The sequence below is a fragment of the Sphingomonas sp. MMS24-J13 genome, from assembly GCF_044905095.1.
Taxonomy (GTDB): domain Bacteria; phylum Pseudomonadota; class Alphaproteobacteria; order Sphingomonadales; family Sphingomonadaceae; genus Sphingomonas_I.
Map to the genome: position 1 here is coordinate 3987501 of NZ_CP173258.1, position 221689 is coordinate 4209189.

At 65.2% G+C, this 221689-nt stretch carries 237 protein-coding genes, 4 tRNA genes, 2 rRNA genes and 1 pseudogene (2 of these 244 only partly in view); 170 read left to right on the top strand and 74 right to left on the bottom strand.

Going from position 1 to position 221689, the window contains the following annotated elements; translation table 11 throughout:
• From AB4Z44_RS18300 to AB4Z44_RS18310, 3 genes are all read left to right on the top strand, one after another.
• Positions 1-2139: ribosomal RNA gene (locus tag AB4Z44_RS18300) — 23S ribosomal RNA — on the top strand; it begins 667 nt to the left of the window's first position.
• A 110-nt stretch (positions 2140-2249) separates the two neighbouring features.
• Positions 2250-2364, top strand: a 5S ribosomal RNA gene (rrf, locus tag AB4Z44_RS18305).
• A gap of 152 nt (positions 2365-2516) precedes the next feature.
• A tRNA-Met gene (locus AB4Z44_RS18310) sits at positions 2517-2593 on the top strand.
• A gap of 52 nt (positions 2594-2645) precedes the next feature.
• Here AB4Z44_RS18310 and AB4Z44_RS18315 read toward each other — a convergent pair.
• The 5 genes from AB4Z44_RS18315 to AB4Z44_RS18335 all read right to left on the bottom strand — a co-directional run bounded on the left by AB4Z44_RS18315 (position 2646) and on the right by AB4Z44_RS18335 (position 6880).
• Entirely contained in the window at positions 2646-3662 is a 1017-nt protein-coding gene (locus tag AB4Z44_RS18315) for an LLM class flavin-dependent oxidoreductase (RefSeq protein WP_404711105.1), read from the bottom strand.
• An 84-nt stretch (positions 3663-3746) separates the two neighbouring features.
• Complete coding sequence (locus AB4Z44_RS18320; RefSeq protein ID WP_404711106.1) at positions 3747-4529, bottom strand: PhzF family phenazine biosynthesis protein; 783 nt, start codon at positions 4527-4529, stop codon at positions 3747-3749.
• Positions 4526-5104 (bottom strand): pyridoxamine 5'-phosphate oxidase, encoded by a 579-nt coding sequence (gene pdxH / locus AB4Z44_RS18325; protein WP_404711107.1) that lies wholly within the window; start codon positions 5102-5104, stop codon positions 4526-4528. The genes AB4Z44_RS18320 and pdxH overlap by 4 nt, the downstream gene beginning before the upstream one ends.
• Positions 5101-6288, bottom strand: a complete 1188-nt coding sequence (locus tag AB4Z44_RS18330; RefSeq protein ID WP_404711108.1) for an acyl-CoA dehydrogenase — start codon at positions 6286-6288, stop codon at positions 5101-5103. The genes pdxH and AB4Z44_RS18330 overlap by 4 nt, the downstream gene beginning before the upstream one ends.
• A gap of 25 nt (positions 6289-6313) precedes the next feature.
• Positions 6314-6880, bottom strand: coding sequence for an HNH endonuclease (locus AB4Z44_RS18335; protein WP_404711109.1), 567 nt, complete (start codon positions 6878-6880; stop codon positions 6314-6316).
• A gap of 244 nt (positions 6881-7124) precedes the next feature.
• On the opposite strand from AB4Z44_RS18335, the gene gluQRS reads away from it, so the two are divergent.
• The 7 genes from gluQRS (at position 7125) to AB4Z44_RS18370 (ending at position 12779) form a co-directional block, all read left to right on the top strand.
• Positions 7125-7928: a tRNA glutamyl-Q(34) synthetase GluQRS gene (gluQRS, locus tag AB4Z44_RS18340; RefSeq protein WP_404711110.1), complete on the top strand. Its 804-nt coding sequence runs from the start codon at positions 7125-7127 to the stop codon at positions 7926-7928.
• Between the two features lie 9 nt (positions 7929-7937).
• Positions 7938-8171: a hypothetical protein gene (locus AB4Z44_RS18345; RefSeq protein ID WP_404711111.1), complete on the top strand. Its 234-nt coding sequence runs from the start codon at positions 7938-7940 to the stop codon at positions 8169-8171.
• 4 nt (positions 8172-8175) lie between these two features.
• Positions 8176-8748: a cob(I)yrinic acid a,c-diamide adenosyltransferase gene (locus tag AB4Z44_RS18350; protein WP_404711112.1), complete on the top strand. Its 573-nt coding sequence runs from the start codon at positions 8176-8178 to the stop codon at positions 8746-8748.
• Between the two features lie 95 nt (positions 8749-8843).
• Positions 8844-10127 (top strand): ergothioneine biosynthesis protein EgtB, encoded by a 1284-nt coding sequence (egtB, locus tag AB4Z44_RS18355; protein WP_404711113.1) that lies wholly within the window; start codon positions 8844-8846, stop codon positions 10125-10127.
• Positions 10127-11104, top strand: coding sequence for an L-histidine N(alpha)-methyltransferase (gene egtD / locus AB4Z44_RS18360; RefSeq protein WP_404711114.1), 978 nt, complete (start codon positions 10127-10129; stop codon positions 11102-11104). The genes egtB and egtD overlap by 1 nt, the downstream gene beginning before the upstream one ends.
• A gap of 111 nt (positions 11105-11215) precedes the next feature.
• On the top strand, positions 11216-12085 hold the full coding sequence (locus AB4Z44_RS18365) for a 3-hydroxybutyryl-CoA dehydrogenase (RefSeq protein ID WP_404711115.1): 870 nt from the start codon (positions 11216-11218) through the stop codon (positions 12083-12085).
• Positions 12086-12146: 61 nt separating this feature from the next.
• Entirely contained in the window at positions 12147-12779 is a 633-nt protein-coding gene (locus AB4Z44_RS18370; protein ID WP_404711116.1) for a queuosine precursor transporter, read from the top strand.
• 123 nt (positions 12780-12902) lie between these two features.
• On the opposite strand, the gene AB4Z44_RS18375 is transcribed toward AB4Z44_RS18370, so the two are convergent.
• Entirely contained in the window at positions 12903-13817 is a 915-nt protein-coding gene (locus AB4Z44_RS18375) for an SDR family NAD(P)-dependent oxidoreductase (RefSeq protein ID WP_404711117.1), read from the bottom strand.
• A gap of 93 nt (positions 13818-13910) precedes the next feature.
• Between AB4Z44_RS18375 and AB4Z44_RS18380 the strand changes: the two genes are divergently transcribed.
• From AB4Z44_RS18380 to pgeF, 6 genes are all read left to right on the top strand, one after another.
• A complete protein-coding gene (locus AB4Z44_RS18380) occupies positions 13911-14606 on the top strand; it encodes a nuclear transport factor 2 family protein (protein ID WP_404711118.1) in 696 nt (231 codons plus the stop codon).
• A gap of 13 nt (positions 14607-14619) precedes the next feature.
• Positions 14620-15753 carry an amidohydrolase family protein gene (locus tag AB4Z44_RS18385; protein WP_404711119.1) on the top strand — a complete coding sequence of 378 codons (1134 nt, stop codon included), beginning with the start codon at positions 14620-14622 and terminating at the stop codon, positions 15751-15753.
• Between the two features lie 81 nt (positions 15754-15834).
• Positions 15835-16596, top strand: a complete 762-nt coding sequence (locus AB4Z44_RS18390; RefSeq protein WP_404711120.1) for a glutaminyl-peptide cyclotransferase — start codon at positions 15835-15837, stop codon at positions 16594-16596.
• 44 nt (positions 16597-16640) lie between these two features.
• Positions 16641-17510, top strand: a complete 870-nt coding sequence (gene lgt / locus AB4Z44_RS18395; protein WP_404711121.1) for a prolipoprotein diacylglyceryl transferase — start codon at positions 16641-16643, stop codon at positions 17508-17510.
• Complete coding sequence (locus AB4Z44_RS18400) at positions 17497-18537, top strand: class I SAM-dependent methyltransferase (RefSeq protein WP_404711122.1); 1041 nt, start codon at positions 17497-17499, stop codon at positions 18535-18537. The genes lgt and AB4Z44_RS18400 overlap by 14 nt, the downstream gene beginning before the upstream one ends.
• Positions 18537-19310: a peptidoglycan editing factor PgeF gene (pgeF, locus tag AB4Z44_RS18405; RefSeq protein WP_404711123.1), complete on the top strand. Its 774-nt coding sequence runs from the start codon at positions 18537-18539 to the stop codon at positions 19308-19310. Before AB4Z44_RS18400 ends, pgeF begins: the two co-directional genes overlap by 1 nt.
• Here the strand turns inward: pgeF and AB4Z44_RS18410 are convergent.
• Positions 19307-20089: a DUF1134 domain-containing protein gene (locus tag AB4Z44_RS18410; protein ID WP_404714273.1), complete on the bottom strand. Its 783-nt coding sequence runs from the start codon at positions 20087-20089 to the stop codon at positions 19307-19309. The genes pgeF and AB4Z44_RS18410 overlap by 4 nt on opposite strands.
• A 120-nt stretch (positions 20090-20209) precedes the next feature.
• On the opposite strand from AB4Z44_RS18410, the gene AB4Z44_RS18415 reads away from it, so the two are divergent.
• The 10 genes from AB4Z44_RS18415 (at position 20210) to AB4Z44_RS18460 (ending at position 28994) form a co-directional block, all read left to right on the top strand.
• A tRNA-Ser gene (locus AB4Z44_RS18415) sits at positions 20210-20299 on the top strand.
• A gap of 108 nt (positions 20300-20407) precedes the next feature.
• Positions 20408-20641: a hypothetical protein gene (locus tag AB4Z44_RS18420; protein ID WP_404711124.1), complete on the top strand. Its 234-nt coding sequence runs from the start codon at positions 20408-20410 to the stop codon at positions 20639-20641.
• 81 nt (positions 20642-20722) lie between these two features.
• Entirely contained in the window at positions 20723-21256 is a 534-nt protein-coding gene (locus AB4Z44_RS18425; protein WP_404711125.1) for a hypothetical protein, read from the top strand.
• Positions 21257-21317: 61 nt separating this feature from the next.
• Positions 21318-22043 carry a cytochrome b/b6 domain-containing protein gene (locus AB4Z44_RS18430; protein WP_404711126.1) on the top strand — a complete coding sequence of 242 codons (726 nt, stop codon included), beginning with the start codon at positions 21318-21320 and terminating at the stop codon, positions 22041-22043.
• Positions 22036-22737, top strand: coding sequence for a VIT family protein (locus tag AB4Z44_RS18435; RefSeq protein WP_404714274.1), 702 nt, complete (start codon positions 22036-22038; stop codon positions 22735-22737). The genes AB4Z44_RS18430 and AB4Z44_RS18435 overlap by 8 nt, the downstream gene beginning before the upstream one ends.
• Before the next feature lie 52 nt (positions 22738-22789).
• Positions 22790-24016: a 2Fe-2S iron-sulfur cluster-binding protein gene (locus tag AB4Z44_RS18440; RefSeq protein WP_404711127.1), complete on the top strand. Its 1227-nt coding sequence runs from the start codon at positions 22790-22792 to the stop codon at positions 24014-24016.
• On the top strand, positions 24013-24600 hold the full coding sequence (locus AB4Z44_RS18445; RefSeq protein WP_404711128.1) for a hypothetical protein: 588 nt from the start codon (positions 24013-24015) through the stop codon (positions 24598-24600). Before AB4Z44_RS18440 ends, AB4Z44_RS18445 begins: the two co-directional genes overlap by 4 nt.
• Complete coding sequence (locus tag AB4Z44_RS18450) at positions 24597-25322, top strand: hypothetical protein (RefSeq protein ID WP_404711129.1); 726 nt, start codon at positions 24597-24599, stop codon at positions 25320-25322. The genes AB4Z44_RS18445 and AB4Z44_RS18450 overlap by 4 nt, the downstream gene beginning before the upstream one ends.
• Positions 25315-27879 (top strand): cation-translocating P-type ATPase, encoded by a 2565-nt coding sequence (locus AB4Z44_RS18455; RefSeq protein ID WP_404711130.1) that lies wholly within the window; start codon positions 25315-25317, stop codon positions 27877-27879. The genes AB4Z44_RS18450 and AB4Z44_RS18455 overlap by 8 nt, the downstream gene beginning before the upstream one ends.
• Positions 27876-28994, top strand: a complete 1119-nt coding sequence (locus AB4Z44_RS18460) for an AI-2E family transporter (RefSeq protein ID WP_404711131.1) — start codon at positions 27876-27878, stop codon at positions 28992-28994. The genes AB4Z44_RS18455 and AB4Z44_RS18460 overlap by 4 nt, the downstream gene beginning before the upstream one ends.
• Before the next feature lie 368 nt (positions 28995-29362).
• On the opposite strand, the gene AB4Z44_RS18465 is transcribed toward AB4Z44_RS18460, so the two are convergent.
• The gene (locus AB4Z44_RS18465; RefSeq protein ID WP_404710544.1) at positions 29363-30463 is read right to left on the bottom strand and encodes an IS5 family transposase; all 1101 of its coding nucleotides are present in this window, start codon (positions 30461-30463) and stop codon (positions 29363-29365) included.
• Between the two features lie 201 nt (positions 30464-30664).
• Between AB4Z44_RS18465 and AB4Z44_RS18470 the strand changes: the two genes are divergently transcribed.
• Positions 30665-31039, top strand: coding sequence for a hypothetical protein (locus AB4Z44_RS18470; protein WP_404711132.1), 375 nt, complete (start codon positions 30665-30667; stop codon positions 31037-31039).
• Positions 31040-31115: 76 nt separating this feature from the next.
• Here the strand turns inward: AB4Z44_RS18470 and AB4Z44_RS18475 are convergent, their stop codons facing one another.
• Positions 31116-31499, bottom strand: a complete 384-nt coding sequence (locus tag AB4Z44_RS18475) for a histidine kinase (protein WP_404711133.1) — start codon at positions 31497-31499, stop codon at positions 31116-31118.
• A 729-nt stretch (positions 31500-32228) separates the two neighbouring features.
• Between AB4Z44_RS18475 and AB4Z44_RS18480 the strand changes: the two genes are divergently transcribed.
• The 7 genes from AB4Z44_RS18480 (at position 32229) to AB4Z44_RS18510 (ending at position 38288) form a co-directional block, all read left to right on the top strand.
• On the top strand, positions 32229-33116 hold the full coding sequence (locus AB4Z44_RS18480; RefSeq protein ID WP_404711134.1) for an ABC transporter substrate-binding protein: 888 nt from the start codon (positions 32229-32231) through the stop codon (positions 33114-33116).
• Entirely contained in the window at positions 33116-34099 is a 984-nt protein-coding gene (locus AB4Z44_RS18485) for a FecCD family ABC transporter permease (protein ID WP_404714275.1), read from the top strand. The genes AB4Z44_RS18480 and AB4Z44_RS18485 overlap by 1 nt, the downstream gene beginning before the upstream one ends.
• Positions 34096-34878: an ABC transporter ATP-binding protein gene (locus tag AB4Z44_RS18490; protein ID WP_404711135.1), complete on the top strand. Its 783-nt coding sequence runs from the start codon at positions 34096-34098 to the stop codon at positions 34876-34878. The genes AB4Z44_RS18485 and AB4Z44_RS18490 overlap by 4 nt, the downstream gene beginning before the upstream one ends.
• 122 nt (positions 34879-35000) lie before the next feature.
• A complete protein-coding gene (locus tag AB4Z44_RS18495) occupies positions 35001-35615 on the top strand; it encodes a cytochrome c (RefSeq protein ID WP_404711136.1) in 615 nt (204 codons plus the stop codon).
• Between the two features lie 64 nt (positions 35616-35679).
• On the top strand, positions 35680-36921 hold the full coding sequence (locus AB4Z44_RS18500; RefSeq protein WP_404711137.1) for a CaiB/BaiF CoA transferase family protein: 1242 nt from the start codon (positions 35680-35682) through the stop codon (positions 36919-36921).
• Between the two features lie 352 nt (positions 36922-37273).
• On the top strand, positions 37274-37582 hold the full coding sequence (locus AB4Z44_RS18505; RefSeq protein ID WP_404711138.1) for a hypothetical protein: 309 nt from the start codon (positions 37274-37276) through the stop codon (positions 37580-37582).
• A gap of 430 nt (positions 37583-38012) precedes the next feature.
• Entirely contained in the window at positions 38013-38288 is a 276-nt protein-coding gene (locus tag AB4Z44_RS18510; protein ID WP_404711139.1) for a hypothetical protein, read from the top strand.
• 419 nt (positions 38289-38707) lie between these two features.
• Here AB4Z44_RS18510 and AB4Z44_RS18515 read toward each other — a convergent pair.
• Positions 38708-38781 (bottom strand) — tRNA-Gln (locus tag AB4Z44_RS18515).
• Between the two features lie 145 nt (positions 38782-38926).
• On the opposite strand from AB4Z44_RS18515, the gene AB4Z44_RS18520 reads away from it, so the two are divergent.
• Together AB4Z44_RS18520 and AB4Z44_RS18525 are read left to right on the top strand one after the other, a co-directional pair.
• Positions 38927-39985: a Ppx/GppA phosphatase family protein gene (locus AB4Z44_RS18520; protein WP_404711140.1), complete on the top strand. Its 1059-nt coding sequence runs from the start codon at positions 38927-38929 to the stop codon at positions 39983-39985.
• Entirely contained in the window at positions 39982-40659 is a 678-nt protein-coding gene (locus AB4Z44_RS18525; protein WP_404711141.1) for an RlmE family RNA methyltransferase, read from the top strand. Before AB4Z44_RS18520 ends, AB4Z44_RS18525 begins: the two co-directional genes overlap by 4 nt.
• A gap of 1 nt (position 40660) precedes the next feature.
• Here AB4Z44_RS18525 and AB4Z44_RS18530 read toward each other — a convergent pair whose 3' ends face one another.
• From AB4Z44_RS18530 to AB4Z44_RS18550, 5 genes are read right to left on the bottom strand one after another with little or no spacing between them, the layout of a single operon-like run.
• Positions 40661-41077 (bottom strand): secondary thiamine-phosphate synthase enzyme YjbQ, encoded by a 417-nt coding sequence (locus AB4Z44_RS18530; protein ID WP_404711142.1) that lies wholly within the window; start codon positions 41075-41077, stop codon positions 40661-40663.
• Between the two features lie 4 nt (positions 41078-41081).
• Positions 41082-41876 (bottom strand): sensor histidine kinase, encoded by a 795-nt coding sequence (locus AB4Z44_RS18535; protein WP_404711143.1) that lies wholly within the window; start codon positions 41874-41876, stop codon positions 41082-41084.
• On the bottom strand, positions 41873-42118 hold the full coding sequence (locus AB4Z44_RS18540; protein WP_404711144.1) for a response regulator: 246 nt from the start codon (positions 42116-42118) through the stop codon (positions 41873-41875). Before AB4Z44_RS18540 ends, AB4Z44_RS18535 begins: the two co-directional genes overlap by 4 nt.
• A complete protein-coding gene (locus tag AB4Z44_RS18545) occupies positions 42118-42564 on the bottom strand; it encodes a response regulator (protein ID WP_404711145.1) in 447 nt (148 codons plus the stop codon). Before AB4Z44_RS18545 ends, AB4Z44_RS18540 begins: the two co-directional genes overlap by 1 nt.
• Complete coding sequence (locus AB4Z44_RS18550) at positions 42561-44072, bottom strand: CHASE3 domain-containing protein (protein WP_404711146.1); 1512 nt, start codon at positions 44070-44072, stop codon at positions 42561-42563. The genes AB4Z44_RS18545 and AB4Z44_RS18550 overlap by 4 nt, the downstream gene beginning before the upstream one ends.
• A gap of 116 nt (positions 44073-44188) precedes the next feature.
• Here AB4Z44_RS18550 and ung point away from each other — a divergent pair, with 116 nt between their 5' ends.
• The gene (gene ung, locus AB4Z44_RS18555) at positions 44189-44887 is read left to right on the top strand and encodes a uracil-DNA glycosylase (protein ID WP_404711147.1); all 699 of its coding nucleotides are present in this window, start codon (positions 44189-44191) and stop codon (positions 44885-44887) included.
• Here the strand turns inward: ung and AB4Z44_RS18560 are convergent.
• Positions 44879-45448 (bottom strand): 2'-5' RNA ligase family protein, encoded by a 570-nt coding sequence (locus tag AB4Z44_RS18560; RefSeq protein ID WP_404711148.1) that lies wholly within the window; start codon positions 45446-45448, stop codon positions 44879-44881. The genes ung and AB4Z44_RS18560 overlap by 9 nt on opposite strands.
• A gap of 96 nt (positions 45449-45544) precedes the next feature.
• Here AB4Z44_RS18560 and AB4Z44_RS18565 point away from each other — a divergent pair, with 96 nt between their 5' ends.
• The 4 genes from AB4Z44_RS18565 to AB4Z44_RS18580 all read left to right on the top strand — a co-directional run bounded on the left by AB4Z44_RS18565 (position 45545) and on the right by AB4Z44_RS18580 (position 49198).
• Positions 45545-45994, top strand: a complete 450-nt coding sequence (locus AB4Z44_RS18565) for a pyridoxamine 5'-phosphate oxidase family protein (protein ID WP_404711149.1) — start codon at positions 45545-45547, stop codon at positions 45992-45994.
• Positions 45995-46200: 206 nt separating this feature from the next.
• Positions 46201-47661 carry a S41 family peptidase gene (locus AB4Z44_RS18570; RefSeq protein ID WP_404711150.1) on the top strand — a complete coding sequence of 487 codons (1461 nt, stop codon included), beginning with the start codon at positions 46201-46203 and terminating at the stop codon, positions 47659-47661.
• 143 nt (positions 47662-47804) lie between these two features.
• Positions 47805-48560 carry a sulfite exporter TauE/SafE family protein gene (locus AB4Z44_RS18575; protein WP_404711151.1) on the top strand — a complete coding sequence of 252 codons (756 nt, stop codon included), beginning with the start codon at positions 47805-47807 and terminating at the stop codon, positions 48558-48560.
• A gap of 110 nt (positions 48561-48670) precedes the next feature.
• Entirely contained in the window at positions 48671-49198 is a 528-nt protein-coding gene (locus tag AB4Z44_RS18580) for a PEPxxWA-CTERM sorting domain-containing protein (RefSeq protein WP_404711152.1), read from the top strand.
• A 195-nt stretch (positions 49199-49393) separates the two neighbouring features.
• Here the strand turns inward: AB4Z44_RS18580 and AB4Z44_RS18585 are convergent, their stop codons facing one another.
• From AB4Z44_RS18585 to AB4Z44_RS18595, 3 genes are all read right to left on the bottom strand, one after another.
• The gene (locus AB4Z44_RS18585; protein WP_404711153.1) at positions 49394-49807 is read right to left on the bottom strand and encodes a VOC family protein; all 414 of its coding nucleotides are present in this window, start codon (positions 49805-49807) and stop codon (positions 49394-49396) included.
• Positions 49808-49870: 63 nt separating this feature from the next.
• Positions 49871-50626, bottom strand: coding sequence for a tetratricopeptide repeat protein (locus AB4Z44_RS18590; RefSeq protein ID WP_404711154.1), 756 nt, complete (start codon positions 50624-50626; stop codon positions 49871-49873).
• Positions 50623-51357, bottom strand: coding sequence for an alpha/beta fold hydrolase (locus AB4Z44_RS18595; RefSeq protein ID WP_404711155.1), 735 nt, complete (start codon positions 51355-51357; stop codon positions 50623-50625). The genes AB4Z44_RS18590 and AB4Z44_RS18595 overlap by 4 nt, the downstream gene beginning before the upstream one ends.
• A gap of 55 nt (positions 51358-51412) precedes the next feature.
• Here AB4Z44_RS18595 and AB4Z44_RS18600 point away from each other — a divergent pair, with 55 nt between their 5' ends.
• The 6 genes from AB4Z44_RS18600 (at position 51413) to AB4Z44_RS18625 (ending at position 58111) form a co-directional block, all read left to right on the top strand.
• The gene (locus AB4Z44_RS18600; RefSeq protein ID WP_404711156.1) at positions 51413-52327 is read left to right on the top strand and encodes a sulfite exporter TauE/SafE family protein; all 915 of its coding nucleotides are present in this window, start codon (positions 51413-51415) and stop codon (positions 52325-52327) included.
• Positions 52324-53082: a TIGR02186 family protein gene (locus AB4Z44_RS18605; RefSeq protein ID WP_404711157.1), complete on the top strand. Its 759-nt coding sequence runs from the start codon at positions 52324-52326 to the stop codon at positions 53080-53082. Before AB4Z44_RS18600 ends, AB4Z44_RS18605 begins: the two co-directional genes overlap by 4 nt.
• A gap of 35 nt (positions 53083-53117) precedes the next feature.
• Positions 53118-54734, top strand: coding sequence for an ATP-binding protein (locus AB4Z44_RS18610; RefSeq protein ID WP_404711158.1), 1617 nt, complete (start codon positions 53118-53120; stop codon positions 54732-54734).
• An 89-nt stretch (positions 54735-54823) separates the two neighbouring features.
• Positions 54824-56290 carry a circularly permuted type 2 ATP-grasp protein gene (locus AB4Z44_RS18615; RefSeq protein WP_404711159.1) on the top strand — a complete coding sequence of 489 codons (1467 nt, stop codon included), beginning with the start codon at positions 54824-54826 and terminating at the stop codon, positions 56288-56290.
• Between the two features lie 29 nt (positions 56291-56319).
• A complete protein-coding gene (locus AB4Z44_RS18620; RefSeq protein WP_404711160.1) occupies positions 56320-57255 on the top strand; it encodes an alpha-E domain-containing protein in 936 nt (311 codons plus the stop codon).
• 40 nt (positions 57256-57295) lie between these two features.
• A complete protein-coding gene (locus tag AB4Z44_RS18625; RefSeq protein ID WP_404711161.1) occupies positions 57296-58111 on the top strand; it encodes a transglutaminase N-terminal domain-containing protein in 816 nt (271 codons plus the stop codon).
• Between the two features lie 28 nt (positions 58112-58139).
• Here AB4Z44_RS18625 and recQ read toward each other — a convergent pair whose 3' ends face one another.
• Together recQ and AB4Z44_RS18635 are read right to left on the bottom strand one after the other, a co-directional pair.
• The gene (gene recQ / locus AB4Z44_RS18630; protein ID WP_404711162.1) at positions 58140-59897 is read right to left on the bottom strand and encodes a DNA helicase RecQ; all 1758 of its coding nucleotides are present in this window, start codon (positions 59895-59897) and stop codon (positions 58140-58142) included.
• 54 nt (positions 59898-59951) lie between these two features.
• Positions 59952-60875 carry an SMP-30/gluconolactonase/LRE family protein gene (locus AB4Z44_RS18635; RefSeq protein ID WP_404711163.1) on the bottom strand — a complete coding sequence of 308 codons (924 nt, stop codon included), beginning with the start codon at positions 60873-60875 and terminating at the stop codon, positions 59952-59954.
• Positions 60876-61033: 158 nt separating this feature from the next.
• Here AB4Z44_RS18635 and AB4Z44_RS18640 point away from each other — a divergent pair, with 158 nt between their 5' ends.
• From AB4Z44_RS18640 to AB4Z44_RS18660, 5 genes are all read left to right on the top strand, one after another.
• Positions 61034-61477, top strand: coding sequence for a PaaI family thioesterase (locus tag AB4Z44_RS18640; protein ID WP_404711164.1), 444 nt, complete (start codon positions 61034-61036; stop codon positions 61475-61477).
• The gene (locus AB4Z44_RS18645; RefSeq protein WP_404711165.1) at positions 61474-61884 is read left to right on the top strand and encodes a PaaI family thioesterase; all 411 of its coding nucleotides are present in this window, start codon (positions 61474-61476) and stop codon (positions 61882-61884) included. Before AB4Z44_RS18640 ends, AB4Z44_RS18645 begins: the two co-directional genes overlap by 4 nt.
• Positions 61884-62285 (top strand): EVE domain-containing protein, encoded by a 402-nt coding sequence (locus AB4Z44_RS18650; RefSeq protein WP_404711166.1) that lies wholly within the window; start codon positions 61884-61886, stop codon positions 62283-62285. The genes AB4Z44_RS18645 and AB4Z44_RS18650 overlap by 1 nt, the downstream gene beginning before the upstream one ends.
• A gap of 49 nt (positions 62286-62334) precedes the next feature.
• Positions 62335-63720 carry an RNB domain-containing ribonuclease gene (locus AB4Z44_RS18655; protein ID WP_404711167.1) on the top strand — a complete coding sequence of 462 codons (1386 nt, stop codon included), beginning with the start codon at positions 62335-62337 and terminating at the stop codon, positions 63718-63720.
• A 259-nt stretch (positions 63721-63979) separates the two neighbouring features.
• Entirely contained in the window at positions 63980-65137 is a 1158-nt protein-coding gene (locus tag AB4Z44_RS18660) for a multidrug effflux MFS transporter (RefSeq protein WP_404711168.1), read from the top strand.
• Position 65138: 1 nt separating this feature from the next.
• On the opposite strand, the gene typA is transcribed toward AB4Z44_RS18660, so the two are convergent.
• Positions 65139-66968: a translational GTPase TypA gene (gene typA, locus AB4Z44_RS18665; RefSeq protein ID WP_404711169.1), complete on the bottom strand. Its 1830-nt coding sequence runs from the start codon at positions 66966-66968 to the stop codon at positions 65139-65141.
• A 142-nt stretch (positions 66969-67110) separates the two neighbouring features.
• A complete protein-coding gene (locus tag AB4Z44_RS18670; protein ID WP_404711170.1) occupies positions 67111-67503 on the bottom strand; it encodes an MAPEG family protein in 393 nt (130 codons plus the stop codon).
• A gap of 183 nt (positions 67504-67686) precedes the next feature.
• Here AB4Z44_RS18670 and rpmF point away from each other — a divergent pair, with 183 nt between their 5' ends.
• The 5 genes from rpmF to AB4Z44_RS18695 all read left to right on the top strand — a co-directional run bounded on the left by rpmF (position 67687) and on the right by AB4Z44_RS18695 (position 70618).
• Positions 67687-67866, top strand: coding sequence for a 50S ribosomal protein L32 (gene rpmF / locus AB4Z44_RS18675; protein ID WP_404711171.1), 180 nt, complete (start codon positions 67687-67689; stop codon positions 67864-67866).
• 22 nt (positions 67867-67888) lie between these two features.
• A complete protein-coding gene (gene plsX, locus AB4Z44_RS18680) occupies positions 67889-68923 on the top strand; it encodes a phosphate acyltransferase PlsX (RefSeq protein WP_404711172.1) in 1035 nt (344 codons plus the stop codon).
• Entirely contained in the window at positions 68920-69879 is a 960-nt protein-coding gene (locus tag AB4Z44_RS18685) for a beta-ketoacyl-ACP synthase III (RefSeq protein WP_404711173.1), read from the top strand. The genes plsX and AB4Z44_RS18685 overlap by 4 nt, the downstream gene beginning before the upstream one ends.
• Positions 69880-69944: 65 nt before the next feature.
• Entirely contained in the window at positions 69945-70244 is a 300-nt protein-coding gene (locus AB4Z44_RS18690) for an integration host factor subunit alpha (RefSeq protein ID WP_404711174.1), read from the top strand.
• A gap of 8 nt (positions 70245-70252) precedes the next feature.
• Positions 70253-70618 carry a MerR family transcriptional regulator gene (locus tag AB4Z44_RS18695; protein ID WP_404711175.1) on the top strand — a complete coding sequence of 122 codons (366 nt, stop codon included), beginning with the start codon at positions 70253-70255 and terminating at the stop codon, positions 70616-70618.
• Between the two features lie 12 nt (positions 70619-70630).
• Here AB4Z44_RS18695 and AB4Z44_RS18700 read toward each other — a convergent pair whose 3' ends face one another.
• On the bottom strand, positions 70631-71557 hold the full coding sequence (locus tag AB4Z44_RS18700; RefSeq protein ID WP_404711176.1) for a hypothetical protein: 927 nt from the start codon (positions 71555-71557) through the stop codon (positions 70631-70633).
• A gap of 181 nt (positions 71558-71738) precedes the next feature.
• Between AB4Z44_RS18700 and AB4Z44_RS18705 the strand changes: the two genes are divergently transcribed.
• Positions 71739-73106: an MFS transporter gene (locus AB4Z44_RS18705; RefSeq protein ID WP_404711177.1), complete on the top strand. Its 1368-nt coding sequence runs from the start codon at positions 71739-71741 to the stop codon at positions 73104-73106.
• Between the two features lie 3 nt (positions 73107-73109).
• On the opposite strand, the gene AB4Z44_RS18710 is transcribed toward AB4Z44_RS18705, so the two are convergent.
• The gene (locus tag AB4Z44_RS18710; RefSeq protein ID WP_404714276.1) at positions 73110-73544 is read right to left on the bottom strand and encodes a thioredoxin family protein; all 435 of its coding nucleotides are present in this window, start codon (positions 73542-73544) and stop codon (positions 73110-73112) included.
• Between the two features lie 213 nt (positions 73545-73757).
• A complete protein-coding gene (locus tag AB4Z44_RS18715; protein ID WP_404711178.1) occupies positions 73758-74567 on the bottom strand; it encodes a cold-shock protein in 810 nt (269 codons plus the stop codon).
• A 214-nt stretch (positions 74568-74781) separates the two neighbouring features.
• Here AB4Z44_RS18715 and AB4Z44_RS18720 point away from each other — a divergent pair.
• The 5 genes and pseudogenes from AB4Z44_RS18720 (at position 74782) to rpoN (ending at position 79006) form a co-directional block, all read left to right on the top strand.
• Positions 74782-75400, top strand: a pseudogene (locus AB4Z44_RS18720) (ribonuclease D).
• A 12-nt stretch (positions 75401-75412) separates the two neighbouring features.
• Positions 75413-76060, top strand: coding sequence for an LPS export ABC transporter periplasmic protein LptC (lptC, locus tag AB4Z44_RS18725; protein ID WP_404711179.1), 648 nt, complete (start codon positions 75413-75415; stop codon positions 76058-76060).
• Positions 76057-76611 carry an LptA/OstA family protein gene (locus AB4Z44_RS18730; protein WP_404711180.1) on the top strand — a complete coding sequence of 185 codons (555 nt, stop codon included), beginning with the start codon at positions 76057-76059 and terminating at the stop codon, positions 76609-76611. Before lptC ends, AB4Z44_RS18730 begins: the two co-directional genes overlap by 4 nt.
• A 118-nt stretch (positions 76612-76729) precedes the next feature.
• Positions 76730-77506 (top strand): LPS export ABC transporter ATP-binding protein, encoded by a 777-nt coding sequence (lptB, locus tag AB4Z44_RS18735; RefSeq protein WP_404711181.1) that lies wholly within the window; start codon positions 76730-76732, stop codon positions 77504-77506.
• Between the two features lie 6 nt (positions 77507-77512).
• Entirely contained in the window at positions 77513-79006 is a 1494-nt protein-coding gene (gene rpoN, locus AB4Z44_RS18740) for an RNA polymerase factor sigma-54 (RefSeq protein ID WP_404711182.1), read from the top strand.
• Positions 79007-79112: 106 nt separating this feature from the next.
• Here rpoN and mmsB read toward each other — a convergent pair whose 3' ends face one another.
• The 6 genes from mmsB to AB4Z44_RS18770 form a co-directional block, all read right to left on the bottom strand.
• Positions 79113-79964: a 3-hydroxyisobutyrate dehydrogenase gene (gene mmsB / locus AB4Z44_RS18745; protein ID WP_404714277.1), complete on the bottom strand. Its 852-nt coding sequence runs from the start codon at positions 79962-79964 to the stop codon at positions 79113-79115.
• A gap of 47 nt (positions 79965-80011) precedes the next feature.
• Positions 80012-80785: an enoyl-CoA hydratase gene (locus AB4Z44_RS18750; RefSeq protein ID WP_404711183.1), complete on the bottom strand. Its 774-nt coding sequence runs from the start codon at positions 80783-80785 to the stop codon at positions 80012-80014.
• 103 nt (positions 80786-80888) lie between these two features.
• Positions 80889-81938 carry an enoyl-CoA hydratase/isomerase family protein gene (locus tag AB4Z44_RS18755; RefSeq protein ID WP_404711184.1) on the bottom strand — a complete coding sequence of 350 codons (1050 nt, stop codon included), beginning with the start codon at positions 81936-81938 and terminating at the stop codon, positions 80889-80891.
• A complete protein-coding gene (locus AB4Z44_RS18760) occupies positions 81935-83077 on the bottom strand; it encodes an acyl-CoA dehydrogenase family protein (protein WP_404711185.1) in 1143 nt (380 codons plus the stop codon). Before AB4Z44_RS18760 ends, AB4Z44_RS18755 begins: the two co-directional genes overlap by 4 nt.
• The gene (locus AB4Z44_RS18765; protein ID WP_404711186.1) at positions 83074-83475 is read right to left on the bottom strand and encodes a RidA family protein; all 402 of its coding nucleotides are present in this window, start codon (positions 83473-83475) and stop codon (positions 83074-83076) included. Before AB4Z44_RS18765 ends, AB4Z44_RS18760 begins: the two co-directional genes overlap by 4 nt.
• 11 nt (positions 83476-83486) lie before the next feature.
• Positions 83487-84980 (bottom strand): CoA-acylating methylmalonate-semialdehyde dehydrogenase, encoded by a 1494-nt coding sequence (locus AB4Z44_RS18770; protein WP_404711187.1) that lies wholly within the window; start codon positions 84978-84980, stop codon positions 83487-83489.
• A gap of 316 nt (positions 84981-85296) precedes the next feature.
• Between AB4Z44_RS18770 and AB4Z44_RS18775 the strand changes: the two genes are divergently transcribed.
• The 9 genes from AB4Z44_RS18775 to AB4Z44_RS18815 all read left to right on the top strand — a co-directional run bounded on the left by AB4Z44_RS18775 (position 85297) and on the right by AB4Z44_RS18815 (position 93609).
• Positions 85297-86388, top strand: a complete 1092-nt coding sequence (locus AB4Z44_RS18775; RefSeq protein ID WP_404711188.1) for a glutaminyl-peptide cyclotransferase — start codon at positions 85297-85299, stop codon at positions 86386-86388.
• 18 nt (positions 86389-86406) lie between these two features.
• Positions 86407-86700, top strand: coding sequence for a hypothetical protein (locus AB4Z44_RS18780; RefSeq protein WP_404711189.1), 294 nt, complete (start codon positions 86407-86409; stop codon positions 86698-86700).
• Positions 86652-87590 (top strand): acetylornithine deacetylase, encoded by a 939-nt coding sequence (gene argE / locus AB4Z44_RS18785; RefSeq protein ID WP_404711190.1) that lies wholly within the window; start codon positions 86652-86654, stop codon positions 87588-87590. Before AB4Z44_RS18780 ends, argE begins: the two co-directional genes overlap by 49 nt.
• A 71-nt stretch (positions 87591-87661) precedes the next feature.
• Entirely contained in the window at positions 87662-88774 is a 1113-nt protein-coding gene (locus AB4Z44_RS18790; RefSeq protein ID WP_404714278.1) for a DUF47 family protein, read from the top strand.
• A gap of 57 nt (positions 88775-88831) precedes the next feature.
• Positions 88832-89830 (top strand): anion permease, encoded by a 999-nt coding sequence (locus AB4Z44_RS18795; protein ID WP_404711191.1) that lies wholly within the window; start codon positions 88832-88834, stop codon positions 89828-89830.
• Between the two features lie 53 nt (positions 89831-89883).
• The gene (recJ, locus tag AB4Z44_RS18800; RefSeq protein ID WP_404711192.1) at positions 89884-91635 is read left to right on the top strand and encodes a single-stranded-DNA-specific exonuclease RecJ; all 1752 of its coding nucleotides are present in this window, start codon (positions 89884-89886) and stop codon (positions 91633-91635) included.
• Between the two features lie 40 nt (positions 91636-91675).
• Positions 91676-91751 (top strand) — tRNA-Glu (locus AB4Z44_RS18805).
• A 458-nt stretch (positions 91752-92209) separates the two neighbouring features.
• Positions 92210-92452: a DUF6894 family protein gene (locus tag AB4Z44_RS18810; RefSeq protein ID WP_404711193.1), complete on the top strand. Its 243-nt coding sequence runs from the start codon at positions 92210-92212 to the stop codon at positions 92450-92452.
• A gap of 140 nt (positions 92453-92592) precedes the next feature.
• The gene (locus AB4Z44_RS18815) at positions 92593-93609 is read left to right on the top strand and encodes a glycosyltransferase (RefSeq protein ID WP_404711194.1); all 1017 of its coding nucleotides are present in this window, start codon (positions 92593-92595) and stop codon (positions 93607-93609) included.
• Between the two features lie 4 nt (positions 93610-93613).
• Here the strand turns inward: AB4Z44_RS18815 and AB4Z44_RS18820 are convergent, their stop codons facing one another.
• The 3 genes from AB4Z44_RS18820 to sppA form a co-directional block, all read right to left on the bottom strand.
• Entirely contained in the window at positions 93614-94789 is a 1176-nt protein-coding gene (locus AB4Z44_RS18820) for a glycosyltransferase family 2 protein (protein ID WP_404711195.1), read from the bottom strand.
• Entirely contained in the window at positions 94789-95979 is a 1191-nt protein-coding gene (locus AB4Z44_RS18825) for a glycosyltransferase family 4 protein (RefSeq protein ID WP_404711196.1), read from the bottom strand. The genes AB4Z44_RS18820 and AB4Z44_RS18825 overlap by 1 nt, the downstream gene beginning before the upstream one ends.
• A gap of 90 nt (positions 95980-96069) precedes the next feature.
• Positions 96070-97944, bottom strand: a complete 1875-nt coding sequence (sppA, locus tag AB4Z44_RS18830; protein WP_404714279.1) for a signal peptide peptidase SppA — start codon at positions 97942-97944, stop codon at positions 96070-96072.
• A 128-nt stretch (positions 97945-98072) separates the two neighbouring features.
• On the opposite strand from sppA, the gene AB4Z44_RS18835 reads away from it, so the two are divergent.
• The 5 genes from AB4Z44_RS18835 to groL all read left to right on the top strand — a co-directional run bounded on the left by AB4Z44_RS18835 (position 98073) and on the right by groL (position 102383).
• On the top strand, positions 98073-98348 hold the full coding sequence (locus tag AB4Z44_RS18835; RefSeq protein WP_404711197.1) for a metalloregulator ArsR/SmtB family transcription factor: 276 nt from the start codon (positions 98073-98075) through the stop codon (positions 98346-98348).
• Positions 98349-98351: 3 nt separating this feature from the next.
• On the top strand, positions 98352-99098 hold the full coding sequence (locus tag AB4Z44_RS18840) for a DUF1648 domain-containing protein (protein WP_404711198.1): 747 nt from the start codon (positions 98352-98354) through the stop codon (positions 99096-99098).
• 22 nt (positions 99099-99120) lie between these two features.
• On the top strand, positions 99121-100185 hold the full coding sequence (locus AB4Z44_RS18845) for an acyltransferase family protein (protein WP_404711199.1): 1065 nt from the start codon (positions 99121-99123) through the stop codon (positions 100183-100185).
• A gap of 215 nt (positions 100186-100400) precedes the next feature.
• Entirely contained in the window at positions 100401-100688 is a 288-nt protein-coding gene (gene groES, locus AB4Z44_RS18850) for a co-chaperone GroES (RefSeq protein ID WP_404714280.1), read from the top strand.
• 48 nt (positions 100689-100736) lie between these two features.
• Complete coding sequence (groL, locus tag AB4Z44_RS18855) at positions 100737-102383, top strand: chaperonin GroEL (protein ID WP_404711200.1); 1647 nt, start codon at positions 100737-100739, stop codon at positions 102381-102383.
• A 63-nt stretch (positions 102384-102446) separates the two neighbouring features.
• Here the strand turns inward: groL and AB4Z44_RS18860 are convergent, their stop codons facing one another.
• Positions 102447-103358 carry an alpha/beta hydrolase family esterase gene (locus AB4Z44_RS18860; RefSeq protein WP_404711201.1) on the bottom strand — a complete coding sequence of 304 codons (912 nt, stop codon included), beginning with the start codon at positions 103356-103358 and terminating at the stop codon, positions 102447-102449.
• A 61-nt stretch (positions 103359-103419) separates the two neighbouring features.
• Between AB4Z44_RS18860 and AB4Z44_RS18865 the strand changes: the two genes are divergently transcribed.
• On the top strand, positions 103420-103983 hold the full coding sequence (locus AB4Z44_RS18865) for a DNA-3-methyladenine glycosylase I (protein ID WP_404711202.1): 564 nt from the start codon (positions 103420-103422) through the stop codon (positions 103981-103983).
• Positions 103984-104070: 87 nt separating this feature from the next.
• The gene (locus AB4Z44_RS18870) at positions 104071-104676 is read left to right on the top strand and encodes a hypothetical protein (RefSeq protein ID WP_404711203.1); all 606 of its coding nucleotides are present in this window, start codon (positions 104071-104073) and stop codon (positions 104674-104676) included.
• Positions 104677-104705: 29 nt separating this feature from the next.
• Here the strand turns inward: AB4Z44_RS18870 and AB4Z44_RS18875 are convergent, their stop codons facing one another.
• From AB4Z44_RS18875 to AB4Z44_RS18885, 3 genes are read right to left on the bottom strand one after another with little or no spacing between them, the layout of a single operon-like run.
• Positions 104706-105164 (bottom strand): GreA/GreB family elongation factor, encoded by a 459-nt coding sequence (locus AB4Z44_RS18875; protein WP_404711204.1) that lies wholly within the window; start codon positions 105162-105164, stop codon positions 104706-104708.
• A gap of 58 nt (positions 105165-105222) precedes the next feature.
• Complete coding sequence (locus AB4Z44_RS18880) at positions 105223-105504, bottom strand: hypothetical protein (RefSeq protein ID WP_404711205.1); 282 nt, start codon at positions 105502-105504, stop codon at positions 105223-105225.
• Entirely contained in the window at positions 105501-106451 is a 951-nt protein-coding gene (locus AB4Z44_RS18885) for an MlaA family lipoprotein (protein ID WP_404711206.1), read from the bottom strand. Before AB4Z44_RS18885 ends, AB4Z44_RS18880 begins: the two co-directional genes overlap by 4 nt.
• A gap of 94 nt (positions 106452-106545) precedes the next feature.
• Here AB4Z44_RS18885 and AB4Z44_RS18890 point away from each other — a divergent pair, with 94 nt between their 5' ends.
• Positions 106546-108588, top strand: a complete 2043-nt coding sequence (locus AB4Z44_RS18890) for a protein-disulfide reductase DsbD family protein (RefSeq protein WP_404711207.1) — start codon at positions 106546-106548, stop codon at positions 108586-108588.
• A 29-nt stretch (positions 108589-108617) separates the two neighbouring features.
• Here AB4Z44_RS18890 and AB4Z44_RS18895 read toward each other — a convergent pair whose 3' ends face one another.
• The 3 genes from AB4Z44_RS18895 to AB4Z44_RS18905 all read right to left on the bottom strand — a co-directional run bounded on the left by AB4Z44_RS18895 (position 108618) and on the right by AB4Z44_RS18905 (position 112024).
• Positions 108618-109364, bottom strand: a complete 747-nt coding sequence (locus AB4Z44_RS18895) for an SDR family NAD(P)-dependent oxidoreductase (RefSeq protein ID WP_404711208.1) — start codon at positions 109362-109364, stop codon at positions 108618-108620.
• A 96-nt stretch (positions 109365-109460) separates the two neighbouring features.
• Entirely contained in the window at positions 109461-111080 is a 1620-nt protein-coding gene (locus tag AB4Z44_RS18900; RefSeq protein WP_404714281.1) for an amidohydrolase, read from the bottom strand.
• 77 nt (positions 111081-111157) lie between these two features.
• Positions 111158-112024 (bottom strand): NAD(P)-dependent oxidoreductase, encoded by an 867-nt coding sequence (locus AB4Z44_RS18905; RefSeq protein ID WP_404711209.1) that lies wholly within the window; start codon positions 112022-112024, stop codon positions 111158-111160.
• 103 nt (positions 112025-112127) lie between these two features.
• Between AB4Z44_RS18905 and AB4Z44_RS18910 the strand changes: the two genes are divergently transcribed.
• Positions 112128-113372 (top strand): threonine ammonia-lyase, encoded by a 1245-nt coding sequence (locus tag AB4Z44_RS18910; protein WP_404711210.1) that lies wholly within the window; start codon positions 112128-112130, stop codon positions 113370-113372.
• Positions 113373-113485: 113 nt separating this feature from the next.
• Positions 113486-114277 carry an arginyltransferase gene (locus tag AB4Z44_RS18915; protein WP_404711211.1) on the top strand — a complete coding sequence of 264 codons (792 nt, stop codon included), beginning with the start codon at positions 113486-113488 and terminating at the stop codon, positions 114275-114277.
• A 140-nt stretch (positions 114278-114417) separates the two neighbouring features.
• Here the strand turns inward: AB4Z44_RS18915 and AB4Z44_RS18920 are convergent, their stop codons facing one another.
• Positions 114418-115518, bottom strand: coding sequence for an IS5 family transposase (locus tag AB4Z44_RS18920; protein ID WP_404710544.1), 1101 nt, complete (start codon positions 115516-115518; stop codon positions 114418-114420).
• 138 nt (positions 115519-115656) lie between these two features.
• On the opposite strand from AB4Z44_RS18920, the gene argB reads away from it, so the two are divergent.
• Genes argB through AB4Z44_RS18940 form a run of 4 tightly spaced genes read left to right on the top strand, consistent with a single transcriptional unit; the run spans position 115657 to position 118436 of the window.
• Positions 115657-116526 carry an acetylglutamate kinase gene (argB, locus tag AB4Z44_RS18925; protein ID WP_404711212.1) on the top strand — a complete coding sequence of 290 codons (870 nt, stop codon included), beginning with the start codon at positions 115657-115659 and terminating at the stop codon, positions 116524-116526.
• A 43-nt stretch (positions 116527-116569) separates the two neighbouring features.
• Entirely contained in the window at positions 116570-116881 is a 312-nt protein-coding gene (locus AB4Z44_RS18930) for a YggT family protein (RefSeq protein WP_404711213.1), read from the top strand.
• Positions 116882-116887: 6 nt separating this feature from the next.
• Positions 116888-117778 (top strand): bifunctional methylenetetrahydrofolate dehydrogenase/methenyltetrahydrofolate cyclohydrolase FolD, encoded by an 891-nt coding sequence (gene folD / locus AB4Z44_RS18935; RefSeq protein ID WP_404711214.1) that lies wholly within the window; start codon positions 116888-116890, stop codon positions 117776-117778.
• A 22-nt stretch (positions 117779-117800) separates the two neighbouring features.
• Positions 117801-118436, top strand: a complete 636-nt coding sequence (locus AB4Z44_RS18940; protein ID WP_404711215.1) for a MarC family protein — start codon at positions 117801-117803, stop codon at positions 118434-118436.
• A gap of 17 nt (positions 118437-118453) precedes the next feature.
• Here the strand turns inward: AB4Z44_RS18940 and AB4Z44_RS18945 are convergent, their stop codons facing one another.
• Complete coding sequence (locus AB4Z44_RS18945; protein ID WP_404711216.1) at positions 118454-120223, bottom strand: AcrB/AcrD/AcrF family protein; 1770 nt, start codon at positions 120221-120223, stop codon at positions 118454-118456.
• Between the two features lie 56 nt (positions 120224-120279).
• Between AB4Z44_RS18945 and AB4Z44_RS18950 the strand changes: the two genes are divergently transcribed.
• The 3 genes from AB4Z44_RS18950 (at position 120280) to AB4Z44_RS18960 (ending at position 122531) form a co-directional block, all read left to right on the top strand.
• The gene (locus tag AB4Z44_RS18950; RefSeq protein ID WP_404711217.1) at positions 120280-120684 is read left to right on the top strand and encodes a GtrA family protein; all 405 of its coding nucleotides are present in this window, start codon (positions 120280-120282) and stop codon (positions 120682-120684) included.
• A 132-nt stretch (positions 120685-120816) separates the two neighbouring features.
• The gene (locus tag AB4Z44_RS18955; protein ID WP_404711218.1) at positions 120817-121785 is read left to right on the top strand and encodes a glycosyltransferase family 2 protein; all 969 of its coding nucleotides are present in this window, start codon (positions 120817-120819) and stop codon (positions 121783-121785) included.
• Entirely contained in the window at positions 121785-122531 is a 747-nt protein-coding gene (locus tag AB4Z44_RS18960) for a class I SAM-dependent methyltransferase (protein ID WP_404711219.1), read from the top strand. The genes AB4Z44_RS18955 and AB4Z44_RS18960 overlap by 1 nt, the downstream gene beginning before the upstream one ends.
• On the opposite strand, the gene AB4Z44_RS18965 is transcribed toward AB4Z44_RS18960, so the two are convergent.
• Entirely contained in the window at positions 122447-124057 is a 1611-nt protein-coding gene (locus AB4Z44_RS18965; RefSeq protein ID WP_404711220.1) for a hypothetical protein, read from the bottom strand. The two genes, AB4Z44_RS18960 and AB4Z44_RS18965, sit on opposite strands and share 85 nt — an antisense overlap.
• Here AB4Z44_RS18965 and AB4Z44_RS18970 point away from each other — a divergent pair.
• A complete protein-coding gene (locus AB4Z44_RS18970; RefSeq protein ID WP_404711221.1) occupies positions 124056-125693 on the top strand; it encodes a hypothetical protein in 1638 nt (545 codons plus the stop codon). The genes AB4Z44_RS18965 and AB4Z44_RS18970 overlap by 2 nt on opposite strands.
• Here AB4Z44_RS18970 and AB4Z44_RS18975 read toward each other — a convergent pair.
• The 3 genes from AB4Z44_RS18975 to AB4Z44_RS18985 form a co-directional block, all read right to left on the bottom strand.
• Positions 125656-126972: a cystathionine gamma-synthase family protein gene (locus tag AB4Z44_RS18975; protein WP_404711222.1), complete on the bottom strand. Its 1317-nt coding sequence runs from the start codon at positions 126970-126972 to the stop codon at positions 125656-125658. The genes AB4Z44_RS18970 and AB4Z44_RS18975 overlap by 38 nt on opposite strands.
• Before the next feature lie 146 nt (positions 126973-127118).
• Positions 127119-127418 (bottom strand): DUF3297 family protein, encoded by a 300-nt coding sequence (locus AB4Z44_RS18980; protein WP_404711223.1) that lies wholly within the window; start codon positions 127416-127418, stop codon positions 127119-127121.
• Between the two features lie 262 nt (positions 127419-127680).
• Positions 127681-128943: an aspartate kinase gene (locus tag AB4Z44_RS18985; RefSeq protein WP_404711224.1), complete on the bottom strand. Its 1263-nt coding sequence runs from the start codon at positions 128941-128943 to the stop codon at positions 127681-127683.
• Positions 128944-129020: 77 nt separating this feature from the next.
• Between AB4Z44_RS18985 and ubiG the strand changes: the two genes are divergently transcribed.
• On the top strand, positions 129021-129749 hold the full coding sequence (gene ubiG / locus AB4Z44_RS18990; protein ID WP_404711225.1) for a bifunctional 2-polyprenyl-6-hydroxyphenol methylase/3-demethylubiquinol 3-O-methyltransferase UbiG: 729 nt from the start codon (positions 129021-129023) through the stop codon (positions 129747-129749).
• A 141-nt stretch (positions 129750-129890) separates the two neighbouring features.
• On the opposite strand, the gene AB4Z44_RS18995 is transcribed toward ubiG, so the two are convergent.
• Positions 129891-130346 (bottom strand): universal stress protein, encoded by a 456-nt coding sequence (locus tag AB4Z44_RS18995; protein WP_404714282.1) that lies wholly within the window; start codon positions 130344-130346, stop codon positions 129891-129893.
• A 117-nt stretch (positions 130347-130463) separates the two neighbouring features.
• On the opposite strand from AB4Z44_RS18995, the gene AB4Z44_RS19000 reads away from it, so the two are divergent.
• From AB4Z44_RS19000 to AB4Z44_RS19035, 8 genes are all read left to right on the top strand, one after another.
• Positions 130464-131753: a pyruvate dehydrogenase complex dihydrolipoamide acetyltransferase gene (locus AB4Z44_RS19000; protein WP_404711226.1), complete on the top strand. Its 1290-nt coding sequence runs from the start codon at positions 130464-130466 to the stop codon at positions 131751-131753.
• Between the two features lie 50 nt (positions 131754-131803).
• Complete coding sequence (locus AB4Z44_RS19005; protein WP_404714283.1) at positions 131804-132136, top strand: acyl-CoA thioesterase; 333 nt, start codon at positions 131804-131806, stop codon at positions 132134-132136.
• On the top strand, positions 132136-132576 hold the full coding sequence (locus AB4Z44_RS19010; RefSeq protein WP_404714284.1) for an endonuclease domain-containing protein: 441 nt from the start codon (positions 132136-132138) through the stop codon (positions 132574-132576). Before AB4Z44_RS19005 ends, AB4Z44_RS19010 begins: the two co-directional genes overlap by 1 nt.
• Entirely contained in the window at positions 132569-133966 is a 1398-nt protein-coding gene (lpdA, locus tag AB4Z44_RS19015) for a dihydrolipoyl dehydrogenase (RefSeq protein WP_404711227.1), read from the top strand. Before AB4Z44_RS19010 ends, lpdA begins: the two co-directional genes overlap by 8 nt.
• 42 nt (positions 133967-134008) lie before the next feature.
• Complete coding sequence (locus AB4Z44_RS19020; protein ID WP_404711228.1) at positions 134009-135490, top strand: hypothetical protein; 1482 nt, start codon at positions 134009-134011, stop codon at positions 135488-135490.
• A 123-nt stretch (positions 135491-135613) separates the two neighbouring features.
• Positions 135614-136891, top strand: a complete 1278-nt coding sequence (locus AB4Z44_RS19025; protein ID WP_404711229.1) for an amidohydrolase family protein — start codon at positions 135614-135616, stop codon at positions 136889-136891.
• The gene (locus AB4Z44_RS19030) at positions 136891-137796 is read left to right on the top strand and encodes a cation diffusion facilitator family transporter (protein WP_404711230.1); all 906 of its coding nucleotides are present in this window, start codon (positions 136891-136893) and stop codon (positions 137794-137796) included. The genes AB4Z44_RS19025 and AB4Z44_RS19030 overlap by 1 nt, the downstream gene beginning before the upstream one ends.
• Positions 137797-137798: 2 nt before the next feature.
• Complete coding sequence (locus tag AB4Z44_RS19035; protein ID WP_404711231.1) at positions 137799-139280, top strand: hypothetical protein; 1482 nt, start codon at positions 137799-137801, stop codon at positions 139278-139280.
• On the opposite strand, the gene AB4Z44_RS19040 is transcribed toward AB4Z44_RS19035, so the two are convergent.
• Together AB4Z44_RS19040 and AB4Z44_RS19045 are read right to left on the bottom strand one after the other, a co-directional pair.
• Positions 139261-140790, bottom strand: coding sequence for a hypothetical protein (locus AB4Z44_RS19040; RefSeq protein ID WP_404711232.1), 1530 nt, complete (start codon positions 140788-140790; stop codon positions 139261-139263). The two genes, AB4Z44_RS19035 and AB4Z44_RS19040, sit on opposite strands and share 20 nt — an antisense overlap.
• A gap of 229 nt (positions 140791-141019) precedes the next feature.
• Positions 141020-142633 carry an ArnT family glycosyltransferase gene (locus AB4Z44_RS19045; protein WP_404711233.1) on the bottom strand — a complete coding sequence of 538 codons (1614 nt, stop codon included), beginning with the start codon at positions 142631-142633 and terminating at the stop codon, positions 141020-141022.
• A gap of 256 nt (positions 142634-142889) precedes the next feature.
• Between AB4Z44_RS19045 and rpsL the strand changes: the two genes are divergently transcribed.
• The 31 genes from rpsL (at position 142890) to rplQ (ending at position 162171) form a co-directional block, all read left to right on the top strand.
• Positions 142890-143261, top strand: coding sequence for a 30S ribosomal protein S12 (gene rpsL, locus AB4Z44_RS19050; protein ID WP_404711234.1), 372 nt, complete (start codon positions 142890-142892; stop codon positions 143259-143261).
• Positions 143262-143331: 70 nt separating this feature from the next.
• Positions 143332-143802, top strand: a complete 471-nt coding sequence (gene rpsG, locus AB4Z44_RS19055) for a 30S ribosomal protein S7 (protein ID WP_404711235.1) — start codon at positions 143332-143334, stop codon at positions 143800-143802.
• 66 nt (positions 143803-143868) lie between these two features.
• A complete protein-coding gene (gene fusA / locus AB4Z44_RS19060) occupies positions 143869-145944 on the top strand; it encodes an elongation factor G (protein ID WP_404711236.1) in 2076 nt (691 codons plus the stop codon).
• Positions 145945-146026: 82 nt separating this feature from the next.
• Positions 146027-147217 carry an elongation factor Tu gene (gene tuf / locus AB4Z44_RS19065; RefSeq protein WP_404711237.1) on the top strand — a complete coding sequence of 397 codons (1191 nt, stop codon included), beginning with the start codon at positions 146027-146029 and terminating at the stop codon, positions 147215-147217.
• 141 nt (positions 147218-147358) lie between these two features.
• Positions 147359-147667 carry a 30S ribosomal protein S10 gene (gene rpsJ, locus AB4Z44_RS19070; RefSeq protein ID WP_167074487.1) on the top strand — a complete coding sequence of 103 codons (309 nt, stop codon included), beginning with the start codon at positions 147359-147361 and terminating at the stop codon, positions 147665-147667.
• A gap of 304 nt (positions 147668-147971) precedes the next feature.
• Complete coding sequence (rplC, locus tag AB4Z44_RS19075) at positions 147972-148727, top strand: 50S ribosomal protein L3 (protein ID WP_404714285.1); 756 nt, start codon at positions 147972-147974, stop codon at positions 148725-148727.
• Between the two features lie 2 nt (positions 148728-148729).
• Positions 148730-149356: a 50S ribosomal protein L4 gene (rplD, locus tag AB4Z44_RS19080; RefSeq protein ID WP_404711238.1), complete on the top strand. Its 627-nt coding sequence runs from the start codon at positions 148730-148732 to the stop codon at positions 149354-149356.
• A complete protein-coding gene (locus AB4Z44_RS19085; protein ID WP_404711239.1) occupies positions 149349-149666 on the top strand; it encodes a 50S ribosomal protein L23 in 318 nt (105 codons plus the stop codon). The genes rplD and AB4Z44_RS19085 overlap by 8 nt, the downstream gene beginning before the upstream one ends.
• Position 149667: 1 nt before the next feature.
• Positions 149668-150501 carry a 50S ribosomal protein L2 gene (gene rplB / locus AB4Z44_RS19090; RefSeq protein WP_404711240.1) on the top strand — a complete coding sequence of 278 codons (834 nt, stop codon included), beginning with the start codon at positions 149668-149670 and terminating at the stop codon, positions 150499-150501.
• Positions 150501-150776: a 30S ribosomal protein S19 gene (gene rpsS / locus AB4Z44_RS19095; RefSeq protein ID WP_404711241.1), complete on the top strand. Its 276-nt coding sequence runs from the start codon at positions 150501-150503 to the stop codon at positions 150774-150776. The genes rplB and rpsS overlap by 1 nt, the downstream gene beginning before the upstream one ends.
• A complete protein-coding gene (rplV, locus tag AB4Z44_RS19100; protein ID WP_404711242.1) occupies positions 150776-151153 on the top strand; it encodes a 50S ribosomal protein L22 in 378 nt (125 codons plus the stop codon). Before rpsS ends, rplV begins: the two co-directional genes overlap by 1 nt.
• Positions 151153-151848 carry a 30S ribosomal protein S3 gene (gene rpsC, locus AB4Z44_RS19105; RefSeq protein WP_404711243.1) on the top strand — a complete coding sequence of 232 codons (696 nt, stop codon included), beginning with the start codon at positions 151153-151155 and terminating at the stop codon, positions 151846-151848. Before rplV ends, rpsC begins: the two co-directional genes overlap by 1 nt.
• A 66-nt stretch (positions 151849-151914) precedes the next feature.
• Positions 151915-152346, top strand: a complete 432-nt coding sequence (rplP, locus tag AB4Z44_RS19110) for a 50S ribosomal protein L16 (protein WP_404711244.1) — start codon at positions 151915-151917, stop codon at positions 152344-152346.
• Between the two features lie 3 nt (positions 152347-152349).
• Positions 152350-152553 carry a 50S ribosomal protein L29 gene (gene rpmC / locus AB4Z44_RS19115; protein ID WP_404711245.1) on the top strand — a complete coding sequence of 68 codons (204 nt, stop codon included), beginning with the start codon at positions 152350-152352 and terminating at the stop codon, positions 152551-152553.
• Positions 152554-152564: 11 nt separating this feature from the next.
• Positions 152565-152831, top strand: coding sequence for a 30S ribosomal protein S17 (gene rpsQ, locus AB4Z44_RS19120; protein WP_404711246.1), 267 nt, complete (start codon positions 152565-152567; stop codon positions 152829-152831).
• Between the two features lie 15 nt (positions 152832-152846).
• The gene (rplN, locus tag AB4Z44_RS19125; protein ID WP_404711247.1) at positions 152847-153218 is read left to right on the top strand and encodes a 50S ribosomal protein L14; all 372 of its coding nucleotides are present in this window, start codon (positions 152847-152849) and stop codon (positions 153216-153218) included.
• Entirely contained in the window at positions 153218-153535 is a 318-nt protein-coding gene (rplX, locus tag AB4Z44_RS19130) for a 50S ribosomal protein L24 (RefSeq protein WP_404711248.1), read from the top strand. The genes rplN and rplX overlap by 1 nt, the downstream gene beginning before the upstream one ends.
• On the top strand, positions 153528-154106 hold the full coding sequence (gene rplE, locus AB4Z44_RS19135; protein WP_404711249.1) for a 50S ribosomal protein L5: 579 nt from the start codon (positions 153528-153530) through the stop codon (positions 154104-154106). The genes rplX and rplE overlap by 8 nt, the downstream gene beginning before the upstream one ends.
• 30 nt (positions 154107-154136) lie before the next feature.
• On the top strand, positions 154137-154442 hold the full coding sequence (rpsN, locus tag AB4Z44_RS19140; protein ID WP_404711250.1) for a 30S ribosomal protein S14: 306 nt from the start codon (positions 154137-154139) through the stop codon (positions 154440-154442).
• 10 nt (positions 154443-154452) lie between these two features.
• The gene (gene rpsH, locus AB4Z44_RS19145; RefSeq protein WP_404711251.1) at positions 154453-154848 is read left to right on the top strand and encodes a 30S ribosomal protein S8; all 396 of its coding nucleotides are present in this window, start codon (positions 154453-154455) and stop codon (positions 154846-154848) included.
• Positions 154848-155381, top strand: coding sequence for a 50S ribosomal protein L6 (rplF, locus tag AB4Z44_RS19150; protein WP_404711252.1), 534 nt, complete (start codon positions 154848-154850; stop codon positions 155379-155381). Before rpsH ends, rplF begins: the two co-directional genes overlap by 1 nt.
• Positions 155381-155737 carry a 50S ribosomal protein L18 gene (gene rplR / locus AB4Z44_RS19155; protein WP_404711253.1) on the top strand — a complete coding sequence of 119 codons (357 nt, stop codon included), beginning with the start codon at positions 155381-155383 and terminating at the stop codon, positions 155735-155737. Before rplF ends, rplR begins: the two co-directional genes overlap by 1 nt.
• Positions 155738-156451: a 30S ribosomal protein S5 gene (gene rpsE, locus AB4Z44_RS19160; RefSeq protein ID WP_404711254.1), complete on the top strand. Its 714-nt coding sequence runs from the start codon at positions 155738-155740 to the stop codon at positions 156449-156451.
• A gap of 5 nt (positions 156452-156456) precedes the next feature.
• The gene (rpmD, locus tag AB4Z44_RS19165) at positions 156457-156633 is read left to right on the top strand and encodes a 50S ribosomal protein L30 (RefSeq protein ID WP_404711255.1); all 177 of its coding nucleotides are present in this window, start codon (positions 156457-156459) and stop codon (positions 156631-156633) included.
• Positions 156634-156774: 141 nt separating this feature from the next.
• Entirely contained in the window at positions 156775-157305 is a 531-nt protein-coding gene (gene rplO / locus AB4Z44_RS19170) for a 50S ribosomal protein L15 (protein WP_404711256.1), read from the top strand.
• 115 nt (positions 157306-157420) lie between these two features.
• Positions 157421-158782, top strand: a complete 1362-nt coding sequence (gene secY, locus AB4Z44_RS19175) for a preprotein translocase subunit SecY (protein WP_404711257.1) — start codon at positions 157421-157423, stop codon at positions 158780-158782.
• Positions 158783-158835: 53 nt separating this feature from the next.
• Positions 158836-159450, top strand: a complete 615-nt coding sequence (locus AB4Z44_RS19180; protein WP_404714286.1) for an adenylate kinase — start codon at positions 158836-158838, stop codon at positions 159448-159450.
• A 204-nt stretch (positions 159451-159654) separates the two neighbouring features.
• Positions 159655-160023, top strand: coding sequence for a 30S ribosomal protein S13 (rpsM, locus tag AB4Z44_RS19185; RefSeq protein ID WP_404711258.1), 369 nt, complete (start codon positions 159655-159657; stop codon positions 160021-160023).
• Between the two features lie 63 nt (positions 160024-160086).
• Complete coding sequence (gene rpsK / locus AB4Z44_RS19190) at positions 160087-160476, top strand: 30S ribosomal protein S11 (protein ID WP_107969344.1); 390 nt, start codon at positions 160087-160089, stop codon at positions 160474-160476.
• 91 nt (positions 160477-160567) lie between these two features.
• Entirely contained in the window at positions 160568-161635 is a 1068-nt protein-coding gene (locus tag AB4Z44_RS19195; protein ID WP_404711259.1) for a DNA-directed RNA polymerase subunit alpha, read from the top strand.
• 119 nt (positions 161636-161754) lie between these two features.
• A complete protein-coding gene (gene rplQ, locus AB4Z44_RS19200; protein ID WP_404711260.1) occupies positions 161755-162171 on the top strand; it encodes a 50S ribosomal protein L17 in 417 nt (138 codons plus the stop codon).
• 158 nt (positions 162172-162329) lie between these two features.
• Here rplQ and AB4Z44_RS19205 read toward each other — a convergent pair whose 3' ends face one another.
• Positions 162330-163382 carry a methyl-accepting chemotaxis protein gene (locus tag AB4Z44_RS19205; protein WP_404711261.1) on the bottom strand — a complete coding sequence of 351 codons (1053 nt, stop codon included), beginning with the start codon at positions 163380-163382 and terminating at the stop codon, positions 162330-162332.
• A 104-nt stretch (positions 163383-163486) separates the two neighbouring features.
• Here AB4Z44_RS19205 and guaA point away from each other — a divergent pair, with 104 nt between their 5' ends.
• A complete protein-coding gene (gene guaA, locus AB4Z44_RS19210; protein ID WP_404711262.1) occupies positions 163487-165046 on the top strand; it encodes a glutamine-hydrolyzing GMP synthase in 1560 nt (519 codons plus the stop codon).
• Positions 165047-165376: 330 nt separating this feature from the next.
• The gene (locus AB4Z44_RS19215) at positions 165377-166936 is read left to right on the top strand and encodes an EAL domain-containing protein (RefSeq protein ID WP_404711263.1); all 1560 of its coding nucleotides are present in this window, start codon (positions 165377-165379) and stop codon (positions 166934-166936) included.
• Positions 166937-167240: 304 nt separating this feature from the next.
• On the opposite strand, the gene AB4Z44_RS19220 is transcribed toward AB4Z44_RS19215, so the two are convergent.
• The gene (locus tag AB4Z44_RS19220) at positions 167241-167495 is read right to left on the bottom strand and encodes a hypothetical protein (RefSeq protein ID WP_404711264.1); all 255 of its coding nucleotides are present in this window, start codon (positions 167493-167495) and stop codon (positions 167241-167243) included.
• 294 nt (positions 167496-167789) lie between these two features.
• A complete protein-coding gene (locus tag AB4Z44_RS19225) occupies positions 167790-168026 on the bottom strand; it encodes a hypothetical protein (protein ID WP_404711265.1) in 237 nt (78 codons plus the stop codon).
• 125 nt (positions 168027-168151) lie between these two features.
• Here AB4Z44_RS19225 and AB4Z44_RS19230 point away from each other — a divergent pair, with 125 nt between their 5' ends.
• Positions 168152-169642 (top strand): permease, encoded by a 1491-nt coding sequence (locus tag AB4Z44_RS19230; protein ID WP_404711266.1) that lies wholly within the window; start codon positions 168152-168154, stop codon positions 169640-169642.
• Positions 169639-170631 (top strand): serine hydrolase domain-containing protein, encoded by a 993-nt coding sequence (locus AB4Z44_RS19235; RefSeq protein WP_404711267.1) that lies wholly within the window; start codon positions 169639-169641, stop codon positions 170629-170631. The genes AB4Z44_RS19230 and AB4Z44_RS19235 overlap by 4 nt, the downstream gene beginning before the upstream one ends.
• A 99-nt stretch (positions 170632-170730) precedes the next feature.
• Here the strand turns inward: AB4Z44_RS19235 and dacB are convergent, their stop codons facing one another.
• The gene (dacB, locus tag AB4Z44_RS19240) at positions 170731-172185 is read right to left on the bottom strand and encodes a D-alanyl-D-alanine carboxypeptidase/D-alanyl-D-alanine-endopeptidase (RefSeq protein ID WP_404711268.1); all 1455 of its coding nucleotides are present in this window, start codon (positions 172183-172185) and stop codon (positions 170731-170733) included.
• Positions 172186-172339: 154 nt separating this feature from the next.
• On the opposite strand from dacB, the gene AB4Z44_RS19245 reads away from it, so the two are divergent.
• A complete protein-coding gene (locus AB4Z44_RS19245) occupies positions 172340-174364 on the top strand; it encodes a S9 family peptidase (RefSeq protein WP_404711269.1) in 2025 nt (674 codons plus the stop codon).
• On the opposite strand, the gene AB4Z44_RS19250 is transcribed toward AB4Z44_RS19245, so the two are convergent.
• On the bottom strand, positions 174355-175221 hold the full coding sequence (locus AB4Z44_RS19250; RefSeq protein ID WP_404711270.1) for a phytanoyl-CoA dioxygenase family protein: 867 nt from the start codon (positions 175219-175221) through the stop codon (positions 174355-174357). The two genes, AB4Z44_RS19245 and AB4Z44_RS19250, sit on opposite strands and share 10 nt — an antisense overlap.
• A gap of 200 nt (positions 175222-175421) precedes the next feature.
• On the opposite strand from AB4Z44_RS19250, the gene AB4Z44_RS19255 reads away from it, so the two are divergent.
• The 7 genes from AB4Z44_RS19255 to AB4Z44_RS19285 are packed head-to-tail and all read left to right on the top strand — an operon-like array spanning position 175422 to position 181056.
• A complete protein-coding gene (locus tag AB4Z44_RS19255) occupies positions 175422-176198 on the top strand; it encodes a retropepsin-like aspartic protease (protein ID WP_404711271.1) in 777 nt (258 codons plus the stop codon).
• Positions 176195-176332 (top strand): hypothetical protein, encoded by a 138-nt coding sequence (locus tag AB4Z44_RS19260; RefSeq protein ID WP_404711272.1) that lies wholly within the window; start codon positions 176195-176197, stop codon positions 176330-176332. Before AB4Z44_RS19255 ends, AB4Z44_RS19260 begins: the two co-directional genes overlap by 4 nt.
• A gap of 55 nt (positions 176333-176387) precedes the next feature.
• Entirely contained in the window at positions 176388-177500 is a 1113-nt protein-coding gene (locus AB4Z44_RS19265; RefSeq protein ID WP_404714287.1) for a DUF3089 domain-containing protein, read from the top strand.
• A complete protein-coding gene (ruvX, locus tag AB4Z44_RS19270; protein ID WP_404711273.1) occupies positions 177497-177964 on the top strand; it encodes a Holliday junction resolvase RuvX in 468 nt (155 codons plus the stop codon). Before AB4Z44_RS19265 ends, ruvX begins: the two co-directional genes overlap by 4 nt.
• Positions 177965-177998: 34 nt before the next feature.
• Positions 177999-178982 carry an aspartate carbamoyltransferase catalytic subunit gene (locus tag AB4Z44_RS19275; RefSeq protein ID WP_404711274.1) on the top strand — a complete coding sequence of 328 codons (984 nt, stop codon included), beginning with the start codon at positions 177999-178001 and terminating at the stop codon, positions 178980-178982.
• On the top strand, positions 178976-180199 hold the full coding sequence (locus AB4Z44_RS19280; protein WP_404711275.1) for a dihydroorotase family protein: 1224 nt from the start codon (positions 178976-178978) through the stop codon (positions 180197-180199). The genes AB4Z44_RS19275 and AB4Z44_RS19280 overlap by 7 nt, the downstream gene beginning before the upstream one ends.
• Complete coding sequence (locus tag AB4Z44_RS19285; RefSeq protein ID WP_404711276.1) at positions 180196-181056, top strand: SPOR domain-containing protein; 861 nt, start codon at positions 180196-180198, stop codon at positions 181054-181056. Before AB4Z44_RS19280 ends, AB4Z44_RS19285 begins: the two co-directional genes overlap by 4 nt.
• Positions 181057-181090: 34 nt before the next feature.
• Here AB4Z44_RS19285 and serB read toward each other — a convergent pair whose 3' ends face one another.
• A complete protein-coding gene (gene serB / locus AB4Z44_RS19290) occupies positions 181091-181972 on the bottom strand; it encodes a phosphoserine phosphatase SerB (protein ID WP_404714288.1) in 882 nt (293 codons plus the stop codon).
• Between serB and miaA the strand changes: the two genes are divergently transcribed.
• The 5 genes from miaA (at position 181965) to ilvC (ending at position 188203) form a co-directional block, all read left to right on the top strand.
• Positions 181965-182825 (top strand): tRNA (adenosine(37)-N6)-dimethylallyltransferase MiaA, encoded by an 861-nt coding sequence (gene miaA / locus AB4Z44_RS19295; protein WP_404711277.1) that lies wholly within the window; start codon positions 181965-181967, stop codon positions 182823-182825. The genes serB and miaA overlap by 8 nt on opposite strands.
• Positions 182826-182992: 167 nt before the next feature.
• Entirely contained in the window at positions 182993-184540 is a 1548-nt protein-coding gene (locus AB4Z44_RS19300) for a collagen-binding domain-containing protein (protein WP_404711278.1), read from the top strand.
• Between the two features lie 205 nt (positions 184541-184745).
• On the top strand, positions 184746-186500 hold the full coding sequence (ilvB, locus tag AB4Z44_RS19305) for a biosynthetic-type acetolactate synthase large subunit (protein ID WP_404711279.1): 1755 nt from the start codon (positions 184746-184748) through the stop codon (positions 186498-186500).
• Between the two features lie 97 nt (positions 186501-186597).
• On the top strand, positions 186598-187113 hold the full coding sequence (gene ilvN, locus AB4Z44_RS19310; RefSeq protein WP_404711280.1) for an acetolactate synthase small subunit: 516 nt from the start codon (positions 186598-186600) through the stop codon (positions 187111-187113).
• A gap of 70 nt (positions 187114-187183) precedes the next feature.
• Positions 187184-188203: a ketol-acid reductoisomerase gene (gene ilvC, locus AB4Z44_RS19315; RefSeq protein WP_404711281.1), complete on the top strand. Its 1020-nt coding sequence runs from the start codon at positions 187184-187186 to the stop codon at positions 188201-188203.
• A gap of 61 nt (positions 188204-188264) precedes the next feature.
• Here ilvC and AB4Z44_RS19320 read toward each other — a convergent pair whose 3' ends face one another.
• Positions 188265-188951, bottom strand: a complete 687-nt coding sequence (locus AB4Z44_RS19320) for a cyclic nucleotide-binding domain-containing protein (protein WP_404711282.1) — start codon at positions 188949-188951, stop codon at positions 188265-188267.
• 153 nt (positions 188952-189104) lie between these two features.
• On the opposite strand from AB4Z44_RS19320, the gene AB4Z44_RS19325 reads away from it, so the two are divergent.
• Complete coding sequence (locus tag AB4Z44_RS19325; RefSeq protein ID WP_404711283.1) at positions 189105-189683, top strand: YceI family protein; 579 nt, start codon at positions 189105-189107, stop codon at positions 189681-189683.
• Positions 189684-189725: 42 nt separating this feature from the next.
• Here the strand turns inward: AB4Z44_RS19325 and ribH are convergent, their stop codons facing one another.
• The 6 genes from ribH to AB4Z44_RS19355 are packed head-to-tail and all read right to left on the bottom strand — an operon-like array spanning position 189726 to position 194755.
• On the bottom strand, positions 189726-190151 hold the full coding sequence (ribH, locus tag AB4Z44_RS19330) for a 6,7-dimethyl-8-ribityllumazine synthase (protein ID WP_404711284.1): 426 nt from the start codon (positions 190149-190151) through the stop codon (positions 189726-189728).
• Positions 190151-191314, bottom strand: a complete 1164-nt coding sequence (ribB, locus tag AB4Z44_RS19335) for a 3,4-dihydroxy-2-butanone-4-phosphate synthase (protein ID WP_404711285.1) — start codon at positions 191312-191314, stop codon at positions 190151-190153. Before ribB ends, ribH begins: the two co-directional genes overlap by 1 nt.
• Positions 191304-191927: a riboflavin synthase gene (locus tag AB4Z44_RS19340; protein ID WP_404711286.1), complete on the bottom strand. Its 624-nt coding sequence runs from the start codon at positions 191925-191927 to the stop codon at positions 191304-191306. The genes ribB and AB4Z44_RS19340 overlap by 11 nt, the downstream gene beginning before the upstream one ends.
• A 60-nt stretch (positions 191928-191987) precedes the next feature.
• Complete coding sequence (gene ribD / locus AB4Z44_RS19345) at positions 191988-193013, bottom strand: bifunctional diaminohydroxyphosphoribosylaminopyrimidine deaminase/5-amino-6-(5-phosphoribosylamino)uracil reductase RibD (protein WP_404714289.1); 1026 nt, start codon at positions 193011-193013, stop codon at positions 191988-191990.
• 14 nt (positions 193014-193027) lie between these two features.
• Positions 193028-193360: a hypothetical protein gene (locus tag AB4Z44_RS19350; protein ID WP_404711287.1), complete on the bottom strand. Its 333-nt coding sequence runs from the start codon at positions 193358-193360 to the stop codon at positions 193028-193030.
• Between the two features lie 54 nt (positions 193361-193414).
• Positions 193415-194755 carry a glutamate--tRNA ligase gene (locus tag AB4Z44_RS19355; RefSeq protein WP_404711288.1) on the bottom strand — a complete coding sequence of 447 codons (1341 nt, stop codon included), beginning with the start codon at positions 194753-194755 and terminating at the stop codon, positions 193415-193417.
• A 159-nt stretch (positions 194756-194914) separates the two neighbouring features.
• Between AB4Z44_RS19355 and AB4Z44_RS19360 the strand changes: the two genes are divergently transcribed.
• Positions 194915-195850 carry a ribose-phosphate pyrophosphokinase gene (locus tag AB4Z44_RS19360; RefSeq protein ID WP_404711289.1) on the top strand — a complete coding sequence of 312 codons (936 nt, stop codon included), beginning with the start codon at positions 194915-194917 and terminating at the stop codon, positions 195848-195850.
• A 161-nt stretch (positions 195851-196011) separates the two neighbouring features.
• Positions 196012-196668 (top strand): energy transducer TonB, encoded by a 657-nt coding sequence (locus tag AB4Z44_RS19365; RefSeq protein ID WP_404711290.1) that lies wholly within the window; start codon positions 196012-196014, stop codon positions 196666-196668.
• A gap of 35 nt (positions 196669-196703) precedes the next feature.
• On the opposite strand, the gene AB4Z44_RS19370 is transcribed toward AB4Z44_RS19365, so the two are convergent.
• Positions 196704-197798 carry a DUF3667 domain-containing protein gene (locus tag AB4Z44_RS19370; RefSeq protein WP_404711291.1) on the bottom strand — a complete coding sequence of 365 codons (1095 nt, stop codon included), beginning with the start codon at positions 197796-197798 and terminating at the stop codon, positions 196704-196706.
• A gap of 59 nt (positions 197799-197857) precedes the next feature.
• On the opposite strand from AB4Z44_RS19370, the gene AB4Z44_RS19375 reads away from it, so the two are divergent.
• The 14 genes from AB4Z44_RS19375 to obgE all read left to right on the top strand — a co-directional run bounded on the left by AB4Z44_RS19375 (position 197858) and on the right by obgE (position 207398).
• On the top strand, positions 197858-199126 hold the full coding sequence (locus tag AB4Z44_RS19375) for a glutamate-5-semialdehyde dehydrogenase (protein ID WP_404711292.1): 1269 nt from the start codon (positions 197858-197860) through the stop codon (positions 199124-199126).
• 123 nt (positions 199127-199249) lie between these two features.
• Positions 199250-199882: a nicotinate-nucleotide adenylyltransferase gene (locus AB4Z44_RS19380; protein ID WP_404711293.1), complete on the top strand. Its 633-nt coding sequence runs from the start codon at positions 199250-199252 to the stop codon at positions 199880-199882.
• 86 nt (positions 199883-199968) lie between these two features.
• On the top strand, positions 199969-200304 hold the full coding sequence (rsfS, locus tag AB4Z44_RS19385) for a ribosome silencing factor (RefSeq protein ID WP_404714290.1): 336 nt from the start codon (positions 199969-199971) through the stop codon (positions 200302-200304).
• Positions 200305-200727 (top strand): 23S rRNA (pseudouridine(1915)-N(3))-methyltransferase RlmH, encoded by a 423-nt coding sequence (locus AB4Z44_RS19390; protein WP_404711294.1) that lies wholly within the window; start codon positions 200305-200307, stop codon positions 200725-200727.
• A complete protein-coding gene (locus AB4Z44_RS19395; RefSeq protein WP_404711295.1) occupies positions 200727-201527 on the top strand; it encodes a murein hydrolase activator EnvC family protein in 801 nt (266 codons plus the stop codon). The genes AB4Z44_RS19390 and AB4Z44_RS19395 overlap by 1 nt, the downstream gene beginning before the upstream one ends.
• 85 nt (positions 201528-201612) lie before the next feature.
• Positions 201613-202971, top strand: a complete 1359-nt coding sequence (locus AB4Z44_RS19400) for a S41 family peptidase (RefSeq protein WP_404711296.1) — start codon at positions 201613-201615, stop codon at positions 202969-202971.
• Positions 202971-203438 carry a disulfide bond formation protein B gene (locus AB4Z44_RS19405; RefSeq protein WP_404711297.1) on the top strand — a complete coding sequence of 156 codons (468 nt, stop codon included), beginning with the start codon at positions 202971-202973 and terminating at the stop codon, positions 203436-203438. Before AB4Z44_RS19400 ends, AB4Z44_RS19405 begins: the two co-directional genes overlap by 1 nt.
• Complete coding sequence (locus AB4Z44_RS19410; protein WP_404711298.1) at positions 203417-203959, top strand: demethoxyubiquinone hydroxylase family protein; 543 nt, start codon at positions 203417-203419, stop codon at positions 203957-203959. Before AB4Z44_RS19405 ends, AB4Z44_RS19410 begins: the two co-directional genes overlap by 22 nt.
• A gap of 40 nt (positions 203960-203999) precedes the next feature.
• Positions 204000-204380 carry a hypothetical protein gene (locus tag AB4Z44_RS19415; protein ID WP_404711299.1) on the top strand — a complete coding sequence of 127 codons (381 nt, stop codon included), beginning with the start codon at positions 204000-204002 and terminating at the stop codon, positions 204378-204380.
• A 46-nt stretch (positions 204381-204426) separates the two neighbouring features.
• On the top strand, positions 204427-204786 hold the full coding sequence (locus tag AB4Z44_RS19420) for a hypothetical protein (RefSeq protein WP_404711300.1): 360 nt from the start codon (positions 204427-204429) through the stop codon (positions 204784-204786).
• A 128-nt stretch (positions 204787-204914) separates the two neighbouring features.
• Positions 204915-205277: a 50S ribosomal protein L21 gene (rplU, locus tag AB4Z44_RS19425; RefSeq protein ID WP_404711301.1), complete on the top strand. Its 363-nt coding sequence runs from the start codon at positions 204915-204917 to the stop codon at positions 205275-205277.
• Between the two features lie 23 nt (positions 205278-205300).
• Positions 205301-205564, top strand: coding sequence for a 50S ribosomal protein L27 (rpmA, locus tag AB4Z44_RS19430; RefSeq protein ID WP_404711302.1), 264 nt, complete (start codon positions 205301-205303; stop codon positions 205562-205564).
• 168 nt (positions 205565-205732) lie between these two features.
• Complete coding sequence (locus AB4Z44_RS19435; RefSeq protein WP_404711303.1) at positions 205733-206275, top strand: GNAT family N-acetyltransferase; 543 nt, start codon at positions 205733-205735, stop codon at positions 206273-206275.
• A gap of 94 nt (positions 206276-206369) precedes the next feature.
• Positions 206370-207398 (top strand): GTPase ObgE, encoded by a 1029-nt coding sequence (gene obgE, locus AB4Z44_RS19440; protein WP_404711304.1) that lies wholly within the window; start codon positions 206370-206372, stop codon positions 207396-207398.
• A gap of 36 nt (positions 207399-207434) precedes the next feature.
• Here the strand turns inward: obgE and AB4Z44_RS19445 are convergent, their stop codons facing one another.
• Positions 207435-208535, bottom strand: coding sequence for an LLM class flavin-dependent oxidoreductase (locus AB4Z44_RS19445; protein ID WP_404711305.1), 1101 nt, complete (start codon positions 208533-208535; stop codon positions 207435-207437).
• 141 nt (positions 208536-208676) lie between these two features.
• Between AB4Z44_RS19445 and proB the strand changes: the two genes are divergently transcribed.
• Together proB and AB4Z44_RS19455 are read left to right on the top strand one after the other, a co-directional pair.
• Positions 208677-209819, top strand: coding sequence for a glutamate 5-kinase (gene proB / locus AB4Z44_RS19450; RefSeq protein ID WP_404711306.1), 1143 nt, complete (start codon positions 208677-208679; stop codon positions 209817-209819).
• A complete protein-coding gene (locus AB4Z44_RS19455) occupies positions 209816-210718 on the top strand; it encodes an NAD-dependent epimerase/dehydratase family protein (protein ID WP_404711307.1) in 903 nt (300 codons plus the stop codon). The genes proB and AB4Z44_RS19455 overlap by 4 nt, the downstream gene beginning before the upstream one ends.
• Here the strand turns inward: AB4Z44_RS19455 and AB4Z44_RS19460 are convergent.
• Positions 210715-211233 carry a Pycsar system effector family protein gene (locus AB4Z44_RS19460; protein WP_404711308.1) on the bottom strand — a complete coding sequence of 173 codons (519 nt, stop codon included), beginning with the start codon at positions 211231-211233 and terminating at the stop codon, positions 210715-210717. The genes AB4Z44_RS19455 and AB4Z44_RS19460 overlap by 4 nt on opposite strands.
• A gap of 109 nt (positions 211234-211342) precedes the next feature.
• Here AB4Z44_RS19460 and AB4Z44_RS19465 point away from each other — a divergent pair, with 109 nt between their 5' ends.
• The 3 genes from AB4Z44_RS19465 (at position 211343) to AB4Z44_RS19475 (ending at position 214897) form a co-directional block, all read left to right on the top strand.
• Entirely contained in the window at positions 211343-211594 is a 252-nt protein-coding gene (locus AB4Z44_RS19465) for an acyl carrier protein (protein ID WP_404711309.1), read from the top strand.
• Entirely contained in the window at positions 211591-212853 is a 1263-nt protein-coding gene (gene spt / locus AB4Z44_RS19470) for a serine palmitoyltransferase (RefSeq protein WP_404711310.1), read from the top strand. Before AB4Z44_RS19465 ends, spt begins: the two co-directional genes overlap by 4 nt.
• A 163-nt stretch (positions 212854-213016) precedes the next feature.
• Positions 213017-214897 carry an ATP-binding protein gene (locus tag AB4Z44_RS19475; RefSeq protein WP_404711311.1) on the top strand — a complete coding sequence of 627 codons (1881 nt, stop codon included), beginning with the start codon at positions 213017-213019 and terminating at the stop codon, positions 214895-214897.
• Here AB4Z44_RS19475 and aroC read toward each other — a convergent pair whose 3' ends face one another.
• The 5 genes from aroC to AB4Z44_RS19500 all read right to left on the bottom strand — a co-directional run bounded on the left by aroC (position 214898) and on the right by AB4Z44_RS19500 (position 219050).
• Entirely contained in the window at positions 214898-215971 is a 1074-nt protein-coding gene (gene aroC, locus AB4Z44_RS19480) for a chorismate synthase (protein ID WP_404711312.1), read from the bottom strand.
• Entirely contained in the window at positions 215968-216201 is a 234-nt protein-coding gene (locus tag AB4Z44_RS19485) for an endonuclease domain-containing protein (RefSeq protein WP_404714291.1), read from the bottom strand. The genes aroC and AB4Z44_RS19485 overlap by 4 nt, the downstream gene beginning before the upstream one ends.
• Before the next feature lie 132 nt (positions 216202-216333).
• Positions 216334-217137 carry an enoyl-ACP reductase FabI gene (gene fabI / locus AB4Z44_RS19490; protein WP_404711313.1) on the bottom strand — a complete coding sequence of 268 codons (804 nt, stop codon included), beginning with the start codon at positions 217135-217137 and terminating at the stop codon, positions 216334-216336.
• On the bottom strand, positions 217137-218081 hold the full coding sequence (locus AB4Z44_RS19495) for a YihY/virulence factor BrkB family protein (protein ID WP_404711314.1): 945 nt from the start codon (positions 218079-218081) through the stop codon (positions 217137-217139). Before AB4Z44_RS19495 ends, fabI begins: the two co-directional genes overlap by 1 nt.
• Positions 218082-218117: 36 nt before the next feature.
• The gene (locus AB4Z44_RS19500) at positions 218118-219050 is read right to left on the bottom strand and encodes a DnaJ C-terminal domain-containing protein (RefSeq protein ID WP_404711315.1); all 933 of its coding nucleotides are present in this window, start codon (positions 219048-219050) and stop codon (positions 218118-218120) included.
• Positions 219051-219166: 116 nt separating this feature from the next.
• Between AB4Z44_RS19500 and AB4Z44_RS19505 the strand changes: the two genes are divergently transcribed.
• The gene (locus AB4Z44_RS19505; protein WP_404711316.1) at positions 219167-220297 is read left to right on the top strand and encodes a putative zinc-binding metallopeptidase; all 1131 of its coding nucleotides are present in this window, start codon (positions 219167-219169) and stop codon (positions 220295-220297) included.
• A gap of 17 nt (positions 220298-220314) precedes the next feature.
• Here AB4Z44_RS19505 and AB4Z44_RS19510 read toward each other — a convergent pair whose 3' ends face one another.
• Together AB4Z44_RS19510 and AB4Z44_RS19515 are read right to left on the bottom strand one after the other, a co-directional pair.
• Positions 220315-221193: a transglutaminase N-terminal domain-containing protein gene (locus AB4Z44_RS19510; protein ID WP_404711317.1), complete on the bottom strand. Its 879-nt coding sequence runs from the start codon at positions 221191-221193 to the stop codon at positions 220315-220317.
• Positions 221193-221689 carry the 3' end of a circularly permuted type 2 ATP-grasp protein gene (locus tag AB4Z44_RS19515; protein WP_404711318.1) on the bottom strand. The gene runs 2011 nt beyond the window's last position, so only the last 497 of its 2508 coding nucleotides appear in the window; the start codon falls outside the window, past its right edge; the stop codon is at positions 221193-221195. Before AB4Z44_RS19515 ends, AB4Z44_RS19510 begins: the two co-directional genes overlap by 1 nt.

Sequence of the window (221689 nt, forward strand, 5' to 3'; positions counted from 1 at the left end):
GCGCAGCGAAAGCGAGTCTGAATAGGGCGACTTAGTTTGATGTATTAGACCCGAAACCCGGCGATCTAGGCATGACCAGGATGAAGGTGGGGTAACACCCACTGGAGGTCCGAACCGATTAACGTTGAAAAGTTACCGGATGAGTTGTGTTTAGGGGTGAAAGGCCAATCAAGCCGGGAAATAGCTGGTTCTCCGCGAAAACTATTGAGGTAGTGCCTCGAGTGAATACCGTTGGGGGTAGAGCACTGGATGGGCTAGGGGGTCGCGAGATCTACCAAACCTAACCAAACTCCGAATACCAACGAGTAATGCTCGGGAGACAGACGGCGGGTGCTAAGGTCCGTCGTCAAGAGGGAAACAGCCCTGACCTACAGCTAAGGTCCCCAAGTCACGTCTAAGTGGGAAAGCATGTGGGAATCCCAAAACAACCAGGAGGTTGGCTTAGAAGCAGCCATCCTTTAAAGAAAGCGTAACAGCTCACTGGTCTAAACAAGGGTTCCTGCGGCGAAGATGTAACGGGGCTCAAGACGTGCACCGAAGCTTAGGGTGTGGATTTATCCACGCGGTAGCGGAGCGTTCCGTAAGCCTGTGAAGCGATCTGGTAATGGGTCGTGGAGGTATCGGAAGTGCGAATGCAGACATGAGTAGCGATAAACAGGGTGAGATGCCCTGTCGCCGAAAGACCAAGGGTTCCTGCGCAAGGCTAATCCGCGCAGGGTGAGCCGGCCCCTAAGACGAGCCCGAAGGGGGTAGTCGATGGGAACCACGTTAATATTCGTGGGCCTGGTGGTGTGTGACGGATCATGTGTGTTGTCACTCCTTAACGGATTGGAGTGGCTTCGAAATGGTTCCAGGAAATAGCCCCACCGTATAGACCGTACCCGAAACCGACACAGGTGGTCAGGTAGAGTATACCAAGGCGCTTGAGAGAAGTCTCCTGAAGGAACTCGGCAAATTGCCTCCGTACCTTCGGAAGAAGGAGGCCCCATCTATGCGCAAGCACTGATGGGGGGCACAGGCCAGGGGGTAGCGACTGTTTAGCAAAAACACAGGGCTCTGCTAAGTCGGCTTCAAGACGACGTATAGGGTCTGACGCCTGCCCGGTGCTGGAAGGTTAAGTGGAGGGGTGCAAGCTCCGAAATGAAGCCCCAGTAAACGGCGGCCGTAACTATAACGGTCCTAAGGTAGCGAAATTCCTTGTCGGGTAAGTTCCGACCTGCACGAATGGCGTAACGACTTCCCCACTGTCTCCAGGAGATGCTCAGCGAAATTGAATTCCCCGTGAAGATGCGGGGTTCCCGCGGTTAGACGGAAAGACCCCGTGCACCTTTACTGCAGCTTCAGAGTGGCATTAGGAAAGAACTGTGTAGCATAGGTGGGAGGCTTTGAAGCTTGGGCGCCAGCCTGAGTGGAGCCATAGGTGAAATACCACCCTGTTGTTTTCTGATGTCTAACCTCGATCCATGAAACTGGATCAGGGACCCTCTGTGGCGGGTAGTTTGACTGGGGCGGTCGCCTCCCAAAGAGTAACGGAGGCGCGCGAAGGTTGGCTCAGGCCGGTTGGAAACCGGCTGTTAGAGTGCAATGGCATAAGCCAGCCTGACTGCGAGACTGACAAGTCGAGCAGAGACGAAAGTCGGTCATAGTGATCCGGTGGTCCCTCGTGGAAGGGCCATCGCTCAACGGATAAAAGGTACGCCGGGGATAACAGGCTGATAACCCCCAAGAGCTCATATCGACGGGGTTGTTTGGCACCTCGATGTCGGCTCATCACATCCTGGGGCTGGAGCAGGTCCCAAGGGTTTGGCTGTTCGCCAATTAAAGTGGTACGTGAGCTGGGTTCAGAACGTCGCGAGACAGTTTGGTCCCTATCTGCCGTGGGCGTCGATATTTGAGAGGACTTGTCCCTAGTACGAGAGGACCGGGATGAACATACCTCTGGTGCACCTGTCGTTCTGCCAAGAGCGCAGCAGGGTAGCTATGTATGGAAGGGATAACCGCTGAAAGCATCTAAGCGGGAAGCCTCCCTCGAGATAAGATATCTTAGAGCGGTCGAAGACCACGACCTTGATAGATCGGATGTGGAAGTGGGGTAACCCATGGAGCTAACCGATACTAATTGCTCTATTCGCGCTTGAGAGTTCCACCATCAATGACAAGGCTGAAAAGCCATCGTTGATCTGGTTCACTCACATAGTGGTGCACGCATCGATTTTGACCCAAATATCTGTTGTACACTGGCCCCATAGCTTGGTGGTCATAGCGTCTGTGACCCACCCGATCCCATCCCGAACTCGGCCGTGAAACCAGACTGCGCCAATGGTACTATCGCTTAAGCGATGGAAGAGTAGGTCGCCGCCAGGCTTTGAAGCCAGTGCCCAACAGATCCAGAACCCATCCACATGTCATGCAAACCCGCTCGCGGGTCGCAGCACCCCCGCCAACGGGCCCCGTCGAAGTAGCACTTCGATGAGAACCCAACGCGGGGGCGTTCGCGTCTCCGGCAAACACCCTGGCGCGGGGTGGAGCAGCCCGGTAGCTCGTCAGGCTCATAACCTGAAGGTCACAGGTTCAAATCCTGTCCCCGCAACCAACAAAAAGCCCGCAGGTCCAACGACCCAGCGGGCTTTTTGCCGTCCCACATCTCATCGCCAGCCGAGCGCGGGCGCGACATGCGTCAGGATCGCCTCGATGACATGGGCGTTGTACGCCACGCCGAGCTGGTTGGGCACCGTCAGGAGCAATGTATCCGCTTCGGCGATGGCTTCGTCCGAACGCAATTGCTCGATCAGCTTATCCGGTTCGGCAGCATAAGAGCGGCCGAACACCGCGCGCATGTTGTCGATCAACCCGACCTGGTCGCTGCTCTCGCCGCGGCCGAAATAGGCACGATCCTGATCGTTCATGAGCGCGAAGATGGACCGCGACACCGATACGCGCGGCGTGCGCTGATGGCCGGCCTCCGCCCACGCCTCGCGGTAGCGACGGATCTGTTTCGCCTGCTGGATATGGAACGGCTCGCCGGTCTCGTCGGCCTTGAGGGTGGAGCTCTGCAGATGCATGCCGGCTTTCGCCGCCCAAACCGCGGTCGCGTCAGAGGCGGATCCCCACCAGATACGCTCCCTTAGGCCAGGCGAGTGTGGTTCGAGCCTGAGCAGGCCGGGCGGATTGGCGAACATCGGATTCGGGTTCGGCTTGGCGAAACCCTGGCCTCGCAGCAGGTTCAGGAAGATCTCGGCATGGCGGCGGCCCATGTCGGCATCGCTCTCGCCCTCGGCCGGCACATAGCCGAAATGGCGCCAGCCTTCGATCACCTGCTCGGGCGAGCCGCGGCTGATCCCTAACTGAAGCCGCCCACGGCTGATGAGGTCCGCGGCACCGGCATCCTCGATCATGTAGAGCGGGTTCTCGTAGCGCATGTCGATCACGCCCGTGCCGATCTCGATGCGGCTGGTCCGCGCGCCGACCGCCGCCAGCAACGGGAAGGGGGAGGCGAGTTGCTGCGCGAAATGGTGGACCCGGAAATAGGCGCCGTCGGCGCCGAGCTCCTCGGCGGCCACCGCCAGATCGATCGACTGGAGGAGTACGTCCGAGGCCGATCGCGTGGCCGATTGCGACGAGGCGGACCAATGGCCGAACGACAGGAATCCGATTTTCTTCATGCAGTCTTCCGTGGCTTTGCACCGCCCGGAGGACGGCCTTCTCTGCGGTCAGATGGCGATGCCCCGGGCAGAAGCAATATCGCTTCAGATCGCGAAGCGACCCTCGATCACCGTCCGGCACGCACCGCCCAATATTGCCCGATCGCCGTCGAGACGGCAGGTCACGTAGCCACCGCGCCTGGATGCCTGATAGGCGGTGAAACTGTCGCGCCCCAGTCGTTCGGCCCAATAGGGCGTCAGGATCGCGTGTGCCGATCCGGTGACCGGATCCTCGTCGATCCCGGCGCCGGGCGCGAAGGCCCGGCTGACGATATCGGTCTCGGTGCCCGGCGCGGTGGCGATGTAGAGGAAATCGCCGAGCGGTTGGAGCGCGCGATAGTCCGGTTTCAAAGCGCGCACCGCCGCTTCGTCGGCGTAGCGGATGAGCGAATATCCCGCCTCGTGCCAGAGCGTCTCGATCGGATCGCCGCCGAGCGCCGCGACGATCCCGGGCAATGGCTTAGCCGCCACCCTCCAGATCGGCAGCGACAGGCGGTAGCCGTCGCCGTCGCGGGCCACCGAAAGGATGCCCGACTGGCGCGTGCGGAAACGCACCACATCCTTGTCACCGATCAGCACATGGCCCGAAGCGAGCGTGGCATGGCCGCATAACGCCACTTCCACCGTCGGCGTGAACCAACGCAGTTCGTAATCCGCGTCACCTGTCGCTGGTATCGTGAAGGCCGTCTCGGCAAGATTATTCTCCTCCGCGATGGCCTGGAGGGTCGCGTCGTCGAGCCATGCGTCGAGCGGCATCACCGCCGCCGGATTGCCCGAGAATGGGCGATGGGCGAAGGCGTCGACATGAAAGAAGGGGAGGGTCGTCACGGGTAGAGCAATCCTTCGGTCCAGCCATCGCCGGCGCGGGTGAACAGCCGCCGCTCATGGAGGCGGTGGGCGCGATCCTGCCAGAATTCGATGCGCTCCGGGTTCACGCGGAAGCCCGACCAGTGCGGCGGGCGCGGGACATCCTCGCCATCGAAGCGCGCCTGCATCGCCGCGAACCGGTCTTCGAACACCGCGCGTGATGGCAATGGTTGCGACTGATCCGACGCCCATGCCCCCAGCTGGGAATCGCGCCCGCGCGTCGCGAAATAGGCATCGGCTTCGTCGGATGATACGCCGGTGACGGGGCCTTCGATCCGGATTTGCCGCCGCAGCGATTTCCAATGGAACAGCAACGCGGCCTTGCGCCCGTCGATCAGCTCGCGCGCCTTGCGACTGTGGAGGTTGGTGTAGAAGACGAAGCCGCGTGCATCGTGCCCCTTCAACAGCACCATCCGCACCGACGGCTGCCCGTCCGCACCGGCCGTGGCGAGCGCCATCGCGTTGGAATCGTTCGGCTCGGACGCGCGCGCCTCGGTGAACCAGGCGGCGAACAGCTTGAAGGGATCCTCGCTCATTGAAACGCCTGCAGGCCGGTCTGGGCGCGCCCGAGGATCAAGGCATGGATGTCGTGCGTGCCCTCATAGGTGTTCACGGTCTCCAAATTCTGGGCGTGGCGGATCACGTGGAATTCGCCGGTGATGCCATTGCCGCCATGCATGTCGCGCGCGACCCGCGCGATATCCAGCGCCTTGCCGCAATTGTTCCGCTTGATCAGGCTGATCATCTCGGGCGCCATCCGGCCTTCGTCGAACAATTGTCCGACGCGCAATGCGGCCTGCAGCCCGAGTGCGATCTCGGTCTGCATGTCGGCCAGCTTCTTCTGGACGAGCTGGGTCGCGGCAAGCGGGCGGCCGAACTGGCGCCGGTCGAGCGTGTATTGACGCGCGCGATGCCAGCAATCCTCGGCCGCACCCATCACGCCCCAGGCGATGCCGTAGCGCGCGCGGTTGAGGCAGCCGAACGGCCCGCTCAGCCCCTGCGCGTTGGGCAGCAGGCTGGTCTCGGGCACTTCGACGCTCTCCATCACGATCCCGCCGGTGATCGACGCGCGGAGCGACAGCTTTTCCTCGATCTTGGGCGCGGACAGGCCCTTCATGCCCTTTTCGAGCACGAAGCCGCGGATCTTGCCGTCATGCGCATCCGATTTCGCCCAGACGACGAAGACGTCGGCGATCGGTGAATTGGTGATCCAGATCTTCTCGCCGGTCAGGCGATAGCCGCCGTCGATCTTCTCGGCGCGCGTACGCATGCCGCCGGGATCGGAGCCGGCCTCGGGCTCGGTCAGGCCGAAACAGCCGACCAGCTCGCCACTCGCCAGCCGGGGCAGATATCGGGAACGCAGCTCGTCCGATCCGTAGGCATGGATCGGGAACATGACGAGGCTCGACTGGACCGACATCATCGACCGATAGCCCGAATCCACCCGCTCGATCTCGCGCGCGACCAGCCCATAGGAGATGTAGGAGGCCCCCACCCCGCCGAACTCCTCGGGCAAGGTCGCGCCGAGCAGGCCGAGTGCGCCCATCTCGTCGAAGATCGCGCGATCGGTATGTTCGTGCGCGTAGGCCTCACGAATGCGCGGCGCGAGCTTCTCCTGCGCATAAGCGCGGGCGGTATCGCGGATCATCCTCTCTTCCTCGCCGAGCTGGTCCTCGAGCAGGAAGGGATCGTCCCATTGGAATGCGCTATCCGCGCTCACGGCTTACTCCATCGAATGCGGAGGCTCAGGCCTCCAATTCGATGTCCCAGTAAAGCCAGTCGCGCCAACTGTCGTGGAGATAGTTGGGCGGAAAGCTCCGGCCGTTCTCCTGCAGCTGCCAGCTGGTCGGGCGATAGGGCGCCTCGGCCAGGGTCATATGTGCCTGGCGCGGGGTGCGACCGCCCTTGCGCAGGTTGCAGGGCGCACAGGCGGTCGAGACATTCTCCCAGGTCGTGCGGCCGCCCTGGGCACGCGGGACGACATGGTCGAAGGTCAGGTCCGAAAGGCTGCCGCAATATTGGCAGCAGAAGCGATCGCGCAGGAACAGGTTGAAGCGCGTGAACGCCGGATGTGCTGAGGGGCGCACATATTGGCGCAGCGCGATGACCGACGGAAGCTTGATCGCCTGCGTCGGGCTGCGCACCTCGCGCTCGTAATGCGAGACGATGTCCACGCGCTCGAGGAACACCGCCTTGACCGCGGTCTGCCACGGCCAGATGCTGAGCGGATAATAAGAGAGTGGGGTATAATCGGCGTTCAACACCAGCGACGGGCAACTGTCGGGATGTCTGATCAGATCGGGATGATACATGAAACGACCATGGCCTCCGCTTCGGCGGAGCCCACGTCCTGGAGATGACCAACCGGCCCGTCGCACTCGGGAGGCAGGGCCATCAGGCCGCGTCTCCGTCGCCCCGCCGCCTGCCAGAGCCGCGTGACGGCAGCATGACAACATTGCCGCGACTCACGGTCAAGTGCCATTTTGCCACATGTCTATAGTTTCGCGATTCGCCCCGAGCCCCACCGGGCGGCTTCACCTCGGCCATGCTTATTCGATGGTGCGTGCACACGATGCCGCGCGGGACGCGGGCGGGCAGTTCCGGTTGCGGATCGAGGATACCGATATCACGCGCTGCCGGCCCGAATATCACGCTGCGATCCTCGACGACATGGCGTGGCTGGGGGTGGATTGGGATCCGCCGCTCGTCGTCCAGTCACAACGGCTGGCGCTCTATCAGGCGGCGCTCGACCAGCTCGTCGCCGACGGCCTGGCCTATCCCTGTTTCTGCTCGCGCGCCGATATCGCGCGTGAGGTGGCGGCGAGCCTATCGGCGCCGCATGGACCAGACGGCCCGATCTACCCCGGTACCTGCCGTCCTATTCCCGCCGATGTCGCGGCGACGCGGGCCCAGACCGAATTGCATAGCTGGCGCCTCGATGTCGGCAAGGCGATGGCGCGGGTTGGCGCGCTTTGGTGGAGCGACGTTCGGGCAGGCAGGATCGCGGTCGATCCGGATGCGCTCGGCGACATCATTCTCAAGGGGCGCGATCGGCCAGCCAGCTATCACCTTGCGGTCGTCGTCGACGATGCTGCGATGGCGGTCAATCTGGTGACGCGCGGGATGGACCTGTTCGCGTCGACCCACGTCCAGCGCATCCTGCAGGCGCTGTTGGGGCTGCCCGAACCGGCATATCTCCACCATGCCCTGATCGCCGGCCCCGACGGGCGGCGGCTTGCCAAGCGTGAGGCCTCGGCCGGGCTGGATCGGCTGCGCGCCGACGGGGTCGATGGCCCGACGCTGGTGGACGATCTGCGCGCCGGGAGACTGCCCATTGGATTCCGCTTGCTGGAGGCTTAGATCGAAAAGATGCAGACCTTCCTCTTCATCCTGATCATCCTCGCCGCGATCGGCGCAGTCGTGTCGATCGTCCGCGGCGTGATCATCATGCTCAAAACCAGCCGCGAGGATATCGAAGGGACGGGACCCAGCAAATCCGGTCTCGCCCAGAACAAGATGATGTGGCGCCGCGTCCAGTTCCAGGCGCTGGCGATCGTCTTCGTCGTGCTGTTCCTGCTGATGGCACGCGGCCACGCCGGCTGATCGGGTGGTCAAGCTCAATCGAATCTACACCCGCACCGGCGATGCCGGCGATACCGGGCTGGTCGATGGATCGCGCGTCAGCAAGGCGTCGGCGCGGATCGCTGCGATCGGCGAAGTGGACGAGGCGAATTGCGCGATCGGCGTCGCGCTCTGTCATCTGGGCGAGGGTGCGGAACGCGCGATGCTTGGCCGGATCCAGAACGAGATGTTCGATCTTGGTGCCGATCTCGCGACACCGGGCGAAGATTTCAGCCCGAGCGACATGGCCCTGAGGATCACCCCTGGTCAGGTCGAGCGGCTCGAGCAGGAGATCGACGCGATGAACGAGGGGCTGGGGCCGCTCACGTCCTTCATCCTGCCAAGCGGCTCGATCGCCGCTGCCGAATTGCACCGCGCGCGCGCCATCACGCGCCGGGCTGAACGTGCTTCTGTCGCCGCCGCGGCCGAGGTGGCGCTCAACCCGCAGGCGCTGGCCTACATCAACCGCCTGTCCGATCACCTTTTCGTGATGGCGCGCCTGGTGAACCTACGAGCCGGCGGCGACATCCTGTGGAAGCCGGGCGCGACCCGGGGCTGAGCTGCCGGCGCATAGAACAAAAAGAGAATATGCGCCTTGTCGAGGCAACCCATTTGCCTACGACGAGTTCTGGCGGGGGCTCCAAAGGAAACGAGATGGCCACGCGCGCAGAACCGATTTCCGATTGGCCCGAACTCCTCACGGCCTATCGCAAGACCCGCGATCTCAGCGCGGCGCTCGTCGCCACCTTGTCGGACGCCGATGCGACGATCCAGGCGCACCCCGATGCCTCGCCTGCCAAATGGCATCTGGCACACACCACCTGGTTCCTCGAAACCTTCGTGTTGCGCGATCATGTCGCGGGCTATCGGGCGTTCGATCCGCATTTCGCTTATCTGTTCAACAGCTACTATGAGGCGGAAGGCGCCCGGCATGCGCGCGCCCGCCGGGGCATGCTCGCCCGGCCGGGTCTCGATCAGATCCTGGCGTGGCGGCAGGTGGTCGACGACGCGATCGAGCGGGCGCTGCCCAAGCTGTCGCAAGGCGCGACCGACTTGATCACGCTCGGCATCAATCACGAACAGCAGCATCAGGAATTGCTGCTGACCGATCTGCTTGCAAGCTTCGCGGCCAATCCGATCGATCCCGCGGTCTGGAGCATTGCGCGCGATCGACCCGTGCCGATGCCGGAGCCGATGGACTGGAATGAAGGCCGCACCGGCATCGTCGAGATCGGCCATGCCGGTTTCGGCTTCGCCTTCGATTGCGAAGGCCCCCGCCACCGCGTGCTGCTTCACCCCCACGCCATTGCGGATCGGCCGGTCACCAACGTCGAGTGGGTCGGGTTCATCGCCGACGGTGGGTATAGCCGGCCCGAATTCTGGCTTTCAGACGGATGGGCGTGGGTCGGGCGCGAGAAGATCGAGGCGCCGCTCTACTGGCGTCGTGACGGGCCGGGCAAGGACGTAGCCGATTGGAGCGCGTTCGGGCTCGACGGGCTCCACCCGCTCCACCCTGCCGCGCCCGTCACCCACATCGCGCATTACGAGGCCGACGCTTATGCCCGCTGGGCGGGTGCGCGCCTGCCGACCGAGGCGGAGTGGGAGGATGCGGCCCGCAATTGCGATCCCGCTGCCGGCACCCAGCTCGACGCCGCCGGTCCGGTCCGTCCGCGCGCCGGGACGAGGAGCGATTCCCCCGGCCAGATGTTTGGCGATGTATGGGAATGGACCGGCAGCGCCTACCTTCCCTACCCCGGGTTCACGCCGGTCGAAGGGGCTGTCGGCGAATATAATGGCAAGTTCATGAGCGGGCAGTCGGTCCTCAAAGGTGCGAGCTGCGCCACGCCGCGGGGGCATAGCCGGGTGTCGTATCGCAATTTCTTCTATCCATGGCAGCGCTGGCAATTCACCGGCGTGCGGCTGGCAAAGGATCTCTGATGTTCCGGATTGACGATGCCCGCCCGGCCGTAACCCTGGCCGATCCGACGTTTCTGGCCGATGTGATCCACGGCCTGTCCGCTCCGCGCAAGGCGATTCCCGCACGCTGGTTCTACGATCGTCGCGGATCGGAATTGTTCGAAGAGATTACCAGACTTCCCGAATATTACCCCACCCGGGTCGAGACCGGCCTGCTGGAGGCCCATTGCGGCGAGGTGGGCAGCATTGTTGGGAGCGGCCGTGCGGTGATCGAGTTCGGATCGGGGTCGTCGATGAAGACGCCACGCCTGCTGGGCGCGATCGATCCCACAGCCTATGTGCCGATCGACATTTCGGGTGAATTCCTGCGTGAAGCCGCCGCCGGCCTGTCCCAGGCCTTTCCCGGGCTGCCCGTTCATCCGGTCGAGGCGAATTTCATGAGCCCGGTCGCGCTGCCGCCACAGGTCGCAGCGCTTCCCAAGCTCGGTTTCTTTCCGGGATCGACGATCGGCAATTTGGTGCCGCGTTCGGGCATCGATCTGTTGCGCGGCATGATCGGCACTTTGGGCGAGCATGCGATGCTGCTGATCGGCATGGATCGGGTGAAGGACACAGGGGTCCTCGTCCGCGCCTATGACGATGCGGCCGGCACTACCGCGGCGTTCAATCTCAACCTGCTTCACCGTATCAACGGCGAGCTCGAAGGCGATGTGCCGGTCGATGCTTTTCGCCATCGTGCGGTGTGGAACGATTTGTGGTCGCGGATCGAAATGCATCTGGAGGCGACCCGCGATGTGCGATTCGGCGTCGCGGGCCATCATTTCGCCATGCGCAAGGGCGAGACGATCCACACGGAAAATAGCCACAAATATAGTCCACGCAGCGCGCGACTGCTGCTTGCGGCCGGCGGTTGGACCCCGATCCGTGAGTGGAGCGACGCGCGCGACATGTTCTCGCTGATCCTTGCCGAGGCCAGGCCCGAGCCGATGGCGCCCTGATCATTAGTCGAGCCGCTGGTCGACTATGTATCGAGCCGGGTCTCGACAAGCTCCGCGCTACTCGACACGAACGGATCAGGATTCGGGGCTGATCAGGTTGGGGAGTGTGGCATGAAGACGATCGGCGTAATCGGTGCGGGCCAGATGGGGGCGGGAATCGTCCAGGTGTCGGCGCAGGCGGGCTATCGGGTGCTCGTCTCCGATATCGGGCTGGCGCAGGCGGAGAAGGGCAAGGCCGGGATCGCCAAGCGCCTCGCCCGCGCGGTCGAGAAGGAGCAGATCACATCGGCCGATGCCGATGCCGCGCTCACCCGGATCGAGCCGCAGGGCGATTATGCCGCCTTCACCGACGCCGATCTGATCATCGAGGCGGCGACCGAGCGCGAGCAGATCAAGCGCGTGATTTTCGGAGAGGTCGGCAAGGTGATGCGCGACGACGCGATCCTCGCCAGCAACACCTCCTCGATCCCGATCACCCGACTGGCGCAGGCGACCCCGGATCCGGCGCGCTTCATGGGGGTTCATTTCTTCAATCCGGTGCCGGTGATGAAGCCGATCGAACTGATCCGCGGGCTCGCCACCGCCGATGCGACCGTCGCCGCGGTCGAGGCCTATGCCCGATCGCTCGGCAAGACGGTGGTGCATGCCAACGATGCGCCCGGCTTCATCGTCAATCGCGTGCTGATCCCGATGTTGAACGAAGCGATCTTCGCGCTGGGTGAGGGCGTCGCCAACATGCGCGATATCGATACCGCGGTCAGCCTGGGCCTCAACCATCCGATGGGGCCGCTGACCTTGGCCGATTTCATCGGGCTCGACACCTGTCTCGAAATCGCGCGCGTCCTCCATGACGGTACGGGCGATCCCAAGTTCCGCGCGGCGCCGTTACTCGTGAAATATGTCGATGCGGGATGGCTCGGGCGGAAGACCGGCAAGGGCTTCTACGATTATTCGGGCCCGGAGCCGGTGCCGACGCGGTAGGGAGAATCCCGACCGCACTTTTCGGATGACACACCTCCGCGAACCATTACGCTCCGGCCGGATGGAAAAACCCGCGCTCCCGCTCTCCCGCTCATTATTCGTTTTTGCCCTGCTCTACGGTGGCATGGTCTGCATCGCCGGCGTGCTCGGTGCCAAGCAGGTGGCGATCGGGCCATTGAAAGTGGAGGCCGGGATCTTCGGTTTCCTGATCCTCGTCATCCTCGGCAGCGCGACCGCCGAACTGCACGGCCGCGCGGTCGCCGACAAATTGGTGCGGATCGGGTTCGTACCGCTGCTCGTGTCGATGGCGCTGATGCAGGTCGTGCTGGCGCTGCCGGCCGATCCAGACATGTATCCCCCGCTCAAGGAGGCCTTCCCGATCGTGGTCGGCCAGGGCGGACGGATGATGCTCGCGGGCTTGATCTCCTACGGCACCTCGCAGACGCTCAACGTGCTGATCTTCGCCAAGTTGAGCCAGGGCGAAGGGCGCTTGGTGTGGCTGCGTGCGATGATCGCGAGCGCGGCCTCGCAGATCATCGATACGTTGCTGTTCATCTCGATCTCGTTCGGCGGCGAACGCCCGATCCTGGCGTTGATGACCGGCCAGATGATCGCCAAGGTCGTGCTGTCGGTCGTGCTCGTCCCCTGGCTGGTCACCGCCTTCGTCGCATTCGGCCGCAAGCTGGACGCGTAAAGGGTGCAGAACGAAAGCCGTTCGTCCCGAGCGAAGTCGAGGGACGCTACGCGCTAACGTGTCTCGACTACGCTCGACACGAACGGAGGTTGTGGCCTCGGATTCAACCTATAATGCTCCGGATCAGGTAAGGTCGCCGAGCCCGATCTTGGCGCCGGCCGCCGCAGCGCGGTTCGCCTCGCGCCGCAGCCGTTCGATATGGAGCCGGCCTTCGGGCACGTCGCCCTCCGGCAGCGCCGCCATCGTCGTTTCGTAGATTTCGCGGATATCCTCGCCATGCTCGGGGTGAGTCAGGATCAGGCCCTTGTTGGCACGCATGCCGGCAAGCGTCTTCTCACCCACCTCGAACGGATCCATGCCGAGATCGAAACCGGTGCCGAACTGCTCGAGCTCGGCGCGGTCCGCCGGCGCGAAGCCGCTGTCGGAGAATTCGGCGGGACGCTTCAGCGCCGAATCCCACGCATTGGTGCGGGTGAGGCCTGGGCACATCAGGGATACGCCGATCCCGTAGGGGGCCAGATTGTAGCGCAGGCACTCGGTCATCCCGCGCACCGCAAACTTGCTCGCAGTATAGATCCCCGCCTGCGGGCCCGAGATGAACGCCGCCATCGAGGCGACGTTGACGATATGCCCGCCCTCGCCATGGCGCTTGATGCGCGGGATCATCGTCACCTGGCCGTTGACGCAGCCGCCGAAATTGACACCCATGATCCAGTCGAAATCGGCATAGCTCGCCTCGTCGGTCGGACCGAAGACGCTGACGCCGGCATTGTTCACCAGCACATGGATCTTGCCGAAGTGCGCCTCGGCCGCGTCGGCCGCGACGACCCATTGATCGCGATCGGCGACGTCGAGCTTCACGAACAAGGGCGCTTCCAGCCCCTGCGTGGCGAACCACGCCGCGGCCTGCTCCTTATGCGCCTCGTTGCGATAGGCGAGCGCCAGCTTCATGCCTGCCAGGCCGAGCGCCTGTGCGATGCCGAGCCCGATGCCGGTGACGGCGCCGGTCACGAATGCTACCTTGCCCTGAAATTCCATCGACCTCTCCGCCATCACCCTGTCGGGTTGTGCCATTTTCTAACAATCGTTAATAACACCCGCACATCGTCATAAGCGAGAGGAAAAGCCCACATGACCGAGATTGAGGAACTGCGCGCCGCCAACGAGGCGCTCGCCAATCGCGTGGGCAAGCTCGAGGACATCACCGATATCCGCCGGCTCCAGTTCGCCTACGGCTATTATATCGATTATTGCCACTATGAGGACGTGGTGAACCTGTTCGCCGAGGATGGCGAGGTCGTGTTCCTCTCGGGCCTCTACAAAGGCCATAAGGGCATCCGCCGCGTCTATATCGACTGGATCCTGAACCTCTTCAACGAGGGGCGCGAGGGCGCCGACGACGGCTTCCTGTTCGATCATATCCAGATGCAGGACGTCGTCACCGTCGCCGACGATCGCCAGACCGCCAAGGGCCGCTTCCGCGGTGTCCTGCTCGGCGGCAGCCACGATATCCGCAAGTTCAAGCCCGCCGGCGTGCCCCAGCAATTCATGGAATCGGGCATGTACGAGAATGATTATGTCCGTGAGAACGGCGTGTGGAAGATCAAGCGGCTGGATTACCGGCTGCAATGGCAGGCCGAGTATGAGACCGGCTGGGCCCATACCGACGCGCATCTCCATCAGGCGCAGGTGCTGTTCCCCGAAGATCCGCTCGGCCCCGACGAACTGCTCGACGTCGTCCGCCCGACCTGGCCCTATCGGCAGGATTTTCCCGTTCACTGGGTCCACCCGACCGTCGCCCGCCACATGATCAAGCCCAAGCAGTAAGAAAGGCGCAACCATGGAGAGCGATGACCTTCTGCCCGACGGCACGCCGTTCGGGCTGCGCGGTTATGCCTATGAGCGCGGCACCCATGCCCGGATCGGCCTGGCGCCCCCGCCGGCGAAGATCGACAAGCAGGCACCCTACAAGCGTATCGCGACCGAGGAAGCCTGGACGATCCCCGAGCTGACCGAGGCGCATGTCCGCCTGATCGAGAGCGGCAAATATCCCGAGGATGCCGGGCTGCGGATGGGCGGGATGTTCGCCGGCATGCCCGAGACCCAGCGGCTGCTGCAGGATATCGGCCCGGGCCGCATCGCGCATATGGACGAGTTCGGGATCGCCCGGCAGCTCCTGCTGCTGACCGCACCCGGCGTCCAATGCCTTGAGCCCGAGGAGGGCACCGCGCTCGCGCGGCTGGCGAATGACCGGCTCGCCGAAGCCTGCGCCCGATATCCCGATCGCCTGTCAGGCTGCCTCGCTTTCCAGCCGCAGGATGTCGATGGTGCCGTCGCCGAGATCGAGCGCGGCATGAAGGATTTGAAGCTCGCCGGCGCGGTGCTCAATTCGCATTTCCGCGGCCACTATCTCGACGAACCGGCTTACGAGCCGATCATCGCCGCGCTCGCCGAGAATGATGCCGCGCTCTACATCCACCCGACCGCGCCTTATTACGGCAAGCCCTATTCGGATCGCGGCTTCTTCGGCGCCTTGGGCGGCTTCCCGCACGACGTGTGGCTTCACACGATGGGGCTGATCTTCTCGGGCGCGTTCGACAAATATCCGAACTTCCGCCTCGTCATCGGCCATCTCGGGGAATGTCTGCCGCTCCATCTCTACCGGTTCGACTGGATGCAGAACAATGCCGACGGCGTGCCCGGCCTGCGCGGCGGCCAGCCGGCGGTGAAGCTCAAGCACCCGGTATCCTGGTATTTCCACAACAATATCTGGGTGACCACGAGCGGGGTGGGATGGGAGCCGGGGATCAAATTTTGCATGGACGTACTCGGGCCCGAGCGCGTGCTCTATGCGATGGACTATCCGTATCAGCAGGCGCCCGACGAAGTGGCGGCTTATGACCGGCTGTCGATCAGCGACGAGCATAAGATGATGCTAATGCAGACCAATGCGGAGAAGGTATTCCGGTTCTGACCAACGGCCTCGGCAGCGCTCTGGCGGGCGCTGCCGAGGCGGGCTAGAGCCGCGCTCCCTTTCAGTGCCCGGGCACCTCCTTTGAACCTGATCCGCACCTGGATACTCGGCATCGCCGCTCTGGTATCGGCGATGCCGCTGCATGCCGCGCTTCCTGTCGAGATCGCGCGTGTCATCCGCAGCTATCCGCACGACACCCAGGCCTTCACCGAGGGTCTCCTGATCCGCGACGGCTGGCTCTACGAAAGCACTGGCTATGACGGTCGGAGCTTCATCCGCAAGAAGGAGCTCGCCACCGGCCGCACGGTGCGGAGCGTGCAGATCCCGCCCGGCCTGTTCGGCGAGGGCATCGTCGACTGGCGCGACACGCTCTACAGCTTTGTCTGGCATGGTGGCACCGGCTTCGTCTGGGACCTGAAAAGCCTCCGCCGGATCGGTGGCTGGAGCTATGCGGGCGAGGGCTGGGCGATGACTCGGGATGACCGCCACATCATCATGTCCGACGGCACGCCCGTGCTGCGCGTGCTCGAGCCCGGATCGATGAAGGTGGTGAAGCGGATCACCGTCACCGCCGAGGGCGAGCCGGTGTCGATGCTCAATGAGCTTGAATATGTGCATGGCGAGATCCTGGCCAATATCTGGCAGACCGCCCGGATCGCGCGGATCGATCCGCAGACGGGCCATGTGAAGGGCTGGATCGATGTCGGATCGCTTTGGGCGCAGGTCGATAGCGGCAATAGCGAGGCGGTGCCGAACGGCATTGCCTATGACCGCAAGACCGGCAAACTCTATGTGACGGGGAAAGACTGGCCGCTGCTGTTCGAGATAGGCACGCCGCGGTGAGCCAGACGGTTCCCAGCCGCCGCCATCCCCGCTAAAGCGCGTCCATGAGCCTCGTCAGCCTTGCGGCAACCGCTGCCGGCCACATCCAGTTCGCGAACCTCCACCTTTCGCCGGTAGCGTTTCATGTCGGGCCGTTGCCGATCCGCTGGTATTCGCTCGGCTATATCGGCGGTATCCTGATCGGCTGGTGGTATCTCACCAAATTGATCGCCCAGCCGGGTGCGCCGATGGCGCGGCGGCATGCCGACGATTTCGTCTTCTATGCGACGCTCGGCATCCTGCTCGGCGGGCGGATCGCTTATGTCGTCTTCTACAATCCGTGGATGCTGAAGGACCCGCTGCAGGTGTTCCGCCTGTGGGATGGCGGCATGGCCTTCCATGGCGGCGCGCTCGGCGTGGTGATCGCGACATGGCTCTTGTGCCGGCGCAACGGCCTCTCGACATTGCGCTTCATCGACTACGTCGCCTGCTGCGCGCCGTTCGGGATCTTCCTCGTCCGCATCGCCAATTTCATCAACGGCGAATTGTGGGGGCGGATCACCGACGTCCCATGGGCGGTCGTATTTCCGGGCGCCGATGCCGGCCCCTATCCGCGCCATCCGAGCCAGCTTTACGAGGCGGGGCTCGAAGGGCTGTTGATGCTGGCGATCACGTCCTTCCTCTTCTGGCGGACCCAGGCGCGCTACAAGCCCGGTTTGCTGCTCGGTACCTTCCTGATCGTCTATGGCTGCTCGCGTTTCCTCCTCGAATTCGTGCGCGAGCCCGACGTCCAGCTCGGCATTCTGCCGTGGGGCCTGTCGATGGGGCAGACGCTGAGTGCGCCGATGATCCTCGTCGGCGTCTATTTCATCGCCACCGCGAAGAACCGCCCGGTCGTGATCGCGCCGCCGGAGCCGAACGGTGTTGCCGCCTGACCTGACTGTCGAGATTGCCGCGCTGATCGCGGCCGAGGGCCCGATTTCGATCGAGCGCTTCATGGGCCTCGCCAACGCGCATTATTATGCGACGCGCGACCCGCTTGGCGCAGGCGGCGATTTCGTCACCGCGCCCGAAATCAGCCAGATGTTCGGCGAGATGATCGGCCTGGCGCTGGCCGATCTGTGGGATCGCGCCGGCCGGCCCGATGCGGCCTATGTCGAACTCGGGCCGGGGCGCGGCACGCTCGCAGTCGATGCGTTGCGCGCGATGGCGGTGGCGGGGCTCAGGCCGACGGTCCATCTGGTCGAGACGAGCCCGGTGCTGCGCGCCCTGCAGGAGGATCGGCTTCCACAGGCCAGGTGGCATGATACCATCGCCAGCCTGCCGATCGACCGGCCGCTGCTGATCGTCGCCAACGAATTTTTCGATGCGCTGCCGGTACGCCAGTTTGTCATGACGCAGGACGGCTGGTGCGAGCGGATGATGGATCGCGTAGATCATGGTTTCGTTGCACGACCGGCAATGATGACGCGCAACGACATCCCGGCCCATCTTCGCGATGCCGAACCCGGCACCATCGTCGAGCAATCCCCGGCCGGTCGAACGATCGCGCAGGCGTTGGCGCAGCGTCTGGTGACGCAGGGCGGGGCGCTGATCATCGTCGATTACGGCCATAAAGCGGGCGCGCATGGTGACACGCTGCAGGCGGTTCACGCGCACGCTTATGCCGATCCCTTCGTCGATCCCGGCGCGCGCGATCTCACCGCGCATGTCGATTTTGCTGCGCTCGGGGCGGCGGGGGCGGCGGGCGGCGCGCGCGTGACCGGGCCGGTTGCGCAGGGCCAATGGCTGATCACGCTCGGCCTCTCCGATCGTGCCGCCGCGCTGGCCCGCCGCGCGCCCGAACGCGCGGAGGAGATCGCCGCCGCCTATCGCCGCCTGACCGGCGCGGACGAAATGGGCGAATTGTTCAAATGCATGGCATTGGTGGCACCCCACTGGCCGAACCCGGCAGGATTCTGATGACCGAGCCCCTCCCGCAGCCGATCCGCGCCCGCGCCCTCGATGCGCTGCCCCATGGCTTTCTCGGCCGGCAAGGGGGCGTTTCGACCGGCATCCTCGCCGGCCTCAACGTGGGGCTGGGCTCGGGCGATGATCGCGCCGCCCTGGCCGAGAATCGCCGTCGGGCGGTGGCCGCTGTCCTGCCCGGATCGAGCCTAGTGACGGTGCATCAGGTCCATTCGGCCATCGCGATCACTGCCACGGCCCCCATCGCCGACGACGCCCGACCGCATGCGGATGCACTGGTGACCGATCGTCCCGGCCTGCTGCTTGGCATCCTCACCGCCGATTGCGTGCCCGTCCTCTTCGCCGACGTGGAAGCGCAGGTGGTCGGCGCGGCGCATGCCGGATGGAAAGGGGCAATCGGTGGCGTCACCGATTCGACCATCGATGCGATGGAGAAGCTTGGCGCGCGGCGCGATCATATCGTCGCGGCGATCGGGCCTTGCATCGCGCGGCCCTCCTATGAGGTCGATGACGGCTTTCGCGATCGTTTCTGCGCTGCCGATCCCGCCAACGAATTCTTCTTCGCCGATGGCCGGCCCGGGCATCACCAGTTCGATATCGAAGCTTATGTCGCCGCGCGTGTCGCGGCCGCCGGCGTGCGCACGGTCGAGGCGCTCGGCCTCGACACCTATGCCGATGAGGATCGCTTCTTCAGCTATCGCCGCGCGACGCACCGTGGCGAGCCCGATTACGGGCGCGAGATTTCCCTGATCGGCCTGGCTGCCTAGAAAGGCGACCAGGACGATTTTTCGCGGAAGCGCATGTAACCCAGATTGGCGCCGAGGCGCCAGCCGACCCCCAGCCGGATCGGGATCACGACGATATTGCCGCGCCGCAAATAGCTCGCGGTGAAGCCCCCGAAGACATAGACATTGCCCTCGGCCGCCGGAAAGCGGCGGAACAGATCCTGCGAATCGTAGAGATTGTAGACCAGCACGAACGTCTTCGATCCGTTCGCGCCCAGATCGAAGCCGACCGATGGTCCCTGCCAATAGACCGGCCTCTGTCCCTCGACCTTGTGGAAAAGGGTGCCGGAGCCATAACGCAGGCCGACCACCACCGCGGCGCCGGCTTCGCGGCCGGCGATATAGGCATTGGGCCGGCCCTGATCCTTGAAGATCTTCTCGATCAGCTTGGCGAGCCCCTCGGCGCCTTTGCCGAACACGCCCTCGGCTGCCGCCAGGACGTCGTCCTGCTGATAGGTGCCGCCGGCCGATGCCTCGCGCGCGGCCTTCTCGGTATCCGATGCGGGCGGCGGATTCCGCACCTCCGCGGGCTGGGGTTGCGGGGCCGCCGTATCGCCCGGTGGCGGCGCCGCGTCGTCGGCGGGCGGCGGCGGAGTCGGCGTAGCCGGCCGTTGTGCCGGGCCCGTCGCGGCCATCGTACCCGCGCTGTTGGGATCGATCGTGCGTACCTGCGCGCGTGCGGGCCCGGCGCCGATCAGCGCCAGACCGAGCATCAACGCTGCCAAACCACCCCGCATCGCCCTCTCCATACCGTCATACATGCCGGCTACCTTAACGATGCCGCCGCTTTCGCGCCAATGAATGGCGGCCGCGAAAAGCCTCATCGACCTGCATTGATCGATGCGGGAGTGCCCGCTATAGGCCCCTCAGCCGATGGACCCGGAGACGTGGGTGAGTGGCTGAAACCAACGCTTTGCTAAAGCGTCATACGGGAAACTGTATCGAGAGTTCGAATCTCTCCGTCTCCGCCACCGGCCTGTCCACGGTGGTCCGCAAAGGACCACCGTATCGACTTTTTCCTCTGATAACTGACGTTTAGCAGAGCAGCTCGCCCACGGCCGTGGGCCGATACGCAGCACATGACTCGCCTGGTCGGCCAGATGCTCAATCTGGCTCAGGCTGACGCGCTTGCGGTCGAGCCATGTGTGCTTGTCGATCTCGCCGAGATCGGACGGGATGTGGTGGCAATGATGGCGCCGAAGGTCATCGTCCAGCGGCTCGCACAGGCGCACGGCGGCATCATCACCGTCGAGAACCCGACAGGCGGCGGCGCGCTCTTCCGTGTTTCGTTCGCTGCGCGCCCTCGAGCCTGATAAAGCGAGGCGCAATCGGCAATCGAGGTTGATCTGCTACCCTATATTCTTCTTTTTGCCGTCGTCCTCGGCGTGAACCTGATGCCGGCATTCGGCCCGCCGACATGGTCGATCATCGTCCTGTTCGGGCTCGGCACGCAGATGTCGACACCGGCGATCATCCTGACGGGAGCGGTCGCGGCAGCGTCGGGCCGGTTCCTGCTTGCGCTTGGCTTCCGGCTTCTCGGCAATCGCGTGTCGGTACGAACGCGGCGCAACCTTGCGGCAGCGCGTGCCGCTTTGGAACGGAACAAGCGCGGTGGCCTTGTGGCGCTGGCACTCTTTGCACTTTCGCCGGTACCGTCCGCGCAACTTTTCGAAGCCGCCGGCTTGACCCGCGTCCGGCTGGCTGGCTTCACAATTGCTTTCTTCGCGGGACGGATCATTTCCTATTCGATCTACGCATTCACCGCGAAGAGCATTCAGAAAACTTCGATGGGCGACGTTCTTCTCGATGCTTTCACCAGCCCGGCCAGCATCGTCATTCAGGTTCTAATGATCGTCGCGCTCGTTGGCCTGACCCGGATCGACTGGGCGCGACACCTTGGGGGAAACGCTCCGCCAGACCGCCAATAGCGCCAGGCGTCAGGTCTCCGTCAGAAGTCGAGCCCAGGATCACCGCACCACGGAGGTGATCATGTCTGACATACCGACTGCCAATTCGCAGCAATCAGCAACGATCCGCGTTTGGGATCTGCCCGTGCGGCTGTTCCATTGGCTGCTCGTCGCCACGATCCTGGTGGCGTTCCTGTCATCGGAAGAAGACAGCGCGCTTGCGCCCTGGCATGTTCCCGCGGGCTGGGTCGCCGCCGTGCTCATCGCATTCCGCCTCGTCTGGGGTCTTGTGGGCGGCGAGCACGCCCGCTTCGCCAATTTCCTGAAGCCCGGGCAGATCGCGCACCATCTTCGCGGCCTGTTCGCCGGCAAGCCCGAGCGGTCGATCGGGCATAACGCGCTTGGCGGCCTGGCGATCGTCGCCTTGCTCGGTACGGTCGGCGGCATCGTCTACAGCGGCGCGACGATGCGGGGCGAAGGCGGCGAAGGCCTCCACGAAGCGCTGGCGAATGTCCTGCTCGGCTTGGTCGCGCTGCACGTCGTCGCGGTCGTCGCCATGTCGCTTATCACGCGCGACAACCTGATTCACGCATTCATCACCGGCCGCAAGCGTGCGGCCCTGCATCCGGGCGTGCCCGACGCCCGGCCGCCCGCCACGCTCGCTGTTCCGCTCGCCGCGGTCGCCATCGGTGCTTCTACTTATGGAGCACTGACGCTCGACCCTCTAGCCTTCACCCCCGGTGCGCATGCCGAGGCGGGCGAACGGGGCGACGGCGCGGCTGCGAAGGGCGAACATGACGATGACTAGGCTTCACCTCAATCCCGAACGCCATCTCGTCTCCCGCATCGGCTGGCTTCGCGCGGCGGTGCTCGGCGCGAACGACGGCATCGTCTCGACCGCGAGCCTGATCATCGGCGTCGCGGCGGCGGCCGCGAAACCGGCAGACATATTGGTGGCGGGCGTTGCTGGCCTCGTCGCAGGTGCGATGTCGATGGCAGCGGGCGAATATGTTTCGGTCAGCTCGCAATCGGATACCGAACAGGCCGATCTCGCGCGCGAGCGGGGCGAACTAGCGGGCAACGTCGGTGCCGAGGTGCATGAACTGGCCGGCATCTATGTCCGGCGCGGCGTCGATCCGGCGACCGCCGACACCGTCGCGCGCCAGTTGATGGCCAGGGACGCGCTCGCTGCCCATGCCCATGACGAGCTCGGCATTTCGGAGATGACGACGGCGCGGCCGATCCAGGCCGCACTGACCTCGGCCGCGACCTTCACCGCCGGCGCCGCGCTGCCGCTGGGAATTGTGATCGTCGCGCCCGGCAGCTGGCTGGCCATGATCGAAGCCGTCGCATCGCTGCTGTTCCTTGCACTGCTCGGTGGGATCGGCGCGCGCGCCGGCGGGGCCCCTGTGTGGATCGCGACCTTGCGGGTCACATTCTGGGGTGCGCTGGCCATGGCGCTCACCGCCGGCATCGGGCGGGTCGTCGGGACGGCGGTGTGATGACGAACGGCTTCCGTCATGCGGGCGCGAAGCCTTTGCGGCGATTGCGCGAGTGACCGCACTTGCTCTTCTCGGCTATATTTCCACGATCCTGCTGGTTCAGGTGGCGCTTGCCATTGCCGTGACGCTTCATCGCAGGGCTTCGGCAGCGCAAACGGCTGCCGCAAACGCAGACATCCGCCCGACCGGGAGCGAATTGGCATGGGCGGGCCTTCGCGCGTTTCGCGTAAGCCGCCGCGACTATGAAGACGATGCGCTCGGCCAGTGCTCCTTCTATCTCGAGCCGGTCGACGGCGCACCGCTGCCGCCGTACAAGGCCGGACAGTTCCTGACGGTGCAGCTTGACCTACCCAATTCCCGGGGCAACCTCCGGACGGTCACGCGCTGCTACTCGCTGTCCGATTGCCATGCTCCGGACAGCTATCGCGTCACGATCAAGCGTATCCCGCCGCCCTCCGACCGGCCAGATCTGCCGCCGGGCCTTGTCTCCGGCTATTTCCACGATCACGTCTTTCCCGGTTCGATCGTGCAGCTGCGCGCGCCCGCGGGTACCTTCGTTCTGAACGATGTGCCGGACGTCCCCGCCGTCCTGATCGCCGGCGGCATCGGCATCACGCCGCTCTTCGCCATGGCGCGTGAGGCGCTTGCAAGGCAGCCCGATCGTGCGGTCCATCTGTTCTACGGCGTGCGCGACAACCGCGAGCTGGTGTTCAAGACGGCAATCGACGCGCTGCTTGAGCAGCATCCGCATTTTCGGGTTACGATTGTTCAGAGCTGCCCATTGCCGAGCGAAGCCGGAGGGCCGGACTGTCAGTCGACGGGCTACATTGAGATTCCCCTGCTTCAGAGGATCCTGCCGCAAGGGCGCCACCATTTCTATGTCTGCGGGCCACCGCCGATGATGGCGAGCCTGGTTCCCGTCTTGCGTGCCTGGGTCGGCGCTGGCGAAACGGTGCGATTCGAGGCGTTCGGTCCCGCATCGCTGGTGTCGAGCGGGGCCGATTCCACCGAGCTGCTCGACCGACCGCTGGAGGTGCGTTTTTCCCGGTCGGGGCGGACGCTGAGCTGGACCGGCGAGGAGACCAACCTGCTCGACTTCGCCGAGCGCCACGGCATCGCGGTCGAGTCCGGCTGCCGCTCGGGCAGCTGCGGGACGTGCGAAACCACGATCGGCACCGGCGAGGTCCGCTATCGGCAACGGCCGTCCTTCGAGATCGCTGCCGGCCGCTGCTTGCTCTGCGTCGGCGCGCCGGCCGGCGATCTGGTGCTCGACGCATGAGCGGGTGGCGCACCAGCCTGATGCGCCGGGAGGTCATCCCCTTCTACGTCTCGCTCGCTTTGCTCGGCGGCGCCGCGCTGGCGCTCGATGCGCTGCTGCACCTGTCAGGTATGGTCTGGATCGGACGCTACCTCGGCATTCCCGGCGTGCTGTTGATCCTCGCATCGTCGGGCTATTCGCTGCGTAAGCACAAGCTGATCAATTCGGGCAGGCCGGCCACGCTGCTGCTCTGGCACGAGCGCCTCGCCTGGGCCGGGTCGCTGCTGATCCTCGTCCACGCCGGCATCCATTTCAACGCGATCCTCGCCTGGCTCGCGGTCTGGGCGATGCTGATCAACGTCGCCAGCGGCCTGACCGGCAAGTTCCTGCTCGGGCGGGCGCGCAAGCGGCTCGAGGCGACCCGCGCCGGGCTGCGGGCGCAGGGGCTGTCGTCCGCAGAGGTTGAAGAACGGACGCATTGGGACAGCCTGACCTTCGATGCGGTCAAGCAGTGGCGGGTCATCCACCTGCCGATCACGCTCGCGTTCGCGGTTCTGGCACTCGCCCATATCGTCGCGATCTTCCTGTTCTGGAGCTGGCAATGATGCGCCGCTGGGGACTGATGCTGATCGCCGTCAATCTGTGCGGCCTGATTGCCCTCGCCTTTGTCTGGCCGCATCTGATGGTTGCTCCCGGCCCGCTGATCCCGGCGCATGCCGGAATCACCCGCGACTGCTTTGCCTGCCATGTGCCGTTCAAGGGCGTATCGGCTGATCGCTGCACCGCCTGCCACAAGGTCGCGGACATCGGCGTCCGGACCACCAGAGGGGTGCCGATCGGGGCGGGCGGGCGTGGTGTACCTTTTCACCAGTCACTCGCGCAGCCTGACTGTTTGGCCTGCCACAGCGACCATAACAGGCCGCAATTGGTGAAGAGCGCGCGGGCAAGCTTCGCGCATGACCTGCTGCGGCCCGAGCTGCGCGACCGGTGTGCGTCATGTCATCGCGCACCGCCGACCGCGGTGCACGCCCAGGCGGGAAGCAACTGCGCGCAGTGCCACACCCAAAGGGGCTGGAAGCCCGCGAGCTTCGACCATGCCCGCTTCTTCGCGCTGACCGGACCGCACGACACCAGTTGCACCAATTGTCATGTCGGCGGCAATTTTGCGCGTTACACCTGCTACAGTTGCCACGAACATCAGCCCGACCAGATTCGCGCCAGGCATGCGGAGGAAGGTATCGGCAACATCGACAATTGCGCACGCTGCCATCGCAGCGCCTCGGGCGAAGGCCGCGAACGTGAAGGGAGCAGGCGGGACGATGACTGATGGCGGCCGATCAAGCGGCCTGACTGCCGATGCGGCGCAGGCGCGACTGAAAGCGGACGGCCCCAACGAGCTGCCGCGTGCCGGCCAACGCTCCATTCTGCGCATTGCGGCCGAGGTCATGCGCGAGCCGATGCTGGCGTTGCTGGTGGCCGGCGGCATCGCCTATCTGCTGCTCGGGGACCTAGCTGAAGCGCTGATCCTGCTGGCCTTCGCCACGTTCTCGGTTGCGGTCACCGTGATCCAGGAAACGCGCACCGAGCATGTGCTGGAGGCGCTGCGCGACCTTTCGGCGCCGCGCGCGCTCGTAATTCGCGACGGGATACGTGTCCGCATCGCCGGGCGCGAGGTGGTGCGCGATGACCTGATCGTGCTCGAACAGGGCGACCGCATCGCCGCCGACGGCATTCTGATCGAGGCGGCCGATCTCCAGGCCGACGAGTCGTTGTTGACGGGAGAATCGTTGCCGGTCGGAAAGGTCGTGGCGATCCGGGATGTGACGGACGACATGCGCCGCCCCGGTGGCGAGGGTCAGCCCTTTGTCTATTCGGGCTCGCTGGTCACGCGCGGCGCCGGCATCGCCCGCGTGCTCGCCACCGGACCGCGCAGCGAAATAGGCAGGATCGGCCAGTCGCTCGCGACCCTCGATACCGAGGCGCCGCGCCTCCGCCGTGAAACGACGCGGATCGTCACCTGGTGCGGGATCGGCGGGGGTGCGGTCGCGCTGCTGGTCGTATTGCTGTTCGGGCTGCTGCGCGGCGGGTGGATCGAGGCGGTACTGGCCGGCATTGCGATCGGCATGTCGATGCTGCCCGAGGAGTTTCCGGTCGTCCTGACCGTGTTCCTCGCGATGGGCGCGTGGCGGATCGGCAAAGTCGGCGTGCTTACCCGCCGCGCGGCGGCGATCGAGACGCTCGGATCGGCGACGGTGCTGTGCACCGACAAGACCGGCACGTTGACCGAGAATCGCATGTCGGTCGCCGAACTCTGGCTGCCATCGGGCGATACCCATACCCTCGGGACGAGCCCGACTGTCCCTGAGGCTTATCACCGGCTGATCGAGACGGCAGCGCTCGCCAGCGCGGCCGAGCCGACCGATCCCATGGAAATCGCGCTCCATGGTGCCCATGGCGCGGTGATGGGAACCGACCTGTCGACCGGCGCGCTGGCGCATGCCTATGCGCTGCGTCCCGATCTGCTGGCGATGTCGAACATTTGGGACGACGGCGACGTGCTGACTCTTTCCGCCAAGGGCGCACCCGAGGCGATCGCCAGCCTGTGCCGTCTGGCCCCGCACGATCATGCTGCGATGGCCGCTGCGGTCGAGGCCATGGCAGTCCGCGGCATTCGGGTCCTCGGCGTCGCGACCGCGACCCCGCGCGATCGGAACTGGGCCGCGACGCAGCAGGCGTATGAGTATACGTTGACCGGGCTCGTCGGTCTGGCCGACCCGATCCGCGCCAGCGTGCCGGGCGCGGTCGCGGAATGTCGCAGCGCCGGCATTCGCGTCGTCATGATCACCGGCGACTATGCCGCCACTGCACGATCGATCGCGACCCAGGCGGGGATCGCCGATGGCGACGTGCTGACCGGCGCCGACCTCATCGCGCTCGACGATGCCCAGCTTGGCGAGCGCCTGAAGACCGCCACCGTCTTTGCCCGCATCATGCCCGAGCAGAAGCTGCGCATCGTCCAAGCGTTCAAGGCAGATGGCGAAATCGTCGCGATGACCGGCGACGGCGTCAACGACGCACCGTCGCTCAAGGCCGCGCATATCGGCGTGGCCATGGGCAAGCGCGGCACCGATGTCGCGCGCGAGGCCTCGGCCATCGTCCTGCTCGAGGATGATTTCGGATCGATCGTGCAGTCGGTTCGGCTCGGACGGCGAATCTACGACAATATCCGCAAGGCGATGGCCTTCATCTTCGCGGTCCATGTGCCGATCGCCGGGCTTGCGCTGTTGCCCTTGTTCTTCGGGCTGCCGATCCTGTTCGGACCAATTCATATCGCGCTGCTGGAAATGGTGATCGATCCGGTCTGCGCCCTGGTGTTCGAAGCCGAGCGCGAAGAAGACGACATCATGAAGCGCCGCCCCCGCGATCCCGCCGAAGCCCTGTTCTCGCTGCGGATGATCGTCTGGAGCGTGTTTCAGGGAGGTCTCGCCTTCGCGATGCTGGCGACCGTCTTCCTCGTCGAGAGCGGGGCGGGGATGCCGGAAGTCGAGCTGCGCGCGCTGACCTTCTTCGCGCTGATCGCCGAGATCGTCGCGCTGATCCTGGTCAACCGGTCGTTCAGCGCCTCGATTGGCGAAGCGCTTATCCGGCACAATGCCGCGCTGCGCTATGTCGGCGCTGCCATCACGACCGTGACCGCCTTGATCCTGTTCCTGCCGCAGGCGCAGGCCATGCTGAAATTCGGGTCGATCGCCTGGAGCGACATGGCGCTGGCGATCGGCCTCGGCGTCGTCCTTCTGGTACTGCTCGAAGGCTGCAAGCCCTTGGTCCGAAGGTTGACCGCTTTCGCCCCGCGCCAGGGACGCGGCCGGGTCTCGGTGGCATGAGCGAGCGCGCTCCGTCCGGCATGTCGTTAGGGCGCACTTTCCTTCTCGCACTGGTCGCCGTCGCCACGCTCGCCTTCCTCTGGCTTGTGGCGCCGTTTTCTGGCGCGATCCTCTGGGCGGTGATCGCAGCCGTGCTCTTCGAACCGGTCAACAGGCGCCTGCTTGCCGCGATGCCGCGGCGTCCGGGTGGAGCAGCGCTGGCCACCCTGCTCATCATTGTCGTGGTGGTGGTGGTGCCGGCAATCCTGCTGGGCGCGGCACTGCTGCGTGAGGCTGCCGACTTGTACGCCCGCGTGCAAAGCGGCCAGATCAATCTCGGACGGCTGTTCGTCCAGACGCAGGGGCATTTGCCAGCCTGGGCCAGAAGCTGGCTCGCCGACATCGGCCTTGACGACGTCGGCGACCTGCGCACCAAACTCGGCCAGGGTTTTGCGAGCAGCTTTCGCGCGGTTGCCGTTCAGGTACTCAGCATCGGTCAGGGAGCGTTCGGCTTCTTCCTCGCCCTCGGCGTAATGCTATACCTGACCTTCTTCCTGCTGCGTGATGGGCACGGACTGGCGGCGCGGGTCGAGCGCGCTATTCCGCTGAGGCGTGATCAGCGCGCGGTGCTCGTCGCGAAATTCGTCGCGGTCATTCGCGCGACGATCAAGGGCAGCCTGATCGTCGCCATTCTGCAAGGCACCGTCGGTGGCCTGACCTTCTGGTTGCTCGGGCTCTCCGGTGCCCTGCTTTGGGGCGTGGCGATGGGTGTGTTTTCCCTGTTCCCGGCGATCGGCACCGGCTTCATTTGGGTGCCCGTAACGCTCTACCTGCTGACTACCGGCGCGATCTGGCAGGGCGTGGCCCTTTTCCTGTGCGGATTCGTCATCATCAGCAGCGTCGACAATATCGTGCGCCCTATCCTGGTCGGGCACGATGCCCGAATGCCCGATTATGTCGTCCTGGTCGCCACGCTTGGGGGATTCGAACTGATGGGGTTCAACGGGTTCGTGATCGGGCCGGCCATTGCCGCGCTGTTCATGGCGGCGTGGGAGATCGTCGGCGACGCCGAACCCCATGCCCCCGCGATCGAGTCCGACGATCGCGCCTCTCCCGCGATGAGGAACGGCGAATGAACAGCAAGACAGCTCCTGGCAGTATATCACCGGTCGTGACCATGCCGGATGAAGTCGAACTCAAGCTGCTGAGTCCGCGGGACGCTGATGTCCTGGAATCTGCCGGCCTGATCGCGGGCACGCTGAGGTAGGCACGTCAACGGTCGATCTACTTCGACATGCGATCACCGGCTGATGCAGGCAGGTCTTTCGCTGCGCATCCGCCGCTCCGGGCGCAAGCGGGTCTAGCAGGCTGCGGAAAAACGCGCGTAACCGGCCGTTTTGTCCATTGGATTGAGGGCTTGGACGGGCCTCGGCGCGGGGTTACGGGCGTCCATTTTGGCCATTTTGCTCGGACTGCGCCGATTTGAGGCGGAGTCCGAGCATGGTCAGGCAGCCGCGATCAGCTTGGGTATCCGGATGAGGTTGTAGGCGGCGGTGGTCAAGATGAAGGCCCATCCGACGCGATCGGTGCCCCTGTGGCGGGTCTTGCGCAGTCCGCCGGTGGTCTTGGTCCAGCCGAACACCTCTTCGATGCGCTTTCGGACGCGCAGGCTGATGGCATAGCCGGGATGGCGGGTTGTGCGGCCGTCGATGGCGCTCCTGCGCCGTCGGTCGCCGGCGGGCGTGATCTGCTCGTTGCGGGCGATGTGCGGTGAGACTTTGCGGGCGCGCAGTTCGCGAACGAACTCGCGCGCATCATAGGCCTTGTCGGCGCCCAAGGTTATACGGCCGCTGGCTCCCAGCGCATCGACCAGCGCCAGCGCGGCCTCGCGTTCCGCGGTGCCCGTCGCCTGCGTGAGGGTGGCACCGACTACCAGGCCATTGCGGTTCTCCATCAACACATGCCCCATGAACGCCATGCGTGACGACTGGCCGTTGGCCTTGCGGTAGAGCTTCGCCTCGGGATCGGTGGTCGAGGTATGGGTCTGGTTCGATCGCTTCTCGCCGCGAAAGTCGCGCTCGGCATTGCGTCCCGGCCCCGGCGGTCCATCGCCATCATCCTTGCGACGGAAGCTCTTCATCGACGCCCAGGCGTCGATCAGCGTGCCATCCACCGAGAAGTGATCATCCGAAAGCAAGTCGCGGCTTCGGGCCTGCGCCACCACCGCAGCCAGGAACCGGGTCGCGACATCGCCTTCCAGGAGCCGGTCGCGGTTCTTGGTGAACACCGTGGCGTCCCAGACTGTCGCATCCATCGACAGGCCGACGAACCAGCGGAACAGCAGGTTGTAGTCCAACTGCTCCATCAGCTGACGCTCGGAACGGATCGAATAAAAGACCTGCAGTAGAAGCGCGCGAAGCAGCTTCTCGGGCGCGATCGAGGGGCGACCCGTCTTCGCGTACATCCCCTCGAAATCGCCCGACAGAACCTCAAGCACTTCGTCGACCATAGCGCGGATCGGACGAAGCGGATGACCCAGGGGAACCCGCGCCTCGCAACTCACATAGGAAAACAGGCTATCCGTCCGAACGTCCTCGCCGCGCATGCCGCACCCCAAAACTCACCGCGACACTTGAATCACGACCGACGCATCCCGGAAAGAGTTTTTCCGCAGCCTGCTAGACGATCAAGGCCGGCGGCGCGCCGGCGGCCGGCCTGTTCGCACGGCCGGAATGGGAGCACGACCCGCCCGTCATCGACGACACCACGCCGATCCCGGCGCTCCTCGGCGATCTGGGTTCCGGGCTTGCGCCTGTCTTTACCGTCAACGTCGAACGCCGGGCTGGGACACGAAAGCAGCGCGGTCATCGAACTGGTTCTCGACCGCGGCGAGGTGGTGGCCGGTGATCGTCGATCGTCGTTCTGCGAGGCGGAGCTGGCGCTGAAGAGCAGTGATTCCGCCGCCCTGTTCGATCGCAAGCAAGAGCGCCGCCGCCACAGGCATTTCATCGCGGCACTCGAGAGCTTGCAGGACGAATTAGGAATGCTCAACGACATGGTGACGGCGCCCGCTGTCCTGACCGGGCTCGGCATCGGCGATGCATCGGATGCTGTGGCTGTGCTTTTCCCGCGTAGCAAAGGACGCTCCTGGACGCGGCCGGGGACGCCCGTGAGACGCTGATCGCCACCGCGCGGTTCTGGCGTTGAGCGGATCGGGTTCCCCTGCAAGCTGAAGCGCAGCGCGCTGCGCCGCTCGTCTACCAGCCGCGATGCGCTTCGCTGTCAATCCACTGACCGATGCGATCATAGCGATACGCTATGTCTCCGATTGCCCGGCGGTCGCCCTCGCGGCACTCGTGGCGCTGCCGGTCCTCCAGGCGATCGATCGCCGTGTGGATGCGATTGGCATCATCGTCCTCGATCTCGTCCTCGGCGACTTCGTGGCGAAGCCGGTCCTCGAGCATATGCGCGCGCTGACCCGAACAGATGAGCCGCGCCAACCCGTCATCGTCGTCATAGCCACGATCGTAGCGGGGATACCCGCCACCCGATCCGGCATAGACGCCCCAACTCTGGGCATTGGCCGAACCGCTTACGATGAGCGACGCACCCAGTACCGCGACACTCCAAATCTTGCGCATAATCACTCCTGACCAATCCAGGTTTCCCTGCGCTCGCCAATTACGAAAGATCTCTTGGCGCGATGCTGAATGCGCCGTCGTGATCGGTTCATCTGCGACCAACTGGCGTGGTGCTGCGCCGAACAACGGCACGCCTGCGCGGCGGATTGAAATCGAACGTGGACCGGTGAGATTGGTCCGGAATTGATGACGAAGATCTCGATCATCGTGGAGAAGCATTGGTCGGCTTTGTCGCGCCGGTGACACGAAAGTGAGGCTGGAATATTACGATCTCGGGGCTCGGTGGGCTGATTGAACAGGATCGCCTGGTGCGAGCGCCTTCGGTTGCTGGTCTTGAATGCTCAGCGTATGTTCCATAGAGAGACGCTAGCCAAAAGCTGGGCGCAAACGTTGAATTTCTGGTGAAAAGATCGACGTGGGGCATCCCGTGGTGTTCTTTGCAAAGTGCAGCTCAAGTTCGCGGTAAATCAATCATTTACAGCTTGAGTTTGAATCCCTCCGTCTCCGCCATCTGCCTGTTTACGGTGGTCCGCACAGGACCACCGGCATCGCTTTTCCCGATACCCGATGCTTGCCCACGTGGGCACTCGACCCGTGAGACGGCAGCGCCGATGGTCGCTGGGTGACAGCTCTCCGCCAACCAGTCGAAACGCTAAGGCGAGTGACACACCCTCCGCCGGCGATTAGTCGGGACGGAGCCCCGACGCGCGGCATTCTCATGAGGCGAATTTGAGTCAGGACGCCCGGCACAAGATAGGACCGGCCCGACCGCGCCGTGCGCTGGCGCTTGTTGCTCTCCTGCCGTTCGTGTGCGTCGCTCCCGTGCGCGCGGCCGATCCGCCGCAGCGGATCATGTCGATGATGCAGTGTAACGATCTGCTGCTGCTGGCGCTGGTGCCGAAGCAGAGGATCGCTTCGGTCACGTACCTCGCGCACGAAGCCGTTGCCGCGATCATGACGGGTGCCGATCGGGGGGTCGCGATCAACCATGGCACGGCCGAGGAGATCGTGCGGCAGCGGCCGGACCTGATCCTTGCCGGTACCTATTCCACCCCGGCCGCGCGGCGGCTGGCGAAGAAGATCGGTGCGCGGCTGGTCGAAATTCCGGCGGTCAACAGTTTCCAGGACATCAGGCAGGTCACGCGGCAAATCGGCGCCCTGGTCGGCGAGCCCGCCAAAGCCGAGGCGATGATCGCGCGGATGGATGCGATCCTGGCCGATCTCGCCGCGCACAAGCCGAAGCGTATCGTTACCGTGGCGGCGTGGAGCGGATCGGGCAGCGTGCCGGGCAAGGGGACGCTGATCGACGAGATGATCCGGGTTGCGGGCGGCACCAACGTCGCCGCCAGGTTTCAGGACGCGAATTACAGCAGCTTCGGGATCGAGGAATTGATCGCGGCGCGGCCCGACGCGATCATCGAAAGCCGCAACGAATGGACGGCGCCGTCGCTGCGGAGCAAAGTCGGCGGTCATCCCCTCGTACGCCGCCTCTACGCCCGGCGGACCATCACTTATCCTGCGCCGGTGGTGTCGTGCGGGCTGCCACAGACGGCCGAGTCGGTGCGCGCGCTGCACCGGGCCTTCGCCGCCTTGCCGCAGGGCGGCGTGGGCTGGTGATGCCACGGTGGGCGATGATCGTCGGTATCGCGCTGCTGCTGGCAGTCGCGATGTTCGCGTCGCTGGCGACGGGCCGGGTATGGCTGTCGCCGTCCGCGCTGATCGACGGCATCTTCGCCCCCAAGCCCAATCTGGCGTGGCTGATCCTGACCGAGCTCCGCCTGCCGCGTGCGATCCTCGCGTTGATGGTCGGGGCGACGCTCGGCCTTGCCGGCGCGGCGCTGCAGGGGCTGCTACGCAATCCGCTGGCAGAGCCGGGGCTGCTCGGGGTTTCGAGCGGCGCTTCGCTCGGCGCGGTGATCGCGATCTATTTCGGCCTGTCGGGCAGCTTCGCGCTGGCGACGCCGTTGCTCGGCATCGTCGGCGCAGTGCTGGCCGGCGCGCTGACCTTCACCTTCGGGCGCGGCGGCACGCTGACCCTGATCCTCGCGGGTGCGGCGGTGAGCGGGCTGACCGGCGCGGGGCTCAATCTCGCGCTCAATTTCGCGCCGAGCCCCTATGCTGCCTATGAGATCACGACCTGGCTGCTCGGATCGCTCGCCGATCGCGATTGGGGTCAACTGGGGCTCGCCGCGCCGTTCATCATCATCGGCTGGATCGCGCTCGCGCTGACGGGCCGCGCGATCGACGCGCTAACCTTGGGCGAGGCGCAGGCCGAAAGCCTCGGCATCGATCTCGGTCGGACCCGTGCGTTGGCGTTGGCGGGCACCGCTCTCGCGGTGGGTGCGGCGACGTCGGTGACCGGCGCGATCGGTTTCATCGGCCTCGTGGCACCGCATCTGGTGCGGCCGTTCGTCGGCCACCAGCCGAGCCGGCTGCTCCTGCCCTCGGCCTTGCTCGGCGCGGTGCTGCTGATGGCGGCAGATATCGCGACCCGCATCATTCCCACCGCCAACGAGCTTAAACTGGGCGTGCTCACGTCGATGGTCGGCACCCCGTTGTTCTTCTGGCTGGTGGTGCGGCTGAAGCGGATGTCGCCGTGACGCGCCTGGTAGCGGGCGGACTGTCAGTGGTGCGCGGCGGCCGAAGAATCCTCGCCGACGTGTCGCTGGCGCTGGAGGGGGGCTCCTTCGTGGCGTTGCTCGGCGCGAACGGAGCCGGCAAATCGACCTTGCTGGCGGTTCTCGCCGGGTTGCTTACACCGAACGGCGGCGGTGTGATGCTCGATGATCGCCCCCTCGCGTCGATCCCGCGACGCGACCTGGCCAAGCGGCGGGCGTTCCTGCCGCAGGATGCGCGGGCGGAATGGCCGATTTCGGTCGAGCGACTGGTGGCGCTCGGGTTGACCCCGCAACTGCCCGCCTTCGGAGGGCTGCCTGCCGCCTTCGATGCGCAGATCAACGCGGCGCTGGAGGCATGCGATATGCTCGGGCGACGGGGTCAGGCGGTGACGACATTGTCCGGCGGTGAACTGGGCCGCGCGATGCTGGCGCGGGCGCTCGTCGGCGATCCCGATATCCTGATCGCCGACGAGCCATTGGCAGGTCTCGATCCACGTCACGCTCTGGAGGGCGTCGTTCGGCTGCGGGCGCTGGCGGATGCCGGCAAATTGGTGATCGCGTCGATCCACGATCTCACGCTGGCGGCGCGCCATGCCAGCCATGTCGCCGTTCTGCTGGATGGCGCGTTGATCGCCTTTGGCCCGACCGCGACCACACTTACGTCCGCGCTCGTCCGCGACGCCTTCGATGTCGATGCTTGCCTGACGGGATCGGGCCGCGATGCGCTGGTGGATTTCGTCGCGGCAGTCGCGCGCGTTTGACGCGCGTTGCATCGCGGTTTGGAACCGTAACCCAACGGTTTCATAGGCCACCGCCGCATTGCGGTCATTCCGCGCGGCGCCTACCCGGCTCACCACGGTATATCGGTCGAGGAATGTTTTGGATGGTAAAGGTGAGCACCGCGATCATAGTCGTGGCGACAGCGCTGGCGCTTTATGGCTGCTCGAAGAAGGCGGAAGAGCCGGCGCCATCGATCAACGCGACCATGCGGCAGATCATGGAGCCCGATGCCGAGAAGATCTGGGGCATCACCAGCAAGGCCTATAACGAGGTCGGTGACGGGCTGGTGCCTGAAAAGATCAGCGATGCCGACTGGAAGGAGATCGCCGATGCCAGCCGCCGCATGAAGGAACGCGCCGATTTCCTCGCCACGGCGCAGAAGATCGTCGTCGCATATCCCAACGAGCCGATCCTGGGTTCGCAGGCGGTCGGCACGAAGAGCAAGGATGGCGCGGCGTGGGATGCGGTCGGGCCCGATACGGTGCAGGGCCGGGTCAATGCGAAGCTGGACGATTTCCATCAGAAGGCGCGCAAGCTCTACGAGGATGCCGATGCGATGAATTGTGCATCGCAGACCAAGGATGTCGCCTTGCTCTACAAGATCGCCAGCGGCCTCGATGAGACGTGCGACTCGTGCCACGAGCCCTTCTGGGGGACCGATGAGCCGCCACCAATTCCGGCGACTGAAAAGGTGAAGGGCGCCGAGCGGCTGCAGTAGGCCGGTCGTCTTGCGTGCTCCCGATGGCTAGGCACCCGGGGCGCTTCGCCATAAGAGCGTCCTGATGATCGACAAATCGGAAAGGGCTGCGCCGAAAGGACCCTTGAGCGGCGTCTTCGTGCTCGATCTGAGCCGGGTTCTGGCGGGGCCGACCGCGACGCAGATCCTTGCCGATCTCGGTGCCGACGTGGTCAAGGTCGAGCGGCGCGGCGAGGGGGACGATACGCGGCGTTGGGGGCCTCCGTTCGTGCGTTCCGTCGACGGCGGGGAGGGCGAGGCAAGCTATTATCTCGGTGCCAACCGCAACAAGCGCTCGATCGCGATCGATATCGCGCATCCGCGCGGCGCGGCTCTGATCCGCGACCTGGCGGCCAGTGCGGATGTCTTCACCGAGAATTTCAAGACCGGCGGGCTCGCGCGCTACGGGCTCGATTATCCGTCGCTCGCGGCGATCAACCCGCGTCTGGTCTATTGCTCGATCACCGGCTTTGGCCAGACCGGCCCGCTGGCATCGCAGCCCGGCTATGATTTCGTGATGCAGGCGATGGGCGGCCTGATGTCGATCACCGGCAATGCCGGCGAGGTGCCGATGAAGACCGGGGTTGCGGTCGCCGATCTGATGACCGGCGTGTACGCCTCGAGTGCGATCCTCGCCGCGTTGATCGAGGCGCGGGCGAGCGGGCTGGGACAGCATGTCGACATGGCCTTGTTCGATGTGCAGGTGAGCATGCTCGCCAACCAGGCGTCGAGCTTCCTCGCGACCGATCGTGTGCCGGCGCGCACCGGCAATGCGCATCCCAGCCTTGCGCCCTACGAACTGCTGCCCACCGCCAGCGAGGATATCGTTATTGCGGTCGGAAACGATCAGCAGTTTCGCAATCTGGTCGAGGTGCTGGGCATTCCGGCCCTGGCGGACGATCCGCGCTTCGTCCGCAATGCCGGCCGCGTGGTCAACCGCCCGGCACTGGTCGCGGCGCTGACGGCAGCGCTCGCCGGACAGGAGGCCGAGATCTGGATTCCCCGGCTCACCGCGCGCGGGGTGCCATGCGGGCCGGTCAACCGGATCGACGAGGTGTTCGCACATCCGCAGGCGCAAGCGCGCGGGCTCATCGTCGAGCAGGATCGCGCCGATCTGGCGGATCCGGTGCGCACCGTAGCCTCGCCGATCCGCCTGTCGCGCACTCCCGTCGACTACCGGCTGCCGCCGCCGGGCTTGGGCGAACATACGGCATTCGTGCTTAGGGACCGTCTGGGGCTCGACGACGATGCGCTGGCTGATCTCGTTGCAATTGGCGTGATCGGCTGATCGGGCGCCCGAGAAGGGTCCGGCCGCGGACCATGTTTCCCCGCTGGCCGAGACCGCCCTGTGGGAGTTGAATCCAGATCGGCCATGCGGGGCCGAGCACGAACCGCGGTCTGCCTTGTAACGGCAATTGCCGGGCTATGTGGATGGCCCTGGCGGTGGCAAAGCCGCTTAAACACAGCACGTGGCCACCGGACAAAAAGCAAACCGATGCGCATCCGTGGCTTCCCCATGTGCCTGTATAACGATTCGGACGGGCGATCGACTTCGCGCAAGTTCGCGCGGGGAGCGCCGCTTCATCGGGAAGACATGTGCGTCGTGCCAGACCGACGGCCGACTGTCAGGAGAAGGGCGAATGCTGGTACGTGTGCTGCAGGGAAATAGCTGGGCGGCGGCCGAACCGATCGGCGATTTCGAGTTCGAGCAGCTTCCGACGACCGGGCACAAGATCGCCATAGCCGGGCCCGATGGCTGGTCGAGCGGGCAGGTCCGCGACATCGCCCATCGCATCGGCGATCCGGATGAAGCCGCCGACGTCGCCTTGCTTGTCGGACCGATGCTGTTCGGCGACGATCGATCGGATATGCTGCCTTTCGGCCAACTCGATCAGCTTTCGCGCCCGACCGCAACCGCCAGTGTGCCCAAGGCTAGCCCGTGGCGCTGACAGCCGCGGCCAATTTTGCTCGTGAGATCGTGTTGTTGCCAGGGGTGACGGCGGGCGCTTCCTCGGCCTTGACCAAAGCCTCGAAACCGACCGTCCTGCCGCGGTTCGCCCGGATTGCGTCCTTTCAAGTGCAGAAGCTTCACAAGCTGACGATGTGGGTTTCGTAGAGCAGCGCTCCACGCTGCGCCCTCAGGACTCTGGAGATACCCGGCAAATGCGCAGCAATGCCTGTCCCCATGCGGCGCTGTCTCCCGCGTCGGACGATAGCAAACCATTGGTAAGGCACGCCCCGGTCCGCGTGTCATTGCTTGCGCACGTCCGAAGTCACCTCGCGCCGACCGGGGGTGAGGCGCCCAGGCGACTGAATCCGGAACATTTGAGCCGTCCGCCGCCGCCGCGCGTTGGGTCTTCTGCCAGCCAGGAGATTATCATGAGTACGGCCGAGGAAAATATTTCGACCGAGCATCAGCCCAAAGGGGCGGCCCTCAACCCGAGCGATACGCTCGATCGCGAAAATGAGGACGTCGCGCCAGGACAGCGGCAGTGGAATGCCGATAGCCGGCAGGACCCGGACGTGGCGCGGAATGCCTCCGCGCTCCCGGCTGGCATGGCGGACGACGGCACCACGCCTCAGGAAAATTCCACGCGCGACGAGGAGCCAGCGGAAGATGGCTTCGCCGATGATGGAGCCAGATCGGACGGCTGACGGGCAAGGGCGGCGATCCGGCAAGTCGGACGCCGCTCGCGGCATCGATGCGACGCTACGCCGTGACTTTTGCCGCCAGATTCACCGCTGTCCTTGCGACCGTGTCCTCTGCCGCCGCGGCCATGGCTTCCCAAGCCTCGGCCGAGCGCTCGTGCATTGCGCGACGATTCGCAAGATTGGTTTCGAGGGCCGCTTTGCGCTGGGCTGCGGCATAGTTTCGGTAGGTGTCGCTAGGGGTCAAACTCGCTTCCTTGTTGCTTACACCGATCGGCGAGACTCGCCGATTTAGCTCCGTGAGGTTCGCCATCGTTTGCCGCGATTTGCACCCGATCGGATCGTGATGAGCGACGAAGTGTGGGAATGCGGCTTCTGATCTTGCCAGAACATTGCTTGTTCGCACCTGCTTGAGGTGAGCCGGCTGGATGCCCCGTGAGGATTCGAACCTCAATTAACGGAGTCAGAGTCCGTGGTCTTACCATTAGACGACAGGGCAACGCCGGAGGCGCGCCAGATAGGCAAGCCTCGGCGGCCTGTCAACGCGGTGGTGCACCCCTTGCCGCATCCGGCGGGAATCTCTAGCGTCGGGATCAAGTACCGGCGGCATCGGTCGTTTCCGGATAAGATAAGAGTGTAAGGACATGGCAGAGCGCGCGCAGAGGGCGGCGCCTGCGTCCGGCGGCATCCGCCGCGGCGTGGCGCCGTTGCCCCGCAGGCCCAAGGGGCAGACGCAACGTGGCACTTATGCCGCGCTGGACCTCGGCACCAACAATTGCCGTTTGCTGATCGCCCGTGCGCAGGGCGACGGCTTCGTCGTGATCGACGCCTTCTCGCGTATCGTTCGGCTCGGCGAGGGGCTGGCCGCGAGCGGATATCTGTCCGACGCGGCGATGGATCGCGCAGTCGCCGCACTCGCCATCTGCGCCGACAAGCTTCGCCGCCGCAATGTCACCCTCGTGCGGTCGGTCGCGACCGAGGCGTGCCGGCGCGCTACCAACGGGCGCGATTTCGTGGCGCGGGTGCAGGCCGAGACCGGCATCCGGCTGGAAATCATCACCGCCGAACAGGAGGCGAGGCTTGCGGTGAGCGGCTGCCAGGCTTTGCTCGAGCCCGGCACCGGAGCGGCGCTGGTGTTCGATATCGGTGGGGGATCGACCGAATTGGTGCTGCTCGACGAGCAGAAGGGCGCGGCGCCAAGCATCGACGACTGGTTCTCGGCCCCGTGGGGCGTGGTGTCGCTCTCCGAAAGCGAGCCGCATATCGGCGCGAGCGAGGAGGAGCTTCGCGTCGCTTATGGCAGGATGCGCCAGCGTGTCGCCGATGCCTTTGCCCCTTTTGCCGAGACGTTGCGTCGGCGTGGCGCGCGGCCCGGGCGGCTGCTCGGTACCAGCGGGACCGTGACGACGCTTGCCAGCCTCCATCTCGACCTGCCGAATTATGATCGGCGCGCGGTCGACGGGCTGATCGTGCCATCGACGGCGATGCGCGATCTCAGCCAGCGGCTGGCGGGCATGTCGGTGGCGGCACGTGCCGAATTGGCCTGCATCGGCACCGAACGCGCCGATCTGGTCGTTGCGGGCTGCGCGATCCTTGAGGTCATCCTCGATCTCTGGCCGGCCGAGCGGCTGAGCGTCGCCGATCGCGGTATCCGCGAGGGCATATTGCGCACGTTGATGGCGCACGAACTGGTGCGGCGATGAGCCGGGGCGGAACCGGCGGGCGCCAGCGCGTCAAGACCGCGCGCAATCGCACCGCGGCATCGACCCGCTGGCTCGAACGCCAGCTCAACGATCCTTATGTGCGCCGCGCCAAGGCCGAGGGGTATCGGAGCCGTGCGGCCTACAAATTGATCGAGCTCGACGAGCGCTTCCACCTGCTGCGCGGGGTCAAACGCGTGATCGATCTCGGCATCGCGCCGGGCGGCTGGAGCCAGGTGGTTCGTCGTCAGAACGCCCATACGCGCATCGTCGGCATCGATCTGCTGCCGACCGATCCGATCGAGGATGTGACCATCCTCGAAATGGATTTCATGGACGACAAGGCGCCCGCCCTCCTTGCCGAGGAACTGGGCGGCAAGGCCGATCTGGTGATGTCCGACATGGCAGCCAACACCGTCGGCCACCAGCAGACCGATCATCTGCGCACGATGGGGTTGGTCGAGGCTGCGGCGATGTTCGCGGGCGAGGTGCTGGCGCCAGGCGGAGCGTTCGTTGCCAAGGTGCTGGCCGGCGGCGCCGATCATGCTCTGGTCGCAGAGCTCAAGCGCATGTTCACGACGGTCAAACATGCCAAGCCGCCGGCGAGCCGCAAGGATTCGTCCGAATGGTATGTGATCGCGCAGGGGTTCAAGGGCGCCCCCGCCGACGTGGACTGAGCTATTCGCCGATCAGGTGGATCAGCACCGTGCGCCGGTGCGGCTGGCGGCGATGCTCGAACAGATAGATGCCCTGCCACGTGCCGAGCCCCATCTGGTTGCCGACGACGGGCACCGACAGCGAAGCCTGCGTCAGCGCGGCCTTGAGGTGGGCGGGCATGTCGTCCGGCCCCTCGTCGTCATGCGCGTAGTCGCGGCTCTCCGGTGCCAGCCGCGCGAAGAAATCGACCAGATCGTCCTTCACCTCGGGCGCGGCATTCTCCTGGATCAGCAGCGAGGCAGAGGTGTGGCTGCAGAACAAGGTAAGCAGGCCGGTCTCGATGCCCTGGCCGTCCACCCAGCGAGCGACATCACGGGTAATCTCATAGAGCCGCGGGCCTTTGGTCGCGACCTCGAGGCTGCCACTCGCCTGACGCATCGCCTCAGCAGGCGGCGCGCAAGGTGGCGCGGACACCACCATGGGTCGAATCATAAGCGATCGCTGCCCTGAGCGTCGCGGCCATCGCGCCGACCAGTTTGGAGCCGAGCCCGGTGCCTTTGATCGCGCCGTCGGCCGGCATGCCGCAGCCATCATCCTCGACCAGCAGCACGAAATCCTCGCCCTCGCGCGTGAGCGCGACGCGGACCGCACCGGCGCCATCGGCCGGATAGGCATATTTGCAGGCATTCGAAACGAGTTCGTTGACGATCACGCCGACTGCGACCGCCTTGTCGGTGCCCAGCCGCACCGGATCGGCCGCGAAGCTGAGCAGGCGCGGCGCCATGGGGGTCGACCAGGTTTCCTGCAGCTCGCCGACCAGTGCGCTCAGATATTCGGCCATGTCGACCGAATCGACCGAGTCCGATGTGTAGAGCCGGCGATGGACCTGCGCGATCGCACCGATCCGGCGTTGCGTGTCGGCCAGCGCTGCTTTGGCGCCCTCGCTCGCGTTGCGCGCCTGCATATGGACGAAGGCGGAGACGAGCTGGAGGCTGTTGGCGACGCGGTGGTTGACCTCATGCAGCATCGCCTGGAGCCGCTCGTTGCTCTCGCGTAGCTGGGTCTCGGCGCGTTCCTTCTCGGCGCGGAGCGATACCTGCACCAGTGCCTGATCGATCGCGCGGGCGAGCAGATCGAAGAAATCCTCGCCGACCGTCTTCACCACATAGTCGATCGCACCGGCCTTCAGCGCGGCGACGGCGATGCGGCTTTCCTCCGATCCGGTGACATAGATCACCGGCGGGGGGCGGGCAGGGCCATCAATTCCTGGAGCGTCGCGAGCCCGTCCATGCCCGGCATATAATGATCGACCGCGACCAGATCGTAATGCCCGACGGCGGCCTTGGCGACGCCTTCGCCACCGCTGCCCGCACCTTCGACGTCATAACCGCGGCGTTCGAGCGCACGCCGCACCAGCCGGCGCAGACCGTCGTCGTCGTCGATGTAGAGGATCCGCGGGAGCGCGGCGGCCGACGCCATCAATCCTCGGCGACGTCCGGGACCTGGATCACCGACAGGAACAGGCCGAGCTGGCGGATCGCGTCGGCGAAACTTTCATAATTGACCGGCTTGGTGATGTAGACGTTGCAGCCGAGATCGTAGCAGCGCTGGATTTCCAGTTTGTCGTCGGTGGTGGTGAGAACGACCACCGGCGTGCGCCTGAGCGGGCCGCCCTCCGTCTTGATCTTGCTCAGGATGTCGGTCCCGCTCATGTCGGGCAGGTTGAGATCGAGCAGGATCAAGGCCGGCCCATTGTGGGTCGGGCCATCGGCGGCGTTGAACAGATAGTCGAGCGCGCTGGTGCCGTCGGTGAAATGATGGATGTCGTTCGAGATGCCGGCGCGCCGGATATTCTTCTCGATCAGGCGGGCATGGCCTTCATCATCCTCGATCATGATGATGTTGACCGGCTGCTGGTTATTCATGAACTGGCCCCTTGCTCGCCCGCATAAATTCTGGGGAGATTGACCCGGAAGGTCGCTCCCTCACCCAATTGCGATTCAACGTTGATCGTGCCGCCCAGCCGATAGGCCAAAGCGCGGGTATGCGCGAGTCCGATGCCCTCACCCGGCTGATCCTGTACGCCTGATCGCCTGAACAGATCGAAAATGCGATCATGGTCCTTTGGATCAATGCCGCGGCCATTGTCCTTGATCTCGATCACGATGCGCCCGCGCTCGATCCTGCCCTTGATCTCGATCCGCCCAGCGCGGCCGGGCTTCAGATATTTGGTGGCGTTTTCGATGATGTTGGAGAAAATCTGCTCGATCGCCAGCCGGTCGCTGTAAATATCCGGCATCGGCGATCCGACGATGATCTCGATGCCGAGTTCGTCGGCACGATGCTTGAGGGAATTGGCGATGCCCTGCAACACATCACGCAGGTCGAGCTGTTCGGACGTGATCGGGCGGCGGCCTTCACGCGACAGGCGCAGGATGGCATTGATCAGCCGATCCATTTTCTGGGTCGAGGTGCGGATGAAGCCGATTGCCTCGGGCAGATCGAGCCTTGCGGCATCGGCCCATTCGCGCTCCATCTTGTCGGGTACGACCTCCTCGACCTTGTCGACCAGGCGGGCGAGCGATTTGGCCGCCGTCTCGAGCTCGGCGGTGAAGCCCATGACATTGACGAGCGGCGCGCGCAGATCGTGGCTGACGATATAGGCGAAACGCTGAATCTCTTCGTTTGCACGCTGCAGATCGGCGGTTCGTTCGCGCACGGCGCCCTCGAGATTGGCGTTGAGATCGCGCAGCGCATCACGGGACGTGGTGAGATCGCGGGTGTAACGCAGGATCAGCCACATCGATGCGCTGCCGACGACCAGCAGGATGATGCCTGCGACACCGATGGTGACATAGAAAATGTGCAGGCTTCTGGCCTGATCGCTATCGCGCTCGGCGAGTAGACGGTTCTCCTCGGCGGTCATCGCTGCGGCGGCCTCGCGCACGGATCGCATGACCTGCATCGGGATGGTGTCGCGAAACGCTTCGCGCGCGGCCTCGGCATTGCCCGACCGCATCAGCTGAACCGATTGCTCCATCATCGCGATATCGCTGCGGGTGCGTTGCATCAGGATGGCGACATTGGCTTGCTGCTGCGGATTGTCGCGCGTCAGATATTTGATCCGCGCCAGCGACGGCATCAGTTCCCGGCTCGATTCCACATAGGTACGCAAGGCATTGGGTGCGCCCGACAGCAAATAGCCGCGCCGCCCTGTTTCGGCGCGTTCGACCATGACCGTGAAGTTCGAAAGTTCGTGCTCGACCTTGTAGGTGTGGCCCGCCCACCGGACCCAGATCTGATTTTCGCGGACCGACTCCAGGGCCGATATTCCGGCTGACAGCAACGCGAGGAAGCCGAGCGCGATCGCGCCGACGACGAGCCGGTTGAACCAGCGATCCGAGACGGTCAGGCTCTTCAGCGAAAAACGCATGGCGTCGCCGATAGTTGGATCGGGTCGGGATGCAAGTGCCGATGCGCCCGTGCCAAGCGCCGCCGTTGACAGCGGGCCGCTTTGCACGACATTCGTTGCGTGCCGAGGGAGCGTGCATGGCCGAAGTAAAGCTGCATTCAAGCTGGCGCGACAAGCTCAGCGGGGAATTCAAAAGTCCTTACATGGAGGCGCTCGGCACGTTCCTGCGTGGCGAGAAAGCGGCGGGGAAGGCCATCTTCCCGAAGGGCTCCGAATGGTTCCGCGCGCTCGACCTGACACCGCTCGAAAATGTCCGTGTCGTGATCCTCGGTCAGGATCCCTATCATGGGCCGGGGCAGGCGCATGGCCTCTGCTTCTCGGTCCGCCCCGGCGTCCGTCCCCCGCCGAGCCTGGTCAATATCTACAAGGAACTCGAAAGCGATCTCGGCATCCCCCCCGCGCGACATGGATTCCTCGAACATTGGGCCGAACAGGGCGTGCTGCTGCTCAATTCGGTGCTGACGGTACAGAGCGGGATGGCGGCATCGCATCAGGGGCGCGGGTGGGAGCGTTTCACCGATGCGGTCATCCGTCTCGTCAATGCGCAGAGCCGTCCGGTCGTCTTCATGCTATGGGGCAGCTACGCCCAGAAGAAAGCCGCGTTCGTCGATTCGATCGATCGGGGTGGGCGCCACCTCGTTCTGAAATCGGTCCATCCCTCACCGCTCTCGGCCTATGGCGGCTTCTTCGGCTGCCGCCACTTCAGCAGGGCCAACGCCTTCCTCAAGGAGCACGGCCAGAAGCCGATCGACTGGGCATTGCCGGCGCTAGAATAGCGACAAGGATTGCTGGCGCTGCACCAGCGGCCAGTGCCCGAGCACATTGTGGCGCGTCGCACCGACCACCGAGTGGATCAGAACGAACTCCTCCGCCCGCCATTCGGTCGGCGCGACCGGGCGGATGAACGGCTGGCCCGCCCAGTAGAGCAAGGTCATATGGGGATTGAACGTCCATTCGGCGCGCGTGATTCCCCAATAGTCGGTCAGTTTCCCGAGCTGCCGCTGGAGATCGGCCAGTTCGCGCGGTTGCCCGGTTGGGCGCAGCGCGACCGACTTCATGCTCCCCGACAGGCGATCGAGCCGCACCGGCACGGGTTCCCCCTGGATCGTTTCCCCGATCGCCATCATCCGATCGACCAGCGCATCGTCGAGCCGGCGATAATCGTTGGTGATCGTTAGCGTCATGTGCAGCCGGTCGTTGCTGACGGGCGTATGCACCTCCGCCATCTGATCGCGCACGAGCCCGATCAGCCGTCCCTCGCGGACCGGCGGTTTGAGGGCGAAAAACAGGCGGTGAAGCACGTCCACGATGACCTCCGACTCGAACAATGTTCTCATTATGTTCTCGTGTTGAGGACGAGTCGAGCCTGTGGGAAAGATGTGGCGGCGCGATGCGTTGCATCGTCGTACCTGTATCCCACGCGGAGTTTTGCCATGGCCAAGACGCTTTCCGAGCTCGCCGAAAAGATGCGCGACATCGATTTTGCGATGCTCTCGACCCATACGCAAGGGGGGGCGATCGGCGCACGGCCGATGAGCAACAATCGCGAGGTCGATTATGATGGCGACAGCTATTATTTCACCTGGGATCGCGCCCGCATGGTGGCCGATATCGAGGCCGATCCGCAGGTTTCGCTCTCCTTCCTGGGCAAGGCCGGGCTGTTCGGCATGCGTCCATTTTTCGTCGCGGTGGAAGGCAAAGCCGAGATCATCCGCGATACGGCCGCTTTCGCCCAGCATTGGACGAAGGAACTCGATCGCTGGTTCGATCAAGGCCCCGATACGCCGGGCGTCGCGATGATCCGCGTTCGCGCCGACCGCATCCATTATTGGGATGGCGAAGACGAAGGCGAGTTGACCGGCGCTACCCTGACCGCTGCCTGATCTCCTTCGCCTTGATTGGCCCGATGCCGTTAAGCCTGCCGGGCCGATCAAGGAAGTAAGAGTGGAAACGTTCCGCGTCGCGGATCGCGGGCCAAGAGGGCGTACTTGTCTCAACCGCGGTGGAAAGAAGGAATCCTACCGCTCCGGATGCGTTTCCCCCTATTATTTGCCTGACAGGCCTGCGGCCCGCCGATAAGTTCGCGCCAATGGGACTGACGAGCTTGAGACAGCGGCCATGGGCAGGGGCTATTCTTGGCCTGCTCGCCTTGCTGTCGGGATGCGGCGGCGGCGGCGGCGGATCGGGCAGCAGCAGCAGCGCGTCCAGCGGCGGCGCATCGGGTGGCGGCACCACCACCACGCCTGCAACCTGTTCGCTGCTGGATCGCCAGAATTGGGCGCTGGCGCAGCTTCAGGAATGGTATCTCTTCCCCGATACCTTGCCTTCGAACCCCAATCCGTCAGCCTACACCACGGTCGAGGATTATATCGACTCGCTCACCGCTACCGCGCGGGCGCAGGGGCATGATCGCTATTTCACCTATCTGACCTCGATCTCGGGCGAGGATGCTTATTACAATTCTGGATCGAGCGCGGGTTTCGGCTTCCGCATCGCGACCGACGCGGCGGCGCGTACCGCGGTCGTGACCGAATTGTTCGAAGGCGCGCCTGCGCTTGCCGCCGGGATCGATCGCGGCACGCAGATCATCGCGATCGGCACCAGCACCTCCGACCTGCGCCAGGTGAGCGACATCATCGCGAGTTCGGGCACGGCCGGCGTCACCGATGCTCTCGGCCCCTCGACCGCGGGGACGACCCGGCTGCTGCGCGTGAGCGACAGCGCCGGCACGCGCAACGTCTCGGTCACCAAGAGCGATTATTCGCTGACCCCGGTCTCGTCGCGCTATGGCGCCAAGATCATCTCCGACGGCGGGATCAAGGTCGGCTACGTCAACCTGCGGACCTTCATCAGCACCGCCGATCCTGCGCTGCGGTCGGCCTTCCTCCAGTTCCAGGCGGCGGGAGTCACGCAGGTGATCGTCGATCTGCGCTACAATGGTGGCGGTCTGATCTCGATAGCCGAGACGTTCGCGCGGCTGCTGGGCGGCAATCGCGCGACCACCGACGTGATCGAGAAGCTGACCTACCGCCCCGAAAAATCGTCGAACAACACCACGGCCTATTTCGCGGCCCAGCCCGAATCGATCTCGGCGATGAAGATCGCCTTCATCGGCACCGGCGGCACCGCCTCGGCGAGCGAACTGGTCGCCAATGCGTTCGTGCCGTTCCTTCATGCCAATGCCGGGCTGATCGGCACCAACACCTATGGCAAGCCGGTCGGCCAGATCGCGATCGATCGATCGGCGTGTGACGATCGTTTCCGCATCATCGCTTTTGCTGTCCAGAATGCCGCCGGATCGGCGAATTATTATACTGGCCTCGCCAGCGTGTTCGAGGCGAGCTGCCAGGCGGCCGACGACGTGAACCATCCGATGGGCGATCCGGCTGAAGCCTCGACCCGCGCCGCGCTCGATTTCATCGAAGGCAAGGCTTGCACGAAGATCGCAACGGATCAGCAGACGACCTTGTCGGCCAGTGCCGGCCACCGCCTGCTCCTGACCCCGACCCGCCCGGATACCGCCCAGCGCGAGGTGCCGGGGCTGTTTTGACCTGATACGTCATGCCAGCGAAGGCTGGCATCTCCGCGTCGGGGCGCTTGCTTGCCTCCTGAGAGATGCCAGCCTTCGCAGGCATGACGATATGGCCCGTGGGGTTCCAGTAGCGTAACGATGCCGGTAATCCGCATCGCCTCATGACGCTCCTCACCAATATTCATTTCCTGATCGTCGCCATTCTCGCGGTGATCCTCGTCGGGCTTGCCAAGGGCGGGCTGTCGGGACTCGGCGCTCTCGGCACGCCGCTCATCGCGCTCGTGATTCCGCCGGTGCCGGCAGCGGCGATCCTGCTGCCGATCCTGATCAGCCAGGACGTGGTCAGCATCTGGTCGTTCCGCAAATCATGGGACGGCTGGGTCATCGGCTGGATGCTGCCCGGCGCGGTCGTCGGCATCCTGATCGGCTGGTGGTTCGCGGCAATGCTGCGCGAAGATGCGGTAATGGCCGCGCTCGGGGCGATCACGCTCGGCTTCGGCCTGTATCGGCTGTGGATAGAGCGCGGCGGCCGGGTGGTGGCGCCGTCGCAATCGCCCGGCTGGGTCGGCACGTTGTTCGGTGTCGGCCTGGGCTTCGCCAGCGAGATCGCGCATGCCGGCGGTCCGCCCTTCCAGATGTGGGTGGCGCCGCGCAAGCTGCCCCATGCCACCTTCGTCGGCACCGGTGCGATCCTGTTCGGGATCGTCAACTGGGCCAAGGTGCCGGCCTATATCGCGCTCGGCGCATTCACGCGGGAGACCTTGATCGTCTCGGCGGCCTTGCTTCCGCTGGCGACGGCAAGCACGCTGGCAGGCGTGTGGGTGATCCGTCGCATCAGCGGGCGCGCGTTCTACACCATCGCTTACGTCTTGATGGTAGGGCTCGGCAGCCATTTGCTGTGGCAGGCAATGCATTGATCTGCCGCGATTACCTGTCCGGTCAAACCCCAGTCGCGCCTCTGAAGTATTAATATACATTAACCTCAAAATGAGGTAGATTGGCAGCCGCTAATTCGGGGGAATGGAAGATGGGTAAGCCCTTTCATGTAGCATTGATTGCCGCAACGGCGCTGGTGTCCACCGCTGCGAGGGCCGATGTGCATTGGTATGTCAGTGGCACGTTCGATGACGGTGCCACGATCACCGGCACGTTCGACATCAACCAATATGGCTATATCGCAAACCCCAATCTGACGACCGCCGACGGTATCTTCACCGGCATGAATTATACACCGGCAACCACCAGCACGGGCAACACGGCGACGTCGCTGACCTTCGATTTCAACGCTTATCGGGATGAGATGCAGCTGTACTTTGCCAGCGATCTGAATGTCGGTACGGTTAGCAATGCGTTGCTGACCACCTCGAAGGAGTGCCGCGGCAACTATTGCGGATCGGGCGGCCTCACCCGTCATATCATCTCGGGCTTCGCATCCATCAACCCGATCTCGGGTATACCAGAGCCGACCACCTGGGTCCTGATGATCGCGGGCTTCGGCCTGACCGGAGCGGCGATGCGTCGTACGAAGGTCCGTGCGGTCAGCTACGCCGCCTGAGCTGGGAGGCCCCTCAGGGCCTTCCCATTTCGCCGCGATCATGCACGTCGGTGGAATGACGGTAGCCAGCATTTGTCCGGCTCGGGCAGAAACCTGTCCTCAGCCAGTGCGAAGCGAAGCTTGCCCATCGAGAAAGCCAGCGTCTGGTCATCATCGCGCGTGACGAGCGCGACATGAGCAAGCGATTGGGTTGGCCTACCACGACCCCACATTGGGCATCGACGCCCACGGCTCGGCCGGCTCGAGATGGCCGTCCTGGAGCAGCTCGATCGAGATATTGTCGGGCGTGCGGATGAACGCCATGTGGCCGTCGCGCGGCGGGCGATTGATCGTGACGCCGGCATCCATCAGCCGCTGGCAGGTCTCGTAGATATTGTCGACGCGGTAGGCGAGGTGGCCGAAATTGCGGCCGCCGTCATAGCCCTTCTCATCCCAATTGTGGGTCAGCTCGACCTGCGCATCCTCGTCGCCCGGTGCTGCCATGAAGATCAGGCTGAAGCGGCCTTTCTCGCTATCCATCTGCCGCACCTTCTTGAGGCCGAGCAGTTCGAAGAAGGCGATGGTGGCGTCCGGATCGGACACGCGGATCATGGTGTGAAGATATTTCATGGCGGGCATCTCCGGCAACGGCGTTCGCACCCTTAAGCGCGCGCCGGCGAAATCGGGAAGAGGCTATTTTGCGGGCGGATCGCTCGACGCCGGCATCTGCGCCAGTGCGGCGGCGGCCGCCTTGCCCTCGGGCTCGCCGGGCGCGAGTTGCGCTGCCCGGGTCCAGGCACTGCGCGCCGCCTCCATCTGACCGCTCGCAGCGGCGATATTACCTTGCTCCAGCGCCACCGCGGGATCGGTGGGCGCAGCCCTGACGGCAGTCGCGATATCCTTCGTCGCACGCGGCAGATCATTCTGGCGGCGAGCCAGCGTCGCCGAGAGCAGCCAGCCGAACGGATCCTGAGCAACCAGCGCCAACCCTTTGTCGAGATCGATGCGGGCTTGCGGCAGATCGTTCAACGCCACGTCGGTGCGCGCCCGATCGAGCCAGATCTCGCCCTTCATCACCGGCGCCAAGGTGGGCAGCACCAGGGCGTGATCGAAATAGCCGCGCGCCTTGGCGGCATCGTCGGCGGCAAGCGCGGCGTTGCCGGCTTGGCTCCACAGATCGGCGGCGCGCCCATCCTGCTGCAATTCGGCTTCCTGTGCGGCTTGTTCGAATGTCAGTACCGCGGGCGCCCAGCGCTCGGCGGCGACGAAGGCAAGCCCCAGGCAATGGCGCGAAGGGACGTTGTTGCTGCGCTTGGCCCATTCGTCGGCCTGCTCGATCGCGGCCGCGGGATCCTTCTTGGCCAGCGCAACGCAAGCCTTGAAGCGCGCGCCATCGCCCTGGATCTGGGCGAGCGGGAGGGCGGCGGCGAGCAGGACGAGCGGAATCATAGGCTCTCGATCAATGCGGCGACCGTCGTTTTCAGCAGGGCCAGGTCCTGCGGGCGCGACAGGCGATGGTCGCCCTCCTTGATCAATATGGTCTGCACATCGGCTGAACGCAGCGCGCGGCCGAGCCGGAACGCGATCGATGGTGGTACGGTCGTATCATCGAGCCCATGCAGCAGGCGCACGGGGCAATCGATCGCGATCATCCCGTCGAGCAACAGATTTGCCTGTCCGCTTCTCCAGAAGGCATGGGTGAAGATCTGGACGCTGTCATCATAAGCCAATTCCTGCGCGATCAGCCCATCGGCTTCGATCTGGGCGCGCACATCGTCGTCGAAACCCCACTCGGTAAAATCGGGCGCGGCCGCGATGCCGACCAGGCCGATAACACGCTCCGGCCGTTCGATTGCAATCAGCAGCATGAGCCAGCCGCCCATCGACGAGCCGACCAGCAGCAAGGGGCCTTCGGTCAGCGTGTCGATCAGGTCGAGTGCGTCGTCGCGCCAATCGTCGAGCGCGGCTTCGGCAAACACGCCCTCGCTCTCGCCGCAGCCGCGATAGTCGAGGCGCAGCATCGCCCGGCCGGTCGCTTCCGCCCAGGCATCGAGCGCGAGCGCCTTGCCGCCGGTCATGTCCGCTCCATAGCCGGGCAGGAACACGATCGTCGGGCCGCGGCCGGCGCGGACATTGTAGGCAAGGCGCGGCAGACCCGGGCGGATGAGAAATTCAGTCATGGTCGCGCCATACACCGGGGATGACGGGCTTGGCGAACCCCTCTAACCATGCGCCATGCACCTTTACCTTCCGATTGCCGGTCTGTCGGTCAATATCCTGGTGATCGTGCTGCTGGGCGTCGGGGTCGGCGTTCTTTCGGGCATGTTCGGGGTCGGCGGCGGCTTCCTGATCACGCCGATGCTGATCTTCTATGGCGTGCCGCCCGCCGTCGCGGTCGCCTCCTCGGCGACGCAGATTACCGGCGCCAGCGTCTCGGGGCTGCTCGCGCATACGCGCCGCAAGGGTGTCGATTTCCGCATGGGCTGGGTGCTGGTGGCGGGCGGCGCGATGGGGTCGCTCGCCGGCGGCGGGGTGTTTCGCGTGCTCCAGCAGAGCGGGCAGATCGATACCGTGGTCGGCATCCTCTACGTTGCCTTGCTCGGCTGGATCGGGATCACGATGGCGAGCGAATCGGTCACGACGCTGGTCGCGCAGAAGCGTGGCACCGCGCCCGCCGTCTCGCCGAAGAAGCATCGCAAATTGATCGCGGCGCTGCCGTTCCGCTGGCGGTTCTATGGTGCGGGTCTCTATATTTCGCCACTCGCACCCTTCATTCTCGGTTTCGTCTCGGGGCTGCTGACCGTGCTGATGGGCGTGTCCGGCGGGTTCATCCTCGTGCCGGTGATGATCTATCTGTTCGGTGTCTCGACCCGCGTGGTGGTCGGTACCTCGCTCTTCCAGGGTTTGTTCGTCACCGCGACCACCACGCTCGTCCACGCGCTCACAACGCATGCGGTCGATCTGGTGCTGGCGGCCCTGCTGCTGGTCGGATCGGTGACCGGCGCGCAGATCGGATCGAATTTGGTGCAAAAGGTACGCCCCGAGGTGGCGCGCATGATCCTCGCGGTGATCGTGCTGTTCGTCGCAATCCGCATGGCGCTGGGCCTCACCTGGCAGCCCGATGCGATCTATACGGTACAGACGCTGTGAGGCAGCTGGCTCTGCTGGCGGTGGTGCCGTTGCTCCTCGGCGCGGCCGAGCCCCGGCTCGTCCCGGATGTCTCCGATACGCGAATCGACATCGCCTACAGTTTCACCGGGGCGCAATTGCTGTTGTTCGGTGCGATTCTCTACCCCGCCGGCACCCGGCCCTCGCCCGATACCGAGATTGCGGTGGTGGTGAAGGGGCCGTCCGAAGCGCTGCTGGTGCGCGAAAAGGCCAAGGTTGCCGGCATATGGGTCAATCATGCGAGCGAGCGCTTTCGGTCGGTGCCGAGCTTCTACGCGGTCGCCACTTCGCGCCCGCTCGATACGGTCGTGTCGCCGCGCACCGCTGCCATCTACGAGCTCGGCATCAACGATTTGCTCCTGTCGCCCGCCAACGGCGCCGGCGCGGACGAGCAAGCGCGCTTCGAGACGGGACTGATCGATCTCAAGCGTCGTAACGGCCTCTATGCCGAACATATCGGCGCGGTCTCGATCCGCGAGGGCGTGCTGTATCGGGCCGCGCTGCCGATCCCGGCGCGCGTGCCGGTCGGCAATTACACCGCCGAGACCTTCCTGATCCGAAACGGCCGCGTCATCGCCGCCGCCAGCCGCGATATTGCGATCGGCAAATCGGGGTTCGAACGCTTCGTCGCCGGTGCGGCCGAGGCGCAACCCCTGCTCTACGGGCTGGTCGCGATCGGGCTGTCGCTGCTGCTCGGCTGGATCGCCGCCATCGCCTTCCGTCGTCGCGCACGCTGAAGGAGTCTTAACGGCTGGCGGATTAACGTGCGGATATGACCGCGCATACCATCACGTTGGCCGCCGCCAGCACCGAAGTTCCTGAAATCGGCCGCATCATCGCGATCGCCGGGTCCGCAGCCGAGATAACGCTCGACGCACGGCTGTTGTCGCTCGCTGCGGCACACGGCTGGGTCGAGCCCGGAGCGATCGGCAGCCATCTCAAGCTCCGCATCGGCGACCGCTGGATCGTGGCGCAGTTGCGCACCTTGCGGCTGGCCGATGCCGACAGCGATCTGCTGCTGGGCACGATCGATTTCATCGGGGAGGGCCGGGATCGCGACGGCATGCTGGTGGCCTTCCAGCGGGGCGTTACCCGGCTGCCGATGCCGGGCTGTCCGCTGCTGCCGCTGAACGAACGCGATCTGGCGCAGGTCTATGCCACCGACAGCCGCCCGCACATCACGATCGGGACGGTCGAGCAGACCGCGGGGATCCGCGCGGCGCTTTACGTCGATCCCTTGCTCAGTCGCCACTTCGCGATCGTGGGCTCGACCGGCACCGGCAAATCGAGCAGCACTGCGCTCATTCTTCACCGGATCTGCGATGCTGCGCCAGCGGGACATATCCTCATGATCGATCCGCACGGGGAATATGCCGCCTCGTTCAGCGATCGCGGTGCGGTGTTCGATGTCGGCAATCTCGCTTTGCCGTATTGGCTGATGAACTCGGCTGAGCATGCGGAAATCCTGGTGACCGCGAGCGGCCCCGAAGGGCAGGTGGATCGCGACATCCTTGGTAAATGCCTGCTCGCGGCGCGCGCGCGCAATCGTGCCGCAGAGGGCCTGACCCGGCTGACCGTCGACAGCCCAATTCCCTATATTCTCTCCGATCTGGGCAGCATCCTTGCCCAGGAGATGGGCAAGCTCGACAAAGGCGGGGTCGGCGCCGCACCTTACATGCGGCTCAAGGCGCGGCTGGACGAAATCAAGGCCGATCCGCGCTATGCGTTCATGTTCTCAGGCATGCTCGTCGCCGACAGCATGGCGGATACGCTGGCACGGCTGCTGCGCCTGCCGGGCGAGGGCAAGCCGATCGCGATCATCGATCTATCCGGCGTTCCATCCGAAATCACCTCGGTGGTCGTGGCGCTGCTCGGCCGTTTGATCTTCGATCACGCAATCTGGTCGCGCGGCAGCGATCGGCGCCCCGTTCTTCTGGTGTGCGAGGAGGCGCATCGCTACGTCCCGGCCGAGGGATGGGCGCCCGCGCGGGCGGTTCTGGAGCGCATCGCCAAGGAGGGCCGCAAATATGGCGTGGCGCTCGGGCTGATCAGTCAGCGCCCGTCCGATCTGGCCGAAGGCGTCCTCTCCCAGTGCGGCACGATCGTCGCGATGCGGCTCAATAACGAGCATGATCAGCGGAAGGTACGCGCCGCCGTGCCAGAGGGTGCGCGCGGGCTGATCGATGCGATCCCCGCCTTGCGCAACCGCGAGGCGGTGGTGGTGGGCGAGGCGGTCGCGATCCCGATCCGGCTCGCGTTCGACGATCTCGAACCCGAGCGCCTTCCCGCGTCGCACGATCCGTCCTTCGCCGGCGAATGGCAGCATTCCCTGGCCGATCGCGCGACCCTGGATCGCACGATCAAGCGCTGGCGAACACAAGCGCGCTAAACCGCGCGACGATGGTTAAAACACGCTCTTGTGCAGCGCGGAATAAAATGCACTGTATCCTTCAGCGCTCTCGCGCGTTCAGGAGGCAAATGACGGACAGGGCGGCGTTTGACGAAATCTGGGGGAGCGGCGGCGGGCGAACAGGCCGGCCGGGGCTGACCGAATTGGCAAGCTGGATCGAGGACACGCCTCTTTCCGAACTGGACCGCCGGCAGAAATCGGCCGAGGCCGCTTTCCGCCAGCTCGGCATCACGTTCGCCGTTTATGGTGAAGAGGAATTGGCCGAGCGCATCATTCCCTTCGACATCGTGCCGCGCATCTTCACGGCACCCGAGTGGGCTCGATTGTCCGAAGGGCTGGTCCAGCGGGTCGAGGCGATCAACGCCTTCCTCAACGATATTTACGGCGCGCAGAAAATCATTGCCGACGGCGTCGTGCCGCCCGAGCTGATCCTCGCCAACCCGCAATTCCGCGGCTTCCTCCATGGGGTGAGGCCGCCTCATGGCGTCTTCGCGCATATCTGCGGTATCGATCTCGTGCGCACCGGGCCCGACGATTTCTTCGTGCTGGAGGATAATGCCCGTACCCCCTCGGGCGTCTCCTATATGCTCGAGAATCGTGAGGCGATGCTGCGGCTCTGCCCCGAAATCTTCCATCGCTTCAGCGTTTGCCCGGTCGATCGATACCCCGATCAGCTGCGCGATACGCTGCGATCAGTCGCGCCGCGCAACGCCACCGAGCCGGTCTGCGTGCTGCTGACCCCCGGCCATTTCAACTCGGCTTTCTACGAGCACAGCTTCCTCGCCAATTCGATGGGGATCGAACTGGTCGAGCCGGCCGATCTCGAGGTCGACGACGATATCGTCTGGATGCGCACGATCGACGGTCGCGTGCGGGTCGATGTGATCTACCGGCGGATCGACGACGACTATATCGATCCGCTCGTCTTCAAGCCGGAATCCCTGCTCGGCGTGCCGGGGCTGATCGCGGCCTATCGCGCGGGCAATGTCGCGCTGGTCAACGCACCCGGTACGGGGATCGCCGACGACAAGGCGGTCTACTCCTACATGCCCGAGATCGTTCGTTATTATTCGGGCGGTGAGGCGAAGCTTCCCAACGTGGAGACCTATCGCTGCCGCGAGCCGCAGGCACTGGCCTACACGCTCGAGAATCTCGAGCACCTCGTGGTGAAGCTGGTCGATGGATCGGGCGGCTACGGCATGCTCGTCGGTCCGACCGCAACCAAAGCCCAGATCGAACAGTTCCGCGCCGCTCTGAAGGCGGAGCCGCAGCGCTACATCGCCCAGCCGACGTTGGCCCTGTCGACGGTGCCGACCTTGACCGAGAGCGGCGTGGCACCGCGGCATGTCGATTTCCGGCCATTCGTGCTGACCGGGTCGGACGGCGTCAATATCGTGCCCGGCGGGCTGACGCGCGTCGCGCTGAAGGAAGGATCGCTGGTGGTGAATTCCAGCCAGGGTGGCGGCACGAAGGACAGCCTGATCCTGTCGGATACAGGAGGATCGTTCCAAAGCCAGTTTCAGAGGCAGGGATGATGAGCAAGCTCCGAGGAGAATTTTAGGGCATGCTCTCGCGCACCGCTTCGTCGCTCTACTGGATCGGCCGTTACGTCGAACGGGCCGAATTCACCTCGCGCCTGATCGAGGCGACGCTCCGCCTCGACGCCCTCTCCGCGCGGCCTGCCGGCCAGGCGGCATGGGAAAGCGCCCTGCTCGTCACCGCCGCCGATGCCGGTTTCGCCGCGACCGGCCTGCCCAACGAACCACAGGCCGTGTCGGGCTACCTCACGCTATCCCCTGAAAATCCCAGCTCCATCCGCTCCTGTCTCGACGCCGCGCGTTCCAACGCCAAATCGGTCCGCACCGCGCTTACCCGCGACGCGTGGGAGACGATCAATCGCGCTTGGCTCGGTCTTCGCGGGCTTGCCACGACCGGGGGCTATGAGGAGACGTTGCGCCTGATCGATATGATCCGCGCCGAGACGCGCGGCTTCGAAGGCGCGCTCCACCGCATGTTGCGCAACGAGGCTTATGCCTTCATCGGGCTGGGCGCCGCGATCGAGCGCGCTGACAACACGGCGCGGCTGATCGACGTCAAATATCACCTGCTCCTGCCCGAGGGCGAGAAGGTCGGCGGCGTGATCGATCGCGATCAGTGGACGACGATCCTCCACACCGTTTCAGCCAACACCGCCTATCGCTGGCTCTACCGCAACGGGCTCAAGCCGTGGCAAGTGACCGAGATGCTGGTGCTGCGCCCCGAAATGCCGCGCAGTCTGGCGGGCGCGACCGACGAGATCGTCAGCCATTTGGCCTTCATCGGCCGGCGCCTCGGCCGCCAGGGTGAGGCCGATCGGATGGCACGCCGCCGCCAGGCGACGCTCAGCCGTACCGCGATCGATTCGATCTTCGGCCAGGGGCTGCACGAATATCTCGAGGGCTTCGTCGTCGAGAATGCGCAGCTCGATCGCGCCATCGCGCAGCAATTCCGTTTCGGGTGACGGTTCTCAGCCGCGGCGGATATCGCTAAAGGCAGTGGCGATGCGCCTCTACGTCCAGCACCGCACCGAATATTTCTACACCGAACCGCAGCGACGGCTGGTCCAGTTGCTGCGGTTGACCCCGGGCAATCATCTTGGCCAGAGCGTGATCAGCTGGTCGATCGAGGTCGATCATGATGCCCGGCTCAAATCCGCGCGCGATGGCTACGGCAATGATATCACGATGCTTTATGTCGATGGGCCGATCGACCGGATCGCGATCACGGTCTCGGGCGAGGTTCTGACCGAGGATCGCGCCGGGATGATCGGCGCCACGCCCGAGCCGCTCCCGCCCCTTTATTTCCTCCAGCCGACCGCGCTGACCACGCCCGATGCCGCTATCCGGGACTTCGTCGATTCGTTTGGCCTCGGTACCGATCGTCTGCCGGGTGCGCATGTGCTGGCGGAGGCGGTGCATGACAGATTGGTGCTGATCGATCCCGATCCCGCGCTGGATCGGCGTGCCGCTGCCTGCTTCGCCGAGGGCAGGGCCGATGCGCAGGGTGCGGCCCATTTGCTGATCGCGGCCGCGCGGTATGCCGGTTATCCCGCACGCTACGTCGCGGGGCATATCTACCGGCCCTACGAGAAGGATGCGCACGCCGCGCATGGCTGGGTCGAGATGTTCGTCGAGGGTTATGGCTGGATCGGCTTCGACGCCTTCGAGGGCCGCTGCCCGACCGAAAGTTATGTCCGCGTGGCTGTCGGGCTCGATCATCGCGAGGCGGCGCCGATCTCGGGCGCGCGGATCGGCGGGGGCGGCGAGGCGCTGGCGGTCGATGTGCGTGTCGAACCCGAGCCCGCGCCGCAGAATTAACCTTCGCTCGGCACCAACGGGTTTCGGCTCATACTCCCCGCAGCACCTCCAGAAACGCTGCCCCATAAGCCTCGAGCTTGCGCGCCCCGACGCCGTTGATCTCGCCCAGCGCCCGCAGATTTCCGGGCTTCACCGCCGCCATTTCGCGCAACGTCGCGTCGTGGAAGATCACGTACGGCGGCACGCCCTGCGTCTTGGCGAGATCGCGACGGAGCGCCCGCAACGCCTCGAACATCGGATCGTTCGGGCCATCCGCACCGCCATCGCGCCGCCGACGCTCGCGTCGCGGCGGCAATACCACCGAAACCGCCTCCTCGCCCTTCAGGATCGGCCGCGCGGCCGGTCCAAACGACAGGCCGCCATAATCGTCGGCACGCAGCGCATCGCGCGCCAGCAAGGCGCGGGCGACTGGCTTGATCAGTTTCAGCTCCTCCTCATTGGCGATGCCGAACACCGAGAGGTTGTTGTGGCCGAAGCTGATGACCTTGTCCGAATCCTTGCCCGCCAGCACGTCGGTCAGATGGGTGATGCCGAAGCGCATCTCGGTGCGGAACGCGGCCGAGAGCAGTTTGCGCGCCACCTCGGTGGCGTCGATCGCGGTCGGCGGCGTCAGGCAATTGTCGCAATTGCCGCAGCGCTCGGGCGGGCTTTCGCCGAAATGGCGCAGCAGGATCGCGCGGCGGCAGCCTGATGCCTCCACGAAGCCGGCAAGCGCATTGAGCCGCTGGCGCTCGCTCGACCGGCGGCTTTCATCGACCTCCAATTCGATCCGCTGGCGGGCGCGTGCGAAATCCTGCGCGCCCCAGAAAAGCTGGGCCACCGCCGGATCGCCGTCGCGCCCCGCGCGGCCGGTCTCCTGATAATAGCCCTCGATCGATTTGGGGATGCCGGCATGCGCCACGAACCGTACGTCGGGCTTGTCGATGCCCATGCCGAACGCGACGGTGGCCACCATCACCATGTCTTCGGACCGGACGAACGCCCGCGCATTGGCCTGTCGCACCGATAAATCGAGCCCGGCATGATAAGCGCGCGTCGGCCGGCCGGCCGAGGCGAGGGCCGAGGCCAGTTTCTCGGTCTCGACCCGGCTCTGCGCATAGATGATGCCCGGCCCCGGCGTCTCGGCGATGAAGCCGGCAAGCTGCTTGGCAAGCCCGTCGCGCGGCGACACCGCATAGCGGATGTTGGGCCGATCGAAGCCCGCCAGGATCAGCCCCTCTTCGGGGATGTCGAGCTGGGTCAGGATATCGGCGCGGGTGTGGCGATCGGCGGTGGCGGTCAGCGCCAGTCTGGGTACTTCCCGATGCTCGTCGAGGAGGCTGCGCAGCAGGCGGTAATCGGGGCGGAAATCATGCCCCCATTCGGATACGCAATGCGCCTCGTCGATCGCGATTAGTGCCAGCTCGGTCCGGTCGAGCAGGCGGCGGAACCCCTCCATGTTCGCCCGCTCGGGCGCCACATAGAGCAGATCGAGGTCCCCATCGCGCAGCCGCCGGATCGTCTCGTCGCGATTGTCGTCGGCTGAGGTGAGGGCGGCGGCGCGGATGCCGGCCGCCTCGGCCGATCGTACCTGATCATGCATCAGGGCGATCAGCGGCGAGATGACGAGGCCGGTTCCGGGCCGACACAGAGCCGGGATCTGGTAGGTCAGCGACTTGCCTGCGCCGGTCGGCATGACTGCCAGCGTATTCTGCCCAGCCATGACGCGCGCGATCACCTCGGCCTGGCGGCCGCGGAATTCATGATAGCCGAAGGTGGTGTGCAGCGCGTCGAGCGGGGTGGGCATGCGCCATCCTTAGGGGGTCCCCCGTCATCAGGGAAACCCCGTTCGTCCCGGCTCTCAGGGAAAGGCCAGCCTCAGCCCCGGTCGCTGCCACCGGGTCGATAGCAACCGCCCACTGCTCGAACAGGTGATATAGGCCGTCATCATATCCTCACCGCCGAACGCGATGTTGGTCGTCACCGGATCGCCCGTCTCGACGAATTCGACCGCCTCGCCTTCGGGCGAGATCACGCTGATCCCGCCGACACCCAAGGTGCCGACGCAGATATTGCCGCCCGCCTCGACCGCGAGGCTGTCGAAATATTTGGAGCCAGCGGGCCGGTGGAGGAAGCGCCCCGGAAAGCTCGGCGATCCGCCGTCCGCAACCTTACCCGGCGCCATCACCTCGAACGCATGCAGCGTGCAGGTGAAGGTTTCGGCGACGTACAGGGTCTTGCCGTCGGGCGAGAGGCCGATCCCGTTGGGCCCGCGCATCGGGTGGATCACCTCCTCGATGAAGCTGCCGTCGGCTTTCGCATAGAAGATGCCGGTGATGTCCTCGTCGCGGCGACGGATCTTGCCGAAATCGGTGAACCAGAAGCCGCCATGCGCATCGAACACGATATCGTTCGGTCCACGCAGCTGGACGTCGCCGGCATGGGTGTAGAGCGTCTCGACCGCGCCGGTGGCGGGATCGACCCTCTGGATCGAACCGCCCACATAATCGGGCGCGGACTCGAACGGCATCAGCACGCCATCGCCCTCGATCCAGTCGAAGCCGCCATTGTTGCACAGGTAAAGCATGCCATCGGGGCCGAGCGCGAGACCGTTGGGGCCGCCCAGGTTCGCGGCGATCACCGTCTTTGCGCCCGTCCTGGGATCGATCCGCGTCACCCGCCCGGCATTGATCTCGACCACGATGATCTGCCCGTCGGGCATCACCACGGGCCCCTCCGGAAAACGCAGGCCCGACGTGACCTCGGCCAAGACATGTCCGCCCATGCATCCTCCGACGATTAGTTTGCTATCGATTGCGCCGGGGTCGCATCGTCGTCCATCGCTCTCCGATGGGCGGCGCGCCGGTCGCAGATTTGTTTTATCGTAACTGCGATGTAACGGTGCGCTTGTGGACGTCATACACGTCTCATATGCGAGAGAGGATGACTTTGCCCGATCCCGCCGTGCCCGCGCCGTTTGATGTCAGCCGCTTCCTCAAGGATGCGCGCGAAGGCCATACCGTCGCCCTTGGCCTGCGTTATGTCGATCATGGTGCGGATTGGTGCGAACTGGTGCTCGATTATGATCGCCGCTTGGTGTCGGACGCTACCAGCGGCGTGCTCGCCTCGGGCCCGATCCTTTCCTTGATGGACATGGCGACGACGATGGCGATCTGGGCCAAGCGCGGTGGCATCCGCCCGCATGCGACACTCGATCTCAGGATCGATTATCTGCGTCCCGCCCGCCCCGGCAATGCCGTGACCGGACGCGCCGAATGCTACCGCCTCACCCGTCGGGTCGCGTTCGTGCGTGGCATTGCGCATGACGGCGATGCCAGCGATCCGGTGGCGCATGTCGCCGGCACCTATATGTTGCTCGATATATGAGCGCGGTGACCCTCCTCCCTTATGCCGATTTCCTCGGCATCAGCATTCACGGCACGCAGGATGGCGCGCCTCTTCTGGTCATGCCGTTTTCGGATGGGTTGATCGGTGCGCCTGGGCGTCTCCACGGCGGCGCGATTGCCGGCCTGCTCGAAATCGCCGCCATCGCCGCGATCGACGCGACGCTCGATGAGCCGGCCGATGCGCGTTCGATCTTCAAGCCGATCACGGTGACGGTCGATTTCATGCGGATGGGCAAATTGGTCGATACCTATGCCTGCGGCCAGGTCATCCGAATCGGCGGCCGGATCGCCAATGTCGCGGTCACCGCGTGGCAGGACGGGCCCGATCGCGCCATCGCCGCGGCGCGGATGAATCTCGCCATCAGCCCCAAGCCGGGGGTCGCCTGATGGCCTTCTGGCTGCTGCGATCCGAGCCCGACGCCTATAGCTGGGACGATCTCGTGCGCGACGGCGCCACCGAATGGAATGGCGTGCGCAATTACACCGCGCGCAATTTCCTCAAGACGATGGTGCCCGGCGATCGGGCGCTCTTCTATCATTCGAACACCGAGAAAGCCGCGGTCGGGATCATGAAGATCGTCCGCGCGTGGCAGCCCGATGGCGACGACGGCAAATGGGCCAGCGTCGCGGTCGAGCCGGTCGAGAAACTGGCCAAGCCCGTCACGCTCGAAGCGATCAAGGCCGAACCGCGCCTCAAGGCGCTGGAGATGCTGCGCCAGTCGCGCCTGTCGGTCACCCCGGTCCGTGACGAGGAATGGGCAGTGCTGCTGGAAATGGGGGCGGCCTAAAACCCGTCAGCCATTCCCCCGCGCGTGAACCCGGTGTAGCGGCAAGCCGATGAAGACGTTGGCCAATTCCGCCAATGCGATGGCGCAGGGCCTCGCCGCCATCCGCATCCAATATCAGGTGCCCGGCGAATTTCCCGCCGCCGTGCTGGCCGCCGCCGAGGCTGCGGCACAGCGCGCGCCGACCGAACATGTCGATCGCACCGACCGGCTGTTCGTCACGCTCGACCCCGCCACCTCGACCGATCTCGACCAGGCGTTCACGATCGAACGGGCCGGCAGCGATCTGCTGCTCCATTATGCCATCGCCGACGTCGCCTGGTTCGTCGATGACGGCGGCCCGATCGATGCCGAAGCATGGCGGCGCGGCGAGACCCTGTATCTGCCCGACGGCAAGGCCCGCCTCTATCCCGCCAGCCTCAGCGAAGGGGCAGCCAGCCTGTTGCCTGCCAGCCCGCGCCCGGCGGTGATCTTCACGGTCAGGGTTGCGCCGGATGGCGGCGTTCGCCTCGATGGCGCCGAGCGCGCGGTGATCCGCAGCCGCGCCAAGCTGGCCTATGACAGCGTGCGCGCCACCGATCTCCCGGCCGATTTCGCCGAGCTCGCCCGCCGCATCACCGCGGCCGAGGACCGGCGTGGCGCCGCGCGCGTCGATCCGCCCCAGCAGGAGGTGGTGCGGCTGCATGACGGCACGCTCGATCTTACCTTCAGCGCCAGGCTCGAATTGGAAGACCAGAACGCCGCTTTGTCGCTCGCGACCAACCTTGCCGTCGCCGATGCGCTTCAGGCGCATCATACCGGTCTTTTTCGCGTGATGGCCGAACCCGATCAGCGCGGGATCGGGCGGCTCCGCCACACCGCCCGCGCTTTCGGGCTGACCTGGCCCGATGGCGAACCGCTCGCCGAGTATGAGCGAACGCTGTCGGCCGCCGATCCGCGCCAGGCCGCCTTCATGCTTGCGATTCGCCGCGCCGGGCATGGCGCGGGCTATATTCCCTTCCAGGAGGGCAAGACTCCCTGGCACGCCGCCATGGCTGCCACCTATGCCCATGCCACCGCCCCGCTGCGTCGACTGGCCGACCGCTACGTCGTCCGTGCCGCACTTGCGATCGCCAACAATCAGCCGGTGCCCGATGTCGTGACGCAGGCCTTCGCCCGGCTTCCGCAAGTGATGACGCATGCGGAGGCTATGGATGGCCAGATCGAACGCGCGGTGATCGATCTGGCCGAGACGCTCCTGCTAAAGGGCAGCGAAGGCGAGACCTTCGACACGATCGTCACCGATCTCGACGAGCGTGGGGCGCGTATTCAGCTATGCGACCTGCCGGTGGTGGCGCGGGTGGCCGCGCAGGGTGTGCAGCCGGGGGATGCGGTCAAGGTCCGACTGACGGCGGTCGATACGGAGCGGCGCGCGATCAGCTTCGAGCGTGCAGATTAAGCGCGGAAAGGGCCGCCCGTCGTGCGGGTATAACCCGCTGCGGTTCCGGCACGTCCTCGCGCAGCGCTGATCGGATTCGGCTTGGGCGCGCGACCGCGGCAATCGCTCGATGACACGGTCGCGCGCCTTGATCCGGACAGGATTTCTATAGCGCCAGCCTGCAATAACGCCGACGAATGCATTTCCGACAATCCTGCGAGCTCATATAATCGTGCAGTCCCAGAGCCAATCTTCGAAACCCCATCTACCGATCGGGTTGATGGCGATCCTCGCCGGCATGACGTCGTTCGGGCCGCTGTCGATCGACATGTATCTGCCTGCGCTGCCGACCATGGCGCGCGACCTGGCCGCTCCGCCGGCGGCAGGCGCCCTCACGGTCGCGGCCTTCTATGTCGGGCTTTGCCTCGGCCAGCTGATCCATGGACCGCTTTCCGATCGGCTCGGTCGCCGCCCGCCGCTGATCGTCGGTGTGGCGCTCTATGTGCTTGCCAGCGTCGGCGGGGCGTTGTGCGGGGCGATCGGGCCGCTGATCGTGCTGCGTTTCTTCCAGGCGCTGGGCGGGTGCGCGGGGATGGTGATCGGCCGCGCGGTCGTGCGCGATCGCTTCACCCCGGCCGAAAGCGCGCACGTCTTCTCGATCCTGCTACTCGTGATGAGCCTCGCGCCGGTGCTGGCGCCCCTGCTGGGCAGCTTCGTTCTACTGATCGCCGGCTGGCGCAGCATTTTCTGGATTCTTGCCGGCTTCGGCACCCTGCTTTGGGTGGGCATCGTTTTCGGTTTGGCCGAGACGCGTAGCGAGGCGACGGCGTCACATGCGCGCGGCGAATCGGTGATGCGCAGCTATGCCGCCTTGCTGGGGGAGCCACGGGTGATGGGCTACGCGCTGCTGGCGGGCTGCTCGCACATGGGGCTGCTCACCTATCTCGCGATCACGCCCGATGTCCTGATCGGCGGCTTCGGCCTCTCCCCGCGGCAGTTCGGCTGGACGATCGCCGTCAACGGGATCGGGCTGGTGGCTGCCAACTTCTTCAACCGGCGCCTGCTCGGGCGGCTTGGCTATGACACGATCCTGCGCCGCGCGAACATCGGCAGCATCGTTGCATCGGCCGTCCTGTTCGTCGATGCCTTCACCGGCTTCGTCGGGCTGGCCGGAGTGGTCGTGCCGCTCTTCTTCATGGTCGGGCTGATCGGCTTCACCCAGCCCAACGCCTTCGCCGGCGCGCTGGCGCACGACCCGCGCCGCGCGGGCGCGGCCTCGGCCTTGGTCGGCTGCCTTCAGTTCGGCGCGGGCGCGCTCGGCGCGTCGATTGCCGGCGCTTTCCATGACGGCACCGCACGCCCCATGGCGGCGGTGATTCTGACGGCCTATCTGCTGGGCGGGGCGCTGCTGCGCACGCTCGCCCCGTCCCAGCGGTAGGTCAGGCCGCCTTGGCGCGGCTGGCGCGCTTGCGCTCGTTCGGGTCGAGGTAGCGCTTGCGCAGGCGGATGTTCTTCGGCGTCACCTCGACGAGCTCGTCATCGTCGATATAGGCAATCGCCTGCTCCAGGGTCAGGCGGCGCGGCGGGGTGAGGCGGATCGCGTCGTCCTTGCCGCCGCTCGCGCGGAAGTTGGTGAGCTGCTTGGCCTTCATCGGATTGACCTCGAGGTCGTCCGTCTTGGCATTCTCGCCGATGATCATGCCCTCATAGAGCTGCTCGCCGGGGGCGACCATCATCACGCCGCGCTCTTCGAGCGGGCCGAGCGCATAGGCATTGGCCTCGCCTGCACCGTTCGAGATCAGAACGCCGTTCTTCCGACCCTCGATCTGGCCCTTGTAGGGACCATATTTCTCGAACAGCCGGTTCATGATGCCGGTGCCGCGCGTGTCCGACAGGAACTCGCCATGGTAGCCGATCAGCCCGCGCGAGGGCGCCGAGAAGGTGATGCGGGTCTTGCCGCCGCCCGAGGGACGCATGTCGGTCAGCTCGGCCTTACGGTTGTTCATCTTCTCGACGACCGTGCCCGAGAAATCCTCGTCGACGTCGATCACGACCGTCTCATAGGGCTCCTCGCGGCCATTCTCGCCATCGCGGAACAGCACGCGCGGACGGCTGATGCCGAGCTCGAAGCCTTCGCGGCGCATCGTCTCGATCAGCACGCCGAGCTGGAGCTCGCCGCGGCCGGCGACTTCGTAGCTGTCCTTGTCGGCGCTCTCGGTCACCTTGATCGCGACGTTGCTCTCGGCTTCGCGGAACAGACGGTCGCGGATCATGCGGCTGGTCACCTTGGTGCCCTCGCGGCCCGCCATTGGCGAGTCGTTGACGGCGAAGCGCATGCTCAACGTCGGCGGATCGATCGGCTGGGCATGCAACGGCTCGGTCACGCTCGGGTCGCAGATCGTGTTGGACACGGTCGCGGTGGTAAGCCCGGCGATCGAGATGATGTCGCCCGCCTGCGCTTCCTCGGTCGGCACGCGCTCGAGCCCGCGGAAGGTCATGATCTTGGACGCGCGGCCGGTTTCGACGATCTTGCCGTCGTTATCGAGCGCGTGGATCGGCATGTTGGTCTTGACCGAGCCCGAGAAGACCAGGCCGGTCAGGATGCGGCCAAGGAAATTGTCGCGGTCGAGCAGGGTGACCAGGAACTTGAACGGGCCGTCGGGGTCGGCGCTCGGCGGCGGCACATGCTCGACGATCTTCTCGAACATCGGGGTCAGCGTGCCTTCGCGCGCGTCCGGATCGGTGCTGGCATAGCCGTTGCGGCCGGATGCGAACAGGACCGGGAAGTCGAGCTGCTCGTCGGTCGCGTCGAGGCTCACGAACAGATCGAACACCTCGTCCAGCACCTCCTGGGTGCGGGCGTCGGAACGGTCGATCTTGTTGACCACCACGATCGGGCGCAGGCCGAGTGCCAGCGCCTTGCCGGTGACGAACTTGGTCTGCGGCATCGCGCCTTCGGACGAATCGACCAGCAGGATCACGCCGTCGACCATCGAGAGGATGCGTTCCACCTCGCCGCCGAAATCGGCGTGGCCCGGCGTATCGACGATGTTGATGCGGGTATCGCCGTCCTTGCCGTGCCACTCGACCGAGGTGCACTTGGCAAGGATCGTGATGCCACGCTCCTTTTCCAGGTCGTTCGAATCCATCGCGCGCTCTTCGATGCGCTGATTGTCGCGAAAGGTGCCCGATTGGCGGAAGAGCTGGTCGACCAGGGTGGTCTTGCCATGATCGACGTGCGCGATGATGGCCACGTTGCGAAGGCGCATGGTGGTCTTTCGTGTTCGTAAGTTCAGAAGTTGCGCGCCCTTAGCCGATATGCGGCGTTGCAACAAGGTTGCGCGAGCATAGAGATGGTTATCGGCGGGCCAAAAACAACCTGCCACTCCTCGTCGCAGGTGGGCTTGAGCCTCAGCCGATCCCGTAAGGCAGCAATAATGCGTAGATCGCAAGCCCGATCAGCACCACCATCGTGATACCGACGCCGGCGCCCCGCAACGGATTGACGGTCGCCTTGTCCATGCCGAACGCGTGGAGGATGCGCGAGAGCAGGAAGGCGATGCCCACCAGCCACAGCCAGGTCTTCGGGCCGCGTGCATATTCGATCAGCCCGATCAGGATCAGGACGAAGGGCGTGTACTCGACGAAATTGGAGTGCGCGCGCATGCGAGCGATCAGCAGCGGGTTGCCGCCGTCGCCGATGTTGATCTTGGTCATCCCGCGGATTCGCGAAACGCGCATTCCGAGCCAGACGTTGATCAGCGCGGCGGCACCCGCCATGGTCAGCGTGATCGGCAGTAACATGCGCTCTTCCCCCTGTGGATCGGGTGCAGGTGCCACGCTTGCCGCGTGCTTGCAACGCGGGTGAAAATCGCTATAGGGCACCACCTCCGCGACGCGCTGAGCCGCTGGACCATGGCAATATTGCCATCCGGTCGAGGGTCAAGCGCGTCGTGTTCGTTTTAGCATGCAGGATCAGGTGCCGAAATGGCTGTCCCCAAGAGAAAAACCTCGCCGTCACGGCGGAATATGCGTCGCAGCCACCACGCGCTGACGGCGGAATCCTTCCAGGAATGTCCGAATTGCGGCGAGCTCAAGCGCCCGCATAACCTGTGTGGCCAGTGCGGCCATTATAACGGGCGTGAGATTCTTTCGGTCGGCAACTGACGACTGACGGGATGATCCGGGGGTGAGCGCAGGCCCGCATCTCGCGATCGACGCGATGGGCGGCGACGGTGGCCTGCCCGTGGTGGCGGCTGGTGTCGAGCGCGCGTTGGCGGCCGACCCGACGCTTCGCTTCACCCTGTTCGGCGACGAAACCGCGATTGCGGCCGAACTTGCGCGCCACAAGGCGCTTGGCACGCGCGTGGCGATAACGCATTCGCCCGGCGTCATCCGTAACGAGGACAAGCCAAGCCAGGCGATTCGTCGCGCCAAGACCACCTCGATGGGCATGGCGATCGCGGCGGTGAAATCGGGCGACGCCGACGCCGCAGTGTCGGCTGGCAATACCGGCGCGCTGATGGCGATGGCCAAGCTTGCGCTGAGAATGATCCCCGGCATCGATCGCCCCGCCCTGGCGGCCGTGCTGCCGACGCTCGGCGCGCACGATCTGGTCATGCTCGATCTCGGCGCGAACACCGAATGCGACGCCAACAATCTCTTCGAATTCGCGATTATGGGCGCGGCTTATGCCCGCATCCTCCACGGCCTTGATCAGCCGAGCGTGCGCCTGCTGAATATCGGGACCGAGGAATTGAAGGGTACCGAGGCGCTGCGCGAGGCGGCCGCCATGCTGCGTGCGGCTGATCATCTGCCGTTGCGATTCGACGGCTTCATCGAGGCGAATACCCTCAGCCGCGGCGAGACCGATGTGATCGTATCGGATGGCTTCTCTGGCAATATCGCGCTCAAGACGGCCGAGGGCACGGCGCGTTTCATCGGCGATCTGATACGCCGCGCCTTCACCAGCTCGCTGCGCTCCAAATTCGGCTTCCTGCTGTCGAAGCCGGCAATCACCCTGCTGCGCAAAGGTCTCGATCCCAATCAGCGCAACGGCGCGGTATTTCTTGGGCTCAACGGCACCGTGGTCAAAAGCCACGGCCATATCTCGCCCGACGGCTTCGCCAACGCCATCCATGTCGCCGCCACTTTGGCGCGCGGCCGCATCACCCACCGGATCGCCGAGGATCTGGCGCGAATCAGGACAGCTGAAACCGCATGAGCCGTCGCGCCACCATTTCCGGTACCGGTTCCGCATTGCCTGCCCGCCGCGTCACCAACGACGAACTCGCGCAGACCGTCGATACGTCGGACGAATGGATCGTCGAGCGGACCGGCATCCGCGCGCGCTATATTGCAGGTGAGGGCGAGACGACCGGCACCCTCGCCGCGGAGGCGGCGCGCAAGGCACTCGATGCGGCCGGGATCGCAGCGACCGACGTCGGGCTGATCATCGTCGCGACCGCCACCCCCGATCAGACCTTTCCCGCCACCGCCACGCGCGTGCAGGCGTCGCTTGGCATCGACGACTGCATCGCGTTCGATGTCGCGGCGGTTTGCTCGGGCTTCCTCTACGCGCTCTCGGTCGCCGACAGCATGATTCGGGCTGGCGGTATCGATATCGCAGTCGTGATCGGGTCGGAGACCTTCAGCCGCATCCTCGATTGGGAGGATCGCGCCACCTGCGTTCTGTTCGGCGACGGCGCCGGCGCGGTGGTGCTCAAGGCCGAGGAGGGCGAACGCGGCATTCTTTCCACCGCGCTCCACGCCGATGGCCGGCACAATCAACTGCTTTATGTCGACGGCGGCCCTTCGACCACCGGCACGGTCGGCAAAGTACGGATGCGCGGCTCCGAAGTGTTTCGCCACGCAGTGGTCAATCTGGCTGCCGTGCTGGGCGAGGCGCTCGATAAAGCCGGGCTCACCCCGGCGGATGTCGATTGGGTCGTGCCGCACCAGGCCAATCGCCGGATCCTCGATGCCACCGCGCGCAAGCTCGGCCTGAGCCCCGATCGCATGATCGTGACGGTCGATCAGCATGCCAATACTTCGGCCGCTTCGGTCCCTCTGGCACTCGACGTCGCGGTTCGCGACGGGCGTATCCAGCGGGGCGATCTCATCGTTTTCGAGGCGATGGGCGGCGGGTTTACTTGGGGCGCCGCGGTTGCGCGCTATTGACAGCGGCCCCAAGGCAGCGATTGTGACGATGTGACAAGCCGGGCCAGGGGGCCCTAGGGGACGGAATGGCCGAATCGAACACATTGACCCGCGCCGATCTGGCGGAGCAACTGCATGGCCACATTGGCCTGCCACGCTCGCAATGCGCCAGCATCGTCGAACATGTAATCACCCATATCTGCGAAGCGCTTGCGGATGGTGAAAACGTCAAGATCTCCGGCTTCGGCACATTCGTACTGCGCGACAAGACCGAGCGGATCGGGCGCAATCCCAAATCGGGGGTCGAGGTGCCGATCGCGCCTCGCCGCGTGCTGACCTTCCGTGCCAGCCAGTCGCTGCGCGATCGTATCGTCAGCGCGGGCTGAGTTCGCGCGTGGCGGAAAAGGCTGAGGGCGCGTTCCGCACCATCGGTGAGGTCTCGGCCGAGCTCGGCGTACCGCAGCACATCCTGCGTTACTGGGAATCACGCTTTCCACAGCTTCGCCCGCTCCAGCGGGCCGGCAACCGCCGTTATTATCGCCCGGCGGATATGGATCTGGTTCGCCGGATCGATCGCCTGCTCAATCACGAAGGCTATACGGTGCGGGGGGTCCAGCAATTGCTGGCGCGCGACGCGCCTGAGGCGGCGGCGATCCCGCAACCGGCTACGTTCATCCCGGTTGCTGCGCCATCGGACCGGACCGATGCCCTCAGGGCCATTCGCGACGGTCTGGCGCTGGCGCTGATGGAAGACAAATAGGGGCTCGGTCGCTCATCCCATCCCGCGGAAGGCCGCGAGCGGATGGGAACCGGCCGATCCGAAGCCGATGCCGCCGGGGCGCTGATCGACGATCTTGCGCGCGCCGGTCTCCTGATAGTCATACTTTATCGCGCTCTCCGGATCGGCTCGGGAATTGAAGAAGGCGTTTTGGGGATAAACCGGCGTGTCGATCGGAATGGCGTGCATCACCATCGAGAAACGGGTGCGGCCCTTGTCGACGATCCGAGTGTCGTCATGGGGCGTCCGTGGGTGACAGATCAGGGCGTCACCCGCCTCGACACGGAGTTTGCGTAGCGCCAGTCCCTGACTGAGCCCTTCATTAGCGACACGGTCGCGATATTCGGCCCAGAGTTCGGGAACGAAGGTCGGCATATGGTCGAGAGATCCGTAGCGGCGGCGCGCCATCCGCTCGCGGTCCGGCGCGGCGATACGATGCCCACCCTCCAATATTTCCGGGCAACCATTCTGGTCGTCGGCCAGCTCGAGATAGAGCGTCGTTTCGAAATGCATAAGATCCGGCCGGGTCGCAAAGGCCGGCGAACCGCGATGGAGCGAACCGCTTTCGCAGAAGAGCGAGGTGTAAAGCGTCGCCGGCCGTCCGAACAACAGATCCAGCGTCTCGATCAGCGGTGCATTGCGTGCGAACAGATCCGCGAAGGCGGGCAGCGCGATGTGCAGATTGAGGATGGGCGGATAATGGCCGTTCCGGTCGCGGTAGCGGCTGAATATCGGCTCGTTCAGCGCCTCGAACCGGCGGAACACCGTGATCAGGGCCTGCGCGTGCGGCCGTGATATGGCGCCGGGAATGATTGCATAGCCTTTTTCGATTACTTCGTTGGCTGCGTCTTTGGCCTGATCGCCGGCCTCGCTCGCGTCGATCAGATCGGCGGCGTCGGCCTGCAGAAAACGTCCGAACATGTCATTCCCCCGGGGCGTCTGGCGCGGCGGTTGCCATCGCCGCCATGGCCATGATCTCTATGGCGCCCCGCATCTGCTGTCATGATCTCAAAGCGGCGTTATGCGTGGTTTTCGCCCGCTTCGCACCCGCTATACAGACGATAGCATGCGTCCGATTCAAGGGGCGCCAGGGAGGAACGGGATGGCGCAGGCGGCGGTGGACGAGATCGACACGCTGGTCGATGCGCAAAGGTTCGGCCGGTTCGGGCTGTCGCTGCTGATCTGGTCCTTCCTCGCCACCTTCACCGACGGCTATGAGATTTCGGCGCTCGGCCTCGCGGTGCCGCATATCGTACGCGAATGGCACGTGCCCCCGGCTCAGCTCGGCACGATGCTGAGCGCCAGCCTGGCGGGAATGTTCTTCGGCGCGCCTTTGCTCGGCCTGGTCGGGGATCGGTTCGGGCGGCGTCCGGCGATTGCGATCGGTTGTCTGGCTTATGGCGTGAGTACGCTGGCCATCATCCTCGCGCATAGCGTCGGGCAGGTGACGGTGCTGCGCTTCGTCACCGGGCTGGGCATGGGGGGCGTGTTGCCCAATGTGATCGCGCTCAATTCCGAATCGTCGCCCAAAAGGCTGCGCGCGCGGCTGATCATCCTGATGTTCATGGGCATCACGCTCGGCGGATCGATGCCGGGGCTCGTGGCGGCCGGCATGGTGCCGCATCATGGCTGGCGCGCGATCTTCCTCGTCGGCGGGCTGGCCGCGCTCGTGGTTGGCCTCGCGGCGCCGTTCGCTTTGCCCGAATCGGTCAAGTTCCTGCGGACCCGACCCGATCGCATCGCCGAATTGCTGGCGACCCTGGAGCGGATGGCGCCGGGCAAGAAGCTTCCCCAGTCGCTCGCGGCGCCAATCGACCGGCCGATCGCGAACGTTTCGATCGGTGCGCTTTTCACCCGCGAACTCGCCCCCATCACGTTGCTGCTGTGGCTATGCTTCGCGACCACCCTGATGGCCAATTTCTTCCTGGCCAATTGGCTGCCCACCCTGTTCGGCCAGATCGGTATGGATCCGCAGACGGCGGCGCTCACATCGACCATGTACCATTTCGGCGCGACATTCGGTGGGCTGGCGATGGCATTGATGCTCGATCGGATCGGCTTCCTGGCCGTGGGCGGCCTGCTGGTCGTCGCGGTGCCGGCGATGCTGGGCGTCGGCTTGCCCGGCATGTCGCCCGCCGCGCTCGGCCTGCTCGTGGCAGTCGCCGGCTTCTGTGTGCTCGGCGCACAGTTCGGCAGCAACGCCGCCGCCGGCCTGATTTACCCCACCGCATGCCGGTCGCGTGGTCTCGGCCTCGCATTCGGGGTCGGGCGGGTCGGATCGGTGCTGGGCCCTTGGGTGGGCGCCAAACTGATCGGGCTCAAATTGTCGCTGATCGTGATGATGGCGGCCGCGTCCGCTCCGGTCCTGCTCGGGGCGGTGGCGGCATTGGCGCTGGCAATGGTGGGACGCAGCCGGTTCGGCGGCTGGCGGCTCGACGAGGTACCGGCCGCGCAGCTGCAAATGGAGTAGGCCCTATCGTGCCCAACGCGCGAGATAGTCGGCCAACCCCTGGGGGTTCATGCTGCGCGCATCGGATAGCGCCGCCGTATCGCCCGCATTGATGAGCCGGTCATTCTTAGGATCGACCACCAACAGGCTCGGCACGCCCTTCAGCCGGTCATGAATGCCATAATGCGCCGGCACTTCGAGGTTTTTGTCGAACCGGCCGACGTCGACCGTCACCAGCTCATAATGGCGCTTCAGCCACGCCTTGAGCTCGGGAAGCTCGAACGTGCCCGCTAGAATGCGGCAATCGAGACACCAATTCCCGCCGAGATCGATCAGCAGCAGCTTGTGTGACGCCTTGGCGCGCGCGCGGGCCTTGTCGACCGACGCCATCGCGGCGGCAGCTTCGTCGTAGGGCAGCGGCAGTGGCTTGGCGAGCTGCTCGAAGCTCTGCGCCTGCATGTGCGGGGCGGGCACCGCGGCCAGCGCCGGCGTAGCGATCAAGGCGAGGGCTGCAAGGAAGGGGGAACACGCATGGGGATATCCTCCGATATCGCTAGGAATTCGCCTTATGTAGGAACGCCCCGGTAACGCGCGAACCAATCTCTTCTTTGCAAAGAAAAAGCCCGGCCTGCATTGCTGCAGACCGGGCTCGTTTCGTTGCTTGCGCCGGGCTTAGCTGCCCGGTGCGAGATTCACTGCCGCATATTTGCCGCGGCGATCGACTTCGAGCTCGAACTCGAGCCGGTCACCTTCGTTGAGCGTCGGCATGCCGGCACGCTCGACTGCGGAGATGTGGACGAACGCATCGGGTTGCCCGTCGTCGCGCTGAATGAAGCCGAAGCCCTTCATCGCGTTGAAGAACTTGACCGTTCCGGTCGCCTTTTCGCCCGTCAGCTGACGCTGCGGACCACCGGCGCCGCCGCCCGCGCCGCCGGCTGCCGGCGGGGCACGACCTTCGGAAACGGGGACGATATCGCCTTCAAGCACGAGATTGGAAGCCGAGATGCGGCCGCCGCGATCGACGAGGCTGAACGCCAGCTTCTGGCCTTCGCCGAGCCCGCTCAGGCCTGCCTGCTCGACAGCGGAGATGTGAACGAACACGTCCTCGCCACCGTCGTCGCGAACGACGAAGCCGAAACCCTTCTGGCCATTGAAGAACTTGACGGTGCCCTTGGCCTCGCCAACGACCTGCGCGGGCATGCCGCCACCGCCGCCGCCACGGCCGCCGCCGAAGCCGCCACCACCACCGCCGCCGCGATAGCCACCGCCACCGCCGCCGCCGAAGCGATCGCCACCGCCGCCGTAACCGCCGCCGCCGAAGCGATCGCCGCCGCCGCCGTAACCGCCGCCGCCACCGAAGCGATCGCCGCCGCCACCGTAGCCACCGCCGCCGCCACTATAACCGCCATAGCTGTCGTCGCCGAAGCCGTCGCGCTTGTCCTTGCCGCCGCGCTGCCCGCGCCGCCCTCTATCGAAACCCATGCCGTTCAAATCTTCCCGAAAAAATATAAGCGCCCCGTTCATGAAAAGCCGACGCGCCGGGGCCCGCTGACGAACTTCCGGCCGGCGATTCATGCCACACCGTCGAGAACCCTACAGGAATTCGCAATATGTCGCGAGTGATTTCGCTGCCACAGTGGCGCCACAATTTCGCACGGCATTGAGCCGGGGGCAAAGCCCGCCTATCTGCCTCTGAATGACCGTCCATCTCCACGAAGAAGATCTGCCGCCCGACGTGCTTGGCCCCGGCGCCATTGCCATCGATACCGAGACGATGGGACTCAATACCCCGCGCGATCGATTGTGCCTGATCCAGATTTCCGACGGGGGTGGCGACGAGCATCTCGTCCGATTCGCGGCTGGGAGCGATTATGCCGCGCCGAACCTGAAAAAGGTTCTGGCCGATCCCGATCGAACTCAAGCTCTACCATTTCGGGCGCTTCGACATTGCCGCCATCAGCTACTATCTCGGCGTCGTGGCGGCGCCGGTCTATTGCACCAAGATCGCATCGCGGCTGATTCGCACCTACACCGATCGCCATGGCTTGAAGGAGTTGGTGCGCGAATTGCTGGGGCAGGAAATCTCCAAGCAGCAGCAATCGTCCGATTGGGGGGCGCCCGAACTGAGCGACGCGCAGAAGGAATATGCCGCGTCCGACGTGCGCTATCTCCACCAGTTGAAGGCGCTGCTCGACGTGCGGCTGGAGCGCGAGGGGCGTATGGCGCTCGCACAAGCCTGCTTCGATTTCCTGCCGGCGCGGGCCGAGCTCGATATTGCCGGCTGGCCCGAAGTCGACATCTTCGCGCACATCTAGGGCATCATATTCGTGTCCGAACTCGCCGAGCTGCAAAGGCGCGATCGCCGTGCCTGGGCCGCGACCGGGAGCAGCCACGATCGCCTGATCGCGACGCTCCGCATCACGCTGCCGATGGCGGTGGGGGTGCTGGTGGCATTCCTCGCCTTCGCCCCGCTCACCGTGGGGCGCGATATCAGCTTCGTCCTGTCGAAGGATCGGGTTGATGTCGCCCGCGAGAGGATGAGGGTTACCGCGGCGGTCTATCGCGGCAATGACAGCCAGGGCCGCCCGTTCGAGCTGGATGCGGCGTCGGCCGTCCAGGCAACGTCGCGCGATCCGATCGTGCGGCTGACAACGCTCGATGCCAAGATTCAGCAGGTCGAGGGGCCGGCCACGATCAAGGCCGGGCGCGGTCGCTACGACATGAATACCCAGAATATCGCGATCGATGGCCCGGTGAAGTTCGATACCGCCGACGGCTACCACATCACGACCAGCAACGTGCTGCTCAGGATGGAGAATCGTTCGCTCGAAAGCCGCGGCGCGGTGCAGGGAACGATGCCGCTCGGCCACTTCACCGCCGATAAATTGCGCGCCAAGCTCGACGATCGTGTCGTGCAACTCGAAGGCCACGTCCGCTTGCATATCGTTCAGGGCCAGTCCAGAGGCGCGCGATGAACCGCCGCGCGGCCCCCCTCCTCCTGCTCTCGCTGCTTGCGGGCCCGTTGCTTGCGCAGGCCAAGGGGCATGACAGCAACGCCCCGATCGACATCGCGTCCGATCGGATAGAGGTGCAGGATCGCGCCAATCGCGCAATCTGGGTCGGCAACGTCCATGCCGTGCAGGGCGATATGACGATGGATGCCGCGCGCATGACCGTCGCCTACCGCAAGGCCGCCAAGCCGGGCGCCGATCCTGAGATCGGCAGGATCGACGCATCGGGCAATGTCGTCGTGGTCCAGCCCAATGAGCGCGCGCGCGGCGATTTCGGAATCTATGATCTCGACAAGAAGATCATCACCTTGATCGGCAACGTCAGCCTCGTTCGCGATACGAACACCGTCAAAGGCGCGCGTCTCGTGATCGATCTCAATACCGGTCGGGCGAATATCGACGGCAATGCGGTCGCGGGGCCCGGCGGCTCGACCACCAGCAGCGGCGGGCGGGTCACCGGCCATTTCACCGTGCCCAACCGCACGACGACGCCCGCTGCGACACCGCCCAAGTAGCGCATTTGGCCGCACTATGTCGCGGCCTCATCCCCATCCCAACGCCCTGCAAGAAACTTGCCGTTTGCCCGCCCTTCCGCTTGCGGGTAACCGGACGGCACAATTCAAGGCCCTGACGATGAACGACGCGACCGCAATCCAGCCCGGCACCCCCTTTACGCCCGATGACGCGCGTGCCGGCCTGTCGGTCGTCTCGATCGCCAAGAGCTACGACAAGCGTCAGGTGCTGCGCAACGTCAGTCTCGATGTCGCGCGCGGCGAGGTGGTCGGCCTGCTCGGCCCCAACGGCGCCGGCAAGACGACCTGCTTCTATTCGATCATGGGGTTGGTGAAGCCGGACGAGGGCCGCATCCTGCTTGACGGCAACGACGTCACCGGATTGCCGATGTACCGCCGGGCCATATTGGGACTCGGCTATCTGCCGCAGGAAACCTCGATCTTCCGCGGCCTGTCGGTTCAGCAGAATTTGTCGGCCGTGTTGGAAGTGTCCGAGCCCGACAAGGCGACGCGAGCGGAACGGCTGGAGGCCCTGCTCGGCGAATTCCATCTCGAACGGCTGCGCGATGCCCCCGCGATGGCGTTGTCGGGGGGCGAACGGCGCCGCTGCGAGATCGCCCGCGCGCTGGCGGCGGCACCCTCGATCATGCTGCTCGACGAGCCGTTCGCCGGCATCGATCCGATCTCGATCGCCGACATCCGCGATCTGGTGAAGGATCTGAAGCGGCGCGACATCGGCGTGCTGATCACCGATCACAATGTGCGCGAGACGCTCGACATCGTCGATCGCGCCTGCATCATCTATGACGGCCGCGTCCTCTTCCAGGGGAGCCCGGAAGATCTCGTCGTCAACGAGGAGGTGCGGCGGCTCTATCTGGGCGAAGGTTTCGAGCTCTAACGTGCGATGAGCCTCGCGCCGCGCCTCGACCTGCGCCAATCGCAGTCGCTGGTGATGACGCCGCAGCTCCAGCAGGCGATCAAGCTCCTCGCGCTCTCCAATCTCGAACTGGAAGGCGTGATCGCGGAGGAACTGGAGAAGAATCCGCTGCTCGCGACCGGTGGCGAGGACGGCCCCGTGGTGGCCGAACCCGACGGCCCCGCTCCGGAAATGCTTCCCGAAGGTGATCTCATCACCGCCGATCGCCTGATCGAGCATGGCGATGCCGCTGCCGATGCCCCGCTCGACGTCGATTACGAGGCCGAGACCTTCCACCACGACAGCGCGATCGACATGCCGAGCGCCGGGCTGGGCGGCCAGCTCGGCATGGACGGGCTCGGCGGGGCCATGCCTGAGGACGGGCCCAATTTCGATTCGTTCGCGGCGGACGCGCCCTCGCTCCACGATCATCTGCTCGCGCAGGCTGGCGAGATATTGTCAGCGCGCGACATGCCGCTTGCCGGTCAGATCATCGATCTGATCGACGAGGCCGGCTATATCGCGCAGCCGCTTGACGATCTGATCGATCGAACGGGTGTGTCGGCCGACGAGGTCGATCGCGTGCTCCGCATCATTCAGAGCTTCGATCCTACCGGGGTCGCCGCGCGCGATCTCGGCGAATGCCTCGCGCTGCAGGCGCGCGAGGCCGATCGCTACGATCCGGCGATGGCGTGCCTGCTCGACAATCTCGAGATGCTCGCCAAGGGGCAGCTGGCACCGCTGCGCCGGCTGTGCGGGGTCGACGAGGACGATTTCGCCGACATGATCCGCGAGCTTCGCGCCTACGATCCCAAGCCGGGATTGCGCTTCGGCAGCGAGCGGGCAGCGCCGGTCACCCCCGACATCTTCGTCGCAAAGGCGCGCAGTGGTTGGTCGATCGAACTGAACAGCGCTACCCTGCCGCGGCTGCTGCTCGACCGGCGCTATTATGCCGAGCTGTCACACGGCGCGCACAACAAGGAGGGCAAGGCCTGGCTCGCTGATTGTCTGGCCAGCGCAAACTGGCTGATCAAGGCGCTCGATCAGCGCGCGCGCACGATTATCAAGGTTTCGACCGAATTGGTGAAGCAGCAGGAGGCCTTCTTCCTTCACGGGGTCGCGCATCTCAAGCCGCTGACCTTGCGCACCGTCGCCGATGCGATCGGCATGCACGAATCGACCGTCAGCCGGGTCACGTCGAACAAATATCTGTCGTGCGAGCGCGGTTTGTTCGAGCTCAAATATTTCTTCACCAGCGGGGTCTCGTCGGGCGACGGCGAATCGGTCTCGGCCGAGGCGGTGAAGAGCCATATCGCCACGCTCATCGCCAACGAGGGCAAGGACGTGCTGTCCGACGACAAGCTCGTCGAGCTGCTCAACGCGAAGGGCTTCGATATCGCGCGGCGGACGGTGGCGAAATATCGCGAGGCGATCGGGCTCGGATCGTCGGTGCAAAGGCGGCGACAGAAGGCGTTAGGGTGACTTTGTACGTCACCCCAGCGAAGGCTGGGGTCTCAGCAGGCAAGTAGAGCGCGCTATTCTCCTGAGATGCCAGCCTTCGCTGGCATGACGAGAATAGGAGGCTCGGTTACCTGCCCCCTTCAAGCATCTTTATAATCGCCGAGAAATCGAGGCCCGCGCTGCCGCCATTGGCAAACGCCTGATACAGCGCCTCGGCCGCGGCCCCCATCGGCACGCTCGCGCCGACGTCGTGCGCGGCGCCGACCGCCAGCTTCAGATCCTTGAGCATCAGTGCGGCCGCGAATCCGCCCTGATAATCGCGGTCGGCCGGCGTCTCCGGTCCCACGCCCGGCACCGGGCAATAACTCGTCATCGACCAGCTCTGCCCGCTCGCCTTCGAGGAGATGTCGTAGAAGGTCTGGAGATCGAGCCCCAGTTTCTTCGCCAGCACGAACGCTTCGCAGGTCGCGATCATCGTCGCGCCGAGGATCATGTTGTTGACGATCTTGGCCGATTGGCCGGCACCATTGCCACCGGCATGGATCACCGTCTTGCCCATAGCGCCCAGAATTGGCTCGGCCCGCGCGAACGCCGCGTCGGGGCCGCCGACCATGAAGGTGAGCGTGCCGGCGTTCGCGGCGGCGATCCCGCCCGATACTGGTGCGTCGAGCACGGCATAGCCTTGCTCGGCGGCCGAGGCCGCCACCCTCTTGGCGGTCGGAACGTCGATCGTCGAACAATCGATCAGCAGCGCCTGGCTCGGCGCCGCGCCGACTACCGATTCGGTGTAGACCTGGGCGACATGCGTACCGGCGGGCAGCATCGTCACGACCGCGTCCGATCCCGCTACGGCCTCGCGCGCGGAGGCCGCCCGCGCGCATCCTGCTTCGACCGCCTTGGTCAAAGCCGCTTCGGACAGATCGAAGGCACGCACCGCGTGGCCGGCTCTGGCGAGGTTGGCGGCCATGCCTCCGCCCATATTGCCCAGGCCGATAAAGCCGATCTTCACGCGCCTCTCCGTCTATTTCATCGCCCGGTCCAATTGCCGGGCCGTTTTTCTACGAACGCTGCCATACCCTCTTTCTGGTCGGCAGTCCCGAACAGGCCATGGAACAGGCGCCGTTCGAAATTGATCCCCTGCGCCAGTCCCGTCTCGAATGCGGCGTTGACCATTTCCTTTACCGCGATCGCGGCGAGCGGCGGCATGGCGGCGATCATGGCCGCCACCTTCAGCGCTTCGTCCACCAGTTCGGCCGCCGGGACGATCCGTGCAACCAAGCCCGATCGTTCAGCCTCTTCGGCGCCCATCATCCGCCCAGTCAGGCACATCTCCATCGCCTTGGCCTTGCCGACCGCGCGCGTCAGCCGCTGCGATCCGCCCATGCCGGGGCCGACGCCGAGCTTGATCTCGGGCTGGCCGAATTTGGCGCTCTCGGCGGCGAGGATGAAGTCGGCCATCATCGCCACCTCGCAGCCGCCGCCCAGCGCGAAGCCCGACACCGCCGCGATCCACGGCTTGCGCGTTGCGGTCACCTTCTCCCAGCCGGCGAAGAAATTGTGGGCGTACATATCGGCGAAGCCCTGCTCGGACATCTCCTTGATGTCGGCGCCTGCGGCGAACGCTTTCTCGCTGCCCGTCAGCACCAGGCATCGCTGCCCGGGATCGGCGTCGTAAGCGGCGAAGACGGCGATCAGCTCGCCCAGCACCTGGCTGTTGAGTGCGTTCAGCGCCTGCGGGCGATTGAGTCGTACCAAAGTCACCGCGTCATGCCGCTCGATCAGGACGGTTTCGTAATCCATCAAACACTCCGTCGCCCCTGCGGAGGCAGGGGCCTATCTCTCTAGCAACGAATGCCAGCTTTTGGGGAGAGAAGCATGGGCCTCTGCCGTCGCAGAGGCGACATCAGAGCCGCAACGGCTCCCACGCCTCCCCATCGGGCAGCGGGCCGAAGATCGTATCGAGCATATGATCGGTTACGCCTTCAGGCGTGGCCGGATCCCAAATCGGCGCATTGTCGCGGTCGACCAGTAAAGCGCGCACGCCCTCGATGAAATCGTGCCGCTGGCAGATATGCGCGGCGATGCCGAACTCGGCGCGCATTTCGTCGGCGAAATCGGTGCGGACGGCGGCCTCGTGCAATAGGCGCAGCGCCACCTTGCACGATTGCGGCGATTTGGTGCGCAGGCCGGCGAGGACCTCCCGCGCCCAATCGCCGCCGTCCGATTCGAGTGCCGCCAGGATGTTCTCGAGTGAATCGGCCGCGAACAGCCGGTCGATCGATTCGCGTTGCTGGAGAATTGGGGTTTCGGTCGCGGGAATGGCCGCCGCGTCGAGGATGGCCTGGATCTGCTGCGGTTCGGCAATGATCGCCGCCTTCACGCCGTCCAGCGCCTCAGCCGGCACATAATGCGTGGCTATCCCCAGCGCCTTCGCTTCCGCGCCGCCGATCCGCGCCGCCGTCAGCGCCAGATATTGGCCGATCCGCCCCGGCAGGCGTGAGAGATACCAGCCGCCGCCGACGTCGGGAAACAGCCCGATCGTCGCCTCGGGCATGGCGAAGACGGTGCGCTCGGTCGCCACGCGATAGCGCGCGGGCAAGGCGATGCCGACGCCGCCCCCCATCACGATCCCGTCCATGAACGAGGCGATCGGCTTGGCGTAGGTGAAGAGCAGGTGATTGAGCTGATATTCGGTGCCGAAGAAGGCGCGCGCCGCCGCGCCATCGACCTTCCCGCTTTCGGCAGCGGCGCGCACGTCGCCGCCCGAACAGAAACCGCGCCCTTCGGCATGGTCCAGCAACACCGCCCCGACCGCTGGATTCTCGCGCCACGCCACCAAAGCCGCGATCATCGCATGGCACATGGCTTCGTTGAGCGCGTGGATGGGCTTCGGGCGGTTGAGGCGGAGGCGGCCGACCTTACCCTCGACGAATGCCAGAATCTCATCCGTCACTGCCGCAACAGCTCCCGCGCGATGATCACGCGCATGATCTCGTTGGTGCCTTCCAGGATGCGGTGGACGCGCAGGTCGCGGAAGAAGCGTTCGATCGGATAATCCCGCAGATAGCCATAGCCGCCATGCAGTTGGAGCGCGCGATCGACCACCGCCGATCCGGTGTCGGTCGCCAGTCGCTTCGCCATCGCCGCGAACTTGGTGCGATCGGGCGCGCCGGCAGTGACCTTGGCGGCGGCGGCGTAGAGCAATGTCCGCGCCGCCTGCAGCTCGGTTTCCATGTCTGCCAGGGTGAACTGGGTCGCCTGGAAATCGGCGATGCGCTGGCCGAACTGGCGCCGTTCGCGCGTGTAAGCGATTGCTTCGTCGAGGCAGCGTTGCGCGCCGCCCAGCGAGCAGGCGCCGATATTGAGCCGCCCTCCGTCCAACCCCGACATGGCGATGCGAAAGCCTTCGCCCTTGGCTCCGACGAGATTTGCGACGGGCACCCGCACCGAATTGAAATTGACCTGGGCGGTCGGCTGCGATCGCCAGCCGAGCTTCTTCTCGTTGGCGCCGAACGAGACCCCCGGCATGTCCTTCTCGATCACCAGACAGGAAATGCCCTTGGGCCCGTCCTCGCCGGTGCGGACCATCGTGACGTAGAGCTCGTTGACGCCCCCGCCCGAGATGAAGGCTTTCGATCCCGACACGACATAATGATCGCCGTCGCGCACCGCTTTCGTCTTGAGCGCGGCGGCGTCGGAGCCCGATCCCGGCTCGGTCAGGCAATAGGAGCCGAGCGTCTCGCCGGTCACCATCGCCGGCAGATAGCGCGCCTTCAGGTCGGCCGAGCCGAACCGGTCGATCATCCAGGACGCCATGTTGTGGATCGAGATGAAGGCCGAGGTGGAAGGGCAGCCATAGGCCATCGCCTCCATGATGAGAGCCGCCTCGAGCCGGCCGAGCCCGATGCCGCCGCTCTCTTCGGACACATAGATCGCGCCGAAGCCCAGTTCGGCCGCCGCCCTCACCACGTCACGCGGGAAATGATGCGTCTCGTCCCATTCGGCCGCATGCGGCGTGATCCGGTCGGCGGTGAAGCGCTGCGCCATCTCCTGGATCGCGCTCTGCTCCTCGGTCAGGTCGAACTGAGTCATGCGGTCGCATCCAGCATCGCTTCGGCCTCGATTTCGATCCGCCATTCGGGGCGGAGCAGGGCTGCCACCACCGCCATCGTCGCGGCGGGGCGGCCGTCCTGCATCCAGCGGCCATGGACGTCGCCGACCGCGACCGCATCTTCGGCATCGGTCAGGAACATGCGCGTACGCACGACATCGGCCATCGTGCCGCCCAGCGCGGCGATCGCGCGCTCGATCAGCACGAAACAGCGTTCGGCCTGTGCTCCGGCGTCGCCCGGCGTGCTCGTCCCGTCATCCTCGACCGGGGCGGTGCCCGAAACGAGAATACGGTCGCCCACCCGGATCGCGCGGGAAAAGCCGATCGTCGTTTCGAAGGGCGAGCCCGAACTGGCGCGACGGCGATTATCCTCAGTCATGTTCGCATACCTCAACTCATCGTCGGGATGACGAACGCGCTCGATCCGTCGCCGGCCCCATCGGGCCAGCGGCCGGTGACCGTCTTGGTGCGGGTCCAGAAACGGATGCCGTCCATGCCGTGCTGGTTATGGTCGCCGAAGCCCGAACGCTTCCAGCCGCCGAACGTATGGTAGGCGACCGGCACCGGGATCGGCACGTTGACGCCGACCATGCCGACATTCACCCGCTGCGCGAATTCGCGCGCGGCATGGCCGTTGCGGGTGAAGATGGCGACGCCATTGCCGTATTGATGCTGCGAGGGGAGGGCGACCGCCTCCTCGAAATCCTTCGCGCGCACCATCTGCAGGACCGGCCCGAAGATCTCCTCCCGATAGGTCCGCATGTCGGTCGTGACGTGATCGAACAGGGTTGGTCCGACGAAGAAGCCGTCCTCATAACCCTGAAGCGTGAAACCGCGGCCATCGACCACCAGCTCGGCGCCCTCGTCGACGCCCATCTGGATATAATTCTCGATCTTGGCCTTGTGCTGCGGGGTCACGACCGGGCCGTAATGCGCCTGCGGATCGGTCGAGATCCCGACGCGCAATGCCTCGATCGCCGGGATCAATTTCGCGCGCAAGCGGTCGGCGGTATCCTCGCCCACCGGCACCACCACCGGTAGCGCCATGCAGCGCTCGCCCGCCGATCCGAACGCCGCGCCGGCGAGGTCGGAGACGACCTGGTCGAGATCGGCATCGGGCATGACGATGCCGTGATTCTTGGCGCCGCCCATTGCCTGGACGCGCTTTCCCGCAGCGGTGCCGCGCGAATAGACGTAATGCGCGATATCGGACGAGCCGACGAAGCTGATGCCGCCGATATCGGGATGGTCGAGGATCGCGTCGACCATCTCCTTGTCGCCATGGACGACCTGGAGGATACCCTCGGGCAGACCGGCCTCCAGCATGAGCTCGGCCAGCCGCACCGGCACCGACGGATCGCGCTCGGAGGGTTTCAGGATGAAGGCGTTGCCGGTCGCGATCGCCGGGCCGAACATCCACATCGGGATCATGCCTGGGAAGTTGAACGGGGTGATGCCGGCGCCGATGCCGATCGGCTGGCGCATCGACCAGACGTCGATGCCCGGGCCCGCGCCGATCGTGAATTCGCCCTTCAGCAGATGCGGCAGCCCGCAGCAGAATTCGATCACCTCCAACCCGCGCTGGATGTCGCCCTTCGAATCGGCAATCACCTTGCCATGCTCGGACGAAAGCAGATGCGCGAGCGCGTCCATATTGGCCTCGATCAGCGCTTTGAACGCGAACATCACGCGCGCGCGACGCTGCGGATTGACCGCCGCCCATGCCGGCTGTGCCGCCTTGGCGATCGCGACGGCGCGATCGAGATCGGCCTTGCCGCCTAGCGCCACGCGCGCTTGTTTCGCGCCGGTGTTGGGGTCGTAGACATCGCCGTAGCGCGCCGCTTCAGCGGCTCCGCCCACGATAAAGTGCGCTATTTCGCGCATAACAGCCTCTCCTCGGAACAAGCTTGGGCTCTGATCCTTTCGGTCCCAAGGTTCAAGCTTAGGAAAGGGGCCCGGTCGCCTGCACGAACGACCGAGCCCATCTGCGGCGGCAGCCACCGCATTCTCCAGGGGCGAACAGTCAGGGAATTGGGACTGTCGCCACCGGATGACAGGCTGCGGGGAGTCGTGCTTGCGGTCGAGTGGGCGCACCGCTAGCCACGCCGAGTCGTTTATCCGGCGAGACGGGGAGTGTGGATCCTGGTTGCCGAGCTATCGTGAGAACGCCCATGACCCAATCGGTTTTGCCTGAACGCCCGTGATTTTCGACTCGATCCGGATCGACCGCCGTGCCTTCGGCGCGGCCGCGCTGGCGGCGCTGATGCTTGCGGTCGGCTGTACCCAGTCGCACGATCCGGGCGAGCGGCTCTATGTCTCCAACGAACGTGGCGACTCGGTCGTCGCGATCGATCCGAAGGCCGGCACGGTGGTCGAGCGACTGCGATTGGGGCAGCGCCCGCGCGGGTTGCTGCTCTCGCCAGACGGTACGCACCTTTATGTCGCGGTATCGGGCACGCCGGTCCCCGATCCCAATCCCGATCAGGTGGCCTCGCCCCCATCCGATCCCGCCGCCGACGGGATCGTCGTGCTCGATCTCAAGTCGCTGAAGGTCGAACGCGTGCTGCAGGTCGGCCGCGATCCCTCCACCTTCGCACTCAGCCCCGACGGCCGCACCCTCTATGTCGCGAACGAGGATGACGGTGCCGTCTCGGCGGTGGCGGTGGACGGCAGCGGCAAGAGGCTGAGCGTCAAGGTCGGCAAGGAACCGCTTGCGGTGGCGGTCACCGCCGATGGTGATCGCCTGTTCGTGGCATGCGCCGGCTCGAACCGTCTGATGATGCTGAACGCCCATACCCTGCGGCCGCTCGGCAGGCTCAAGCTGGAGGGGCGCCCGCACGGGCTGCTCTTGTCGCGCGACGGCAAGACTCTGTTCGTGACGATCGAGGATGACGGCCAGCTCGCTTTCGTCTCGGCGGAGGACGGCACGCTGACCAAGCGGATCGATATCGCGCGCGAGGGCGACAAGCTGAAGGCGATCGGCATGGCGGAGGGCCCGGACGGTCATGTCTTCGTCACTACCGGCGACGATAGCATGGTGGCCGAGATCGATCCGTCGCCGGGGAAGATCGTACGCCTGATCGATCATGTCGGGGATCAGCCGTGGGGGATCGCGCTGACCGCCGACGGCCAGGCGCTCGTCACCGCCAATGGGTCGTCGAACGATGTAACGGTGATCGATCGCGTCACCGGCAAGATCCTGCGCAAGTTCCACTCAGGCGACGGACCGTGGGGCGTCGCCGGCCCCGCACTGCGGCAAATGACGACATCCCGGCTTCCTCTGCGGGATTGAAGCGCGCAGAGTGAGCGGATGAGTCCGTTGCCCAACGCCGATCGCCTCGCCGCCGATGCCATCGCCCTCCTGACCAGGCTGGTCGCATTCGATACCACCTCGCGCGATTCAAACCTCGCCTTGATCGAGCATGTCGAGGCGCTGCTTACTGCACTCGGCGTCGCCTCGACCCGCGTCCCCAATCACGACGGCACCAAGGCCAATCTCTTCGCCACGCTCGGACCTGCTATCGAGGGGGGATCGTCCTGTCGGGGCATACCGATGTGGTGCCCGTCGATGGCCAGCCCTGGACGAGCGATCCCTGGACGCTGACCGAACGCGATGGCCGGCTCTATGGGCGCGGCACCTGCGACATGAAGGGCTTCCTCGCGCTCGCGCTCGCCGCCGCTCCGGTGTTCGCCGAGGCCGACCGGTTGCAGCGCCCGATCCACCTCGCTCTATCCTATGATGAGGAAGTGGGCTGTCTCGGCGCCCCGGCGATGATCGAACAAATTGCCGCCACCTTGCCGCGCCCTGCCGCGGTCATCGTCGGCGAGCCAACCAATATGGAGGTGGTCCACGGCCACAAGGGCATCACCTCTTATTATGTCACCGTGACCGGCCACGAGGCGCATTCCAGCCTCACCCATCTCGGCCTTTCGGCCAACATGGCGGCGATCGAATTGATGGGAACCCTCGCCGATCTGGCGGCCAAGCTCGAGCGCGAGGCTGATCCCGCCTCGCCCTTCCTGCCGAGGCATGCCACGCTCACGATCGGCCAGATCAATGGCGGCACCGCGGTCAACATCCTCGCGCGCGAATGCATATTCGTGTTCGATCTGCGCTCGCCCCCGGGGACCGATCCCGAGGCAGTGCTGGCCCCTTTCTTTGCGCACGCGCGGGCGCTCGATGCCGCAATGAAAACGCGCTTTCCCGAGGCCGGGGTGGAGATCGTCCGTCGCTCGCTCACGCCGGCTTTCGCGCCCGAACCCGATGGGGAGGCAGAGCGCATCGCCCGCTCGCTTGCCGGCAACAATGGTCCGCCCCGCGTCGTGCCTTATGCCGCCGAGGCGGGGCAGTTCCAGCAGGCAGGCTTCTCGACCGTGATTTGCGGGCCTGGGTCGATCGAGCAGGCGCACCAGCCCGACGAATATGTCGAACGCCGCCAGATCGAGCGCGGCGCGGCATTCATGCTTCGGCTGGCGGAGATGCTCTCGGCGTGACGGCTCCGTGATGCTACGGGATTCACAGGAGTTTCACTTTCGGCTATTGAGTTCGAAAGGAGATTCCCGAAATCCGCCAGGTCGCCGCTTTACCCTACCGCATCGATGACGGTGGCGCGGTGCGCGTGCTGCTTATCACCAGCCGCGAAACGCGGCGCTGGGTGGTGCCCAAGGGTAATCCGATCCGGGGGCTGGCGAGCCACGAGGCCGCCGCGCACGAGGCGTTCGAAGAGGCCGGGGTAAGCGGCATTACCTGCCCGACGCCATTGGGATCGTACAATTATTACAAGCGCCGCCGCAATGGCAGCGTGAAGCGCGCTACCGTCGCGCTCTTCCCGCTTGCGGTCACCGACCAGGCTGACGATTGGCCCGAGCAGGATGAGCGCGACAGCCAGTGGTTTACTTTGCCCGCAGCCGCGGCGGCGGTCGACGAGCCCGATCTCGGCCGGCTGATCGGCGACTTTCGGATTGCGCGGCGCCCGGTTGGCAGGATCGCCCGGCTGAAGCTATGGGCCGAAGCTCAGGGCGGGAGAATGCCGATGTTACGCTGGTTCCAGGCGCTCATGCCAAAGCAGGGGCGCTTTTTCGAACTGTTCGAAGAGCATGCCGCGACCCTGGTCGCTGGCGCGGATGCGCTTGCGCGTTTGCTGCAGGGTGGGGCCGACATCGCGGTTCATGTCCGCGAGGTCTACGATCGCGAGCATCAGGCCGACGATATCACACGCGAAGTGCTGCAGGATGTCCGCCGCATCCTGATCACGCCGTTCGATCGAACCGCGATCACGGGGCTGATCGCCGCGATGGATGACGCGATCGACCAGATGAACCAGACCGCCAAGGCGATCATGCTCTACGAACTGACCGAGTTCGAGCCGCAGATGCGCGATATGAGCGGTATCATCGTCGAAGCCGCGCGCGTGACGACCGAGGTGATGCCGCTGCTGCGCTCGATCGGCGACAATTCCACGAGGATTCTCGAACTGACGGCGCGGCTGGTCGAACTGGAAGGCCACGCCGACGAGATCCACGATTCGGGCCTGAAGGCTTTGTTCAAGGCCACCGGCGACGCGCGTCCGATGACCTTCATCGTCGGCCGCGAAATCTACAGCCATCTCGAACGCGTGGTCGATCGCTTCGAGGATGTCGCGAACGAGGTACAGGGGCTGGTGCTTGATCACGCGTAGAGGGCGTGCCGGTCCTTCCGTGCTGAGCGAACGGGGTGTCATTGGGGTTTCGCCGCGATGAGCCACATCGCCTTCCCCATGCTGGCCGGGCTGATCGGCATCGCCCTGCTGTTCGATCTGCTGAACGGGCTCCACGACGCCGCCAATTCGATCGCGACGGTGGTTTCGACCCGCGTGCTTTCGCCGCAGGTCGCGGTATTCTGGGCGGCGTTCTTCAACTTCATCGCCTTCGTCGTGTTCAGCCACAGCGTCGCCTACACGATCGGCAAGGGTACGATTTCGGCGGATATCGTCGATGCGCAAGTGGTGTTCGGCGCCCTGATGGGGGCGATCAGCTGGAATTTGATCACCTGGGGGCTGGGTATACCATCATCGTCCAGCCACGCGCTGGTCGGCGGGTTGATCGGTGCGGGCATGGCCAAGGCCGGCCTGTCGGCGATCGTCTGGTCGGGCGTGCTCAAGACCGCGGCGGCGATCTTCCTGTCGCCGGCGATCGGGCTCGCGCTGGCATTGGTGATGATCCTGATCACCAACTGGCTGTTTGCGCGGCAGACGCCCGCGAGCGCCGATCGGAAATTCCGCAAGCTCCAACTCTTGTCGGCGGCGGCTTACTCGCTCGGCCATGGCGGGAATGATGCGCAGAAGACGATGGGGATCATCACCGTCCTGCTATATTCGCAGGGGATGCTCACCGGCGCATTCCACATCCCGATCTGGGTGGTGATTTCGTGTCAGGCGGCGATGGGGATCGGCACGCTGGCCGGCGGCTGGCGCATCGTCCACACGATGGGATCGAAGATTACCCGTCTGACCCCGGCCCAGGGTTTCTGTGCGGAAACGGGTGGCGCGATCACGCTCTTCCTTGCCAATCTCGGAGGCATCCCCGTCTCCACCACCCATACGATCACCGGCGCGATCGTCGGCGTGGGCGCGTCGCGGCGCATGTCGGCGGTGCGCTGGAACGTGGCGTCGAGCATCGTCGTGGCCTGGATCGTGACACTGCCGGCGGCGGCCTTGATGGGGGCGGTGTTCTTCTGGCTGGTGGATCTGGTTTAGCCACGCGGGGGAAGGGATTCACGCGGAGTCCCGTAACCTGTACACCACGTCCGATGATGCCCGCGCTTTCCGTCACCCATTCAATTCTTGGCCAGCCGTGGCGCTGGCGGGGGCTCGCCGCGGAAGGTCTCGATGCGGACGACCTCGTCACGCAACTCCTGCTCGCGCGCGGCGTGGCGCGCGAGGCGCTCGATCAGCATCGTACGCCGACGATCCGCGGCTTCATGCCCGATCCCTCGATCTTCCGTGACATGGACGTTGCCGCCGAACGGCTCGCCGCAGCCGTCCTGGGCGGCGAGCGGGTCACTGTGTTCGGCGATTACGATGTCGACGGCGCCACCTCGGCGGCACTGCTGATCCGCCTGCTGCGCGGGCTCGGGCTCGATCCGCAGGCCTACATCCCCGATCGTCTGATGGAAGGCTACGGCCCCTCCGGCGAGGCGTTGGTCCGGATTGCCCAGGGTGGGGCGCAGCTGATCGTCACGGTCGACTGCGGTGCGCAGGCGTTCGAGGCGCTCGACATGGCGGCCGAGGTAGGTGTCGACGTGATCGTCGTCGATCATCACAAATGCGCCAGCGCGCTCCCGCGTGCCCTGGCGCTGGTCAATCCCAATCGGCTCGACGAGGATGAGGGTGCGGCGCACGGCCACCTCGCCGCGGTCGGGGTCGCCTTTCTGCTCGGCGCCGCCTTGTTGCGGACCTTACGGACCCGCGGCTGGTTCGCGTCGCGCCCCGAGCCCAAGCTGATCGAATTGCTCGATCTCGTCGCGCTCGGAACCGTCGCCGACGTCGCCCAGCTCAAAGGGCTCAACCGGGCCTTCGTTGCCCAGGGCCTCAAGGTCATGGCGCAGGGCCGCAATGTCGGGCTCACCGCGCTCGCTCGTGCTGCCGGTCTGCTGAAGCCGCCGAGTTGCACCGATCTCGGTTTCGCGCTCGGCCCGCGCATCAATGCCGGCGGCCGAGTCGGCAAAGCCGATCTCGGCGTGCGCCTGCTTACGACCGAGAATGCGGCCGAGGCGGAGGAAATCGCGGCCGAACTCGATCGGCTCAACGGCGAGCGCCGTGCGATCGAGGCGGCCGTTACCGAGGCAGCAGAAACGCTGGTGGCGGCGCAGGGCAATCGCGCGGTCGCACTGGTCGCGGGGGCGGGCTGGCATCCCGGCGTGATCGGCATCGTCGCGGGCCGACTCAAGGAGAAGCTCGGCCGCCCTGCGATCGTGATCGCGCTCGACGATGAGGGCGTCGGCAAGGGTTCCGGTCGCTCGATCGCCGGGGTCGATCTCGGCGCGGCCGTGCTGGCGGCCAAGGATATGGGGTTGCTCGTCGCTGGCGGCGGTCATGCGATGGCGGCGGGGCTCACCGTTGCCGCCGACAAGGTCGATGCGCTCGCCGATTTCCTCGACGAAAGGCTTGCGGCCGGTGTGGCGCTCGCGCGCGACGACCGCGCCCTGTTGCTCGATGCGGTGCTGAGCTGCGGCGGAATCGCTCCAGGCCTGGTCCACGCGCTCGATGCGGGTGGGCCTTACGGCGCGGGTTGGCCGTCGCCCCGGGTCGTCGCCGGCCCGGTACGGATCATCAAGGCCGACATCATCGGCAATGGCCATGTCCGTGCCGTCGTGGCGGGCGACGATGGCCGCTCGCTCAAGACGATCGCGTTCCGGCAGGCCGAAAGCCCGTTGGGGCAGGCATTGCTCGGGGCCGGCCCGCATCGCCGCCTGTGGCTCGCCGGCCGAGCGCGGATCGACGACTATAATGGCGGCACCAAAGCCGAACTTCATATCGATGATGCCGCCTGGGCGGATTGACCTGAGGCCGATCGCCTCCTAAGCGCGTCGCCTCGCAGACGGCCCCTTCGTCTAGCGGTCTAGGACGCGGCCCTTTCACGGCTGAAACACGGGTTCGATTCCCGTAGGGGTCACCAGCTGGATTTAGCTGGTTTTTCTTTCTGCCGGCGTGGTTTTCCCACCAGGCGCAGGACTCCCCCGACTATCTTCGCAGCCCCGCGGGCGACCACGGGGGTGGCCGGCGTTGGGCGTGGCCGGGCCCCCGTCATGCTGGGATCGCACTTATCGGTGCCGCTCAAATCATTATCGCCGACAAACGCGGACACCAGATGCTGGATTCTGTCCATCAGGCTTTTCGCTCACAAAAAGGGGGCGGCCGGCCTCAAGGGCGCGGCTGAGGCCGATTGGCTCGGGCGTCCGGACACGGCCAGAGAAGCTTGCACGGCAGCCTCCATGACGGCGCAAGCCTTTCTCATTTCGACTGATGTCTCGTCCGTTAAGTACATTCCCGGAAATGCAGACTTTTTCAGATCTGCGATGGATGGCGCGATCAGCAGTCGGCCACGGCGATCCAGCGAGTTGGGAAGGCACGTAGATGCCGAGGTTTCATTTCAACATCAACGACAGCTTCGATCACGAAGGCACTGTGCTCGCAAGCGTGCAAGCTGCGAAATGCGAGGCTGTGAAGCTGGCGGGTCGCGTGATCTGCGAGGAGCATGCTGACTCGTTCTGGCTCTCGCGCGAATGGACCATGAGCGTCACCGACGATCAGAACCTCCTGCTCTTTCAACTGGTCATGCTCGGTACCGAGGCGCCCGCGCTCCGCGGGGCTGCATGATAGGCGCCGCCGCACATGAGCGGCGGGCGCCCCGGCCGCCTTCATGATCGGGCATCGCTGCAGCGTCCTCGCCGGTGCCACGCTGCATTGACGTTCCTCGCAACATCGCCGACAGCACCTGCATGGCATCAGGAGGCGAGATGATGCGTGCTGCCGAAAATCGCGTCGGCATAGTCGTCATCGGCCGCAACGAGGGTGAGCGGCTCAAGGGCTGTTTGCGCTCGGTCATCGGCGCTGGTCCGGTGGTCTACGTCGATTCGGGATCGACCGACGGCAGCCAGGATTTCGCGCGATCGTTCGGCGTCGCGTTGGTCGAATTGCCGGTGCCGCCCAAATTCACTGCTGCGCGTGCGCGCAACGCCGGTATCGCCGCCTTGCTGGAACACGCGCCGGGGCTGGAGATGATCCAGATGGTCGATGGCGACTGTATCGTCGAACCCCGCTGGATCGAAACCGGGGTCATGGCGCTCGATGCCGATCCGGGGCTGGCCGGGGTGTTTGGCCGTCGCGCGGAGATAGCGCCCGATCGCAGCATCTATAACCGCATCTGCGACATCGAATGGAATGTTCCGCCCGGCCCGGTGCTGGCGACGGGAGGCGATGCGCTGTTCCGTGTCGCGGCGCTGACGCAGGTCGGCGGCTACGCGGACGATCTGATCGCGGGCGAGGAGCCGGACATGTGCGTGCGGATGGCGCGTGCGGGCGGCTGGCGCTTCCTGCGGGTCGACGAGCCGATGACCCGCCATGATGCGGCGATCACGCGCTTCGGCCAGTGGTGGAAGCGTGCCCGCCGTGCCGGCTATGCCGCCGCCGAGCATGTCGGGCGGCACGGGGCGGGCGCCTTGCCCGGCGATGTCGCGCAGGTTCGCCGGATGATGCTGTGGGGCTTCTGGTTGCCAGCGCTCGCTTTGCTGTCGCTGTTGCTGGCGCTGCTCGACTGGCGCCTCGGTGCGATCGCCGTTCTTCTCGGTGGGCTCTACCTGCTCCAGTTCCTGCGGTTGTCGCGGCGCGAACGGCCGTTCTGGCCCTCCGCCCGGCTGGCGTTCGGCGCGGGTGCGCTCCGCGTGATCCACCAGTTCGCGGCTTTTTCGGGGCTCGCCGGCCGCTGGCTCGATCGTGTCGGCAAACGCGACCGCAAGATCATGGAATATCGCTGAGGGATCAGTCGATCCGCTCGGTCCGGACCCAGGCCGGTTTCTCGTCCTTCCGGATGATCTTTCGGTAAAGCGCGATTTTCCACAGCATATAGAGCGGCAGCCGCGCCAGAACCCTGCCCGAAAGCACGCGGCGTCCGGCCACGGCCCAGGCGGCGAGCACGGCCAGCACGATCAGCGCCATCAGCCCCGCCAGCACTGCGAACGCGGTCGAGGGGCCGCCCAATGCTGCGATCACGCCTAGCACCGCCACCAAGGCGACATTGGCCATCAACAGCAAGGTCAGGGGCGGTGTCAGCAGATGCAGCCCCATCCAGAACAGGCTCCACGATCCACGTCGCAACCCTTCGCCGACCAGAGGCAGCGCCATCGTGCGGGCGGTCGCCAGGAAGCCGCCTTCCCAGCGTGACCGCTGGGTCTGGGTGCCCTTCTCGCTACTCGGCGTCGACCAGACCAGCCCCCCCTCGTCGAACAGAGGCGGTTGGCCCGCGCGAACCAGCTCGATCCCGATCGCCAGGTCCTCGACGATATTGCCGGTGGCGAGGTCGAGCGTGCTGAAGGTGGCCCATGGAAAGGCCATGCCCGATCCCGTCATCAGCGCGGGCGCGCCCAGCCGTCGCCCGCCGCGCTGGCGTACCAGATTCTTCACCAGCAGGGCGAAGTTGGAGATCTGGACCATCGGCGCGTCGACCGGGCGCGAGCCGAACAGGTAGGCGGCCTGGACGGCGCGGCCGGTGGCGTGCGCGGTCGCGGCGATCTGCTCGATCGTGCCGGGCTCGGGCACGCAATCGGCATCGATCAGGATCGCAACCGCGGGTGGGTCGGCGGTGAGCACCGCGCGGCCATGTGCAAGCGCGTAGCCCTTGCCGCGCTGATCGGGGCGGTCGAGCACGGTCACCTCCGCGCCGGCAGCACGCGCCTCCTCGGCGGTACGGTCGCTGCAATTATGCGCCACCAACAGCACGCGAACGGCGGGCGGGATCACGGCAAGAATTGCCGCCACCGCGGCGCGCACGCCGCTTTCCTCATTATGTGCGGGAATGATCAGGGCGATGCGGCTTGCGTCGATCGGTGCCGGCCGGGCGCCTTTCTCCTTCGCCAGGCCCAACGTGACCTCGGCCAGGAAGACGCAGTCGATGACGATCAGCGGCATGCAGATCAGGAAGAGGATCAGCCCGATCATCACAGCGCCCCCATCAATGTGGCGATCTGGCGGGCGTTGCGCCCGGCATCGTGCTGCTCCAGCACCCGCGCGCGACCGATCGCGCCCATCTCGCGCAGCCGTTCCGGGCTGGCGGCGAGCGCCTCGGCCATCGCATCGGCGAGCGGTTCGACCGATCCGGCCGGAATCAGCCAGCCGCAGCTCGCATCGACGAGCTCGGGCGTACCTGCGATCGCGGTGACGATCACCGGCGTGCTCAGCGCCAGCGCCTCCATGATCACCACCGGGAGCCCCTCGGCGAAGCTCGGCAGCACCATCGCGCGCGATTGGGTGATCGCATTGCGCACGCCGGCGGCGTCGAGATAACCGGTGATGGTGACGTTTTCAGTGAGCCCGCGCTGGGCGATCATCGCCTCGATCTCGCGCCGCATCTCGCCATCGCCCACCAGCGTGAGATGGAAGTCGATTCCGCGCTGCTTCACCAGCGCGGCCGCCTCGATCAGTATTGGCAAGCCCTTCTGCCCGCTCAGTCGCGCGACACAGCTCAGTTCGGGGCGCTCGACCGGCGGTGCCGTCTCTGCCCCGGCGAACATCTCGTCAACCCCGCATCGTATCACCGCCAGCTTGTCCCACGCCGCCGGATCGGTCCAGCGCATCAGCTGGCTCCGGCCAAACGAACTGATCGCGACGACAAAGCGGGCATCGGCGATCTTGCCCGGCAGATCGAGCATGCGCGGCCCATCGAATTCCTCGGGGCCGTGGACGGTGAAGCTGTAGCTGACCCCCGAAAGGAGATGCACCAGTCGGGCGACCGCTGCCGGGTTCGTGCCGAAATGGGCGTGGAGGTGGCTTACGCCGGCCAGGCGGCCGACGATCCAGCACGCCTCGAGCAAGTAGATGAGCTGCCGGGCAATCTGCGATGGCCGGCCCTGCCCCATCGATATGGCGGCGCGCAGGGCCCTGGCGAACCGGCCTGGGCGCGTCAGCATCGTCCTGAGCCCGGCCCCGATCAGGGCGCCCATTCCGTCGGCGAGTACCACCTCGGTACGAGCGACCTCTGCTCGATCCTGCGCATCGGGCAGATCGCGGGCGGGCGGGCGGATCGAAAAGCGGCGGACCGTGCCGCCCGCGGCCTCGATGCCCAGGATCTCGCGACGGATGAAGCTATGGCTGACGGTGGGGTAATGATTGACCAGATATGCGATCGTCATCAGGCGCCACCTTGCTGCGTCTCGTCGAACAATGCCGTCACCCGCGGCATCGTGGCCATGCCACTTTGCGATTCGGTTAGCAGCCCGGAATCATTTGCCTATGAGCGCCAGCAAGGCGGGCGTCAGTTTGAGGCGGGTAGGCGTTGACGGTGCCTCCGCAAAGCCGCATTCGATGCAACGCACCTGGATTGCCGGGCCAGCTGCAATACGCTCGGCATCCCCGATAGCGCCGAGCAGCAGCACCTGCGGCCGCTGCGCGATCCGTGTCCAGGGATCGATCGCGTCACCGCCATTGGTGTCGTTTTTCTGGGTCCAGTCACGCAGCAGGCTCTTCCAGCTGTTGGGCTCGCGCTCGATCCAGCGCGGCGTGGCATCGGTGCCCGACAGGTTCGCCTGGCTCGCAGCCAGGGCGATCGCATCGTCCAGCCCGCCAAAGCGATCGACCAGCCCCAATTGCCGCGCAGTACCGCCAGCCCAGACGCGGCCCTGCCCGATCTCGTCCACCTTCGTGGGGGTCATGTGCCGTGCCTGGCCGACCAGCCCGATGAAGCGTCGATACACTGCCTCGATCCCGGTCTGGATCAGCCGGTCGAAGGTCTCGCTCGTACCATGGTAGATGTCGGGCTGGCCCGACAAAGGCGTGGTGCCGACGCCGTCGGCGGAGAGGCCAAGCTTCTGGAGCGTCCCGGCCAATGTCGGGATCATGCCGAATACGCCGATCGATCCGGTGATGGTCGATGGCTCGGCGAAGACGGTGCCGCCCGTGGTCGAAACCCAATAGCCGCCCGACGCCGCGACCGATCCCATCGACACCACCACCGGCAGCCCCTGCGCCTTGGCGGCCAGGATCGCAGTCCGGATCCGCTCCGATCCGGTTACCGATCCGCCAGGCGAATCGATTCGCACCACCAGGGCCTTGATCCGCTTCTTGGCGAGCTCGCTGGTCAGCAGTTTGGCGATGGTCTCGCCACCTGCCGTGCCGGGCCCTGCGGTGCCGTCCGTGATCTCGCCGGCAACGGTCAGCACGCCGACCTTGCCGGCCGCGCCATCGGGATGCGCTGCCAGATAGCGATCGAACGGCAGCGCCGAATAGCTGCCCGGACCGCCGTTCGCATCGGTGCCCGCAATCGACGCGACCCGCTGGCCGAAGGCGATCCGGTCGCCGAGCGTATCGACGAGCCCGGCGCGCATCGCGGCGCTGGCGCTGTCGCCCTGTGCCGCTACCAACGCGCCGGCCGGATCGCGGGCATAAGCGGCGATCGTGGCTTTGGGGCGTGCCTTGTGAACGTCGTCCTGCCAACTCGCCCACAGGGAATCCGCGAGCGCCTGATTGGCCGCGCGCGCCTCGGGTGACTGGTCGGTCCGGATATAGGGCTCGACCGCCGACTTGAACTTGCCGACCTTATAAACGTGCGTGGTGACGCCGATCTTGTCGAGCAGCCCCTTATAATAAAGGTGCTGCGTGCCCGGTCCCGTCAGCAGCACAGCGCCGAGCGGGTTGAGCCAGACCTCGCTGGCATGCGCGGCGAGTTGATAGCTGTCGTCGCCATAGCCGGTGGCATAAGCCAGGACCGGCTTGTGCGCGCGCCGAACCACATCGACCGCTTCGCCCACCGTCTCGATCGCGGTCTGGCCGCCCCCGGTAAAGCTGTCGAGATCGAGCACGACCGCCTTGACCTGCGCGTCGGTCGCAGCGCTGCGGATCGCGCGGACCACGTCGCGCAAACGATACTCGCGCGTCGCCGGCGTATTGCCGGATAGGATAGCGAACGGATCGGCATCCTTGGGTTGCTCGACCACCGCACCGTCGAGCCGCACCACCAGCGCCCCGCTATTGGCCAGTGCCGGGTTGGGCCGGACAGTCAACGCGGCATAGAGGATCGCGAAAAACAGCAGCAGGAGGAGCAGGACGAGCGCGTCCTTGACCCCGACCAGCAGCTTCCACAGCCCGCGTACCACCCGCATCGTCACTCGTCCTCCCGCGCCTCGGCGGCGCGCTGTGCTATTTCTGTAGTACACGGAGAGGGCAGGCGATAGCGGGCACGCATAATTATGATTTGTCATTTAGCTAATTAGCTAATATACGAATCGATATGGATTCCGTGTTCGAAGCCCTTTCGCATCCCATCCGGCGCGAGATATTGGAAATTTTGAAGCGGGGCAGCCGCACGGCGGGCGAGCTCGCCGATGCTTTCCCCGTCTCCAAGCCGACCATGTCGGCGCATTTCGCCAAATTGAAGGCGGCGAACCTGATCCAGGCCGAGCAGCGTGGCGCCTCGGTCGTCTACAGCCTCAACCTCTCGGTCCTCGAAGAGGTGTTGCTCGGGTTCATGCGGCGCGTCGGCCACGCCCCGCGCGAAGGAGAATAGGTCATGCGGACCAAGGGTTTGCTCGCTGTGTCGGGGCTCCTGATCGGCGGATTGGCGCTTACGGCGGTGGTGGCCGGGCAGGCGCTGCCGCCCGACGTGCGGCTGCCGATGCACTGGAATGCGGCCGGCGAGGTCGATGGTTGGGGCAGCAAGTGGGCCGCTTTGCTGGCGCCCGTCGCGCTCGGGATCATTATCCCGGCTATCCTCGCCGGCGCCGGGCGCTTCGTGCCGCGCGGTGATGCCATGGAGCGTAGCGCCGGGCTGGTCCGGATTGCGTGGCTCGGCACGATCGGTCTCGCCTGGACGATCGAGTTGATGGTGTTGGCGGTCGCGTTCCGCTGGCCGGTGGCGCCGGTCCGCATGCTGTTGATCGCGATGGGACTGTTCCTGGCCGCATTGGGCAACCAGTTCGGCAAGTCGCGCCCGATGTGGCTGATCGGCATCCGCACGCCCTGGACGATGGACGATCCTGACGTCTGGATCGCGACGCATCGACTGGGGGAAAATTGTTCGTCGTGGCGGGGGCGATCTGGCTCGCCGCCGGCCTGTTCGGCTTTTACGGACGGCATGTGGTGCCCGTGCTCGTGGCGGTCATGCTCGTGGCGGCTTTCGTCCCTGTCGTCTGGTCCTACGTGCTGTGGCGTCGGACAGCGCGTTCCGGGCGGGGTCAGGATAGCAATCCGGTGGCGTGACAGATGCTTTTATTGTAGCGGACGCGCGAACCGGCCTGCTCCGACGAGCATCCGTTAACGAAGGGCTGCCAGCCGGCGTCATGATTTCGAGCGAGGGCAGCGAGGCCCATCCATCCCAACCGGTTTCGGGCGATCCGACCGCCGCCGTCGGCCATCGCGGCAAGCGGTTGCCGATGCTCGATGGCTGGCGCGCGATCAGCATCCTGCTTGTGCTTGCCGCGCATATGCTGCCTCTCGGGCCGTCGCGCTGGCGACTGAACGAGGCCGCCGGGATACTCGGCATGGCTGTTTTTTTCACGCTGTCAGGCTTCCTGATCGTCAGCATGCTGCTGCGCGATTCGGACATCAAGGCGTTCCTGATCAAGCGCTTGGCGCGTATCCTGCCGCTGGCGTGGCTGGTTCTCGCGCTCGCTCTTCCAATCCGGGGTCTGCCCTGGCCCTACTGGCCGGCAAACTTCCTGTTCTACGCCAACCTGCCGCCCTTCTGGCTCGACAACTGGACCAGCCATTATTGGAGCCTGTGTGTCGAGATGCAATTCTACCTCGCGATTGCCATCGCGGTAGGTGTGTTGGGGCGTCGTAGCCTGGTGCTGGTACCGATCGCCGCTGTGATCGTAACCGTCGTGCGGATCTTGGCCGACACGCCGGTCTCGATCGTCACCTGGCTTCGAGTCGACGAGATTTTGGCAGGCGGCATTCTCGCGCTCGTAATCCACGCTGCGCCGAATGGCGGGGCGGCCCGCATGCTGCGGTGGCTGCCGTTCTGGCCGGTCGCGTTGTTGTTCCTCCTCTCGAGCCACCACGCGCTGCCGGCACTGAATTATGCCCGCCCTTATCTTGCTGCATCGATGGTCGGCATCACGGTCATGCGGCGAGTTCGCGGAGCCAGCTCGCTCCTAGAATCGCAGCCGATGGCCTATCTCGCGACGGTCTCCTACGCGGTGTATATCATCCACCCCTTTGCGATGATCGGCTGGCTGGGATCGGGCCACGGCGTAGAGAAGTATCTCAAACGGCCGATCAGCTTCGCGATCATCTTTGCCTTGGCCCACCTCTCGACGTTCCATTACGAGAAAAGGTTCCAGGATTGGGCGCATCGCGTGACGCGAAAGCGAACCACGACCCAAGCCGTGGCACAAGCCTGAGCGCACCACGCGAGGGTCGATCTCGATTCGTCTCGGCAAGTGTACGCCTGACCAGCTCGCCTTTGAATCTTCCGGCCCGTTCCTTGACAGTCCCGGACACCCGCCACATATGCCCGTTGGCACTCACCGATGGCGAGTGCCAACAAGTTCATTGAACGTGGGGAGAGGGTGATATGTCACTTAGCCTGCCCGCGTTGCAGGAAAGGGACATTTCCATGGGTTTTCGACCGCTGCACGATCGCGTGCTGGTTCGCCGCGTTGAAGCCGAAGAGAAGACGGCTGGCGGCATCATCATCCCAGATACCGCCAAGGAAAAGCCCCAGGAGGGCGAGGTCGTCGCCGTCGGCGGCGGTGCCAAGAGCGAAGACGGCAAGGTCACGCCGCTCGACGTCAAGGCCGGCGACAAGATCCTGTTCGGCAAGTGGTCCGGCACCGAGGTCAAGATCGGTGGCGAGGACCTGCTGATCATGAAGGAAAGCGACATCCTCGGGATCGTCGGCTGATCTGATCCGCATCCGCGGTTTCAATGGATTTTAGGAAGGACTTTCAAAATGGCAGCGAAAGACGTCAAGTTTTCGCGTGACGCCCGTGAGCGCATTCTGCGCGGCGTCGACATCCTGGCCGACGCGGTCAAGGTGACCCTGGGCCCCAAGGGCCGCAACGTCGTGATCGACAAGTCGTTCGGCGCGCCGCGCATCACCAAGGACGGCGTCACCGTCGCCAAGGAGATCGAGCTCAAGGACAAGTTCGAGAACATGGGCGCGCAGATGCTGCGCGAAGTGGCCTCGAAGACCAACGACATCGCCGGCGACGGCACCACCACCGCCACCGTTCTCGCCCAGGCGATCGTCCGCGAGGGCATGAAGTCGGTTGCGGCCGGCATGAACCCGATGGACCTGAAGCGCGGCATCGATCTTGCCGTCGCCAAGGTCGTCGAGGACATCAAGTCGCGCTCGAAGCCGGTTGCCGGCACCAACGAAGTCGCGCAGGTCGGCATCATCTCGGCCAATGGCGACACCGTCGTCGGCCAGAAGATCGCCGAGGCGATGGAGCGCGTCGGCAAGGAAGGCGTGATCACCGTCGAGGAAGCCAAGGGCCTCGAGTTCGAGCTCGATGTCGTCGAAGGCATGCAGTTCGATCGCGGCTACCTGTCGCCTTACTTCATCACCAACCCCGACAAGATGACGGTCGAGCTCGCCGATCCGTTCATCCTGATCCACGAGAAGAAGCTCTCCAACCTGCAGGCGATGCTCCCGATCCTGGAAGCCGTGGTGCAGAGCGGTCGTCCGCTCCTCATCATCGCCGAGGATATCGAGGGCGAGGCGCTGGCAACCCTGGTCGTCAACAAGCTGCGCGGCGGCCTGAAGGTCGCGGCCGTCAAGGCACCGGGCTTCGGCGATCGCCGCAAGGCGATGCTCGAGGATATCGCTGTCCTGACCAAGGGCGAAGTGATCTCCGAGGATCTCGGCATCAAGCTCGAGAGCGTCACGCTCAACATGCTCGGCACCGCCAAGCGCGTTTCGATCGACAAGGACAACACCACCATCGTCGATGGCGCCGGTGAAGCCGAATCGATCAAGGGCCGCGTCGAAGCGATCCGCAAGCAGATCGAGAACACCACCAGCGATTACGACCGTGAGAAGCTCCAGGAGCGTCTCGCCAAGCTCGCCGGCGGCGTTGCCGTGATCAAGGTCGGCGGTTCGACCGAAGTCGAGGTCAAGGAGCGCAAGGATCGCGTCGATGACGCGCTGCACGCAACCCGCGCAGCGGTCGAGGAAGGCATCGTCCCCGGCGGCGGTACGGCTCTGCTGTATGCCACCAAGGCGATCGAGGGCCTCAAGGGCGCCAACGACGACCAGACCCGCGGCATCGATATCATCCGCAAGGCGCTCTATGCGCCGGTCCGCCAGATCGCGCAGAATGCCGGTCATGACGGTGCGGTGATCTCGGGCAAATTGCTCGAGGGCAATGACCCGACGATGGGCTTCAATGCGCAGACCGACACGTACGAGAACCTCGTCACCGCCGGCGTGATCGACCCGACCAAGGTCGTTCGCACCGCGCTGCAGGACGCGGCTTCGGTCGCTGGCTTGCTGATCACCACCGAGGCGGCGATCTCCGAGCTTCCGGCCGACGACAAGGCGCCTGCCGGCATGCCCGGCGGCGGCATGGGCGGCATGGGCGGGATGGACTTCTAAGTCCTGCCCAACCAACGCAGACAAGAAGGGCCGGGGGAGCAATCCTCCGGCCCTTTTCTTGGTCTAACTCTTGCGGCGATGACGGGAGAAGAAGGTCCACATCGTCTCGTTATCGGCGAGCCAGCTATGCGTCCCGCCGATCGTCATCCGCACGACGATGTCGGCGCCTTGGCGGCAATGCCCGAAGCGCTCTTCGTAAAGCTGCGTCGAAATGCCACGCCGGATCGGCGTAGGGGCGCAGCCGTTCAGCATCGCCCATCGATCGAGCGCCGCGCGCATCGAATATTGCCAATAGGCCGATCCACCGCCTTCGATGGGATTTTCGGTGTCTTTGTCGCCGGCAAAGGTGATGATCGGCATCGGCCGCGCCGGCTTGCAGCTTGCGGGATCGGGCCGCGTCGGGTCCTGCGCTGCGGGCAGGCCTGCGCGCAGCCCCGCGACCGGGGCGATCGCGGCGAAGCGATCGGCCGCGACACATCCGAGCAAGGATGCCATCCGCCCGCCGCCCGAAAAGCCGGCGGCGTAGATCCGGCCGGAATTGATACAGCGATTGGCGCGCAACCAATCGATCGCCGCAAGCACATAGGCGATGTCGTCGGGATCATCTGCGCCGGGCATGGCGCCCGACGGGGTCGGGACGCCCGGGATATTCCATACGAAGCCGCCATCCAGCGTGATGCCCCCGTCGGGCACCGCGAGGATGAAGCCATGGGCATCGGCGGTCGCTGCGAGATTCGACTTTGCCAGCATCCGCTCGCCCGTGCCACCGCTACCGTGGAACAGGAAAAGCAAGGGAGCCGGACGGCGCGTGTCCGACTGTGCAGGCAGATGGATCAGCATCGCGCGCCCGGTGCCGGGAATCGCAATGCGCTGGCTCGTCCCTGCCGGGGCGATACCGCAGTCGGCCCATAACGGCGCGGCGATCAGCGCCATGAAGACGGCGGCCACCTTGGCCAGGCGTGTGACAATTCCCATTCGGATCTCCCCCGCTGCGGCGCCGCTGGCGAACCGCGATGGGTTATCCTAGCGTCGGGTCATGACCGATCATCCCCTTATTCGCTGCGCCTGGGCCGATGCCGATCCGCTGATGGCCGCCTATCATGATGCCGAATGGGGCGTGCCGGTGCGCGATTCACGCATGCTGTGGGAGATGCTGGTGCTGGAAGGGTTCCAGGCCGGTCTGTCATGGCGCACCATTCTCCATCGCCGCGACGGTTTTCGCGCCGCTTTCGATCAGTTCGATCCCGCCATGATCGTCTGCTACGACGCGGCCAAGGTCGATGCGCTGATGCAGGATCCGGGCATCATCCGCGCCCGCGCCAAGATCGAGGCGACGATCGGCAATGCCCGCGCCTGGCTCGCAATGGCCGACGCAGGCGAGGATTTCGCCGATTGGGTCTGGCAGCTCGCGGGCGGCACGACCCAGACGAATGACGGTGTGCATGTGCCGGCCAGCACACCGGTTTCGGAGGCGATGTCGAAGGCGCTCAAGGCAAAGGGCTTCAAATTCGTCGGGCCGACCATCGCTTATGCCTGGATGCAGGCGGTCGGGATGGTCAACGATCATGCGCCCGATTGCTTTCGCCGCCACGAGGTCTGATTTTAGGCCAGCAGGTGCCGCGCTCATCGGCCGTTCAGGTGCGGATGGCAGAATTACCGTGTCTCGTATTGCATTTAGGAGGATTCGATGCGGACGGTTACGAAACTTCTTCTCGCGGGCGTGGGCGCCGCTGCCTTGGCGAGCGTGGCGATCGCGGCCGATCGCACGCATGTGCTGAACGTCGTGATGCCCGACGGCTCGGTTGCGCAGGTCCATTATGTCGGCGATGTCGCACCCAGGGTGGTGGCGATGCCGGCGGCGGATCTCGTGCCGGTCGCGATGACGAACGATTCGCCTTTCGCCATGTTCGATCGCATCTCGGCCGAGATGGATGCGCAGATGGACGCGATGATGCGTCAGGCTTCGGCTTTGACCACCGCTGCTCCAGCCGCAGGTGGTCAGCTCAGCGACGCCGCCTTGAAATCGCTGCCTGCCGGCACGGTCAGCTACAGCTTTACCTCGTTCTCCAGCGGCAACGGAGCGTCGTGCAGCCAGAGCGTGCAGGTGACGTCGCTCGGCGCCAATCAGGCACCCAAGGTGGTTCGCCAGGATTCGGGCGACTGCACCGCCGTCAATAGCCGCGCGCCGGTGCCGGCAGTGGCCAAGCCGGCTCCGGCTGGCGCGCCCGCGCTGACGCCGGTCAACCTCGAAAAGCCCAAGGCCCCAGCCAAGACGCCGGAAACGCGTATCTGATTATCGCGGGGGATGCGGGCGGCTTGCCCTCATCCCCCGATCGAGAGGATTTCGATCGCGTCATCGCGCCCGCCGAACGGCAGCAGGTCGCCTTGGGCCGCGCCGATCAATGCCTGCGCAAGCGGGGCGGATAAAGCGAGGAGCCCGGCGGCGGGGTGCGCTTCGTCGTCGCCGACGATCTGCAAAGTGCGCGGCTTGCCGTTAACACGGATTTCAACCCGGCTACCGAAGCCGATCTCGTCCTGGGGCGGTGGCGGAGCGAGTTGCGCGGTGGCGAGCCGCTGGCGCCAGTAGCGCAGATCGCGCCGCGCATCCTCCAGCGCTTCGCCGGCGGCCATGTCGGCCACTTTGGCCTCCAATTCGGCCACACGCTGTTCGATCAGCTTGATGCCGCGTTCGGTCACCAGATTGGGGCCGGGCGGGATCGGGAGCTCGAACTTCGGCTCCTTATGCTCATCGTCGCTCTCGCGACGGAAAGCCACGCTCACATCGTCTCTCCTGAATATTCTCCGCGCATCAAACGCTCCAGGCGCGCCCGGTTCCGTCCTAGCGCGGCGCGGTGTCCCCGCCATTGCCTTCTATCGGCGGCGTCTCGTCGGCCGCCGCCCGATCCTGATCGCCGTCGGCATGGGCCGGCGCCGGCGCTGCGGTCCGGCGCGCCGGTAACGGCGTGGCGGCAGCCTGATCGGCGGCGGCCAGATCAGCGAGAGTCTTGGCGGCAGTCGCATTCTCCGCCGCCCGATCTGCATCAAGCGTTACGTCGGCGACTTTTCCTCTGTGGCAGGCGCTCAGCAGAAGCAGCAACGCCAGCGCTGGGCGCTTGCTCACTGGTGCGGACTGGGCGTCGGCGCATCACCCGGCAGGGGTGCGGCGCTTTCCGGCAGAGGCTGGGTGGCGGGTTTAGGCAGGGCCGGCGCCGTGGCCGGTTCGTCGCCCGGCAAGCCCGCTTCGCTTTGCGGCGGCGCTTTGCCCGCCGGCGGGGTTGCGGCAGCATCGCCAACCGGCGTCGGCACGCCCTCGGCTGCGGGCGGCTCGTCGGCCGGACCGGCGGCGCTGTCCGAATCCTCCTGGTTCAGGATGTCGGCGCGGCGCCTCTGCAGGAAGGCCGATCGCGCGGCCGCATAGGGATCGAGGCTCGATTCGAGAAAGGCGTCGCCGCCGCTTTCGATCAGTTCGGAGCGTGCATTGATTATCTGCAGTGCGCGATAGCCGCGCTTGTACCAGACGTTCACGTCCGCATGATTGATCCCGATACTGACCGGATCGGCATAGGCACCGATGCCCTGGCCGATCGCGTCGCGCATCGTCGAGGGACCGAGTAGCGGCAGAACGACATAAGGCCCCGCATTGAAGCCCCATACGGCCATCGTCTGGCCGAGATCCTCATAGGCCGCCGGCATACCCATCTTGCTCGCCCGATCGAACAGGCCAGCGATACCGATGGTCGAATTGATCGCGAACCGGCCGAGATTGCGCAGCGCGCGCTTGCCATGGCCCTGCAGCGCATTGTTGATGAACGACCAGGGTTCGGTCAGGTTGGCGAAGGCGTTGGTGATGCCGCGACGCGCGGGTGCCGGCGTGACCGCCCGATAGGCTTTCGCGACGGGCCGCAGGATCGCCTTGTCGGCGGCCATGTCGACCGCCCAGATGCCGCGGTTGACCTTTTCGAGGGGATCCTTCTCGGCCAGCCGGTCCTGCCCGACGGTGGCGCAGCCACCGAGCAAGACGAGTGCGACGAGCGGGGCGGCGATGCTGGGGGCACGACGGAAAACCATGACGTTCGCGTGCCATAGCGCAGTGCAGCGGGCAAGGGGCCGCGATCGCAGGTGGGGCAGTGTTTTCTTGGGCCGTCTGCCCTATGTTCGCGCCATGTCACGCCTGATCCTCGCGCTGCGGTTGCTCGTCGCATTCCTGTCGCTCGCGCCGGCAGCGGTTATCGCTGCGCCGAATCATATTGCGGCGGCGCTGGTGGCGGAGACGCCGACCCCGGCATCGGGATCGCGGATCATGCTCGCTTTCTCGATGAAGCCCGATCGCGACTGGCACGGCTATTGGATCAATCCGGGCGATGCGGGCCTGCCGACGCGGGTGAAGTGGGATGCGCCCAAGGGGCTGGTCTTCGGCGCGCTCGAATATCCGGTGCCGCAGCCGCTGCTGATCGCGGGCCTGATGAATTATGTCTACGAAACCGATTATGCCCAGTTGGTCACCCTCGACATTCCCAAGGGGCTGGCGGCCGGCACCCGGCTGCCGATCTCGGTCACCCTCGATTGGCTGGCCTGCAATCCGCAGACCTGCGTGCCCGAAACCGGGACGCTCAAGACCGAATTGACGGTCGGCGACGGCGCGGTCGCGCCCGCCATGGCGGCTGAGTTCGATCGCTGGCGCGCGGCCTTGCCTCGCCCGCTCGGCAGCCCGGCGCATTTTCAGGTGGCGAATGGCCGCTTCCGGTTGGAAGTGCCGCTTCCCGCCGCCGCCACCGCGGACAAACCCTATTTCTTTGCCGCCACCGATGGCGTGATCGATTATGCCGCACCCCAGACGGTCGCGCGCGAGGGTGATCGGCTGGTCATTGAAACCGCCGCCAAGGCGACGACCCCTCCCAAAGTGGAAGGCGTCGTGCGGCTCGGCCCGGCGACGGGGGGCGTGCTGACGGCTACGCCCGGCGTCGTCGCAGCGGCGGCATCGGGCGGCACCGCTTCGGCCGGGACGGCGGCTGGTGTTGGCACCAGCTTTCTGGCCGCACTTGCCGGGGCGATCCTGGGCGGCTTGCTGCTCAACATCATGCCGTGCGTCTTCCCCATCCTGAGCCTGAAAGCGCTCAGCCTCGCGCGCTCCGGCACGTCGGCCGCGCATGCGCGGAGCGAGGCGCTCGCTTACACGGCCGGTGTCGTGTTGGTGTGCCTGTCGCTGGGCGCCGTCATCCTGCTGCTGCGGGCCGCGGGCGGTGTTGCGGGATGGGCGTTCCAGCTTCAGGATGCGCGCGTGATCGCGGGTCTGATGCTTCTCGTGCTTGCCATCGGACTCAATCTCGCGGGCTTGTTCGAACTGCCGGTGATCTCGGCCGGCAGCGGCCTCGCCAACAAGGAGGGCCCCGCGGGCGCCTTCTGGACCGGGGCACTGGCGGCGTTCGTGGCGACGCCCTGTGCCGGGCCCTTCCTGGGTGTCGCTCTCGGCGCGGCGCTGCTGCTGCCGGTGCCCGCGGCGATGGCGGTTTTCGGAGGCCTTGGGCTCGGATTGGCGCTGCCCTTCCTGCTGTTGGGCTTCATCCCCGCCCTTCGTTCGCGCCTGCCGCGTCCCGGCGCGTGGATGGATACGATGCGCCGCATCCTCGCGCTGCCGATGCTGGTGACGGCGCTCGGCCTGGCCTGGGTGCTCGGGCGGCAGGCGCAGGTGAACGGCATGGCGATCGGCCTTGCCGCCGCTTTGGTGCTGGCGCTGGGATTGTGGTGGGTCGGCCGTCGGCAGAATGGCTTCAAGACGGGGGCGTGGTGGCCGGTCGTGCCGGCGCTGGCGGCGGCGGTGGCCCTGATTGCCGTCGTGCCGCGCGCGGCGCCCGCTCAGGCGGCGACTATCGCCGGCAGCGATGAACCGTTCAGCGAGACACGCCTGGCGGCGCTCCGCGCCGAGAAGCGCCCGGTCTTTCTCTATTTCACCGCTGACTGGTGCCTGACCTGCAAGGTCAACGAGAAAGCCGCGATCGAGAGATCGGAGGTGACGCAGGCTTTCGCCGCAAAGAAGATGGCGGTGATGGTGGGGGATTGGACGCGCGGCGATCCGGCGATCAGCCGCTTCCTCGCGGCCCATGGCCGGTCGGGCGTGCCGTTTTATCTGTTCTATCCCGCCGACGGTTCGGCTCCGCGGGAACTGCCGCAGGTGCTGACGCCCGGAATGTTGGCGGCTTTATCCTGATTCCCCTCCCGCAAGCGGCAGGGGCGTAATTACAGACGCGAACCGCCGCTGGCTTCGATCGTGCGGCCGGTGATCCAACGGCCGGCATCCGAGCTCAGGAACAGGATTACGTCGGCGATATCGTCCGGCTGGGCGATCCGCTTGAGGGCCTGTCCTGCCAGCACGCCTTCGCGTGCGGCCGGGTTCTGAAGGAAGCTCGCCATATCGGTCTCGGTCGCGCCCGGTGCGACCGCGTTGACGCGGATGCCCTTGGGGCCAAGTTCGATCGCAAACGACCGGACGAGCACGTCGACCGCGCCCTTGGTCGCCGAATAAGCCGGGGCGCCGGGAAAAGCGGCACGCGCCACTACCGACGACAGCAGCACGATACGAGTGCCTTCGCCCATCAGCGGCAGCAATTGCTGGACGGTAAAGAACGGCGCGCGGACGTTGACCGCGAACTGGCGATCGAAATCTTCGACCGTCTGCTCCTCGATCCCGGCGAAGGTTGCGACGCCGGCATTGGCGACGAGGATGTCGAGCTTCGTGATGCCGAGCGCCTTCACCGCCTCGGCGAGTTTGAACGGACCGTCGCCGGCGGCCAGATCGGCGGGGACTGCATCGGCCTCGCCGCCCTTGGCGCGGATCTCGGCGACCAGCGCCTCGGCGGCATCGCGGCTTGCGCTGTAATGGACGATCACGCGCGCGCCCGCATCGGCGAGCTTGGCTGCAGCGGCGCGGCCGATCCCGCGCGAGGCGCCGGTGACGAGGGCGGTCTGGTTGGCAAGATCGGTCATGGCACGTCTCCCCTGAAAATCGGCGTGGAGATAGGTCTGCTGGTGCCGACCGGGTAACGTCGCTTTCTAAACTGACCGATACATAATCTTCGGCGGCTATTTCCGCACCCAGACGGCGCTTCCCGCCATCCACGTCTCCAGCACCTTCGTCTCACGCAACGCCTTGGCATCGACCTGGAAGGGATCGCGATCGACGAAGATGAAATCGGCATAATGGCCGGGTTCGAGGCTGCCGATCCGGTCCTCGGCGCGCGACGCAAAGGCGGCGCCGGTGGTGAAGGCAGCAAAGGCCTGGGTCAGCGTCAGCTTCTGCTCGGGCAGGAAGCCACCCGGTGGATCGCCCGCCGCATCCTCGCGCGTCACCGCATCCGCCATGCCGGGAAAGGGGTTGGGATCTTCGACCGGATAGTCCGATCCGAAGGCGAGCGGGACATGATTGTCGAGCATCGTCTTCCACGCATAGGCGCCACCGAGCCGGTTCGGCCCTAGGCGGGTTACCGCCATCGCATGATCGGACGTCGCATGGCTCGGCTGCATCGATGCGATGATGCCATGTCTGGCGAAACGCGGCAGATCGGCCGGATCGACGATCTGGGCATGCTCGATCCGCCAGCGTCGATCGCCGTCATAGGTCGCGCTCAATTCATCGATCGCGTCGAGCACCTGGGCATTGGCGGCGTCGCCGATCGCGTGGACGGCCACCTGGAAATTGTCCATCGCGGCGCGGCTCATCATATTCTTGAGCTTGGCGTCGTCGAGGAATTGCAGGCCCTTCGTATCGGGCTTGTCGGCATAAGGCTGCTTCAGCCACGCGCCGCGCGATCCGAGCGCGCCGTCGGCGAAGAGCTTGACCCCCACCATCCGCAGCCGCCCGTCATAGAGCCAGCGAGTGGGGGCCGGCCCGGCGATCGCCAGCAACGTGTCGATGCCCAGTCCATAGGAGATGATCCGCACGCGCAGCCGGCCATCATCGCCGATCCGGCGCAAAGTCTCCCACGTCTCGACGCTGGTGCCCATGTCGGCGGTGGCGGTGATGCCGTCGGCGAGCAGGATATTCTGCGCCTTGATGAGCGCGGCATCGCGTTCGCGTGGCAGCGGAGCGGGCGCGGCCTTCAGGACCAGCGCTTGCGCGGCGTCTACGAACAAACCGGTCGGGTTGCCGCGCGCGTCGCGCTCGATGCGGCCGCCCTTCGGGTCCTGCGTCTTGGCGGTAATGCCCGCCGCCGCCATCGCGGCACTGTTCGCGAGCACGGCATGGCCATCGACGCGATCGAGCAGCACCGGGCGATCCTTGACGACATGGTCGAGATCGGCAGCGGTGGGGAAACGGCCGAGCCTCCAGCGCTCCTGATTCCAGCCGCCGCCGCGGATCCAGGCCGGGGTTGCCCGCGCCTCGGCATATTTGCCGAGCTTGTCCTGCGCCTCGGCCAGGCTGTTGGTGGCGGACAGATCGAGGCTGAGCGCCTGCATGCCGAGATCGCTGACATGGCCGTGCGCGTCGATCAGACCGGGCAGCAGCACGCGCCCTTTCGCGTCGAGCCGGAAATCGGGGCGCTGCGGGCGCGGATCGTCTTTCTGCAAAAGCTTGGCGACGCGGCCCTGCCGATCGATCAGCAGCCCGTTGAACCGCACCAGATCGCCATTCTTGCCGATCGTATAGCCGGTGACATTGTCGATCAGTCCCTGCTCGGCGAGCGGGATCGGCGGGGGCGGCATGGCGGGAAGCTGCTTGCGTGCGGCCAATGCCGGGGTGGCAAGCAAGGCGAACGCCGCCGCTGCTGCAAGCGGCAGCCTCACCGGCCGAGCCTGCGGATGATCGACGACGTATCCTGGCGTCCGCCACCCATCTGCTGCACCTCGGCGTAGAATTGATCGACTAAGGCGGCCACCGGGAGGGTCGCACCGTTGGCGCGAGCTTCCTGCAGCGCCAGCCCTAGATCCTTGCGCATCCAGTTGACCGCAAAGCCGAAATCGAACTCATCGCGCGCCATCGTCGCCCAGCGATTGCTCATCTGCCAGCTGCCGGCGGCGCCGGCCGACACCGCCTCGAACACCTTGGCGGTATCGAGCCCTGCCGCCTGGGCGAAGCGCAGCGCTTCGGCCACGCCCTGGATCGCTCCGGCAATGGCGATCTGGTTGACCATTTTGGCCTGCTGGCCAGCGCCCGCCTCGCCAACATGGACGATGCGGGCGGCATAGGCCTCGATCAGCGGCCGCGCGCGCTCCACCGCGGCACGCGTGCCGCCGCACATCACCGAGAGCGTGCCATTCTCGGCGCCCGCCTGCCCGCCCGAGACCGGCGCATCGACGACGAGCAGCCTGCGCTCCGCGCCCTCGGCTGCCAGACGGCGTGCGATTTCGGCCGAAACGGTGGTATGATCGACGAATAAGGCGCCCTCGCGCATCGCCGCAAACGCGCCATGGCTGCCCAGGGTCACCTCCGCCAGATCGGCATCCGCGCCGACGCAGGAGAAGACCGCGTCGGCCCCCTCCGCGGCCGCAGCCGGGGTCGGCGCGCTCTTGCCGCCATGGCGCGTCACCCAGGCGTCGGCCTTTTCGGGCGTGCGATTGTAGACGGTGACGTCATGTCCCTTGGCCGCAAGGTGCCCCGCCATCGGGGCCCCCATCACGCCAAGGCCGAGGAAACTGATCTTTGCCATGCGCGCGGCATTAAGGCGGCGCAAAGGTCCGCGCCAGTGGGCTCGCCCCGCTATCGTAGCCTGAAGGGTTCAAAAACTGCGCCAACAGGACTAGGCGACTCGGATGGCTACGCTTCTCAAACCCAGCGCCGATGTCGCGCTCCCCGTGTCGCTTGACGACGTCCGCTCCGCGCATGCGCGCGTGGCGCCGTCGATTGTGCGGACGCCGACGCTGATTAGCCGAACACTCAGCAAGCTTACGGGCGCCACCGTCTACCTCAAATTCGAAAATCTCCAGTTCACCGCTGCCTACAAGGAGCGCGGCGCGCTCAACAAATTGCTTCAGCTCGATGACGTGGCGCGCGCACGCGGCGTGATCGCCGCATCGGCAGGTAATCACGCGCAAGGTCTTGCTTATCACGGCGCCCGGCTCGGCATCCCGGTGACGATCATCATGCCGACGCACACCCCGCAGGTGAAGGTCACCCAGACGCGCGGGCATGGTGCGAACATCATCCTGCACGGCGACAATGTCGACGAGGCGCTCGCATTCGCGCGCGATATGGCGGAGGCACAGGGGCTGACGATCGTCCACCCCTTCAACGATCCGCAGATCATTGCGGGCCAGGGCACGGTTGCGCTGGAAATGCTCGAAGAGGCGCCCGATATCGACACGTTGATCGTGCCGATCGGTGGCGGGGGGCTGATCTCGGGCTGCGCCACCGTGGCCAAAGCCGTGGGGGGTGTAGAGGTCATCGGCGTCCAGGCCGAGCTCTACCCGTCGATGTACAATTTGATGAAGGGTGACTCGCGCCCTTGCGCCGGCGACACGCTGGCCGAGGGTATCGCGGTCAAGGAGCCTGGATCGGTCACGAGTGCGTTCGTTTCCGGCCTCGTTGACGATATCGTGCTCGTCTCGGAGCGTTACCTCGAAGAATTGGTCTCGCTGCTGCTGCAGATCGAAAAGACCGTAGTCGAGGGTGCTGGTGCCGCCGGGCTTGCAGCGATGCTCGCTTACCCCGATCGCTTCGTTGGCCGGACAGTCGGCATCATCCTGTGTGGCGGCAATATCGATACCCGCCTGCTCGCCAACGTGCTGCTGCGCGATCTTGCCCGCTCGGGCCGGCTCGCACGGCTGCGCATCAAGCTGCAGGATCGGCCGGGCGCGCTCTATCATGTGGCGCGCATCTTCGATCAGGAGCAGGTCAATATCATCGAGGTCTATCATCAGCGGATCTTTTCCACCTTGCCCGCCAAGGGACTCATCACCGATATCGAGTGCGAAACGCGCGATGCGGCGCATCTCGATGCGCTGATGGCGGCGCTGACGCGTGAAGGTTATGATGTGAACCCGGTCGAACTTGCCTGATTCGGGGCCTGATAATCCGGCTTAACCATCAAAGATGGTAAACCGGCTTTTCATGGCCGCGAACCAAAGGCATAGTCGCTCATGGGGCATTTGGGCGAAGGGCGAAGCCGCGGGTGAGTGCGCAGTTTAAATTTCCGCGGTTCTTCGTGACCACGCCCGCTCCTTGCCCTTATTTGCCGGGCAAGACCGAGCGCAAGGTGTTCACCGAGCTGTCGGGCAACCATGCCGCCGAACTGAACGAGGCGCTCGGCCGAATTGGATTCCGCCGCAGCCAGGGCGTCGCTTATCGGCCGAGCTGCATCGATTGCACCGCCTGCGTCTCGGTGCGGGTCGTCGCGACCGAGTTCGTGCCCAACGCCACGCAGCGCAGGCAGATACGCCGCAATGCCGATCTCGTGGTGAGCGCGTGCGAGCCGTGGACGACCGAGGAGCAGTTCGCGCTGCTTCGGCGCTATCTGGCGGCACGCCATCCGGGCGGCGGCATGGCCGAAATGGACGAGTTCGACTTCGCCGACATGGTCGAGCAGACCCCGGTGACGACCTATCTGGTCGAATATCGCGAGCCGTCGGTCAATGGCCGTCCCGGCCGCCTGGTCGGTGCGTGCCTGACCGATCAGCAGTCCGATGGGCTGTCGATGGTCTATAGCTTCTTCGAGCCCGATTATGCCGAGCGGCCCGGGCTGGGTACCTTCATTATCCTCGATCATATTTCGCGCACGCGCGCGTCGGGTCTGTCCTACGTCTATCTCGGTTATTGGGTGAAGGGCTCGGCGCGGATGCAATACAAGATCCGCTATCAGCCGCTCGAACGGCTCGGCCCGCACGGCTGGCGTCCGCTCGACGCGACCGAGATGGAGGCCGGCCTGCCGACCGTGACCGGCGGGCTGAAGTTCCCGAAGCTTTAGCAGGCTGCGGAAAAACGCGCGTAACCGGCCGTTTTGTCCATTGGATTGAGGGCTTGGACGGGCCTCGGCGCGGGGTTACGGGCGTCCATTTTGGCCATTTTGCTCGGACTGCGCCGATTTGAGGCGGAGTCCGAGCATGGTCAGGCAGCCGCGATCAGCTTGGGTATCCGGATGAGGTTGTAGGCGGCGGTGGTCAAGATGAAGGCCCATCCGACGCGATCGGTGCCCCTGTGGCGGGTCTTGCGCAGTCCGCCGGTGGTCTTGGTCCAGCCGAACACCTCTTCGATGCGCTTTCGGACGCGCAGGCTGATGGCATAGCCGGGATGGCGGGTTGTGCGGCCGTCGATGGCGCTCCTGCGCCGTCGGTCGCCGGCGGGCGTGATCTGCTCGTTGCGGGCGATGTGCGGTGAGACTTTGCGGGCGCGCAGTTCGCGAACGAACTCGCGCGCATCATAGGCCTTGTCGGCGCCCAAGGTTATACGGCCGCTGGCTCCCAGCGCATCGACCAGCGCCAGCGCGGCCTCGCGTTCCGCGGTGCCCGTCGCCTGCGTGAGGGTGGCACCGACTACCAGGCCATTGCGGTTCTCCATCAACACATGCCCCATGAACGCCATGCGTGACGACTGGCCGTTGGCCTTGCGGTAGAGCTTCGCCTCGGGATCGGTGGTCGAGGTATGGGTCTGGTTCGATCGCTTCTCGCCGCGAAAGTCGCGCTCGGCATTGCGTCCCGGCCCCGGCGGTCCATCGCCATCATCCTTGCGACGGAAGCTCTTCATCGACGCCCAGGCGTCGATCAGCGTGCCATCCACCGAGAAGTGATCATCCGAAAGCAAGTCGCGGCTTCGGGCCTGCGCCACCACCGCAGCCAGGAACCGGGTCGCGACATCGCCTTCCAGGAGCCGGTCGCGGTTCTTGGTGAACACCGTGGCGTCCCAGACTGTCGCATCCATCGACAGGCCGACGAACCAGCGGAACAGCAGGTTGTAGTCCAACTGCTCCATCAGCTGACGCTCGGAACGGATCGAATAAAAGACCTGCAGTAGAAGCGCGCGAAGCAGCTTCTCGGGCGCGATCGAGGGGCGACCCGTCTTCGCGTACATCCCCTCGAAATCGCCCGACAGAACCTCAAGCACTTCGTCGACCATAGCGCGGATCGGACGAAGCGGATGACCCAGGGGAACCCGCGCCTCGCAACTCACATAGGAAAACAGGCTATCCGTCCGAACGTCCTCGCCGCGCATGCCGCACCCCAAAACTCACCGCGACACTTGAATCACGACCGACGCATCCCGGAAAGAGTTTTTCCGCAGCCTGTTAGACCGACTGTTTTCCGCTCCGGCGGGAATGACGGTTGCGAATTTGGCCGCTAAGGCCCGCCCATGATCAGCCACGCTCCCGATCCCGCCCTCCTCGCCAAAGCCGAGACGCTGGCCGAAGCGCTGCCGTATTTGCAGCGTTATGCCGGTGCGACGTTCGTGGTGAAATATGGCGGCCACGCCATGGGCGATGCCGATGCGGCCGAGGATTTTGCCGAGGATGTCGTGCTGCTGAAGGCGGTCGGCATCAACCCGATCGTCGTCCATGGCGGCGGGCCGCAGATCGGCGCGGCGCTGAAGGCGCAGGGGATCGAGAGCCGATTCGTCAACGGGCTGCGCGTCACCGACGCCGCGACCATGAAGGTCGCCGAAATGGTCCTGTCGGGTGCGATCAACAAGGAGATCGTCTCGTGGATCGCGGCCGAGGGCGGCCGCGCGGTCGGCATCTCGGGGAAAGACGGCCGGCTCGTCACCGCCACCAAGGTAGTCAGCGATGTCGATCTGGGGTTCGTGGGTGAGCCCGATGACATCGATACACGCATCCTCGATACGATTTCGAAGGCGGGTATGATCCCGGTGGTCGCGCCGATCGGCGTCGGCGCCGACGGCCAGACCTACAATATCAACGCCGATACGATGGCGGGCGCGCTCGCCATTGCCACGGGCGCCGAACGCCTGTTCCTGCTCACCGATGTTGCCGGGGTGCTCGACAAGAACAGGAATCTGATCTCCGATCTCACGCCGCAGGATATTGCCGCGCTCCAGCAGGACGGCACGATCAGCGGCGGCATGATCCCCAAGCTGGAAACCTGCGTCCACGCAGTCGAGGGCGGGGTCGATGCCGCGGTCATCCTGGACGGGCGGGTGCCGCACGCGATGCTGATCGAGATATTCACCAAGCAGGGTGCGGGCACGCTCGTGCGACTCGATTGAGCGAGGCTGGCGGAAGGCGCAACGCTCGGCTAGGGGATCGCGCATGCTGATGGCCCTTTATTCGATCGCCCAGTTGCTGCTCACGGTGCTGCGGTGGATCATTATCATTCAGGCGATCCTGTCGTGGCTGGTCGCCTTCAACGTCGTGAACACGAATAACGATCTGGTGCGGCAGGTGCTCTATGCGCTGACGCGCATGACCGAACCGTTCTATCGCCCGATCCGGCGGATCATGCCTGATTTCGGTGCGCTCGATTTTTCGCCGATGGTGGTGCTGCTTTTGATCATCATCCTCCAATCGATCGTCCTGCCGCAGGTCGTACTGCCCGCCATCATGCAATCCATGGGAGCCTGAACCGACGTGACTGCCGCCATCATCGACGGAAAAGCCTTTGCCGATGGGCTCCGCGCCCGCCTCGCCGATTTCGTCGCCGATTTCGTCGCCAAGGCCGGCCGCAAGCCCGGCCTCGCCGTGGTGCTGGTGGGCGAGGATCCCGCGAGTGCGGTCTATGTCCGCTCCAAGGGCAAGGCGACCGAGGCCGCCGGCATGGCGAGCTTCACGTACCGCATGCCGGCCGACACCAGTCAGGAAGCGCTGCTGGCGAAGGTCGCCGAGCTCAACGCCGATCCGGCCGTCGACGGCATCCTCGTCCAGCTTCCCCTGCCCAAGGGGCTGCGGGAGGATGAGGTGATCGCCGCGATCGATCCCGACAAGGATGTCGACGGCTTCCACCCGATCAATGCCGGGCGCCTCGCCAGCGGTCTGCCGGGTCTCGTGCCCTGTACGCCGCTCGGCTCGCTGATGCTGCTCAAGGATCGGCTGGGCTCGCTCTCCGGGCTCGACGCCGTCGTGATCGGGCGTTCGAACATCGTCGGCAAGCCGATGGCGCAGCTCCTGCTCGCCGAAAGCTGCACCGTGACGATCGCCCATTCGCGCACGAAGAACCTGCCCGAGGTTGTGAAGCGCGCCGATATCGTCGTCGCTGCAGTCGGCCGGCCCGAAATGGTCAAGGGAGACTGGATCAAGCCGGGCGCGACCGTGATCGATGTCGGTATCAACCGCGTCGATGCGGCCGAGCCGGGCAAGACCAAGCTGGTCGGCGACGTCGATTATGCCGAAGCACTCGAAGTCGCCGGCGCGATCACCCCGGTGCCGGGCGGCGTTGGGCCGATGACGATCGCCGTGCTCCTGCGCAACGCGGTCGTCGCCGCCTACCGCCGCGAAGGGTTGGAAGAGCCGGCCGGCCTGTGATGGCGCCGCCGCGCGCCACCTGATGCTGTCGCTGTTCCTCTCGGCGTTCGTCACCTTCTTCGTGGTGATCGATCCGCCCGGTTGCGCGCCGATCTTCGCCAGCCTGACGCGCGGGGGCAGCAATGCCTTCCGGCGTACCATGGCGCTGCGGTCGACACTGATTGCGACCGCCATCCTCAGCCTGTTCGCGCTGGTGGGCGAGCCTTTGCTCGGCGCGCTCGGCATCAGCCTGCCCGCGTTCCGCATCGCCGGCGGGATCATGGTGTTCCTGATCGCGCTCGAGATGGTGTTCGAGAAACGCACCGAACGGCGCGAGGGGCGTGCCGAGGAGATCAATCGCCGCCACGCCGAAGAGCATCGCGAGGAGCCGGAGGATATTTCGGTTTTCCCGATGGCGATTCCGATGATCGCCGGGCCGGGATCGATCGCGACGGTGATGCTCGTCACCTCGCACAATCATGGGCAGGCCTTGGTGGTCGTGCTGGCGGCGCTTGCTTCGGTGCTGGTGCTGACGGTGATCGCGCTCCTGGCAGCGGGGGCGATCATGCGCGTGCTGGGGGACAAGTTGGAGGCGATGATCACCCGCGTGCTGGGTGTGCTTCTGGCGGCATTGGCTGCGCAGTTCGTAATCGATGGCGTGAAGGCCAGCTTCGGCTGACCGTTAAAGAAAGCCTCTCAATTCACCCGGCGCCAGAGCTTGAACGGCGAATCGGCTGGGAGCGGCACTGGCTGGAGCCAGGCGGGTACCTTTCCGCCGTTGAGCTGAACGTAGAACCCCTTCGGGGCCTCGCTGGCGTAGACCGTCGATTCGCTCATGCCCGGGCACAGCAGCAGCAAGCTCGCGCCATGACGACGCATCACCTCATGCGCCACTTCGGGATCGGTCGCGCGAAAGCTATGCTGGACGTCGAGAATGGCGTCGCCGCCCCGATGGTATGGACCGGCGATCACATTATGCCGGGTCACCGAAAGCAGCCGTGGCCCCATATCGACGAAGGTCATGATCGTCTGCGGCGGGAGCGCCGCGATCGGCCGCAGTGCGGGCAAGGTCGGACAGCGGCGATTGGCGATATCGACCTTGTGGCGATAGACCGTCACCTTCTGCGGCGTATTTCGGACGATCAATCCGGCGAATGCGCCCGATACCAGGATGAATACCGCCACCGATCCGAACACGCGCACCAGCATCAGGCGATGCGCGAGCGTCCAGCGCAGCATCGGCCAGCCAAGCCCGGTCGCGCCGATCGCGCCGAGCAACTGCGACGACGGTCCCGCACGCGTTTGCCAGAACAGCAGCAGCGCCGCGAACAGCGACAGCAGACTCACGAGCAGCCAGGGCATGAACCGATCGGTCCTGCGCTCGCGCCACAAGGTCACGGCCGCCCCGATCACGCCGATGATCGACAGGCTGAGCGTGGGAAAGGCGATGCGCCAGCCATGCTGGTAGAGTGGCTTGGCCTCACGGATATGGCTGAACCAGAGCGTCTCCAGTTCGGGCGAGATATGTTCGGGCCGACCGAGGCATTGCGGCCAGGCCCACACATAAAAGCCGCCGATCGCCGCGGCAGCCGCCAGCGCCGCGACGACCCGCATCCAGCGATGGGTGAACGGCAAGGATGCGAGCGCCACCAGCAGCCCGCCGCTGAACAGCAGGGTCGACAGATAGACCGGGGTCAATGCGTCGCAAAGCGGCTGGGCATTGTCGAACGACCCGAAGGCGACATAGCCGATCGCCGTCCCGCCCGCGAGCGAGGCGCCATAAGCGCGCAGCCGCCGCGCCTGGCCGCCGTCGATCATCCACCACAAGGTGATCAGCGCGCCGGTGACGGCGAGATAGGGTAGAAGCTCGAGCCCGATCGCGAGCGAGAAAGCGGTCGCGAAGCCCGCGGTCAGCCCCCCGCGCGTCTGCTTCTCGTCGGCCATGCCGGCGACGGTGATGATCAGGCTGGCGAGCTGCCAGCCATGGTGATCGACCCGCAGCGGCATCCACATCAGCATGGTCGTGCTGGCGCAGACGAGAATCGCGGCGGCGAGGGTGAAGGCCCATTGATCGACCAGCCGGCGCGCCGTCAGCATCATGCCATAAAGTGCCGGCCCCAGCGCCAGCATCGGCGCGATCGCGCACGACCAGCGCGCGGCCTCCTGCCCACCGGCAAAGGGCTGGATCAGCAGCATCAGCGCCGCGATCGGCAGATCGACCAGCCGAGACCAGTGGATCGAGACGCCCGTCGGCGGATTCATCCGGTGCTGGCGCAGATCGAACCAGCCCTGGCCCTGCAGCAGAGCCTGGACCTGTGCGAAGCGCATATTGTCGTCGGTGTCGCTCAGCGCGAACCAGTGGATCGCCGCCCACTTGTAATAGAGCATGTAGATCGCGGTCGCCGCCCAGAAGACGAAGAACCAGCGCTGCCAATGTGTTCCGTCGCCGGTCCGTCGTCCGTCCACTGTCTTCCCTCGATGGCGTTCGCGCTCTACGGGGCGTCGGGCAAAGAGCAAGGGGCGTGCGTGTGATAGTGGCCGGGTCGCGGCGAGAAATGCTGTGGCAGCTCATTCGCTATGTCGTGAACGGCGGACTGGTCACGCTGCTCTATGCGATCGTTTATACTGTCTTGGTGCGGAGCCTGCACACGCATCCCCAGATTGCGACGCTGCTCGGGCAGGCGGTCGCGGTGGCGACGGGGTATATGCTCCACAGTCGCGTTACCTTCCGGGCGCACGGTGACCGCAATCAGGGCACGCAGCTACGCTTCGTCCTCCAGGCGATACTCAGCTATGCGATGGCTGCCTTCTGGACCTGGCTGCTGCCCGAGCGACTGCATCTGTCGACCTTGGCGCCTTTGGTGCCGATCTGCTTCTTCAACCCGATCATTCTGTTTGCCATTAACCGGCTGTGGGTGTTTCGATAGACGCTGGTTTTTCGATATGGCACTGATGTCGATGGTTGGGGCGCTCAGAGCGGACGCGGTGAAAAGCCTTTCCACCGAAAGGCTGCCAAGCGCGATACATATTAGGAACGGCGCCGCCGCTGACATGCCTTCATGAACGATCTTCCCCTGCTTTCACTGATCGTCCCGGTCAAGGACGAGGAAGAGGCTATCCCGCCTTTCCTGACGCGCATCACCGGCGTGCTCGATGCGTTGCGCACGCCGGAGGGCGCTGCCGTCGAGTGGGAGATTCTGTTCGTCGACGATGGCAGCCAGGATGCCACGCTGGCGGCGATCATGGCGGGCCACACGCGCGATCCCCGGATCGCCGCGATCTCGCTCTCGCGCAATTTCGGCAAGGAAGCCGCGCTTTCGGCCGGGCTCGACCATGCGAGGGGTGTCACGGTGGTGCCCATCGACGTCGATATGCAGGATCCGCCCGAGGTGATCGGCGAGATGCTCGATCGCTGGCGCGAAGGCCATGAGGTCGTCTACGGCGTGCGTCGTAACCGCATGACCGATTCCTTCCCGAAGCGGTTGACCGCAGACCTGTATTACCGCGCGCATAACTGGCTTTCGGATGACAAGATCCCCGAACATGCCGGCGATTTCCGCTTGCTCGATCGTCGTGTCGTGGAGGTGATCCGCGCCATGCCGGAACGTAATCGCTTCATGAAGGGGCTGTTCGCCTGGGGCGGTTTCCGCCAGACGGCGGTCTATTACGATCGCGCCGAAAGGGCGGTCGGTACCACCAAATTCAACTATCTGAAGCTGTGGAAACTCGCGGTGGACGGGCTGACCTCCGCCTCGACCGTGCCGCTGCGGGTCTGGAGCTATATCGGCGGCGCAATCGCGGTCGGGGCGCTGGCTTATGCCTTCTTCCTGATCGCGCGCACGATCCTCTACGGGGTGGATGTCGCGGGCTATGCCTCGATGATGGTCGCCGTGCTGTTCCTGGGCGGCATTCAGCTGCTGTCGTTGGGCGTGCTCGGCGAATATATCGGGCGGATTCTGGTCGAAACGAAGCGTCGGCCGATCTACGTGGTGCGCGAGCGGATCGGCATCGCCGACAAGGAAGATTGATGGATCGCGCCGTTTACGATCGCATGGCCGAAATCGACCGCGACCATTGGTGGTTCGTGGGCCGGCGCAAAATCATTCGCGCGCTGATCGAGCGATTTGCCCCGAAGAAGAGCAAGCTGACCATCCTGGAGGTCGGTTGCGGCACGGGATCGAACATCGCCCTGCTGCAGGAATTCGGCACGGTCGATGCGATCGAGCCCGACGATCATGCCCGGGCCTTTTCCGAGCAACGTACCGGCATCGCGATCAAGGGCGGCTATCTGCCCAACGTCCCGCTCGAGGATGGGCGCTATGATCTGATCGTCTTGCTCGATGTGCTCGAACATATTCCTGACGATCACGGCGCGCTGACGGCGCTCCGCTCCAAGCTCGCCCCGGGCGGCCGCCTTTTGCTGACCGTACCGGGCATTCCGGCTTTGTGGAGCGGGCATGATGTCGCGCACCACCATCAGCGGCGCTACACCGCCAAGACACTGGAGGGGGTGGTCAAGCGGGCCGGCTTCCGCACGCTCCATCGCGGCGCTTTCAACAGTCTGCTGCTGCCGCTGATCGTGGGCGTTCGCGCGCTCAACAAATTGCGAGGCCATGAAGGCGGCGATGACGATGTCCTGCCGCCTGCGCCGATCAACCGATTGCTGGCGGGCCTGTTCGGTGCCGAGCGCTACGCCGCCGTGCGCGGGCTTTTTCCGCTGGGCGTCTCGATCGGCCTCGTCGCCGAGCCGCTGGCGGGCGGCACGACCTTATAGAGAATACCGCGGTCGCCGCCGGTCCAGATCGGCACCAGCCCCGGGAAGCTGTTCCAGCGATCACGCGGCATGTCGATGATCCACGCATAATCGAAGGCGTTGTGCGGCAGGGTGTTGATGATCGTCGGATAGGTCATGCGCCGGCGTGAGCTGCATTCGCGCGGGCGCATGATTTCGGTCGGATCCTCGGCATAGCGCCGGGCGGGCCGATACTGGATCCGCACCAGCTGCGCGCCCGGGGCGGTCCACTGGCCGTTGGCGAAGGCGTCCCGCCGCACGATCGCAATCGCCCCCAGATGGTCCATGCGCGACGTTTGCCAGCGGTTGAGACAAGGTAGAGCGACCTGCACGAAGACGCGGCTGTTGGGGGGGATGTGGTCGAGCGCCTCCAGCTGATGCTGGTTGTTGGCGTCGCGTCGCGCGAAATCGTCGGTCAGCAGGCTTATCCGCCATACGAACAGGGCGGTCGCGGCGCATGCGACGATCGCCGCCTGCCGCCGCGAGGGCGATTTGGGTGCGAGCGCGATCAGCGCGATTACGATGACATAGGGCGCCAGCCGCATGTCGGCATAAGCCGATCCGATCAGAATGCGCGGCAGCAGCGCATAAGCGATCATCAGCATTAGCGCCGCGATGCCGAGCGTGCGGTTCATCCGCACCCACACGCTGCCCAACCCCAGCGCGATCAGGGTGCACAGCAGGAAGACGCAGTTCAGATCGAAATTCATCGTCAGGCTGCGCAGCGACGAGATCATGTAGACATATTTCGCGCGCAGGAAAAAGAAGTCGACATTGGCCCCGCCGGCATCATCGGTGCGCCAGAGCACCATCAGCAACAATGGGGGAGCCAGCGACAGGCAGGAAAGGCCGCCACGCCACAGGCTGGGCCACAATTTCAGCCCGGCATCGCGCCCGCGCACGACCTCCGCCGCGTAGGCGAGCAGGCAGAGCACCGCCCAGCCGAAAATATGCGCGGTGGTGAGGATCAGGCCGATCGGGACGAACAGTGCATGGCGTAGCGCGAACCGCCCTTGTCGCCCCAGCCGCAGCCACAGAGCGTAAGCGTTGAGCGCCAGCGCCATCGACAGCAGGAAGTTCACGAACCCCCAGATGAACGGGTAATTATAGCATAAGGGCAAAGCGAACAGGGCGGTGGGCGGCACGCGGCCATGCACTTCGGCGGCGATCCAGAGCATGCCGATCGCGGTGGCGAGCACCAGCCCGATGACCAACAGCTTGGTGCCGAGTTCCAGCCCGAACAAGGCCGACATCGGCACGATCGCCAGATCGAAACCGAGATTGGCGATGAAGGCCCAGTGGAAGCTGAAATATTCGGATCGCAGAGGCGACGACGGCGCCGAAAGCTGGATGCGGTAACGCCCCATATGCTCGGGCAAGTCGGTCAGCGGCGGGGTGATCGGCAGGATCAGCGGCACTGTCGCGATCAGGACGAGCAGCAGCAGGAACCAGCGGCTGTTCCACCAGCCTGCGGGAGGCTCGACCGGAGGGAGCGCAGGGCGGAACATGTCAGCGCCTTATGGCGCACCATTTGCGCGCGACAAGTGGGGATCGCTTCCAGCGCGGCGTTGTACGGACTATTCCGGCAAGGTGATGCGCGAGAATAGGGTGATCTGGGCCGGTGCCGCCCTCTTTCTGGCGATCGGCATCGTGATACGCCTATGGGGGATCGCCGGCGAGCCATTGTGGCTCGACGAAGCCTATAGCGCTTATGCGGCGGATCATGGTTTCGCCTTTTTGTGGCATGTGGTGCCGCGCTACGAGACACACCCACCCTTCTATTATTCGCTGCTGCGGCTGTGGACGTTGTTATTCGGAGACGGCCTGATCGCCCTGCGTGCGCTCGGGGGCGTAGCCGGGCTCGGCACGCCGTTCATCGCGGCCCTGGCAGCGCAGGAGGCGGCGCGACTGCTGGATTGGGACGCGCCGCGCCGCCGGCGCCTCGTTTTCGTCGCCTTCGCGCTGGCCTGGGTGGCGATACCGTTGGTCGAGATGACACGTCAGGTGCGGCCCTATCCCCTGATGATTCTCGTTTATGCGGGGGCGACCGCGCTCCAGTTGCAGCTTGCGCGGACGCGGTCGATCGGCGGCCGAAGCTTCGTTCTCTATCTGCTGCTGGTCGAGGCGATGTTGTGGCTTCACAATCTGGGGCCACTTTATGCGGTCGCGCTCACGGGTGCGCTCGGCTGCGCGTTGCTGCGGCCGGGGCTCGGTCGGCGCGATTGGGCGTGGCTGATCGGCGGCCATCTCGCGGTCGCGCTCGCTTATGTCCCCGGGCTTCTGATCCTGCTCGGCCAGGCACCGACCTGGGTGAGCTCGACCTGGCTGCGCTTTGGTTTGAGCGCTCTCCGCGATCATCTGCCGATGCTCTATGCCGCGCCGGGCTTGCCCGTCCTTGCGGCTTTACTGCTGATCGGGCTGGCGCTGGCGGCCTGCTGGCGATCGGGGCCAGGCCGGCGCGCCTTCTCGATGCTTGCCGTGCTGGCATTGGTGCCCGTGCTGCTGTCGGTGCTGCTCTCGATGACGGTCGCCCCGGTCTTCATCACGCGGACGATGGCGCCGGTGGCGGTGCCGGCCTTGATCCTCTGCGCGATCGGCGCAGTTGCCTTCGCCGATGTTCGACGCTGGCTCGGGCTCGGCTGCGCCTTCGTTCTTGCGACCAACATGCTCGCGGTCGATGTGCAGGCCCGCCAGGGAGGGCCGATACAGGACTGGTATCCCACTGTCGCTTGGCTGAAGCGCAACTTCCGCCCCGGCGACCAGATCTTCGCTTATCCCAATGAAGGTGCGTTGCCTCTGGCTTTCGCGTTGCGTGACGTCGGCACGCCGCTCCCGATCCGTTCGATCCCTGCCCCGGTGCCGAGTTTCGACCAGCCGGGCGGTTGGTACCCGACGGGCAGCCGCGGGGTCGTCTCGCTCCCGCGGGCGCGCTTGCGCGCGATTGCGGACGAACCGCAGACCCGGGCAGTGCCGACCATCTGGCTACTGCGACTGGGGGCGACGACTTATGACCCGGATGACATGTTCCTGGCCGAGCTCCATCGCGGCCGCAGGATCGTCGCAACATGGGAAGACGGCCCGATCGACATCATCGGGCTGCAGCGGATCACACCGCCGCCAGCGCCTGTTCGAAATCCGCAATAAGGTCGTCGGCATCCTCGACGCCGATCGAGATTCGCACCAGATTGTCGCCGATTCCCAGCGCATCCTTGCGCGCCTGCGGCACCGACAAATGGGTCATGCCGGCCGGATGGCTGGCGAGCGTCTCGGTGCCGCCGAGGCTGACCGCCAGCTTGGCGATCTTGAGCGCATCGAGGAAGCGGAACGCCTCGGGCTCGCCGCCCTTGAGATAGAGCGAGAAGGTCGATCCCGCGCCGGTGCAGTGGCGTCGGAAAATATCCTGCTGGCTCGATCCCTCCTCGAGGAAGCCGAGGTAGCCGACATGCTCGACCTTGGGATGATCCTTGAGCCAGCCGCAGACCCTGGCGGCATTCTCGCCCGCGCGGCTCATGCGCAGCTCCAGCGTTTCGAGGCTGCGCAGCAGCATCCATGCGGGGTGCGGATCGAGGATCGTCCCGATCGTATTGCGCATCGCGCGAATCGGGCCGAGCGCGGCCTTGGTGCCGACCGCACCACCCGCGACCAGATCGCTGTGCCCGCCAGCATATTTGGTGAGGCTGTACAGTACGAGATCTGCGCCGAAGCGCAGCGGCTGCTGCCACAGCGGGCCCAGGAAGGTGTTGTCGATCGCGATCGGCGGGCCGTCTGCCCCGAACAAGGCATCGCGCGCGGCGGCGACGGCTTCGATATCGACCAGCTGATTTGTCGGGTTGGCCGGGCTTTCGAGATAGATCAGGGCGACGCGCCCCGAACCTTTGGCCTTGGTCAGTACCGCTTCGATCTCGGCGCGCGATGCACCCGCCGGGAAATCGAGCCAGTGGACACCGAAGCGGCCAAGCACCTTGCCGATCAACGTCTCGGTGGCGGCATAGAGCGGCGCTGAATGGACGATGGTATCGCCCGGCTGGACCAAGGCCAGCAACACCGTCGCGATCGCGGCCATGCCGGATGAGAAAGTCAGTGCGTCCTCGGCGCCTTCCCAGATGCCGAGCCGATCCTCCAATATTTCCTGATTGGGGCCGTTGAAACGCGAATAGACAAGGCCTTCGGCCCCGCCCGGGCGCTTGCCGGTGACGCCTTCGAAGTGGCGCTTGCCGGCCGCAGCGCTTTCGAAAACATAGGTAGAGGTGAGGAAGACAGGGGGCTTGAGCGACCCCTCCGAAAGCATCGGATCATAGCCATGTCCCATCATCTGGGTCGATGGCTTAAGCTTTCGTCCGGCGATCTCGCGCGTCTGGGGGCGCCTGCGCCGGCTGGGCTCGGCGCCGGTCAACTCGGCTTCGGTCTTGTCTTCCTCCCCCACGGCATCATCCTATCTGAAGAAGAAGATATAAAGCAGAAGCACGATGCCCAGCGGTACGCCGAGAAGCCAGAGAATGAATGCCTTACCCATTATCGTCCTCCTGTTGGCCAACCCCTTCAAAGAGTTAGCGGAGGCGTAACGAGCATTCAGTCAGCCTGTTCCTTGGCCGGGGCATCGCGGAAAAATGGCTCGACCGGGCCGGAAAGCTTCATCGTCAGCGGATTGCCCTTGCGATCGCGGGTCTTGGCCATCGACAGCCGCACCCAGCCCTCGCTGACGCAATATTCCTCGACGTTGAAACGCTCGGTGCCCTTGAAGACGATGCCGACGCCGCGCCCGAGCGCATCGCCGTTGAACCATGGGCTGTTGGGATCGACCGACAGGCGATCGGGCGGCGTGTCGGCGGTCGTGGCCGGCGCGGTTTCGGCGGGAGTGGTATCGTTCATCCTCGCGCCATAGCGCCGCAGCGCGTGTGGTGCAAAGCCACTTGCCGCGATCGGGAACCCTCGCAATTCCCATGCTCAGGGCATGCCAGTGTCGCCCACGTCGTTGGCGAGGATGATTAGGCAGGCGCGGCGGCGGTCGAGCCGATGCCGGTCGAGCCGTAAGGCCGTTCTTGTAAAAGCCGGCGCCCCGCGGGCTGAGATCGAACGACTATAAGCCCGCCACACCTCGATCCCCTCCGCGCGGGAGGAGAGGAGGCTCAGCTCACGCCGCTTCGTCGGTCGCGTCGAGCCCGTAGGCGGTGTGGAGCACGCGCACGGCCAGTTCGGTATAATCCTCGTGGATCAGCACCGAGACCTTGATCTCGCTGGTCGTGATCGCGAGCACGTTGATGCCGCGATCGGCGAGTGCCTTGAACATCTGCGCCGCGACACCGGCATGGCTGCGCATGCCGACGCCGACGACGCTGATCTTCGAGACGCTGGTGTCGTGCACCACCTTGTCGAAGCCGATCGAGCCCCGCGCCTTGTCCAGCACATCGAGCGCGCGCGCCAGCTCGGCGCGAGGCACGGTGAAGGTCACGTCGGTCGATCCGGTATCGTGCGCCACATTCTGCACGATCATGTCGACGTTGATGTTGGCATCGGCGAGCGGGCCGAAGATGTTGGCGACCGCGCCAGGCTTGTCCGGCACGGCGGTGAGAGTGACCTTCGCCTCGTTCTTGTCGTGAGCGATGCCGGTGATGAGCTGGCGTTCCATGGTGCTTCCTTCGATCTCGTTTTCGTCCACGATCATCGTGCCGGGCAGATCCCCTCCGTCGGGCGCATCACCGAAGGAGGAGAGCACCTGGACGCGCACCCTTTCCTTCATCGCCAGGCCGACCGAGCGGGTCTGCAGCACCTTGGCGCCGACGCTCGCCAGCTCCAGCATCTCCTCGTAGGTGACATATTGGAGCTTGCGCGCCTTGGGTACGATGCGCGGATCGGTGGTGTAGACGCCGTCGACGTCGGTGTAGATGTCGCAGCGATCGGCCTTCATCGCCGCCGCGACCGCGACCGCCGACGTATCCGATCCGCCGCGGCCGAGCGTGGTGACGCGGCCTTCCTCGGTCATGCCCTGAAAACCCGGGATCACCGCGACTTCGCCATCGCGCATCGCCTGGGCGAGCTTGTCGGTGTCGATCGTGGCGATGCGTGCCGAGGCGTGGGCATCCGAGGTGGCGATCGGCAATTGCCAGCCGAGCCACGAGCGCGCCTTCACCCCCATCGCCTGGAGCGTGATGGCGAGCAGTCCGCTCGTCACCTGCTCGCCGGCGGCGACGACGACGTCATATTCCTTGGGATCGTAGAGCGGGCTCGCCTCGCGGCAGAAATTGACCAGCCGATCGGTCTCGCCCGCCATCGCCGAGACGACGACCGCGACCTCGTTGCCGCGCTCCACTTCGCGTTTGACGCGGGCCGCCACGTTACGAATGCGTTCGATCCCGGCCATCGATGTGCCGCCGAACTTCATCACGATACGGGCCATGGAGCGTCAATCTTCGTAATTAAATTGCTGGAAATGGCCTTGGGGGTGGCCAGCGGGCCTGCTAGCGGCGTCGTTCCATGAACGCAACACACACCATTGATCCCAGGGAGGCCGCGCATTTCGGCGCGCAGGCCGCCGAGTGGTGGGATCCCAAAGGTCCCTCGGCGATGCTGCACCGGCTCAATCCGGCGCGGCTCGGCTACGCGCGGACGCGGATCGACGATGCGTGGGGACTCGATCCGCGCAATCGGCGCCCGTTGGCGGGCAAAAGTGCGTTGGACGTCGGATGCGGCGCGGGGCTTTTGTCGGAGCCGCTGGCCCGGCTCGGTGCCGCGGTCACGGGCATCGACGCCGCGCCCGAGAATATCGCGGTGGCGAAGGCGCATGCCGAAGGGCAGGGGCTCGCGATCGATTATCGCGCCTGCGGGATCGAGGCGCTGGCGGGCGAGCGATTCGATCTGGTCGTGTCGATGGAGGTGGTCGAGCATGTGACCGATCCGGCGGACTTCGTCGCCGGGCTGGCCGGGGCATTGGCCGATGACGGTCTGTTGATTCTCTCGACGCCGAATCGGACGCCTTTGTCGAAACTGGCGCTGATCACGATCGGCGAAGGGTTCGGCATGGTGCCGAAGGGCACGCACGACTGGAGCAAATTCCTGACGCCCGGGGAATTGACCGGGCTGGTCGAGGCGGCGGGGTTGGCGGTGGTCGATACGGCCGGGCTGAGCTTCGACCCGCGGTCGGGGTTCGCGGTGTCGGGCAACCTGGCAATGGATTATTTCCTGACGGCACGGCGCAACGGTTAAATCCTCCCCGGCACGGGGAGGGGGACCATGCGCAGCATGGTGGAGGGGGAGACCGGCTGGGCGCAGCGCTTGTGGCACGCCCCCTCCACCACGCCGCTTCGCGCCGCGGTCCCCCTCCCCGTGCCGGGGAGGATCTTTGGCTCAGCTCAGCCGATCCAGCGCCTCATCGCTCAACCCGCCGGGAATGATCATCACAGGGCAGGGCATCTGCCCGGCCTCCGCGCCCGCAAAGTGGGCCACCAGTGGGCCCGGCCCCGCCGCGGCTTTGGCCCCCAGCACCAACGCCGCCACTTCGGGCCGCTCGTCGAGCAGGGCCCGCACCACCGTCACCGGATCACCCTGCCGCACCAATATTTCGGGCTTCAGTCCCGTCTCCTCGAACAATGACCCTGCCGCCTGCGTCACCATCGCCTCGACCCGCAGGCGCTCCTCCTCCTCCATCGCGGCCTGCACGCCCGACCATTGGACGAACTCGGGAGCGGGCACGAGTGCGAGGATCAGCACCGCGCCGCCGGTCTTGGCGGCGCGCCGCGCGGCGAAGCGCAAGGCGGTTCGGGCCTCGGGCTGATCGTCGATCACGGAGAGGTAGGTGCGCACTGCTGCCATGGGTGCACAGGTGCTCTCTCGCATCGGCTTAGGCAAGCAGCCTTGACCGGGTGGCGGCGCTGGCCGAAATGGGCCGCGAAACGCCCGCCCATCCGGAGTGGCTGATACATGCCGATCGAAATCAAGATGCCTGCGCTTTCCCCGACGATGGAGGAGGGCACCCTCGCCAAGTGGCTGGTCAAGGAGGGCGACACGGTCAAGTCCGGCGACATCCTCGCCGAGATCGAGACCGACAAGGCGACGATGGAGTTCGAGACCATCGACGAAGGCACTGTCCAGAAGCTGCTGGTGGCCGAAGGCACCGATGGTGTGAAGGTCGGTGCGACGATCATGGTGATCCTGGGCGAAGGCGAGGATGCTTCCGCTACGGCCGCTCCCAAGGCCGACGCCGCTCCGGCTGCTGCGCCCAAGAAGGCCGAGCCGCAGAAGGAACCTGAAGTCGCCAAAGCGGAGACACCGAAGGCCGCAGCGATTCCGGCCGCAGCGGGCGACCGCGTCAAGGCGAGCCCGCTCGCGCGCCGCCTGGCCGAACAGCAGGGCGTCGATCTCGCCACGCTGACGGGCACCGGTCCCAACGGCCGTATCGTCAAGGCGGACCTCGAAGGCGCCAAGCCCGCCACCGCCAAGCCCGCAGCAGCAGCGCCTGCCGCTGCCCCGGCCGCCGAAGCGCCCAAGGCTGCGCCAGCACCGGCCGCAGCACCCGAGGGCGTGCCGCACGAGGTCATCAAGCTCTCCAACATGCGCAAGACGATCGCGCGCCGCCTGAGCGAGTCGAAGCAGCAGGTTCCGCACATCTACCTGACGGTCGATATCCAGCTCGATGCGCTGCTCAAGCTGCGCGGCGAACTCAACAAGGGGCTCGAGAGTCGCGGCGTTAAGCTGTCGGTCAACGACATGCTGATCAAGGCGCAGGCCGCAGCCTTGATGGAAGTCTCGTCGTGCAACGTTCAGTTCGCGGGCGACACGCTCATCCAGTTCAAGCGCGCCGACATCTCGGTCGCGGTTTCGATTCCCGGCGGTCTGATCACCCCGGTGGTGACGGGTGCCGACACCAAGTCGCTGTCGGCGATCGCCACGGAGATCAAGGATCTCGCCGGGCGGGCTCGTGAGGGCAAATTGCAGCCGCATGAATTCACCGGCGGCACCGCCAGCCTGTCGAATATGGGCATGTACGGGATCAAGCAGTTCGAGGCGATCATCAACCCGCCGCAGGCGATGATCCTCGCGATCGGCGCTGGCGAGAAGCGGCCTTACGTCGTCAATGACGAGATCAAGGTCGCGACCGTGATGAGCGCGACCGGCAGCTTCGATCACCGCGCGATCGACGGCGCCGACGGCGCGGCCTTCATGGCGGCGTTCAAGCGACTCGTGGAGAACCCTCTGGGGATGCTCGCTTGACCGATGATGACACGCCGCCGTCTGGCGAACCCGCCATCCGCGTGGTGGCGATGCCGGCGGACACCAATCCATATGGCGACATCTTCGGCGGCTGGCTGCTGAGCATGATGGATTCGGCCGCGGGCACGGTCGCGGCGCGCTATTCCAAGGGGCGCGCGGTGACGATCGCGGTCGACGGCATGACCTTCCACCGCCCGGTCCGGGTCGGCGACGTGCTCTCGGTCTATGCCGAGATCGCCTCGGTCGGCCGCACGAGCATGAAGATCGACGTCGCCGCCTGGAGCCGCACCCGCGACGGCGAGGAAAGCTTCAAGGTCACCCACGCCATCTTCACCTTCGTCGCGATCGACGGGGATCGGCGGCCGAGGGTGATCAATCAGTGATGCAGGCGCTGCCCGAAAGCCCCTCTCCCTTCATGGGAGAGGGGTTGGGGAGAGGGCCTATCCGCGAACGCGCCCGTGCGCTTCGCCGCAACCAGACCGAAGCCGAGCAAAGTCTCTGGAAGCTGCTCCGCGCCAAGCGGTTCGAGAGATGGAAATTCCGCCGGCAATATCCGATCGGTTACTACATCGTGGATTTCGCCTGTCCGGCCGCACGACTGATCGTCGAAGCCGATGGGAGCCAGCATGTCGAAAGTGCACATGATGCACGCCGTGACGCCTGGCTCGCGTCCCAGGGCTGGCGTGTAATCCGCTTCTGGAACCACCATATTCTCAACGAACAAGAGAGCGTGCTGACGGCGATCTTCAACGCCTTGTCGGACCCTCTCCCCAACCCCTCTCCCATAAAGGGAGAGGGGCTAGAAGGAGGCACCTTTGGCTGACACTTACGATCTCGCAATCCTCGGCTCGGGGCCCGGCGGCTATGTCGCGGCGATTCGCGCGGCGCAGCTGGGCATGACGGTGGCGATCATCGAGCGCGAGCGGCTGGGCGGCATCTGCCTCAACTGGGGCTGTATCCCGACCAAGGCGCTTCTGCGTACCTCCGAAGTCTATCATTACATGACCCACGCTTCCGCTTACGGCCTGTCGGTCGAGAAGGCGGGGTTCGATCTTCCCAAGATCGTCGATCGCAGCCGCAAGGTCGCGGGCCAGCTCAACGCCGGCGTCAAGGGGTTGATGAAGAAGAACAAGGTCACCGTCGTCGAGGGTACCGGCACGCTCACCGCCAAGGGCAAGATCACCGTCAAGAATGGCGACGTGACGACCGAGGTGGTGGCGAAGAGTATCATCCTCGCCACCGGCGCGCGGGCGCGCGACCTGCCCTTCGCCAAGGCCGATGGCGATCGCATCTGGACCTATCGCCATGCGATGACCCCGTCGGAAATGCCGACCAACCTGCTCGTCATCGGATCGGGCGCGATCGGATGCGAATTCGCGAGCTTCTATTCGGACATGGGCGCCAAGGTGACGATCGTCGAGATGCTCGATCGCATCCTGCCGGTCGAGGATGCGGAGGTGTCGGCCTTCGTCCAGAAGCAGTTCGAGAAGCAGGGCATGACCGTGTTGCCCAAGCACGGCGTCGAGAAGATCGACGTGAAGCCCGGCCGCTCGGTCACCGCCACGATCAAGTTGCCCGACGGCAAGACTGAAGCGCGCGAATATAGCCACGTCATCGTCGCGGTCGGCATCGTCGCCAATACCGAGAATATCGGGCTGGAGGCTTTGGGCATCAAAACCGATCGCGGTCATGTCGTGGCGGACGCGACCTGCAAGACCAATGTCGACGGCATCTACGCGATCGGCGATATCACCGGTGCACCGTGGCTGGCACACAAAGCGAGCCATGAAGGCATCATCGCGGTCGAGGCGATCGCCGGGCTGCACCCGCACGCGATGGACGTGCGCAAGATCCCGGGCTGCACTTACTCGCGTCCGCAGGTGGCGAGCGTCGGGCTGACCGAGGCCAAGGCGAAGGAGGCCGGTTACGAGGTGAAGGTCGGCAAATTCCCCTTTATCGGCAACGGCAAGGCGATTGCACTCGGCGAGGCCGAAGGCTTCGTGAAGACGGTGTTCGACGCCAAGACCGGCGAATTGCTCGGCGCGCACATGGCCGGCCCCGAAGTGACCGAGCTGATCGAAGGCTACACCGTCGCCAAGCAGCTGGAGACGACCGAGGCGGATTTGATGGAAACCATCTTCCCGCACCCGACCCTGTCCGAAGCGATGCATGAGAGCGTGCTCGCGGCCTATGGGCGCGTGATCCACATGTGATCCTGCTTCCCATCGCGTCGGCGCTTCGCCACACCCGGCGCGATGGGGACGATCAACCAGACAGAACAGCAGGACGAACCGTCGCGCTCGCCGATCCCGTGGCTGGCGGCGGCGGCATTACTCTTCGCCGCGACGGTTGCCGCCCGCTGGCCCGGCATCGTCATGCACGACAGCGTGGAGCAATATGGCCAGGCGCTCGCCGGCCGATATGACGATTGGCACCCGCCGATCATGGCCCGCACCTGGGCGTTGCTGAACCATATCCAGCCGGGCACCGGGCCCTTCTTCCTGATTCAGATCCTGTTGTGGTGGGGCGGGCTCGGCCTGCTCGCGGCGGCGTTCGGCCGACAGGCGCGGCACAAGGCGGCAGGGCTCGTCTTGCTGGTCGGCGTCGCGCCATTGTTTCTTGGCTGGGCAACCGTCGTCCTCAAGGATGCGCAGATGGCCTGCTGTCTGGTCGCGGCCACCGGCGTGGCCGCGCACTGGCGGCTCGTCGATCGCGTGCCACCCGCCTGGGCCAAGGCCACGATCCTGCTACTGATCGCTTATGCCACTTTGGTACGCGCCAATGCAGTGTTCGCGACCGTCCCGTTCGCGTTGGCCCTGTTCGTCTGGGGCGGCGTCAGGCGCACGCCGCTGCGGATCAGTCTGCTCCTCCTCGCCACCGGGATCGTCGTCGCGTTGAGTGGGCCGGTCAATTACCGCCTGCTCGGCGCCGAGCGAAGCAAGGTCGAGCGCACGCTATTTTTCTACGACCTCGCCGGCATCGCCCATTTCGCGCCGCTCGCGACCCTGCCGGGCCTTGCGCCAGGGCAATGGGCGGAGGCGGAGCGGCGGGAATGCTACACGCCATCGCTCTGGGATCCGTATGGCGACCGCGCGTTGTGCGGCTTCATCGGCGATGCGCTGGAGGCCCATGACAACGAGCATGACGACGTCATGCGAATCTGGGCAGGCGCCATCCTCCATCATCCGATCGCCTATGCGCAGCACCGCATCGCGCATCTCAATTCCAACCTGCGCTTTTGGGTTGGGCCGGGCCAGTGGGACGCCGCGCCGCCGATCTATTCGGAGAACAATCGGCTTGGGCTCGGCGGGCCGCCCGTTGCGGCCGGGCAGGAGCTTGTCGAAGCGTCGCGAACGATGGCGGCAAGCCCGCTCGGCTGGCCATTCGCCTGGTTCGGGCTTTCGCTCGGACTTCTGTGGGCGAGTGCAAGGGTCGAAGGCGGCGGCCAGGTTGCGCTCGGCCGCGCACTGGCGCTGTCGACCGTATGCATGAGCGCGAGCTTCGCCGTGATCAGTATCGCCAGCGATCTACGCTATCACTTATGGTCGATGATAGCGGCGGCGCTGGCGTGGATTCTGCTGGCCGATGCCCGCGCGCTCGATCGGCGGCGGGCGATGATCGCGGGGAGTGTCTTGCTAGCTCTGACGGTGATCGCTGCCGTCGGCCATATCGGGCTCGCATCCCAGGTCTATCGGCCGCAAGCGGGAGCCACCGGGCCGATCACCCGTTTGCGCTGACATGACGGGCGAGCAAGATCTGGCGTGGGCGCCATTCGCCCTCGTTTGCTCAAGAAACCGCGGGGACAGGTTGCGCGCGGCGCGATCGCGGTTACTCATCGGTCATCGTTACAAGGGGTTATCATGAAATTGACGATTGCGGCGCTCGGCCTGTTGATCGCGACAGGCGCGCCGGCGGCGACGGTCGTGACCGCCGCGCACCTGTTCGATCCGGTCAAGGGCTTGACCCTCGACAATCCGATCATCGTGGTCGACGACAAGGGCCGCGTGCAGAGCCTCGTCACCGGCAACAATGCCCGGCCCAACATCCCGGCCGATGCGAAGCGGATCGATCTGGGCGACGTCACCATCCTGCCCGGGCTGATCGACATGCATGTCCATCTCACCGCCGATCCGACTTTGTCGGGTTATCAGGGGCTGGAATATACCGACAATTTCTGGACCGTCGTTGGCGTCGCCAATGCGAAGAAGACGCTCGAGGCGGGCTTCACCACCGTGCGCAACGTCGGCTCATCCAACTACGACGATGTCGCAATCAAGCAGGCGATCGAGCATGGCTATGTGGCCGGCCCGCGGATCATGCCGGCCACCTATGCGATCGGCGCCACCGGCGGCCATTGCAATTCGACCGAATTCCCGCCCTCGGTGAAGGTCGATTCGCCTAACATCGCCAATTCGCCCGAGGGCTTCCGCGCGCTGGTGCGGACGCTGCGCAAATATGGCGCCGAGGTGATCAAGGTCTGCATGACCGGCGGCGTGCTGTCCAAAACCGATTCGGTCGGCGCGCAGCAGCTTTCCTATGAGGAGATCAAGGCGATCGTCGATGAGGCGCACATGCTCGGCCTGCGCGTCGCAATCCATGCGCACGGCACTGCCGGCATCAATGACGGCCTGCGCGCCGGGGTCGACACTATTGAACATGCCAGTTTGGCCGACGATGAATCGTTCAAGCTCGCCAAGGCGCACGGCGCCTGGTTCACGATGGACATTTACGACGACGATTACATCCTGGCCGAAGGCGCGAAGAATGGCGTCTTCGCCGAAAGCCTCGCCAAGGAAAAAGCGGTAGGGCTGAAACAGCGCCAGACGTTTCGCGCAGCGCACGCGGCCGGCGTGAAGCTGATCTTCGGCACCGACGCCGGGGTCTATCCGAACGGGCTCAATGCGCGCCAGTTCGCCAAGATGGTCGAATGGGGCATGACGCCTGTCGAGGCGATCCGCGCCGCCACCAGCGAGGCCGCGATCGCGCTCAACCGCGCCGACGACGTGGGTCAGCTTACGCCGGGCCACTATGCCGATATCGTCGCGGTCTCGGGTGATCCGACCAGGGATGTGCGTCTGCTCGAAAAGCCGACCTGGGTTCTCAAAGGCGGCCAGGTCGTCACTGCGCCCGGTCGCTGATGGCGGAGGGCAACAACCGAATCGTTCTTTTCGCAGCTCTCGGTGCCAATCTGGGTATCGCGGTCGCGAAGTTCGTGGCGGCCGGGTTTACCGGATCGTCGGCGATGCTGACCGAAGGGTTTCACTCGGTGGTCGATTCGACCAACCAACTGCTGCTGCTCTACGGCGAGCGTGCGTCGAACAAGCCGGCGGACGACATCCACCCGCTCGGTTATGGCCGCGAACTCTATTTCTGGAGCTTCGTCGTCGCGATCCTGATCTTCGCGACCGGCGCCGGGCTGTCGATCTACGAAGGTATTATCCACGTCCTTCATCCCTCGCCGATCGAGGATGCGACGGTGGCCTATGTCGTTCTCGGCATCTCGTTCGTGCTCGAAGGCGGCTCGTGGCTGACCGCGATGCGCGAATTCCGCGTGACGCAGGGCGAACATGGCTGGTGGAAGGCGGTGCGGCGCTCGAAGGATCCGGCCACCTTCATCGTCCTGTTTGAAGATTCGGCGGCGATGTTCGGGCTGGTCGTGGCGGCCGTCGGGATCTTCCTGACGCACTTTACGGGTAATCCGGTGTGGGACGGCACGGCCTCGATCGTGATCGGCGTCGCGCTGGCGATCGTCGCCTTCATGCTGGCGCGTGAGAGCAAGGGGCTGCTGATCGGCGAGCGTGCCGATCCCAAGCTGGTCGAGGCGATTCGCAACGCCTTCGCCACGCGGCCCGAGGTGAGCGGGGTCCAGGAGGTCGTCACGATCCACACCGCGCCGCGCAAGGTATTCGTCGCCGCCAGCGTCGATTTCGTCGACGACGTCCAGGTCGGTCATATCGAGCGGCTGATCGCGGATACGGAGGCCTCGCTGCGCGCCGCTTATCCGGAGATCACCAGCGTCTACATCAAGCCAAAGGCTGGCTGAACATGACAGCGGCGGCCGATCGTCGGCTGATCTTGTGGATCGTCCTGCTCGCGGCTTCGCTGCGCGTGCCGACTGCATTCTTCGAGATGTACCATTATCCTGACGAGGTCTGGCAATATCTCGAGCCGGCTTATGGGATGGTGACAGGCCAAAGGGTCGTCACCTGGGAATATCGCACCGGCATGCGCAGCTGGCTGATCCCGACAATTCTTGCCGCGCCGATGTGGATCGGCAAGGCGATCGCACCGCACGGGCCCCTGTACCAGATATTGCCCCGCCTGCTCGCCGTCGCCTGCTCACTCGGCATCGTCGGTTTCGGGGCGGCGATTGCGCTCCGCATATCTCGGCTCCACGCTTTGACAGTGGGGCTGGTGCTCGCGACCTCGTTCGAACTGGTCTATTTCTCGGCACGCACCTTATCGGAGACGTTTGCGGTCGCTCTGATCGTACCGGCAGCGTGGCTGCTGCTGCCGCATCCGGCGCGGTCGGCGCGGCGGCTGGTAATTGGCGGATTGCTCGTCGGACTGTGCTTCACCACGCGTATTCAGCTGGCGCCTGCCTTGCTCATGCTGGTGGCGGGATGCTGCCGGGCGGATTTGCGCGCATGGGCTCTGGTCATCGCCGGTGGCATTGGCGGCCTTGCGATCGATGGCGTGATCGATGCCTTCCACGGCCTCGTGCCGTTCGACTGGATGGTCGAGAATGTCCGCCTCAATGTCGTCGAGAATCGCAGCGCCAATTACGGCGTGCTGCCGTTCCAATGGTTCCTGATCTTCTGGATGCGGCTGTGGGGGGTGGTGGCGCTGCCGATCATCCTGCTGGTCGGGCTCGGCGCGCGGCGTCAACCGATCCTGCTGTGGGTGGCGCTCGTCAACGTCCTTGCCCACAGTCTGATCGCGCACAAGGAGTATCGCTTCGTCATCCTGTCGGAAGTGCTGCTGATCCTGCTCGCCGCGATCGGGACCGGCGATGTGATCGGCTGGATGCTGATGCACCGCCCGCGCTGGCGGCAGGCAATTGCCGGCGGTGCGATCCTGTTCTGGCTGGGCTGTTCGTTCGCGGTGGCGCTGTCACCAGCGGGCGGCGACGTCTGGAACAGCAACCGCCGCGGGATCAGGATGATGCAGGTCGCGCGCGACGTTGCGGGCAGCTGCGGCCTTGCCTTTTTCCAGCCCGAACCGGACCGGCTGGCGAGCTATTATTATTATGACCGGCCGGCGCGGGTCTATTTCTTCGACGGTGATACAGCGTACGACGACGTGCGTCGCAACAGTACGGCCTTCAACGTGGTGGTGACCTCGCCCGATCGCGCCTGGCAGCTCGGCCCTGCCTATAAGCCGCTTGGCTGCTTCGCCAGCCGGCGCGGTGCGGGGCAACTCGAGCCGCTCGAAAATCGTTGCCTGTTTGCACGGTCGGGCGGCTGCACGCCGCTCGCGACGCGCGCGTTCGACATCAACGAGGCGCTCACGCGGCGGGGCGAATAGTCCGGTAGAGCGTGCTGCCGCCCGCCGACCAGGCCGGAACCAGCCGCGCATTCCATGGCCCGGGCGGCAGGTTTGCGTGGATCAGCCAGAGATAGTCGACCTTGTCGAGCGGCAGCCGGGGTGCCGCTTGTTCGATCGTCTCGCGCTCCCATGCATTCGACGGGTCGATGCACACCGCCGGCCACGCATAATGCGAGGGGTCATGGTAGAAATCGGGCGATGGCCGATATGTGATCTGCAGCAGGTGGATGCTCGACACATCCCACAAGGCATTGACCCAGGCTTCGCGCCGTGCCGTCGCCATCACCCCGAAATGATCGAGGCGGTCCATCCGCCATGCGCGCGCCGCCCCGCACTGGCGGGTGACCAGGGTCAGCACGCGCGATCCCGGGGCGATATGCGGCAAAGCGCGCGCCTCGGCGGCGTAGCTGGTGGCGTAAGCGGCAAAGCCCCGCGATGTCACCGCCATCCGCACCGCGAACAAGGCGAACCCCGCCAGCATCACGCGGGTTGTCACCTTGCGCGACACGCGTGACCAGTCGAGCAAGACCAGCCCGACGATGGCGAGCGCCGGCACCAGCCGCATATCGTTGTATGACGAGCCGTTGAGCTCGGCCGGCATGACCAGGAAGAGGCCGGCCAGGACCAGCACCACCGCCAGCCCGGTCCGCCGATAGCGGGCGCCGAGCGCGAGGCCGATCACCGGCACCGCGATTACCAGCGCCATGCTCGCGATGTCGAGCAGCCGGTTCTGATCGCGCAACGCCTGCACGATCGCGCTCGCCTTGCTCTCCAAAGTGAAAGTGGCGATGAAGCCGCCGCCCTCGGGGCCGTGCGCGAGGACTGCAAGCGGCACGGCCGCCAGCAGCGGCCGGATCGTGACGAGGAAGGCGCGGATCGCCGCTTTGCCCGGCTTCGGCCAAAGATAGCGTGCGGTGCTGTCGGCGATGATCATTAGCGGCAGCAGCCCGCCGCCGACCGCATGGCAGATCATCAGCGCCGGCACGATCGCCCAGAACAGCATTTCGCGCCGCTGCGGCCGTTCGGCCATTTCGATCCATAGGGCGAAGGCAAGCAAGGCCAGCGCCATGCCGAGCATGTAGTTGAGGAAACCGAAGTTGAACGGATACGCATAAGCGAACGGCAAGGCGAAGCTCGCCGCGGCCGCGTCGCGATTGGCGACGCGCGCCAGCGCCACGATCGCCACGACGATCAGCATCGGGATCGCCGCGCAGACCAGCCAGAAGGCGCGCTCCAGCCCGAGCAGGTGGCGCAACAACTCGACGGTCAGATCGACACCGAGGTTGAGCCGCAGGCCCCAATGGAAGCCGAAATAATGCCGCAGCGGGCTGTCGGGCGCGGCTGCCTGGATCGCGATCTGGCCGAGATGGCCGGGGGCGTCGGCTAGCGGCGGGATCGTGACGAACAGGAAGGGAAGCAACGCCAGCGCACAAGCGGCGATCCAGACGATTCGCAACCGTCCCGCCGGATGCCACCTTGTCGTGTCCAAACCGGCCTCCGTCATTCCGATGGCCGCGGTGGTAAAGATGCGAGCCCTGTTTGGCTACGGATAAGGCTGGCGTGGCCCCATTTGGACCCGAACCGCATCAGCTTCGACGCTGTAAATGATGAGGCCGCAAATCGGCCCGCTTGGTTGCCGGGACGGCGAGAAGCCTCCAATCGCGTTGCAGCGGGTCCGTTATCGGGTCGAAGCGGTTGCTCGCCGGCCGGTTCTCACCCTAGCTCTCGCCCTTGAGCAACCACACCTGATCAACATCGGGCTCCCGGCTCCCATTGGCGTGCGCGTAGATCAGGCGATAATCGCGTTCCAGGCGCGCGCGCACCAGCTTCTGGATCGCGACATTCACATCTTCGTCGTCAGCGATGCGATCGACCACCACCGGCGGGCGATTGTTCAGGATGCGGTTGGTCTCGGTCGCCGGATCGACCCCGAGCGCGCCCGCCTCGCGGCCCAGGCTCAGGTGAAATGGGAAAGCCCAGCGCGAGGGCAAGCAGGCGTTGGTCGTGTGATACAGGATCGGGGGGCCGTAGAAGATGAAGGGGCAGCGACCGTGCAGATGAGCGGAGATAACGTCTGAAATCTCGCGCGCATAAGCGGCATCGCCGTGGCGCCTCTCGTTCTTGGCGGCATCGAGCGGGTAGGCGATGAACATCGCGAGCAGCATCATCGCCGCCATCGCCCGGCCGATATGGCGATGAACGATCGTATAGGTCGGTGCGCTCACCACCGCGAGTGGCACCAGCAGCGGTAGCGCATAATGGCGGTAAAAGGCGCCGAATACGGCAAAGCCGAATACCGATGCGATCAGCCAGCCGACCGCGAAGCGATGGCCGTCGCGTCCGCCGCGCCGTCGAAGCCAGGGTGCGCCACGATCGCGCAGCAGCCATTCGCCAAAGATGATCGCGATTGCGAATGGAATCATCCGTACGAGCACGCGTTCGAGATCGCGGATCGTCTCATGAAGCGGATCCGCGCTCCGCGCGCCGATCGAGAGGAAATTGGCGTAGAGGAAGGCGTGCGCCTGCCCGATCCAGGCATAATAAGCGAGGGCGAGGACGGTCGGCAGCAGGGCGGCGCCGATCCATAAGCCCGCATCGATCAGAATTGCCGGCCGCCGCGGTGCCGCGCGCCACGACAGTGCCAGCAATGCCAGCCCGAAATAGATGCCCTCGAACAATGCCGAATATTTGATCTGCAGCGCGATGCCGACCAGCAGCATCGCCGCCAGGCCGCGTCGCCGCACCTCAGCGTGATCGGACGTTCGCATCGCCAGATCGATCAGGATCCAGCCGGCGATCGCCATCGGCAGATTGTAGAAGACCGGCGTCTGCCCGCCCGCCCCGCCGTTCATCGCCAACGCCGGGATGTAGACGAGCCCCGCCACCAAAGCGGCGCGCGCCGAACTGATTCGCCGCGCGATGAGCGCGATCGTCACCGCCGTCGCCGCGGCGAAAGCGGAGGCGACCAGCTGGTACTGGACGATCCCTTCGCCGCCCAGCATCCGGATACCGGCGTAGAGGACGAACAGTCCGACCGGCTTGCGATCCCAGATGTCGACATAGGGCACGGCGCCGTGGAGCATCCGATCGCCCACCAGCAGATAGAATTGCTCATCGACATCGATGAACGGATCGCCCAGGTAGCGCGCCCGGATCAGGAACGTCGCCACTGCCAGCAAGGCCAGCCCGACCGCCCACCGGCGATTGGTGTGCACCGCGTAGAGCGGGCGGGTGCGCCCGGGTAGCGGCGAGATGTGCCAGGGCGCTTGCGTCCGGGTCACCGGGGCAGTCACCCGGCGGATGGACTCGGGGGTGAGCGAGGGCATATTCATGCCCGCCCCTTTTCGACCGGGCTGTTGCCCCCATGTTTCGCTATGTTACGCCCGGACTGCTTGACTCCGCGGCCCTCCAGCCGTAGGAGCGCCACCGTTCGCAGACTGGCTCAGCCGTCGCGCGGATGCTTGAACATTGCCGATGCCTGGCAAGTCCCGGGGGGTTCGAAAGACCGCCGGGGCCTTTGTGTATTTCGCGGGGTGAGCCTGCGGAGCTGGACACGACAAAGTAACCTAAGGAAGGTGAAGGGCTTCAATGCCAACGATTAACCAGCTGATCCGCAAGGGTCGCGAGCCGCAGATCGCCAAGTCCAAGGTGCCTGCGATGGATAAGAACCCGCAGAAGCGCGGCGTTTGCACCCGCGTTTACACCACCACGCCGAAGAAGCCGAACTCGGCACTTCGCAAGGTGGCCAAGGTTCGTCTGACGAACCAGCGCGAGGTCATCTCCTACATCCCCGGCGAGGGGCACAACCTGCAGGAGCACTCGGTGGTGCTGATCCGTGGCGGCCGCGTTCGCGACCTTCCCGGCGTTCGCTATCACGTGCTGCGCGGCGTGCTCGATACGCAGGGCGTGAAGAACCGCAAGCAGTCCCGCTCCAAGTACGGCGCCAAGCGTCCGAAGTAAGCCGGTTGGCCCGGCCGCAACGCGGCCGGTCGTCCGACCATCAGGCTGAAGCATTGTAAGGAAAAATCAGATGGCACGTCGTCGTCGTCCAGAGAAGCGCGAAATCCTGCCCGATCCCAAGTTCGGGGATGTGGTTCTCTCCAAGTTCATGAACTCCGTCATGCTCGACGGGAAGAAGTCGGTTGCCGAGAGCATCGTCTATGGCGCGCTCGAGACCGTCCAGACCCGCGCCAAGCGCGATCCCATCGGCGTGTTCCACGACGCGCTCAACAACATCCGCCCGGGTATCGAGGTCCGTAGCCGCCGCGTCGGCGGCGCGACCTACCAGGTTCCGGTCGAGGTTCGCCCCGAGCGCAGCCAGGCGCTCGCCATCCGCTGGCTGATCACCGCTGCCCGCGGCCGTTCGGAGCACACCATGGCCGCCCGTCTCTCGGGCGAGCTGATGGATGCGGCGAACAATCGCGGCAACGCCGTGAAGAAGCGCGAGGACACGCACCGCATGGCGGAAGCGAACCGCGCCTTCAGCCACTACCGCTGGTAAAAATTCTCCCTATATGTCGGGGAGCCGGACCGTCCGGCTCCCCACATCGCTAAGGAAGCTCCCGTCATGGCCCGCAGCCATCCGCTCGAGAAGTATCGCAATATCGGCATCATGGCGCACATCGATGCCGGCAAGACGACCACGACCGAGCGTATCCTCTATTACACCGGCAAGTCCTACAAGATCGGCGAGGTCCATGAGGGCACCGCCACGATGGACTGGATGGAGCAGGAGCAGGAGCGCGGGATCACGATCACCAGCGCCGCCACGACGTGCTTCTGGAACGATCACCGCATCAACATCATCGATACGCCCGGCCACGTCGATTTCACGATCGAAGTCGAGCGTTCGCTGCGCGTGCTCGACGGCGCGGTCGCCTGTTTCGATGGCGTCGCCGGCGTCGAGCCGCAGTCCGAAACGGTGTGGCGTCAGGCCGAGAAGTATCACGTGCCCCGCATGTGCTTCGTCAACAAGCTCGACCGCACCGGCGCGAGCTTCGAGCGCTGCGTCGACATGATCAAGGATCGCCTCGGCGCGCGTCCGGCGGTGCTGTATCTCCCGATCGGCATCGAGGGCGGCTTCAAGGGCCTCGTCGATCTGGTCGAGAATCGCGCGATCATCTGGCTCGAGGAGAGCCTGGGCGCGAAGTTCGAATATCAGGATATCCCGGCCGATCTCGCCGATGCCGCTGCGACCGCTCGTTCCGAGCTGATCGAGATGGCCGTCGAGCAGGACGACGAGCTGATGGAAGCGTATCTGGAGGGCACCGAGCCCACCGTCGCGCAGCTCAAGGCGCTGATCCGCAAGGGCACGCTGAACTTCTCGTTCGTGCCGGTGCTGTGCGGCTCGGCGTTCAAGAACAAGGGCGTGCAGCCCCTGCTCGACGGCGTCGTCGATTATCTGCCGTCGCCGCTCGACATCAAGGACGTCGAAGGCCTCAAGCTCGACGGCGAGACGCCCGACAGCCGCCCGCCGCGCGACGATGCCCCGATGTCGGCGCTCGCGTTCAAGATCATGAACGATCCGTTCGTCGGTACGCTCACCTTCGCCCGCATCTATTCGGGCAAGATGGACGCCGCCACGACCGTGCTGAATTCGGTCAAGGACAAGAAGGAAAAGATCGGCCGCATGCTGCTGATGCATGCCAACAGCCGTGAGGATATCTCGGAAGCCTATGCCGGCGACATCGTCGCGCTCGCGGGCCTCAAGGATACTACGACCGGTGACACGCTCTGCGCGCAGAACGCCCCGATCATCCTCGAGCGCATGGAATTCCCCGAGCCCGTGATCGAGCTGTCGGTGGAGCCCAAGACCAAGGCCGACCAGGAGAAGATGGGCGTCGCGCTCAATCGCCTGGCGCGCGAGGATCCGTCGTTCCGCGTGTCTTCGGACAATGAGAGCGGCCAGACCATCATCAAGGGGATGGGCGAACTCCACCTCGAGATTCTGGTCGACCGCATGAAGCGCGAGTTCAAGGTCGAAGCCAATATCGGCGCGCCCCAGGTGGCGTATCGCGAATTGCTCGGCCGCAAGGTCGAGGTCGATTACACCCACAAGAAGCAGTCGGGCGGCTCGGGCCAGTTCGGCCGTATCAAGATCACGGTCGAACCGGGCGAGCGCGGCCAGGGCGTGATCTTCGTCGACGAGGTCAAGGGCGGCAACGTTCCGCGCGAATATATCCCGTCGGTGGAAAAGGGCATTCGCGAGATCGCCGCGACCGGATCGAAGATCGGCTTCCCGATCATCGATTTCACCGCGACGCTGACCGACGGCGCATACCACGACGTTGACTCGTCGGCGCTGGCATTCGAAATCACCGCTCGTGGCGCGATGCGCGAAGCGGCCCAGAAGTCGGGCATCAAGATCCTCGAGCCGATCATGAAGGTCGAGGTCGTGACGCCGGAAGATTATCTGGGTGACGTGATCGGCGACATGAACAGCCGCCGTGGCCAGATCCAGGGCACCGACAGCCGCGGCAACGCGCAGGTGGTCGAGGCGATGGTCCCGCTGGCGAACATGTTCGGCTACGTGAACCAGCTCCGCTCCTTCACCCAGGGGCGTGCGCAGTACACGATGCAGTTCAGCCATTACGACGAGGTTCCCGCGAACGTCGCCGAAGAGGTTGTCGCAAAGCTGGCGTAACCTAAAAAAGATGCTATGGGCGCCCGCTCTGAGAGAAGGGTGCGCTCCCTGACTCCCAACATTCGAGGCAAGGTAGGATATAATGGCCAAGGCTAAATTCGAGCGGACGAAGCCGCACTGCAACATCGGCACCATCGGGCACGTCGATCACGGCAAGACGTCGCTCACGGCCGCCATCACGAAGGTGCTCGCCGAGACCGGCGGCGCCACCTTCACGAGCTATGCGAACATCGACAAGGCTCCCGAAGAGCGCGAGCGTGGCATCACGATCTCGACCGCGCACGTCGAGTATGAGACCGAAAAGCGCCACTATGCGCACGTCGATTGCCCGGGCCATGCTGACTATGTGAAGAACATGATCACCGGCGCCGCGCAGATGGACGGTGGCATCCTGGTCGTCTCGGCCACCGATGGCCCGATGCCGCAGACCCGCGAGCACATCCTGCTCGCCCGTCAGGTCGGCGTGCCGGCGCTCGTCGTGTTCATGAACAAGGTCGACCTGGTCGACGACGCCGAGATCCTGGAGCTCGTCGAGCTCGAGGTTCGCGAGCTGCTCTCCTCGTACGATTTCCCGGGCGACGACATCCCCGTCATCCAGGGTTCGGCGGTGTGCGCGCTCGAAGACAAGCAGCCTGAGATCGGCCACGATGCCGTGCTCAAGCTGATGCAGGCGGTCGACAGCTACATCCCGCAGCCCGAGCGTCCGCTCGACAAGCCGTTCCTGATGCCGATCGAAGACGTGTTCTCGATCTCGGGTCGCGGCACGGTCGTCACCGGCCGCGTCGAGACCGGCATTGTGAAGGTCGGCGAGGAAGTCGAGATCGTCGGTCTCAAGGACACCCGCAAGACCGTCGTCACCGGCGTCGAGATGTTCCGCAAGCTGCTCGATCAGGGCCAGGCCGGCGACAACATCGGCGCGCTGGTTCGCGGCGTCGGTCGTGAGGAAGTCGAGCGTGGCCAGGTTCTCTGCAAGCCGGGCTCGATCAAGCCGCACACCAACTTCGAGTCGGAAGTGTACGTGCTGTCGAAGGAAGAGGGTGGCCGTCACACGCCGTTCTTCGCCAACTATCGTCCGCAGTTCTATTTCCGCACCACCGACGTGACCGGCGAAGTCGTCCTCCCCGAGGGCACCGAGATGGTCATGCCCGGCGACAACGTGAAGCTCGGCGTCAAGCTCATCGCACCGATCGCGATGGAGCAGGGCCTGCGCTTCTCGATCCGCGAAGGCGGTTGTACCGTCGGCGCAGGGGTTGTCAGCGCGATCTCCGCGTAATATAGCGACGATCTTAACGAGCCGGCCGGTTCCCTCGGGAATCGGCCGGTTTGCTATTTATGAAGGGTAGTCCTCCCGGCTGCCGCCCGATGGGTGATGCGAGGGAGGGGCGCCACAGGCTCTTTGACATCGGTAGGACCCATGGACAGCAACATCCGCATTCGCCTCAAGGCGTTCGATCATCGCGTGCTCGATCAGGCAACCGGCGAGATCGCCGACACCGCCCGACGTACCGGCGCACTGACCCGTGGTCCTATCCCACTGCCCACGCGTATCGAGAAGTTCACCGTCAACCGCGGTCCGCACATCGACAAGAAGAGCCGTGAGCAGTTCGAAGTCCGCACCTACAAGCGACTTCTGGATATCGTTCAACCTACGCCGCAGACGGTCGACGCGCTTATGAAGCTCGATCTCGCAGCAGGTGTTGATGTTGAGATCAAGCTGGCGTAAGAGGCCGGCACCGCTGGCGAGGGTGATTCCCTCAGCCAGCGCTTTTAGCTTCCCGCCGCTGTTCTCGGACGCGCGGTCGAAGCAGGAAAGCAAGGATACCGAACGGCGCGTCCCTCCTTGGGGACATGACCGTTGCCTGCGTCCCCGCTTTCGACATTTTGGTGATCCGTCACCAGTATGTTGGACACTGGCCCTGGCGGGGCATGCAGTTTCGTTGGGCCAGGCTCCGGGAATCCTCGGGGCCTTTTTCGTTGGCAAGCCCGTCGCGGAAGCGGTGGGCCTCTGTTTGGAAGGGAATGAGATCATGCGCAGTGGCGTGATCGCGAAGAAGATCGGGATGACCCGGTTGTTTCAGGATGATGGGCGCCACGTGCCCGTCACCGTGTTGCAGCTGGAGAGCGTCCAGGTCATCGCTCGCAAGGATATCGAAACCGACGGCTACGTCGCCCTGCAGCTCGGTGCTGGCACGGCCAAGGCGAAGAACGTTGCCAAGCCGCAGCGGGGCCATTTCGGCAAGGCCGAAGTCGAGCCCAAGGCGTATGTGCACGAATTCCGCGTGACCGAGGACAATCTCCTCGACGTCGGCGCCGAGCTTTCCGCCGAGCATTTCGTTCCCGGGCAGCTGGTCGACATTTCGGGCCGCACCCAGGGCAAGGGCTTCCAGGGCGGCATGAAGCGCTGGGGTTTCGGCGGTCTGCGCGCCACCCACGGTGTTTCGGTCTCGCACCGTTCGCTCGGCTCGACCGGCAACCGTCAGGATCCGGGCAAGGTCTTCAAGAACAAGAAGATGGCCGGCCACATGGGTGACAAGCAGCGCACCCAGCAGAATCTCGAGATCGTCCGCACCGATGCGGAGCGCGGCCTTCTCTTCGTCAAGGGCTCGGTGCCCGGCTCGAAGGGTGGCTGGCTGCTCGTGAAGGACGCGGTCAAGGTGCCCGGCCACGCCGATGCGCCGAAGCCGGCCGGCCTGAAGGCCGCCGCCAACAGCAACAACGCTCCCGCTGAGACGCCGGCCGAAACCGTCGCCGCTCCGGAAGCGACCGAAGGCCAGGAGGGCTGATCATGAAGGTTCAGGTCAAGAACCTCGACGCGTCGGCCGCCGGCGACATCGAACTCAACGACGCCGTCTTCGGGGTCGAGCCGCGTGCGGATATCCTCCACCGCGTCGTCACCTGGCAGCTCGAAAAGCGTCGCGGCACCGCCCGCGGCACGCGCGAGCGGGCCGATGTTGCGCGGTCGGGCAAGAAGCTGGGCAACCAGAAGGGCGGCGGTACCGCCCGTCACGGCGATCGCCGCGCTCCGGTGTTCATCGGCGGCGGTAAGGCGCACGGCGCACGCGTCCGCGACTTCAATCCGTCGCTGAACAAGAAGGTTCGCGCGCTCGGTCTCAAGATGGCGCTCTCGGCGAAGGCCAAGGACGGCAGCCTGATCGTGCTGGACGGCCTCGACGTCGCCGAAGGAAAGACCAAGGCGCTCGCGGGTCAGCTCGCGGCACTCGGTTTCGGCACGAAGGCGCTGGTGATCGATGGCGATGCGCTGAACATCTCGTTCGCGCACGCTTCGGGCAACCTCAAGGGCATCGATCTGCTGCCTGCGGTTGGCGCCAACGTCTACGACATCCTCAATCATGACACGCTGGTGCTGACGCGCGCCGCGATCGAGACGCTGGAGGCGCGGTTCAATGGCTAAGAAGCCCAAGACTGCGGTGGACAACCGCCATTACGATGTGGTGCTCGCGCCCCACATCACCGAGAAGGCGACCTTGCTCTCCGAGCATAATGCGGTCGTGTTCAAGGTCGCCAACGATGCCACCAAGCCGGAGATCAAGGCTGCGGTCGAGGCTCTGTGGGGCGTCACCGTGACCGGCGTGAACACGATGGTCACCAAGGGCAAGTCGAAGCGCTGGAAGGGTGAAGCCTACAAGCGTTCGGACTCGAAGAAGGCGGTTGTGACGCTGGCCGCCGGCCAGTCGATCGACATTACCGAAGGGGTGCGCTGATATGGCGCTCAAGCATCATAATCCGACCAGCCCGTCGCGGCGTGGTCTGATCCTCATTGACCGCTCGTCCCTGCACAAGGGCAAGCCGGTCAAGGCGCTGACCGAAGGTCTGACCAAGTCGGGCGGCCGCAACAACCAGGGCCACGCCACCGCGCGCGGCATTGGCGGCGGTCACAAGCAAAAGTATCGCTTCGTCGACTTCAAGCGTCGCCGCTGGGATGCGCCGGCCGCGGTCGAGCGGATCGAATATGATCCCAACCGTTCGGCGTTCATCGCGCTGGTCAAGTATGAGGATGGCGAGCTCGCTTACATCCTCGCACCGCAGCGCCTCGCGCCCGGCGATGTCGTCGTCGCGGCGAAGAAGACCGACGTGAAGCCCGGCAATGCGATGGAAATCGGCCAGGCTCCGGTCGGCACGATCGTCCACAATGTCGAGATGAAGCCCGGCAAGGGCGGCCAGATCGCCCGTGCCGCCGGCACCTATGTGCAGATCGTCGGCCGCGATCGCGGCATGGTGATGGTTCGCCTGAACTCGGGCGAGCAGCGCTACATCCGCTCGGATTGCATGTGCACGGTTGGTGCGGTGTCGAACCCCGACAACGGCAACACCAATCTCGCCAAGGCAGGCCGCAACCGCTGGCTCGGCTACCGCCCGCTCTCGCGCGGCGTCGCCAAGAACCCGGTCGATCACCCGCACGGCGGCGGCGAAGGCCGTACCTCGGGCGGCCGTCACCCGGTTACGCCCTGGGGCAAGCCGACCAAGGGTCACCGTACCCGTAAGAACAAGTCGACCGACAAGATGATCATCCGGTCGCGCCACGCGAGGAAGAAGTAATGGCTCGCTCTGTCTGGAAAGGCCCGTTCGTCGAACTGAGCCTGCTGAAGAAGGCCGAAGCCGCGCAGGATGCTGGCGCCCGTGGCGCCATCAAGACCTGGTCGCGTCGCTCGACCATCCTGCCGCAGTTCGTCGGTCTGACGTTCAACGTCTATAACGGCCGCAAGTTCGTGCCGGTCGCGATCAACGAAGATATGGTCGGCATGAAGCTCGGCGAGTTCGCGCCCACGCGCTACTTCCCGGGCCACGCCGCCGACAAGAAGGGCAAGCGCTGATGAGCAAGCCAGCATCCCCCCGCAAGGTGGGCGACAAGGAAGCCCTTGCCGTCAACACCGCCGTGCGCGGTTCGCCGTACAAGCTCAATCTGGTCGCGGGCCTGATCCGCGGCAAGAAGGCCGGCGACGCGCTGAACATCCTCGCTTTCTCGAAGAAGGCGATGGCCATCGACGTGCGCAAGTGCCTCGCTTCGGCGATCGCGAACGCCGAGAACAATCACAATCTCGACGTCGATGCGCTGGTCGTCCAGGAAGCGTCGGTCGGCAAGGGCCTCGTCATGAAGCGCTTCGCCACCCGCGCCCGCGGCCGCTCCGCCCGCATCGTCAAGCCGTTCAGCCGCATCCGCGTGGTCGTTCGCGAGCAGGAAGAAGCATAATGGGTCAGAAGTCTAACCCGATTGGCATGCGGTTGCAGATCAACCGCACCTGGGACAGCCGCTGGTATGCCGAAGGCGAAGCCTATGGCCGCCTGTTGCTGGAGGATCTGCGGATCCGTCAGTATATCTTCAAGGCGCATCCGCAGGCTGCGATCTCGAAGGTCGTGATCGAGCGTCCGGCGAAGCTGGCCCGCATCTCCGTCTATGCCGCACGCCCCGGCGTGATCATCGGCAAGAAGGGCGCGGACATCGAGAAGCTTCGCAAGAAGCTCGGCCAGATGACCGGTTCGGACGTGAGCCTGAACATCGTCGAGATCCGCAAGCCGGAGATCGATGCCAAGCTCGTCGCCCAGGGCGTCGCCGACCAGCTCGAGCGCCGCATCGCCTTCCGCCGCGCCATGAAGCGTGCGGTGCAGTCGGCGCTGCGTCTCGGTGCCGAGGGCATCCGTATCACCTGCGCCGGCCGTCTCGGTGGTGCGGAGATCGCGCGGACCGAATGGTATCGCGAGGGCCGGGTGCCGCTGCACACGCTGCGTGCGAACGTCGATTATGCCGAGGCCGAGGCGCACACCGCCTATGGCGTTTGCGGCGTCAAGGTCTGGATCTTCAAGGGTGAGATCCTCGGCCATGACCCGCTCGCGCAGGACCGCCTCATGATGGAAGCTCAGACCTCGGGGGTCCGTCCGGCCCGCTGATCGGAGTTTTCTCCTTTCAGCTAGCCTGATCGACCGTCGTTACGGTGTCAGAAGGTTAGATTAGACATGCTGCAACCGAAGCGCACGAAGTTCCGCAAGGCCCACAAGGGTCGTATCCATGGCGATGCCAAGGGCGGTACCGCGCTCAATTTCGGCGCTTTCGGGCTCAAGGCCCTGGAGCCGGATCGTATCACCGCCCGCCAGATCGAGGCGGCTCGCCGCGCGATCACGCGTCACATCAAGCGTCAGGGGCGCTTGTGGATCCGTATCTTCCCGGACGTGCCGGTTTCGTCGAAGCCTGCTGAAGTCCGCATGGGTTCGGGCAAGGGCGCGCCGGAATTCTGGGTCGCCCGTGTCAAGCCCGGCCGCATCCTGTTCGAGCTCGATGGTGTTCCCGGTCCGCTGGCCCGCGTCGCTTTCGAGCGCGCGATGGAGAAGCTGCCGATCAAGACCAAGGTCGTCGCCCGCCTGGGCGAATCCATTCACGAGGCTGTGTAAGTCATGGCGAAGATTGCCGATCTCAAGGTCGCGACTGACGACCAGCTTGCAACCCAGCTGTCCGAGCTGAAGCGCGAGCAGTTCAACCTGCGCTTCCAGGCTGCGACCAACCAGCTGGAGAAGCCGAGCCGCGTGAAGGAGGTCCGCCGGACCATCGCGCAGATCAAGACGCTGCAGACCGGGCGCTCGCGCTCGGCTGCCAAGTAAGGAGCCACACGATGCCGAAGCGCGTGCTGACGGGCACTGTGGTGTCCGACAAGACCGACAAGACGGTGGTCGTGCTCGTGGAGCGCCGGGTTAAGCACCCGCTCTACGGCAAGATCATCCGCCGTTCGAAGAAGTATCATGCCCATGACGAGGGCAACACGTACAAGGAAGGGCAGACCGTTCGCATCGAGGAATGCGCGCCGATGTCCAAGCTGAAGACGTGGAAGGTCATCGACGTGGTGGATACCCACCGCACCCCCGAAGCCGCTGCGGCATAAGAGAGGACTGGTCCCATGATTCAGATGCAGTCCACGCTCGATGTGGCAGACAATTCCGGCGCGAAGCGCGTTCAGTGCATCAAGGTGCTGGGCGGCTCCAAGCGTCGTTTCGCTTCGGTCGGCGACGTGATCGTCGTGTCGATCAAGGAAGCCGCGCCCCGCGCCAAGGTCAAGAAGGGTGATGTTCACCGTGCGGTGATCGTTCGCACCGCCAAGGACATCAATCGTCCCGACGGTTCGACCATCCGTTTCGACGGCAATGCCGCGGTGCTGATCAACAAGAATAACGGGGAGCCGATCGGCACCCGTATCTTCGGCCCGGTGGTGCGCGAACTGCGTGCGGCCGGTCACATGAAGATCATTTCGCTCGCGCCCGAGGTGCTCTGATGTCCGCTGCCAAGATCAAGAAGGGTGATCCCGTCATCGTCCTGTCCGGCAAGGACAAGGGCAAGACCGGCACCGTCACCAAGGCCTTCCCCAAGGATGGCAAGGTGGTCGTTTCGGGGGTGAATATCGCCACCCGTCACAAGAAGCCGAGCCAGACCGACCCGCAGGGTGGTCTGGAGCGCCGTGAAGCGCCGATGCACATCTCGAAGGTCGCTCTCGCGACCCGTGATGGCAAGCCGACGCGCGTCCGGTTCGAAACCCAGGACGGCAAGAAGGTTCGTGTCGCCGTCAAGACCGGGGAGAAGATCGATGGCTGATGGCTACAAGGCCCGTCTGCAGAAGCAGTACGAGGATACCATCGTCAAGGCGATGACCGAGAAGTTCGGTTACAAGAACGTCATGCAGGTGCCCCGGCTCGAGAAGATCGTGCTGAACATGGGCGTCGGCGAGGCGACGCAGGACAAGAAGAAGGTCGAGCAGGCTGCCGGCGAAATGACGCAGATCGCCGGCCAGAAGGCCGTCGTCACCAAGGCGAAGAAGTCGATCGCACAGTTCAAGCTGCGCGAAGGCATGCCGATCGGTTGCAAGGTTACCCTGCGCCGCGAGCGGATGTACGAGTTCCTCGACCGGTTCGTGACGATCGCTCTGCCCCGCGTCCGCGATTTCCGTGGTCTGTCGGACAAGTCGTTTGACGGCCGTGGCAATTACGCGACCGGCCTCAAGGAGCAGCTGATCTTCCCCGAGATCAGCTACGACCAGGTCTCCACCATCCGTGGCATGGACGTGATCATCACGACCACCGCCCAGACCGACGATGAAGCGCGCGAGCTGCTGCGTCTGTTCGGTTTCCCCTTCCCGCAGCCCCAGGCTGAGAAGCAGGCCGCCTGAGCGCGCGACTAGGAAAGAGAGCTTAAGTCCATGGCGAAACTGAGTTCGATCAACAAGAACGAGCGCCGCAAGGCGCTCGTCAAGAAATATGCTGGCAAATATGCCAAGCTGAAGGCGATTGCGGCCGACGAGTCGCTCGACGACACCGAGCGGCTGATCGCGCGGCTGAAGCTCGCCGAGATCCCCCGCAACGGGAATCCGACGCGCGTTCGCAACCGCTGTGAGCTGACCGGGCGTCCCCGCGGCGTCTATCGCAAGTTCCGTCTCGGCCGCGTCATGCTGCGGCAGCTTGCCACGCGGGGTATGATCCCCGGCGTCGTCAAGTCGAGCTGGTAAGGGTTAAGGTATGTCGATCAACGATCCCCTGGGCGATCTGCTCACCCGCATCCGTAACGGCCAGCGTGCCCGTAAGGACAGCGTTGTCTCGCCGGCGTCGAAGCTTCGGGCCCATGTGCTCGATGTGCTTCAGCGCGAAGGTTACATTCGTGGCTATTCCGAGGAGGCCCTCGCCGGCCACCCGGGCCTGCGCATCGAGCTCAAATATTTCGAGGGCCAGCCTGCGATCCAGCATGTTGCGCGCATCTCGAAGCCGGGCCGTCGCGTCTATTCGGGCGCGCAGGATCTGCCGCGCGTTCGCAACGGTCTGGGCATGACCATCGTCTCGACGCCGCGTGGCGTGCTTTCGGATGCCGAAGCGCGCGACCAGAATGTCGGCGGCGAAGTGCTCGCGGAGGTGTTCTGATGAGCCGCATCGGTAAGAAGCCGGTCCCCGTACCGGCCGGCGTAACCGCCGCGATCGAAGGCAAGACTTTGACCGTGAAGGGTGCCAAGGGCACGCTCACGCTCGATCTCGCCGACGAGGTGACCTACGACATCGGCGACGGCGGCATCACGGTGCAGCCGGCGAACGACACCAAGCGCGCCCGCTCCTTCTGGGGCATGCAGCGCACGCTCGTTCAGAACCTCATCACCGGCGTGACGGACGGCTACACCAAGCAGCTCCTGATCACCGGCGTCGGCTATCGTGCCAATGTTCAGGGCAGGAACCTGAAGCTGCAGCTCGGCTACAGCCACGATGTGGACTACGCGATCCCGGAAGGCATCACGATCCTCACCCCGGATCAGACCACGGTCAACATCTCGGGTATCGACAAGCAGAAGGTTGGCCAGGTGGCCGCGGAGATTCGTCGCTGGCGCAAGCCCGAGCCGTACAAGGGCAAGGGCATCAAGTACGCTGGCGAGTTCATCTTCCGCAAGGAAGGGAAGAAGAAGTAATGGCCAAGGGTCTCTCCCTCTTCGAACGCCGCCGTCGTCGCGTGCGCACTGCGCTGCGCGCCCGTGGCGGTCTGCGTCCGCGTCTCTCGATCCATCGCTCGGGCAAGCATATCTATGCCCAGGTGATCGACGATACCGTCGGTGCCACCGTCGCTGCCGCCTCCACGCTGGAGAAGGACGCACGGTCAGCCTCGGGTGCAAACATCGATGCGGCGGTCTCGGTCGGCAAGCGTGTTGCCGAGCGTGCGATGGCTGCTGGCGTCACTTCCGTCGTGTTCGATCGCGGTGGTTTCCTCTTCCACGGCCGGGTGAAGGCTCTGGCCGACGCCGCCCGCGAAGGCGGATTGGAGTTCTAAATGGCTGACGAAGTTCAGAACGAGGCCCCTGCGGCCGAAGCCGGCGCTCCGGCTGCCGAGGGTGCGCCCCGCGAGGGCCGCGGCCGTGGCGGTCGTGGCCGTGGCGGCAACGACAATCGTGGTGGCCGTGGCCGCAACGATCGCAATCGTCGCGACAACAACAACCGCGACGAGGGCGGTGAAGAGCTGGTCGAGAAGCTGGTTCACATCAACCGCGTCTCGAAGACGGTGAAGGGCGGCAAGCGCTTCGGCTTTGCGGCACTCGTCGTCGTCGGTGATGGCTCGGGCCGGGTCGGTTTCGGCCATGGCAAGGCGCGCGAAGTTCCCGAGGCGATCTCGAAGGCGACCGCGGCTGCCAAGAAGGCGATGATCCGCGTCGCACTCAAGGATGGCCGCACCCTGCACCATGATGGCCTCGGCCATTTCGGCGCCGGTCGCGTCTATGTTCGTACGGCGCCTGCCGGTACCGGCATCATCGCCGGCGGCCCGATGCGCGCCGTGTTCGAGAGCCTGGGCGTTCATGACGTGGTGACCAAGTCGGTCGGCACCAACAACCCCTACAACATGATCCGCGCGACTTTCGAGGCGCTCAAGGACCAGACGAGCCCGCGCTCGGTGGCCCAGCGTCGCGGCAAGAAGATCGCCGATCTGCTGCGTCGTGGCGGCGCCTCGGTCGAAGTGGCCGAAGCCGACGCCGCGGCCGTCGTGGAGTAAGCGATATGGCGAAGATTACCATTACGCAGACCGGTTCGCCGATCCGCCGCGAGGCCAGCCAGCGCGCGACGTTGGTTGGCTTGGGCCTCAACAAGATGCACAAGAGCCGCGAGCTCGAGGACACGCCCGAAGTTCGTGGCATGATCCGCAAGGTGCAGCACATGGTGAAGGTCGAAGGCTAAGCCTTCGATTCCCTCCCTTCGGGAGGTTCGGGTGAGGGGGCGGGCGGCAAGCGATCGGCTTGTCGCGCGCAAACTCACCCTATTCCCGTCTATGCGTCGCATGGACGGTTGGCGCGACAAAAGCGAAAGCGAGTGCAGATCATGAAACTGAACGAAATCAAGGACAATGAAGGCTCCCGCAAGGGCCGGATGCGCGTCGGACGCGGCATCGGCTCGGGCAAGGGCAAGACCGCGGGTCGCGGCCAGAAGGGCCAGAAGAGCCGTGAGGGTGTCTCCATCAACGGATTCGAGGGCGGTCAGATGCCGCTCCACATGCGAATCCCGAAGCGCGGTTTCAACAATCCGTTCGCCAAGGATTATGCCGAGGTGAATCTGGGCCAGCTTCAGAAGCTGATCGAGGCTGGCGTGCTCAAGGGTGACGCCACGATCGATCATGCCGCGCTGAAGGCGGCGGGTGTTGCCCGTGGTGGCAAGAACGGTGTTCGCGTCCTGGCCAAGGGTGCTTTTTCCTCCAAGCTGACCTTCCGCGTTGCGGGGGTCTCGGCATCGGCACGCGCTGCGATCGAGGCCGCTGGTGGTTCGATCGAGGTCATCGAGGTCGTTCCGGCTGCCGAGAAGGCCGCTGCCAAGAAGGGCAAGACGCTCGCTGCCAAGAAGGCTGCGCGCGCCTAAAAGGCCGCCGTCGCACGGACGACGGGTGGCATAAGCCAATGGCGCACTATATGGAGCGGCGGAGTGCGGGGGAAACTGCCTCCGCCGTTTCAGTTTTGAAGGTTCGATAAAGCCGATGGCATCTGCAGCCGAGCAACTTGCCTCCAACGCAAGTCTGTCGCAGTTCGCGAAAGCGACCGATCTCAAGAAGCGCCTGTGGTTCACGCTCGGCGCGTTGGTCGTATTCCGGTTGCTCTCCTATGTACCGCTGCCCGGGATCGATCCCCGCGTACTCGAATCGCTGTTCGATACGACGCGCGGCGGCGTCATGGATTTCTTCAATACCTTCACCGGCGGTGCGCTGACGCGTATGTCGATCGTGGCGTTGGGCGTGATGCCCTACATCACCGCGTCGATCGTCGTGCAACTCGCCACCTCGCTCTCGCCGCAGCTCGCCGCGATCAAGAAAGAGGGTGAGAGCGGGCGCAAGAAGCTCAACCAGTATACGCGCTACGGCACGGTGTTGCTGACCGCGATCCAGGCCTACTTCATCGCCGTCGGGCTCGAGGCCTGGGGCAGCAGCGCCGGCACCCAGGCGGTGGTGGTCGCGCCGATGCTGTTCCGCGTGACGACGGTGATCACGCTCGTCGGCGGCACGATGTTCCTGATGTGGTTGGGTGAGCAGATCACCAGCCGCGGCATCGGCAACGGCGTCAGCCTGATCATCATGGCGGGTATCGTCTCCAGCCTGCCGACCACGATCGCGCAGAGCCTCGATGCCGCGCGTACCGGCGCGACCTCGCCGTTGATGGTGCTGGGCGGCTTCGTGCTGGTGATCGGCCTGATCCTGGGCATCTGTTTCATGGAGCGCGCGCAACGCCGCGTTCTGATCCAGTACCCGAAGCGCCAGACCCAGCGCGGTATGATGCAGGCCGACAAGAGCCACCTTCCGCTCAAGATCAATACCGCCAACGTGATCCCGCCGATCTTCGCATCGTCGCTGCTGGCGCTGCCGCTGACGATCACCCAGTTCGCCGGCAAGCACCTGAGCGGCGAGAGCCGCTGGGGCGATTTCATCATCAGCGTGAACCAGTATATCGGCCAGGATACGCCGGCCTATTTCGTGCTCTATGCGGCCGGCATCATCTTCTTCTCCTTCTTCTACACCGCCGTGGTGTTCAATCCGGAGGAGACCGCTGACAATCTGAAGCGCTATGGCGGGTTCATCCCGGGCATCCGCCCAGGCAAGAACACCGAGGTGTATCTGGACTATGTCCTGACCCGCATCACGGTGATCGGCGCAGCTTACCTGACGTTGATTTGCGTGGTGCCGGAAATGTTTATTCCGCGCCATCTGGTCGGTTTTGGTGGCACCAGCCTTCTAATCGTGGTCAATGTGACAATCGACACCGTAACGCAGATCCAGAGCCATCTGCTTGCGCACCAATATGGCGACCTTATCAAGAAGGCGCGGCTCAAGGGGGGAATGCGACGGTGAAACTCCTGATCCTGCTTGGTCCACCCGGGGCTGGGAAGGGCACGCAGGCCCAGATGCTGATGACCAGGCACGGGCTCGTTCAACTATCGACGGGCGACATGCTTCGCTCGGCCGTCAAGGCTGGCAGCGACATCGGCCGCAAGGCCGACGCGATCATGAAGGCGGGGCAACTGGTGCCCGACGAGGTCGTCACGGCCCTGATCGCCACGCGTCTGGACGACGAAGCGCATGCCGCCGGCTTCATCTTCGACGGATATCCCCGCACCCAGGCCCAGGCAGTGGCACTTGACGCCTTGCTGGCCGAACGCGGGCTGAAGCTCAATCATGTCATCGAGTTGGCGGTGGATGAGGAGGCTCTCGTCGATCGCATCTCCGGCCGCTTCACCTGTGCCCGATGCAACGAAGGCTATCACGACCGTTACAAGATGCCCAAGACCGAGGGCGTTTGCGACGTGTGCGGATCGACCGAGTTCAAGCGGCGTCCCGACGACAATGCCGAAACCGTGCGCGCGCGTCTGGCCGTATATCGCGCCGATACCGCGCCCATCCTGCCTTATTATGAGGCCAAGGGGCTGGTGAGTCGCGTCGACGGCATGGCTGAGATCGGCACGGTGACCGAAGCGATCGAATCGATCCTTGCAAGCGATTCCGTGGCAGCCGGCGCTTGACCCTTAACGGGGCCGCGCAACGCTTTGAGAGCGTTCCGGTTCATTCGCTTGACATGGCTGGCGACTCTGCCTATCTCGCGCTCCTCCCACGAACCCGGTTTCCGGCGGCGTTTATGCGCGCGCTGCGTTTTCCTATTCGGTGGGGTGAGCGTCGAGATGGGGCGGCACGCCAAGCGCCCTGTGGAGCATGGAGAAGTATAAGACATGGCACGTATCGCGGGTGTGAATATCCCGACCAACAAGCGCGTTGAAATCGCGCTGACCTATATCCACGGCATCGGCCCGGCCAAAGCCAAGGAAATCACCGCCAAGCTCGGTATTGCATCGGAGCGCCGCGTTCAGGATCTGTCGGATCAGGAAGTTCTCCAGATCCGCGAGACGATCGACGCCGGCTACACCGTCGAAGGCGATCTTCGCCGCCAAGTGGCGATGAACATCAAGCGCCTGATGGATCTGGCCTGCTATCGCGGCCTGCGCCATCGCAAGGGGCTCCCGGTCCACGGCCAGCGCACGCATACCAATGCGCGCACCCGCAAGGGCAAGGCCAAGCCGATCGCCGGCAAGAAGAAGTAATGAGCCGGGTGCGCTCGGCCGAACGGCCTGAGCGCCCGCTCCTTCAGGTAAGGATATAGGAAAATGGCACGCGAACCTCAGCGCATCAAGCGGCGCGAGCGTAAGAACATCACCGCCGGCGTCGCGCATGTGAACGCCAGCTTCAACAATACCATGATCACGATCACCGATGCCCAGGGCAATGCGATCTCGTGGTCCTCGGCCGGCATGATGGGCTTCAAGGGCTCGCGCAAGTCGACCCCTTATGCCGCACAGGTCGCGGCGGAAGACGCGGGCAAGAAGGCCGCCGAACATGGCGTCCGTACGCTCGAAGTCGAAGTCAAGGGCCCGGGTTCGGGTCGTGAGAGCGCGCTGCGTGCGCTGCAGGCCGTCGGCTTCCATATCACGTCGATCCGCGACGTGACGCCGATCCCACACAACGGCGTACGCCCGTCCAAGCGGCGTCGCGTCTGATCCTGCCCAATCGGGGCGCCGTCCGGCCCCGTATTTGTTTGTTTTCGGCCGCAGCGGACGCGCCGCGGCCACAGCCCCAAGGGGACCATGCATGGCGATCAATGCCAAGAATTGGCAGGAACTGAAGAAGCCCGTCGCGCTGGACAAGAAGGCCGGCGGCGATGGCAAGCGCAAGGCGATCTTCGTCGCCGAGCCGCTCGAGCGTGGCTTCGGCCTCACGCTCGGCAATGCGCTGCGCCGCGTTCTGCTGTCTTCGCTGCAGGGTGCCGCGGTGACCTCGATCAAGATCGAGAACGTCCTGCACGAATTCTCGAGCCTCGCGGGCGTCCGTGAGGATGTGACCGATATCGTCCTGAATGTGAAACAGATCGCGCTGCGCATGCAGGGTGAGGGCGCCAAGCGCCTCCAACTGTCCGCCACCGGCCCGGCCGAAGTGACTGCGGGCGACATCGCCACCAGCGGCGATATCGAGGTGATGAACCCCGATCTCGTGATCTGTCACCTCGACGAAGGCGCGACGCTCAACATGGAGCTGACCGCCCAGTCGGGCAAGGGCTATGTGCCGGCCTCGGCCAATCGCCCGGCAGATGCGCCGATCGGCCTGATCCCGGTCGACGCGCTTTATTCGCCGGTCCGCCAGGTCGCATACAAGGTCGAGAATACCCGCGTCGGCCAGGAGCTCGATTACGACAAGCTCACGCTGACCATCGAGACAGACGGCACCGTCACGCCCGACGATGCTGTCGCTTATTCGGCACGCATCCTGCAGGATCAGCTCCAGCTCTTCATCCACTTCGATGATGGCCTGGTCGCCGCTGCTCCGTCGCAGAGCGTCTCGATGGCCCCGATGGGTGGTGGCGTGTCCGAGCCGGAAGTCGGCTCGAACCAGCTCAATCGCTTCCTGCTCAAGAAGGTCGACGAACTCGAGCTGTCGGTCCGTTCGGCCAACTGCCTCAAGAACGACAACATCATCTATATCGGCGATCTGGTCCAGAAGACCGAGGCCGAGATGCTGCGCACCCCGAACTTCGGCCGCAAGTCCTTGAACGAAATCAAGGAAGTGCTCGCCTCGATGGGCCTCCGCCTGGGCATGGAAATCCCCGGCTGGCCGCCCGAGAATATCGAGGAAATGGCTAAGAAGCTCGAACAGGAGTTCTGAGATCCGGAGCGCTCAGGCGCTCCGGATATTTGACCCAAGGGCTTTGGGCGGTGGCCCCTTTGCACCGCCTGGCTCGCAGTACCTCACTCGGCTGTGAGACGAACGAAGGAAGATATCAAATGCGCCATCGCGTCGGCGGCCGTAAGCTGCAACGTACCTCCGCTCACCGGACTGCTCTGTTCCGCAACCAGTCGGCGGCTCTGATCAAGCACGAGCAGATCATCACCACCCTCGCCAAGGCTAAGGAGCTTCGCCCCTACGTCGAGAAGTTGGTGACGCTCGCCAAGAAGGGTGGCCTTTCCAACCGTCGTCTTGCCCATGCGCGCCTCATGGACGACGCCCAGCTGGTGAAGTTGTTCGACGTGCTGGCGACCCGCTATGCTAGCCGCAACGGCGGCTACACCCGCGTGATCAAGGCCGGCATCCGTGCCTCCGACGCTGCCTCCATGGCGGTGATCGAATTCGTCGATCGCGACGAGAGCGCCCGCGGCCAGGATTCGGGCCCGGTCAATGTCGAGGATGGCGACGAAGCCTGATCGGCCTTCCGGCGCACGGCCGGGATTGCTTGAAAAGAAGGGCCGGGGGCGTCAGTCTCCGGCCCTTCTTCTTTGTCCGCTATCCGGCATCTCCGCATGCCGTTTGAGCCGGACTGCAGCCGCAAAAATAGCCGCTCCCCGGGCGACGAAGGACCAGATTACGCCGCCGCGCCCCGTCCCGTGCCGATCATCTCGGCAATTTCAGCCTCGGTCGCCATGCGCTGCTCGATCAGGCAGCGCAGGCCTAGCCCGTCGAACGTGCCGATCGGCGTGACGGTGGCGAAGGCGGCGACCGAAGCGTCGCGTATCTCGATCCCTTGATGCTCGCCCGCCGGCATCTCCACCCGGCTGCCGAGCGCGCCACCCCATGACGATCCGACCAGCCGCCCATGCGGATCGACGATGCTGAGGCGCAGCGCTTGATCGCCGGCATTGCCCCTGAACTGTTCGATCAGAACGTTCTGCATCAGCTGCTCCCAATCGAACTCCAAATAGAGCACGCCATTGGGCTCGGCACCGGCATGCGGCCGGATCGCCTTCACGAACACCAGCACGGCGCGGTTGTGCGACCACGGATCAAGCCACACCTCGTCGGTGAACCAATCGTCCTCGCCGGTGCTCGCCATGGCTCGGTTGAACTGATCGCCCTCGCGGAAATCATATGTGATCACCCGCGCCTGGGGATCTTCGGAGATGATCATGCGGCCGGCGGCTGAAACGACGAAGGCGTTGAGATACTGGCCAGATACGCGGCGCAACAGGCGGAGTCTCTCGATTGCGGCCGCTTTCCCCTCGGCCGTCGGGGCGGCGGTCATGGCGACGATCGCCGGATCGGTCGCGAGCAGACAGAGGTGCGAACCACGCGTGTAGAGCATCCGGGCAATCTGCTGCACGATCGTGCGCGAAAGATCGACCAGCCGGGCACCTTCGATATCGGCAAGCATATCGTCGGCGAATTGGGCACCCAGCGCCAGCCGGTCGAGGACATCGGCGCGGAATGCCACGGCGGAGCTGCGGGCCTGATTGGCAAGCGCCTTCACCTCCTGAGCGACGACCGAAAAGCCCCGGCCGGCTTCACCCGATCGCGCGGCTTCGATCGTTGCGTTGAGCGCGAGCAGGTTGGTGCGCCCGGCGATCTTCTCGCTGGTCGCGGCATAGATCTGCACCTCGTCCCGGAGCATCGACAGCAAGGTTCTGATTCGACGCGGCATCGGCTATCCCGGAGAAGAGCGATATCGCATCGCAGCAATGGGTAAACGCAGCGTTTAGACCGGAGACGCTGGACAGGCCCGGGGCACGTTTCTATCGGCTTGCCATGAGTGTGACCCCCACCGACTCCATCCTAATCGTCGATTTCGGCAGCCAGGTGACCCAGCTGATCGCACGCCGCGTGCGCGAGGCCGGCGTCTACAGCGAAATCGCTCCGTTTAACGCCGCCGATGCCGCGTTCGATCGACTCCAGCCCAAGGGTATCATCTTCTCGGGCGGCCCATCCTCGGTGATGTGGGATGATAGCCCCCGCGCCCCGCAGCGCTTCTTTTCGGCCGGGCTGCCGATCCTGGCGATCTGCTATGGCCAACAGACGATGGCGCACCAGCTCGGTGGGCGGGTCGCACCGTCCGACAATCGCGAATTCGGGCGCGCTTTCATCGATGTGGTCGGCGAGTCGGCCTTGTTCGACGGCTTGTGGGATATCGGCGAAAGCCATCAGGTGTGGATGAGCCACGGCGATCGCGTCGAAGCGCTGCCGGCGGGGTTCAGTGTCGTCGCGACGTCCGAAGGTGCGCCTTATGCGATCGCCACCGACGAGAAGCGCCGCTTCTATTCGATGATGTTCCACCCAGAAGTGGTTCACACGCCTGACGGCGGCAAGCTGATCGCCAATTTCGCGCGCCATGTGTGCGGGCTGGCGGGCGACTGGACGATGGCCGAATTCCGCGCCGCCAAGATCGCCGACATCCGTGCGCAGGTGGGCGATGGCAAGGTGATCTGCGGGCTTTCGGGCGGTGTCGACAGCGCGGTTGCCGCTGTGCTGATCCACGAAGCGATCGGCGATCAGCTGACCTGCGTGTTCGTCGATCACGGCCTGATGCGGCTCGGTGAGGCGGCGCAGGTGGTAAGCCTGTTCCGCGAGCATTACGGCATCCCGCTCGTCCATGTCGATGCGAGCGAGGTGTTTCTGTCGGGATTGGCCGGGGTCACCGATCCGGAGGCCAAGCGCAAGTTCATCGGCAAGACCTTCATCGACATCTTCGATGCGGAGGCCAGCAAGATTGGTGGCGCCGGGTTCCTGGCGCAGGGCACGCTCTACCCCGATGTGATCGAAAGCGTCAGTTTTACCGGCGGTCCCTCGGTGACGATCAAGAGCCACCACAATGTCGGCGGCCTGCCCGAACGCATGAAGATGCAGCTGGTCGAGCCGCTGCGCGAGTTGTTCAAGGACGAGGTGCGTGTGCTCGGCCAGGAACTCGGCCTGCCGCCGGCCTTCGTCGGCCGCCACCCCTTTCCCGGCCCGGGCCTGGCCATCCGCATTCCTGGCGAGGTGACGCAGGAGCGCTGCGACATCCTGCGTAAGGCCGACGCCATCTATCTCGATGAGATCCGCCGCGCCGGTCTGTACGACGCGATCTGGCAGGCATTCGCGGTGCTGCTGCCGGTCCGCACGGTCGGCGTAATGGGCGATTATCGTACCTACGACAACGTTTGCGCGCTCCGTGCCGTCACCTCGACCGACGGCATGACCGCCGACATCTACCCCTTCGACGCCGCGTTCTTGTCGCGCGTGGCGACACGGATCGTCAACGAGGTCCAGGGGATCAACCGCGTGACCTACGATTATACGTCGAAGCCGCCGGGAACGATCGAGTGGGAGTGAGGACGGCGGCACCGGCCACTACGGGAAGCGCTTGATGGCCGGTCGCCATTAAGGGGATAGGAATTTCCAGCGGCGGTCGCAGTGCAAAGGCCCCGGCGCGCAAAAGCTGCAACCGCGCCGGCCGGCAATCCGTGCGTCGCGCCTCGGCGACCGCCAGCGCATTGCGCGCCATTCCGCGTCGATCGCGTCAGATCAGCGGCAAATGCCGCATGCTCTCAATGCCTTGTATCGGGGAATAATAGGTTTAGCCTGCATTCGCGCCCACCAGATCAAAGACCGCGGGCGCCGTAAAGAACAGAATGACAGGCTGTCGAGGCCCCGGGAGGCGCGGTGTCCATTGAGCAACAAGATGTCGACCGTGCTTTCGCAAACGGGGATTTTCATCCGTATTTTCAACCGCTTGTCGATCTTCGAACGGGTGGTCTGCAGGGTTTCGAATTGCTCGCGCGATGGAAACATCCCGATCGGGGATGGATTCCGCCCATGGAATTCATTCCGTCGGCTGAAAAGGACGGATGGATCGACCGGTTAACCCGGGATTTGTTTGAGACGGCCTTTTCCACCATGCGGGATCTGCCAAGCCATATAGCGCTCTCCGTCAATGTCTCGCCCGTCCAATTACGCGGATCCGGCTTACCGGCAAATATCCAGCGCATTGCCGCGGAGACCGGGTTCTCCACGAACCGTCTGATCATCGAAATTACCGAAAGTGCACTGACAGACGATCTGGATCATGCACGAACGATCTCGACCAGGTTGAAATCCATGGGCTGCAAGCTCGGGCTCGATGATTTCGGGACGGGCTACTCGAGCTTGACCCATCTCCAGACCATTCCGTTCGATGAGATCAAGGTTGATCGCAGTTTCGTGGGCTCGATGGCGGAGCGCCGCGACAGTCGCAAGATTGTCGCGGCGGTGGTGGGCCTGGGCCAAAGCCTCGGGCTGACGACGGTGGCCGAGGGGGTCGAAACGCTCGAACAGGTTCAGATGCTGCAATGGCTTGGTTGCGAGTCGGCGCAAGGCTGGTTCTACGGAAAAGCGCTGCCCGCCGAAGCGCTTCCGGATGCAGTAGCGCGCCTCCGGCAGACCGACACCCCCGTCGCGTCGATCGACGCTGTGGGGCGCGTTTCGCGCGGCAGCTTCGACGTGCTTCCCTCGGTAAGGCTGGCCCAGTTGCAGGCCGTGTACGACGGCGCGCCGGTTGGACTGGCGTTTCTGGATCGCGATCTGCGATACAGAATGCTGAACCGTAAGCTCGCGCAGATGAACGGGCGGCCGATGGAAGACCATGTCGGCAAGACCGTCGCACAAATGATCCCCGAGCTGTTCCCGGTGGTGGAGCCCTATATTCGGCGCGCGCTCGACGGCGAGCCCATTCCGGGGGTCGAAGTCAAGAAGCCCGCATCCGAAACCCGTGATAGCCAGACGATTCTCCTGTCCTATGAGCCGGCGCGCGACGAGGCGGGAGAGGTGGTCGGCGTCTCCGTGGCGATCATGGATCTGTCGCCTATCAAGCGCGCCGAGGAGGCCCAGCGTGAGGCCCAGGAGCATTTTCGGCACATGATCGAGCTGTTGCCGCAAATCCCCTGGATCATCGATCCGGAAGGGCGTGCCCTGGACGTTAGCCAACGATGGTTGGAGGTTGCCGGAATGAAAGGCGATCAATGGCGGGGGTTCGGCTGGCTGGACGCGTTGCATCCGGACGACCTCCAGCCGACGTGGGATGCGATGAACAGGTCCTTCGAAAGCGGGAACCCGATCGACCTAGTATATCGCGTTCGCCGTTCGGCCGCCAACGCGTGGCGGCGGCTGCGTTCCAGAGGCGCGGCCCGTCTTGGCGCCGACGGCGACATTATCTGCTGGTACGGCTGCCTGGAGGACTTGGGATAAGGGGCTTCGCGCCTCACATGCTTCCCCGGGCCATTGATCTGACATTTGCCAGACCGACGTCGGTTTCAGACAAGCCCGTTCATCGTCACGACGTCCTGCGAACGATCACCGCCGCCGCCGACGTAGATTTTGGATGATGAGCGTGATGATTTCGTGAAGGCGACCGAGGATAGCGAGCAGGGGCTACTGCCGACCGAGGACAATTGTTGGAACTGACAACATCCGCAACATTGTTGATTGCGGAGGGTCGGGGTTGCCGCATTGGCTGCCACTTCGAAACCGCGGCTGTTTCTGCCGCACAGCGTTATCTGAATGAACGCCTGCTTTCGGGTGGCAGGGGCTCGCCCTGTACGTCGTCGACCGGGTATTTCCGCCCCCGCAAGGTGGTCAACCGATCGCTGCCGTTCGTGCCGAAACTGAGGATGTCATAGCCGGCACCATCACCATCGACATGCGATACCCAGCGGATGCGTTTGGCAAGATCGGTCCGGCCGGCTGCGAGTAGACTGGCACGCTCATTACGAGCAGCAGGACCGAAGACCAGTTGGTCGCCAACCATGTCCGTTCGCTCTTGTCGGCGCATCCGACCGACGTCGCTACCTCGAACCGCCACGTCGTGAAGCCTTGGTTCAACGGGAAGGTCGATTCCGCGCCCCCGGTGGTGGATCTGTCCGATCGCGGCTTCCCGCTCGTGGGCGGACGCCTCGATTACCTCGATGGCCGGGTCGTGCCGGCTCTGGTCTTCCCTCGCGGGCTTCACAGCATCAACCTGTTGGTCCGTCTGGTCTCAGGCGTGCCTTCCGCAGACTTCTTCGCGGCGCGCGTCGCTGCCTTACTGGGAGCGGCACCCCCTTCAAAGCGAGGCGAGGCTGCTCAGCTCCTTGAGAGAGATGCCGTAGGTTTCGCAGATATGATCGCGCAAGGCGGCCTTGGCGCGCGCCATCTCGGCATAGGCGGCTTCTTCCGCTTCCTCGTGCAGGAAATTGACGCGGAACGGATCGGGCACCAAGGCTTCCCAGGTACTGTTATGATGCCGTGCCGCATCGCGGACCAGCTCGACCAGTTTCCGTCCGTCTTCATTATAAGCCATAGCGTTCGATAACGCAGATTTCGCGTTGCAGTGCCGCTCAGGATTTTCCCTAGGCCCAGGATGCTGATTGACCTCCGGCCGGCGAGCGGCAACCGTTGCAGCGAACGGACGTAGGACGATCGAGTTTGAGCATCACCGAACAGAGCGGCTCGTCCGCGAGCCTGCTGACCCCACGCGGGCAAATGGCGCTCTACCTGCTGCTCGGTTTCGCCGCCGGCCTGCCTTTCTACATGTTCTCGACCGTGCTGGCGCTGCGGCTGACCGCGCATGGCGTAGGGTTGGTGCTGATCGGTTTCTTCGTCTGGGTGACATTGCTGCCGACCTTCAAATTCCTGTGGGCGCCGTTGCTCGATCGGTTCGACGTACCGGGGTTCGGGCGTTTCTGGGGACGGCGGCGCGGCTGGATCATGCTGTCGCAGCTCGGCATCTTTACAGCGATGGTGGGGCTGGCGATCACCGCATCCGATCGCAGCCTGCCCGTCACCGCGCTTTTCGCCGTCCTGCTCGCTTTCTGGACGACGACGCTGGAAATCGCAGCGGATGGCTGGCGGATCGAACTGGCGCCGACGCAGGAGGCGCAGGGTCCGGTCGTCGCGGCCAATCTCTGGGGGTATCGGAGCGCCATGGTCGCCGCCAGCAGCGGGTCGCTGCTCGTGGCCGATGCGGCGGGCTGGGGGCCGGCCTATCTCGTCATCGCCGCGGCGGCCTTCGCACCCTTCCCGATCCTCGCAGCGATGCGACCCGATCCGAACCATGGTGGCGGACGTGGTGTCGCCCTGCTCACCGGGCTGTTCGCGAGCGCGGTCATCCTGTGCGCAGCGGCGGTGGCGACCGCTGCGATCGGGTGGGTGCTGCTCGCGTTGGCGGCGCGGATGGGCGTCACCGCCAAAAGCGACGCCACCGCAGCGGTACTCGTCATTTGCCTCGTGCCGTTCATCATCATGGCGCTGGCCTTGCCACGCATTCGCCGCGCGAGGCCCGGCGACTGGATTCGCCGCTCGGCCGCGATCGGGCCTTATGTCGATATCTTCTGGCGGTTCGGTTACGGCACGCTTCCGATCCTGCTGTTCGTATCGCTTTACCGCATGGGCGACGTGTTCGCCCTCGCGCTCTCCAAGCCTCTGGTCAAATCGCTCGGCTACACCCTTACCCAGATCGGTGTGGCCGACGGCGCCATCGCGCTGGCCGCGAGCATGATCGGCGTTGCGGCCGGCGGCTGGATGGTGACGCGCTGGCCGGGGGCCTGGGTATTGGCCTTCGGTGCGATCCTGGCGGCGGTAGGCAATTGGGGCTTCGTCTGGCTGGCGCATCAGCAACCGAGCAATCTGATCCTCTACATCGCCACCGCATCGGATCAGGTGGGCAATGGTTTCGCCGGCGCGGTGTTCGTCGTCTATCTCTCGATGCTGGTAAATCCGCGCTTTCCGGGTGCGCAATATGCCTTTCTGTCGGGTTTCGCCTTCCTGTTGCCGCGACTGCTGGCAGGGGCATCGGGATCGATCGAAAAATCGATCGGCTATGATGGATTCTTCATGCTGTCGGGCGGGCTGAGCGCGGCCGCCGCCTTGCTGCTGCCGATCGTCATTCCGCTCAAACCGCGTGCGGAGGACGCATGATCGATCGCGCTTTCGCTTCCGCCGCGGCCGCCGTCGCCGCAGGCCGCATTCCCGGCGCCACTCTGGGAATCGTGTGGGCGGATGGCCGGCGCGCGATCCGCACCGCCGGCATGGCGGCTCTGGTGCCCGAGCCCGAAATCCTGACCGAGGATCATTGGTTCGATCTGGCTTCGCTCACCAAGGTCATCGCCACCACCCGGATCATCCTGACGCTTGCCGATCAGGGCCGGCTCGATCTCGATCGCCCGCTGACCGATGCGATCCCCGATCTGCGCCAATATGATGTGGCCAGCGCTGCCGAGCGCCGGCTGACCTTCCGCGATTGCCTCGCGCACCGCACTTTCCTGCCTGCGGTCGAGCCGATCTACACCTACGGCGGGGATCCCGATCGGCTGCGCGCGTTCGTGCTCCAGCGCGAATGGCGGCACGGGCAGATGGTCTATTCGGACATTAACTTCATTCTGCTCGGCATCGCGATCGAGCGGCTGACCGGCGCGCCACTCTCGGCGTGGCCGCTTGGCGACGGGTTGGGGTACGGTCCGCCGTCGGGCCCGGCGGTCGCGACCGAAGCCTGCACCTGGCGCGGCCGGGTGATGAAGGGCGAGGTGCATGACGAGAATTGCTTCGCGCTCGGTGGGGCGACCGGCCATGCCGGGCTGTTCGGCACGGTCGCGGGCGTGCTCGATTTCGCGGCGGGGCTCCTTGATGGGAGCGGGGTCACATCGACGATGATGGCAGCGATCCGCACACCGTTGCGCGATCACCGCACCTGCGGGTGGGAGAAGAGCTTCAAGGGCTGGCATGGTGGCGATGTCTGCTCGGCCGAGACGATCGGCCATACCGGCTTCACCGGTACCGGGCTGTGGGTGGATTTCGACGCCGGGGTCGCATGGACGTTGCTCACGAATCGGGTGCACCCGACGCGCCATCGCGAGACCGGCATATTGGAACTGCGGCGGGCGACCGGTGAGGCGGTAAGCCAACTCTGACCGTCGCCCCTGCGCAGGCAGGGGCCTATCTCTGTTGCAATTCGGGGCAGCTTTCGTGGCGAGAGACATGGGCCCCTGCCTGCGCAGGGGCGACGGGGGTCAGTTCTCCGCAGCGATCGCCACCAGCGCCTTGTCCATCACGCCGGTGGCACCCTCATCCTGCGGAACATCATTGGCGTAGAAGGAGAAGGTCAGCGTCTTTCCGCTCGCGCCGATCATGTAGCCGGACAGCCCGTTGGTCGCGTTCAATGTCCCGGTCTTGGCAAACAATTTGCCTTCCAGGGCAGTCCCGCGGAAGCGCTTGCCGAGCGTGCCCTCCTCGCCGCCGATTGGCAGGGTCGCGCGCCATTGCATGCCCCATGGTTGTGCCGCGACCCAGCGCAGCAAGGCGATCACGCCACGCGGGGCGAGCCGGTTGTAGGTCGACATGCCCGATCCATCGGAGAAATCGTAATCGACCCGCGGCACGCCCGCCTGCGCCAGCATCTGCCGCACTACCGCCAGCCCGTCGGCGACCGATCCGCTGCCGGTGCTGCGAGAAACCCGGCGCAGCATCAGTTCGGCATGGAGGTTCTGGCTGACCTTGCTGATGCGGGTCAGGTCCTCGATCAGCGGCGGCGGCGTGATCCGCGCCAGTACGGGCTGCTGCGGCGGGCGCGCGGCCGGCGCGCTGCCGCGCACCGCCGGATCGTCCGCCGGCATCAGCAGGCGGTGGCGTATGCCGACCATGCCGGTCACCTTGACCCCGCGCGCTTCCAGCATCCCCTTGAACTGCCACGCCGCATAGCGCGCGGGATCGTCGATGCCGAACCGCAATTCCTCGGGCTTGGCGCCCACCGCGATCGTGCCGGTCAGCCGCACCAGATAGGTGTTGGGCTCGCGATCGAAGCTCAAGCGGGTCTTGCCGCCGGCGACGGTCGTCGCGCGATTGTCGACGGTGTAATAAGCCGGCAGCGCGAGGGTGGGCGCCGCGCCCAAGGCGCCCGGGGTCACCGTCATCGCCAGTTCGTTGTCATCGATCGTCAGCGCGGAGGTCGCCGTCCCCGATCGGGTCTGGATATTGTTCCAGGCCATCCCCCGGCTCCAGCGCTCGTCGGGATAGAGGCTGTCATCGCCGATCACGTCGTTGACCCGCTTGGTCTTCGCCGCGACCGCATCGGCGAGCGTAGCGAGGCAGTCGCGCGTGCAGTCGGCCGCGCCCGATAACCAGGCATCGCCATGGCCTTCGATCACGACATCGGGCGGCCCCTTGCGGTAATCTTCGATCCGCACCGCGGTGCCGCCATCGGGATCGGCCTGATCGAGCCCGCTCAGCATGGCGAAGGCGGTGACCGTCGTCACCATCTTGGTATTGGACGCCGGGATAAAGCGCTGTTCGGGATTGATGGCGACCAGCTCCTTCCCGCTCTCGTCGGCCACGACCAGGCCGAAGCGGGTGCCGGGCGAGCCGTCATGGAGCATCGTCTCGACGCGTTGCTGGAGCGATTGCGCGTGAGCGGGGACGGTGACCAGCAGCAGCGCCGACGCGATGGCCCCGAATTTCAAGACGCGCATTCCTGTCTCCCCGCAAACGAGCCTACCGTACGTGATCGGCTGATGACGAGGGTGTCGTCCAGCTTCGGTTGTTGGCCAACCCATAGCCTCCGGATATGGTCGACCGAGGGCAATCGCGCTTGTCGCGCGCCAGCGGTCGTTTCACCATGCGACCATGCTGAAGATATTGCTTTTTTCCGTCGCACTGGGCCTGTCGTCGATGGCCGTGGCCGCGCCAGACGCGCTGGAGACCGCCCTGTCGCTTCCTGTCGCGGGCGATCTGGTGGGCGCGCAGGACGTGGTGCGCTTCGCCTGGGTCGAGAATGCGGCCGGCGTGCGCAACATCTGGGTGGCGGACAAGGGCAAGCCCGCGCGTAAGCTGACCGCCTACACGCAGGATGACGGGGTCGAGCTGTACGAGCTCGCCTTCAGCCGCGACGGAACGAAGCTGGCCTACGTCCATGGGGGCGATGCGGAGTTTCCCGACGGCAAGATCCCGAATGCTGCGCTGGCGACGGCAACGCCCGAGCAGCAGCTTTATGTGACGACGCTAGACGGTTCGGCGCCGGTCCTGATCGGGCAGGGGCATGCACCGGTCTTCGCGCCCACAAGCGATGCGGTCGCCTTCACTCGCAAGAACGAGCTCTGGCTGTGGCGCACGGGCGGCAAGGCCGAGCGTATCGCCAGCCTGACGGGCACGATCGACCGGCTGCAATGGTCGCCCGACGGATCGAAATTGCTGTTTGTCGAGGACCGGCAGGATCATAGCTTCATCGGCCTGATGGATGTGAACGGCACGAGCCTTGCCTATCTCGGTCCCGATCTCGGCCATTCGGTCGAGCCGATCTTTTCGCCCGACGGCACGCGGATCGCCTTCATTTCCTACGTCGATCCCCCGGCCGCCGCCGCGCCCGATGGCGGCCCGTATTGGTCGCTGCGTCTCGCCGATGTTTCGAGCCGTGCGGTGCGCACTTTGTGGAGCGCGCCTGCCGGTACGGGCGGGCAATTTGCCGCCACACGCAGCCAGAACCTCTTCTGGGGTGCGGGCGATACCCTCGTGTTTCCGTGGGAGCGGACCGGCTGGCTCCATCCTTACGCGATCGATGCCACCAAAGGCGGCGTGCCGCGCGATCTGACGCCAGGCGTGTTCGAGGTCGATTCCTTCCTGCTCACGCCCGATCGCCGCAATCTGGTTTACGCCGCCAATGCGATCGATCTGGAGCGGCGCCATGTCTGGCAGGTCGCGCTGGCCGGCGGGGCGCCCAGGGCTTTGAGCAAAGGGGGCGGCACCGAGACTTACCCGACCTTCGGCGGCGATACGCTGGTGGCGACCGCCACCGATGTGACCCGCCCGGCCTACCCGGCGGTGATCGACAAAAACCTCGTGCCGCTGGGCGATGTCCCGCAGGCCACGGGGTTCGTCACGCCCGAAACCGTGCTGCTGAAGGCCGAGGATGGGGGCGAGGTCCATGCCCAGCTTTTCCGGCCGAAAGGTCCTGGGCCGCATCCGGCCCTGATCTTCGTCCATGGTGGGCCGCGGCGGCAGATGCTGCCGGGCTTCCATCCGTCCAGCTATTATTCGAACTCGTACATCCTCAACCAGCATTTCGCAGCCGAAGGCTACACCGTGCTGTCGGTCAATTATCGCAGCGGCACCGGTTACGGCCTCGCCTTCCGCGAGGCGCCCGGCATCGCGCGCGGCGGCGCCACCGAATATCGCGACGTGCTTGCCGCCGGGCGCTGGCTCGCCGCACGGAGCGATGTCGATCCCAAACGGATCGGCATCTGGGGTGGAAGCTGGGGCGGCTACCTCACCGCGCTCGCGCTGGCGCGCAACAGCGATCTGTTTGCGGTCGGCGTCGATTTCCACGGCGTCCACACAATGTTGCGCAATATCGAGAACAATGTCTCGCCCGATGCGCAGGCGGCGGCGCGCCAGCTCCAGTGGCAGTCGTCGCCGATGGGCGCGATCGGCACCTGGCGATCACCGGTGCTGCTGATCCATGGCGACGACGATCACAATGTCGATTTCACGCAGTCCTTGCTGCTCGCGCGCGAACTGGCGGCGCGGCGGATCCCCCATGAGGAACTGGTTTTCCCGAATGAGCGCCACGGTTTTCTGCGTTATGCGGACTGGCTGCAGAGCTATCGTGCTGCCGACGATTTCCTCGCGAAAACGCTCAAGCCGCCTTACAAATAATGGGGGTCGCCCCGCTCGCGGAGCTGCTCGTAATGGACCAGTGCCGGTTCGGGGCCGAACGGCACCGGCTCGCCATCGCGGAACGCCCATTCGCCGCGATCGCAATCCTCGGCGCGGACATAGCCGTTGATGTAGAGCCGGCGGCGGTGATTGGACCGGTTCTCGCCCGATCCGTGAACCAGGAACGGGTGCCACAAAGCCAGGTCACCGGGTTCCAGCAAAAGATCGACGACCGCGTCGGGTGACAGCCCGGCCTCGATCAGTGCGCCATCCTCCATGCTGCTGCCCAGCACGGCGCGCGAGCAATCGAGGTTGATCGTCCCGCGCTTGTGGCTGCCGGGCACGACCCGCATGCAGCCGCTTTCGGGCGTGTGCGGATCGATCGCGAGGCCGGTCTGGATGTAGGAGGTGGCCAGGTTGCGATAGGCCTCGGCCGGGCGGCGGAAGCGCGCATCCTGGTGCCAGGCGAAGTCGCTTCTCGCGCCGGGCTCCTTCCAGTGCAGCTGGTTGATGATCTGCTTGAGATCATTGCCCAGCAACGGCTCGAGCAGGTCGACGTAGCGCGTGTCGAGCCGCGCGGCATTCAGCACCGGCTGATGATAAGCGAACCATTGCGCCATCCGCACCCGTGGCGCGGCATCCTCGCTGCCGGGTGTGACGTTGTAGAAGAGGTTGCCGTGGCGGAAGCTGCGGCCATGCGCCACGCCCTCCGCATGCACGCGATCGACCGCCGCCGCGATCGTCCGCACCTCCGAAGGGTTGAAGAAGCCCCGCACGATCGCATAACCATTGCGCTTGTACTGCGCGATCAGATTGCACGTTTCGGAGCTGAAGCCCCGCGGCTGATGAAACGTCACCACACTCTCCGACTACTCACAGGGCGCCTTCGAGCGCCGGATCACTCGGTACACCGCTGATTATTAACGGCTCATGGCATTCTTACGGGCATCTTCGATTTCGGGTCCTGACGGGCGACCGTTCAATCGGCCGGCCGCCTGCGGGAATCCTGGCACCGGCCCGCGTTGAGTTTCGCTCGGCGCTCGCGCATGTTCTGGCCATGACGCGCCAAGCCTTTGCCCGGCTCATCGCCTTCTTTCTCGTAGTGTCGCCGGCGGCCTCCGCGCCGCTGACGGTGCCGTTCGATTTCTCGAAGCGCGCCATCGGTATCAGCGCGACGATCCGGGGAGAGCCTGTCCACGTTATCCTCGATACCGGGGTCGATCCGTCGGTCGTTGATCTGCGACGTGCCGAAATGCTGGGCCTGACGGTCGATCGCACCAACGGCGGCGAGGCAAGCGGCTTCGGCGAAGGCAAGGGAGCGACGATCTTTCCCGCTCGCGTGGATAGTCTCGCAATCAGCGGCCGTCGTTTCAGAACGTTCGATGCGCTCGCGTCGGACATGAGCACTCTATCTGTCCATTATGGCAGCAAACTCGACGCAGTGCTCGGCTACAGTTTCCTGTCGGATAAGATCGTTCTGATCGATTATCCGGGGCGGACGCTCGGAATTCTCGCGCGGCGGGATGAGGTGAAGGCGGCTGTTCGGCGTTGCCGCACCCGCTGGACGATTCCGCTCAAGACGCAGGACAGCTTTCCGGTCGTTGCGGGCTTCCGGCTCGGTAAGGCGCGCGGAACGATCAGTCTCGACACGGGCGCGAACGGCGGCATCGGCCTCTTTCGACGCGCACTGAATTTGCCCGGCCTTCGAGCTTCGCTCGTTGAGGATGGCACCATCGTGCATCAAGGTGCGCGCGGCGAAGCGAGAGCCAAGAGGTTCAGGCTGGCGGCTCCGGTCGGATTTGGCCCATTCACCCTTCCCCCCGGCAGATCGTGACCCTTCATAATGAAGGAGATCCTCATGGCGATCGTATCGCCAATGTCGGTAACGCGCTGTTCGCAGCGATGAAGATCAAGATGCTGCTCGATTATCGGGGGCGCACCATGACGTTCTACGGTGATTGCGGCTGAGCGCTTTCGGGCTTCTTCCACGCCGAGCCAACACACTCTAAGCGCTGAACCCGTGCTGGCCCGTCGTTTCCTCTATGTCATCGCCGCGCTGATCGTGCTGGTGATCGTCTTCGCGCTGAGCTGGGGGCTGTTTCAGGATCGCTGGCTGCGGATGGCGTTCGTCCCGCATGGCGCCTTCGCTCCGCTCGCGGCCGACACCGCACCCGATTATGTCAAAGCGGCCACCTGGGTCGCGCGGCCCGATCTGCCAGATGATCCGGCACGCTGGCTGCCGCCCGGTGTCGTCGCCGGAGGCGGGCATAAGGCAGCGGTGTTCTATATCGCGCCCACGACCTATCTCGGCACCGATCGCTGGAACGGACCGATCGACGATGCTGCATCGCGCGGGCGGCTCGATCTCTTCACCCGCAGCCAGGCGAGCGCTTTCAATGGTATCGCCGACATCTGGGCACCGCGCTACCGGCAGGCCACGTTCGGCGCGTTCCTCGTCGCCACCGATCCTCGCGCCAAAGCCGCGATGGACTTCGCTTATCGCGATGTCGCGCGCGCGTTCGATGCCTTCGTCGCGGCACAGCCGGCCGATCGGCCGCTCATCCTCGCCGGACACAGCCAGGGATCGTTCCACCTGTTGCGGCTGGTGCAGGAGAAGGTACGCGGGACTCCGCTCGCGCGCCGGATCGTCGCCGTCTATGCGATCGGTTGGCCGATCTCGCTCACCGCCGATCTGCCGGCGCTCGGTCTGCCCGGCTGCAAGACGGCGGGGCAGGCGGGTTGCATCGTCGATTGGCAGAGCTTCGCCGATCCGGCCGATCCCCGGCTACTCGATACCTATTTCGACGCCACGAACGGCTATACCGGCCTGCCGCGCAAGGGCAGTGCGATGCTGTGCGTGAATCCGCTCACCGGCACGGCCGGCGGTGGCGCCGACGCCTCTGCCAACAAGGGCTCGCTCGTGCCCGATGCAACGATGACCAGTGCGACGCTTGCGCCCGCTCTGGTGCCCGCCGGCTGTTCGCCCAAGGGTTTGCTGCTGATCGGCGACGCATCCAAAGGCTACGGCTCTTTCGTGCTGCCGGGCAACAACTACCACGTCTTCGATTATGCCTTGTTTTGGGCGAACCTGCGCGCCGACGCCGCAGCCCGCCTCATGACATTCCTCAAACAATGATCGTCACCGATCCTTCCGCTTTTGCGAGCCTGCTTCCCGCTTGCGGCCGGCTGGCGGGGCTCGACGTCGGTACCAAAACGATCGGCCTTGCGCTGTGCGATGCGAGCTGGACCATCGCCAGCCCGGCCGAGACGATCCGCCGCGCCAAGTTCAGCGTCGACCGCGCGCTCCTGCGCGATTTCTGCACCGCGCAGCTGGTGAAGGGGCTGGTGATCGGATTGCCACTCAGCCTCGACGGCAGCGACAGCCCACGCACCCAATCGGTGCGGGCCTTCGCGCGCAATGTGGAGGATCTCTCCATGCCGATCCTGCTTTGGGACGAACGCTGGTCGACCCAGGCGGTGACCCGCACGTTGATCGCGGCCGATGCCAGCCGCGCGCGCCGTGCCGAGCTTGTCGACAAATTGGCCGCAGCCTACATTCTTCAAGGCGCGATCGACGCTTTGGCGTCCGCAGCCGCTTGAGCTTCGTCGCGCTCCCGCGTAGGGCACGGCTTTAATGCACACCACACCGCCCCGCCCCGACGCCGGCCGCGAGGTTCATCCTTTTCCGCATCGCCATTTGCTTGGGATCGAGGGGCTCCAGCCCCACGAAATCCTGTTCCTGCTCGACGAAGCCGAGCAGTGGGTCGCGCTCAATCGCGCGCCGACCAAGCATGACGATCGGCTGGCCGGCCTAACCCTGATCAACGCCTTCTTCGAGAATTCGACGCGGACTTTGCTGTCGTTCGAGATTGCCGGCAAACGGCTCGGCGCCGACGTCGTCAACATGGCGGTCGCGCAATCGAGCGTGAAGAAAGGCGAGACGCTGATCGATACCGCGATCACGCTCAACGCGATGCGCGCCGACATGATCGTGATCCGCCACGACGCCAGCGGCGCGGTCCAGCTGATCGCCGACAAGGTCGATTGCCCGGTACTCAACGCCGGCGATGGCCGGCATGAACATCCGACCCAGGCTCTGCTCGACGCCCTGACCATCCGCCGGCGCAAGGGGCAGATTGCCGGGCTCGTCGTGGCGATCTGCGGCGATGTGCTCCACAGTCGCGTCGCGCGCTCCAACATCCTGACCTTGACCGCGCTCGGCGCCGACGTGCGCGTCGTCGGGCCGCCGACCCTGCTGCCCGCCGCGATCGAGCGGATGGGTGTCACCCGTTTCACCGATTTCGATGCCGGGCTGGAGGGTGCCGACGTGGTGATGATGCTCCGCCTCCAGCGCGAGCGGATGGCGGGCGGCTTCGTACCGTCGCCGCGCGAATATCATGCGCTCTACGGGTTGACCTCGGCGCGCCTCGCCGGCGCCGCGGCGGATGCTCTGGTGATGCACCCCGGCCCGATGAATCGCGGGGTCGAGATCGCCAGCGACGTGGCCGACGATCTCAATCGCTCGGCGATCCCCGAGCAAGTCGAAATGGGCGTGGCGGTCCGCATGGCCTGCCTCGATGTTCTGACCCGGGCACGCAGGGGTGTGGAGGGATGGTAAGCGATCTCGCCATTCTCAACGGCCGGGTCGTCACGGCGGACGGCATCGCCCATGGCGGCGTGCTGGTACGTGACGGGCGTATCGCCGCGATCGGCATGTTCGAAATGCCGCCAGAAATCGATCGGATCGATGCGAAGGGCGCTCTGATCGCACCCGGGCTGATCGACATCGGCGTGTTCGCCATCGACATGCCGGCCTTCACCGCCGGGGGCATTACGCGCGCCGTGCTGATGCCCGATCAATCGCAACCGATCGACACGGTCGCGCTCGTCCAGCGTGCCGCAGCGGCGGGCAAGCCCGATGTCTGGATTCACCCGCTCGCCGCCGCAACACGCGGGCTGGAGGGTGCCGAACTCGCCGAGATCGGGCTGATGGGGCAATCGGGCGCATGCGGGGTCGCTACCGGGCGCAAGTGGATCGCCAATTCGGGCGTGATGCACCGCCTGCTCGATTATGCCGGCGCGCTCGGGCTGCGCATCGTCGCGCATGCCGAGGATGGCGGGCTGGCCGGCGATGCGACGATGACCGAAGGGGAGACCGCGACGCGGCTCGGCCTCGCCGCCGCTCCGGCCGAGGCCGAAGCGCTCGCGATCGCACGCGATCTGCTGCTGGTCGAAGCGACCGGCGCGCCGCTCCATTTCCGGCAGGTGACGACCGCGCGGGGGCTCGAACTGGTGCGCGCGGCCAAGGCGAAAGGGCTGCCGGTAAGCTGCGGCATCACGCCGGCGCACCTCTTCCTTGCCGATAGCGCGGTCACCGGTTTCCGCACCTTTGCGCGCCTTTCGCCGCCGCTGCGTGACGAGCGCGATCGGCAGGCGTGCCTGCGCGGCGTCGCCGACGGCACGATCGATCTGATCTGCTCGGCGCACGACCCGCAGGGGCCGGAAGCGAAGAGGCTGCCCTTCGCCGATGCCGAACCGGGCATGGCCGGCGCGGAAACCTTGCTTGCGATGAGCCTGGGCCTGGTGCGCGATGGCGTGATCGGGATCGAGCGGCTGTTTGCCTTGCTTGCCGCCACCCCGGCGGGCTTGTTCGGGCTGCCGGGCGGCCGGATCGCGGTGGGTGAAGAGGCCGATCTGATCCTGCTCGACCCCGATGCCCCCTGGCAGATCGTATCGGATCGGCTGAAGGCCGCGGCGGGCAACACGCCGTTCGACGGCCTGCCGGTGCAAGGGCAGGTTGTGCATACGATCAAGGGCGGCAAGATAGTGGGATGAAGCCGCTCGGCCTCCTCCTCGGACTCTTCCTGCTCTTGGCCGCAGCGCCCGTGCCGCCGCCGTCCGCGATCGATGCCTTGCGAACCGCCGCTGCGGCGGGCGATGCCGAATCCCAATACAGGCTCGGTCAGGCCTACCTGCTCGGCAAGGGCATCGTGCAGGATGCCGATACGGCGATCATGTGGTATCGCCGCGCTTACGCGCAGGGTCATGGTCCGGCCGGGGACGAGCTCGGTTTCGCCTTGTTCAGCCACGGCGAGCGCAAGGCGGCGATGCCCTTCATCGAACGATCGGCCGCACGGGGCGATCCGCGCGCTTTCTATATACTCGGCACCGCCCATTTTAACGGCGATCTCGCGACGCGCGACTGGCCGCTCGCTTATGCCCAGACGGTGCGCGCGGCCGAAGCCGGGCTGCCCGCCGCCAAGGCCAATCTGGCAATGATGGAGCAGTATCTGCTGCCGCCTGATCGCGCCAAGGCTGATATCATCCTGGCGACCCTGCCGCCGTTACGGCGCGTGACCAGCGCGGCGGCACCGGCGCCTGCACCTACCTCGACGAGCGCCCCGCCACCGCCGCCGCCCGTGCCGGTCGCTGTTACCGCGTCGCCAGCACCGCGCGCGAAAGGGAATTGGAAGGTCCAGCTCGGCGCCTATACCTCGGCCGATAAGGCGAAGCTGGCTTGGGTCCAACTCGGCAGGAAAGTCGGCGCTCTCGGAAGCCTCGATCAGAGGGTCGTCGCGGCAGGCCCGGTCTGGAGGCTTCAGGCCTGGGGACTGGCAAACCGGGCGGACGCGCAGACCCTGTGCGGCAAGGTCCGCGTGGCCGGCGGCGCTTGTCTGATGCTGGGCATGTAGGACTGGCCGCCCCGGGGCGGACCCGGGACGAGGATCATTCCACCCATTCGCTCCGCGGATATCCCTGCGCGTAGAGCAATGCGGTTAGGTCACTGTGATCGATCCGTGCGGCGGCTGCCGCCGCGGTTTTCGGTTTCGCATGATAGGCGACGCCGAGCCCGGCCATCTCGATCATCGGAATATCGTTCGCGCCATCGCCCACCGCCAGGGTTGCCATCGGATCGAGGCCCAATGCGTCGCGCTCCTCGATCAGCAGCGCACGCTTGGCCGCCGCGCCCACGATCGGCCGGGCAACCATGCCGGTAAGCGCTTCGGCTTCCACGCCCAGCCGGTTCGAGACCGCGCGATCGAAGCCGATTGCCGCCGCCACCCGATCCGCGAACACCGTGAACCCGCCCGAGACGAGCACGCAGCGCGCGCCGTGAGCCCGCATCGTCTGGATCAGTGCGCGCGCGCCCGGCATCAGCCGTACGCGCTCCTCATGGCAGCGATCGATCGCCGATGCGGGAAGCCCCTTGAGCAACGCCACGCGGGCATCCAGCGCCGCCTCGAAATCCAACTCGCCGCGCATGGCACGTTCGGTGACTTCGGCGATTTGCGGCTTGATACCGGCATAATCGGCCAGTTCGTCGATACATTCGATCGTGATCATGGTCGAATCCATGTCGGCGACCAGCAGGCGCTTCGCCCGGCCGGCACGTGGCTGGACCACTACGTCGGTTCCCGGCAACAACCCTTCCAGCGCGGCACGCGCGGCGGTGCGATCGATCCGGCCGAACGGGATGTCGGCGGCGATACCCTCGTCGATCCAGACCGGATCGTGCGTCAGCGCGCCGACTCCGCTGAGCGCCGACCGCGCCGATTCGAGATCGGCGCCATTCAGGCCGTTCGCTGCTATCAGGGTCGCAATGTCCATCATCGATCCATCCGGTCTGCCAAGGCTGGCGCTCATTGCAGGGCCGACCGCCAGCGGCAAGTCGGCGCGCGCGCTCGAACTGGCCGAGAGCGTCGGCGGCACGATCATCAATGCCGATGCAAGCCAGGTCTATCGCGATCTGCGCGTGCTTTCGGCCCGCCCTTCGGCGGAAGAAGAAGCGCGCGTGCCGCACCGTCTGTTCGGGCATCGCGACGGCGCCCTCGCCTGCTCGGCCGCGGACTGGGCGGAAGAGGCACGGGTCGAGATCGCCCGGGCGCATGAGGCGGGTCGGCTGCCCATCCTGGTCGGCGGGACCGGCCTGTATGTCCGGACCCTCCTCGACGGCATTGCGCCGGTGCCCGATATCGATCCCGCGGTGCGCGCGATCGTTCGCGCAATGCCGGTTGCCGACGCCTATCGCGCGCTGCAGGATGAGGATCCGCCGTTGGCCGATCGCCTGCATCCCAACGATACGACCCGGGTCCAGCGCGCGCTGGAAGTGGTCCGTGCCACTGGCCGATCGTTGGAGGACTGGCGGCGCGCGACCCGCGGCGGCATTCGCGCTTCGGTGTCCCTCTTGATGGAGACGATCGATCTGCCGGTGGCCGAGCTTTACGCGCGCTGCGACGCGCGGGTCGATCGCATGGTGGAAGATGGCGCGCTGGACGAAGTCGCATCGCTGATCGCTCGCCGTCTCGATCCCGACCTGCCTGTCATGCGCGCGATCGGGGTCGCGCAGTTCGGGCGTTATATCGCCGGCAAATCAACGCTCGAGCATGCGGTTGCTGGGGTGCGACAGGCGACTCGAAACTACGCCAAACGGCAGCGTACGTGGCTTCGCCATCAGCATTAACCATGCAGTTGGATAGACGGCATTCCCGTGATTTCGGAAATTAACCATGAATATCAAAAGGTAACCATAGTTTAATGGTTAACTCGACGTAACGAACCTTGATGCAATGCGTTGGCCGCACTAGTTAGCAATCGAAACCTTTGGTTAAGAAATTGTCCGGGGACACCATGAAGAAGTCGAGCCTGCTGATCACCGTCGGCGCTGCCATTCTCGCCTGCGCGCCAGCCCATGCCGTCACCAACGTCGTACAGGCCTTGAACGACATGCGTGCGCTCAACCTGATCACGCTCGGCGACTATAATGGCGGTGGCCATGATGTCGAAGGGAAGGCGTGGGTCGGCGGCAACCTCAAAAATGGCACGACGATCGGCTTTGGCCATTCGGCTAACCCCAGCCAATCGGCGGTGACGAGCAGCTACAGCACGCTCACCGTGCTCGGCAGCGCCAGCGGCAACATCAATCTGGACACGGGGCCCGGTGTCGGCGGCAATTATGGCGCAACGATCGTCGGCAATCTCGAGCAGATCAACATCAATGGCACCAACGGCACGATCAAGGTCGGCGGCAGCCTGACCGGCAGCAGCACCAATATCACCAGCGGCACGACGATGACGGTCCGCGGCAATGCCGCAGGTGCCAATATCAGTTCGGGCGCGAGCCTCGTTGTCGGCGGCAGCCTCGGCAATTTCAACGCCAGCGGCGGTTCGACCGTATCGATGGGCAGCTATTCGGGTGGCAACAAGGTCGCGGTGTCGTCGGGCAGTTCCGTCTATGTCGGCAGCAGCATCAACCAGGCCGAAAATAATGGCGGCACGCTGCAGGTTACCGGCAATATCGGCGACATGCAGGGCTACGGGCAGAACAGCGTGACCAAGGTCAGCGGTAGCATCGGTGGCAATGGCAACGGCATCGGCAACAGCCCGAGCTACATCTATGCGGGCGGTTCGATCGCCGGATCGCAGAACGCGAACGGCAATGCCGCCAACGTTCACGCCAACTACACCTTCGACAGCACGGTCACGGCGCCGACCACGCTCGGCACGCCGGCGGTTCCGACCGTGATGCCGCTGTCGACGATGACGGCGAACATGCAGGCGCTGTCGACGGCGTTGCTGGCTCAGAGCTCCACCCACGCGACCACCTCGATCTCCTACTTCAACGACGGCCATGGCCTCATGCTGAACGCGACCGAGACCGGCACCAACGGAGTTGCCGTATTCAACCTCGACCAGTCGGCGCTGACCAACTTCACCGGCATCAGCTATAATTTCAGCGATCCCAACCTGATCGTGATCGTCAACATCCTGAACTCGAACGGTACGATCGCATCGGCGCACAGCGGCTCCTACGATTGGAACATGACGTGGAACACGATCGCGGGCGCGGCAAAGAGCTATGATCAGCAGATCATCTGGAACTTCGCCGACGCAAACACGCTGAACTTCAACCGTGAGGAATGGGGTTCGGTCCTGGCGCCTTATGCCACGGTCTCGAACGGCGGCGGCAATATCAATGGATCGCTCGTCGCCAAGGTCTTCAACCAGAGCAGCGAGGTCCATCTCGGCACGTTCGACGGCTTCACCAGCTTCCTCGCGCCGGTCAGCTCCCCGGCCCCGGAGCCAGCGACTTGGGCGATGATGCTTTCCGGCTTCGGCGCGGTCGGCACGATGATCCGCCGCCGGCGTCGGCAGGGCGACTTGGCGAGAGCCGCCTGATCGGCAACTCGATCCGAGTCGTCGCCGAAAATCGGAACGGAAAAGGGTCGCTTTCGGGCGGCCCTTTCTTTTTGTCTTCATTCCAAGACGGTGCGCAATTTTATTATAATAAAAATGACATCGGTGAAATTTATATCTCAGAAATGGTTGACAGGCGTAATGCCGCCCCGTATCCGGCCGCTCTCTCCTGACATGGGCGAAGACGATGACGGACGAACGGACGGGTGCGGACATATTGATCGATACGCTGGGCGAGCTCGGCGTAGAGGTCGTGTTCGGCTATCCGGGCGGCGCCGTGCTCCCGATCTACGATGCGCTGTTCCGCCAGGAAAAGGCCGGCGGCGCAATGCGCCACATTCTCGTCCGCCAGGAAGGTGGCGCGGCGCATGCGGCGGAAGGCTATGCCCGCTCGACCGGGAAATGCGGCGTCGTCCTTGTGACGTCGGGCCCGGGGGCAACCAATGCGGTTACCGGCATCACCGATGCGCTGATGGATTCGATCCCGATGCTGGTCATCACCGGCCAGGTGCCGACCGCCTTGATCGGATCGGACGCATTCCAGGAATGCGATACGGTCGGCATCACGCGTCACTGCACCAAGCAGAATTACCTGGTGAAGGACCCCGCCGATCTGGAAGGCGTGATCCGCGAGGCGTTCGCGATCGCCACCACCGGCCGCCCCGGTCCGGTGCTGATCGATCTGCCCAAGGACGTGCAGGTTGCGGCAGCGGCCAGTCGGGCGCCGCGCGCGAACCATGGCTATCGTCCGCAGATCGAGCCCGAAGCGGCATTGATCGAAGCGGCAGTCGAGATGCTGGCGGCGGCCGAGCGGCCGATCCTCTATACGGGCGGCGGCATCATCAATTCCGGTCCTGCGGCGGCCGAAGCGCTGCGCGAACTGGCGAAACGGACCGGCGCGCCGGTCACCTCGACCCTGATGGGGCTTGGCGCCTTCCCGGCCTCGTCTCCGCAATGGCTCGGCATGCTCGGCATGCACGGGACGTACGAAGCCAATCTGGCGATGAACAAGGCCGATCTGATCGTGGCCTTGGGCGCGCGCTTCGACGATCGCGTCACCGGCCGGCTCGACGCCTTTGCGCCGCATGCCCGCAAGATCCATGTCGATATCGACCGTTCGTCGATCAACAAGATCGTGAGCGCCGAGCTCGGCATCGTCGGCGATGTCGGCCGTGCGATGAGCGAAATGGTGCGGGTATGGGATGCGCGTGGGCATCAGACCACCGATCTGTCGGCCTGGAACGCCCGGATCGACGAATGGCGCGCCAAGCGTAGCCTGGCCTTCCCGGACTCGACGAAGGAGATCATGCCCCAGCTCGCCATTCGCCGCCTCTACGAGGCGACCAAGGCACTGGATCCGATCATCGCCACCGAAGTCGGCCAGCACCAGATGTGGGCGGCCCAGCATTTCGATTTCGAAGCGCCCAATCGCTGGCTCACTTCGGGCGGGCTCGGCACGATGGGCTATGGCCTGCCGGCCGCGATCGGCGCGCAGATCGGCAATCCCGATCGGCTGGTGATCGACATCGCCGGCGAAGCCTCGATCCAGATGAACATCCAGGAACTGGCGACGGCGACCCAATATGGCCTGCCGGTCAAGATCTTCATCCTGAACAACGAATATATGGGCATGGTCCGCCAGTGGCAGGATCTGACCTATCAGGGCCGCCATTCGCACTCTTATTCGGATGCGCTGCCCGATTTCGTGAAGCTGGGCGAGGCTTATGGCTGGAAGGGGCTGCGGATCGAACGGCCCGATGCGCTGGACGACGGTATCGCCGAAATGCTGGCCTATGACGGGCCGGTGATCGTCGATTGCCGCGTCGCCAAGCTCGCCAATTGCTTCCCGATGATCCCATCGGGTGCGGCGCATACCGATATGATCCTTCAGGCCAACGAAGTATCGGGCGAGATGGACGACGAGGCCAAGGCACTCGTCTAACGTCACATCACGCCGTTCGTCCCGAGCGAAGTCGAGGGACGTTTCGCGGCGCGGCGTGTCTCGACTTCGCTCGACACGAACGGAAATCATCAATCCCATGAAGATTCGCACTCTCGCCTCCGAGCGGCACACGCTCTCCGTCACGGTCGCCAACGAGCCGGGCATCCTTGCGCGCATCGCCGGCATGTTCGCCGGCCGCGGCTACAATATCGAGAGCCTGACGGTCGCCGAGGTGACCGAGGACGAGACGGTCAGCCGTATCACGATCGTTACGTCGGGGCCGCCGGCGATGGTCGATCAGATCATCGCCCAGCTCGATCGCCTCCCGCCGGTCCATCGCGTGATCGACCTCACCGAGCAGGGCCCGCACGTCGAGCGGGAGCTTGCGCTGGTCAAGGTCAAGGGCACCGGCGATCACCGGATCGAGGCGCTGCGCCTCGCCGAAGTCTATCGCGCGCGCGTGGTCGATGCGACCACGTCGAGCTTCGTGTTCGAAGTCACCGGCGGTACCGAGAAAATCGATAAGTTCCTGGAGTTGATGCGCGAGGTTGGCCTGATCGAGGTCGCCCGCACCGGGGTCGCGGCGATCGCGCGCGGGCATGAGGTGATTTGAATTTTCGTCCGTCACCTGAGCGATGCTCAGCATGACGATCCATTTGCTTGAAGGTTAGGGACCAAGAAAGATGCGCGTCTATTACGACTCCGATGCCGATATCGGCCTGATCAAGACCAAGAAGGTCGCGATCGTCGGCTATGGCAGCCAAGGCCATGCCCATGCCCAGAACCTCAAGGATTCGGGTGTGCCGGACGTCGCGATCGCGCTGCGTCCCGGCTCCGCCACCGCCGCCAAGGCCGAAGGCGCAGGCTTCAAGGTCATGACCAATGCCGAGGCCGCGGCCTGGGCCGACATCATCATGATCCTCGCGCCGGACGAACATCAGGCCGCGATCTGGGAGAATGATCTCAAGGCGAACATGAAGCCGGGTGCGGCGCTCGCCTTCGCGCACGGCCTCAACGTGCATTTCGGCCTGATCGAGCCGCGCGCCGATATCGACGTGTTCATGATCGCGCCCAAGGGCCCCGGCCATACCGTGCGCGGCGAATATCAGAAGGGCGGCGGCGTCCCCTGCCTGATCGCGATCGCGCAGGATTCGTCGGGCAATGCGCACGATGTGGCCTTGTCCTATGCCTCGGCGATCGGTGGCGGCCGTTCGGGCGTGATCGAGACGACCTTCAAGGAAGAGTGCGAAACCGATCTGTTCGGTGAGCAGGCAGTGCTGTGCGGCGGCCTGACCCATCTGATCCAGGCCGGGTTCGAGACGCTGGTCGAGGCCGGTTACGCGCCGGAAATGGCCTATTTCGAATGCCTCCACGAGGTGAAGCTGATCGTCGACCTGATGTATGAGGGCGGCATCGCCAACATGCGTTACTCGATCTCGAACACCGCCGAATATGGCGATTACCACACCGGCCCGCGCATCATCACGTCCGAGACGAAGGCCGAGATGAAGCGCGTACTCGACGACATTCAGGGTGGCCGCTTCGTGCAGCGCTTCCTCGTCGACAACCGCATGGGCAATCCGGAGATGAAGGCCAGCCGCAAGCGCCAGGCCGAGCATCTGATCGAAAAGACCGGCACCGAGCTGCGCGCGATGATGCCGTGGATCGCCAAGAACAAGCTGGTCGATAAAGCGAAGAACTGATCGACGACCGAATCCCTCTCCCCAACGGGGAGAGGGGTTTTGTCGGATGAGGATTTTTACGTCAGGCCGCGTCGCCCATCGCGACGAGGCGCCGGTTCGTCAGGCGGAGCTTGTCGCGCAGGTCACCGGCGAACGCAGCTTCCAGCGCGTGTGCGAATTCGGGGTTGGCCGCGATGAAGCGCTTGAGCGTGTCGGCCCCGATGCACCAGAAGCGCAAATCGGTGCGCAGCGCCACGCTGGCGCTGGCCGGTTCGCGGTTGAGCACGGTGATCTCGCCGAAGAAATGGCCCGGCCCGCACGTCGCCAGCTCGCGTCCGTCGCTCAGTACGCTGGCCTCGCCCTGGCTCAGGTAAAAAAGGTGCGAAGCGGGTTCGCCCTCGCGGATCAAGGTTTCGCCGGCCTTGCCGCTGATCCACAGCCCCTGGTCGAATAATTGCCGCACCGCGCCGCGCGGCAGGCTGGAGAAGCTCGCGTCGGCGAAGAGTTGCTCTTCCTCGCTCATCGACGTGCGCCGCGTCGCCGGGACGGACAAAGCGAGTTGCAGCAGATTGATCAGCGCGAGTGCAGCGCTGCCGCCGGCCACCCACCAATGACGATGCTGAACGGCCCAGGCCAGGGTGCATGCCGCGATCAGCAGCAACGCGCCGCGCAGCAATCGCGCGCCCTGCGGCAACGAGGCGAGCGCCAGCACGCCGCTGCCGGCGATGATCACATAATCCTGAAGCAGGATCGTCACGGACTCGCGCAAGGCCTCCCCAAGGCTGCATAACCGGGCGAGGGGGGCGGGGACAAGCCGGGCAGGATCGGACAAATCTTGCCACCCTTGCATTTCAGTCAGCGCGATTGACAGAGTCACCTGTGCAGGTCACCGTTGGTGAAACAACTTGGGAGATTTGCCGTTATGCGCGCTGCGTTCCTCGCTTTCGCTCTGATTGCCACGCCGGTGCTGGCGCAGGCGCCCGCCAACATTCCAAGCGGCACCTATGCTGTCGATACCGGACACACTCAGGTGCTGTTTACCGTGATGCACCTCGGCATCAGCGAATATACCGGCCAGTTCACGCAGCCGACGGGCTCGTTGACGCTCGACACTGCCCACCCCGCCAACAGCAAGGTCGAGGTGACCTTCCCGATCGCGAAGGTTTCGACGACCGTGCCTGCGCTCGATGCGCATCTGAAGACGGCCGATTTCTTCGACGCCGCGAAATTCCCCGACGGCAAGTTCGTTTCCACCAAGGTCGTCGTGAACGGCACCAACGCGACGATCACCGGCGATCTTACACTCAAGGGCGTCACCAAGCCGGTCGTGCTGCAGGCCCATTTCACCGGCGGCGGTCCTCACCCGATGACCAAGAAGCCTAATGTCGGCTTCAGCGCGACCACCGTCGTGAAGCGGAGCGACTTCGGCGTGAGCTATGGCATCCCGATGATCTCGGACGATGTGAAGCTCACGATCAACGCGGCATTCGCGCAGCAGTAAGCGGGACAAAATGGCGCCCCTCCCCGCGGGGAGGGGCTCTTGTCAGCCGAACCGGTGCTTCAGCTCGAACATCGCGATCGCTGCCTTGGCCGCGTCGGCGCCCTTGTCTTCCTTGGCGCCCTCGCCACCGGCCCGGGCCAGTGCCTGGCCTTCATTTTCGACCGTCAGAATGCCATTCCCGATCGGAATGCCGTCGAGCGTGAGCGCCATCAGGCCGCGCGCGCTTTCGTTCGAGACCACTTCGAAATGATAGGTCTGGCCGCGGATCACCACGCCCAGCGCGACGAAGCCGTCATAGCGCCCGCTCTCGGCCGCCATCGCGATCGCCGCCGGCAGTTCGAGCGCACCCGGGACGGTGATCGTCTCATGCTGATGCCCGGCATCTTCGATCGCGCTGCGTGCGCCCTTCAGCAAGAGATCGTTGAGATGCCCATAGAACCGCGCCTCGGCGATTAAAAAACGTGCCATTAATCGCCGCTCCCCGCGCTCGGAATGGGTCGCTCACCGACGATCGACAGGCCGTAGCCGTCGAGCGCGATCAGCTGGTGGTGCGAATTGGTGAGCAGGATCATGTCTTGCACCCCCAATTCGGTGAGGATCTGCGCGCCGACGCCGTAATCGCGCAACTCCATGATTTCCGGAATGGTGTGGAGCGCCTGCCCCGATGCGCGTGCCGCCATCAGCCGGCCGAGCCGGCCATCGGTCATCGCACGGTTGAGCACCACGATCACGCCCGATCCTTCGGCCGCGATCATCTCCATCGCGCCGGCCAGTAGCCCCGCGCGATCGGTCGTCTCGCCGAAAATGTCGGTGAAGGTCGACAGCGCATGCATCCGCACCAAAGTCGGCCTGGAGGGATCGACATGGCCCTTGACCAGCGCGATCTGCTCCTCGCCGGTCGCCTTGTTCCAGAAGGTCATGCCGGTCCACTCGCCGCCCCAGCGGCTGTTGAAGCGCATCTCGGCGCGCTTCTCGACAAGATGGTCGTGGCGGCGGCGATAGGCGATGAGATCGCGGATCGTGCCGATCTTGAGGCCGTGCCGCTGCGCGAAAGCGACCAGATCGTCGAGGCGGGACATGGTCCCGTCCTCGTTCATGATCTCGCAGATCACGCCCGAAGGATTGAGCCCGGCGAGGCGCGACACATCGACCGCTGCCTCGGTATGGCCGGCGCGCACCAGCACGCCGCCCTCGCGCGCGACGAGCGGGAAGACGTGGCCGGGGGTGACGATCTCGTCCGGCCCCTTCGACGCATCGATCGCGACCGCGATCGTGCGCGCGCGATCGGCGGCGGAAATGCCGGTGGTCACGCCATGCTTGGCCTCGATCGAGACGGTGAAAGCGGTTTCGTGACGGGTGCCGTTATGACGGCTCATCAATTGCAGGCCAAGCTGATCGACCCGCGCCTTGGCCAGAGCGAGGCAGATCAGCCCCCGGCCATGCTTGGCCATGAAGTTGATCGCATCGGGGGTCGCCATCTGCGCGGGGATGATGAGGTCGCCCTCGTTCTCACGATCCTCGTCATCGACGAGGATGAACATGCGGCCGTTGCGGGCTTCTTCGATCACCTCTTCGGGCGTCGAGAGGAAAGCGTGGCGCAGCCGAGCGATTTCGTTGGGTTTAGCGGACATTCCTGATCCTCGAGCGAAGCTGCTCCATGCGCCCGAGATAGCGAGCGAGCACGTCGATTTCGAGGTTGACCGCCCGACCCGGCGCAATCTCGCCCAGGTTGGTCATCTCGCTCGTATGCGGAATCATGTTGATGCCGAAGCGGACCGCGCCGCCCGGCTGATCTTCGACCTCGTTGACCGTCAGCGATACGCCATCCATCGCGATCGATCCTTTGGGCGCGATATAAGGCGCGATCGCCTCGGGCGCCTCGATCGTGATGCGGGTGGAATCGCCCTCGCGGATCACCGACACGACCTCGCCGATCCCGTCGACATGGCCGGTAACGATATGCCCGCCCAATTCGTCGCCGACGCGCAATGCGCGTTCGAGGTTGAGGCGGGTGCCATCATTCCACGCGCCCTGCGCGGTGCGTGATAGCGTTTCGGCCGAGACATCGACCGCGAACCAGTCGGCACCCTTGTCGACCACCGTCAGGCACACGCCCGAACAGGCGATAGAGGCGCCCAGATCGATGCTGGCGGTGTCGTAGGCAGTGGCGATGCGCAGGCGCAGATCTCCACGCTGCTCGACGCCGACGACGCGGCCGATATCGGTGATGATGCCGGTGAACATGCAGTCCTTTCTGCGCGCCATCAGTCGCGAAAAGTCGAGAAACTTTTCCTGCTGGCGCTGTCAGCTTCGCTGGCGCTCGTAGACTTCGAGCCGGTCGCTGCCAAGCGTGCGCGCATCGGCGAGCGCCCAGCGTCGATGCGCGTCGGGTAGCTGTGCGAGACCGATATCGTGGAGTGCGGGCTTACCGGCACCGATCAGGATCGGAGCGCGATAGAGCAGAAGACGGTCGACCAGATCGGCAGCCAGGAAGGCCGATGCGGTCTGCGCGCCGCCTTCTACGAAGAGGTGGTCGACATTGGGTAGCGCGGCAATGGCTTGGGGAGAATCGATAATCTTCACCCGTCGCGCCTGCGAAGGCAGGGGCCCATCTCTCCCATCTTCAAGCGGCGGGTCCGCCGGGAGAGACATGGGCCCCTGCCTTCGCAGGGGAGACGAGGTGAGGACGAAACGCTCTGGCGACCTCTCCTTCAGCCCCGGCAGCCGCACATCCAGCCTGGGGGCATCGGCCTCCCACGTTCCCCGACCGACAAGGATCGCGTCGTGCCGGCTGCGTTCCAGATGTGCATGCGCGCGCGCTTCGGGGCCGGTGATCCACCGGCTCTCGCCCGAAGCCATCGCGATCGCGCCGTCGAGCGACGTGGCGAGCTTGAGCGTCACGAACGGGCGACCGAGTGATCGGCGCGTCAGGAAGCCCGCCATGCTCCGGCGCGCTTCGGCTGCCAGCAACCCTTCCTCGACGACGATGCCCGCCGCGCGGAGTCGGGCGAAGCCCTCGCCCGCAGTGCGTGGGTCAGGGTCGCCGATCGCGATCACCGCCCTTGACGGCTTTGCGGCGACGATCAGATCGGCGCAGGCCGGGCCGCGCGGGCTGACATGCGCGCAGGGTTCGAGCGTCGCATAGAGCGTGGAACCAGCCGCTGCGTCGCCGGCTTCGGCCAGCGCCATGGCCTCGGCATGCGGACGGCCGCCGGGCTGGGTCCAGCCACGCCCGATAACATGACCGCCCTTGACGATCACGCAGCCGACATTGGGGTTGGGGGCGGTGCGCCCGCGTCCACGCCCGGCCAGAGCCAGCGCGGCGGCCATCATCCTCGCGTCGCTCAGAAGCCCATCTTCGTCATGCTGTCGTCGAGCTTCTGGAACTGACGGCGCCGTTCGGCCTTGGCCTTTTCGAGTTCGGCCTGATCGGCCTTGTTCTGGGCGATGATCTGAGCGTCGGTGCGGTTGGCGGCGAAATCGCTGGCATAGACGATCTGCTGCCCCTCGGGTTTCACCCCCCACCACGATTCGATGATCATCAGGGTCATGAGCAGCGAGGTCACCCCCACCGCGAGCGTTGCGAACACCAGCTTATGCCGGCGATCGCCCTGCATGAAGATGCGCAAGTCGCGCATGACGACGCTGGGGCGGGCAAGGGGCGGCAGAATGGCCATGGCATGAAGATAGGCTTGCCCGAGCCGCTTCGCCAGCCCCCGGCCGATCGGCGGTCAGGCGGCCGCAGCCTCCAGCCGGGCAATGGCGCGTTCGCGCCGGATCAGCGGCAACAAGGCCGCCATGTCGGGGCCATGGTCGCGTGCGGTGAGCGCCTGACGGAGCGGCAGGAACAGGGCCCGCCCTTTGCGTCCGCTGCTGGTCTTGAGCGCGCTGGTGAGCGTGGCCCATGCGGCATCGTCCCACACCATCGTCCGGGCAGCTTCGGCCGCCAGCGCGAGATAGGCCTTGTCGTCGCTCGCCAGTGCCGGCGGGGCGATTTCACCGGATACCACCGGCAGCCAATCGGCCGCTTCGGCGATGGTCGAAAGATTGGGGCGCAACGCCTCCCAAAGCCGTGGGCCGACGGCGGCCGGCAATCGTGCGGCGACCGCCGCATGATCGAGCAGATGGATCATACGGGCGTTGAGCGCCTTCAGTTCGTCGAGATCGAAGCGCGCCGGGGCGCGGCCGAAGCGGGCAAAATCGATCCCCTCGATCAGCGGCGCCATGCTGGCCACGGGTTCGACGGGATCGCTCGTCCCGATCCGCGCGAGCAAGGCCGCGAGCGCGAGCGGCTCGATCCCTTCCTCGCGGAAGGAATCGCAGCCCAACGACCCGAGTCGCTTGGAAAGCTTGCCCTCGCTGCCGACCAGCAGCGCCTCGTGCGCAAAGGCCGGCGCCGGGGCGCCCATCGCCGCGAACATCTGCAATTGCAGACCGGCATTGGTCACGTGATCCTCGCCACGCACGATATGGGTCACGCCCATGTCGATATCGTCGATCACGCTCGGCAGCATATAGAGCCAGCTGCCGTCGGCGCGGCGGATCACCGGATCGGACTGAAGCTTCGGATCGAGATGCTGGGGCCCGCGGATCAGATCGTCCCATTCGATCATTGCGTCATGATCGAGCTTGAAGCGCCAGTGCGGGGCGATGCCGTCGGCCTCCAGCGCAGCGCGATCGGCATCGCTCAGCTTGAGGGCGGCGCGATCGTAGATCGGCGGCAGCCCGCGCCCGGCGAGGATCTTGCGCTTGAGGTCGAGCTCCTGCGCAGTCTCGTACGCCGGATAGATCCGGCCTGCCGTCCGCAATTCCGCGAAGCGGCGCTCGTACAGATCGAACCGGTCGGACTGCCGCACCGCGTGGTCGGGCGTCAGGCCGAGCCACGCAAGATCGGTGTGGATCGCGTCGGCAAAGGCCTCGGCCGATCGCGCCAGATCGGTATCGTCCATCCGCAGCAGGAAACGTCCACCGGCCTTCTTCGCCCACAACCAATTGTGAAGCGCGGTACGGATATTGCCGACATGGATGCGCCCGGTGGGCGAGGGGGCGAAACGGGTGACGACGGAATTCATGGAACGGCCCTTAGGCCAGTTGGCGCTCGCCCGTACAGGCCGCGCACGTTGCAGTCCGGTTACAAACCGAGCCCGATAGGACCGGGTCGACCGTATCGGGTCTTTTATTCTGACGGCAGCAGGTTAAGAGCCCCCAGGCTCGCAGGCCGGGGAAGATACATGAAATTGATGACGGGCAACGCCAATCGCGCGCTCGCCGCCGCGATCGCCGGCTATCTCGAAATGCCGCTCACCGACGTGTCGGTGCGCCGCTTCGCCGACGAGGAGATCTTCGTCGAAATCCACGAGAATGTGCGTGGCGAGGATGTGTTCGTCGTCCAGTCGACCGGCTATCCGGTCAACGACAATCTCATGGAATTGCTGATCTGCATCGACGCGCTGAGGCGCGCATCGGCGCGGCGCATCACCGCGGTCATCCCCTATTTCGGTTATGCGCGCCAGGACCGGAAGCCGGGCCCGCGCACCCCGATCTCGGCCAAGCTGGTCGCCAACCTGATCACCGCGGCCGGTGCCAATCGCGTTCTTTCGGTCGATCTCCATGCCGGGCAGATCCAGGGCTTCTTCGATATCCCGACCGACAATCTCTACGGTGCGCCGGTGATGTCGGCCGATATCAGGGCGCGCTTCTCCGACAAGAATTTGATGGTCGTCTCGCCCGACGTCGGTGGCGTGGTCCGCGCGCGTGCGCTGGCCAAGCGGCTGGCCAATGCGCCGCTGGCGATCGTCGACAAGCGCCGCGAGCGGCCGGGCGAATCCGAAGTGATGAACATCATCGGCGACGTCCGGGGTCGCTTCTGCGTCCTGGTCGACGATATCGTCGATTCGGCCGGCACGCTCTGCAACGCCGCTGCCGCGCTCAAGCAAGCGGGGGCGGAGGACGTGGTCGCCTATGTCAGCCACGGCGTCCTTTCGGGCGGGGCGGTCGCGCGGGTCGAAGGCTCGGCGCTGCGCGAACTCGTGATCACCGACTCGATTGCGGCGCCGCCCGCAGTGGCGGATTCGAGCCGCATCCGCCTGTTGCCGATCGCGCCGCTGCTGGCCGAAGCGATCCGCCGCATCGCCGACGAAAGCTCGGTTTCCAGCCTGTTCGATTGAAATGAAACGCCGTTCGATCATGCGCTAATCACTAGCGCGATCAACTATATGTTATAACATTATGATACTTGACAACATATCATTGCGATGAGAGCTTTTCGAAGAGGGCGCTGCATGACGGGCAGTCCCAATCCTCCACGGCGCCCCGGAGAGGAGCGTCTATGTCATATCTCGACCAGACCAACCGCAACCGGCCCAAAACGATTGCGGCGGTTGCGATTCTGCACGCCGGGCTGGGTTACCTGATCATCAGCGGGCTGGCTTACACGGTGATTACGCGTGTCCCGGGCGTGACTATCGCCGAGAATTATCCGGAAACGGCTCCACCGCCGCCGAAGAATTTCCCCCCGCCGCCTCCTCGTCCCGCACACACCGATCAGCCGCCGCCGAGCACCGACACTCTGGTCAAGACCGACCTGCAGGACGTGACCACGATCAGGCTCGGCCCGGTCGATCCACCCAAACCACCTACGGACATCGAGCAGCCCCGTGTGCCGGCCGATCCGCCCAAGCCGAGCATGGCGCGTGGCGTCCAGCCCGGTGCGGGCCGCGCCGGTTGGGTAACGTCGGACGATTATCCCGCTCAATCGCTGCGCGAAGGGGCGACCGGTGTGGTCGTGATCAGCGTAGCCATCGGCACCGACGGACGCGTGCAGGGTTGCGAGGTCACCAAATCCAGCGGCAACACGCAATTGGATGAAGCCACCTGCCGCCTCTATGCGCGCCGCGCCCGCTTCACGCCCGCGCTCGACGCGGACGGCAAGCCGGCGGCCGCGCACTTCGTCGATCGCATCCGCTGGCAGTTGCCGGCGCAATGAGAAGCGCGCCGCCGGAGCCTTACGCCCGGCGGCGTCTATTCCGTCCCCATGTAGATCAGGAAGGCGAGGAATAGCGACGAGGTGATCGTCGTGATGAAAAGCAAGGCGAAGGTGCGCCACAGGGCGCCGAAGCGACCGAGCAGGTAAGCGCCCTTGAGCTGGCGATACATGTGCCAGGGCGGGATGATCAGCACCGCCAGCACGATGATCGCGGTCGGCAGGCCGATCTTGCCGAGCGCGCTCAGCACTACGACGCCGAGGCTCATGAAGCTCAGCGAGTAGGTCGAGAATATCGCGTGATCGTACAGCCCCACGTCGCGCCGCCAGAAAAACAGCAGCCATATGAAGGGCAACGAAATGGGGATCAGCGCCCAGCTATATTTATAGCCGTAGCTCTTCATCTTGTAGAGCAGCAGCTCGGGATTCTTCGCGGCGTGGTTGACCGTCGAATCGAGCCAGCCGATGCCGGTGTCGACGCTGAGCTTGTTGCTGCCCTCATGTCCCGCAGCCTCGGTCGTGCCATCGGTGATGCCCGATTTCTGCAACGCCTCCAGCGTCGCAACCTTCTCTTTGGCGTCGGCGATCTTTTCGACGAGATCGCCGCGATCCTCCGGATCGGTCACCTTGGGCAGCTTTGCCTGAAGATCGGCGAGCTTGGTTCGCGCCTGCGCCGCCTCCATCCCGATATCGACCTGCTTTGCGATCTTCGCGGATTTGCCGTGCCCGGCCAGCCCCGAGACGACGGCGAACATCAGGAAGACCGAGAACAGGAACAAGGCCATCGGCGATACGAATTTGGCCCGCTCGCCCCGGACATAGCGCCGGGTGAGCTCGCCCGGCCGCCACGCGAGCAGGGGCAAAGTGTGCCAGACCTTGCCCTCGAAATGGAATACGCCGTGCGCGATATCGTGGACGAGCGCACCGAGATTGCGATGGACATGCCCTGCCTGCCCGCAAGCATGGCAATAAGGGCCGATCCGTTCGGTCCCGCAATTGGCGCAGGGTTCGTCGGTCTCATGCCCCACCGCCGGCCGATCGGCATGCGCGCGCTCGATCTCGCGCGCGAGCAGCGCTCCGCTGGCGATGGTCCCCAATCCGTCGGCGTCGGTCATGCGCATAGTGTTACGCATGCGAAAGGCGCCGTCGAGAGCCTGTGTCGACCACGCCGCGAATCATGCTAGGGCGCGGCATGACCGACGCGTCCCCGATCGATACCTCCGCCCTCATCACCGACATGGGTCAGCGTGCGCGCGCCGCAGCCCGCACCCTCGCGCTCGCGCCGACCGCCATCAAGGCGCAGGCCCTGCGCGGCGCGGCGCAGGCGATGCGCGACAATATGCCGATCATCCTCGCCGCGAATGCGGAGGATATGGAGCGCGCGACCGCGGCCGGGCTTTCGCCGGCGATGCTCGATCGGCTGCGGCTCGATCCGGTCCGGCTGGAAGGCGTCGCAGCGGGGCTGGAAGCCGTGGCGGGCCTGCCCGATCCGGTCGGCGAGACGATCGATCGCCGCGAGCGTCCCAACGGGCTCGAACTGTCGCGGGTGCGCGTGCCGCTCGGCGTGATCGGCATCATCTACGAGAGCCGTCCCAACGTCACCGCCGACGCCGGCGCGCTGGCGATGATGGCGGGCAATGCGGTGATCCTGCGCGGGGGATCCGAAGCGCGATCGACCAATCGCGCGATCCACGCGTGCCTGGTCAAAGGACTGGTTTCCGCCGGCCTGCCCGAGGATGCGATCCAGCTGGTGCCCGTCGCCGATCGCAGCGCGGTGGGGGCGATGCTGACGGCGACCGGTTTGATCGACATCATCGTGCCGCGCGGCGGCAAGGGGCTGGTCGCGCGGGTCCAGGCCGAGGCCAAGGTGCCTGTCCTCGCCCATCTCGACGGCATCAACCATGTCTATGTCGACCGCGCGGCCGATCCGGCGATGGCAATCGCGATCGCCCTCAACGCCAAGCTGCGCCGCACCGGCGTCTGCGGGGCGGCCGAGACGTTGTTGATCGATCGCGCCTATCCCGATCCCGCGCCCTTGCTCGCTGCTCTGGCCGATGCCGGCTGCGAATTGCGCGGTACGCAGGATGTTCGCGCGATCGAACCGCGCGCGCTGCCGGCGTCGGACGAGGATTGGGACACCGAATATCTCGACGCGATCCTCTCGGTCGCTTTGGTGGGCGGGGTTGAAGGCGCGATGGCGCACATCGCCGCGCACGGATCGCATCACACCGATGCGATCGTGACTGGGGATGCTGCGGCCGCCGAGCATTTCCTCAACGAGGTCAATTCGGCGATCGTGATGTGGAACGCTTCGACCCAGTTCGCCGATGGCGGTGAATTCGGGCTGGGCGCGGAAATCGGCATCTCGACCGGGCGCTTGCATGCGCGGGGCCCCGTCGCGCTGGAGGGGCTCACGACCTACAAGTGGCTGGTCCGGGGAACTGGTCAGACCAGGCCTTGAATTGGGATGGCGGGCGATACATTTCGGTCATGACCAAAATCCTGGTTGAGGATAAGAAAACGGTTTGAGGCGAGCGCGTCTGTCTCTGTCTGGGTGTCGATCGGCTGGACGTCGGCCCTCATCATGATCCCCACCGGCATTCTCGGCGGATCGTTCAACCCCGCCCATAACGGCCATCGTCGGATCAGCCTGTTCGCGATCGATGCGCTCGGACTCGAGGATCTGTGGTGGCTGGTGTCGCCGGGCAATCCGCTCAAGGACGGCGCGAACGATATGGCACCGCTCGCCGCGCGGCTCGCATCGGCCAATGCGGTCGCGCGTCATTCGCGTATCCGGCCAACCGCGATCGAGGCCCGGCTGGGCACGCGCTACACCGCCGAGACGCTTGCGAAGCTGGTTCGGCTCTACCCGCATCGTCGCTTCATCTGGCTGATGGGGGCGGATAATCTCGCCCAGTTCCACCGCTGGCGCGACTGGCGGAGGATCGCGCGAATCGTGCCCATTGCCGTGATCGCCCGTCCGGGTTATGATAGTCTCGCTCTCAGGGCTCCGGCCATGGGGTGGCTCAAGCGCTTCGTCCGGCGCGGGGGCGCTTTGAAAAAATGGACGATTTGGAGTCCGCCGGCGCTCGTGCTGTTGCGCTTCCGACCCGATCCCACTTCCGCAACGCGGGTCCGCGCGCTGTCGCCCGACTGGCCTTCATCCCTGAAAACCCACGGATTGCGCGATCCCGTGTCGCGTCGTCTGCTTCCCTAGGAGGTATCTTGCCCGTCACTGCTTCGCGTCCCACGGCTGTCGAGCCCCCCGCCGATCCGACCGACAGTATCGACGCACTCCATCGGATGGTCCTCGATTCGCTCGAGGACGATCAAGCGGTCGAGACGGTGTCGATCCCGCTCGCCGGCAAATCCTCGATCGCCGATTACATGGTCGTGACCTCGGGACGTTCGAGCCGCCAGGTCGGGTCGATGGCATCGAAGCTGGTCGAGAAGATCAAGGCGCAGACCGGCCGTAGCCCGAGGGTCGAAGGCATGCCGATCGCCGATTGGGTGCTGATCGATGCCGGCGACATCATCGTCCACCTCTTTCGCCCCGAGGTGCGCAGTTTCTACAATCTGGAGCGGATGTGGGCGTTCGGTGACGCCCCGCGTGCGGTCGAGGCCGCCGGCACCGCCTGAGTGCTGCTCCATATCCTCGCCCGCGGCCGCATCGGACGCGGGCCCGAGGCGGATCTGGTCGCGCGCTATCTTGGCCGCATAAGCTGGCCGACGAAAGTGACCGAACTGCCCGATCGCGGCGGCCGCATGCCGCCTTTGCCGCCATCGGCGGTGACCATCATGCTCGACGAAAAGGGCCAGACCTTAGGCTCGCTCGCATTTGCCGAACGGCTCGGGCGCTGGCGCGATGATGGGATGCGTGAGGCGCGCTTCCTGATCGGCGCGGCAGACGGCTTCGCGGATGCCGAACGGGCGAATGCGGACCTGCTGCTCAATTTCGGCGCGATGACCTGGCCGCACATGCTGGCGCGCGCGATGCTGGCCGAACAATTGTGGCGCGCCACCAGCATCCTCGCCGGCCATCCCTATCATCGCGAAGGCTGATGTTGCTGGCGCTCGCTCTCGCGCTGGCCGGCCCCTCGGCCGACGGTCGTACCGAGGCGGCCGAGGCCCGCGTCGCCGAACTCGATCGCCAATATGCCGCCCAGCGTGCCGCGTGGCGCGATGCGCAGGCCCCGCTCGCCCGCCTGCTGGCAGCGATCGAGCGAATCGCGCTTCGCCCGCCCGCTCTCGCGCTGGCGCAACCGCGTTCGATCGACGATCTGATCCATACCCATGCCTTGCTCGCAGCGGTTCGCCCCATCGTGGCGGCGCGAGCGGCCGCTGTCCGCCAGCAATTGGCGGACACGCGGGTGGCGAGCGCGGAAGCCGCCCGCATCCTTGCTGAACGCAGTGTCGCGCTTTCCGGCTACGAAAAGGCGCAAAGCGCACGGTTGATGACGCTCCCCGCGCCGCCCGATACACCCGCCGCCCGGCCCGCCGCGATCTACGATCTGCCCGCGCACGGCATGGTCGTGAGCGGCACGGGCGAGCGGATCGACGGCGGATGGCGCGCGCGCGGCCTCACTTTGCTGACGGCGCCCGGCGCACGGGTGATCGCGCCCGCGGCCGGCCGCATCGCTTATGCCGGCGCCTTCGGCGGCTATGGCGGGATCGTGATCATCGACCATGGACGTGGCTGGACGACGCTGCTGACCGGACTCGATCATACCCTTATGCAGAGCGGCGTTCCGGTCGTGCGCGGCGCCGCGGTCGGGCAGATGAGCGAGCGCGCGCGCCGGCTGACGATCGAACTGCGGCACGACGGCCGTCCGGTCGATGTCGCGGGGATGTCCGCGCAATGATGGGTTCAGCCGCACGCATGCAAGGCGGTTTCACTTGCGGACGGCAGGCGCTACATTGATCGTTCCGATGAAAGATTCCCACACGATGCGTAAGACCCTGTTGCGTGCCGGAGGCCTGGTCGCCGCCATGGCCCTCCTGCCCGCGGTGACCGCCGGCCTCGCGGCCAGCGACGTCGACAGCTACAAGGAACTCGACCAGTTCATGGCCGTGTTCGAACGGGTCAAGGCGGACTATGTCGACAAGGTCGACGACAAGACGCTGATCAAGGGCGCTATCGACGGCATGCTTGCCAGTCTCGATCCCCACTCGGCCTATGAGGACGAGCGCGATTTCAAGAACATGACAGCGACGACCGAGGGCAATTACGGCGGCCTCGGTCTCACCGTCCAGATGGACGAAGGCGCCGTCAAGGTCGTCGCCGCAACGGAGGATACGCCGGCCTACAAGGCCGGGGTCAAGCCGGGCGATTATATCACCAACATCGACGGCAAGTTGATCTATGGTAGTTCGCTCGACGAAGCCGTCGATCAGATGCGCGGCGATCCGGGCACGAAGATCAAGATCACGATCGTCCGCCCCGGCCGCGACAAGCCCTTCGACCTTACGCTGACCCGCGAGATCATCCAGATCAAGGCGGTCAAGTGGGAGCTGAAGGATCATGTCGGCATCATCAACATCAACACCTTCTCGAAGGTCACCGGCCCGGGCGTGCGCGACGCGATCGCCGCGATCGACAAGGCGGCGGGCGGGCGTCCGCTCGGCTATGTGATCGATCTGCGCTCGAACCCCGGCGGCCTGCTCGATCAGGCGATCGAGGTGTCGGACACGTTCCTGACGCATGGCGAGATCGTCTCGCAGCGCGGCCGCGAGAAGACCGATATCGAGCGTTACTATGCCAAGCCCGGCGATGACGCGCACGGCCTGCCGCTGGTCGTGCTGGTCGATGCCGGGTCGGCCTCTGCCGCCGAGATCGTCGCCGCCGCATTGCAGGATCAGCGCCGCGCGATCGTGATGGGGGAGCGCAGCTTCGGCAAGGGCTCGGTCCAGACGTTGCTGCCTTTGACCGATACGACCGCGCTGCGTCTGACGACCGCGCGTTATTACACACCGTCGGGTCGATCGGTGCAGGAAGGCGGTGTCGAGCCCGACATCATCGTGCCGCAGCTCAACGATCCCGATTACAAATCGCGCCCGCGTCTGCGTGAAGCCGATCTCAAGCGCCACCTGCTTAACCAGGCCAAGGTCGACAACGGCGTCCTGGAAGAGGATGCGATTCCCGATCCGCGCTTCTCGGCGACGCCCGATAGTCTCAAGAAAGCCGGCGTGACCGACTTCCAGCTCGACTATGCGATCAAGACGATTGCACGCCTGGGTGGTGCGACGCAGATGGCGGCCGCTACGCCCGCGCCGATCCCGGCGGCGCCGGTCAAGAAGAAGCCCTGATGCTCGCCAAGGCCCGTATCCTCGCGCTGCTGATCCCGGCGCTGTTGCTCGGCGGTGCGCTCGGATCGCAATATATCGGCGGGCTGGTCCCGTGCGAAATGTGCATGTGGCAGCGTTACCCGCATTATGTGGCGCTGGTCCTTGCGCTGCTCGCCATCCTGCTTGCCAGGACCCCGCTCAGCCGCCCGCTGACCATATTGGCCGGCATCGCGGTCCTCGTCAGCGGCGGACTCGGTATCTTTCACGCCGGCGTCGAATATAAATTGTGGAAGGGCCCCGAACATTGCACCGCGCTGGTATCGGGTAGCGGTGCCGATCTGCTGAAGGCGATCCTGTCCGCGCCGATCATCCGCTGCGACGAGCCGCAATGGACGATGTTCGGCATCAGCCTTGCCGGCTTCAACGCGATCTTCTCGATCCTGGGCGGCCTCGCCGTGCTGTCGCTATGTCGTCGTCCGAGTCGCTGACCCCGCCCGGCGCCGCGGAGCGCGCGGCGATGCTGCGCGTCGATCAGGCCGGCGAATTCGGCGCGACCCGCATCTATGCCGGCCAGCTTGCGGTGATGGGAAGTCGCCATCCCGCCGCCCGCGCGATCGCACGGATGGCAGCGCAGGAGGAGCGGCATCGTGCGCGCTTCGATGCGATGCTGGGCGAACGGCGCGTGCGGCCGACCGCTTTGGCGCCCCTCTGGCACGTCGCGGGCTTCGCGCTCGGCGCCGCGACCGCGCTGATCGGTGCGGAGGCGGCGATGGCGTGTACCGCCGCGGTCGAGACCGAGATCGATCGCCATTATGGCGCACAGATCGATCGACTGGGCGATAGCGATCCCGAACTGACCGAAGCGATCACCGAGTTTCGCGCAGAGGAGGTGGAGCATCTCGATACCGCGCTTGCGGCGGGTGCGGAGCGCGCCCCGGCTTATCCTTTGCTCTCGGCGGCGATCAGGCTCGGCTGCCGCGTCGCGATCGGGCTTTCGGAACGGATATGATACCCGCCCTGCGCGTTCGGGCGGTGGAGGAGTGACGGCCATGATCAAGCTTGTTTCGTTTGCCGCGGCTGCGGCGCTGGCCGTCGGCATCGGCGGAAGTGCGTTCGCGCAAGCCGGTGGTGGCTCGCTCATCGTCTATGGCAACGATCCTTGCCCGGCGAACACGATCTGCGTCCGTGCGCCCGAAGGCGACCGTTACCGCATTCCGAAATCCTTGCGATCGGGAGCGCTGCCCGCCTCGCAACAGCCCGGCCGTGCCGCCGCGGTCTCGTCGGTCGGCGGCGTGAACACCGGACCGGCTTCGTGCAGCAATATCGGCGGTGGAGGCGGTAGCTCCTGCCTGAAGAATCAGATCGCCGCCTCGCGGGCCGAGAAGAAGGCCAAGCAGACCGAGCGGGCCGAATTGCCCGAGCCGCAATGACCGCTCCGTTCAGGCCGGCGTCATCGCTCGTGACGGAGAAGGGCCAATGAAATACATCCTGCTCACTGTGCTGCTGCTGGCGCCCACGGTCGCGTCGGCCGCCGACAAGCCACCGCCCGAGCGGATCTCGACCTTGGTCGTCTATGGCGACGAGCCGTGCCCGCGCAGCGCGCCCGACGAGATCGTGGTATGCGCGCGTCAGCCTGAGAGCGAGCGCTACCGTATCCCCAAGGCGCTGCGCAAAAAGGAATATAATGCGGCGCGCGACGGCAGTTGGGCCGGTACCGCGAAGGTGCTCGAATATGTCAGCCGTCAGGGTTTGCCCGACAGTTGTTCGCCCACCGGCAGCTATGGCCAGTCGGGCTGTTTTCGCAGGTTCCTGGAATTGAACCGCCAGGGCCAGTAACGGGGTTGCGGGCGCGAGGAGTCGACCTTGACACTCGCGCCATTTGCCCATAGGTGGCCCGTCTTTCGCAGAGACCCCCCGTGTGGGGTGTGTTTACGCGATCTACAGAATCGGAAGTGATGAGGGCCATGTTCGCTATCGTGCGCACGGGCGGCAAGCAGTATCGCGTTGCCCCCGGAGACAAGATCATTGTCGAAAAGCTTGAAGGCGAGGCCGGCGCAGCCGTCACGCTGGACGTTCTGCTTGCCGGCGATGGTTCGGAATTGAAGTCTGTCGAAGGCCTGACGGTCTCGGCTGAAATCCTGGCGCAGGGTCGCGGTGACAAGATCATCGTCTTCAAGAAGCGCCGCCGGCACAATTATCGTCGCCGCAACGGCCATCGCCAGTATCATACCGTCCTGCAGATCACCGCGATCGGCGATCACAAGGCGGAAAAGAAGGCCGCCAAGGCCGCGACTCCGGAAGCCGCACCCGCGGCTGCCGAAGCCTGAGCGCGATCGGGAGCTAGAGAGCAATGGCACATAAGAAAGCAGGCGGTTCGTCGCGCAACGGTCGTGATTCGGCCGGGCGTCGTCTGGGCGTCAAGAAGTTCGGTGGCGAAACCGTGATCGGCGGCAACATCATCATTCGCCAGCGTGGCACCAAGGTCTATCCGGGCACCAATGTCGGTATGGGCAAGGACCATACCCTGTTTGCGCTCGTCGAGGGCCGCGTGTCCTTCCACAAGGGCAAGCTCGGCCGCTCGTTCGTGAGCGTCATGGCGGAAGCTGCCGAATAAACGGACGAACGTGAAAACGGGTCGTCCCAAGGGCGACCCGAAGGTCCATCGCGATGGACCGCCAGGGAGACGGGTCGCACCGGCTCCCTTTTTTCATATCTCCCTGAAACCGCGCTGTCTCCGGAGCGTCATGCACCGGCGATAAAAATGGACCCAGGGAGTACGATCATGTTTGCGATCACAACGCGGCTGTTGCTGCGTCCCGGCTGGGCGGAGGATGCCCCGGCATTGTCCCGTGCGATCGGTGACGAAGCGATCATCCGCAATCTGGCGCGGGCGCCCTGGCCTTACGCGCTGGGCGATGCCGAGAGCTTCCTGGCCTCGCCCCCGGTGCCGCACCGGCCACGCTTTCTGGTCTTCCTGCGCGATACGGCCGAATTGGTCGGCGGCATCGGGCTGAATGGCGATCAGGACGAGGCCGAGTTGGGGTATTGGATCGCTCGCGCGCACTGGGGCAAGGGCATCGCGACCGAGGCCGGCCGCGCCGTGGTCGATCTGGCCGATGCTAGTCTGCGGCTGCCGCGCTTGCGGGCGTGCCATGCGATCGACAATCCGGCGTCGGGACGCGTCTTGTCCAAGCTCGGTTTCCGCCCGACCGGCGCGGTGAGCGAATTGTACAGCCTCGGCCGGCGCTGTGAGGTCCCGACTCGGCTGTTCGCCCGCGAGAGGGTTGCGGAACCTCCGGCGGAAGTCGCCTCGCTCGCAGCATAGAATTTGGGCGCCTGCCGGCGCTTCCTTCACTCTCAAAGAGCCCCAACGGCACGCCGCGCTTCGCATCCGCGTCCCAGTGGGGTAGGCGATACACATGCATTTTCTCGACCAGGCCAAGATCTTCATCCGCTCGGGCAGCGGCGGTCCCGGCGCGGTTTCGTTCCGGCGCGAGAAGTTCATCGAATATGGCGGCCCGAACGGCGGCAATGGCGGCAAGGGTGGCGATATCATCTTCGAAGCCGTCCCCAATCTCAACACGCTGATCGATTTCCGCTACACCCAGCATTTCAAGGCGCAGCGTGGCATGCCCGGCGCGGGATCCAACTGCACCGGGCCGGGCGGTGAGGATCTGGTCATCAAGGTGCCGATCGGCACGCAGGTCATCGCCGAGGACAAGGAGACCGTGCTCGCCGATTTCACCGTTGCGGGCGAACGGCGGGTCTTCCTGCGCGGGGGCGATGGGGGGCGCGGCAATGCCAGCTACAAGACCTCGACCAATCGCGCCCCACGCCAGCACGGTCCCGGCTGGCCGGGCGAGGAGATGTGGGTGTGGCTGCGGCTCAAGCTGCTGGCTGATGTCGGGCTGGTCGGATTGCCGAATGCGGGCAAATCGACCTTCATCAATGCGGTCACCAACGCTGCCGCCAAGGTCGGCGCCTATCCCTTCACGACGATCCGCCCTCAGCTCGGTGTCGCCAGCCGGCACGGGCGTGAGTTCGTCATCGCCGATATTCCCGGCCTGATCGAGGGCGCGGCGGAGGGGGCCGGCATCGGCGATCGCTTCCTCGGCCATATCGAACGCTGCCGCGTGCTGCTCCATCTGGTCGATGCAAGCGGCGAGGATCCGGTCGAGGCCTGGCGGGTCGTGCGCGGTGAACTCGACGCTTATGGCGCGGGGCTTGTCGACAAGCCCGAGGTGCTGGCGCTCAACAAGATCGATGCCGTCGATCCCAAGGAGGTCGCCAAGATCGCGAAGAAGCTCGCCAAAGCGTCGGGCGAAAAGGTTCTGCTGCTTTCGGGTGCGGCCGGGACCGGCGTGGAAGAGGCGCTGGATTATTTCGTCGACCTGCTCGGCCCGGTGGAGCCGAAGAAGGAAGACGCCGAGGCGTGGTCGCCGATCTAAGCCCGTCGCCCCCGCCTGCGCGGAGGCGACGTTCGTTCAGGCCGCCATCAAAAACGCATTGTCGAGCGAGCTTTCGGCGGTCCAGCTTTTCACTTCGGGCATCACCGTGCGCGCGAACATCCGCATGCTGCGCAGCGCTTCCTCCTGCGGCATGCCTCCGAAATAGACGTGCGGCAGGAAGGCCTGCGGGCCGTAGACCCGCTTCAGTTCCTCCATCCGTTTGATCACCATCTGCGGCGTGCCGGCGATGACGGTGTGGCCGAACTGCTCGATCACATCCTCGACCTTGTCGGCGGGAATCGTCCGCTTGGCGTAGGATTCATAGCCGGGGATCTTCGCGATGTCGGGGTTCGTCATTTCGTAATTCGTGACCGCCGCACGCATCGTGTGGCTCGTGTAGAGCGCCCCCAACTCCAGCGCGCGATCGGCGCTATCGTCGACGAAATATTGGCCCGAAACGATCGGTGCAGGCGGCCGGCTATCGGCGCCGTGCACCTCTTTCCACACGCGGTCATAATCGTCGGGGGGCAGATCCTGGCCGCGCTGCGGCAACATCAGCACCATCCGCCCGAACCCGAGCTCAGCCGCGACCTTGAGCGACGAATCGCTGAACGATCCGCAGAATTTGCGCCCGTCGAAACTGCGCAGCGGCCGCGGCCGCAGCTCGCGACGCGGCTGGTTGAACGTCGCGCCGCCCTCGATCACCCCAGTCTCGATCGCCGGGATCACCATACTCAATATCTCGTCGTACAATTCGCGCGCGCGCGATTGATCGATCCGCAGGCCCTGGAATTCGTGCCGCGCCAGCCCGCGCCCGAACCCGAGCACCGCGCGCCCGTTCGACATGTGATCGAGCATGATGATCTGTTCGGCCAGCCGCACCGGATCGTGCCACGGCACCACGATCACCTGCGTACCGAGCAGCACGCGCCGGGTCCGCCCGGCCAGATAGGACAAAGCCTGCAGCGGGCTGGTGCACATTGAATAATCGGTGAAATGATGCTCGGTGATCCAGATCGAATCGTAGCCGAGCTCCTCGCCCAGCACGGCATTTTCCAGCTCTTCGCGGATGAAACGTCCGTCCGGATAGGCATCGCCGCGCTGATGCGCGAACCCCGTCGCCAGCCCTACATGCATCTTGCTCTCCTGCGCCGGAGCCGGGTGCACCTGGAACGGCGCATCCTCGTGAGTCCGACTCGGGAAAGCTAACAGATGATAGAGCGTTCGCAAGCGGCGCGAACTTCCCAATCCGCCATGCACGCATTAGGCGAGAGCCGCATGTCGAACGACCTACATATCGCCGCCCGCTTTGCACCGGACGCCTGCGCGCGGCTGGTCGTGAAGATCGGCTCGGCGTTGCTGGTCGATCCGTCCGGCGCGATCCGGCGCGACTGGCTGGAGGGCGTCGTCGCCGATGTGGCGGAGCGGGTTCGCGCCGGCCAGCAGGTCGCGATCGTCTCGTCAGGGGCGATCGCGCTCGGGGCGCGCCGCCTCGGCCTGGCCAAGGGCGGCCGGGCCAGCCTCGAAGACGCGCAGGCCGCCGCCGCCACCGGGCAGATCGGGCTAAGCCAGGCCTGGGCCGAACTGCTTCAAGCGCAAGGGATCACCGCGGCGCAGATACTGGTGACGCTCGACGATCTGGAGGATCGCCGCCGCTACCTCAACGCCGCTGCCACGCTCGATCGCCTGCTCGCGCTCGGCGTCGTCCCGGTGATCAACGAGAATGATTCGGTCGCGACCGAGGAGATACGCTTCGGCGACAATGATCGGCTTGCAGCGCGGATCGGGCAGGCGGCGCATGCGCAGGGCGTGATCCTGCTGTCCGATATCGACGGCCTCTACACCGCCAATCCGTCGCGTGATCCCACCGCGACCCGCATCGTCGAGGTGCGTGAGATCGATGCCCGGATCCGCGCGATGGCCGATTCGGGCTCCGATTCGGGCATGGGTTCGGGCGGCATGATCTCGAAGCTTCAGGCCGCCGCGATCGCACAGGCGGGCGGTGCGCATCTCGCGATCGTCTCGGGCAAGCGTGATCGGCCTTTGTCCGCTTTCGCCGTCGATGGGCGCGGCACGATCTTCCTCGCACGGCCAGGCGCCGGACGACGCAAGGCGTGGCTTGCCGGCCGCCTCACCGCGCGTGGGCGGATCGCGGTCGATGCCGGCGCGGTGGTGGCACTCCGCGCGGGATCGAGTCTGCTCGCCGCGGGCGCCATCGGCGTCGACGGCAATTTCGCGCGCGGTGATGTGATCGAGATTGCGGATCCTGCCGGCGGCACGGTGGCGCGCGGCCTGTCCGAATATGATGCCGCCGATGCCGCGCGGATCATCGGCACGCGCAGCGATGCCCAGGCTTCCTTGCTCGGCTATGCGCCGCGGGCCGCGATGGTGCATCGCGATCATCTGGTGCTGCTGGGATGAAACTCGCGATCACGGGCGGGACCGGCTTCGTCGGGTCGCACCTGATCGCGCAGGCCGTGGCGGCCGGCCACGAGGTCCGCGCGCTCACCCGCCGGCCGCAGCCGGCAGCGGAAGGCGTGAGCTGGAGCGAAGGCGCTCTCGATCGTCCCGACAGCCTCGCGGCGCTGGTTCAGGATTGCGACGCGGTGATCCACGTCGCCGGCGTCATCAACGGCGACACGCAGGCCTTCACCCACGGCAACATCGTCGGGACCGAGAATATGGTGGAGGCGGCCGCGCAGGCAGGCATCCGCCGTTTCATCCACATCTCCTCACTCGCCGCGCGAGAGCCGCAGCTTTCGACCTATGGCTGGTCCAAATCGATATCCGAGGAGCCCGTCATCGCCGCCGGCCTCGACTGGACGATCATCCGCCCGCCCGCCATTTACGGCCCGGGCGATCGCGAGATGCTCGAACTGTTCCGGCTGGCGCGCTGGCGGCTGGTTCCGCTGCCGCCCGGCGGGAATCTTTCGGTGATCCACGTCGCCGATCTTTGTCGCCTGATTCTCACCTGTCTTGCCGCCGAAGCCAGCTTCGGCCGCACCTATGAGCCCGATGACGGCCGCGAAGGCGGCTGGGGTACAAAGGATTTCGCCCGTGCGATCGGCCACGCGGTCGGCCGCCGCGTGCTGCCCTTGCCGATTCCCAAGGGGCTGCTGATGCTGGGTGCGAGGACCGATCGGTTGATCCGCCGCGGCAAAGCCAAGCTTACCCCCGATCGTGTCGCTTATTTCTGCCACCCGGACTGGGCGGCCGCGCCGCATGCGCAACCGCCAGTGGCATTGTGGCAGGCGGAGGTGGGGACCGAGCGGGGGCTGGCTGACACGGCGCAATGGTATCGGACGGCAGGCTGGCTCTAGAATCGATAGACCAGCAGCGTAATCAGGCTAGCCGTCAGCCCCACCAGAAACACGCGATAGGCATAACCCAGCAGCCGGTACTTCTTGCGGGCGAGCACCCTGCCATTCTGGTAGATGTCGGTCGCCATCGTGCGGAACATCGTCTCGTCGGTCTCCAGCGTCGCCAGCAGGCGCTCGATATAATCCTCTTCTTCGAGCGTGCTGAACGACCCGAAGAACAGCAGGTTGATCCGGCCACCCTTGCTGGCGCCCACCGCGGGCAAAACCGCCAGCACCGCCAGGATCGCCGAAACGAAAGCAAAGCCGCCCAGCACCAGCAACGCCGATGCCGGCATCTTGCCGTCGCGCGCCTGACCGATCGTAATCGTGAAGATCACGAAGGTTGCGGCCATCAGCATCGAGGCCTTCTGATCGGCCATCTGGCTGAGCTGATACTGGATCTGCTGGGCGGTGCGCAGCATGTTGCTCGCATTGGCGCCGGATGCCGACGCCTTGTAGCCTTCACCATCCGCCATGCCGATTCCCGTTTTGCCCAAGGGACGCGATAGCCTCTGCCCCACCCTCGTCACAAGCCCGCCGCATTCGGCTGGCAACCCGCCCACTCCTTGCCTAAAGACTGGACGCATGAGCGAACGCGACGCAATTTTCGAACGGGTGGCCGATCAGATCCGCCCTTTCAACAAGAAGGGCATCCCCCTCACCGATGGCACCACTTTTGCCGGGGATCTCGAATGGGATAGCCTGACAGTGATGGATTTCGTGGCCGCGGTGGAAGACGAGTTCGATATCCTCATCACCATGAATATGCAGGCGGAGATCGAGACGGTCGGCCAATTGGTCGATTCGGTCCAGAAACTGGTGGCAGACGCACGATGAGCGACGCTTTGGACACGCCCGAGGATGTGAGCCTCGCCGATCTGCCGACACCCAGCGGCAAGCACGATCTGCTGTCGAAATTCCAGCCGCTCATCAAGGAGCGCGAGGCTCTGCTCGCCACCGGCGTGCGCGATCCCTTCGCGATCGTGATGACCGAGGTAAAGTCGCCCACTCTGGCAGTGATCCAGGGCAAGGAGACGATCCTGCTCGGGACCTACAATTATATGGGCATGACGTTCGATCCGGACGTCATCGCCGCCGGCAAGAAAGCGCTCGACGAATTCGGCTCGGGCACCACCGGCAGCCGCGTGCTCAACGGTACCTATCATCCGCACCGCGATGTCGAGGCGGCGCTGCGCGAATTTTACGGCACCAAATCCGCGATCGTCTTCTCGACCGGATACCAGGCCAATCTCGGCGTGATCTCGACCTTGGCCGGCAAGGGCGATTACATCATCCTCGATGCCGACAGCCACGCGTCGATCTATGATGGCTGCTGGCTCGGCAATGCCGAGATCGTCCGCTTTCGCCACAACAGCGTCGAGGATCTCGACAAAAGGCTCGGCCGCCTGCCCAAAGAAGCGGGCAAATTGGTCGTGCTCGAGGGCGTCTATTCGATGTTCGGCGATATCGCCCCGCTGCCCGAAATGGTCGCGGTCGCGAAGAAGCATGGCGCGATGATCCTGTGCGACGAAGCGCATGGCATGGGCTTCTTCGGCCCCAATGGCCGCGGCGTGTATGAGGAACTGGGCTGCGGCGACGATATCGATTTCGTGGTGGGGACCTTCTCCAAGTCGGTCGGCACGGTCGGCGGCTTCTGCGTCTCCAACCATCCCGATTTCGAGGTGCTGCGTCTCGTCTGCCGGCCTTACGTTTTCACCGCTTCGCTTCCGCCGTCGGTGGTGGCAACCGCCGCCACCTCGATTCGCAAGCTGATGCATGCGGGCGACAAGCGCGCGCATCTGTGGAAGAATTCGAAGCGGCTCCACCAAGGCCTGCGCGATCTCGGCTTCAACATCGCGACCGCGACCGCGCAGTCGGCAATCATCGCGGTCGTGCTGCCCGATCAGGAGGTTGCGGTCGGCCTGTGGCAGGCGCTGCTCGAGGGCGGCCTTTACGTGAACCTCGCGCGTCCGCCGGCAACCCCGGCCGGCACCTATCTGCTGCGTTGCTCGCTCTGTGCCGAGCATACGGACGAGCAGGTCGGCCAGATCCTCGCAATATTCGAGGCTGCAGGCAAAGCCGTCGGCTGTATCTGAACCGCGGCGCGCTCCTAGCCGGCGGCCGGTAGGGACTCTTTAACCATGCTTTGGTTAGAGCTATAGTCCAATCCGCTTTCGGGAGGGTGCGCCAATTCCGGCTGCCACGTCGCACACGCGCGCGCGTATTCTTGCCGGCATCGTCGCTGCCGTCGCTGCGGCTTTGCTTGTCGCGCTGATCATCCTCGTCCAATCTTCCATCAGCCAGCGTGATGCGGCGCTCGCGCGCAAGCAGCACAGCTACGATGTCGTCATCCTGACAGAACAGGTCGAGGGATCGCTCGCCCGCGCCGAGGCATCGCTCGGCCGCTTCGTGATCGACGGCGATCGCCGTACCGGCACGCTTTATTATGATGAATGGCGTCACGCCGGCACGCTGATCGACGATCTCGCGGTGCTGACCGCCGACGATCCAGCGCAGATGGCGCGGGTCGACCACCTGCGCGGGCTCTATGCCAAACGCGGCAAGGAGCTCGCTCTGCCCGCCACCCGCGCCAATTACCGGCAGGGCTGGCCGGCTCTGTCGCTGTTCGCACTCGCCGGCAAATCGGACACCCTGCCCAAGATGACGACGGTGCTGCGCGACATCATCAAGGCGGGCGGTGCGCTGATCGATCAGCGTGCCAGCGCTGCCGCCAGCCGCACCGATCAGGCCAACAGCCTGGCGAGTCTGCTTTCGGGCGTGGGCATTCTCCTCGCCCTTTCGGTGTTGGCGCTCGCATGGCTGGTGGCGAATGAAATGGCGGCGCGCCGGGTCGCCGCGGAGACCGCGGATATCGCCGCCGATCGCTCGGCGGCACTCGAAAAAGCGGTGGCGGCGCGCACGATCGAACTGAGCGAGGCCAATCGCCGCCTGGTCGAGGAGGGCAAGACCCGCGAAGCCGCCGAGGCACGGCTGCGTCAGGTCCAGAAGATGGACGCCGTGGGGCAGCTGACGGGCGGGATCGCGCACGATTTCAACAATATGCTCGCGGTCGTCGTCGGCGGCCTGGAAATGGCCAAATTGCGGGTCGAGCAGCAGGCCGCCGAAGCGGCACGCCATATCGACAGCGCGATGGAGGGCGCCACCCGCGCTGCGGCGCTTACCCGCCGCTTGTTATCCTTCGCGCGGGCCGAACCGTTATTGCCGGCTGCCGCTAACCCGGGCGCGCTGCTGCGTGGCATGTCCGAGCTGATCGATCGTACGATCGGCGAGCGGATTCAGGTTCGTATCCTCGCCGATGCCGATGGCTGGCCCGTCTGGGTCGATGGCTATCAGCTTGAAAACGCGGTCCTGAACCTTGCGGTCAATGCGCGCGACGCGATGAACGGGGCGGGCACGATCGTCATGCGCATCGCCAATGTGCGCCTGCGCGATGGGGAGGTCGGTGCGCTCGCTGCCGGCGATTATGTCCATCTTTCGGTCACCGACGACGGCACCGGCATGAGCCCCGAGACGCTCGAGCGCGTGTTCGAACCTTTCTTCACCACCAAGCCGGTCGGGCAGGGGACCGGCCTCGGGCTCAGCCAGATCCTCGGTTTCGCACGTCAGTCGGGTGGCGATATCGCGATTGCATCGACCTTGGGCGAGGGTACGACGGTCTCGATCTATCTGCCGCGTCATCGCGGCGACACCGAAGAGCAGGCGTCCGCACCCGCGCAGGTGCCTATCCCCACACGGATCGACGGGACGATCATGGTGGTGGAGGACGATGCCCGCGTGCGCGCGGCAACCGGCAACGCGCTCGACGAGCTCGGCTATCGCACGGTGTTGTGCGCATCGGGGGCGGAGGCGCTTGAGCGGCTCGGCGACGAGCCGATCGCGCTGTTGCTGACCGATGTGGTGATGCCGGGCATGACCGGGCCCGAACTGGTCGAACGGGTGCGCCTGCGCTTTCCCAATCTGCGTGTCCTGTTCGTCACCGGCTATGTCGGCGAAGCGGGCGAGGCCGAGATGTTCCGCGACTCGGTGGTGCTGCGGAAACCCTTCACCCTGCGCGCCCTGACCGATGCACTCGCCGCGGCCGCGGCGCAGGTCGAACTTCCGGCCGATCGTGCGGCCTGATCAGCGGCCGGTCTGTGCCCGGTGCAGCAATTTCTGATCGGCAAGCACCAGCGCCATCATCGCCTCCACCACCGGTGCGGCGCGAATGCCGACGCAGGGATCGTGGCGCCCTTTGGTGCGAATGTCGGCCGCCTGGCCATTGCGATCGATCGTATCGACCGGTGTCAGGATCGATGAGGTCGGTTTGAGCGCGACACGCACGACCACCGGCTGACCGGTCGCGATGCCGCCGGCAATGCCGCCGGCATGGTTGGCGAGGAACACCGGCCTGCCGTCGTTGCCCGGCCGCATCGGATCGGCATTCTGCTCGCCGGTGAGACGCGCTGCGGCGAAGCCGTCGCCGATCTCGACGCCCTTGACGGCGTTGATCGACATGCACGCCGCGGCCAGTTCACTGTCGAGCTTGGCGTAAAGCGGCGCGCCCCAGCCGGCCGGCACGCCTTCGGCCACGCATTCCACGATCGCACCGACCGACGATCCCGCCTTGCGCGCGCCATCGACGATCGCCTCCCAGCGCGCAGCGGCGGCGGCGTCGGGGCAGAAGAAAGGGTTGCGATCGATCTCGCCATCGTCGAACGCCGCCGGGTCGATCGGATCGCCGCCAAGCTCGACCAGATAAGCCCTGATCCGCACCTCCGGGATCACCAGCCGCGCGACACCGCCCGCGGCAACCCGGGCCGCCGTCTCGCGTGCCGACGATCGCCCCCCGCCACGATAGTCGCGGAGGCCATATTTGGCGTCATAGGCATAATCGGCATGGCCCGGCCGGTAGGCCAAAGCGACCTCCGAATAATCTTTCGATCGCTGGTCGACATTCTCGATCATCAGGCTGATCGGCGTGCCGGTGGTGCGCCCCTCGAACACGCCCGAGAGAATGCGGACCTGATCGGGCTCCTGCCGTTGCGTCGTGAAGCGCGACGTGCCCGGCCGGCGCTTATCGAGCCACGGCTGGAGATCGGTTTCGGACAGGTCGAGCCCCGGCGGGCAGCCGTCGACGATCGCACCCAGGGCGGGGCCATGGCTCTCGCCCCAGGTCGTGAAGCGGAACATGCGGCCGAAGGTGTTGAAGCTCATCTCGGCTCTCCTGAAGCGAGAGAGATGGGCCCGTCGTAGCGAGGGGAGGGTGAGGGCAAGCGCTCGAAACAAGCGAGCCGTATCGTCTCGTAAACCGCGTCCAAATTCCCGCTCACATCATTGTTCCAGAATAGCAGCGTCCGATAACCGAGTTGCATCAATGCGGCGTCACGGTGTGCATCATAGTCGACTGCCTCGCTATGCTGCGAACCGTCGATTTCGGCAATCAGGCCCGCATCCTAACAGAGGAAGTCGGCGATGTGGGAATCAACCCAGGCTTGTGGGCGCAAGCGGATTGCCTCACGTGCCCTCCCCCTCGCTACGACGGGCGACTCCCTCTCCCTTCAGCGGAGGGGGAAATCCTACGCCAGCGCGATATCCGGAGCGTCCTCCGCCTTCATGCCGATCACGTTGTAGCCCGCATCCACATGGTGGATCTCGCCCGTGACGCCGCTTGCCAGATCGCTCAACAGATACAGCCCGGCGCCGCCCACATCCTCGATCGTCACCGTGCGGCGCATCGGCGAATTGAGTTCGTTCCACTTCAAGATGTAGTTGAAATCGCCGATCCCGCGCGCGGCCAGCGTCTGGATCGGGCCGGCCGAGATCGCGTTGATCCGGATATTCTCCGGGCCCAGATCGACCGACAGATATTTGACGCTGGTCTCCAGCGCGGCCTTGGCGACGCCCATCACATTGTAATGCGGGATGACCTTCTCGGCGCCATAATAGGTCAGGGTGACGATCGATCCGCCGTTCGGCATCATCGCGCGCGCGCGCTGCGCCACCGCGACCAAGCTGTAGGCCGAGATATTCATCGTCAGCAGGAAATTATCGAGGGTGGTATCGTAATATTTGCCGCGCAGCTGGCTCTTGTCCGAAAAGCCGATGGCATGGACGACGAAATCGATCGTCGGCCACTTTTCGGCGAGCGTTGCGAAGGTCGTGTCGAGCGCAGCCATGTCGCTGACGTCGCAATCGATCAGGAAGTCCGATCCGACCTGTGCCGCGAGCGGACGCACGCGCTTGGCGAGCGCCTCGCCCTGATAGCTGAACGCCAGTTCGGCGCCCTGGGCTGCCAACGCCTTCGAAATTCCCCAAGCCAGGCTCTTGTCGTTCGCAAGCCCCATGATCAGCCCGCGCTTGCCTTCCATCAGCCCGGCCATCATTCCTCCCTTACCGCTGCTTCGCTTTGCCCCATTACGCTGCTCGGCGGTGTTTCCGCCAGTGCCGCGTTGAGGTGGGCCCCGATCACCAGCCCCAGCCCTACCAGCCAGAAAAAGAACAAGGCAAGGATTACGCCAGCGAGGCTGCCATAAGTGCGGTCATAGCCACCCAGCAATGCCATCACAGCGGGCAACAATGCGGTAATGGCGACCCACGAGACGGCGGTGAATAGCGCGCCCGGCCATTTCGGGCTTTTGCCCACCCGATATTTGCTCGGGGTCAGCGAATAGAAGAGCAGATAGAGCGCGACCACCAACGGGACGATCGGCGCGAGCCGGCTCCAGCCCACCCAGCTGACGAGCCGGTCGGCCCATGGCACTTCGCGATAGACGAATTCCGCCACGCCGGTGAACATCAGCTGCGCGCTGAATGCGGCAAGCGTCAGCATGACGGCACCGATGATCAAGGCCGCCGAGGTCAGTCGGTATTGCCAGAACGGCTTGGTGAAGCGTTGACCGTAAGCGCGCCGCAATATGTCGCGGATCGTCTCGATGAAGCTGCCGGTGGTCCACAGGCCGACCAGTCCCCCGAGCCACAGCAGGGAACCGGTTCGCTGCGCCAACACGTCGGCGATCGGACGGCGCAGCAAGTCGCGCAGTGTGGGCGGCAGCTCGCTTAGAAAGCTTTCGATCGCCATCGTCGTATCGTGGCTCCGGCCGAGCATATGGGCCAGCGCCGCGGTGACGATGAAGAACGGGAACAGCGAGATGAGTGCAAGATAGGCCAGATTGCCAGCGTGGATGAAGCCATCCGAATATACGCCGATCACCACCCGCTTGATGACCTCCCAGGCGCGCTCAGGCGGTCGCAGTTGATCGAGCGGATGTGCCTGCTCAGGATGTTTGGCCCGTTCCTCGGGTGATACGGGCGAGATTTCCTGCAAAGTCGGTCCCTTACCGCCCCTTACGGCAGCGCCGGGCTATACGCCCAGAGCAGCCCGGGGGTTGCGTTCACTCTCGCCTGTCCAGCTTTCGACGAAGGCCTTGAGCGCCGCATCGTCGGCCGGCACGTCGATCATCAACGTTACCAGTTGGTCGCCGCGCGTCCCGTCGCGGCGGTGGAGGCCGCGGCCCTTGATCCGCAGCACCTTGCCCGATGTCGATCCAGGCGGCACCGTGAGCATGCCCGCGCCCTCGACGGTCGGCACCTTGATCCGGGCACCCTTGACCGCCTCGTCGAGCCGGATCGGCAGGTTGAGGCGGATGTCGTCCCCGTCCCGCGTATAGAAACGGTGCGGGGCGATCTCCACCGTCACGGTCGCGTCGCCCTTGCCGCCCGGGCCGTCCTCGCCCTGTCCCGCCAGCCGCATCGGCGTGCCCGCGACCGCCTCGGCGGTGAGCTTGAGATCGAGCGTCTTGCCGTTGGACAGGGTGATGCGCTGCGGTTTGAGCGCTGCGGCCTCGTCTAAATCGACCTGCAGGCGGTAGGCCATGTCGGCGCCGCGCTGCGGCTGCGCGCGTTGGCCGAACCCGCTGAACCCGCCTTGGGCGCGCCGCCCGCCACCGAAAATGCCATCGAAGATATCGCTGAAGTCGGCAGTCGCCGCATCGCCGAAGTCGGCTGCCCCACCGCCGCGGCGGAAACCGCCTGCCTGCGGGCCGCCGCCGCCATAGCCGAACGGAGCCTTGGGATTGCCCTGCTCGTCGATCTCGCCGCGGTCATATTGAGCGCGCTTGTTCTTGTCCGACAGCAGATCGTAGGCCGTCGTCACCTCGGCGAACTTGGCGGTCGCCTTGGGATTGTCCTTGTTGCGGTCGGGGTGAAGCTCCTTGGCGAGCTTACGATACGCCTTCTTGATCGCAGCCTCGTCAGCGCTGCGCGAAACACCCAAAGTCGTGTACAGATCTGCCATCGATCCTCCTCCTACACGAAATGCGTAGCGCACGCCCGTTCGACAAGAGGAAAGTGGCACTTGTCGTGGTCTGCCGCGTTATCGCGGGCAAACGGGATCACATTTCAGGACACATCATGAAGCCTTATCCGTGCCCTAATTGCGGGCGCCCGACCCATTTCGAGGTCCGCGTATGCCCGAATTGCGCCTTCACGCTCGGCTATGATCCGGCGAGCGACCAGTTGCTGTTCCTGGGCGACGGCGCGACCACATGGCGCGACGCGAACGGCGCCGAGCATCCGGTGGTCGTGTGCGCCAACAATAACGACTACAAGATCTGCAACTGGCTGGTACCGGCGGTCGGCAATCAACCCTTGTGTCTCGCCTGCCGTCACAACCGCACCATTCCCGATCTGACCGCGCCGGCGGTGCCGGAGCGCTGGGCGAAGATCGAGGCGGCCAAGCGTCGGCTTTTTCATACGTTGCTTCACCTCAATCTGCCGATCGAGACCGTTGCCGAAGCGTCGGCCAACAGGACATCGCCGGGGCTTGCCTTCGATTTCCTCTACGATCCGATCGGCGAAGAGACGGGTACCGTCCAGATCACCACGGGCCACGATGCCGGGCTCATCACGCTCAACCTGCTGGAGGCGGACGATGTCCAGCGCGAGAAGATGCGGACGGGGCTGGGCGAACCCTATCGCACCCTCCTCGGCCATTTCCGCCATGAGGTCGGCCATTATTATTTCTCGCGGCTGATCGAGGACACGCCCGAGGTCGAGAATTTCCGCAAGGTCTTCGGCGACGAGCGGATCAGCTACGAGGAGGCCAAGTCCAAGCATTATGGCGAGGGCGGATCGGGCTGGTCGTCCGATTACGTCTCGGCCTACGCGACCATGCACCCGTGGGAGGATTTCGCCGAGACCTTCGCGCATCTGATGCATATCATCGATGCGCTGGCGACGCTCGACGGGTTCGGCATGCGCATGACCAAATGGAGCTGGCGCGAGGAAGATCCTTCGGTCGATTTCGATCCCTATCATGCCGATACCGGTTTGCTGGTCGCGGAATGGGGCCCATTTTCCTTTGCGCAGAATGCGATCAATCGATCGATGGGGCAGGCGGATCTCTATCCGTTCAACCTTTCGAAGACGGTCGTTGCGAAGCTCGATTACATCAACCGCTTGCTGCAGCGGGCGGGGCAGGGCGATATCGCGCAGAAGGTGCCGGCCATGCGGGACGAGCGTTTGCGGCTGGAGGCGGCGTAAAGCCTCGCGTGCCAATTCTATCCTAAAGGCTCGACGTCCACCGCGACATCGATCTTCTGGCCGTCTCGGCCCAGGAAGATGCCGTCGATCGGCGCGACGTCGGCATAATCGCGGCCGATAGCGGTGACGATATGATCCGCCCCCATCGTCACGCCGTTGGTGGGATCGAAGCCAAGCCAGCCGCGCGCGGGGCCGCACCATAAAAGCACCCACGCGTGGGTCGCGTCGGCACCGACGAGGCGCGCTTTGCCCGGTGGGGGAATCGTGCGCAGATAGCCCGAGACATAGGCCGCTGCGAGCCCGGCCGAGCGCGCGCCTGAGATCATGATCTGCGCGAAATCCTGGCACACGCCACGCTTCTTGGCGAAGGCCTCGGCCGGGCTGGTGTCGAGCTGGGTGGCACTGCCGTCGTAATGAAAATTCGTTCGGATCGCCTGCGCGAGTGCGAGCCCGGCTTCGACCACGCCGCGATCCGGGCGCAATTCCTGCGCGCACCAAACCGCGATCTCGGGGTAGGCATCGATCAGGGGCGAGGGGAAGAGATAGTTGGCGGGTGCCATTTCGGACAGGTCGCGCAACTCGCGCGCGCCGACGGCGGCTTGCGTCACGGTCGGATCGTCCGCGAGCGGTGCGGGCGCGATGCGGTCGACCGTGACGTGGGCGCGGCTTTCGATCACCAGTTCGGTCGCCGGTCTGTCGACCACGATCCGGGTCGTCTTCACGGGGTAGCCGCTTGGTCGCACCGCGGTCTGGCTGGCGGCGGGCTCGACCACCACGGCGTGGTCTTCGGTCGTCTGTCCGTCCCAGTCGATCGGCCGCAGCCGCAGGTTGCAGCGCGCGAACCGGACCGGGAACGCATATTTGAAACGGGTGCGATGGCGGATGGCGTAGCGCATCAGGCTAGGGTCATCCCGGGCGCGCGTACGGTTTCGGAGCCCTGCAGGAAGAAGCGGGCCGCGATCGTGTCGCTCAGCGCCATCATCCGGTTCTCGATGCCGAGCAACGTGGCGGGCGACAGCGATTCGGCCTTCACCGTCGAGACCATGAAGGCCAGTTCGTTCGCGAGCACGACCTGGTCCTCCTCCAGCCCGTCATCGCGAAGCGAGGGGAGCGCGGCGAGATGCTCGCGGATTCGCGCCACCTGGAAAGCCAGGCTGCGCGGGTTGAACGGATCGAGCGCCACCAGATCGCGTACCGGCACGAGCGCCAGCCCGGTCATGTAGCGCGCGCGATAGCTGATCTGGCTGTCGAGCAGATCCAGCAGCGTGGTCAGATCGTCCGCAGTCGCCGCCTCGCTAGCGAAAGTGCGCGTGAGGCGGCAGGCCATCATCCCGCGCTCGACGCGCCGGCCAAGATCGTGGAAGCGCCAGCCGGCGGTGCGGCCCATATTCT

Coding starts and splice junctions, on each gene's coding strand:
- AB4Z44_RS18315 (WP_404711105.1), bottom strand. CDS start 3,662: ATGAAGAAAATCGGATTCCTGTCGTTCGGCCATTGGTCCGCCTCGTCG.
- pdxH (WP_404711107.1), bottom strand. CDS start 5,104: ATGAGCGAGGATCCCTTCAAGCTGTTCGCCGCCTGGTTCACCGAGGCG.
- AB4Z44_RS18335 (WP_404711109.1), bottom strand. CDS start 6,880: ATGTATCATCCCGATCTGATCAGACATCCCGACAGTTGCCCGTCGCTG.
- gluQRS (WP_404711110.1), top strand. CDS start 7,125: ATGGTGCGTGCACACGATGCCGCGCGGGACGCGGGCGGGCAGTTCCGG.
- AB4Z44_RS18345 (WP_404711111.1), top strand. CDS start 7,938: ATGCAGACCTTCCTCTTCATCCTGATCATCCTCGCCGCGATCGGCGCA.
- egtB (WP_404711113.1), top strand. CDS start 8,844: ATGGCCACGCGCGCAGAACCGATTTCCGATTGGCCCGAACTCCTCACG.
- egtD (WP_404711114.1), top strand. CDS start 10,127: ATGTTCCGGATTGACGATGCCCGCCCGGCCGTAACCCTGGCCGATCCG.
- AB4Z44_RS18365 (WP_404711115.1), top strand. CDS start 11,216: ATGAAGACGATCGGCGTAATCGGTGCGGGCCAGATGGGGGCGGGAATC.
- AB4Z44_RS18370 (WP_404711116.1), top strand. CDS start 12,147: ATGGAAAAACCCGCGCTCCCGCTCTCCCGCTCATTATTCGTTTTTGCC.
- AB4Z44_RS18375 (WP_404711117.1), bottom strand. CDS start 13,817: ATGGAATTTCAGGGCAAGGTAGCATTCGTGACCGGCGCCGTCACCGGC.
- AB4Z44_RS18380 (WP_404711118.1), top strand. CDS start 13,911: ATGACCGAGATTGAGGAACTGCGCGCCGCCAACGAGGCGCTCGCCAAT.
- AB4Z44_RS18385 (WP_404711119.1), top strand. CDS start 14,620: ATGGAGAGCGATGACCTTCTGCCCGACGGCACGCCGTTCGGGCTGCGC.
- lgt (WP_404711121.1), top strand. CDS start 16,641: ATGAGCCTCGTCAGCCTTGCGGCAACCGCTGCCGGCCACATCCAGTTC.
- pgeF (WP_404711123.1), top strand. CDS start 18,537: ATGACCGAGCCCCTCCCGCAGCCGATCCGCGCCCGCGCCCTCGATGCG.
- AB4Z44_RS18410 (WP_404714273.1), bottom strand. CDS start 20,089: ATGTATGACGGTATGGAGAGGGCGATGCGGGGTGGTTTGGCAGCGTTG.
- AB4Z44_RS18420 (WP_404711124.1), top strand. CDS start 20,408: ATGACTCGCCTGGTCGGCCAGATGCTCAATCTGGCTCAGGCTGACGCG.
- AB4Z44_RS18425 (WP_404711125.1), top strand. CDS start 20,723: ATGCCGGCATTCGGCCCGCCGACATGGTCGATCATCGTCCTGTTCGGG.
- AB4Z44_RS18430 (WP_404711126.1), top strand. CDS start 21,318: ATGTCTGACATACCGACTGCCAATTCGCAGCAATCAGCAACGATCCGC.
- AB4Z44_RS18435 (WP_404714274.1), top strand. CDS start 22,036: ATGACTAGGCTTCACCTCAATCCCGAACGCCATCTCGTCTCCCGCATC.
- AB4Z44_RS18445 (WP_404711128.1), top strand. CDS start 24,013: ATGAGCGGGTGGCGCACCAGCCTGATGCGCCGGGAGGTCATCCCCTTC.
- AB4Z44_RS18450 (WP_404711129.1), top strand. CDS start 24,597: ATGATGCGCCGCTGGGGACTGATGCTGATCGCCGTCAATCTGTGCGGC.
- AB4Z44_RS18455 (WP_404711130.1), top strand. CDS start 25,315: ATGACTGATGGCGGCCGATCAAGCGGCCTGACTGCCGATGCGGCGCAG.
- AB4Z44_RS18460 (WP_404711131.1), top strand. CDS start 27,876: ATGAGCGAGCGCGCTCCGTCCGGCATGTCGTTAGGGCGCACTTTCCTT.
- AB4Z44_RS18465 (WP_404710544.1), bottom strand. CDS start 30,463: ATGCGCGGCGAGGACGTTCGGACGGATAGCCTGTTTTCCTATGTGAGT.
- AB4Z44_RS18475 (WP_404711133.1), bottom strand. CDS start 31,499: ATGCGCAAGATTTGGAGTGTCGCGGTACTGGGTGCGTCGCTCATCGTA.
- AB4Z44_RS18485 (WP_404714275.1), top strand. CDS start 33,116: ATGCCACGGTGGGCGATGATCGTCGGTATCGCGCTGCTGCTGGCAGTC.
- AB4Z44_RS18495 (WP_404711136.1), top strand. CDS start 35,001: ATGGTAAAGGTGAGCACCGCGATCATAGTCGTGGCGACAGCGCTGGCG.
- AB4Z44_RS18500 (WP_404711137.1), top strand. CDS start 35,680: ATGATCGACAAATCGGAAAGGGCTGCGCCGAAAGGACCCTTGAGCGGC.
- AB4Z44_RS18505 (WP_404711138.1), top strand. CDS start 37,274: ATGCTGGTACGTGTGCTGCAGGGAAATAGCTGGGCGGCGGCCGAACCG.
- AB4Z44_RS18510 (WP_404711139.1), top strand. CDS start 38,013: ATGAGTACGGCCGAGGAAAATATTTCGACCGAGCATCAGCCCAAAGGG.
- AB4Z44_RS18520 (WP_404711140.1), top strand. CDS start 38,927: ATGGCAGAGCGCGCGCAGAGGGCGGCGCCTGCGTCCGGCGGCATCCGC.
- AB4Z44_RS18525 (WP_404711141.1), top strand. CDS start 39,982: ATGAGCCGGGGCGGAACCGGCGGGCGCCAGCGCGTCAAGACCGCGCGC.
- AB4Z44_RS18530 (WP_404711142.1), bottom strand. CDS start 41,077: ATGCGTCAGGCGAGTGGCAGCCTCGAGGTCGCGACCAAAGGCCCGCGG.
- AB4Z44_RS18540 (WP_404711144.1), bottom strand. CDS start 42,118: ATGGCGTCGGCCGCCGCGCTCCCGCGGATCCTCTACATCGACGACGAC.
- AB4Z44_RS18545 (WP_404711145.1), bottom strand. CDS start 42,564: ATGAATAACCAGCAGCCGGTCAACATCATCATGATCGAGGATGATGAA.
- AB4Z44_RS18550 (WP_404711146.1), bottom strand. CDS start 44,072: ATGCGTTTTTCGCTGAAGAGCCTGACCGTCTCGGATCGCTGGTTCAAC.
- ung (WP_404711147.1), top strand. CDS start 44,189: ATGGCCGAAGTAAAGCTGCATTCAAGCTGGCGCGACAAGCTCAGCGGG.
- AB4Z44_RS18560 (WP_404711148.1), bottom strand. CDS start 45,448: ATGAGAACATTGTTCGAGTCGGAGGTCATCGTGGACGTGCTTCACCGC.
- AB4Z44_RS18565 (WP_404711149.1), top strand. CDS start 45,545: ATGGCCAAGACGCTTTCCGAGCTCGCCGAAAAGATGCGCGACATCGAT.
- AB4Z44_RS18570 (WP_404711150.1), top strand. CDS start 46,201: ATGGGACTGACGAGCTTGAGACAGCGGCCATGGGCAGGGGCTATTCTT.
- AB4Z44_RS18575 (WP_404711151.1), top strand. CDS start 47,805: ATGACGCTCCTCACCAATATTCATTTCCTGATCGTCGCCATTCTCGCG.
- AB4Z44_RS18580 (WP_404711152.1), top strand. CDS start 48,671: ATGGGTAAGCCCTTTCATGTAGCATTGATTGCCGCAACGGCGCTGGTG.
- AB4Z44_RS18585 (WP_404711153.1), bottom strand. CDS start 49,807: ATGAAATATCTTCACACCATGATCCGCGTGTCCGATCCGGACGCCACC.
- AB4Z44_RS18590 (WP_404711154.1), bottom strand. CDS start 50,626: ATGATTCCGCTCGTCCTGCTCGCCGCCGCCCTCCCGCTCGCCCAGATC.
- AB4Z44_RS18595 (WP_404711155.1), bottom strand. CDS start 51,357: ATGACTGAATTTCTCATCCGCCCGGGTCTGCCGCGCCTTGCCTACAAT.
- AB4Z44_RS18600 (WP_404711156.1), top strand. CDS start 51,413: ATGCACCTTTACCTTCCGATTGCCGGTCTGTCGGTCAATATCCTGGTG.
- AB4Z44_RS18610 (WP_404711158.1), top strand. CDS start 53,118: ATGACCGCGCATACCATCACGTTGGCCGCCGCCAGCACCGAAGTTCCT.
- AB4Z44_RS18615 (WP_404711159.1), top strand. CDS start 54,824: ATGACGGACAGGGCGGCGTTTGACGAAATCTGGGGGAGCGGCGGCGGG.
- AB4Z44_RS18620 (WP_404711160.1), top strand. CDS start 56,320: ATGCTCTCGCGCACCGCTTCGTCGCTCTACTGGATCGGCCGTTACGTC.
- AB4Z44_RS18625 (WP_404711161.1), top strand. CDS start 57,296: ATGCGCCTCTACGTCCAGCACCGCACCGAATATTTCTACACCGAACCG.
- recQ (WP_404711162.1), bottom strand. CDS start 59,897: ATGCCCACCCCGCTCGACGCGCTGCACACCACCTTCGGCTATCATGAA.
- AB4Z44_RS18635 (WP_404711163.1), bottom strand. CDS start 60,875: ATGGGCGGACATGTCTTGGCCGAGGTCACGTCGGGCCTGCGTTTTCCG.
- AB4Z44_RS18640 (WP_404711164.1), top strand. CDS start 61,034: ATGACTTTGCCCGATCCCGCCGTGCCCGCGCCGTTTGATGTCAGCCGC.
- AB4Z44_RS18645 (WP_404711165.1), top strand. CDS start 61,474: ATGAGCGCGGTGACCCTCCTCCCTTATGCCGATTTCCTCGGCATCAGC.
- AB4Z44_RS18650 (WP_404711166.1), top strand. CDS start 61,884: ATGGCCTTCTGGCTGCTGCGATCCGAGCCCGACGCCTATAGCTGGGAC.
- AB4Z44_RS18655 (WP_404711167.1), top strand. CDS start 62,335: ATGAAGACGTTGGCCAATTCCGCCAATGCGATGGCGCAGGGCCTCGCC.
- AB4Z44_RS18660 (WP_404711168.1), top strand. CDS start 63,980: ATGGCGATCCTCGCCGGCATGACGTCGTTCGGGCCGCTGTCGATCGAC.
- typA (WP_404711169.1), bottom strand. CDS start 66,968: ATGCGCCTTCGCAACGTGGCCATCATCGCGCACGTCGATCATGGCAAG.
- AB4Z44_RS18670 (WP_404711170.1), bottom strand. CDS start 67,503: ATGTTACTGCCGATCACGCTGACCATGGCGGGTGCCGCCGCGCTGATC.
- rpmF (WP_404711171.1), top strand. CDS start 67,687: ATGGCTGTCCCCAAGAGAAAAACCTCGCCGTCACGGCGGAATATGCGT.
- AB4Z44_RS18685 (WP_404711173.1), top strand. CDS start 68,920: ATGAGCCGTCGCGCCACCATTTCCGGTACCGGTTCCGCATTGCCTGCC.
- AB4Z44_RS18690 (WP_404711174.1), top strand. CDS start 69,945: ATGGCCGAATCGAACACATTGACCCGCGCCGATCTGGCGGAGCAACTG.
- AB4Z44_RS18700 (WP_404711176.1), bottom strand. CDS start 71,557: ATGTTCGGACGTTTTCTGCAGGCCGACGCCGCCGATCTGATCGACGCG.
- AB4Z44_RS18705 (WP_404711177.1), top strand. CDS start 71,739: ATGGCGCAGGCGGCGGTGGACGAGATCGACACGCTGGTCGATGCGCAA.
- AB4Z44_RS18710 (WP_404714276.1), bottom strand. CDS start 73,544: ATGCAGGCGCAGAGCTTCGAGCAGCTCGCCAAGCCACTGCCGCTGCCC.
- AB4Z44_RS18715 (WP_404711178.1), bottom strand. CDS start 74,567: ATGGGTTTCGATAGAGGGCGGCGCGGGCAGCGCGGCGGCAAGGACAAG.
- AB4Z44_RS18730 (WP_404711180.1), top strand. CDS start 76,057: ATGAACCGCCGCGCGGCCCCCCTCCTCCTGCTCTCGCTGCTTGCGGGC.
- lptB (WP_404711181.1), top strand. CDS start 76,730: ATGAACGACGCGACCGCAATCCAGCCCGGCACCCCCTTTACGCCCGAT.
- rpoN (WP_404711182.1), top strand. CDS start 77,513: ATGAGCCTCGCGCCGCGCCTCGACCTGCGCCAATCGCAGTCGCTGGTG.
- mmsB (WP_404714277.1), bottom strand. CDS start 79,964: ATGGGCGGAGGCATGGCCGCCAACCTCGCCAGAGCCGGCCACGCGGTG.
- AB4Z44_RS18750 (WP_404711183.1), bottom strand. CDS start 80,785: ATGGATTACGAAACCGTCCTGATCGAGCGGCATGACGCGGTGACTTTG.
- AB4Z44_RS18760 (WP_404711185.1), bottom strand. CDS start 83,077: ATGACTCAGTTCGACCTGACCGAGGAGCAGAGCGCGATCCAGGAGATG.
- AB4Z44_RS18765 (WP_404711186.1), bottom strand. CDS start 83,475: ATGACTGAGGATAATCGCCGTCGCGCCAGTTCGGGCTCGCCCTTCGAA.
- AB4Z44_RS18770 (WP_404711187.1), bottom strand. CDS start 84,980: ATGCGCGAAATAGCGCACTTTATCGTGGGCGGAGCCGCTGAAGCGGCG.
- AB4Z44_RS18780 (WP_404711189.1), top strand. CDS start 86,407: ATGAGTCCGTTGCCCAACGCCGATCGCCTCGCCGCCGATGCCATCGCC.
- AB4Z44_RS18795 (WP_404711191.1), top strand. CDS start 88,832: ATGAGCCACATCGCCTTCCCCATGCTGGCCGGGCTGATCGGCATCGCC.
- recJ (WP_404711192.1), top strand. CDS start 89,884: ATGATGCCCGCGCTTTCCGTCACCCATTCAATTCTTGGCCAGCCGTGG.
- AB4Z44_RS18810 (WP_404711193.1), top strand. CDS start 92,210: ATGCCGAGGTTTCATTTCAACATCAACGACAGCTTCGATCACGAAGGC.
- AB4Z44_RS18815 (WP_404711194.1), top strand. CDS start 92,593: ATGATGCGTGCTGCCGAAAATCGCGTCGGCATAGTCGTCATCGGCCGC.
- AB4Z44_RS18820 (WP_404711195.1), bottom strand. CDS start 94,789: ATGATCGGGCTGATCCTCTTCCTGATCTGCATGCCGCTGATCGTCATC.
- AB4Z44_RS18825 (WP_404711196.1), bottom strand. CDS start 95,979: ATGACGATCGCATATCTGGTCAATCATTACCCCACCGTCAGCCATAGC.
- sppA (WP_404714279.1), bottom strand. CDS start 97,944: ATGCGGGTGGTACGCGGGCTGTGGAAGCTGCTGGTCGGGGTCAAGGAC.
- AB4Z44_RS18835 (WP_404711197.1), top strand. CDS start 98,073: ATGGATTCCGTGTTCGAAGCCCTTTCGCATCCCATCCGGCGCGAGATA.
- AB4Z44_RS18840 (WP_404711198.1), top strand. CDS start 98,352: ATGCGGACCAAGGGTTTGCTCGCTGTGTCGGGGCTCCTGATCGGCGGA.
- AB4Z44_RS18845 (WP_404711199.1), top strand. CDS start 99,121: ATGATTTCGAGCGAGGGCAGCGAGGCCCATCCATCCCAACCGGTTTCG.
- groES (WP_404714280.1), top strand. CDS start 100,401: ATGGGTTTTCGACCGCTGCACGATCGCGTGCTGGTTCGCCGCGTTGAA.
- groL (WP_404711200.1), top strand. CDS start 100,737: ATGGCAGCGAAAGACGTCAAGTTTTCGCGTGACGCCCGTGAGCGCATT.
- AB4Z44_RS18860 (WP_404711201.1), bottom strand. CDS start 103,358: ATGGGAATTGTCACACGCCTGGCCAAGGTGGCCGCCGTCTTCATGGCG.
- AB4Z44_RS18865 (WP_404711202.1), top strand. CDS start 103,420: ATGACCGATCATCCCCTTATTCGCTGCGCCTGGGCCGATGCCGATCCG.
- AB4Z44_RS18870 (WP_404711203.1), top strand. CDS start 104,071: ATGCGGACGGTTACGAAACTTCTTCTCGCGGGCGTGGGCGCCGCTGCC.
- AB4Z44_RS18885 (WP_404711206.1), bottom strand. CDS start 106,451: ATGGTTTTCCGTCGTGCCCCCAGCATCGCCGCCCCGCTCGTCGCACTC.
- AB4Z44_RS18890 (WP_404711207.1), top strand. CDS start 106,546: ATGTCACGCCTGATCCTCGCGCTGCGGTTGCTCGTCGCATTCCTGTCG.
- AB4Z44_RS18895 (WP_404711208.1), bottom strand. CDS start 109,364: ATGACCGATCTTGCCAACCAGACCGCCCTCGTCACCGGCGCCTCGCGC.
- AB4Z44_RS18900 (WP_404714281.1), bottom strand. CDS start 111,080: ATGCCGCCCCCGCCGATCCCGCTCGCCGAGCAGGGACTGATCGACAAT.
- AB4Z44_RS18905 (WP_404711209.1), bottom strand. CDS start 112,024: ATGGCAAAGATCAGTTTCCTCGGCCTTGGCGTGATGGGGGCCCCGATG.
- AB4Z44_RS18910 (WP_404711210.1), top strand. CDS start 112,128: ATGGCTACGCTTCTCAAACCCAGCGCCGATGTCGCGCTCCCCGTGTCG.
- AB4Z44_RS18920 (WP_404710544.1), bottom strand. CDS start 115,518: ATGCGCGGCGAGGACGTTCGGACGGATAGCCTGTTTTCCTATGTGAGT.
- argB (WP_404711212.1), top strand. CDS start 115,657: ATGATCAGCCACGCTCCCGATCCCGCCCTCCTCGCCAAAGCCGAGACG.
- AB4Z44_RS18930 (WP_404711213.1), top strand. CDS start 116,570: ATGCTGATGGCCCTTTATTCGATCGCCCAGTTGCTGCTCACGGTGCTG.
- AB4Z44_RS18940 (WP_404711215.1), top strand. CDS start 117,801: ATGCTGTCGCTGTTCCTCTCGGCGTTCGTCACCTTCTTCGTGGTGATC.
- AB4Z44_RS18955 (WP_404711218.1), top strand. CDS start 120,817: ATGAACGATCTTCCCCTGCTTTCACTGATCGTCCCGGTCAAGGACGAG.
- AB4Z44_RS18960 (WP_404711219.1), top strand. CDS start 121,785: ATGGATCGCGCCGTTTACGATCGCATGGCCGAAATCGACCGCGACCAT.
- AB4Z44_RS18970 (WP_404711221.1), top strand. CDS start 124,056: ATGTCAGCGCCTTATGGCGCACCATTTGCGCGCGACAAGTGGGGATCG.
- AB4Z44_RS18965 (WP_404711220.1), bottom strand. CDS start 124,057: ATGTTCCGCCCTGCGCTCCCTCCGGTCGAGCCTCCCGCAGGCTGGTGG.
- AB4Z44_RS18980 (WP_404711223.1), bottom strand. CDS start 127,418: ATGAACGATACCACTCCCGCCGAAACCGCGCCGGCCACGACCGCCGAC.
- AB4Z44_RS18985 (WP_404711224.1), bottom strand. CDS start 128,943: ATGGCCCGTATCGTGATGAAGTTCGGCGGCACATCGATGGCCGGGATC.
- ubiG (WP_404711225.1), top strand. CDS start 129,021: ATGAACGCAACACACACCATTGATCCCAGGGAGGCCGCGCATTTCGGC.
- AB4Z44_RS19000 (WP_404711226.1), top strand. CDS start 130,464: ATGCCGATCGAAATCAAGATGCCTGCGCTTTCCCCGACGATGGAGGAG.
- AB4Z44_RS19005 (WP_404714283.1), top strand. CDS start 131,804: ATGCCGGCGGACACCAATCCATATGGCGACATCTTCGGCGGCTGGCTG.
- AB4Z44_RS19010 (WP_404714284.1), top strand. CDS start 132,136: ATGCAGGCGCTGCCCGAAAGCCCCTCTCCCTTCATGGGAGAGGGGTTG.
- AB4Z44_RS19020 (WP_404711228.1), top strand. CDS start 134,009: ATGGGGACGATCAACCAGACAGAACAGCAGGACGAACCGTCGCGCTCG.
- AB4Z44_RS19025 (WP_404711229.1), top strand. CDS start 135,614: ATGAAATTGACGATTGCGGCGCTCGGCCTGTTGATCGCGACAGGCGCG.
- AB4Z44_RS19030 (WP_404711230.1), top strand. CDS start 136,891: ATGGCGGAGGGCAACAACCGAATCGTTCTTTTCGCAGCTCTCGGTGCC.
- AB4Z44_RS19035 (WP_404711231.1), top strand. CDS start 137,799: ATGACAGCGGCGGCCGATCGTCGGCTGATCTTGTGGATCGTCCTGCTC.
- AB4Z44_RS19045 (WP_404711233.1), bottom strand. CDS start 142,633: ATGAATATGCCCTCGCTCACCCCCGAGTCCATCCGCCGGGTGACTGCC.
- rpsL (WP_404711234.1), top strand. CDS start 142,890: ATGCCAACGATTAACCAGCTGATCCGCAAGGGTCGCGAGCCGCAGATC.
- rpsG (WP_404711235.1), top strand. CDS start 143,332: ATGGCACGTCGTCGTCGTCCAGAGAAGCGCGAAATCCTGCCCGATCCC.
- fusA (WP_404711236.1), top strand. CDS start 143,869: ATGGCCCGCAGCCATCCGCTCGAGAAGTATCGCAATATCGGCATCATG.
- tuf (WP_404711237.1), top strand. CDS start 146,027: ATGGCCAAGGCTAAATTCGAGCGGACGAAGCCGCACTGCAACATCGGC.
- rpsJ (WP_167074487.1), top strand. CDS start 147,359: ATGGACAGCAACATCCGCATTCGCCTCAAGGCGTTCGATCATCGCGTG.
- rplC (WP_404714285.1), top strand. CDS start 147,972: ATGCGCAGTGGCGTGATCGCGAAGAAGATCGGGATGACCCGGTTGTTT.
- rplD (WP_404711238.1), top strand. CDS start 148,730: ATGAAGGTTCAGGTCAAGAACCTCGACGCGTCGGCCGCCGGCGACATC.
- AB4Z44_RS19085 (WP_404711239.1), top strand. CDS start 149,349: ATGGCTAAGAAGCCCAAGACTGCGGTGGACAACCGCCATTACGATGTG.
- rplB (WP_404711240.1), top strand. CDS start 149,668: ATGGCGCTCAAGCATCATAATCCGACCAGCCCGTCGCGGCGTGGTCTG.
- rpsS (WP_404711241.1), top strand. CDS start 150,501: ATGGCTCGCTCTGTCTGGAAAGGCCCGTTCGTCGAACTGAGCCTGCTG.
- rplV (WP_404711242.1), top strand. CDS start 150,776: ATGAGCAAGCCAGCATCCCCCCGCAAGGTGGGCGACAAGGAAGCCCTT.
- rpsC (WP_404711243.1), top strand. CDS start 151,153: ATGGGTCAGAAGTCTAACCCGATTGGCATGCGGTTGCAGATCAACCGC.
- rplP (WP_404711244.1), top strand. CDS start 151,915: ATGCTGCAACCGAAGCGCACGAAGTTCCGCAAGGCCCACAAGGGTCGT.
- rpmC (WP_404711245.1), top strand. CDS start 152,350: ATGGCGAAGATTGCCGATCTCAAGGTCGCGACTGACGACCAGCTTGCA.
- rpsQ (WP_404711246.1), top strand. CDS start 152,565: ATGCCGAAGCGCGTGCTGACGGGCACTGTGGTGTCCGACAAGACCGAC.
- rplN (WP_404711247.1), top strand. CDS start 152,847: ATGATTCAGATGCAGTCCACGCTCGATGTGGCAGACAATTCCGGCGCG.
- rplX (WP_404711248.1), top strand. CDS start 153,218: ATGTCCGCTGCCAAGATCAAGAAGGGTGATCCCGTCATCGTCCTGTCC.
- rplE (WP_404711249.1), top strand. CDS start 153,528: ATGGCTGATGGCTACAAGGCCCGTCTGCAGAAGCAGTACGAGGATACC.
- rpsN (WP_404711250.1), top strand. CDS start 154,137: ATGGCGAAACTGAGTTCGATCAACAAGAACGAGCGCCGCAAGGCGCTC.
- rpsH (WP_404711251.1), top strand. CDS start 154,453: ATGTCGATCAACGATCCCCTGGGCGATCTGCTCACCCGCATCCGTAAC.
- rplF (WP_404711252.1), top strand. CDS start 154,848: ATGAGCCGCATCGGTAAGAAGCCGGTCCCCGTACCGGCCGGCGTAACC.
- rplR (WP_404711253.1), top strand. CDS start 155,381: ATGGCCAAGGGTCTCTCCCTCTTCGAACGCCGCCGTCGTCGCGTGCGC.
- rpsE (WP_404711254.1), top strand. CDS start 155,738: ATGGCTGACGAAGTTCAGAACGAGGCCCCTGCGGCCGAAGCCGGCGCT.
- rpmD (WP_404711255.1), top strand. CDS start 156,457: ATGGCGAAGATTACCATTACGCAGACCGGTTCGCCGATCCGCCGCGAG.
- rplO (WP_404711256.1), top strand. CDS start 156,775: ATGAAACTGAACGAAATCAAGGACAATGAAGGCTCCCGCAAGGGCCGG.
- secY (WP_404711257.1), top strand. CDS start 157,421: ATGGCATCTGCAGCCGAGCAACTTGCCTCCAACGCAAGTCTGTCGCAG.
- AB4Z44_RS19180 (WP_404714286.1), top strand. CDS start 158,836: ATGCTGATGACCAGGCACGGGCTCGTTCAACTATCGACGGGCGACATG.
- rpsM (WP_404711258.1), top strand. CDS start 159,655: ATGGCACGTATCGCGGGTGTGAATATCCCGACCAACAAGCGCGTTGAA.
- rpsK (WP_107969344.1), top strand. CDS start 160,087: ATGGCACGCGAACCTCAGCGCATCAAGCGGCGCGAGCGTAAGAACATC.
- AB4Z44_RS19195 (WP_404711259.1), top strand. CDS start 160,568: ATGGCGATCAATGCCAAGAATTGGCAGGAACTGAAGAAGCCCGTCGCG.
- rplQ (WP_404711260.1), top strand. CDS start 161,755: ATGCGCCATCGCGTCGGCGGCCGTAAGCTGCAACGTACCTCCGCTCAC.
- AB4Z44_RS19205 (WP_404711261.1), bottom strand. CDS start 163,382: ATGCCGCGTCGAATCAGAACCTTGCTGTCGATGCTCCGGGACGAGGTG.
- guaA (WP_404711262.1), top strand. CDS start 163,487: ATGAGTGTGACCCCCACCGACTCCATCCTAATCGTCGATTTCGGCAGC.
- AB4Z44_RS19220 (WP_404711264.1), bottom strand. CDS start 167,495: ATGGTTGGCGACCAACTGGTCTTCGGTCCTGCTGCTCGTAATGAGCGT.
- AB4Z44_RS19225 (WP_404711265.1), bottom strand. CDS start 168,026: ATGGCTTATAATGAAGACGGACGGAAACTGGTCGAGCTGGTCCGCGAT.
- AB4Z44_RS19235 (WP_404711267.1), top strand. CDS start 169,639: ATGATCGATCGCGCTTTCGCTTCCGCCGCGGCCGCCGTCGCCGCAGGC.
- dacB (WP_404711268.1), bottom strand. CDS start 172,185: ATGCGCGTCTTGAAATTCGGGGCCATCGCGTCGGCGCTGCTGCTGGTC.
- AB4Z44_RS19245 (WP_404711269.1), top strand. CDS start 172,340: ATGCTGAAGATATTGCTTTTTTCCGTCGCACTGGGCCTGTCGTCGATG.
- AB4Z44_RS19255 (WP_404711271.1), top strand. CDS start 175,422: ATGACGCGCCAAGCCTTTGCCCGGCTCATCGCCTTCTTTCTCGTAGTG.
- ruvX (WP_404711273.1), top strand. CDS start 177,497: ATGATCGTCACCGATCCTTCCGCTTTTGCGAGCCTGCTTCCCGCTTGC.
- AB4Z44_RS19275 (WP_404711274.1), top strand. CDS start 177,999: ATGCACACCACACCGCCCCGCCCCGACGCCGGCCGCGAGGTTCATCCT.
- AB4Z44_RS19280 (WP_404711275.1), top strand. CDS start 178,976: ATGGTAAGCGATCTCGCCATTCTCAACGGCCGGGTCGTCACGGCGGAC.
- AB4Z44_RS19285 (WP_404711276.1), top strand. CDS start 180,196: ATGAAGCCGCTCGGCCTCCTCCTCGGACTCTTCCTGCTCTTGGCCGCA.
- miaA (WP_404711277.1), top strand. CDS start 181,965: ATGTCCATCATCGATCCATCCGGTCTGCCAAGGCTGGCGCTCATTGCA.
- serB (WP_404714288.1), bottom strand. CDS start 181,972: ATGGACATTGCGACCCTGATAGCAGCGAACGGCCTGAATGGCGCCGAT.
- AB4Z44_RS19300 (WP_404711278.1), top strand. CDS start 182,993: ATGAAGAAGTCGAGCCTGCTGATCACCGTCGGCGCTGCCATTCTCGCC.
- ilvB (WP_404711279.1), top strand. CDS start 184,746: ATGACGGACGAACGGACGGGTGCGGACATATTGATCGATACGCTGGGC.
- ilvN (WP_404711280.1), top strand. CDS start 186,598: ATGAAGATTCGCACTCTCGCCTCCGAGCGGCACACGCTCTCCGTCACG.
- ilvC (WP_404711281.1), top strand. CDS start 187,184: ATGCGCGTCTATTACGACTCCGATGCCGATATCGGCCTGATCAAGACC.
- AB4Z44_RS19325 (WP_404711283.1), top strand. CDS start 189,105: ATGCGCGCTGCGTTCCTCGCTTTCGCTCTGATTGCCACGCCGGTGCTG.
- ribH (WP_404711284.1), bottom strand. CDS start 190,151: ATGGCACGTTTTTTAATCGCCGAGGCGCGGTTCTATGGGCATCTCAAC.
- ribB (WP_404711285.1), bottom strand. CDS start 191,314: ATGTCCGCTAAACCCAACGAAATCGCTCGGCTGCGCCACGCTTTCCTC.
- AB4Z44_RS19340 (WP_404711286.1), bottom strand. CDS start 191,927: ATGTTCACCGGCATCATCACCGATATCGGCCGCGTCGTCGGCGTCGAG.
- ribD (WP_404714289.1), bottom strand. CDS start 193,013: ATGGCCGCCGCGCTGGCTCTGGCCGGGCGTGGACGCGGGCGCACCGCC.
- AB4Z44_RS19350 (WP_404711287.1), bottom strand. CDS start 193,360: ATGGCCATTCTGCCGCCCCTTGCCCGCCCCAGCGTCGTCATGCGCGAC.
- AB4Z44_RS19355 (WP_404711288.1), bottom strand. CDS start 194,755: ATGAATTCCGTCGTCACCCGTTTCGCCCCCTCGCCCACCGGGCGCATC.
- AB4Z44_RS19360 (WP_404711289.1), top strand. CDS start 194,915: ATGAAATTGATGACGGGCAACGCCAATCGCGCGCTCGCCGCCGCGATC.
- AB4Z44_RS19365 (WP_404711290.1), top strand. CDS start 196,012: ATGTCATATCTCGACCAGACCAACCGCAACCGGCCCAAAACGATTGCG.
- AB4Z44_RS19370 (WP_404711291.1), bottom strand. CDS start 197,798: ATGCGTAACACTATGCGCATGACCGACGCCGACGGATTGGGGACCATC.
- AB4Z44_RS19375 (WP_404711292.1), top strand. CDS start 197,858: ATGACCGACGCGTCCCCGATCGATACCTCCGCCCTCATCACCGACATG.
- AB4Z44_RS19380 (WP_404711293.1), top strand. CDS start 199,250: ATGATCCCCACCGGCATTCTCGGCGGATCGTTCAACCCCGCCCATAAC.
- rsfS (WP_404714290.1), top strand. CDS start 199,969: ATGGTCCTCGATTCGCTCGAGGACGATCAAGCGGTCGAGACGGTGTCG.
- AB4Z44_RS19395 (WP_404711295.1), top strand. CDS start 200,727: ATGTTGCTGGCGCTCGCTCTCGCGCTGGCCGGCCCCTCGGCCGACGGT.
- AB4Z44_RS19400 (WP_404711296.1), top strand. CDS start 201,613: ATGCGTAAGACCCTGTTGCGTGCCGGAGGCCTGGTCGCCGCCATGGCC.
- AB4Z44_RS19405 (WP_404711297.1), top strand. CDS start 202,971: ATGCTCGCCAAGGCCCGTATCCTCGCGCTGCTGATCCCGGCGCTGTTG.
- AB4Z44_RS19410 (WP_404711298.1), top strand. CDS start 203,417: ATGTCGTCGTCCGAGTCGCTGACCCCGCCCGGCGCCGCGGAGCGCGCG.
- AB4Z44_RS19415 (WP_404711299.1), top strand. CDS start 204,000: ATGATCAAGCTTGTTTCGTTTGCCGCGGCTGCGGCGCTGGCCGTCGGC.
- AB4Z44_RS19420 (WP_404711300.1), top strand. CDS start 204,427: ATGAAATACATCCTGCTCACTGTGCTGCTGCTGGCGCCCACGGTCGCG.
- rplU (WP_404711301.1), top strand. CDS start 204,915: ATGTTCGCTATCGTGCGCACGGGCGGCAAGCAGTATCGCGTTGCCCCC.
- rpmA (WP_404711302.1), top strand. CDS start 205,301: ATGGCACATAAGAAAGCAGGCGGTTCGTCGCGCAACGGTCGTGATTCG.
- AB4Z44_RS19435 (WP_404711303.1), top strand. CDS start 205,733: ATGTTTGCGATCACAACGCGGCTGTTGCTGCGTCCCGGCTGGGCGGAG.
- obgE (WP_404711304.1), top strand. CDS start 206,370: ATGCATTTTCTCGACCAGGCCAAGATCTTCATCCGCTCGGGCAGCGGC.
- AB4Z44_RS19445 (WP_404711305.1), bottom strand. CDS start 208,535: ATGCATGTAGGGCTGGCGACGGGGTTCGCGCATCAGCGCGGCGATGCC.
- proB (WP_404711306.1), top strand. CDS start 208,677: ATGTCGAACGACCTACATATCGCCGCCCGCTTTGCACCGGACGCCTGC.
- AB4Z44_RS19455 (WP_404711307.1), top strand. CDS start 209,816: ATGAAACTCGCGATCACGGGCGGGACCGGCTTCGTCGGGTCGCACCTG.
- AB4Z44_RS19460 (WP_404711308.1), bottom strand. CDS start 211,233: ATGGCGGATGGTGAAGGCTACAAGGCGTCGGCATCCGGCGCCAATGCG.
- AB4Z44_RS19465 (WP_404711309.1), top strand. CDS start 211,343: ATGAGCGAACGCGACGCAATTTTCGAACGGGTGGCCGATCAGATCCGC.
- spt (WP_404711310.1), top strand. CDS start 211,591: ATGAGCGACGCTTTGGACACGCCCGAGGATGTGAGCCTCGCCGATCTG.
- aroC (WP_404711312.1), bottom strand. CDS start 215,971: ATGAGCTTCAACACCTTCGGCCGCATGTTCCGCTTCACGACCTGGGGC.
- fabI (WP_404711313.1), bottom strand. CDS start 217,137: ATGGCCGGGCTGATGGAAGGCAAGCGCGGGCTGATCATGGGGCTTGCG.
- AB4Z44_RS19500 (WP_404711315.1), bottom strand. CDS start 219,050: ATGGCAGATCTGTACACGACTTTGGGTGTTTCGCGCAGCGCTGACGAG.
- AB4Z44_RS19505 (WP_404711316.1), top strand. CDS start 219,167: ATGAAGCCTTATCCGTGCCCTAATTGCGGGCGCCCGACCCATTTCGAG.
- AB4Z44_RS19510 (WP_404711317.1), bottom strand. CDS start 221,193: ATGCGCTACGCCATCCGCCATCGCACCCGTTTCAAATATGCGTTCCCG.